At 46.1% G+C, this 230,686-nt stretch carries 196 protein-coding genes, 16 tRNA genes, 12 rRNA genes, 1 other RNA gene, 1 pseudogene and 3 other annotated features (2 of these 229 only partly in view); of the genes and pseudogenes, 161 read left to right on the forward strand and 65 right to left on the reverse strand.

What is annotated here, in order from left to right; all coding sequences use genetic code 11:
* The 6 genes from CEF21_RS01080 to CEF21_RS01105 all read left to right on the forward strand — a co-directional run.
* Positions 1 to 124 carry the 3' end of a sensor histidine kinase gene (locus CEF21_RS01080; RefSeq protein WP_123913029.1) on the forward strand. Its footprint begins 881 nt before the window's first position, so only the last 124 of its 1,005 coding nucleotides appear in the window; its start codon lies beyond the left edge, outside the window; the stop codon is at positions 122 to 124.
* 104 nt (positions 125 to 228) lie between these two features.
* Positions 229 to 990 (forward strand): ABC transporter ATP-binding protein, encoded by a 762-nt coding sequence (locus tag CEF21_RS01085; protein WP_123913030.1) that lies wholly within the window; start codon positions 229 to 231, stop codon positions 988 to 990.
* Complete coding sequence (locus CEF21_RS01090; protein ID WP_123913031.1) at positions 980 to 2,920, forward strand: FtsX-like permease family protein; 1,941 nt, start codon at positions 980 to 982, stop codon at positions 2,918 to 2,920. Before CEF21_RS01085 ends, CEF21_RS01090 begins: the two co-directional genes overlap by 11 nt.
* 169 nt (positions 2,921 to 3,089) lie before the next feature.
* A complete protein-coding gene (locus CEF21_RS01095; RefSeq protein WP_123913032.1) occupies positions 3,090 to 3,926 on the forward strand; it encodes an alpha/beta fold hydrolase in 837 nt (278 codons plus the stop codon).
* A 129-nt stretch (positions 3,927 to 4,055) separates the two neighbouring features.
* Positions 4,056 to 4,964, forward strand: a complete 909-nt coding sequence (locus tag CEF21_RS01100; protein ID WP_123913033.1) for an ABC transporter ATP-binding protein — start codon at positions 4,056 to 4,058, stop codon at positions 4,962 to 4,964.
* Positions 4,961 to 5,290 (forward strand): hypothetical protein, encoded by a 330-nt coding sequence (locus CEF21_RS01105; RefSeq protein ID WP_123913034.1) that lies wholly within the window; start codon positions 4,961 to 4,963, stop codon positions 5,288 to 5,290. Before CEF21_RS01100 ends, CEF21_RS01105 begins: the two co-directional genes overlap by 4 nt.
* 46 nt (positions 5,291 to 5,336) lie before the next feature.
* Here CEF21_RS01105 and CEF21_RS01110 read toward each other — a convergent pair whose 3' ends face one another.
* Both CEF21_RS01110 and tnpA read right to left on the reverse strand, forming a co-directional pair.
* The gene (locus CEF21_RS01110; protein ID WP_123913035.1) at positions 5,337 to 6,449 is read right to left on the reverse strand and encodes an RNA-guided endonuclease TnpB family protein; all 1,113 of its coding nucleotides are present in this window, start codon (positions 6,447 to 6,449) and stop codon (positions 5,337 to 5,339) included.
* Positions 6,450 to 6,460: 11 nt separating this feature from the next.
* On the reverse strand, positions 6,461 to 6,859 hold the full coding sequence (gene tnpA / locus CEF21_RS01115) for an IS200/IS605 family transposase (protein ID WP_123913036.1): 399 nt from the start codon (positions 6,857 to 6,859) through the stop codon (positions 6,461 to 6,463).
* 42 nt (positions 6,860 to 6,901) lie between these two features.
* On the opposite strand from tnpA, the gene CEF21_RS01120 reads away from it, so the two are divergent.
* The 5 genes from CEF21_RS01120 (at position 6,902) to CEF21_RS01140 (ending at position 10,553) form a co-directional block, all read left to right on the forward strand.
* Entirely contained in the window at positions 6,902 to 7,537 is a 636-nt protein-coding gene (locus CEF21_RS01120; protein WP_123913037.1) for a DUF2705 family protein, read from the forward strand.
* A 117-nt stretch (positions 7,538 to 7,654) separates the two neighbouring features.
* Positions 7,655 to 7,885 (forward strand): FeoA family protein, encoded by a 231-nt coding sequence (locus CEF21_RS01125; protein ID WP_123913038.1) that lies wholly within the window; start codon positions 7,655 to 7,657, stop codon positions 7,883 to 7,885.
* Positions 7,882 to 9,873 carry a ferrous iron transport protein B gene (gene feoB, locus CEF21_RS01130; protein ID WP_123913039.1) on the forward strand — a complete coding sequence of 664 codons (1,992 nt, stop codon included), beginning with the start codon at positions 7,882 to 7,884 and terminating at the stop codon, positions 9,871 to 9,873. The genes CEF21_RS01125 and feoB overlap by 4 nt, the downstream gene beginning before the upstream one ends.
* A 15-nt stretch (positions 9,874 to 9,888) precedes the next feature.
* Positions 9,889 to 10,074 carry a FeoB-associated Cys-rich membrane protein gene (locus tag CEF21_RS01135; RefSeq protein WP_123913040.1) on the forward strand — a complete coding sequence of 62 codons (186 nt, stop codon included), beginning with the start codon at positions 9,889 to 9,891 and terminating at the stop codon, positions 10,072 to 10,074.
* A gap of 71 nt (positions 10,075 to 10,145) precedes the next feature.
* A complete protein-coding gene (locus tag CEF21_RS01140) occupies positions 10,146 to 10,553 on the forward strand; it encodes a DUF4275 family protein (RefSeq protein WP_123913041.1) in 408 nt (135 codons plus the stop codon).
* Here the strand turns inward: CEF21_RS01140 and CEF21_RS01145 are convergent.
* Positions 10,540 to 11,418 carry a hypothetical protein gene (locus tag CEF21_RS01145; protein ID WP_123913042.1) on the reverse strand — a complete coding sequence of 293 codons (879 nt, stop codon included), beginning with the start codon at positions 11,416 to 11,418 and terminating at the stop codon, positions 10,540 to 10,542. The two genes, CEF21_RS01140 and CEF21_RS01145, sit on opposite strands and share 14 nt — an antisense overlap.
* A gap of 142 nt (positions 11,419 to 11,560) precedes the next feature.
* Between CEF21_RS01145 and CEF21_RS01150 the strand changes: the two genes are divergently transcribed.
* Complete coding sequence (locus CEF21_RS01150) at positions 11,561 to 12,265, forward strand: DUF421 domain-containing protein (RefSeq protein ID WP_123913043.1); 705 nt, start codon at positions 11,561 to 11,563, stop codon at positions 12,263 to 12,265.
* Positions 12,266 to 12,271: 6 nt separating this feature from the next.
* On the opposite strand, the gene CEF21_RS01155 is transcribed toward CEF21_RS01150, so the two are convergent.
* Positions 12,272 to 15,451 (reverse strand): DEAD/DEAH box helicase, encoded by a 3,180-nt coding sequence (locus CEF21_RS01155; protein WP_123913044.1) that lies wholly within the window; start codon positions 15,449 to 15,451, stop codon positions 12,272 to 12,274.
* Between the two features lie 78 nt (positions 15,452 to 15,529).
* Between CEF21_RS01155 and CEF21_RS01160 the strand changes: the two genes are divergently transcribed.
* Positions 15,530 to 16,438, forward strand: a complete 909-nt coding sequence (locus CEF21_RS01160) for a Gfo/Idh/MocA family protein (RefSeq protein WP_123913045.1) — start codon at positions 15,530 to 15,532, stop codon at positions 16,436 to 16,438.
* A 52-nt stretch (positions 16,439 to 16,490) separates the two neighbouring features.
* Here the strand turns inward: CEF21_RS01160 and CEF21_RS01165 are convergent, their stop codons facing one another.
* Positions 16,491 to 16,958: a DinB family protein gene (locus tag CEF21_RS01165; protein ID WP_241156744.1), complete on the reverse strand. Its 468-nt coding sequence runs from the start codon at positions 16,956 to 16,958 to the stop codon at positions 16,491 to 16,493.
* A gap of 199 nt (positions 16,959 to 17,157) precedes the next feature.
* On the opposite strand from CEF21_RS01165, the gene CEF21_RS01170 reads away from it, so the two are divergent.
* From CEF21_RS01170 to CEF21_RS01180, 3 genes are all read left to right on the forward strand, one after another.
* Positions 17,158 to 17,889 carry a GntR family transcriptional regulator gene (locus tag CEF21_RS01170; protein WP_123913046.1) on the forward strand — a complete coding sequence of 244 codons (732 nt, stop codon included), beginning with the start codon at positions 17,158 to 17,160 and terminating at the stop codon, positions 17,887 to 17,889.
* 32 nt (positions 17,890 to 17,921) lie between these two features.
* Entirely contained in the window at positions 17,922 to 19,268 is a 1,347-nt protein-coding gene (locus CEF21_RS01175; RefSeq protein WP_123913047.1) for a GntP family permease, read from the forward strand.
* 564 nt (positions 19,269 to 19,832) lie between these two features.
* Positions 19,833 to 20,222, forward strand: a complete 390-nt coding sequence (locus CEF21_RS01180; RefSeq protein WP_123913048.1) for an RDD family protein — start codon at positions 19,833 to 19,835, stop codon at positions 20,220 to 20,222.
* A 320-nt stretch (positions 20,223 to 20,542) separates the two neighbouring features.
* Here CEF21_RS01180 and CEF21_RS01185 read toward each other — a convergent pair whose 3' ends face one another.
* Positions 20,543 to 21,430, reverse strand: a complete 888-nt coding sequence (locus tag CEF21_RS01185; protein WP_123913049.1) for an NAD(P)-dependent oxidoreductase — start codon at positions 21,428 to 21,430, stop codon at positions 20,543 to 20,545.
* A gap of 179 nt (positions 21,431 to 21,609) precedes the next feature.
* Between CEF21_RS01185 and rluF the strand changes: the two genes are divergently transcribed.
* Complete coding sequence (rluF, locus tag CEF21_RS01190; protein WP_123913050.1) at positions 21,610 to 22,317, forward strand: 23S rRNA pseudouridine(2604) synthase RluF; 708 nt, start codon at positions 21,610 to 21,612, stop codon at positions 22,315 to 22,317.
* Positions 22,318 to 22,366: 49 nt separating this feature from the next.
* On the opposite strand, the gene CEF21_RS01195 is transcribed toward rluF, so the two are convergent.
* On the reverse strand, positions 22,367 to 23,074 hold the full coding sequence (locus CEF21_RS01195) for a M48 family metallopeptidase (protein WP_123913051.1): 708 nt from the start codon (positions 23,072 to 23,074) through the stop codon (positions 22,367 to 22,369).
* Between the two features lie 14 nt (positions 23,075 to 23,088).
* Complete coding sequence (locus CEF21_RS01200; protein WP_123919885.1) at positions 23,089 to 23,574, reverse strand: YehS family protein; 486 nt, start codon at positions 23,572 to 23,574, stop codon at positions 23,089 to 23,091.
* Positions 23,575 to 23,737: 163 nt separating this feature from the next.
* Positions 23,738 to 23,956: a binding site (T-box leader), on the forward strand.
* A 39-nt stretch (positions 23,957 to 23,995) separates the two neighbouring features.
* On the opposite strand from CEF21_RS01200, the gene CEF21_RS01205 reads away from it, so the two are divergent.
* Positions 23,996 to 25,846 (forward strand): arginine--tRNA ligase, encoded by a 1,851-nt coding sequence (locus CEF21_RS01205; RefSeq protein WP_123913052.1) that lies wholly within the window; start codon positions 23,996 to 23,998, stop codon positions 25,844 to 25,846.
* A gap of 266 nt (positions 25,847 to 26,112) precedes the next feature.
* Entirely contained in the window at positions 26,113 to 26,742 is a 630-nt protein-coding gene (locus CEF21_RS01210; protein ID WP_123913053.1) for a 2OG-Fe(II) oxygenase, read from the forward strand.
* Positions 26,743 to 26,831: 89 nt separating this feature from the next.
* Here the strand turns inward: CEF21_RS01210 and CEF21_RS01215 are convergent, their stop codons facing one another.
* Both CEF21_RS01215 and CEF21_RS01220 read right to left on the reverse strand, forming a co-directional pair.
* Positions 26,832 to 28,334, reverse strand: a complete 1,503-nt coding sequence (locus CEF21_RS01215; RefSeq protein ID WP_123913054.1) for a malate:quinone oxidoreductase — start codon at positions 28,332 to 28,334, stop codon at positions 26,832 to 26,834.
* A gap of 593 nt (positions 28,335 to 28,927) precedes the next feature.
* On the reverse strand, positions 28,928 to 29,989 hold the full coding sequence (locus tag CEF21_RS01220) for an NAD(P)/FAD-dependent oxidoreductase (RefSeq protein WP_123913055.1): 1,062 nt from the start codon (positions 29,987 to 29,989) through the stop codon (positions 28,928 to 28,930).
* Positions 29,990 to 30,208: 219 nt separating this feature from the next.
* On the opposite strand from CEF21_RS01220, the gene CEF21_RS01225 reads away from it, so the two are divergent.
* From CEF21_RS01225 to CEF21_RS01240, 4 genes are all read left to right on the forward strand, one after another.
* Positions 30,209 to 31,054 carry an ABC transporter ATP-binding protein gene (locus CEF21_RS01225; protein ID WP_123913056.1) on the forward strand — a complete coding sequence of 282 codons (846 nt, stop codon included), beginning with the start codon at positions 30,209 to 30,211 and terminating at the stop codon, positions 31,052 to 31,054.
* Positions 31,005 to 31,922, forward strand: a complete 918-nt coding sequence (locus tag CEF21_RS01230; protein ID WP_123913057.1) for an iron-hydroxamate ABC transporter substrate-binding protein — start codon at positions 31,005 to 31,007, stop codon at positions 31,920 to 31,922. Before CEF21_RS01225 ends, CEF21_RS01230 begins: the two co-directional genes overlap by 50 nt.
* 105 nt (positions 31,923 to 32,027) lie before the next feature.
* A complete protein-coding gene (locus CEF21_RS01235) occupies positions 32,028 to 33,038 on the forward strand; it encodes a FecCD family ABC transporter permease (protein ID WP_123913058.1) in 1,011 nt (336 codons plus the stop codon).
* The gene (locus CEF21_RS01240) at positions 33,035 to 34,042 is read left to right on the forward strand and encodes a FecCD family ABC transporter permease (RefSeq protein WP_123913059.1); all 1,008 of its coding nucleotides are present in this window, start codon (positions 33,035 to 33,037) and stop codon (positions 34,040 to 34,042) included. Before CEF21_RS01235 ends, CEF21_RS01240 begins: the two co-directional genes overlap by 4 nt.
* Before the next feature lie 453 nt (positions 34,043 to 34,495).
* On the opposite strand, the gene CEF21_RS01245 is transcribed toward CEF21_RS01240, so the two are convergent.
* Positions 34,496 to 35,926 (reverse strand): PAS domain-containing sensor histidine kinase, encoded by a 1,431-nt coding sequence (locus CEF21_RS01245; protein ID WP_123913060.1) that lies wholly within the window; start codon positions 35,924 to 35,926, stop codon positions 34,496 to 34,498.
* Between the two features lie 286 nt (positions 35,927 to 36,212).
* On the opposite strand from CEF21_RS01245, the gene katG reads away from it, so the two are divergent.
* From katG to CEF21_RS01260, 3 genes are all read left to right on the forward strand, one after another.
* A complete protein-coding gene (gene katG, locus CEF21_RS01250; protein ID WP_123919887.1) occupies positions 36,213 to 38,426 on the forward strand; it encodes a catalase/peroxidase HPI in 2,214 nt (737 codons plus the stop codon).
* 123 nt (positions 38,427 to 38,549) lie between these two features.
* The gene (locus CEF21_RS01255) at positions 38,550 to 39,179 is read left to right on the forward strand and encodes a spore coat protein (protein ID WP_123913061.1); all 630 of its coding nucleotides are present in this window, start codon (positions 38,550 to 38,552) and stop codon (positions 39,177 to 39,179) included.
* A gap of 156 nt (positions 39,180 to 39,335) precedes the next feature.
* On the forward strand, positions 39,336 to 40,376 hold the full coding sequence (locus tag CEF21_RS01260) for a zinc-binding dehydrogenase (protein WP_123913062.1): 1,041 nt from the start codon (positions 39,336 to 39,338) through the stop codon (positions 40,374 to 40,376).
* Positions 40,377 to 40,435: 59 nt separating this feature from the next.
* On the opposite strand, the gene CEF21_RS01265 is transcribed toward CEF21_RS01260, so the two are convergent.
* The 3 genes from CEF21_RS01265 to yiaA all read right to left on the reverse strand — a co-directional run bounded on the left by CEF21_RS01265 (position 40,436) and on the right by yiaA (position 43,408).
* Entirely contained in the window at positions 40,436 to 41,308 is an 873-nt protein-coding gene (locus CEF21_RS01265; RefSeq protein WP_123913063.1) for a Cof-type HAD-IIB family hydrolase, read from the reverse strand.
* Positions 41,309 to 41,520: 212 nt separating this feature from the next.
* Positions 41,521 to 42,642 carry a hypothetical protein gene (locus tag CEF21_RS01270; RefSeq protein WP_241156745.1) on the reverse strand — a complete coding sequence of 374 codons (1,122 nt, stop codon included), beginning with the start codon at positions 42,640 to 42,642 and terminating at the stop codon, positions 41,521 to 41,523.
* Positions 42,643 to 42,937: 295 nt separating this feature from the next.
* Complete coding sequence (gene yiaA, locus CEF21_RS01275) at positions 42,938 to 43,408, reverse strand: inner membrane protein YiaA (protein WP_123913064.1); 471 nt, start codon at positions 43,406 to 43,408, stop codon at positions 42,938 to 42,940.
* Between the two features lie 211 nt (positions 43,409 to 43,619).
* On the opposite strand from yiaA, the gene CEF21_RS01280 reads away from it, so the two are divergent.
* Positions 43,620 to 44,828, forward strand: coding sequence for an MFS transporter (locus CEF21_RS01280; RefSeq protein ID WP_123913065.1), 1,209 nt, complete (start codon positions 43,620 to 43,622; stop codon positions 44,826 to 44,828).
* Between the two features lie 180 nt (positions 44,829 to 45,008).
* Here the strand turns inward: CEF21_RS01280 and CEF21_RS01285 are convergent, their stop codons facing one another.
* On the reverse strand, positions 45,009 to 46,067 hold the full coding sequence (locus CEF21_RS01285; RefSeq protein ID WP_123913066.1) for a DUF5105 domain-containing protein: 1,059 nt from the start codon (positions 46,065 to 46,067) through the stop codon (positions 45,009 to 45,011).
* 541 nt (positions 46,068 to 46,608) lie between these two features.
* On the opposite strand from CEF21_RS01285, the gene CEF21_RS01290 reads away from it, so the two are divergent.
* Positions 46,609 to 47,040 carry a terpene synthase gene (locus tag CEF21_RS01290; protein ID WP_123913067.1) on the forward strand — a complete coding sequence of 144 codons (432 nt, stop codon included), beginning with the start codon at positions 46,609 to 46,611 and terminating at the stop codon, positions 47,038 to 47,040.
* A gap of 81 nt (positions 47,041 to 47,121) precedes the next feature.
* Here the strand turns inward: CEF21_RS01290 and CEF21_RS01295 are convergent, their stop codons facing one another.
* Positions 47,122 to 48,012, reverse strand: coding sequence for a DMT family transporter (locus CEF21_RS01295; protein WP_123913068.1), 891 nt, complete (start codon positions 48,010 to 48,012; stop codon positions 47,122 to 47,124).
* A gap of 144 nt (positions 48,013 to 48,156) precedes the next feature.
* Between CEF21_RS01295 and CEF21_RS01300 the strand changes: the two genes are divergently transcribed.
* Positions 48,157 to 49,515, forward strand: a complete 1,359-nt coding sequence (locus tag CEF21_RS01300) for an aminotransferase-like domain-containing protein (protein WP_123913069.1) — start codon at positions 48,157 to 48,159, stop codon at positions 49,513 to 49,515.
* 68 nt (positions 49,516 to 49,583) lie between these two features.
* Here the strand turns inward: CEF21_RS01300 and CEF21_RS01305 are convergent, their stop codons facing one another.
* The 3 genes from CEF21_RS01305 to CEF21_RS01315 all read right to left on the reverse strand — a co-directional run bounded on the left by CEF21_RS01305 (position 49,584) and on the right by CEF21_RS01315 (position 52,773).
* On the reverse strand, positions 49,584 to 51,254 hold the full coding sequence (locus tag CEF21_RS01305) for an alpha-amylase family glycosyl hydrolase (RefSeq protein ID WP_123913070.1): 1,671 nt from the start codon (positions 51,252 to 51,254) through the stop codon (positions 49,584 to 49,586).
* A 98-nt stretch (positions 51,255 to 51,352) separates the two neighbouring features.
* Entirely contained in the window at positions 51,353 to 52,243 is an 891-nt protein-coding gene (locus CEF21_RS01310; RefSeq protein WP_123913071.1) for a helix-turn-helix transcriptional regulator, read from the reverse strand.
* A gap of 335 nt (positions 52,244 to 52,578) precedes the next feature.
* On the reverse strand, positions 52,579 to 52,773 hold the full coding sequence (locus tag CEF21_RS01315) for a hypothetical protein (RefSeq protein WP_123913072.1): 195 nt from the start codon (positions 52,771 to 52,773) through the stop codon (positions 52,579 to 52,581).
* 265 nt (positions 52,774 to 53,038) lie between these two features.
* On the opposite strand from CEF21_RS01315, the gene CEF21_RS01320 reads away from it, so the two are divergent.
* Together CEF21_RS01320 and CEF21_RS01325 are read left to right on the forward strand one after the other, a co-directional pair.
* Positions 53,039 to 54,343, forward strand: coding sequence for a phytoene desaturase family protein (locus tag CEF21_RS01320; protein ID WP_123913073.1), 1,305 nt, complete (start codon positions 53,039 to 53,041; stop codon positions 54,341 to 54,343).
* Positions 54,309 to 55,172 carry an RNA polymerase sigma-70 factor gene (locus CEF21_RS01325; protein ID WP_123913074.1) on the forward strand — a complete coding sequence of 288 codons (864 nt, stop codon included), beginning with the start codon at positions 54,309 to 54,311 and terminating at the stop codon, positions 55,170 to 55,172. Before CEF21_RS01320 ends, CEF21_RS01325 begins: the two co-directional genes overlap by 35 nt.
* 365 nt (positions 55,173 to 55,537) lie before the next feature.
* Here CEF21_RS01325 and CEF21_RS01330 read toward each other — a convergent pair whose 3' ends face one another.
* From CEF21_RS01330 to CEF21_RS01375, 10 genes are all read right to left on the reverse strand, one after another.
* Positions 55,538 to 56,785: a hypothetical protein gene (locus tag CEF21_RS01330; protein ID WP_123913075.1), complete on the reverse strand. Its 1,248-nt coding sequence runs from the start codon at positions 56,783 to 56,785 to the stop codon at positions 55,538 to 55,540.
* A gap of 220 nt (positions 56,786 to 57,005) precedes the next feature.
* Positions 57,006 to 57,485: a 23S rRNA (pseudouridine(1915)-N(3))-methyltransferase RlmH gene (gene rlmH, locus CEF21_RS01335; RefSeq protein ID WP_123913076.1), complete on the reverse strand. Its 480-nt coding sequence runs from the start codon at positions 57,483 to 57,485 to the stop codon at positions 57,006 to 57,008.
* A gap of 82 nt (positions 57,486 to 57,567) precedes the next feature.
* Complete coding sequence (locus CEF21_RS01340) at positions 57,568 to 57,723, reverse strand: CxxH/CxxC protein (RefSeq protein WP_123913077.1); 156 nt, start codon at positions 57,721 to 57,723, stop codon at positions 57,568 to 57,570.
* A 459-nt stretch (positions 57,724 to 58,182) separates the two neighbouring features.
* A complete protein-coding gene (locus tag CEF21_RS01345; RefSeq protein ID WP_123913078.1) occupies positions 58,183 to 59,400 on the reverse strand; it encodes a S1C family serine protease in 1,218 nt (405 codons plus the stop codon).
* A gap of 69 nt (positions 59,401 to 59,469) precedes the next feature.
* The gene (locus CEF21_RS01350) at positions 59,470 to 60,264 is read right to left on the reverse strand and encodes an MBL fold metallo-hydrolase (protein WP_123913079.1); all 795 of its coding nucleotides are present in this window, start codon (positions 60,262 to 60,264) and stop codon (positions 59,470 to 59,472) included.
* 6 nt (positions 60,265 to 60,270) lie between these two features.
* Complete coding sequence (locus CEF21_RS01355) at positions 60,271 to 61,092, reverse strand: two-component system regulatory protein YycI (protein WP_123913080.1); 822 nt, start codon at positions 61,090 to 61,092, stop codon at positions 60,271 to 60,273.
* Entirely contained in the window at positions 61,079 to 62,434 is a 1,356-nt protein-coding gene (locus CEF21_RS01360; RefSeq protein ID WP_123913081.1) for a YycH family regulatory protein, read from the reverse strand. The genes CEF21_RS01355 and CEF21_RS01360 overlap by 14 nt, the downstream gene beginning before the upstream one ends.
* Positions 62,431 to 64,269, reverse strand: a complete 1,839-nt coding sequence (gene walK, locus CEF21_RS01365; protein WP_123913082.1) for a cell wall metabolism sensor histidine kinase WalK — start codon at positions 64,267 to 64,269, stop codon at positions 62,431 to 62,433. The genes CEF21_RS01360 and walK overlap by 4 nt, the downstream gene beginning before the upstream one ends.
* A 5-nt stretch (positions 64,270 to 64,274) precedes the next feature.
* Positions 64,275 to 64,988 (reverse strand): response regulator YycF, encoded by a 714-nt coding sequence (gene yycF, locus CEF21_RS01370; protein ID WP_123913083.1) that lies wholly within the window; start codon positions 64,986 to 64,988, stop codon positions 64,275 to 64,277.
* A 296-nt stretch (positions 64,989 to 65,284) separates the two neighbouring features.
* A complete protein-coding gene (locus tag CEF21_RS01375; protein ID WP_123913084.1) occupies positions 65,285 to 66,706 on the reverse strand; it encodes a M23 family metallopeptidase in 1,422 nt (473 codons plus the stop codon).
* 221 nt (positions 66,707 to 66,927) lie between these two features.
* On the opposite strand from CEF21_RS01375, the gene CEF21_RS01380 reads away from it, so the two are divergent.
* On the forward strand, positions 66,928 to 67,260 hold the full coding sequence (locus CEF21_RS01380) for a hypothetical protein (protein ID WP_123913085.1): 333 nt from the start codon (positions 66,928 to 66,930) through the stop codon (positions 67,258 to 67,260).
* A 34-nt stretch (positions 67,261 to 67,294) separates the two neighbouring features.
* Here CEF21_RS01380 and CEF21_RS01385 read toward each other — a convergent pair.
* From CEF21_RS01385 to CEF21_RS01405, 5 genes are all read right to left on the reverse strand, one after another.
* Positions 67,295 to 67,367: transfer RNA gene (locus CEF21_RS01385), tRNA-Phe, on the reverse strand.
* 52 nt (positions 67,368 to 67,419) lie between these two features.
* Positions 67,420 to 67,496, reverse strand: a tRNA-Asp gene (locus tag CEF21_RS01390).
* 16 nt (positions 67,497 to 67,512) lie between these two features.
* A tRNA-Glu gene (locus CEF21_RS01395) sits at positions 67,513 to 67,587 on the reverse strand.
* Positions 67,588 to 67,600: 13 nt separating this feature from the next.
* Positions 67,601 to 67,673: transfer RNA gene (locus CEF21_RS01400), tRNA-Lys, on the reverse strand.
* 343 nt (positions 67,674 to 68,016) lie between these two features.
* Positions 68,017 to 69,309 (reverse strand): adenylosuccinate synthase, encoded by a 1,293-nt coding sequence (locus CEF21_RS01405; RefSeq protein ID WP_123913086.1) that lies wholly within the window; start codon positions 69,307 to 69,309, stop codon positions 68,017 to 68,019.
* A gap of 564 nt (positions 69,310 to 69,873) precedes the next feature.
* On the opposite strand from CEF21_RS01405, the gene CEF21_RS01410 reads away from it, so the two are divergent.
* From CEF21_RS01410 to CEF21_RS01440, 7 genes are all read left to right on the forward strand, one after another.
* A complete protein-coding gene (locus CEF21_RS01410; RefSeq protein WP_123913087.1) occupies positions 69,874 to 70,884 on the forward strand; it encodes a LacI family DNA-binding transcriptional regulator in 1,011 nt (336 codons plus the stop codon).
* A gap of 164 nt (positions 70,885 to 71,048) precedes the next feature.
* A complete protein-coding gene (locus CEF21_RS01415; protein WP_346773363.1) occupies positions 71,049 to 72,365 on the forward strand; it encodes an ABC transporter substrate-binding protein in 1,317 nt (438 codons plus the stop codon).
* 62 nt (positions 72,366 to 72,427) lie between these two features.
* Positions 72,428 to 73,327 carry a carbohydrate ABC transporter permease gene (locus CEF21_RS01420; protein ID WP_123913088.1) on the forward strand — a complete coding sequence of 300 codons (900 nt, stop codon included), beginning with the start codon at positions 72,428 to 72,430 and terminating at the stop codon, positions 73,325 to 73,327.
* Between the two features lie 112 nt (positions 73,328 to 73,439).
* Positions 73,440 to 74,225 carry a carbohydrate ABC transporter permease gene (locus CEF21_RS01425; protein WP_241156819.1) on the forward strand — a complete coding sequence of 262 codons (786 nt, stop codon included), beginning with the start codon at positions 73,440 to 73,442 and terminating at the stop codon, positions 74,223 to 74,225.
* Positions 74,226 to 74,238: 13 nt separating this feature from the next.
* Complete coding sequence (locus tag CEF21_RS01430; protein ID WP_123913090.1) at positions 74,239 to 75,585, forward strand: GH1 family beta-glucosidase; 1,347 nt, start codon at positions 74,239 to 74,241, stop codon at positions 75,583 to 75,585.
* Between the two features lie 35 nt (positions 75,586 to 75,620).
* Complete coding sequence (locus tag CEF21_RS01435) at positions 75,621 to 78,188, forward strand: carbohydrate binding domain-containing protein (RefSeq protein WP_123913091.1); 2,568 nt, start codon at positions 75,621 to 75,623, stop codon at positions 78,186 to 78,188.
* A gap of 334 nt (positions 78,189 to 78,522) precedes the next feature.
* Complete coding sequence (locus CEF21_RS01440) at positions 78,523 to 78,960, forward strand: hypothetical protein (RefSeq protein ID WP_123913092.1); 438 nt, start codon at positions 78,523 to 78,525, stop codon at positions 78,958 to 78,960.
* A 29-nt stretch (positions 78,961 to 78,989) separates the two neighbouring features.
* Here the strand turns inward: CEF21_RS01440 and CEF21_RS01445 are convergent, their stop codons facing one another.
* Positions 78,990 to 79,427, reverse strand: coding sequence for a hypothetical protein (locus CEF21_RS01445; RefSeq protein WP_123913093.1), 438 nt, complete (start codon positions 79,425 to 79,427; stop codon positions 78,990 to 78,992).
* Between the two features lie 263 nt (positions 79,428 to 79,690).
* Here CEF21_RS01445 and CEF21_RS01450 point away from each other — a divergent pair, with 263 nt between their 5' ends.
* A complete protein-coding gene (locus CEF21_RS01450) occupies positions 79,691 to 80,155 on the forward strand; it encodes a hypothetical protein (protein ID WP_123913094.1) in 465 nt (154 codons plus the stop codon).
* 14 nt (positions 80,156 to 80,169) lie between these two features.
* On the opposite strand, the gene dnaB is transcribed toward CEF21_RS01450, so the two are convergent.
* The 10 genes from dnaB to CEF21_RS01500 all read right to left on the reverse strand — a co-directional run bounded on the left by dnaB (position 80,170) and on the right by CEF21_RS01500 (position 89,321).
* Positions 80,170 to 81,525, reverse strand: a complete 1,356-nt coding sequence (dnaB, locus tag CEF21_RS01455; protein WP_123913095.1) for a replicative DNA helicase — start codon at positions 81,523 to 81,525, stop codon at positions 80,170 to 80,172.
* Between the two features lie 184 nt (positions 81,526 to 81,709).
* Positions 81,710 to 82,156, reverse strand: a complete 447-nt coding sequence (gene rplI, locus CEF21_RS01460; RefSeq protein ID WP_123913096.1) for a 50S ribosomal protein L9 — start codon at positions 82,154 to 82,156, stop codon at positions 81,710 to 81,712.
* Positions 82,153 to 84,132 carry a DHH family phosphoesterase gene (locus tag CEF21_RS01465; RefSeq protein WP_123913097.1) on the reverse strand — a complete coding sequence of 660 codons (1,980 nt, stop codon included), beginning with the start codon at positions 84,130 to 84,132 and terminating at the stop codon, positions 82,153 to 82,155. The genes rplI and CEF21_RS01465 overlap by 4 nt, the downstream gene beginning before the upstream one ends.
* 39 nt (positions 84,133 to 84,171) lie before the next feature.
* On the reverse strand, positions 84,172 to 85,104 hold the full coding sequence (locus tag CEF21_RS01470; RefSeq protein WP_123913098.1) for a YybS family protein: 933 nt from the start codon (positions 85,102 to 85,104) through the stop codon (positions 84,172 to 84,174).
* Positions 85,105 to 85,336: 232 nt separating this feature from the next.
* A complete protein-coding gene (rpsR, locus tag CEF21_RS01475; protein ID WP_035408497.1) occupies positions 85,337 to 85,576 on the reverse strand; it encodes a 30S ribosomal protein S18 in 240 nt (79 codons plus the stop codon).
* Between the two features lie 35 nt (positions 85,577 to 85,611).
* Positions 85,612 to 86,124, reverse strand: a complete 513-nt coding sequence (gene ssb / locus CEF21_RS01480; protein ID WP_123913099.1) for a single-stranded DNA-binding protein — start codon at positions 86,122 to 86,124, stop codon at positions 85,612 to 85,614.
* A 41-nt stretch (positions 86,125 to 86,165) separates the two neighbouring features.
* Positions 86,166 to 86,453, reverse strand: a complete 288-nt coding sequence (rpsF, locus tag CEF21_RS01485; RefSeq protein ID WP_035408493.1) for a 30S ribosomal protein S6 — start codon at positions 86,451 to 86,453, stop codon at positions 86,166 to 86,168.
* A 549-nt stretch (positions 86,454 to 87,002) separates the two neighbouring features.
* Entirely contained in the window at positions 87,003 to 88,103 is a 1,101-nt protein-coding gene (ychF, locus tag CEF21_RS01490; protein WP_123913100.1) for a redox-regulated ATPase YchF, read from the reverse strand.
* A gap of 122 nt (positions 88,104 to 88,225) precedes the next feature.
* Complete coding sequence (locus CEF21_RS01495) at positions 88,226 to 88,432, reverse strand: DUF951 domain-containing protein (protein ID WP_123913101.1); 207 nt, start codon at positions 88,430 to 88,432, stop codon at positions 88,226 to 88,228.
* Positions 88,422 to 89,321: a mechanosensitive ion channel family protein gene (locus tag CEF21_RS01500; RefSeq protein WP_123913102.1), complete on the reverse strand. Its 900-nt coding sequence runs from the start codon at positions 89,319 to 89,321 to the stop codon at positions 88,422 to 88,424. Before CEF21_RS01500 ends, CEF21_RS01495 begins: the two co-directional genes overlap by 11 nt.
* 185 nt (positions 89,322 to 89,506) lie before the next feature.
* Here CEF21_RS01500 and yyaC point away from each other — a divergent pair, with 185 nt between their 5' ends.
* Positions 89,507 to 90,154, forward strand: coding sequence for a spore protease YyaC (gene yyaC, locus CEF21_RS01505; protein ID WP_123913103.1), 648 nt, complete (start codon positions 89,507 to 89,509; stop codon positions 90,152 to 90,154).
* On the opposite strand, the gene CEF21_RS01510 is transcribed toward yyaC, so the two are convergent.
* From CEF21_RS01510 to rpmH, 11 genes are all read right to left on the reverse strand, one after another.
* Entirely contained in the window at positions 90,117 to 90,821 is a 705-nt protein-coding gene (locus CEF21_RS01510) for a DUF554 domain-containing protein (protein WP_123919893.1), read from the reverse strand. The genes yyaC and CEF21_RS01510 overlap by 38 nt on opposite strands.
* A gap of 53 nt (positions 90,822 to 90,874) precedes the next feature.
* Positions 90,875 to 91,723: a ParB/RepB/Spo0J family partition protein gene (locus CEF21_RS01515; protein ID WP_123913104.1), complete on the reverse strand. Its 849-nt coding sequence runs from the start codon at positions 91,721 to 91,723 to the stop codon at positions 90,875 to 90,877.
* Positions 91,716 to 92,477 (reverse strand): ParA family protein, encoded by a 762-nt coding sequence (locus tag CEF21_RS01520; protein WP_123913105.1) that lies wholly within the window; start codon positions 92,475 to 92,477, stop codon positions 91,716 to 91,718. The genes CEF21_RS01515 and CEF21_RS01520 overlap by 8 nt, the downstream gene beginning before the upstream one ends.
* A gap of 224 nt (positions 92,478 to 92,701) precedes the next feature.
* Entirely contained in the window at positions 92,702 to 93,571 is an 870-nt protein-coding gene (noc, locus tag CEF21_RS01525) for a nucleoid occlusion protein (protein WP_123913106.1), read from the reverse strand.
* Positions 93,572 to 93,672: 101 nt separating this feature from the next.
* Positions 93,673 to 94,389, reverse strand: coding sequence for a 16S rRNA (guanine(527)-N(7))-methyltransferase RsmG (rsmG, locus tag CEF21_RS01530; protein WP_123919895.1), 717 nt, complete (start codon positions 94,387 to 94,389; stop codon positions 93,673 to 93,675).
* A 21-nt stretch (positions 94,390 to 94,410) separates the two neighbouring features.
* Positions 94,411 to 96,300 (reverse strand): tRNA uridine-5-carboxymethylaminomethyl(34) synthesis enzyme MnmG, encoded by a 1,890-nt coding sequence (mnmG, locus tag CEF21_RS01535; protein ID WP_123913107.1) that lies wholly within the window; start codon positions 96,298 to 96,300, stop codon positions 94,411 to 94,413.
* A 39-nt stretch (positions 96,301 to 96,339) separates the two neighbouring features.
* Positions 96,340 to 97,725, reverse strand: a complete 1,386-nt coding sequence (mnmE, locus tag CEF21_RS01540) for a tRNA uridine-5-carboxymethylaminomethyl(34) synthesis GTPase MnmE (RefSeq protein ID WP_123913108.1) — start codon at positions 97,723 to 97,725, stop codon at positions 96,340 to 96,342.
* A 685-nt stretch (positions 97,726 to 98,410) separates the two neighbouring features.
* On the reverse strand, positions 98,411 to 99,118 hold the full coding sequence (jag, locus tag CEF21_RS01545) for an RNA-binding cell elongation regulator Jag/EloR (protein WP_123913109.1): 708 nt from the start codon (positions 99,116 to 99,118) through the stop codon (positions 98,411 to 98,413).
* On the reverse strand, positions 99,115 to 99,933 hold the full coding sequence (spoIIIJ, locus tag CEF21_RS01550; protein WP_123913110.1) for a YidC family membrane integrase SpoIIIJ: 819 nt from the start codon (positions 99,931 to 99,933) through the stop codon (positions 99,115 to 99,117). The genes jag and spoIIIJ overlap by 4 nt, the downstream gene beginning before the upstream one ends.
* A gap of 125 nt (positions 99,934 to 100,058) precedes the next feature.
* Entirely contained in the window at positions 100,059 to 100,418 is a 360-nt protein-coding gene (gene rnpA / locus CEF21_RS01555) for a ribonuclease P protein component (protein ID WP_123913111.1), read from the reverse strand.
* Between the two features lie 129 nt (positions 100,419 to 100,547).
* On the reverse strand, positions 100,548 to 100,682 hold the full coding sequence (gene rpmH / locus CEF21_RS01560; protein WP_082883743.1) for a 50S ribosomal protein L34: 135 nt from the start codon (positions 100,680 to 100,682) through the stop codon (positions 100,548 to 100,550).
* 700 nt (positions 100,683 to 101,382) lie between these two features.
* Between rpmH and dnaA the strand changes: the two genes are divergently transcribed.
* From dnaA to CEF21_RS01645, 17 genes are all read left to right on the forward strand, one after another.
* A complete protein-coding gene (gene dnaA, locus CEF21_RS01565; RefSeq protein ID WP_123913112.1) occupies positions 101,383 to 102,732 on the forward strand; it encodes a chromosomal replication initiator protein DnaA in 1,350 nt (449 codons plus the stop codon).
* A gap of 176 nt (positions 102,733 to 102,908) precedes the next feature.
* Positions 102,909 to 104,045 (forward strand): DNA polymerase III subunit beta, encoded by a 1,137-nt coding sequence (gene dnaN / locus CEF21_RS01570; RefSeq protein ID WP_123913113.1) that lies wholly within the window; start codon positions 102,909 to 102,911, stop codon positions 104,043 to 104,045.
* Between the two features lie 202 nt (positions 104,046 to 104,247).
* Positions 104,248 to 104,478, forward strand: coding sequence for a S4 domain-containing protein YaaA (gene yaaA / locus CEF21_RS01575; RefSeq protein ID WP_123913114.1), 231 nt, complete (start codon positions 104,248 to 104,250; stop codon positions 104,476 to 104,478).
* A gap of 18 nt (positions 104,479 to 104,496) precedes the next feature.
* The gene (recF, locus tag CEF21_RS01580) at positions 104,497 to 105,621 is read left to right on the forward strand and encodes a DNA replication/repair protein RecF (protein ID WP_123913115.1); all 1,125 of its coding nucleotides are present in this window, start codon (positions 104,497 to 104,499) and stop codon (positions 105,619 to 105,621) included.
* Between the two features lie 6 nt (positions 105,622 to 105,627).
* Entirely contained in the window at positions 105,628 to 105,903 is a 276-nt protein-coding gene (gene remB / locus CEF21_RS01585) for an extracellular matrix regulator RemB (protein ID WP_123913116.1), read from the forward strand.
* Positions 105,904 to 105,938: 35 nt separating this feature from the next.
* A complete protein-coding gene (gene gyrB / locus CEF21_RS01590; protein ID WP_123919897.1) occupies positions 105,939 to 107,861 on the forward strand; it encodes a DNA topoisomerase (ATP-hydrolyzing) subunit B in 1,923 nt (640 codons plus the stop codon).
* 177 nt (positions 107,862 to 108,038) lie between these two features.
* On the forward strand, positions 108,039 to 109,274 hold the full coding sequence (locus CEF21_RS01595; RefSeq protein ID WP_123913117.1) for an ABC transporter substrate-binding protein: 1,236 nt from the start codon (positions 108,039 to 108,041) through the stop codon (positions 109,272 to 109,274).
* Between the two features lie 26 nt (positions 109,275 to 109,300).
* Positions 109,301 to 110,164, forward strand: a complete 864-nt coding sequence (locus CEF21_RS01600) for a carbohydrate ABC transporter permease (protein ID WP_123913118.1) — start codon at positions 109,301 to 109,303, stop codon at positions 110,162 to 110,164.
* On the forward strand, positions 110,164 to 110,985 hold the full coding sequence (locus tag CEF21_RS01605; protein ID WP_123913119.1) for a carbohydrate ABC transporter permease: 822 nt from the start codon (positions 110,164 to 110,166) through the stop codon (positions 110,983 to 110,985). The genes CEF21_RS01600 and CEF21_RS01605 overlap by 1 nt, the downstream gene beginning before the upstream one ends.
* Before the next feature lie 134 nt (positions 110,986 to 111,119).
* Entirely contained in the window at positions 111,120 to 112,496 is a 1,377-nt protein-coding gene (locus CEF21_RS01610) for a copper amine oxidase (protein WP_123919899.1), read from the forward strand.
* 245 nt (positions 112,497 to 112,741) lie between these two features.
* Entirely contained in the window at positions 112,742 to 115,234 is a 2,493-nt protein-coding gene (gene gyrA, locus CEF21_RS01615; protein ID WP_123913120.1) for a DNA gyrase subunit A, read from the forward strand.
* Positions 115,235 to 115,336: 102 nt separating this feature from the next.
* On the forward strand, positions 115,337 to 116,404 hold the full coding sequence (locus CEF21_RS01620) for an HD-GYP domain-containing protein (protein ID WP_123913121.1): 1,068 nt from the start codon (positions 115,337 to 115,339) through the stop codon (positions 116,402 to 116,404).
* 231 nt (positions 116,405 to 116,635) lie between these two features.
* Positions 116,636 to 118,174, forward strand: a 16S ribosomal RNA gene (locus CEF21_RS01625).
* A gap of 242 nt (positions 118,175 to 118,416) precedes the next feature.
* Positions 118,417 to 121,344 (forward strand): 23S ribosomal RNA (locus CEF21_RS01630).
* A gap of 74 nt (positions 121,345 to 121,418) precedes the next feature.
* Positions 121,419 to 121,534, forward strand: a 5S ribosomal RNA gene (rrf, locus tag CEF21_RS01635).
* Together the 16S, 23S and 5S rRNA genes form the textbook arrangement of a ribosomal RNA operon.
* 441 nt (positions 121,535 to 121,975) lie before the next feature.
* Positions 121,976 to 122,284, forward strand: coding sequence for a transposase (locus tag CEF21_RS21170; protein ID WP_123913424.1), 309 nt, complete (start codon positions 121,976 to 121,978; stop codon positions 122,282 to 122,284).
* Positions 122,272 to 123,228, forward strand: a complete 957-nt coding sequence (locus tag CEF21_RS01645; RefSeq protein ID WP_123913123.1) for an IS3 family transposase — start codon at positions 122,272 to 122,274, stop codon at positions 123,226 to 123,228. The genes CEF21_RS21170 and CEF21_RS01645 overlap by 13 nt, the downstream gene beginning before the upstream one ends.
* 351 nt (positions 123,229 to 123,579) lie before the next feature.
* Here the strand turns inward: CEF21_RS01645 and CEF21_RS01650 are convergent, their stop codons facing one another.
* Positions 123,580 to 124,527, reverse strand: coding sequence for a YaaC family protein (locus tag CEF21_RS01650; RefSeq protein ID WP_123913124.1), 948 nt, complete (start codon positions 124,525 to 124,527; stop codon positions 123,580 to 123,582).
* A gap of 114 nt (positions 124,528 to 124,641) precedes the next feature.
* On the opposite strand from CEF21_RS01650, the gene guaB reads away from it, so the two are divergent.
* The 6 genes from guaB to CEF21_RS01680 all read left to right on the forward strand — a co-directional run bounded on the left by guaB (position 124,642) and on the right by CEF21_RS01680 (position 131,058).
* Positions 124,642 to 126,105 carry an IMP dehydrogenase gene (gene guaB / locus CEF21_RS01655; RefSeq protein WP_123913125.1) on the forward strand — a complete coding sequence of 488 codons (1,464 nt, stop codon included), beginning with the start codon at positions 124,642 to 124,644 and terminating at the stop codon, positions 126,103 to 126,105.
* Between the two features lie 230 nt (positions 126,106 to 126,335).
* Complete coding sequence (locus CEF21_RS01660) at positions 126,336 to 127,673, forward strand: D-alanyl-D-alanine carboxypeptidase family protein (RefSeq protein ID WP_123913126.1); 1,338 nt, start codon at positions 126,336 to 126,338, stop codon at positions 127,671 to 127,673.
* 151 nt (positions 127,674 to 127,824) lie between these two features.
* The gene (gene pdxS, locus CEF21_RS01665) at positions 127,825 to 128,706 is read left to right on the forward strand and encodes a pyridoxal 5'-phosphate synthase lyase subunit PdxS (RefSeq protein ID WP_123913127.1); all 882 of its coding nucleotides are present in this window, start codon (positions 127,825 to 127,827) and stop codon (positions 128,704 to 128,706) included.
* A gap of 15 nt (positions 128,707 to 128,721) precedes the next feature.
* On the forward strand, positions 128,722 to 129,312 hold the full coding sequence (gene pdxT, locus CEF21_RS01670; RefSeq protein ID WP_123913128.1) for a pyridoxal 5'-phosphate synthase glutaminase subunit PdxT: 591 nt from the start codon (positions 128,722 to 128,724) through the stop codon (positions 129,310 to 129,312).
* A gap of 53 nt (positions 129,313 to 129,365) precedes the next feature.
* Positions 129,366 to 129,564 (forward strand) — a binding site (T-box leader).
* Between the two features lie 49 nt (positions 129,565 to 129,613).
* Positions 129,614 to 130,897: a serine--tRNA ligase gene (gene serS, locus CEF21_RS01675; RefSeq protein WP_123913129.1), complete on the forward strand. Its 1,284-nt coding sequence runs from the start codon at positions 129,614 to 129,616 to the stop codon at positions 130,895 to 130,897.
* A gap of 68 nt (positions 130,898 to 130,965) precedes the next feature.
* Positions 130,966 to 131,058 (forward strand) — tRNA-Ser (locus CEF21_RS01680).
* 118 nt (positions 131,059 to 131,176) lie between these two features.
* Here CEF21_RS01680 and CEF21_RS01685 read toward each other — a convergent pair.
* The 6 genes from CEF21_RS01685 to CEF21_RS01710 all read right to left on the reverse strand — a co-directional run bounded on the left by CEF21_RS01685 (position 131,177) and on the right by CEF21_RS01710 (position 136,933).
* Positions 131,177 to 132,145, reverse strand: a complete 969-nt coding sequence (locus CEF21_RS01685; protein ID WP_123913130.1) for an ABC transporter permease — start codon at positions 132,143 to 132,145, stop codon at positions 131,177 to 131,179.
* A complete protein-coding gene (locus CEF21_RS01690; protein WP_123913131.1) occupies positions 132,142 to 133,077 on the reverse strand; it encodes an ABC transporter ATP-binding protein in 936 nt (311 codons plus the stop codon). Before CEF21_RS01690 ends, CEF21_RS01685 begins: the two co-directional genes overlap by 4 nt.
* A 427-nt stretch (positions 133,078 to 133,504) precedes the next feature.
* On the reverse strand, positions 133,505 to 134,173 hold the full coding sequence (locus tag CEF21_RS01695; protein ID WP_123913132.1) for a deoxynucleoside kinase: 669 nt from the start codon (positions 134,171 to 134,173) through the stop codon (positions 133,505 to 133,507).
* Complete coding sequence (locus CEF21_RS01700; RefSeq protein ID WP_123913133.1) at positions 134,170 to 134,811, reverse strand: deoxynucleoside kinase; 642 nt, start codon at positions 134,809 to 134,811, stop codon at positions 134,170 to 134,172. The genes CEF21_RS01695 and CEF21_RS01700 overlap by 4 nt, the downstream gene beginning before the upstream one ends.
* Positions 134,812 to 135,023: 212 nt before the next feature.
* Positions 135,024 to 136,325 (reverse strand): glycoside hydrolase family 18 protein, encoded by a 1,302-nt coding sequence (locus tag CEF21_RS01705; protein WP_123913134.1) that lies wholly within the window; start codon positions 136,323 to 136,325, stop codon positions 135,024 to 135,026.
* A gap of 62 nt (positions 136,326 to 136,387) precedes the next feature.
* Entirely contained in the window at positions 136,388 to 136,933 is a 546-nt protein-coding gene (locus tag CEF21_RS01710; RefSeq protein ID WP_123913135.1) for a cysteine hydrolase family protein, read from the reverse strand.
* 64 nt (positions 136,934 to 136,997) lie between these two features.
* On the opposite strand from CEF21_RS01710, the gene tadA reads away from it, so the two are divergent.
* From tadA to rsmI, 21 genes and pseudogenes are all read left to right on the forward strand, one after another.
* Complete coding sequence (gene tadA, locus CEF21_RS01715; protein ID WP_123913136.1) at positions 136,998 to 137,495, forward strand: tRNA adenosine(34) deaminase TadA; 498 nt, start codon at positions 136,998 to 137,000, stop codon at positions 137,493 to 137,495.
* Between the two features lie 76 nt (positions 137,496 to 137,571).
* Positions 137,572 to 137,837, forward strand: an RNA gene (gene ffs / locus CEF21_RS01720) — signal recognition particle sRNA large type.
* 142 nt (positions 137,838 to 137,979) lie between these two features.
* Positions 137,980 to 139,671: a DNA polymerase III subunit gamma/tau gene (gene dnaX / locus CEF21_RS01725; RefSeq protein WP_123913137.1), complete on the forward strand. Its 1,692-nt coding sequence runs from the start codon at positions 137,980 to 137,982 to the stop codon at positions 139,669 to 139,671.
* 18 nt (positions 139,672 to 139,689) lie between these two features.
* A complete protein-coding gene (locus CEF21_RS01730) occupies positions 139,690 to 140,013 on the forward strand; it encodes a YbaB/EbfC family nucleoid-associated protein (RefSeq protein ID WP_123913138.1) in 324 nt (107 codons plus the stop codon).
* Between the two features lie 12 nt (positions 140,014 to 140,025).
* A complete protein-coding gene (gene recR / locus CEF21_RS01735) occupies positions 140,026 to 140,622 on the forward strand; it encodes a recombination mediator RecR (RefSeq protein WP_123913139.1) in 597 nt (198 codons plus the stop codon).
* A 14-nt stretch (positions 140,623 to 140,636) separates the two neighbouring features.
* Positions 140,637 to 140,855, forward strand: a complete 219-nt coding sequence (locus CEF21_RS01740) for a YaaL family protein (protein WP_123913140.1) — start codon at positions 140,637 to 140,639, stop codon at positions 140,853 to 140,855.
* Positions 140,856 to 140,927: 72 nt separating this feature from the next.
* Positions 140,928 to 141,194 (forward strand): pro-sigmaK processing inhibitor BofA family protein, encoded by a 267-nt coding sequence (locus tag CEF21_RS01745; protein ID WP_123913141.1) that lies wholly within the window; start codon positions 140,928 to 140,930, stop codon positions 141,192 to 141,194.
* A 259-nt stretch (positions 141,195 to 141,453) separates the two neighbouring features.
* Positions 141,454 to 142,992 (forward strand): 16S ribosomal RNA (locus tag CEF21_RS01750).
* A 242-nt stretch (positions 142,993 to 143,234) separates the two neighbouring features.
* Positions 143,235 to 146,162, forward strand: a 23S ribosomal RNA gene (locus CEF21_RS01755).
* Between the two features lie 75 nt (positions 146,163 to 146,237).
* Positions 146,238 to 146,353: ribosomal RNA gene (rrf, locus tag CEF21_RS01760) — 5S ribosomal RNA — on the forward strand.
* 658 nt (positions 146,354 to 147,011) lie between these two features.
* Positions 147,012 to 147,215 (forward strand): sigma factor G inhibitor Gin, encoded by a 204-nt coding sequence (locus tag CEF21_RS01765; protein WP_164462063.1) that lies wholly within the window; start codon positions 147,012 to 147,014, stop codon positions 147,213 to 147,215.
* A 125-nt stretch (positions 147,216 to 147,340) separates the two neighbouring features.
* The gene (locus tag CEF21_RS01770; protein WP_123919903.1) at positions 147,341 to 148,762 is read left to right on the forward strand and encodes an aminotransferase class I/II-fold pyridoxal phosphate-dependent enzyme; all 1,422 of its coding nucleotides are present in this window, start codon (positions 147,341 to 147,343) and stop codon (positions 148,760 to 148,762) included.
* 5 nt (positions 148,763 to 148,767) lie between these two features.
* The gene (gene tmk, locus CEF21_RS01775; protein WP_123913142.1) at positions 148,768 to 149,397 is read left to right on the forward strand and encodes a dTMP kinase; all 630 of its coding nucleotides are present in this window, start codon (positions 148,768 to 148,770) and stop codon (positions 149,395 to 149,397) included.
* Between the two features lie 18 nt (positions 149,398 to 149,415).
* Entirely contained in the window at positions 149,416 to 149,745 is a 330-nt protein-coding gene (locus CEF21_RS01780) for a cyclic-di-AMP receptor (protein WP_123913143.1), read from the forward strand.
* Between the two features lie 10 nt (positions 149,746 to 149,755).
* Entirely contained in the window at positions 149,756 to 150,196 is a 441-nt protein-coding gene (locus CEF21_RS01785; protein ID WP_123913144.1) for a YaaR family protein, read from the forward strand.
* 13 nt (positions 150,197 to 150,209) lie between these two features.
* Entirely contained in the window at positions 150,210 to 151,202 is a 993-nt protein-coding gene (gene holB / locus CEF21_RS01790; RefSeq protein WP_123913145.1) for a DNA polymerase III subunit delta', read from the forward strand.
* A 2-nt stretch (positions 151,203 to 151,204) separates the two neighbouring features.
* Positions 151,205 to 152,032: a competence/sporulation regulator complex protein RicT gene (gene ricT / locus CEF21_RS01795; RefSeq protein WP_123913146.1), complete on the forward strand. Its 828-nt coding sequence runs from the start codon at positions 151,205 to 151,207 to the stop codon at positions 152,030 to 152,032.
* A 10-nt stretch (positions 152,033 to 152,042) separates the two neighbouring features.
* Entirely contained in the window at positions 152,043 to 152,408 is a 366-nt protein-coding gene (gene yabA, locus CEF21_RS01800; protein ID WP_123913147.1) for a DNA replication initiation control protein YabA, read from the forward strand.
* Between the two features lie 74 nt (positions 152,409 to 152,482).
* Entirely contained in the window at positions 152,483 to 153,223 is a 741-nt protein-coding gene (locus tag CEF21_RS01805; protein ID WP_123919905.1) for a tRNA1(Val) (adenine(37)-N6)-methyltransferase, read from the forward strand.
* Positions 153,210 to 153,458, forward strand: a pseudogene (locus CEF21_RS01810) (GIY-YIG nuclease family protein); the annotation flags it as partial. The gene CEF21_RS01805 and the pseudogene CEF21_RS01810, both read left to right, overlap by 14 nt.
* Positions 153,459 to 153,483: 25 nt before the next feature.
* Positions 153,484 to 154,368 (forward strand): 16S rRNA (cytidine(1402)-2'-O)-methyltransferase, encoded by an 885-nt coding sequence (gene rsmI, locus CEF21_RS01815; protein WP_241156746.1) that lies wholly within the window; start codon positions 153,484 to 153,486, stop codon positions 154,366 to 154,368.
* A gap of 47 nt (positions 154,369 to 154,415) precedes the next feature.
* Here the strand turns inward: rsmI and CEF21_RS01820 are convergent, their stop codons facing one another.
* Positions 154,416 to 154,697: a transition state genes transcriptional regulator AbrB gene (locus tag CEF21_RS01820; protein ID WP_035412587.1), complete on the reverse strand. Its 282-nt coding sequence runs from the start codon at positions 154,695 to 154,697 to the stop codon at positions 154,416 to 154,418.
* Positions 154,698 to 155,197: 500 nt separating this feature from the next.
* Here CEF21_RS01820 and metG point away from each other — a divergent pair, with 500 nt between their 5' ends.
* The 5 genes from metG to rsmA all read left to right on the forward strand — a co-directional run bounded on the left by metG (position 155,198) and on the right by rsmA (position 161,378).
* Positions 155,198 to 157,177, forward strand: coding sequence for a methionine--tRNA ligase (metG, locus tag CEF21_RS01825; protein WP_123913150.1), 1,980 nt, complete (start codon positions 155,198 to 155,200; stop codon positions 157,175 to 157,177).
* A gap of 334 nt (positions 157,178 to 157,511) precedes the next feature.
* Positions 157,512 to 158,279: a TatD family hydrolase gene (locus CEF21_RS01830; RefSeq protein ID WP_123913151.1), complete on the forward strand. Its 768-nt coding sequence runs from the start codon at positions 157,512 to 157,514 to the stop codon at positions 158,277 to 158,279.
* A gap of 248 nt (positions 158,280 to 158,527) precedes the next feature.
* Complete coding sequence (locus CEF21_RS01835; RefSeq protein WP_123919907.1) at positions 158,528 to 159,754, forward strand: G5 and 3D domain-containing protein; 1,227 nt, start codon at positions 158,528 to 158,530, stop codon at positions 159,752 to 159,754.
* 174 nt (positions 159,755 to 159,928) lie between these two features.
* Positions 159,929 to 160,504, forward strand: coding sequence for a ribonuclease M5 (rnmV, locus tag CEF21_RS01840; RefSeq protein ID WP_277423918.1), 576 nt, complete (start codon positions 159,929 to 159,931; stop codon positions 160,502 to 160,504).
* Positions 160,497 to 161,378, forward strand: a complete 882-nt coding sequence (gene rsmA / locus CEF21_RS01845; protein WP_123913153.1) for a 16S rRNA (adenine(1518)-N(6)/adenine(1519)-N(6))-dimethyltransferase RsmA — start codon at positions 160,497 to 160,499, stop codon at positions 161,376 to 161,378. The genes rnmV and rsmA overlap by 8 nt, the downstream gene beginning before the upstream one ends.
* A gap of 194 nt (positions 161,379 to 161,572) precedes the next feature.
* Here rsmA and CEF21_RS01850 read toward each other — a convergent pair whose 3' ends face one another.
* Positions 161,573 to 161,893, reverse strand: coding sequence for a hypothetical protein (locus CEF21_RS01850; RefSeq protein ID WP_123913154.1), 321 nt, complete (start codon positions 161,891 to 161,893; stop codon positions 161,573 to 161,575).
* Between the two features lie 251 nt (positions 161,894 to 162,144).
* Here CEF21_RS01850 and yabG point away from each other — a divergent pair, with 251 nt between their 5' ends.
* From yabG to cysS, 71 genes are all read left to right on the forward strand, one after another.
* Positions 162,145 to 163,032, forward strand: coding sequence for a sporulation peptidase YabG (yabG, locus tag CEF21_RS01855; RefSeq protein ID WP_123913155.1), 888 nt, complete (start codon positions 162,145 to 162,147; stop codon positions 163,030 to 163,032).
* Positions 163,033 to 163,323: 291 nt separating this feature from the next.
* Positions 163,324 to 163,593, forward strand: a complete 270-nt coding sequence (gene veg, locus CEF21_RS01860) for a biofilm formation stimulator Veg (protein WP_123913156.1) — start codon at positions 163,324 to 163,326, stop codon at positions 163,591 to 163,593.
* 177 nt (positions 163,594 to 163,770) lie between these two features.
* Complete coding sequence (locus tag CEF21_RS01865) at positions 163,771 to 163,956, forward strand: small, acid-soluble spore protein, alpha/beta type (protein ID WP_123913157.1); 186 nt, start codon at positions 163,771 to 163,773, stop codon at positions 163,954 to 163,956.
* Positions 163,957 to 164,051: 95 nt separating this feature from the next.
* Complete coding sequence (locus CEF21_RS01870; RefSeq protein WP_123913158.1) at positions 164,052 to 165,218, forward strand: iron-containing alcohol dehydrogenase; 1,167 nt, start codon at positions 164,052 to 164,054, stop codon at positions 165,216 to 165,218.
* A 115-nt stretch (positions 165,219 to 165,333) separates the two neighbouring features.
* Entirely contained in the window at positions 165,334 to 166,206 is an 873-nt protein-coding gene (gene ispE / locus CEF21_RS01875) for a 4-(cytidine 5'-diphospho)-2-C-methyl-D-erythritol kinase (protein WP_123913159.1), read from the forward strand.
* A gap of 56 nt (positions 166,207 to 166,262) precedes the next feature.
* On the forward strand, positions 166,263 to 167,087 hold the full coding sequence (gene purR, locus CEF21_RS01880; RefSeq protein ID WP_123913160.1) for a pur operon repressor: 825 nt from the start codon (positions 166,263 to 166,265) through the stop codon (positions 167,085 to 167,087).
* 37 nt (positions 167,088 to 167,124) lie between these two features.
* Entirely contained in the window at positions 167,125 to 167,499 is a 375-nt protein-coding gene (locus CEF21_RS01885; protein ID WP_123913161.1) for a RidA family protein, read from the forward strand.
* 137 nt (positions 167,500 to 167,636) lie between these two features.
* Positions 167,637 to 167,930: a septation regulator SpoVG gene (gene spoVG / locus CEF21_RS01890; protein WP_123913162.1), complete on the forward strand. Its 294-nt coding sequence runs from the start codon at positions 167,637 to 167,639 to the stop codon at positions 167,928 to 167,930.
* A 216-nt stretch (positions 167,931 to 168,146) separates the two neighbouring features.
* A complete protein-coding gene (gene glmU, locus CEF21_RS01895; protein WP_123913163.1) occupies positions 168,147 to 169,532 on the forward strand; it encodes a bifunctional UDP-N-acetylglucosamine diphosphorylase/glucosamine-1-phosphate N-acetyltransferase GlmU in 1,386 nt (461 codons plus the stop codon).
* Positions 169,533 to 169,550: 18 nt separating this feature from the next.
* Complete coding sequence (locus CEF21_RS01900; RefSeq protein WP_123913164.1) at positions 169,551 to 170,504, forward strand: ribose-phosphate diphosphokinase; 954 nt, start codon at positions 169,551 to 169,553, stop codon at positions 170,502 to 170,504.
* Between the two features lie 82 nt (positions 170,505 to 170,586).
* Entirely contained in the window at positions 170,587 to 171,225 is a 639-nt protein-coding gene (locus CEF21_RS01905) for a 50S ribosomal protein L25/general stress protein Ctc (RefSeq protein ID WP_123913165.1), read from the forward strand.
* Between the two features lie 259 nt (positions 171,226 to 171,484).
* Entirely contained in the window at positions 171,485 to 172,048 is a 564-nt protein-coding gene (pth, locus tag CEF21_RS01910; protein ID WP_123913166.1) for an aminoacyl-tRNA hydrolase, read from the forward strand.
* 55 nt (positions 172,049 to 172,103) lie between these two features.
* A complete protein-coding gene (gene fin / locus CEF21_RS01915; RefSeq protein WP_123913167.1) occupies positions 172,104 to 172,334 on the forward strand; it encodes an anti-sigma-F factor Fin in 231 nt (76 codons plus the stop codon).
* 79 nt (positions 172,335 to 172,413) lie between these two features.
* Positions 172,414 to 175,938 (forward strand): transcription-repair coupling factor, encoded by a 3,525-nt coding sequence (gene mfd, locus CEF21_RS01920; protein WP_123913168.1) that lies wholly within the window; start codon positions 172,414 to 172,416, stop codon positions 175,936 to 175,938.
* Between the two features lie 136 nt (positions 175,939 to 176,074).
* Positions 176,075 to 176,611: a stage V sporulation protein T gene (gene spoVT / locus CEF21_RS01925; protein WP_123913169.1), complete on the forward strand. Its 537-nt coding sequence runs from the start codon at positions 176,075 to 176,077 to the stop codon at positions 176,609 to 176,611.
* A 984-nt stretch (positions 176,612 to 177,595) separates the two neighbouring features.
* Complete coding sequence (locus CEF21_RS01935) at positions 177,596 to 179,200, forward strand: putative polysaccharide biosynthesis protein (protein WP_123919911.1); 1,605 nt, start codon at positions 177,596 to 177,598, stop codon at positions 179,198 to 179,200.
* The gene (yabN, locus tag CEF21_RS01940; protein WP_123913170.1) at positions 179,197 to 180,660 is read left to right on the forward strand and encodes a bifunctional methyltransferase/pyrophosphohydrolase YabN; all 1,464 of its coding nucleotides are present in this window, start codon (positions 179,197 to 179,199) and stop codon (positions 180,658 to 180,660) included. Before CEF21_RS01935 ends, yabN begins: the two co-directional genes overlap by 4 nt.
* A gap of 16 nt (positions 180,661 to 180,676) precedes the next feature.
* Complete coding sequence (locus CEF21_RS01945; protein WP_123913171.1) at positions 180,677 to 180,940, forward strand: RNA-binding S4 domain-containing protein; 264 nt, start codon at positions 180,677 to 180,679, stop codon at positions 180,938 to 180,940.
* Between the two features lie 82 nt (positions 180,941 to 181,022).
* Positions 181,023 to 181,328 (forward strand): sporulation protein YabP, encoded by a 306-nt coding sequence (gene yabP / locus CEF21_RS01950; protein WP_123913172.1) that lies wholly within the window; start codon positions 181,023 to 181,025, stop codon positions 181,326 to 181,328.
* Complete coding sequence (yabQ, locus tag CEF21_RS01955; protein WP_123913173.1) at positions 181,325 to 181,960, forward strand: spore cortex biosynthesis protein YabQ; 636 nt, start codon at positions 181,325 to 181,327, stop codon at positions 181,958 to 181,960. Before yabP ends, yabQ begins: the two co-directional genes overlap by 4 nt.
* 12 nt (positions 181,961 to 181,972) lie before the next feature.
* Positions 181,973 to 182,347: an FtsB family cell division protein gene (locus CEF21_RS01960; protein ID WP_123913174.1), complete on the forward strand. Its 375-nt coding sequence runs from the start codon at positions 181,973 to 181,975 to the stop codon at positions 182,345 to 182,347.
* 84 nt (positions 182,348 to 182,431) lie between these two features.
* Positions 182,432 to 182,887: a S1 domain-containing RNA-binding protein gene (locus CEF21_RS01965; protein WP_123913175.1), complete on the forward strand. Its 456-nt coding sequence runs from the start codon at positions 182,432 to 182,434 to the stop codon at positions 182,885 to 182,887.
* Positions 182,888 to 183,093: 206 nt separating this feature from the next.
* Positions 183,094 to 183,170 (forward strand) — tRNA-Met (locus tag CEF21_RS01970).
* 20 nt (positions 183,171 to 183,190) lie between these two features.
* A tRNA-Glu gene (locus tag CEF21_RS01975) sits at positions 183,191 to 183,262 on the forward strand.
* A 311-nt stretch (positions 183,263 to 183,573) separates the two neighbouring features.
* Positions 183,574 to 186,060, forward strand: a complete 2,487-nt coding sequence (gene spoIIE, locus CEF21_RS01980; RefSeq protein ID WP_123913176.1) for a stage II sporulation protein E — start codon at positions 183,574 to 183,576, stop codon at positions 186,058 to 186,060.
* Between the two features lie 72 nt (positions 186,061 to 186,132).
* Positions 186,133 to 186,870, forward strand: a complete 738-nt coding sequence (locus tag CEF21_RS01985) for a vWA domain-containing protein (protein WP_123913177.1) — start codon at positions 186,133 to 186,135, stop codon at positions 186,868 to 186,870.
* A complete protein-coding gene (locus CEF21_RS01990; RefSeq protein ID WP_481747615.1) occupies positions 186,836 to 187,861 on the forward strand; it encodes a protein kinase domain-containing protein in 1,026 nt (341 codons plus the stop codon). Before CEF21_RS01985 ends, CEF21_RS01990 begins: the two co-directional genes overlap by 35 nt.
* 101 nt (positions 187,862 to 187,962) lie before the next feature.
* Entirely contained in the window at positions 187,963 to 189,387 is a 1,425-nt protein-coding gene (gene tilS, locus CEF21_RS01995) for a tRNA lysidine(34) synthetase TilS (protein WP_241156748.1), read from the forward strand.
* A complete protein-coding gene (hpt, locus tag CEF21_RS02000; RefSeq protein ID WP_123913178.1) occupies positions 189,368 to 189,919 on the forward strand; it encodes a hypoxanthine phosphoribosyltransferase in 552 nt (183 codons plus the stop codon). Before tilS ends, hpt begins: the two co-directional genes overlap by 20 nt.
* Positions 189,920 to 190,012: 93 nt before the next feature.
* Positions 190,013 to 191,959: an ATP-dependent zinc metalloprotease FtsH gene (ftsH, locus tag CEF21_RS02005; RefSeq protein ID WP_123913179.1), complete on the forward strand. Its 1,947-nt coding sequence runs from the start codon at positions 190,013 to 190,015 to the stop codon at positions 191,957 to 191,959.
* Positions 191,960 to 192,130: 171 nt separating this feature from the next.
* On the forward strand, positions 192,131 to 192,895 hold the full coding sequence (locus tag CEF21_RS02010) for a type III pantothenate kinase (RefSeq protein ID WP_123913180.1): 765 nt from the start codon (positions 192,131 to 192,133) through the stop codon (positions 192,893 to 192,895).
* Between the two features lie 36 nt (positions 192,896 to 192,931).
* The gene (hslO, locus tag CEF21_RS02015) at positions 192,932 to 193,807 is read left to right on the forward strand and encodes an Hsp33 family molecular chaperone HslO (protein WP_123913181.1); all 876 of its coding nucleotides are present in this window, start codon (positions 192,932 to 192,934) and stop codon (positions 193,805 to 193,807) included.
* A 23-nt stretch (positions 193,808 to 193,830) separates the two neighbouring features.
* On the forward strand, positions 193,831 to 194,706 hold the full coding sequence (locus CEF21_RS02020) for a peptidyl-prolyl cis-trans isomerase (protein ID WP_123913182.1): 876 nt from the start codon (positions 193,831 to 193,833) through the stop codon (positions 194,704 to 194,706).
* A 68-nt stretch (positions 194,707 to 194,774) separates the two neighbouring features.
* Positions 194,775 to 195,692, forward strand: a complete 918-nt coding sequence (cysK, locus tag CEF21_RS02025) for a cysteine synthase A (protein ID WP_123913183.1) — start codon at positions 194,775 to 194,777, stop codon at positions 195,690 to 195,692.
* A gap of 162 nt (positions 195,693 to 195,854) precedes the next feature.
* Entirely contained in the window at positions 195,855 to 197,261 is a 1,407-nt protein-coding gene (locus CEF21_RS02030; RefSeq protein WP_123913184.1) for an anthranilate synthase component I family protein, read from the forward strand.
* A 21-nt stretch (positions 197,262 to 197,282) separates the two neighbouring features.
* Positions 197,283 to 197,873, forward strand: coding sequence for an aminodeoxychorismate/anthranilate synthase component II (gene pabA / locus CEF21_RS02035; RefSeq protein WP_123913185.1), 591 nt, complete (start codon positions 197,283 to 197,285; stop codon positions 197,871 to 197,873).
* Positions 197,873 to 198,730: an aminodeoxychorismate lyase gene (gene pabC, locus CEF21_RS02040; RefSeq protein WP_123913186.1), complete on the forward strand. Its 858-nt coding sequence runs from the start codon at positions 197,873 to 197,875 to the stop codon at positions 198,728 to 198,730. Before pabA ends, pabC begins: the two co-directional genes overlap by 1 nt.
* Positions 198,731 to 198,743: 13 nt before the next feature.
* Positions 198,744 to 199,601, forward strand: coding sequence for a dihydropteroate synthase (folP, locus tag CEF21_RS02045; protein WP_123913187.1), 858 nt, complete (start codon positions 198,744 to 198,746; stop codon positions 199,599 to 199,601).
* A complete protein-coding gene (gene folB, locus CEF21_RS02050; protein WP_123913188.1) occupies positions 199,594 to 199,956 on the forward strand; it encodes a dihydroneopterin aldolase in 363 nt (120 codons plus the stop codon). Before folP ends, folB begins: the two co-directional genes overlap by 8 nt.
* On the forward strand, positions 199,953 to 200,477 hold the full coding sequence (gene folK / locus CEF21_RS02055; RefSeq protein ID WP_123913189.1) for a 2-amino-4-hydroxy-6-hydroxymethyldihydropteridine diphosphokinase: 525 nt from the start codon (positions 199,953 to 199,955) through the stop codon (positions 200,475 to 200,477). The genes folB and folK overlap by 4 nt, the downstream gene beginning before the upstream one ends.
* Entirely contained in the window at positions 200,429 to 200,635 is a 207-nt protein-coding gene (locus CEF21_RS02060; RefSeq protein ID WP_123913190.1) for a helix-turn-helix domain-containing protein, read from the forward strand. Before folK ends, CEF21_RS02060 begins: the two co-directional genes overlap by 49 nt.
* Positions 200,636 to 200,653: 18 nt before the next feature.
* Positions 200,654 to 201,655, forward strand: coding sequence for a tRNA dihydrouridine synthase DusB (gene dusB / locus CEF21_RS02065; RefSeq protein ID WP_123913191.1), 1,002 nt, complete (start codon positions 200,654 to 200,656; stop codon positions 201,653 to 201,655).
* 67 nt (positions 201,656 to 201,722) lie between these two features.
* Entirely contained in the window at positions 201,723 to 203,222 is a 1,500-nt protein-coding gene (lysS, locus tag CEF21_RS02070) for a lysine--tRNA ligase (protein ID WP_123913192.1), read from the forward strand.
* Positions 203,223 to 203,818: 596 nt separating this feature from the next.
* A complete protein-coding gene (gene ltrA / locus CEF21_RS02075) occupies positions 203,819 to 205,078 on the forward strand; it encodes a group II intron reverse transcriptase/maturase (protein ID WP_123913193.1) in 1,260 nt (419 codons plus the stop codon).
* A gap of 482 nt (positions 205,079 to 205,560) precedes the next feature.
* Positions 205,561 to 207,099: ribosomal RNA gene (locus CEF21_RS02080) — 16S ribosomal RNA — on the forward strand.
* A gap of 242 nt (positions 207,100 to 207,341) precedes the next feature.
* A 23S ribosomal RNA gene (locus CEF21_RS02085) occupies positions 207,342 to 210,269 on the forward strand.
* Between the two features lie 135 nt (positions 210,270 to 210,404).
* Positions 210,405 to 210,520: ribosomal RNA gene (rrf, locus tag CEF21_RS02090) — 5S ribosomal RNA — on the forward strand.
* A 38-nt stretch (positions 210,521 to 210,558) separates the two neighbouring features.
* A tRNA-Val gene (locus tag CEF21_RS02095) sits at positions 210,559 to 210,634 on the forward strand.
* A 3-nt stretch (positions 210,635 to 210,637) separates the two neighbouring features.
* A tRNA-Thr gene (locus CEF21_RS02100) sits at positions 210,638 to 210,713 on the forward strand.
* A gap of 36 nt (positions 210,714 to 210,749) precedes the next feature.
* Positions 210,750 to 210,825 (forward strand) — tRNA-Lys (locus CEF21_RS02105).
* Positions 210,826 to 210,838: 13 nt separating this feature from the next.
* A tRNA-Leu gene (locus CEF21_RS02110) sits at positions 210,839 to 210,920 on the forward strand.
* A 10-nt stretch (positions 210,921 to 210,930) separates the two neighbouring features.
* Positions 210,931 to 211,005 (forward strand) — tRNA-Gly (locus CEF21_RS02115).
* A gap of 10 nt (positions 211,006 to 211,015) precedes the next feature.
* Positions 211,016 to 211,101: transfer RNA gene (locus CEF21_RS02120), tRNA-Leu, on the forward strand.
* 18 nt (positions 211,102 to 211,119) lie between these two features.
* Positions 211,120 to 211,196 (forward strand) — tRNA-Arg (locus tag CEF21_RS02125).
* A 26-nt stretch (positions 211,197 to 211,222) separates the two neighbouring features.
* Positions 211,223 to 211,299 (forward strand) — tRNA-Pro (locus tag CEF21_RS02130).
* 10 nt (positions 211,300 to 211,309) lie between these two features.
* Positions 211,310 to 211,385 (forward strand) — tRNA-Ala (locus CEF21_RS02135).
* 79 nt (positions 211,386 to 211,464) lie between these two features.
* Positions 211,465 to 213,003, forward strand: a 16S ribosomal RNA gene (locus CEF21_RS02140).
* 242 nt (positions 213,004 to 213,245) lie between these two features.
* Positions 213,246 to 216,173, forward strand: a 23S ribosomal RNA gene (locus tag CEF21_RS02145).
* 75 nt (positions 216,174 to 216,248) lie between these two features.
* Positions 216,249 to 216,364: ribosomal RNA gene (gene rrf / locus CEF21_RS02150) — 5S ribosomal RNA — on the forward strand.
* Between the two features lie 1,365 nt (positions 216,365 to 217,729).
* Positions 217,730 to 218,194: a CtsR family transcriptional regulator gene (locus tag CEF21_RS02155; protein WP_481747617.1), complete on the forward strand. Its 465-nt coding sequence runs from the start codon at positions 217,730 to 217,732 to the stop codon at positions 218,192 to 218,194.
* Between the two features lie 21 nt (positions 218,195 to 218,215).
* A complete protein-coding gene (mcsA, locus tag CEF21_RS02160; protein WP_123913195.1) occupies positions 218,216 to 218,767 on the forward strand; it encodes a protein-arginine kinase activator protein McsA in 552 nt (183 codons plus the stop codon).
* 3 nt (positions 218,768 to 218,770) lie between these two features.
* Positions 218,771 to 219,844 carry a protein-arginine kinase McsB gene (gene mcsB, locus CEF21_RS02165; protein ID WP_123913196.1) on the forward strand — a complete coding sequence of 358 codons (1,074 nt, stop codon included), beginning with the start codon at positions 218,771 to 218,773 and terminating at the stop codon, positions 219,842 to 219,844.
* Between the two features lie 5 nt (positions 219,845 to 219,849).
* A complete protein-coding gene (gene clpC / locus CEF21_RS02170; RefSeq protein WP_123913197.1) occupies positions 219,850 to 222,288 on the forward strand; it encodes an ATP-dependent protease ATP-binding subunit ClpC in 2,439 nt (812 codons plus the stop codon).
* A 93-nt stretch (positions 222,289 to 222,381) separates the two neighbouring features.
* Positions 222,382 to 223,764, forward strand: a complete 1,383-nt coding sequence (gene radA, locus CEF21_RS02175; RefSeq protein WP_123913198.1) for a DNA repair protein RadA — start codon at positions 222,382 to 222,384, stop codon at positions 223,762 to 223,764.
* Positions 223,765 to 223,769: 5 nt separating this feature from the next.
* Positions 223,770 to 224,837 carry a DNA integrity scanning diadenylate cyclase DisA gene (gene disA, locus CEF21_RS02180; RefSeq protein ID WP_123913199.1) on the forward strand — a complete coding sequence of 356 codons (1,068 nt, stop codon included), beginning with the start codon at positions 223,770 to 223,772 and terminating at the stop codon, positions 224,835 to 224,837.
* 163 nt (positions 224,838 to 225,000) lie between these two features.
* Positions 225,001 to 226,101 carry a PIN/TRAM domain-containing protein gene (locus CEF21_RS02185; protein WP_123913200.1) on the forward strand — a complete coding sequence of 367 codons (1,101 nt, stop codon included), beginning with the start codon at positions 225,001 to 225,003 and terminating at the stop codon, positions 226,099 to 226,101.
* Positions 226,102 to 226,116: 15 nt separating this feature from the next.
* On the forward strand, positions 226,117 to 226,803 hold the full coding sequence (gene ispD / locus CEF21_RS02190) for a 2-C-methyl-D-erythritol 4-phosphate cytidylyltransferase (RefSeq protein WP_123913201.1): 687 nt from the start codon (positions 226,117 to 226,119) through the stop codon (positions 226,801 to 226,803).
* 2 nt (positions 226,804 to 226,805) lie between these two features.
* A complete protein-coding gene (ispF, locus tag CEF21_RS02195) occupies positions 226,806 to 227,282 on the forward strand; it encodes a 2-C-methyl-D-erythritol 2,4-cyclodiphosphate synthase (protein WP_123913202.1) in 477 nt (158 codons plus the stop codon).
* An 85-nt stretch (positions 227,283 to 227,367) separates the two neighbouring features.
* A complete protein-coding gene (gene gltX, locus CEF21_RS02200; RefSeq protein WP_123913203.1) occupies positions 227,368 to 228,822 on the forward strand; it encodes a glutamate--tRNA ligase in 1,455 nt (484 codons plus the stop codon).
* A 36-nt stretch (positions 228,823 to 228,858) separates the two neighbouring features.
* Positions 228,859 to 229,081, forward strand: a binding site (T-box leader).
* 83 nt (positions 229,082 to 229,164) lie between these two features.
* Positions 229,165 to 229,860, forward strand: a complete 696-nt coding sequence (cysE, locus tag CEF21_RS02205) for a serine O-acetyltransferase (protein WP_123913204.1) — start codon at positions 229,165 to 229,167, stop codon at positions 229,858 to 229,860.
* Positions 229,811 to 230,686: the 5' portion of a cysteine--tRNA ligase gene (gene cysS, locus CEF21_RS02210; protein WP_123913205.1), read on the forward strand. 522 nt of this gene lie beyond the right edge of the window; only the first 876 of its 1,398 coding nucleotides appear in the window; it begins with the start codon at positions 229,811 to 229,813; the stop codon falls past the right edge of the window. Before cysE ends, cysS begins: the two co-directional genes overlap by 50 nt.

Below are 230,686 nucleotides of genomic sequence, written 5' to 3' on the forward strand. Positions count from 1 at the left end.
AGCAAAAAAAGCCGCCGCTCCATTGCTGATTTCCATAGAAGCAGATTCAGAACCCGGCATAAGCACATCCTTTACCCTTACCTTTCCCAAGCAAAATGACTTTGTCAGAACAGCTGCCATGTGACAAAAATGTCACATGGTTTTCCGCTTTGTTCGCACAATCGAAGGAAAAAGGAAAAGATCCTTTTTATAATGGATTTATCGAACAAATAAAGGAGTGCCTCATCCATGATCATTCTGGAAGCGAAAAAAGTTCATAAAAGCTATGGCAATAAATTCAACAGACACGAAGTCTTGAAAGGGCTGGATTTCCAATTTGAAAAAGGGGAATTTGTCAGCATCATGGGTGCGTCAGGCTCAGGAAAAACCACCTTGCTTAATGTTCTATCGTCCATAGACCGGATTAACAGCGGTTCCATTTCAATTGAAGGGAAAGAAATGACCGCTATGAAGGAAAAACAGCTGGCTGAATTCCGAAAGCATCATCTCGGTTTCATTTTTCAGGAGTATAACTTGCTTGATACGCTGACTGTCAAAGAAAACATCCTGCTTCCTTTATCTATCACGAATGCCTCTTCAAAGGAAGCCAGTCTGAAATTCCAGGCTGTGGCAGAGGAGCTGGGCATTTTTGAATTAAAAGATAAATATCCAAATGAAATTTCAGGCGGCCAAAAACAGCGGACATCGGCAGCCCGCGCTTTCATTCACGATCCCAGCATTATTTTTGCGGATGAGCCGACCGGTGCTCTTGATTCCAAGTCTGCCACTGATTTATTAAACAAACTGACAGAACTGAACCGAAAGCGAAAGGCCACCATTATTATGGTGACCCATGATCCTGTTGCGGCCAGCTACTGCAGCCGGGTCATCTTTATAAAAGACGGACTGACTTTCACACAGCTGCACAAAGGGGAACAAACAAGACAGGCCTTTTTCCAGGACATTATGAAAACACAGGGTGTGCTGGGCGGTGTTCCGAATGAGCGTTAACCAGCTGATTATCCGCAATTTGAAGAAGAACCTCAAAAACTATTACTTGTACGTATTTGCTTTGATTTTCAGTGCTGCTCTTTATTTCGCCTTTGTCACTCTTCAATACGATCCCTCCATGGATGAAACGAAAGGATCCATTAAAGGGGCTGCGTCGATTGGAACTGCTTCTGTTCTGCTGGTAGCGATAGTCGCCACCTTCCTTCTGTACGCCAACAACTTATTTATTAAACGGCGGAGCAGGGAAATCGGACTTTTCCAGCTTATCGGTATGACTAAATCAAAAATATTCCGGATTCTTAGTGCAGAAAACTTTATTCTATATTTCGGTTCTCTGATCATTGGAATTTTTGTCGGGTTTATGTTTTCAAGGCTGATCATGATGGTTCTCTTTAAGATTACCGGCATTAAGACCGTAGCCGATTTGAATTTTTCTCCGCAGGCCCTTATCCAGACAATCATTGTTTTTAGTACCCTTTATCTGCTGATTATGCTTATGAACTATATTTTTATTAAACGGCAAAGCATCCTTTCCTTGTTCAGGGTTGTTTCATCAGCAGAAGGAAAAGTGAAGAAAATCAGCGCGGCAGAAATCATCATAGGGATCGCCGGCATTGCCCTTATTGGGAGCGGCTACTATGTATCATCCAAACTATTTGATGGTGATTTCAAAGAAATGACGGAATTGATGATGGCCATGCTGCTGATTCTGGCTTCCGTTATTCTCGGCACCTATTTATTTTACAAGGGCACAGTCCGTTTCACTTTAAATGCAGTCCGGAAGAAGAAAAACGGGTACTTATCCATCCATGACGTTCTCTCCCTGTCATCCATTATGTTCCGGATGAAATCCAATGCCCTTCTGCTCACAATTATTACAACCGTATCTGCCCTTTCCATCGGTCTCTTGGCATTAAGCTATATCTCATACTATTCGGCAGAAAAAACATCTGAAGACTATGTGCCGCATCATTTTTCCTTAACCAGTCCCGATGCAGCCGGCCAGTTCAAAGAAGCACTGGAGGACCAAGGGATTGCTTACTCAGAAGTCAGACGTGACGTAATCATTGTTAATGCGAATGTGAAAGATATTATGGAATCAAGCTTTGAGGGAGCAACATTTGATGCCAACTCTATGGTTCTTTCAGTCATCAGCGATGAAAGCCTGAATGGACGTGATATCTCACCAAAAGAGACGTATTTTACCGGTTCCAACGATATTCAGAAAAAATTAATGAGCCTGAAGAATTCCGGACGAATTGAATGGCTTGGAAAGAAGGAAAAAGTTCCGCAAACCTATTTAGGACTGGAGGATCCTTTTCCCGTTTCTCTTAATTTCACAAGCGGAGCACTGCCGACCGCTGTTGTGGATGATACCGTATTTAAAAGACTGCAAAAGGATCTCGATCCCGCTTTGCAAAAAGAATTCTCCACTTATATTGGCATGACCATTCAAGATTCCTCTAAACTCGGCAAAGCAAATGACATATTTAAAGCGATGAAATTTGACGATGATCAAGCTTCCCGCTTAGAAATGACGAAAGACCAAAAAATTATGATGGGGCTCATGATGTTCATTGTCGGATTTTTAGGACTCGCCTTCCTGGTTACATCAGGCTGTATTCTTTACTTTAAGCAAATGGATGAAAGCGAAGATGAGAAGCCTAATTATACGATTTTGAGAAAACTTGGATTCACACAGGAGGATTTGCTGAAAGGTATCCGAGCCAAGCAGCTGTTTAATTTTGGAATTCCGCTGGCATTAGGACTGCTCCACAGTTACTTTGCCGTTCAATCCGGATGGTTTTTCTTCGGAACCGAATTGTGGACACCAATCATCATTGTCATGGTTCTCTATACGGCTCTTTATTCGGTTTTCGGGATCCTATCCGTGTTTTATTACCGGAAAGTGATCAAAGAGGCCCTGTGAGTGCCTGGTCCAGTTCATTTTCTCCGGCGCTGATCCAATCATGACAAAAGAAAACCGGATGCGATGGCAGCTTGCAAAGGAAGAACATTGAGAAGATTGAATCCCAATAAATCCGGGTATTTGGGATTTAAAGGGATGAAATGATCCCAATGACACTGGAGGGATAACCATGGCAATGCTAACGGTAGGCAATGAAAACGATGCTCCAATTGAAATTTACTACGAGGATCACGGAACAGGGAAACCTGTCGTGCTGATTCACGGGTGGCCGCTGAGCGGACGTTCATGGGAAAAGCAGGTTCCCGCTCTTATTGATGCAGGCTACCGGGTGATTACATATGACCGCAGGGGGTTCGGAAAATCATCGCAGCCTTATAGCGGCTATGAATATGATACACTCGCAGCAGATCTGAACAAGTTGCTTGAGCATTTAGACCTTCGCGAAGCTGCACTCGTCGGGTTTTCAATGGGCGGCGGAGAAGTGGCACGCTATATCAGCACATACGGGACAGAACGTGTAAGCAAAGCGGTTTTCGCTGCGGCGGTTCCACCTTATCTGTACAAGGCACCGGATAATCCTGATGGCGGCTTGGATGACGGAGCCATTGAAGAGTTCCAAAATGGGGTAAAAGGAGACCGGATCGCGTTTCTTGATACGTTTACCCAAAACTTCTTTGCAGCCGGCGATCAGACAGACCTTGTCAGCGAACCGTTCCGTCTTTATAACCGGGATATTGCTGCCATGGCGTCGCCAAAAGGCTCTCTTGACTGTATTACAGCGTTCGCCAAAACCGATTTCAGGGGCGACCTGGAGAAAATCACTATTCCAACACTCATCATTCATGGAGATTCAGATGGTACCGTTCCGTTCGAAGTGAGCGGCAAGCGCACCCATGAAATGATTCCGGGAAGCGAACTGGTTGTGGTCAAAGGCGCTCCTCATGGATTCAATGCGACCCATGCTGACGAATTTAACCGCGGTTTGATCAGCTTCCTTCAATCCTAAAACGGAATAGCTGCAAAGAAAAAACCAGTTTGATGTCCAAGCTGGTTTTTTCTTTGCTATTTTCCGTATCCGCACTCCTCTGTTTTAAGCTATAGTCAAAAGAGACAGACTCTAACAAGGAGGAGCAAGATGAACGACACCCCCGTATTGCATATTGAAAATGTCAGTAAACGAATCCGGCATAACCAAATCCTTTCAAGCGTCAGCCTGACTGTAAAGAGCGGAGAGATTCTCGGTTTGCTTGGACCAAACGGTTCCGGTAAAACGACATTGATCCGATCCGTTCTCGGTCTTGTTTCCATCAATACCGGGGTCATATCCATCGGCGGCTATTCCGTAAAAAGAAATTTTGAAAAAGCCGTGAGCCACGCCGGTGCGATTGTAGAGAATCCGGAGTTTTACAATTATATGAGCGGTTATTACAACCTCGTTCATTTTGCGAATATGAGTGACCCCATCGGAAGAGGCCGAATTGCGGAAGTATTTGACTTGGTCGGTTTGGGAGAGCGGATTCACGATCCGGTGCGCACCTATTCCTTAGGCATGCGGCAGCGGCTTGGCATTGCGCAGGCTGTCCTTCACAAGCCCCAGCTTCTGTTACTGGATGAGCCAACGAACGGTCTTGATCCGTCCGGTATACGGGAACTCCGGGAATACTTGAAGAATCTGCGGGATAAAGAGAATGTGGGCATTGTGATTTCCACTCATTTGCTGAAAGAAGTAGAAGACATGTGTGACAGGGTGGCCATTATTAAAAAAGGCAGGATTTTATCCGTTCAACCTGTACATCATGAAGCTGATGATTTGCCAATTCGTGTTCTATTTGAAACAAATCAGCCGCTTGAAGCAGAGGAAGCTGTTAAAATCTACTCTCCGCAGCCTGTTCCCGGCGGTCTGGAATTCCTCGTGAATCGGGAGGACATTCCACACATCAACAGGAAGCTCACAGAAAACGGAATTGATGTCTTCGCCATTTACCCGAAACGCAAAAACCTGGAGGAATCTTTCCTCGAGCTGACAGAGGAGGCACCGGAATGATCCGTCTGTTAAAAAACGAACATATGAAGATTTTTTTACAGAAAGGGACCTGGGCCCTGGCAGTCGGTCTCGCTGTCATCAGCTTCACGATGGCCCTTTTTATGAAGAAAATACTGACCGGCGCAGGCGTAGAAGAAAACGGCCTCGGCTTCCTGTCGTTCAGCACCGGTTTTTTAGGCATGCTGCCTTTCTTCACCGCGGCTATTGCCGGAGCGATTGTAGCAGGCGAATTTGAACGGGGAACGAGTGAACTACCCACCACTTACCACCCTTACAGGTTGCTTGAAGTGGGGGCTTCTTGGGTACTCGCCACTTTTACCAGCTGACGAAATGGACCAAGCTAACCCTCTTGTTCCAAGAGTTTATATATGACTAGGCAATCGCTAATAAGTGAATGCCTTCTTTTTTGATATTGATTGCCGCGTTGACATCTCTGTCAAGATGAAGCCCGCATGAACATGTATATGTTCGAAGGTTCATTGGCATTGATTGCGTGTTTCCGCAACCCGAACAAGTCTTGGTAGATGGAAACCATTTGTCGATTTTGACAAGTTTCTTCCCTTGTTCGTTTAGTTTGTATTTCAAGAAAGAAGTGAACATCCCCCACCCGTTATCCGCAACACTTTTGCCAAACTTCAAGGCTTGCGACATTCCTTTCATATCCAAGTCTTCAATAATGACGGCATCATAAGTTTTCACCATTTCTTTTGACTTATGGTGAAGAAAGTTCTTGCGTTGATTGGCGACTTTTTCTTGAATTTTAGCAACTCGAACACGTTGTTTATTCCAATTCGAAGAGCCTTTCTTCTTGCGAGAAAGTTTACGCTGTTCTTGGGCTAATTTATCAAGCATTTGACGATAGAACTTCGGATAATTGGCTTTCTTACCCTCGCTATCGACATACAATCCATCCATCGCAAAATCCAACCCAACGACGTTTTCAATTTTTTTACTTTCAATTTGCTTCTCGTACTCTGTGAGGATGGAAATGTAGTATTTTTCTGATGCAGTCATTGATAGAGTACAAGATTTGATGACATACTCTGCAGGAATGGCTCGATGTTGTTTGATTTTGACCTTTTTGAGTTTCGGCAATTTAATATGACCACCCAGCAGTTGAATGTTTCCATTCACGACATTGGTTGTATAGCTTTGTTTGTGTCGTTTGTTTTTGAACTTCGGAAACTTGGCGTTTCCTTTGAAAAAGGCTTTATACGCTTTATCCAAGTTTAGTTGAGCGTTCGCTAACGATAACGAGTCTACTTCTTTCAGCCACTCGAACTCACTCTTGTACTTAGCTGGAGTCGGATGTTTTACTTTTTTCAATGCTTCTTTGTCCTCTTTCAACCGTTCATAAGTCGCTTTTCGTTCCGCTAACATTTTGTTGTACACAAAACGAACACAACCGAAGGTTTTGCGGATAACCAGTGCCTGTTCTTCTGTTGGGTACAAGCGGAATTTATACGCTTTGTTTTGTTTAGCCATATCAAATCACCTCATTTCATCCCTTGATTTTCGATATATTTCTTCACGATTTCAAGAGGAGAACCGCCAGTCGTCAACAAACAGAAACTTCTTGACCAAAACATCTCTTTCCACAACTTTTTTCGGACAAGAGGGAACTCTTTTTTTATAAGCCTTGAACTGGCACTTTTGTATGCGTTGATAAACTTAGATAATTCAGTGTTTGGGTGAGCTTTGAACAGGATATGAACGTGGTCGATGTCGTGATTCCACTCGACCAATGTAATATTGTAGTTTTCACCCAATGAGACAAATTTATCTTTGGCATAGTCTGAAATAGTGTCGTCAATGACATTTCTTCTATATTTTACAACTAAGACAAGATGGTAATGCATCAAGAATACTGAATGGTTATTACTATCTAATTTCATTGATAAATCAATCCTTATTTGTTATAAGACTGATTATACCAAATGGCAGTTGAAAACAAAAGCCTTTGGGCTGTCGCCCAACCAAAATTCATCTCCCCCTTACCGTTGGTGCTGTCTCACCTTCACACGCTTGAAGAGGGAGACTTCTTTCGAAAGTTCGTTAAATTTTTATTGATCAGAAAAGCGACCCGCACGAAAGTTCTCCTTTCCAAATACATCACAGCCGTTCTTTTCAGTGTTTATTTCGTTCTATTGTATTTAGTTCTATCCGTTCTTCTCGGAATGCTCCTTTTCGGATTTCAAAACACAGCAGAAAGCGGTCCGCTTTTAACAACGGCTCTAATCGATTACGCTGACTGCCTGGTCGAAACCATCATGACGGCGACGTTTGCCTTTATGCTCTCTGCCGTTTTCAGAAGCACGGTTCTTTCTGTCGGACTGACTTTCGTGATCATTCTTGGTGCCAAAGGGGCAGTCCAGCTTCTTGCCCATTATGATGTGGCATGGGGCAGGTTCTTGCTGTTTTCCAATACAGGGTTCGGTCAGTACGCAAGAGGGAATATGCCGCTGTTTGAAGGCATGAGCCCCTCATTCACTTTCTTGGTCCTGCTGTTTCATCTCCTGTCTTTTCTTGGACTGGCATGGGCTTTCTTTGTAAAAAGAGACGTGGCCCATTAAAAACCATGGTAACCCTTTCAAAAAAACCACCAGGCGGTTTACGAATGAAGAGAATTAGAGTAAACTAGGTTCAGATGTTAATTGATAATGAGTATCATTATTATGAGGTGGACCACAATGAACCTAAACCAAATTCAGCAGAATGAAACATTTCAAATACAGGATTTAACCGATCTCCATCCATTTGTTAAACGCCGTCTCAAGGATCTCGGTGTATACGAAGGAAAAGAGGTCAAAGTCATCCGCTATTGCCCGCTTGGAGGCCCGTGCCTATTAGAATGCTCTGGACAAAGAGTAGGGATTCGCAGAAAAGACACGTTCTGCATTAAAGGGGCTCGTCTTTCATGAATACAGCCCTGTTTGGCAATCCGAATACAGGAAAAACCTCTCTATTTAATCAAATTACCGGTTCTTATGAATATGTAGGGAACTGGAGCGGGGTAACGGTTGATAAAAAGATTGGGAAGATTAAAGATTCCATGCAGTCTTTGATTGACTTGCCCGGTGTCTATTCCCTTAATCCGCTTTCCAATGATGAACGGGTCGCGTCCATTGCACTTCTTCAGGAAGAAGCCCAGCAGATTCTGAATATTGTTAACGCCAACCAGCTTGAGAGAAGCCTCTATTTAACGATTGAGCTGCTGGAAACGAATCTCCCTCAAATCGTTGTGCTGAATATGATGGATCTCGCTGAGAAGCGCGGCATCTCCATTGATTTAGAGCGTCTCGGTGAATTGCTTGGGGTGAAGAGCTATTCTGCTGTTGCCCGCAAAGGCCATGGCTGTGAAGAGATTACCCAGCTGTTTAAAAGCGAGCCGGTTTATTCTTCTGCCCCATTTGTCATTTCCTATCATCCAATCATTGAGGCATCTATTTCACGCATGCTCACTGAAATAGGGGAAGAAGGAAACATGAAAAAGCGCTGGGTGGCGGTTCAATATTTGATGAACAATGAACTCATCCAGCTGGAAATGAACAAGAAGTTTCCGGGACTCATCCGAATAAAGGAAGAAGCCGAGGAACAGCTTTTCGAGGCAGCCGGCCATTCTGCTGAAGATGATATGTACCAAACAAGAAATGCCTTTATTACGAATCTGTTTGAGCAGGTGACAGAACAGCAGGGTCAGCGCGAAAGCCTTCCTTTGACCGCCTGGATAGACAAAATTGCAATCCATCCGGTTTTGGGCATTCCCTTTTTCCTTCTCATCCTGTTTGCGGTTTTCCAGCTGACGTTTGATTGGCTTGGAACCCCCATTTCCGATATGCTGGACTCCTTTTTCACAGGGCCTTTAACCAGTGGAGCCGAGCTGCTATTGAACAGCATCGGTGCCACACCGTTCATACAGGCTGTTGTCCTTGATGGAATTATTGCGGGTGTAGGCGGGGTTCTCGTGTTTGTCCCGCAAATCTTTATTCTGTTCTTCTTTATCTCCCTATTGGAGGATTCCGGATATATGGCCCGCGTGGCTGTTGTGATGGACCGCCTGATGGAATACATCGGACTGAATGGAAAAGCATTCATCCCTCTTGTCATCGGGTTTGGATGCAACGTGCCGTCCATTATGGCAGCGAGAACGATTGAACAGCCTAGGGAACGTTTGCTGACTATTCTCGTGTCGCCTTTCATGTCCTGTTCGGCAAGACTTTCCGTATACGCTCTTTTTGCGGCAGCCTTTTTTGAGAAAAACCAGGCACTGATCGTTCTTTCCCTGTACGTTCTTGGGGTCGTAGTCGCGATGATTGTCGCAAAAATTCTTTCGCTTTTCCTGAAAAATGAAAAATCCTATTTTGTCATGGAGCTGCCTCCATATAACGCTCCGCAAATGCGGCAGCTGCTGAAAAGTACGTGGGACAAAGGAAAAGGCTTTGTGCGAAAAGCAGGAACCTTTATTTTGGGAGGAACGGTCTTCATTTGGCTGCTATCATACCTTGGACCGGGCGGTGCAGACGTTCCAATCGACGAAAGCTTTATGGCGATTGCGAGCGGCGCGATTGCTCCAATCTTCGCTCCGCTTGGATTTGCGACCTGGCAGGCCGTTTCTGCACTCATTACCGGCTTCCTTGCGAAGGAAGTGGTCGTGGCAACCATGAATATCCTGTATCACGTACCGGATGGACAAACGATGGCAGGGCTTTTGCCAAACTATTTCACACCGCTCTCAGCCTATACGTTCCTTGTATTTATCCTATTGTACACACCATGCCTGGCTACGGTTGCCATCATGAAAAAAGAAACAGGCAGCACAAAAATCACACTGTTCTCAATTGGCTATTCGTTTGTGATCGCCTATATCGTAGCCCTTGCGGTTTATAAAGTAGGGCAATTTATCGTATAAGAGGAGGTTTCCGATATGATCGCAAGCATCATCTTAGGACTGCTCATTTTTGGATACGCCACATGGATGGTTGTCTCCTTTTTCAAAAAAAGCCGCCAGGGAAAATGCGGCACATGCGCTTTAAATAAATCCTGCAAATCCGGCTGCTCGATTGTGACGGCAGAGGAACGCGGAGATCTGCTGAAGCATTCCACCAGGTAATAAATAGCAAGGCCAGGCTTTCAGAGCCTGGCCTTTTCTAGTATGCTTGAATAAAAACGGAGGTAAGAATCATGGAAACAAAACGATTGCAGATCCAGGAAATACCAGGATGGGGAACGTATCTGCGCGGTCAGTGGGAAGCCCGGTTTGCAGGGCATCTCTCTGCTGAGGAAAAAAAAGAGATCCATCTAGACTCCTTTTTATGGCATGTGTGCAGCTATAAAAAGATAGACTGCCTGGAAAAGCAGGAAGCCATCCACGCATTTCAAAAGCAGCAAAAGGAGAAGTGCACCTTCTTTTATCAGTTTGTGGATGATGCCTTTTTAATCAATCATCCCGCTTCCTTAAGCATGGAAGACCTGCCTTATGAACGGCTGCATATGGATTTTGGGGATTTATATGTAATGGACTGGGAACAGAAGTGGACATTTGTGATGACGCATGAGTCAAGCTGCGGTCCTTATTTTATCCAATTGTAAAGGATTGCAAATCCCTTGCGATTGCTCTTCCCAATTCGTTCAGCGCTGCCTTTGTCCCGTATTTCCCATGGCTCTGGCCGTTTTTATCCTGTCCCCCGCCTAACCCCAGAAATTGCTCGGACGGCTTAAAATGAAGGCCGAGCAGCGGAATCCGAAGCCTTTGATGAAAACCAGTCTGATAAGCTGCGCCCGGGTAGGGTTCAAGCGCTTTGGGCGGGTCGAATTTAATCCCCGGTTCGGCCTTTTCAAACAGAGCGCAGTGCTCTCTTCCTAGAAGAATGACCATGCTGGGTCTTAAAAACTCGAGCTTTTCCTGCAAAAATTCCCGCGAAAAATCAGAACCGAGCAATTTAAGTTTCTCTTTAATCCTTCCCATGTGAGTGCGTGTGGCAAAAGGAAAGAAATCGGAATGAATGACGTTTTTGAAGCCCGGCGAACCGTAAAAGGAACCGCCAAGTCCGTTTAAAAATCCTTCCAGTTTTGCCCCATCAGGTTTGCCGAACCAAGTGCGGTACGCTTTTCCTGCTTTAAAATACGTTTGATAGTACTCAATCGCCGATTCTAACTGAGCCTCGTCCTTTGCATACTCCGCTAATGATTGTCCATTTTCCCGGATATGAAATCTTGCCTGCTCTCCAAGCAGAAGCTGATTGTTTTGATTGATAAATTCCTTCGGAGACGGATTCGTGGCCATCGTGACCCAGCTGCCCGGAACCGCCTCGCCCAGCCACACAACCGGTGTGGCTCCTTCGATAAATTCACGAGAAATCGGTGTCCCGAGCAGCTCCTCCTGATGCCGGGAAGCACTGGCTATTAATGATTTAGCCTTGGCTAAACGTTCTTCACCAAGAGAGAATGAGCTCATAGCGATTCGCCTCCTTAGTGTATAAACCATCTCCTTTAAGAAGGATTTTTAAACCTATGAACACTCACCCAATCTTTATATAAAAATGAATGGCTAGAGACACACTAATAAGCACGGATTGCATGCAAAGGATGTGTCATGTATGGATTTTTATCTCGCCCAGGAAACACTCTCCATTATGGAATGGGTTCTGCGGTCGGTGATCGGCTTTGTCTTTTTGGTGATTGTCGCAAAAGTATTGGGTCAGCGAACCATTTCCCAGCTGCGGCTGCTCGATTTCGTGATTGCCTTAGTCATCGGCAATATTATCGCCCATCCTTTATCGGACCATCATCTGGGAATGAAGGGATCGATCGTATCAACGATTGTACTGGTAGTCTTGTACAGCCTTGGTATTCAATTGACCCTGAAATCGCCTGGTTTTAGAAGATTCATTAGTCATAAATCCGTCACCGTTGTAGAAAATGGGGACATTCTCGTTCAGGGATTAAAAAAAGCAAGAATCTCGATGGATGTTCTCCTGGAAGAATTGCGGGAAGAGAAAGTAGACGACGTAAAAAAAGTAGCATTAGCTATTTGGGAAGCAGATGGAAAAATGTCCGTATTTCTGCATCCTGAATACGAACCGGTCACACCCGTTTCCCTTCAGCTAAAAACGGAGCCCTTTAACTTCCCGCGAACCATTATTATGGAGGGCAGGGTACTATCCGAAGTACTAAATCAGCTGCACAAAGAGGAAAGCTGGGTCGTCAGCCGGCTGGAAAGCCTATACCACACAGAGGTTCAGCACGTGCTGCTGGGCACTCTGGATGGGAAGGATCAGCTGAAGGTCTTTTTGTATAAATAACCCTTTTTAAACCCTCAGCAAATCCCGTATATCCTCTTCCGTCAGGGTAAACGGCGTTTTTTCATCCATGTCCACAATCTCTTTAATGAGCTGCCGTTTTTTATCCTGCAGCTCGTTCATTTTTTCCTCAATGGTCCCACGGGTGATGAGCTTGATCACGTTCACTTTGTTGACCTGGCCCATCCGGTGCGCCCGGTCAGCTGCCTGCTCCTCTACCGCCGGATTCCACCATGTATCAAAGTGAATGACGGTATCCGCGCCCGTCAAATTCAAACCCGTACCGCCTGCTTTCAATGATATGAGGAAAAGATTCCGCTCGCCGGCATTAAACCGGCTGCACAGTTCCACCCTTTCCGCCATGGCGGTTTGGCCATCGAGATAAAAGTACGCCTTGCCCTGTACCGCTAATGCTCGCCCGATCAGATCAAGCATGGAGGTGAACTGGGAGAAGATCAGCACCCTTCTTCCTGAGAGCCTGGCCTCCTCCAGAATGTTCATGAGCTGATCAAATTTCGCCGACCCTCCGCTGTATCCGTCTACGAACAGGGATGGATGACAGCAGATTTGCCGCAGCCGTGTAATTCCGGCTAAAATCTTAATCTTGTTTTTTTGAATGGTCTCTTTATCCAAGTGCTTCAGGGTATCGTGGCGAAGCTTTGCAAGGTAGGCTGCGTAAAGCTTTTTCTGCTCGGGAAGCAGCTCGACGATCTCCAGCGACTCGATTTTTTCAGGAAGCTCGGAAAGCACGTCCTCCTTCATGCGGCGGAGCATAAATGGACGGATCCGCCTTGCGACCTTTTTCCTTGTGAGCGTGCTGTATTCCTTTAACCCCATGAACAGCTCAGGAAAAACCACATGAAAGATCGACCACAGTTCTTCCCTCGAATTCTCCACAGGTGTGCCGGTCAGTGCAAACCGGTGGCCGGCCTGGATCCTTTTTACCGCTCTTGCCGTCTGGGTGACTGGATTTTTAAAGGCTTGGGCCTCATCAAAAAAGACTGTATGAAATACCCGTTTTTCGTACTCTTGTATATCCCGTCTCACAAGCGGATAGGACGTGATCAGAACATCTGCAGCTGCATCATCCCGGAAGCGGCCCGCTCTCTCTTTCCGGCTTCCGTCCATGATGATGGCCTCGATTTCCGGTGCAAACTTTTCAATTTCGTTTTTCCAGTTATACAAAAGGGATGACGGACAAACAATCAGGACCGGCCTTTTAAACCGGCGGATCTCAGGAAGAACAGACACGATATACGTGATGCTCTGCAGCGTTTTCCCAAGCCCCATATCATCCGCCAGTATTCCTCCGAACCCGTTCCCGGCAAGAGATTTCATCCAGCGATATCCGTTCTTTTGATAATCCCTCAGCACAGATTCAAGCTTCTCGGGAACAGCAATTTCCAGTTCATCGGGGTGGAGCAGATTATTCAGCAGATGCTGAACCGAATCCTCGAGAGTCCCGGAGACAGGGATGGAATCCAGAAGCTGAAGTCCTTTGATCAGAGGAACTTCAAGCTCTTTTTCCCAGTCCTCCGCCTGAACCGGCGCCGCTGTTAAGAACCGGTAAATCTCCTCGTATTCCCGTGTTTCAAGGGAAAGCAGAGCCCCGCTTCTCAGCCGGTAATACTTCCTTTTTTCATCCAGTGCCGCAAGTACATCACGAATTTCCTTTTCCGGAATACCGTCCATTTCGAATTTAAATTCCAGCCAGTTCGTGCGCTCCCGTTTAGCCTCCACCTTAATTCTCGGTGCTGACGTTTCTTTAAAAATCCGGCTTCGGACGGCGGTCGTTGCATGCACCTGGGCAAATTTCTCAAGCTTCGGCAAGACGTGATACAGGAACTCGTACTCCAACAGCTCATTTTGAAGATAATAGCCGCTGTCCGTCCGGGCAAACGAGCTTTCCTCCATCATTTTCAGGATCAGATCCTCCCTTTCTGTATCACGGATGACCCTGGACAGAGCGAGCACTTCTTGTTCGTCCAGCGGATTAAACGCCATATTTCCGTAATGAAATTCAAGACCCGCAAGAAGCCGGTTCTTCACCCGGTCCAAATAGAGCTTGGCTGTAAGGGATGCTTCGGCCATCCGTTTGGAAATCGTCCCGGATATGCTAACCTCCCCGAGTCTCCGAAGCCCCGGGACCACCTTTTCCAGATAAAGATTGACCTGCTGCGGAGGAATAGGAATCGTGTTTTTGCCTGAAGCATCGACGACCCGCTTCAGTTCGGTGAGCCGCTCAAAATTTTCCGTACCCAGTCGGAACAACACTCCTGAGGATATAACGGATTGGTAGGGCTTCAAGAAAATCAGGTCTTGCAGGCCCCCCGCTTTCAGCTCATATCCTCTGCCTTCTTCATAGAAATCAAATTGAAGCGGCAAAATGCCTTCCGATAGCTGCATGCCGGAATAGATGTCCCCATTGACCTCAATCTCTGCATAAGGCGCCCGCAAAAGGGAGGGGAGAAGCAGATTCCATGAAAAAGGAGAAAGGAGGAGCTGATGGCTGTCCTGTTCAGCCCTCTCATTTTGTACAATCGCAAAAAGCTGCTGGATCACAGCGTCTGATTCTTTCGTGAAACAATGAGATATCGGATTAAACTCGAATTGGGCCGTAAGGTTGAAGGGCTGTCCGCTTATAATGTTTTCCAGAAAGGTCCTGATCTTCCGGATTTTAACGGATTCAACCGTGAGTTCCAGTGCAAGCAGAAGCTCGCCGTCTTCCCTCGGAACCGGCTTGCACGTAAACGCCGCCTGAAGTACGGTTCGATTTTCAAAATAGTTCTGCTCCCCTGTTTTGCGGGTTTGCCGGTCCTTGAAGGCCGTCAGCAATTCCTCCGTCAGGGCATAGTCAGGAACGGCTGGTGTCTCTCCCTCCGCTTGGACCTCAGGAACCGTCCCTTGTTTCTGATGTTCGTCCAACGTCAGCAAGACGGCCGCGATGTGCTGGCATTCCTGTTTAAAGGAAACAAGCTTCGGACAGCTGCATGCTGCCCGGAACCCTCCCAAGGAGTCTACCGTGACCGATACACGGAACTCCTCTGTACTCTGAACGATTGCCTCACAGCCATCCTCCCGGTACTCCTGGAACTTAACCTTATTGGAACGGCGCAAGGAATCTCCGCTCTTCAAAGAGACACGGCCGCACCGTTTTTCAATGATTTTTCTGTTCAGCTCTATATTCAAAGCAAAGGCCCCTTAAAGAAAGATTTCATTCGTACATGCTATACTTTACCTACCATTTTAACAGAGGGGGAACGAAAAATGAGGATGGGAATCATTGGCCTTGGCGACATCGCCAAAAAAGCGTACCTGCCTGTTCTGTCCGAAAGGAAGGATCTGGAGCTTGTTCTTTGCACAAGAAATCAGGATACGCTCAAGCATCTTGCCCAGGTCTACAGACTGGCGGAAACGGCTCAGACGGTGGATGAATTAATCACTAGAAATATCGATGCCGCTATTATCAGTACAGCGACAGAAGCACACGCTGAAATCGCGGAAAAGCTCCTGCAAAACGGAATCAGCGTCTACATAGACAAGCCCGTCTCCCTGAATTTCAGCGAAACCAAAAGAATTGCTGAGCTTGCGGAAAAAAGCGGCAAAGTAGCGATGACCGGCTTCAACAGAAGATTCATCCCCCGTGTCAAAGAGCTGAAGGAACACGGCAAGGCAAGCCTGATTTTAATGCAGAAAAACCGGTTTGCCTCTCCTGATCATGTCCGGCGGTTTGTCGTTGAGGACTTTATCCACGTGGTCGACACCCTCCGGTTCCTGATGGGGACAGAGGTGAAGGATGTAAAAACGGAGTTCCTGAAAAATGGGGATATGCTGGATCACATCGTAGTTCAGCTGATTGGAGACGGCTGCACAGCCATCGGAATCATGAACCGGAACGGTGGAGTAACGGAGGAAATCATTGAATACTCCGCCGGCCATCATAAATATACGGTAAATAGTCTTGTCGAAACGACTCATTTTCATCATAAAGACATCAGCGTGACGCAATTTGGGGATTGGGAACCGACTTTGTTCAAAAGGGGATTTTATCAAATCATGGATCACTTCATCGATTGTGTGCGGGAAAACCGGGTCCCCGATCCGTCCTTTGAGGATTCCCTCATCACTCATGAGATTTGCGAGAGGATTGTAAATCAGATTGATCCGCAAGCCTGAATGAAACTATTTAAAAGAAGCAGGCCAATAAAGACTGGCCTGCTTCTTTTGCTTACAAACTTAAATCAACATAAAATGGCGGTTCCACTCCGAGAATCCGGGCATACAGGATCAATTGTCCTTTATGATGCGCCTCGTGGCCAATAAGGCGGTAGAGCATTTCTTCAGTCGGTTCCGTCAGTTTAAAGAGATCAATGGTTGTTTCGCTCTTTAAATCTTCATCTGTAAGCGACGCGATGATCTCTTCATGGACGTTCGTGAGCTCTTCTAACAGCTTGCGGGCTTCCGGTAAGGTTTCCGGAACAGGAGGGATATTCATTTCCCGTCCCTCGATCGGAGCGAGGAAGAACTCCGGGGTCCAGGCAAGGTGATGGACAAGTTCAATTACCGTCATTCCTTTCTCCCAAGGACGCCATGACCCCTTTGATTCAGGGAATACAGCGGCCAGTTCAATTAATGCGTTTCGATGCATTTTCCAGCGTTTCATTGCTTTCTGGCCTTGTGTTCGTTCTTCAGACATCATCATTCCTGCCTTTCATGCCGTCTAGGCATTCAATTTGTTTTTATTTCTTACGGTTCTGCCTACCCGCTAAATTTACCACATTCCCTTGCGATTTACCCTTCCTGCACATGTCCGGCAAAAATAAAGCGCTTGCAAAAATGAAAGTTACACGTATACTTGTATACAAGTATACTAGAATGGTAAAGAGGGTTGGGGTATGACGAACAGCAAGGAACACTTATACCCTGCAAAATGGCTTTCCAAAGCTTCGGCTGGTGAAAGAATCGCTTGCGAACTAAGAATATCCATTGTTTCAGGCAAAATTGAAAGCGGTACCAAATTATCCGAAAACAAACTTGCGGCAGACTTTTCTGTCAGCCGGTCACCCGTCCGTGAAGCGTTAAAAATACTGGCCTCTGAAAATATGATTCAGGCAGAAAGAATGGGTGCCGTTGTCACGGGCTTAACAGACAAACACATAGAAGAAATTTACGACGTCCGGCTTATGATTGAATCCTTTGTATTTGAACGGATTGTAAAAACGGACACCGAAGGTTTGGTAAAAGAGCTGAATAAGATCTTCGAAATGATGAAAATCGCCATCAAATATGGCGATGCCGATGAATTTTCCTTCCAGGATGTCCTGTTTCATGAAACGATTATCCGGGCGATTGATCATTCGTACATGCTGATGATCTGGAATAATTTAAAGCCCGTCATGGAGAGTTTAATTCTGTTATCCATGCGCGTCCGTTTCAGGGAAAAATACGAGGATTTCCAGAGAATTCTCGACAACCACGAGCTTTATATTCAAGCGATCAGCACCAAAGACCGAACCTTAATGATCCAGTCGCTGCATCAGAACTTTGATGATGTGCAAGGGAAAGTAGAAGACCTCTGGATGTCCCAGCAGCTGCTGGCTAAAGGGGCCGAACAGTCCAATCCATAAGATTCGACCTAATATCAAAAGGAGAGATCATCATGCCATTAGTTATCGTTGCAGTTGGAATTCTCGTATTGCTGCTGCTTATTATGGGTTTAAAGCTGAATACGTTTGTTTCACTGCTCATTGTATCGTTTCTTGTCGCTTTAGCTCTCGGGATGCCGCTTGAAACCATCGCTAAAACGATTGAAACAGGAATCGGCGCCACACTTGGACATTTAGCCCTCATTTTTGGACTTGGAGCCATGCTCGGCAAGCTGATTGCTGACTCCGGCGGCGCCCAGCGCATCGCCATGACACTCGTTACTAAATTTGGAGAAAAAAATATCCAGTGGGCCGTAGTCGCTGCTTCTTTCATTATCGGCGTTGCGCTATTTTTCGAGGTAGGATTGGTTCTATTAATTCCAATCGTATTTGCGATTTCAAGAGAATTGAAGATTTCCATCCTGTTTCTTGGGATCCCGATGGCAGCAGCCCTATCGGTTACACACGGATTCCTGCCCCCCCATCCCGGCCCGACGGTCATCGCCGGCGAATATGGTGCAAACCTTGGAGAGGTTCTTCTTTACGGATTTATAATTGCCATTCCTACCGTGATTATCGCCGGCCCCATCTTCACGAAGCTTGCGAAACGACTGGTACCTGCATCCTTTAAGAAAACCGGAAACATCGCTTCACTCGGGGAACAAAAAGTATTCAAGCTTGAAGACACACCAGGCTTTGGAATCAGCGTATTTACCGCGTTGCTTCCAGTTATTTTAATGTCCATTGCCACCATTATTACATTGCTTCAAAAAACAATAGGATTTGAAGACAACGCCGTGCTTGCCTCCATCCGCTTTATCGGTGATGCATCAACGGCGATGCTGATTTCTCTATTAGTTGCCATCTATACGATGGGACTTGCAAGAAAAATTCCGATCAGCACAGTGATGGCATCCTGCACAACCGCCATCACGCAAATCGGAATGATGCTCTTAATCATCGGAGGCGGCGGTGCCTTTAAACAGGTATTAATCGACGGCGGTGTAGGGGAATACGTAGCGGACCTATTTAAAGGATCCTCTCTGTCCCCGATTCTTCTCGCCTGGATCATCGCAGCCATCCTTCGCATCTCACTCGGATCCGCAACCGTTGCCGCTCTTTCAACAGCAGGATTAGTCATTCCGCTGCTAGGCCAATCTGACGTGAACCTGGCTCTGGTCGTTCTTGCAACAGGAGCGGGAAGCCTGATTGCTTCCCATGTGAATGATGCCGGATTCTGGATGTTCAAAGAATACTTCGGATTAACGATGAAAGAGACATTTGCAACATGGACACTCCTTGAAACCATTATCTCTGTCTCAGGACTGGTGTTTATCCTGCTGCTGAGTTTGGTGGTTTGACTTTGTGTTCTTGAATCAATAGGAAAAAGAGGCTTGAACAAAAGGTTTCCGTCTAATAAAAAAACCGAACGATTATTTGAACCTCTGTTATAGAGGTTCTTAATCGTTCGGTTTTTTTGTGTTTCATGCTTTCTTTAAAAGCGCTGTTAAACTTGGCTGTTGATTGCAGCTAGCAGTCGTTCGCTTTCCGCGGGGCGGGCGGTGAGCCTCCTCCTGGCTTCGCCACTGCGGGGTCTCACCTGTCCCGCTGCTCCCGCAGGAGTCTCACGCCTTCCGCTCCAATCAACAGGTGTTTATTATCAAAAACATGCTTTAACATAGCCTTTTCAAAAGAAATATTCGGCTTTAGGACAACAATTTTAGTTATGTCCCAACCTTTTTTTTAGTTCCTCAATCTTTCGTTTTGTACGGTGTCACGAACTTCGATCTTATAACGAATAGCTTGAGGTGGTTGATGGCGGCTCCAGGCTGCACGCCCTTCTATTAAATGTTGCAAAATGAAACTTAATGACTGGAAATTCGTATACTTACTGGACAAACAAAAGAAATAGAGGAGGTACTTTGGTGGAATCCATAACGAAAAAACGAACAAAAGCGTTTCTAATCGATTTGGCCATTTCAAGCGCTGTAACGGCTGGTGTTGAGTATTTACTGCGGAAAAAAGTGAAAAGTGAAGCCGTACATACTTTGATAACACCGACCATAGTAATGTGGACCCTTGAGTACGCACAGATGCGCCAGAGAGGCCAAACCATTGGCTATAAAAAAATGGGACTGGTCCTTGAGAATGAGGATGGTTCAGAACTGACATCCCGTCAAATCATTAAGCGGATGGGATATAGGGATACAGTGAGTACTTTAGATTACTTAAAAAGCCGTGATACGTTCGAAGACAAAGAAGGAGCGATCCTTCCACATGACCGCTTTTCAGGTACAGTAGTAAAAGAGCGTTAGGCGAAAAGCTTGCCGTTATGGCTAATGAAGGGGCCAGTCCCGTCATGCTTCACCGTATCAGGGGACAGAGGCTTGATGTTCTGATCCCTTATGTATCACCGGTTCACACGGTTGGTGCCAGAGCTTTCACACGGTAAAATTTCAGGGGACTGGCACCGTGCCAGTCCCCTTATTCTTCACCGCACCGGGGGACAGAGGCTCATAGCTCTGAGCCCTTACCCATCAAGGGTTCACAATATCGGTGCCAGAGCTTTACTACGGTAAAATCCTGGGGGACTGGCACCTCACTCAGCCCCACGGCCAAAATCCAGCCTTTTAGCTTATTCCAGCCCAGCATTCTCCGAAGCAATCCGCGTTAGTGCCGTCCAATCCTGGTTTTCCCTGCCCTTTGCTGCGGATGCGAGCAAGGAATCATGCAGCAGGCTGGCAAGCGGCATCGGAGCCTTAGCAGCATTTGCTTCCTGCAGAACTAAATTGCAATCCTTGAGCCCAAGTGCGAGCTGAAAGCCTGCAGGCTCGAACTGCCTTTTGGCAATCATCGAACCGTATCCGTTATAAACGGTACAATCAAATAATGTAGAGCTATAAACCTCAGCAGCCAATTCCCGGTCAATCCCATTCTTTTCAGCAAGGTTAAATGATTCGGCCATCGCTTCCATCGCGGCCATAATCATGAAATTCCCGCCAAGTTTAATGACATTGGCATTCCCCGGCTCATCGCCAAGATCAAAAATACGCTGTCCAACGGCTTCCTGTATTGGCTTAATCCGCTCTCTGGCTTCAATTGGTCCTGACGACAGCACAAACAATTTTTGAGCGGCAGCCGCATCCGGACGGCCAAACACAGGAGATGCGACATACGCGCTGTTATGCTTTGCATGAACCTCTGAAAGCTTCCGCGAAGTTTCAGGGGAAACCGTGCTCATAGAAAGATGGATCCCTCCTTCTCCAAGCTTCCGGCCAATTCCATCCTCACCCAATACGATGTCCTCTAACGCCTTGTCGTTTGCAACCATTGTAATGACAATCCCATCAGCACTTACCGTATCCGCAGCTTTCTCCACCTGCTCCGCGCCAGCTTCCACAACGGCCTTCGCCTTTTCCGGTGTGCGATTGTAAACCTTCACTCTGAAACCCGCTTTTAATAGATTCATTACCATCGGTTCTCCCATATTTCCAAGACCGATAAATCCAATTTCTTTTGTCATGTGTAAACTGCCTCCCTTTTTACGTTTTGCTTTTATTTTCTTATACCCTAAATTGATTTTTTCAATAGGGAGGATCGAAACAATCCGGCAGCTGGATAACTTTACTGGGAGCCCTTGAAAACATCTTGAAATTTGAGTTATCCTTAGACATACAATTCCAACTTAAGGCTGTGATAAACATGCGTATTAATAAATTTATCAGTGAGTCCGGCAAGGCGTCCAGACGGGGTGCAGACAAGCTGATTGAAGAAGGCCGGGTCATGATCAATGGCAAAAAGGCGAAAATTGGGGACAGGGTTGAGCCCGGGGACGATGTCCGGGTAAGCGGAGATCAGATTCAAATGTCCAGAAACAATGTGTATCTCGCTTTAAATAAACCAATCGGCATCACCAGCACCACTGAAAAAAATGTAAAGGGCAACATTGTGGATTTGGTCAATCACCCTTTAAGAATTTATAATATCGGACGTCTGGATAAGGAATCCGAGGGCCTGATTCTTTTGACAAACGACGGGGATATCGTGAACGAAATTCTGCGGGCTGAAAATGAGCATGAGAAGGAATACATTGTTTCCGTGGACAAGCCGATTACACCGGAGTTTATAGAAAAAATGGCAAGCGGTGTGAAAATTTTAGGAACGAAAACACTTCCGTGTGAAGTGGAGCAGCTTTCTAAATTCGATTTCAAAATCATCCTGAAGCAGGGATTGAACCGTCAAATCCGCCGGATGTGCGAAGTGCTCGGCTACGAGGTTTTCAGGCTGCAGAGGGTCCGGATCATGAATATCCATTTAGGAAACCTTCCCCCTGGGCAATGGAGAGATCTATCGAAAAAGGAAAAGAATCAGTTATTCAGTGAATTAAATTACTACCCGAAAGAATGGTAAACAAAAAGGATGAGCCAAGCTTAAAACAGCTTGTGCTCATCCTTTTGTTTTAAACCGTCATTTTCCAGCTGGACCGCGCAAGCCATGCTTCATCTTCCTTATAATCCGGAATCATTTTTCCGACAAGGCGCCAGAAGGAGCGGTCGTGATTCAGATGGACCATGTGGCACATTTCGTGAACCACCACATAGTCAATCACCCTCGGCGGCGCCATCGCTAGCCGCCAGTTAAAGGTTAGCCGCAGCCCCGAATCACACGTTCCCCACGTTGTTTTGCTGTCCGTAATGCGGACGGAACGCGGCTTTGTTTTAAAATGTTTTTGATGGGCGGAGATTCTTTTTTCCACCAAACCCTTGCACTGCTGATAATAAAACCGCTTCAGCGCCTGCCTGATTTTTTCTTCCTCCAGCTTGCTTACCACTACATGCAGCTCTTCCCCTTTAAAGGAGACATGATCCTGCTCCGCATGTAAATCTTGATGGATTTTTATGGAATAGGATTTCCCTAAATAAAGAAAGCTCTCTCCCTCTTCATACACCTTTACTTGAGGACCAAGCAGACGCTCCTTATTCTCTTTTACTTTTTGCTGAATCAGATTCCATTTTTCCTCTATTACAGCCAGCACAGCAGCATCCAGAGTGCCTTTTGGAGCCTGGACTTCCACATTTCCATATACATCCACATAGATGCCGATGGAAGAGCGCTTTTTATATTGGATATCAAAGCTGATCGTTTCACCTGAATACGTATGAATCATGATTTCCGCCGTTCCTATTCTCTAAATTTGATCGCTAATCCTTTTAAGAAATTACGGGCATATTTGTCCCCGCATTCTTTATAATTTTTGTGGCCTTCTTTTCTCAGCAAGGCACCCAGCTCACCCTTTGTGACGGTGACACCGGCAAGCTCCAATACCTCAAGCATATCCTCTGCCGTGAAGGATAAGGCGATTTTCACTTTCTTTAACAGCACATTATTTGGATGTCCGAGTGTCATTTCAGGTCTTCCAGGCTGGCCCTCCTGCTTCCCTCTTTTAAATACAATAAGGCCGTTTAAAAATGACTCGAACATGAACGGACTGCACGGGATATGGTCTTCGTTTTCTTCATAAACATCATCCTCATTGGATTTTGTGAGGATTTTTCTTACATCTTCTCTGGAAACCTCAACGCCGCCGTATCCAAAAATCTCTTCCACCTCGGAATTTCTCAAATCAAGTGCATATCGTAATCGTATTAGACGATCATTATTATCCATATTCATGGCTATCTCCTGTTTGCGGACTTTAAGCAGAACCGTCCATCGTTTATTTTTATTCTTTAAATCATTAGTCTAACACGATAAGAATAAGTTTTATAGAGACCCTTACGAAACAGGATTGACATTTTCTTCAATTTGGATATACTAATACAAAATATAATGATATTCCAGGACTGGGAGAGTATCTGTTAACTGATGTCAAAGCGAGCCGGGGCGGTGTAAGCCGGTACAGGGGTTAACAGGGAAACGGACCCACGAGAATGGCTTCTGAACTCATACAGTAGGAGGCCACGGCTAAAAACCGTTATTTTATTGAGTGGTTAAACAGATGTTTAACAACAAGAGTGGTACCGCGAATGCTTAAGCCTTCGTCTCTTATACAGAGACGGAGGCTTTTTTATTTTGGAGGAGGGATGAAATGATCAGTAAAGTATTTGAAAGCCGAATCGAGAACACCGTTCAAAGCCTTTTTAAAAAGCTTGGCCTCGTATATAACGGGGAAATCAAGATTCATATTGAGCAGCCAGCCCACTTGGAGCATGGAGATTATTCCACCAATATTGCCATGCAGCTTGGCAAATCTCTGCGCAAGGCGCCTATTGAAATTGCCGGCATGCTGAAAACGCAGCTGGAAGAGGAAAGCAGCACGGATCAGCTGATTAGCAAAATTGACATTGCTCCACCCGGGTTTATCAATTTGTATATAGATTGGAACCATTGGGCTAACAACGACTTCGCCCTGCCTGTGATGACAGGTCAAAAAGCCGTGATTGAGCATACATCGATCAATCCGAATAAGTCCGCACATATCGGTCACCTCCGTAATTCATGTATCGGCGATGTCCTCGTCCGCCTGCTGAAAAGAAAGGGCTTTGAGGTCGAGGTGCACAACTATATTGATGATTTAGGGAATCAGCTGGCAGATACAGTTGTAGGCATTTTGAACATCCCTGAGAAAAAGGAACACTCCCGATTTGGAGACTTTTGCTGGGACATTTACTCAAAGGTCAATGAAGAGTATGAGGAGAATCCGCCCCTTCTGGAGGAGCGGACGACCGTCCTCCATGCCATTGAAGAAGGCAAAGATAATCTAGCGTGGATCGGTTCTCTTGTTGCGGAGCGGATTGTGCGTGAGCATCTTGAAGAAATGAATGAGTTTGGCATATGCTATGACCTGCTCGTATGGGAAAGCCATATTGTAAGGCAGGGATTTTGGGCTTCCGCATTTCATTTACTGAAACAAACGGAGCTATTTCACCTTGAAACGTCCGGGAAGCTTAAAGGATGCTGGGTATTGAAGCAGCCCTCGGCTGAAAATGAAGAAAATGATTTGGAGCATAACCAGGATAAGGTTTTGGTTCGTTCCAACGGAATTTTAACGTATACCGCTAAGGATATCGCCTATCATCTATGGAAATTCGGATTGCTTGAGAACGATTTTTTGTATAAGCGCTTTACTGAAGACCTTTGGACGACAAGCACCACTGGCAACCGTTTATCATACGGGAAGGCCGACCTTGTCATCAATGTCATCGACTACCGCCAGGCATATCCGCAGGCTATGGTGAAGCAAGCGCTCGAAGTTCTTGGGTTTACAAAACAAGCCGAAGAGCTCCGTCATGTAAGTTACGGAGTGGTGTCCCTCAGTCCCCGTGCTGCTAAGGAACTCGGTATCGACATCTCAAGCGGCAAAGCGTCATATGCGATGTCAGGCAGACAGGGAATCGGCATTAAAATTGCGGAACTGCTGGACAGCATGGAGAGTATTATTGAACAGACCCGTTCAGAGAAAAACGGGCTCTCGAGCAGAGCGATTGCCGCGGCCTCCATCCGCTACTATCTGCTTCGATTCAGCCTTTTGACCGAGGTCATCTTTGATATTCAGCAGGCCACAGAAGTCACCGGAAATACAGGTGTCTACCTAATGTATTCCCACGCCCGGGCAGCAAGTGTTTTAACGAAAGCCGGCACAGGGTTCAAAAAGCCAAATGAAATCAGCCATCTGGAAAAAGCAGAATATGCCTTAATCCGCCACATTGCAGCCTGGCCGGACACCCTGGAAGCTGCCTGCAGCGAGCTCTCGCCCAGCACAATCTGCACCTATGCCCATGAACTTGCCACCCTTTTCAATAACTTTTACGCGGCCTGCCCAATCATGAGAGCGGACAATGATCAAAAAGCCTTAAGATTATGGCTTACCTCTCAATTTAAAGTGACCATGGGAGATGCCCTCGGTGTTCTCGGGCTGCCGGCACCTGAGCGGATGTAGGGGTTTGAAGGCAAGTAGGTGTTTAAAGTCAACGATCCATTCTATATTTAACCCGCTTCGAACTCTTAGGGCGGGTTTTTATTTTTTTGATTAGAGCAAGAGATTGTTTTAAGAAAAATCACGAATCTTCAAAAATTTATAGAGATATAAGTCCGTCTTGATGATAAACTCATATCAATAAGTCGTTTTTTCATAGTTAAAACGCTACACCCTTTTGAAAACGCTTTCCTATTGTTAAAATTCTGCTCTAAAGAGGTTGATGAACAATGACAATGCTGATAAAGGAACCATCGATTTTTAATCATAGCGGGAAAAAGATTGTGACGGAGGACCGGGAGATTTCCATCATTGCGAGGATTGAGGAGCCAATGATCGCCATTCTCGGAAATGTATTGAGTAGTGAGGAATGCGAAGAACTCATTGATTTATCAAAGGAACACATGAACCGTTCCAAGATTGGATCAGGGAGAGATGTAAGCGGGATTCGGACGAGCAGCGGCACGTTCCTGCCGGAATCAGAACACGGTGTGACGGCGCGGATTGAAAGACGGGTGGCCCAGATTATGAATATTCCCTCAAGTCATGGAGAAGGGCTTCATATATTAAATTATAAACCGGGAGAAGAGTACAAAGCTCACCACGACTATTTTAAGACGGCCGCGAACCCAAGAATCAGCACACTGGTCATGTACTTGAATGATGTGGAGGAAGGCGGGGAAACGTACTTCCCTCATCTGAAGCTCTCCATTCCCCCTCAAAAAGGGATGGCTGTCTACTTTGAATACTTCTATCAGGATTCTTCTCTCAATGAATTAACCCTGCACGGAGGCGCCCCTGTCCAAAGAGGAGAAAAATGGGCCGCAACGGTATGGGCAAGGAGAAAGCAGGTTCGTTGAATACGAAATAAGCCGGATAAGGCACCACTCGCAATGGGGCCTATCCGGCTTTTTCCTTTAGCATTCTCTTTGTCTTTCGATTCTAAGCTTTAACTTAGGACCAGTTTTTTTTTACTCAGACCAAGCGTTTCCGCTGTTGAAGTGAAAATCTCCTGGAAAAGAGCAGGATTTTCGGTTAAGGACCGGCCGTAAGAAGGAATCATTTCCTTTATTTTCGGTTCCCATTCATTCATATGCTGCGGGAAGCATTGATTCAGTACTTCAAGCATGACTTGAACGGCCGTGGAAGCGCCTGGAGAAGCACCGAGCAAGGCAGCAATCGAGCCGTCAGCCGCGCTGACCACTTCTGTACCGAATTGAAGAGTCCCTTTTCCTCCAGCCTCCGTATCCTTAATGACTTGGACACGCTGACCGGCAATGACAACACTCCAATCCTCGCTTTTTGCATTTGGAATGAACTCACGCAGTTCATCCATGCGCTTCTCATTTGACAGGAGGACTTGCTGGATCAAATACTTCGTCAAACCCATCTCCTTTACGCCGGCCGCAAGCATCGTGAATAAATTGTTCGGTTTGACGGAGCCGATCAGATCCAAATTGGATCCCGTTTTTAAGAACTTCGGCGAAAAGCCGGCGAACGGTCCGAACAGCAAGGATTTTTTGTTGTCGATGTACCGTGTATCCAGATGCGGGACTGACATAGGCGGCGCCCCCACCTTTGCTTTCCCGTATACTTTCGCATGATGCTGTTCCACCACTTCCGGATTGCTGCACACTAAGAATAGTCCGCTTACCGGGAAGCCTCCAATTTGCTTCGACTCAGGAATACCGGTTTTTTGCAGCAATGGCAGACTGCCTCCTCCGCCGCCGATGAAGACGAATTTCGCTGTATGGTATTCCGTTTTACCGCTTTCATTATTATGCACTTTCAGTTCCCACGATCCGTCGCCCGCGCGTTTTAAATCCTTCACACTATGACCGTAATGAATCTCAACGTTCTGCTGCTGCAGGTGTTCAAACAGCAGGCGGGTCAGCGCGCCGAAGTTTACATCCGTTCCGGAATCGATCTTTGTGGCAGCAAGCCGTTCATTCGCCGGGCGGCCCTCCATAATCAGCGGCATCCATTCCTTCAGCTGTTCAGGATCCTCTGAAAATTCCATTCCCTGGAACAGAGGATTTTCTGAGAGCGCTTTAAATCGTTTTTTCAGAAAAGCAATATCCTTCTCGCCCTGCACCATACTCATATGCGGAATCGGCATGATAAAATCCTGCGGCTGGCGAATCAGATTGCGGTCTACCAGATACGACCAGAATTGTCTTGAAACCTGGAACTGTTCATTAATGGCAACGGCCTTGCGGATATCAATCGATCCATCCGGCTTTTCCGTTGTATAGTTAAGCTCACAAAGGGCAGAGTGTCCCGTCCCGGCATTGTTCCATTCATTTGAGCTCTCTTCTCCGGCGCTTGAAAGCTTCTCAAACACCTTGATTTCCCATTCAGGTGCCAATTCTTTCAATATGGATCCCAGCGTTGCGCTCATGACTCCAGCACCAATTAAAATAACGTCTGTTTTCTTCTGCATGCTGTTCATTATGACCTTCCTCATCCCCTAAAGTTGTAAAAAAGAGCCGTTCCCCCTAATTTAAAGGCGAACCGCTTAAATTTAAGTTAAAACACACTCTTTCTATCCCATAATGATGGTGTATGAACATTACCTTTATCTGATAATTATAAACTATTTAAAACTAATAAAAAAGTTGGAATTTAGGAATAATGGGCTGAGAATATGCAAAAGTGATCCTTATGAGGGTGTATTTGTTCCGCTTGGAAGCCATACCTTAGCAAAAGTATTATTACACTCATAATAATCTTATAAACACATTGGGTTCAAAAGGCCTTTCATCACGAAGAATCCGGCCGGGAGCTAAGCTATAAATGAATATTGGAATAATACCAATTTAAGTTTTTCAGAAAAAATAGCTGTATAGCAAACGTTCCCGATTTTTGTATTTTTAACTGCCCCATTAATGGGATCGATCTCTGTTCCGGATGAAAGAATCGACAAGCGCAGATTGACTATTTTCTTACCTTTCCCAGTCAAACTTCCGACTTCATCGTTTCTTTTTTCAGAAGGTGTCCGTCAACCTTCAATGAAATGTCCCTATTTATCTTTGATCGAGATAATCAATTACTCTTCCCTATCATCATTTCCCTCACCAATTGGCGGTTTCGTTTTTGAAAGACTTCATTGTGGGAGGATACCATAGCAAATTTCTGAGCGGTTGGCTCGATATATTGCTTTGCTTTGTTCACAGCATTTGCTGCATCCTGGAAACAGCCGGCGATTAAATTTACTTTTCCTTCATAGCTGATGATATCTCCAGCGGCATAAATTCCCTCAACGGACGTTTCGCTCGTTGAGTTCCCGGCAATGTAGAAGTCATCGGCCATTTCTATTTGCAGCCCGCTGTTTTTAAGCAGGCTCGTATCCTGTTCATAACCATGATTGATGATCACGTCATCCACGTTTAAATCAGCAGTCTCCCCGGTTTCCAAATTCTTTAGGACAACGGTTTTAATTTTTTCATGCTGCTCACAGGCGACCAATTTCATAATCGCTGTATTCGGAAGACATGTCACAGAGCTGTTCAGCAGCTGCATTACCTGTGCCTCATGACCTGAGAGATTTTCCTTCCGGTATGTGATGTACACTTTTTTTGCGAAGGGCTCTAATTCGTGCGCCCAATCAATGGCTGAATTTCCCCCGCCGGAAATCACCACGGTTTTATCTTTAAATCTCATTAAGGAAGGAATCGTGTAGTGGATATTCGCTACTTCGAACTTCTCTGCTCCTTCAATCTCCAGCTTTTTCGGCTTTAGAATGCCGCTTCCGACTGCAATGATCACTGTCTTCGACCTATGGACGCTGCCTGACGAGCCTCTCAATGTGTAGGATCGATCCGGCTCCTGGGTAATGGCTTCAATTTTTTCGTTCAGAACAATCTCCGGATCGAAGGTTAACCCCTGCTGAATGAGCTGGTCCATTAATTCGGCACCTGCAGTCGGGGTGATTCCTCCCACATCCCAGATCATCTTCTCAGGGTACACTTGAATTTTCCCGCCCAGCGCTGGCTGAAATTCCACAATCTTTGTCTTCATGCCTCTTAACCCGCTGTAAAAAGCCGAATACAAACCAGCCGGCCCGCCTCCGATGATCGTCACATCAAATAAATCCTCTACAGCCATTTCCGTCCACTCCCAGTCAATCGTAATTGATTATCATTATCAATAAGAATAAGGGATTTTCATCGTATTTACAATCGAAAATCCTGAAAACAGCTACTGTGACGCACATCCCTGTTAAAAATCCTGTTGACACTATGCTGAGGCGGAAGATATAGTAAGTTCATACTGATAATGATTATCATTATTATTGCTGTGCTTGTAAAAAAGGAGGGGGATAGGATGGCACGGGTCTCTGCAAACGATTTGACCATCGGCTACGGCGAAGATCTCATTGTCAAAAATCTGAACGTACAGATACCGGATAAACGGGTAACGGCCATCATCGGCTCCAACGGCTGCGGAAAATCCACACTGCTTAAAGCGATGACGAGAATTATTTCCCACCGTTCCGGATCGGTCCTTTTAGACGGAAAAGAAATATCAAAGGAAAATACGAAAATCCTGGCGAAGAAAATGGCCATCCTTCCTCAAACCCCTGAAGCCGCAGCAGGTTTGACGGTCGGCGAACTCGTATCCTATGGCCGGTTTCCTTATCAAAAGGGATTTGGGAGATTGACCTCTAAGGATCTGGATGTCATAGAATGGGCGTGTGAAGTAACCGGGATTGCGGATTACAAATACCGTCCTGTGGATTCCTTATCCGGCGGACAGCGCCAGCGGGTTTGGATTGCCATGGCTCTCGCACAGGAAACTGAAATCATCTTTTTAGATGAACCAACGACCTACCTTGATATGGCCCACCAGCTCGAGGTGCTGGAGCTGCTCCAATCGCTCAACCGCGAACAGGGAAGGACCATTGTCATGGTACTTCATGACTTGAACCAGGCGGCGAGGTTCGCTGATTATATGATTGCCATGAAAAACGGAAAGCTTGTGAAAGCAGGCACTCCGGAGGATATGATGACTCCGGATACTTTAAGAGACGTTTTTCAGATTGATGCCGTAATTGGACGCGATCCGAATACACATAAACCCATGTGCATGACCTACAACTTAATAAAAGGAGAAAAGATACATGAAGAAACGATTCGTTCCGATTATGCTGGCACTGGTTCTGCTTATTAGTGCCTGCGGTAAACAAGAAGAAACAGGAGAAAAAAGGGGCGCCTCAAAGGAATCAGGAACCTTTACATATGAATCAGAAACAGGACCGGTGAAGGTTCCGGCAAATCCGAAGCGCGTAGTCATGCTCTCAGGGTTTACAGGAAATGTCCTGCAGCTGGGAGTGAATGTGGTTGGAGCAGATGTCTGGTCCAAAAACAATCCAACGTTTTCAAAAGAAATGAAAGATGTTGCGGAAGTTTCGGATGAAAACCTGGAGAAAATTATTGAACTGGAACCCGACTTGATTATCGGTTTATCCAATATTAAAAACATCGATAAACTAAAAGAGATTGCCCCTACGGTTACCTATACGTGGGGGAAACTCGATTATTTAAATCAGCATATTGAAATTGGCAAGCTATTGAACAAAGAAAAGGAAGCAAAAGCTTGGGTGGATGACTTTAAAAAGCGGACGGCGGCAGCCGGGGACGAAATCCGCGGAAAAATCGGAGAAGATGCAACGGTATCCGTCATCGAAGCCTTCGGAAAGGACCTTTATGTGTACGGGAATAACTGGGCTCGCGGAACAGAGATTCTCTATCAGGGAATGAAACTGAAAATGCCTGCGAAAGTGGAAGAAGTTGCGCTGAAGTCCGGATACTATACCCTTTCAGCTGAAGTATTGCCTGACTATGCCGGAGACTATGTCATTTTAAGCAAATATTCCGATGCTGACACAGCTTTTGAAGAAACCCAAACCTTCAAGAATATTCCTGCTGTTAAAAACGGGCGTCTGTTTGAAATGAAGGGAGAGGGTGCTTCATTCAGCGACCCAATTACACTGGAAAAACAACTGGAGTTCATCAAGAAGTCCTTTTTGAATACCTGATATCCATCAGAGCCGGTTTCGCTGCAGGGCTTCCCGTTCCGCAGCGAAATTGTCTTCCAGCTGCTATCCCCTTTTTTATTTGAGGAAAGGAATCCTTTAGAATCCATGGCAAAATACTCGTTTCATTCCATTTCATTTGCATATAAAATAGCTGCCGCAATGCTTTTGCTTGCGGCTATGTTTGCCATCGCGATGATTTTCGGTGCAGCAGATGTGACACTGAAGGATCTTTGGCTTGCCCTGACAACCAGTTCAGCGGAAAAAAAATTAACCGTCATCCGTGAAATCCGGCTGCCGCGGGAAATAGGAGCCGCCTTTGTGGGAGCGGCTCTTGCCGTTTCCGGCGCGGTCATGCAGGGGTTAACAAGAAATCCGCTTGCCGATCCAGGATTATTGGGATTGTCCGCAGGGGCCTATGCGGCATTGGCTGTCACTCTGGCCCTATTTGAATCAGCCAATTACTTTGTAACGATGGCCGCCTGCTTTATAGGAGCCGGGACAGGTGCTATGTTGGTCTTTGGAATCAGCTCAATCAGGAGGGGAGGATTCTCTCCGCTTCGCATCGTCCTCGGAGGGGCGGCTATCTCTGCTTTTCTCTATGCCATCGCGGATGGAGTCAAACTTTATTTTAAGGTTTCTAAAAGCGTCACCACATGGACATCCGGGGGATTAATCGGTACGAACTGGAGTCAGCTGCAAGTCATTGCGCCGCTTATTTTGATCGGGCTGCTTGCAGCATTCCTTCTTTCCAGACAGCTCACGATTTTATCTTTAAGTGAAGAAATTTCGGTTGGTTTAGGCCAGAAAACGAGATACATGAAAGGCATTTTATTTCTGGCCGTTATCATTCTGACAGGGTCATCGGTTGCGCTGGCGGGGAATTTGGTGTTCATCGGACTTATGGTCCCGCACTTTGTCCGGATGTTTACAGGAACGGACTACCGGTTTGTCCTGCCGATGTCAGCGATTGCCGGAGCTTTATTTATGCTTTTTGCCGATACCACCGGCCGGACGCTGAATGCTCCGTTTGAGACCCCTGTCGCCGCCATTGTGGCCATGCTTGGGCTTCCCTTTTTCCTTCTCATTGTCCGGAGAGGAGGGACATCCATCCGATGATTCATCCGGCGCTCAAGAAAAAACAACGCATCGCTGTCCTTGCTTCTCTGTTACTGATTGTCGCTACGATTGCTGTCAGCCTTGGAATGGGGGCCGCTTCTGTTTCGTTTGACAGGATCATCCCCGCGCTGCTTGGCCAGGGAACGTTCAAAGAAGAATTTGTTTTATTCGACATCCGGCTGCCCAGAATCCTCATTACTCTGCTTGCCGGCATGGCTCTCTCTTTATCAGGTGCTATTCTGCAGGGAATGACAAGAAATGATCTCGTTGATCCGGGATTTATGGGCATCAACTCCGGCGCGGGGCTTGCCATTACCGTTTTCTTTTTATTTTTCCCTGTAGAGGCAGGTTCCTTTATCTATGCGCTTCCGCTTATCGCCTTTATAGGAGCTCTCCTGACGGCTATGACCATCTACTTTTTTGCCGTCGGCAAGAATACAGGATTGCAGCCGGTCACACTCGTGCTCATCGGGGTCGGATTCTCCATGGCCCTCTCAGGGGCAATGATTGTCCTGATATCCTCTGCCGATCAAATGAAGGTCGATTTTATCGCCAGATGGCTAGCCGGGAATATATGGGGAACGGACTGGCCGTTTATCTGGGCTCTGCTCCCATGGCTCATTGTCCTCATTCCTTTTGCTCTTTATAAAGCGAACACGCTGAATTTACTCAGCTTAAGTGAACCCGTATCCATTGGGGCGGGAGTTGCATTGCACAAAGAGCGGCTGATTCTTCTTCTGACCGCTGTCGCACTTGCTGCCTCCACTGTATCCGTAACCGGGGGCATCTCATTTATCGGACTGATGGCCCCGCACATAGCAAAAGCCATCACCGGCCCGAGAAGCCAGCTGTATATTCCTGTGGCCATCCTCCTCGGCGGCTGGCTGCTGCTATTCGCCGACACAATCGGGCGAAATATTCTTGAGCCTGGCGGGGTACCCGCAGGTATCATGGTGTCACTGATTGGGGCTCCTTATTTCATCTATTTGCTCCTGAAGAAATGAATGACGAAAAAAAGTATTGGGAAATGGTCCCCAATACTTTTTTGCTGTTTCCTTGTTACTTACTGGATACAGGCTCCCCTGAAAAACTGCTTACCCGGTTTCGTCCGGCTTCCTTCGAAGCATACAGCGCCTTATCCGCTTCATGTAACACCTGATAAAGAGTCTTCGCATGCCCATACGTATCTTTGTTTTTTTTAAAAAACAATATCCGCCAATATGGCTGCAAAGGCAGCCTCATGCTTCTGTGCTGCCTCAAACGCCGCTCCGCCATAACGAAAAAAAGGCACGCCGGTTATAGATGCCTGTCAGCTCATCGTAATAGGCATAGTGCTCGAGCTTATTTTGCAGCCGTTTCAGTTCCAACTCCCTGAGATGCCAAATGAACATGCTCCCGGCATCTGCAATTTAAATCAATAAAACTTATAACAGGGCTGTTTCATTCAGCTCTCTTTTTTATGAACTGTTTGATAAAGCAGGAAGATAAATCTTCACCGTCGTTCCTTCGCCTTCTTCACTTTGAATTTCCATTCTCCCCTGATGGTTTTCGATGATGTTCAAACTGGTCATGAGTCCGAGTCCTGTGCCCTTTTCTTTGGTTGAATAGAAGGGTTCGCCTATTTTAGCGAGCCGCTCTTGCGGGATTCCGCACCCATTGTCCTGAATCTGAATGCAGGCCAATCCTCCTTCAGTGAAAGTGGAAATGGAAACCGTGCCTTGTGCGGCAAGGGATTCCAGAGCGTTCCGAAGGACATTAAGGAATACTTGCTTGAGCGAATTTTCATCTCCGGATACGGGCGGTGTGGCTTCAAGGTGAAGAGTGATCTGCTTGTTTTCCATTAGTGCTTCCGTTTGAATAAGATGGACGACCTGCTTCACGAGATCATTCACTTGTATGTGATTCATTTTCCGATTATTAGGCTTAGCCATCGCTAAAAATTCTGTAATAATCGTTTCAATCCTCTTGATTTCGTTTAAGATGACATCGATAAATACCGGATTGTATTCTTTTGTCTTGGACAGCAAGGTAATAAACCCTTTAATCGGAGTAAGAGGGTTACGGATTTCATGGGCCACCGCTGCGGCCATTTGCCCGACAATGGCAAGTCTTTCTGATTTTCGCAAGAGCTCATACGTATCAATTCTCTGCTGCACATCTCTGGAAATTGAAATCAATTCCGTCAGTTCGCCTGTTTTTTCATCAACCACCGGTTTTATATCCGTTTCCACCCAAATATACGAGCCATCCAATTTTCTTACCCGGTATGAAACCAAGGGCATCATTATTTTCTTCTCTGCTAATTGGAGATGATGTTTCCTTACTATGGGTATATCTTCTGAATGGATATAGTCATACGGGCTGCAGCCAATAAGCTGTGAGGGTTCATAGCCTAATAGCGTTTTGAAAGAAGGCGATAGATATTGGTACGTTCCATCAGGATCGTGAAGCATGACCAAGTCTGAAGAATGCTCTGCCAGTAATCTATATTTTTTCTCACTGCTCCTTAATGACTCGTTCATTCTAAGTTTTTCAGTGGTATCCAATACTTGAGCAAAGATATATTGTTTTTCCGTTTCCGGGTCAGATATAAGCGAAACGTTCAGTGTTCCGTACAATAGCCTGCCAGACTTATGATAATAGCGTTTTTCCAACTGGTAATAGGATCGTTTTCCGCTGATCAGCTCCTGCATAAAAATCGAATCCGTTTCATAATCTTCACGCGGTGAAATATCCTTAATGGCCATATGGGCCCATTCTTCCCTTGTATATCCCAAATAATCGAAAAATGCCTGGTTCTGGAGCATTGCTGATAAATCAAGGGATATTAGGACTTGCGGAATATGTGACTGCTCAAATACTTCTCTAAATAATTCAGACCGTACCATAATAGCCCCCTAAAAAGTGACAGTCTACCAAGAATAGATTACCAAACCTTAAGATGCCGTACAAAACAAATTCCCAGTATTCCATCTCCCATAACCTCTTTCCTATCAAAATTCCCATGGTCTGCTGAACAAAATAGCAGCACAGACGGTTCTGGCTTTAAATTACCGTTTTTGTCCCCTATAATAGAGAGCAAGAGTTGTCTTAATTATCAAACGATTCATTTTCATCATGATTTTACTGTCTATAGGAACTGTTTCAAAACAGGGAGGAGAATGGTAAGTGGAAATGAACAATAAGCCTGATCAAAAAGAACATACGTCTGCAGGACAATGTCCTGTCACCCATCACAAGGATAGTGCGATTACGACGACGACTGCTCCCCGGGGAACGACGAATAAAGAATGGTGGCCTAACCAGCTGAATTTAAACGTTCTCCGCCAGCATGACCGAAAATCCAATCCAATGGGGGAAGACTTTCATTACCGTGAAGAATTCGAAAAACTTGATTACGATGCGCTGAAAAAAGATCTTCATACGCTGATGACTGACAGCCAGGATTGGTGGCCGGCGGACTATGGCCATTACGGTCCTTTCTTTATCCGCATGTCCTGGCATGCAGCAGGTACATACCGTACGGCGGACGGACGGGGCGGCGGCGGTTCGGGATCGCAGCGCTTTGCCCCTCTGAACAGCTGGCCGGATAACGTCAATCTTGATAAAGCCCGCCGTCTGCTGTGGCCGATTAAGCAAAAGTACGGAAACAAGATTTCCTGGGCGGACTTGCTTGTCTTAACCGGAAACGTGGCGCTTGAATCCATGGGGTTGAAGACATTCGGTTTTGCCGGGGGCCGCGAAGACATCTGGCATCCGGAGGAAGACGTGTATTGGGGAACGGAAAAGGAATGGCTGGCGGACAACCGTTATTCGGGTGACCGCGAGCTTGAGGACCCTCTTGCTGCTGTGCAGATGGGACTTATCTATGTAAATCCGGAAGGCCCAAACGGAAAACCGGATCCGCTCGCCAGTGCCCGTGATATTCGCGATACGTTCGGACGGATGGCGATGAATGATGAAGAAACGGTTGCTCTGATTGCCGGCGGCCACACATTCGGGAAAGGACACGGCGCGGGCGATCCTTCTCTTGTCGGAGACAATCCGGAAGCCGCCGAGCTTGAGACACAAGGCTTCGGCTGGATAAGCTCATACGGAAGCGGAAAAGGACGCGATACGATTTCAAGCGGTGTCGAGGGTGCCTGGACGACAAATCCGACTCAATGGGATAACGGCTATTTCGATCTGCTTTTCGGCTATGAGTGGGAACTGACAAAAAGTCCTGCCGGAGCCCATCAATGGACACCTGTCGACATGGCGGAGGAGCATATGGCGCCGGATGCAGAGGACCCATCCATCCGTGTGAAGACGTTCATGACTACGGCTGACATGGCCCTGCGCGTCGATCCTGATTACGAAAAGATTTCCCGCCGCTATTACGAAAATCCGGAAGAGTTTGCGGACGCATTCGCGCGGGCATGGTTCAAACTGCTTCACCGCGACATGGGTCCTAAAGTAAGATATCTCGGCCCTGAGGTTCCTTCAGAAGAATTGATCTGGCAGGATCCCGTCCCGGCGGTTGATTATGAACTGTCTCATGATGAGATTACAGAACTAAAAAAGGAAATCCTGAACTCCGGACTATCCGTGAGCGAGCTTGTGAAAACCGGCTGGGCTTCAGCAAGCACATACCGCCATACGGATATGCGCGGAGGGGCAAACGGGGCACGGATCCGTCTTGCTCCCCAAAAAGACTGGGAAGCGAATGAACCGGAGCAGCTGGCTAAAGTACTCGGGGTATACGAAGACATCCAAAGCAAGCGATCCACGAAAGTCAGCCTGGCTGATCTTATCGTTCTCGGCGGAAGCGCAGCGATTGAAAAAGCGGCTAAAGACGCGGGCTTTGATGTACCCGTTCCATTCACTCAAGGGCGCGGCGACGCCACCGAAGAACAAACCGATGCCGAAACCTTTGATGTACTGGAACCTGTATCAGACGGATTCCGCAACTACCAGAAGAAAGAATACTCCATCAGCCCGGAAGAAATGCTCGTGGACAAAGCCCAGCTATTAGGCTTAACCGCCCCTGAAATGACCGTCCTTCTCGGCGGCATGCGCGTTCTCGGAACGAATCACGGCAGCACAAAACACGGCGTGTTCACGGAGCGGCCGGGAACTCTGACAAACGACTTCTTCGTCAACCTGCTCGACATGAGCACGGAGTGGAAACCGGCAGGCTTCAACCAATACGAAGGACGCGACCGCAAAACCGGCGAAGTCCTCCGTACGGCAACCCGCTTTGACCTGCTCTTCGGCTCCAACTCCGAGCTTCGCGCGCTCGCTGAAGTGTATGCGCAGGATGATAATCAAGAGAAATTTGTCCGCGACTTTATCGCGGCATGGGTGAAGGTCATGGACGCGGACCGGTTTGATGTGAGAAATAACTAGCTTTAAGCAAAAAGCACGTTATCCATTCGGGTAACGTGCTTTTTCTATTGAGATTTATTTTACATATCCGTTTCGTTCATGGACATGATATAGACCGAATGTTTAAAAACAGGAGGGAACCCGATGCAAAACCAAAACATGAATCCAAATGGCCAGCAGCAGATGCCAAATATGCAGATGAACCCTGCCCATTCCAATGACCATGGAGGCCATGAACTATTTGACGCCCATGAAGTGATTGCCGGGATCATCTCGATGCTCGATCAATACCAGATGTACGAGCAGCATATGAAGGATCCGGAGCTGAAAGACATCGCCCGGCGCCAATGTGCCTTCGTTACCCAGCTGTACAATACCATTGTGGATGCCTTCTCAACCGGACAAAAACCCGCTGTTTCAACACAGGTGTATAAAATGGCGCAGAACAACGACACGGCTTACGGCATCAAGCCAGGTCAGCCAAAAAAGCCCAACCAATCCATCGCTGAGCTTTCCGATCAGGGGCTTTCCGCTTATATGCTTGGAAACACCAAATCACTGGCCACCCTGCTCTCCATGACCGCTCTCGAAATGACCAATCCCGTGCTGCGCCGTGTCATTGCCGACAGCGTTCCGAACTTTATTGAATTAAGCTACGAAATTTTCCTTTATCAGAACAAGCACGGCTACTATCAGGTTCCGCAGCTTATGCCGCAGGACATGAACGCCATGCTGAACAGCTATGCGAAAGTACCGGGGAAATTGATGCATTAATGGGGAGGGCTGGGACATCTTATGGTCCAGCCTTTTTATTACTAATCCCTCTTGAGGCAGTTTCGTATAAGAAAACGGTCTCCTTAGATATAATGGACTTAAATCACTACTTCTTCCCTTACATATGAACTCAATTGATGAAAGGAGAGCATTCACTTGAAAGCAATTCAAGTAACCGGCTACGGCGGTGTAGATAAGCTGAAGCTAGCTGAACTGCTTGTCCCAGAGCCGAAAGACCATGAAGTATTGGTTCAGGTGAAAGCCTGTGCCATTAACAATACGGAAATTTGGATGAGAGAAGGAGCATACGGAACCGAATCAAAATCAGGCTGGAAGCCGGAAGGTGTCGACTTTCCCCGGATACCGGGTTCTGATATAGCAGGCAGAATCGTGAAAGTGGGACATGCGGTGAATGAGACAATGATCGGAAAAGACGTGGTCCTCTTTCCTTTCACCTCCAGCGGAGAACCTGGCCATGAGCATATTTCAGAAGATATGTCCTTCCTCGGTTCTGAATACGATGGCGGCTATGCAGAATATGTCGTGTGGCCTGCAGACCTTTGCTACGAAATGCCCCTTCCTGAATATACAAAAAGTGCGGTTTTTTCCGTCAGTGGCTTAACAGCCTGGCATATGAACGAGCAAATCCAGATTCAGCAAGGGGATACTGTGATGGTCACAGGGGCAAACGGCGGAGTAGGCTCCTTAAACGTCCAAATCGCCTCCCGCGTATTCGGAGCCACTGTCATCGCCATTGTCGGCGATCTGGCACTGGAAGAAAGAATGAAAGAACTAGGTGCCTCACATGTGCTATCCTACAAATCCGGAATGCTTGCTGAAGAAATCCAAGCAGTGAATGGCGGTCCGGTTGATGCTGTCCTAGACGTGGTCGGAGATCCCCTGTTCTCTACCTCCCTGAAAGTTTTAAAGAATGGAGGGAAGTTCTGCACCTCAGGATCCGCCGGCGGCCAAAAGACAGAGCTTGATTTAAGAACGCTCTACTTAAAACATATCACCCTCTATGGCTCCGTCTTGGGAACCAGAGCGGAATTCCAGCAACTGCTCCTTGCAATCTCTGCAGGAAAAATCAAGCCGGTTATAGACCGAACCTTTCCTCTGGAGGAGGCAAAGGAAGCACAGGTTTATTTTAAAAATTCCGGAAAATCCGGGAAGATTGTGCTGCTTCCAGAGAATTGATTTTTCCAGCAAAAAAACTCGTCATCCATTGACGAGTTTTTCTGTCTCTATCAAGTCCCTTATACTAAACCTTCCGGCACCTTAAGAGCGTTTAACACATGCTCAATGGCGTGCGCCACGCCATTTTCATCGTTGGTTAATGTAACAAAGTCGCTCTTTCCTTTGATTTCTTCCACCGCGTTGCCCATGGCGACAGAGAATCCAGCGGCTTCGAACATTGGCACGTCATTGAACTGATCGCCGATGGCAATGGTATCTTCAAGAGGAATATTGAAATACCGGGCCATAATCTTCAGGCCATTTCCCTTATTTCCGTTGATGTTCATCACTTCAATGTTAAAAGAAGATGATGACGTGACATAGCCGCCCTCAATAGCTTTCGTGGCCGTCAATAACCGGCTCTTTTGAACCGGATCCAAGACGAGCATAAAAAACTTCTGGATTTTTAAATCCTCATCCATCAGCAGGCTCCGGATATCATCAAAGGTCTGTGATTCATCCGGCATATTCGTCATCTTGCCGAAGTTCTCATCCACATAATATTCCTCCGGTACCGCTCCAGAGGACAAAACGGTTTTCAGGCGTTCCGGCCACTCCCGGTGAAAATAAATGCCTTTATTTGTATAGATTTTAAAAGGAATGCCTTCCTTCTCCGCTTCTTCCGCAATGACTTGATTCTGGCTATCCGTTAAGGAGGTCAGCTCCAAAAGCTTTCCATCCGCAAACACAGCCGTTCCGTTGCTCCCGCCGATCGGAAGCGTCAAGCCATATCGCCCCAGTACCTCATGAATGGACTCTGGGGCCCTTCCGGACAGCACCATCACTTTATGTCCAAGGCTTTGGGCTTTTTTAATCGCTTCGATATTTTCAGGACTGATCTCATTTCTGGATGATAACGTCGTCCCATCCATATCAAGTGCAAATAATTTCATTTTACATTTCTCCTTTCAGAGCAAACTGCCTACTAAATTATAACGCTTTTGAACAGGGAACTAAATGGAATTGCTTAGCATTCTATTTTATTGGAAAAATAAAATTGGAGGGAAGGTGAGTTCGGAAATTTCCTGAAAACAGGATTTTATGGTGTGACAGGCTAAAAAAGATGCAGCGGCAAAAAACCGCTGCACTTTTTATGTATAACGACTTACTGATAATTAATAAATGCCGGTGCCGGATCGAGCGCCAATACTTCCTTAGGCGTCATGAGCGGCTTATCATTTTTAAAGAACAGCTTAAATCCGCCGTATTGAATGGGCTGTTTTTGCACAAGCAGATGATAGCCGGATGTTTTCAGCGATGGCGCTCCAAATCCATCACTGTTTAATACAACCTCCACATTTTTGGCCGCATGAATGGCACTCTTGCTGCTGATAATTTTTTCTGCAAATTGATGGACAACGACGACTTTGTCCGGAAGTCCGTTCTCATCCGCAAGTCGGGATACATATTCAATCGCTTCCTGAATGTCTTTCCCATCGACATGGCCTAAATTCTCTCCCGGAACCTGCCCCTGTTTCACGTGAAACTCCGTGTCAATCGCTAAATGAATATTTGGTCTTTTTAAATATTTTTCCAGTGCTTTCACTTGGTTCATCACAGAGTCACGGCCAAGCTGAACATCCAAGAAAATAAGGGCATGATTTTCTTCTGCCAGCTTCGCATACTTCTCGATATCGGCGGCTGGAGTGGAGTTCACATAAAGCCCCTTATCCCCCGGGGTTCGCTGGGCTATGGTCGTAATCAGTTCAATTGCAGGAATCGCAGGTCTTTTAGGATCCAGCTCAGAATATGCCCGGGTCTGCTCCATCAGCTTATCCATGAAATCCTCTGGACTATGTTCTCCTAGGATCCCCATGTGAACGGAATGAGGATTTCCATAATACGCAACGATTCGATGGTCTTGGAGCGGTCCCTCTGTCTGGTCCGCTACACCTTTTTGAAGCGTTTGACCGAACGGCACGCTTCTTTCCCTGCTGCCTCCATGCGCTTCTGCTGTAGTAATTTGGGCCAGCTGCTCTCTTTTATAATTCGTTTCCAGCGGCTTGGCCTTTTCAGAAGGCTCGATCGCCTTATAATTCGCACTCATGGCAAATCTCGGAGAATCCGCAATCTTTTCTGTATCATAGAACGGGTCATCAGAGGTCCATTTCAACTCCTCGCTAAGATCCGATAGCGGCTCCCCGGAAGTGACCTCCTGAGAACAGCCCGCTAAAAATAAAAACGGCATCACGCCTAAACAAACTCCAGCCCTTATTCTTTTTCTCAAATTATCCCACCTACTATTTCCTATTTCACCAGATGAACGCGACTTTTAGACAACATTCTACAAGTCTATGATAACTGAAAATAAGATAAGTTTCAGGAGTCCTTGTTCTTACTTGGCAGCTTGCTTGGTCCAGTAAAAATAAAAAACGCAGAAAGGATATTAAACTCCTTCTGCGTTTTTACCATTAGAATCCATCCTTTGCCCCCGCAATGAATTCATGTGTACCTCTCCCAATCTTCTTATTTATTATTCAAAATAAAAAGGGCATTCCTGCAGCCAGCAATGCCCCCCATTTTTAATCTCTTCCTCTGGCTACCTGTGTATCCCGGATGTTTTTCTGAATCGTAATGGCCGCAAATAAACTAAGAACAAAGGCCATTCCGTAAAATCCTTTTTCACTTAAAACAATACTTCCCGCGTTATAAAGTCCGATGGCCATTAACGCAACCGCTACAATCACGGCAAACCAGCTGAGTCCATAATAAATACCCGAAACCGGGATATCCTCTTCCTTATCTCGGACCGCTTTTTGAAGGGAGACCGCTGCGTACAGCCCGAAGATTAGCACGGCAAAATAATACCCTTTTTCATTCAGCTGCATTCCGGCATTGAACAAACCGATCAAATAAGCCGCCACTCCGACTACCAGCGCGGCCCAGCTCGCCCCTTTAAAAGCAGCCGTCGGTTCGCCTTCTTTTCTTTCCGCCTTTACCTTTGGCGGTCGTTCATCGCCCATCAATAACGGGTTTTCATTCAAGTCAGCCATCGTTCGCTCCCCTTTACAATCATTCATCATATAAATACCACATTCTGTTAATACAAAACTCATTATAGCAATTATTTACATATGTATGTTGCGATTGTTTTCTCCAAATGGAAATATTTTAGAACCCTGCCTGATTAATTACCAACATGTTTTATGGTATGATAGGTGAATTGTTTATCCATAATCCATTCATCCAAGAAAAGAGGTACGTATGCACACCAAAGAATTGACCAGGCGGCATTGGCTGCTCATCTTAACCCTCGCTTTATTAACGTTTGTTCTTGGCACGAGTGAATTTGTGATCGTCGGCATTCTGACCGATATTTCCTCAAGCCTTCATATATCCAATTCAGAAGCAGGCACACTGGTTTCTGCTTTTGCGATAACATTTGCGGTTGCGACCCCGATCGTCATGTCCGCAACGAGCCATTTTCCAAAGCGTAAATGGATGCTCGGTTTAATTGGAGCTTTTATCATCCTGAATGCTCTGTGCGTCCTTTCGTCAAGCTATCTTCTGCTCCTTGTTCTTCGAATGGGGACGGCGATTGTGACAGGCGTTTTAATCTCCCTTGCTATGATGGTGGCAAGTGAAACGATGCCGGCTGCCAAACGCGGCCTTGCCATCTCCTTTGTTTTTGGCGGATTTACTCTCGCAAATGTCGTCGGCGTTCCTATCGGGACGGTGATTGCAGACTGGTTTAACTGGAATGCAACCTTCCTGCTAACCACGTTCCTTGGGGGAATCGCCTTTATAGCGTCCTTTTTCATCCTGCCCGAGCTGCAAAATCAAGCCCGAAGCTCTATAAGGGACCAATTTTCTTTGCTGACACACCCGCGAATCCTAATGGCCTTCTTCATTCCTTCTCTTGGATTTGGCGCTACGTATGTGGTATTCACATACCTCGTTCCCATCCTAAACGAAATGGCCGCACCGAGCAGCTCCATCAGCCTCATCCTGTTCGGCTACGGATTCATCTCAATTTTCAGCAACATCCTCGCAGGAAAAATTGCGAGCCATAATGCGATTGGAAGACTCCGGTTCGTGTTTCTCGTCCAGGCCATTGTTCTGATTGCTTTATACTGGACGACAAACGATCTCATAAGCGGATTGGTGAACATCGGGCTGATGTCCCTGATGGCCATCCTGCTAACCACATCCACCCAGCTGTACCTAATTGACCTGGCCGGAATCTATCAGCCAAAAGCGACAGGCCTCGCCGCTTCACTCATGCCCGTCGCAAGCAACGTCGGCATCGCGTTCGGTTCCGCATTAGGCGGAATCGTTTACCATCAGGGAAGCTTGATGAATGTGACGTGGGTTGGGGGACTGGTGGCGGTTGCCGCGAGTGTGCTGACTTTTGTGAGTTATCGTCTGGATCAGAAAGACACCAAGAGGACGGAGAAGCTGCGGGTCTCTTGATGTAATTTTTAAAGAAGTACCGAGGGCCATTGGTTGGTTCTTCGGTGCTTCTTTTTTAAGGTGTTCGTTTTCGCTCCGTAAAGAACTCCATGCTTTCGATTTTTTTGTAAATGTGTGTAAACCCCCAAAAAAGCCGCATATGCGGCTTATTCAAGACCTCTTACATCCCTGCTCCGTTTATCAGCGGGATCCTTTTGCAAATACATCTACTAGTGATTCAGTATTATAATCATTCGAATCAACCATCCACTTGCCATCCTTCTTCATCATTTTGATTTCCAGCGGATCCCTTCCTGGCTGGACATCCAATGAATTCAGCACAGCAGGAAACTTCGACATGGCATAACTCTGACCTTTCTTCGTATCATAGTCATTGGTTTTTTCCCTATATTCGTCCTCTAAATCCGACATTTTGTCATATGAATCTCTTAAAGGCACAGTGGAATATTCAAGTTTAACGACCGCCCTGTCATTGGCAAATGCCTTTGGCTCAGCTTTAAGTTCAGCCTTTTGAGCCAATACAGATTTGTAGCTGGTATAGTGTTTGACCAATTCCTGCTCTGGAAGCGAATTATAGACAATGAGTTTCAAGCCGTCTTTGAATCCTGTTTTTGCTTCTTCCTGAAGTGCCTGTTTATCAGCGGAGACAAGCTTTTCAAAATCCGGATTTTCCTTATCCAAATAAATAGTCTCAATATAGGCTGTTAAAGCTTTCGCCGGCTCCTCCATCTGATCCAGACTCTCTGCATATTTTTCGGTATCCAGTTTCAGGGTAACTTCCTTTGTCTTTTTATAATCCTCCGTGCGCGCTGAAATGCCTATTTCATATTTCTCTCCCTTTTCCACATCAAAAAAAACAGGGATGGTCTTTTCTTTATTGGCTCCGATACTCCCTGACATGTCTGCCTCCAACCCCAAATCAGTAGAATAGACAGACTTTTTCGGGCTCATTTCCTCTTCCCCTTTGTAAAGCTTGATTCCATCCATTGAAGAGATAGTAAGAGATTTGTCTGAGGTGTTCTTTACCTTGAAATTGACCATGAGGACACCCGTATCCTTTTCCGATACACCGTCATCTTCCCCAGTCAGTATGTACGAACCGTTTGCCACTGACACTTCTAACTGCTTGCCTTTACCTTCGCCTGCGTTTGCCTTTTCCCCTAATCCGCCCAGGCTGCATCCTGCTGGAACTGCCATCAGTATAGCCGTTAAAACTAGAAAACTTCCTTTTTTCATCATTCAAAAATCCTCCCAGTTCTTTCGATTGTATCCGCCGTGTTTCGATATCCCATTTCCCCCTAATTTGGAAACATAAACCATAAAAACGTGACTATTGATTGGTTTTTTAATTGCATACAGGAAAGCACCGGGACGGTTCGTCCTCGTGCTTCTGGGGAGAATCGTTTTTCCATTTCACGTCAGAATCGTTTTCGTAGAATTATTTTACTATCAAGAGATTTCGGGGACTGGCTGTAATTGCTGCAAATATGCTGACTTTTGTGAGTGAACGGCTGAACAGTAAAAATAGACACCCGCAGCAGCGGGGAGCTGCGGGTGTCTTGATGGAACTTCATCACAAATTGACATAATGAGCAAAAAGAACATGGATTGGTCCTTTTTGAATCTGGTGCTATGAAACACGCTGATGGGGTTTACTGAGGTTTTCGTTTATAGCAATTAGTATAAACATGTAGAAAGCCCAAAAGTTAAGTATAATAATAAGCGCTGGAATACCCCCAACAAGCAGGTAGAAAGCTATTAGTTGGGATAGGAGGAAACGATGATCTCACTTCACAGGATTTTAAAATTGCGTGATTTGGAAATATTCCATGTATTACAGAACGGAAATATGTTAGCTTACGCCGTAATTGAGGATACTAGACATCCTCTTACAGAAGAGGATAAAAAAATCGACCCTTTGTGTTATATGGATGATGAAGACCTTCATGCGATTTTAAACGTGTTTAAGATCTCATTCGTTCATGACAAAGCTCTTACAAAGCAAGACTCCGTAACCTTGAGAACGTACTTCGCGGATTTTGTAAACACTACAAATATGACGAATTTCTTGATGAAAGAATACATCCAAGAAGACCTTTATGATCACGATGACCAAATAGAATCGTTCAATAGGATTTTGCAAAATATAGGTTCAAGCTACAGGATTAATGAATTTGACGAAAAAAATTGGATTTATTTATCTCAGGATTGATACTCTAAATAGAACGCTGCTAAGTTGAAATGAAACCGCCAATCCGCAAAGGATAGGGCGGTTTCGTTCGCGGATGGACTCTCACATGGATCCCGGTAAGTCTTTTTTAGATACCGGGGCATTTTTCCCGATAAAAACAGATAGAACGACAAGGATGGCCGTAATGATTGTGATCAGGCTGACGGATTCCCCTAAAAAAACCGCAGCAAACAAAATCATCAGAAACGGCTGCAGGTATTGCAGCTGGCTGATGCGGGAAATGCCGCCTAATGCCATTCCGCCGTACCAGGCGACATACGCTAAAAACTGGCTGACCAGCGCTAAATAAAGCAAGCTCGCCCAGGCTTGTATGGGAGCATGCAGCATTTCCGCTGATAGATTCATCGCTACAGGAATCAGAAAAAAGGGAGCCCCTATTAGAATCGCCCATGCGATTACCTGCCAGCTGCCCATTTCTTTTGAGAGCTTTCCTCCTTCCGCATAACTAAGCCCTAACAAAAGGACGGACGCTAAGAGCCCTGCATCCTCTATTTGAAACGTTCCAAGATTTAAACTTATCGCATAGAAAAGGACCGCTCCTGTACCCATTAAGCCTGCAATCCAAAACCGCAAAGAAGGCCTTTCTCCTGCTCTGAACGCTGCAATCCCCGCAGTTGCTAAAGGCAGAAGGGCTAATTCCACTGCTCCGTGTGAAACCGGCAATGTGTTCATGACCCATGAAGTCAGGAGTGGAAAGCCCAGGACCGCTCCTGCTGCGACAATGAAGAGACTCTTTAACTGGTTCCGGTTAGGTGCTTTTTCTTTGCGGATCATTAGGATTCCCGCAACTAATATGGCTGCAATGACGGTTCTGCCCAACCCTACTACCGTTGTGCCGAAATACTGAACCGCCATACCGGTAGCAGGCAGCGTCAAACTGAAGCAGACCACCCCCAAGAAACCCAACAATAATCCCTTTTTTTCTTTTTCCATATCCGATTCCCCCAAAGCGATATTAAATTTGTCCTAAAAATTAGGAACACTTTTGATATAATCACATCATATTAGAAACAGATATGGGATTCGATGGCTGTTTTCTGCATCTGTCAGGGTACAGTTAAGGAGGCTGGAACAAATTTGAGTCCAAAATACATGATGCTCGCAGAAAAGATTAAGCAGCAGATTATAAACGGGGATGCAGACGCCGGCCAAAAGCTTCCCTCGATCCGGCAAATGGCTGAAACATTGAGCTGCAGTAAAAATACGGTGATCAAAGCATACAGTGAATTAGAAAAAGAGCATTTGATTTTCTCCATCCCTCAAAGCGGCTATTATATTGTCCGGGATTTTAAACGCCCCCGAAACCCGCCTGGCACAGTAGACTTCTTATCGGCCGGACCGGATAAGCATCTCTTGCCCTATATTGAATTTCAGCATTGCTTAAATCAGGCTATTGAAGTGTATAAGGAGGAAATTTTCACATACACCGACCAGCAAGGCCTTTATTCCCTGCGGACAGAAATCGTGAAAAACCTTCAACATTCCCAGGTGTTTACCGAAACGGACCGGGTAGTCATCGTTTCAGGCTCTCAGCAAGCGCTTCATTTGTTAACTGCCTTTCCTTTTCCCAACAACAAGAAAAATATTTTGATTGAGCAGCCCACCTATTTCGGGATGATTGAATCCCTGAAAATCCATCAGGTTACAGCCTGCGGGATTGAAGTTTCCATGAATGGAATCGATTTGGAACTTCTTGAATGGATGTTCAAAAACAACGATATTAAGTTTTTCTACGTCATTCCAAGATTTCATAACCCTCTTGGCCACTCGTATACAAACAGCGAGAAGAAAAAAATTGTGGAGCTGGCTAATAAATACGATGTGTATATCGTAGAAGATGATTTTCTGGGTGAATTAGAGCGCGATAAAAAAGCAGACCCGTTTTTCGCCTTTGATCCGTCCGGAAGAGTCATTTATATCCAGAGCTTTTCAAAAGTATTTCTCCCCGGGCTCCGGATTGCCAGTGCAGTATTGCCAGATAAGATGATGAAAACCTTTTTACGCTATAAATTCAGCACTGATTTCAACAGCCCCGTTCTTTCCCAAGGCGCGCTGGATATTTATTTAAAAAGCGGAATGTATCACAGCCACCTAAAAAAAATAAAAGACGTATACTTTAATAAAATGAACAGGCTGAAAAGTGCCTGTGAACAATACTTGCCCGAAGGCACATCCTATACGAAGCCGGATTCAGGATTTTACCTCTCGATCTGCCTGCCCCATCACCTGTCAGCCAGAAAACTGGCCCTGCATTTAGCCGAACAGCAAATCTTACTGGATGATACGAGCAGAATGTTCTTACCCGATTTCAATAAAGACCGCCTTATCCGGTTATGCAGTTCCCAAGTGCAAGACCATCAGATCGCGTACGGGCTAGAAAAGATCGCTCAGGCGATCTCTGAATTGGATCATAAGAGGAGAATGCAGACTCAATAAAAATAGCACCCTCCCCTATTTTGGGCTGGTGCTTCATTATATTTGTGGTACGGGCATCACCCTAAAAGTCAAACTGACATTGCAGGATCGTCTTTCGTGCCTTCACCCAATTTATAAATGATGGTTTCATACCGATCCACCCATACTGCAGAACCATCCTTCACCGTACGGGAATCATCCCTTCCCGTACGATAGAGCACATTATTAAATTCGTCTGCCCGGGTTTCCTGATCAAATTGAACAACGGCAGGAACCTCTGACAAATTAACGACAATCAAAAACTTGACTCCTTCGTGCTGCCTTATATAGGATAACACCCTGTCATTGGAGCTGCGGACGAATTTCAATTCACCAGCCCAAAATGCCGGCTCATTTGTCCGAAGGTGAATCAGGAATTTATAGTGCTCGAACAGCCTTTTATCAAACGAATCCCAGCTGAGCTTATACTCATCAAATAAAGACGTCCACGTTTCCAACTTGTTCTCATTAAATTCCTGTCCCATCATTATGAGGGGGACGCCTTCGATCGTCAGCAAGACCGAAGCTGCAGGTCCTGCATACTCCACGCCTACATACTCGCAAATTCTGGACTGCTCTTTGTCCTCAAGCCAGTTCATCCTCAAGGAGTTTTTAGGAAAACTATACTTATAGGAGTGATAAATCGCTATAAAATCATCCTGGGTAATCGATCTGTCAATCATCTGACGAATAAGTACCCGCGGGTTTCCGCTGTAGGTTAGATCACAGGCTTCAATGTGGTGATATTCATCGTATGATTGTGAGATGAGGACGAGATCACTTTTTACTTCCTGCAGGGCTTGCTTCATCTCAGTAAGGAAATCATAGGGGGTAATGTCCGAATCATCCAGCCGGATTCCATCAAAATCAAACTCAGTAATCCAGTATTTCATAGCCTCAATTACATACTTCCTCATATCGCGATTGCTAAATTGTAAACCGGCAAAATACTCTCGGAGAGGAACATCATAGTAGAGCTCCTGCTGTTCATTATGAGTAAAATAGTCCGTGTGGCTCTTTGTAAGAATATGATCCACACTGGTGCGGTTTAAGGTCCAATCCAAAATGACCCTGAGCCCGCTGTCATGAGCTTTTTGCATAAAAAACAGCAGGTCATCCCTCGTTCCGAATTGTGAATCAATCGAATAAAAATCCCTCACTGCATAGGGGTCACCGTATTGACCAATCCTCCGCTCATGACCCACTTCGTGAAACGGCATGAGCCAAAGCGTATTAATGCCCATTTCTTTAAAATAGTCTATTTTATCAGCCAGCCCACGAAAATCACCGGAGTCCGTGTACGCACGAAGGTGAAGCTCATAGATGACCGATTTTTTGATCCATTCAGGACTGGAAAGGGCGGTGAAATTCTCATACATATATCCCGGGTGTTTTTCTGAAATCTCATTTGTCCGGATTAGCACATCACCATGTTCCGTTACGGTAATGGAAGAGTTATTTTGCCCGTCTTCCGATACATTTGGATTCAATGGGTCTAAAATCCACGCTTCCCCATTTACCACAAATTTGTACAGATGTCTCCCCATCGAAATCGGGAGTTCAATCTCCCAGCCTGTCGAATCTTCCATTCTGTTCATGTAGTTTCTGTCGCCATTCCAGTGATTAAAGGTGCCTGCCAGAGCAACACTTTCAACAGGAGTTTCCGAATAATAAACAAATCGTACACCGTTAGATCCCCTTGCAGGAAATTCAGTCTGCATGGTTTGCCCCCCTCAAAATAGATTCTCAGGAATTCCCTTCTTCCATCGTATCTGTATGGAAACAGGCTGACAATATCCTATACTGCTTCATCATGGTGCTATTCTGCTGTCATTCTCTCATCAGCGGTTCTGGATAAGATGTTCTGTTTGAAGCTTTTAGGGGAACAGTGGTGGACTCGTTTAAATAATTTGTAGAAATGGGATAGGTTCGGAAAGCCTGCCTGTTCAGCAATCTGGGCAATGCTTAGATCATCCGTCAGGAGCAGTCGTTCGGCATACTTGATTTTGCGGTGAATGACATAGTCAGTGAACGTAATGCCCACGTTCTGTTTAAAATATTTAAGGAAATACGTATAGCTGAAATTGACAAGACGACAAGCCTGCTGAACCGTGATTTTATCGGATAAATGAGCTTCCACATAATCGAAGACTAATTTTAGCTTCTCATAGCTCATCGACCGGCTGTGATCGAACAGCCCCATATTGTCGTGGCGCAACAATAAAAAGAGACATTTCTTAACCAGATAATTAATAGCCAACTCATAGCCTCTCTGCCTCTGTTCATGTTCCCTGTGCAATTCTATTATTGTTGCGTAGAATTGCTTCCGCAAATCTGAGTTCCCATCAAACAATGCGTTTAGCTTGACCAACGGCACGAATGATTCCTGATACAAATAAAGGAACGGAAGCATGTTCGAATCTAAAAACGCCTCCAGATCAAATTGAATCACCACATAATCAACCAGCTGGTCCGGTTTTCTCAAATCAAGATGAGGCTGGCCAGAACCTAAAATGAACACATCACCCGCCCGCAAGTGATGCCTGTCATCGGGAGTATGGATTTCCATTTCCCCAGACCGAACCGCTATTATTTCAATCTGCGGATGAAAATGCCACCCATGCTGACATATCTCCGTACTGTGAAAACTGAGCACTTGAATACGAAGCAGCGGGCTGCTGTATAGAATTGGCTCTTTAATTAATTCCAAAGTTCAGAAACCCCCAGGTTAGATTTAATGTATAGGTGCTGTTAAACTTGGCTGTTGATTGCAGCTGGCAGTCGTTCGCTTTCCGTTCCAATCAACAGGTGTTAAAATCGGCAGATCGAATTTCATTTAAAGGACTAACAATCTTGTATGCCATATTAATTCAATAACATATGCCTATATACCTTTGTCTCTATATGGAGGCAGGGGGAAGAATCCGACTTGCTTTTAAAAGGGGGTGAACCTATGTACGATCACCAGGTCATGACAAACTACATAAAACGCGCTAACCAATCATTTCTTGAAGGAATGAAAACGACAGCAAAAGCCCTGTCACATTAAGAACAACAGGCAACTACTTTTTTCATATCTTTCTCTCTGACCCAAATTTCCCCATTTTTTATTTCGTATTTTATATTGGCATCATTTAATCGCTGGATTTGATTGTTTGTTTTATCTGTCCAATAAGTGTACGTTTCACCTGTACTGCAAGCTGTTAGCACTATAAAAGGAATCAATAATATTTTTTTCATTTTAGCCTTCCTTTATTTTGATAAAGTTGTATGTTCTTAAGTTTAAAAACCGCATCTTAAATAAGAAAACCGCGAACACCTCTCTATTTGCTTAGTATAGAATTTTTCAACTTCTATTTCACACTATTTACCAAAAGAATTGAATGACTCACTTTACAGGGCTGGTGGGTTACAGGGGTTTTCTCATTAAAACTTTTGAATCGATGTCACATCTCTTCACCCTTCGTCGTCTTGAGTGATGAAGTAACTTTTAGGAGGTTATCTTATGACTCAAAAATGGGATGTTGTAATAGTTGGCGGCGGATTAGCCGGTTATGTTGCAGCGAACTGCTTAGCAGACACCAATTTATCGGTGTTAATAATAGAAAAAGGAAAAAAAGCTGGCGGCAGGGCTAGAACCAGCAAGATGAATCGGCAATATTTAAACCTAGGTCCGCATGCCCTTTTTAAAAAAGGAAAAGCCAAGTCCATTCTCGAAGAATTAGGTATTAGTCTTACTGGAAAATCACCCAAATTAGGCGGTATAGTAGTTGAAAACAATACCGACTATGCTGCCCCGCTTTCACCTCTGGAACTTTTTACAACAAAGTTTTTGAACGGGAAGGAACGTATGGAATGGATTGCGGTTTTATTGAAAGTAATGAAGATTGATCCAGAAAATTTAGCAGAGCAAACATTTCAGCAGTGGGTCATGCAGACCAGTAAGTCTGAAAAAGTTCAGTCATTACTCTATATGCTTGGCAGACTTTCCACCTATTGTCATGCTCCTGAAATGGTGAGCGCCAAACTAGCCGTTTCCTATATCAAAACTTCTATGGGGGGCGTCCTGTATGTGGACGGGGGCTGGCAAACAATTATCGACCAGCTGCACAATAAGGCAATCATCTCGGGGGTTCAGCTTCAATCTCATACTTTTGTTAAACAGATCGAACCCGTCCAACGGGATTCATTTACATTAATCCTGTCTAATGAAGAAGAAGTTCACGCGAGGTATGTCATTTGTACAACTGGCCCACATGAACTTAATGACATGTTAAATAATCAAAACAGCTTTCTTTCACAGATAACAGCTGTAAAAGGGGCAACGTTGGATCTAGCTTTAACACAGCTTCCCAACCCGGGGCGGTTATTCGCCATGGGCATGACAGATCCCCTTTATTATTCTGTACACTCAAATTATGCCCGCCTTTCTGATGACACCAAAAGCACCGTTCTTCATGTATTTAAATATCATCACCCTAATGATCACCTTGATAAAACAAGGATTCAAAACGAGCTTGAACAATTCCTGGATAGACTGCAGCCAGGGTGGCAGCAATATGTGATCACAAAACGATTTATTCCCAGCATTACAGTAAACCAGCGCTTACCCAGATTAGGAGATGAGCAAAAGCTACTGCGTTCTAAATCAGAAATTCCGGGATTATATATAGCAGGAGACTGGGCTTCCCCCAGCTGCATCCTGGCAGATGGAGCCGTCAGCAGCGGCAAACAAGCAGCTGAAGATATCCTTTTAAAGGAGAAGGAGAATAATCGTGCAAATAACGAAAGAAGAGTACCAGCTTTTTAAACCCCTGCTGTTTTCAATAGGGTATCGGATGTTAGGTTCAGTCGCGGAAGCAGAGGATATGGTCCAGGAAACGTTTCTAAAATATCACCTATTAAAAGAAGAAAATATAAGAATCAAGAAAGCCTATCTATGCAAAGTCATGACAAACCTCTGTCTTGATGCCTTAAAGTCTGCCAAGCACAGACGGGAACAGTATGTGGGACCATGGAATCCCGAGCCGCTGCTGCTTGAAAAACTGCAAGCCTTTGACCCATCTGAAACGCTTATACAAAAAGAAGGATTAAGTATGGCTTATTTACGAATGATGGAGCATCTGAAACCAGACGAACGGGCCATTCTTCTTTTAAGAGAGGTATTTGATTTCCCCTACTCAGAAATCGCTGACATCATTGAAAAGAAAGAAGAAAACTGCAGAAAAATTCTTAGCAGGGCAAAGCAAAAGATCTCACGTGCAGAAGGCGAAAGCCTGAACTATGAGAAGAATATGCTATTGATTAATCGCTTTATAGAAGCCTTTCAAACGCAAAAGATTGATGTCCTATTAGAGCTTATCTCAGAAAATGTCACGCTGTTTTCCGATGGCGGCGGAAAAGTCACGGCTGCTATCCGCCCAATCGAATCCTTCTCTCATGTTCTATCCTTATTATACGGAATCATAAAAAAAGCGCCCGAGGACTTTTATTTTGAAGTTAAAAATGTCAATTCCCAGCCAGCAATCGTGACCTACATGAATGGCAGGATTCAAAGTATTGTCAGTTTTTATATTCGGAATGAAAAAATAGATGAAATGTATATTACGATGAATCCAGATAAATTACCTGTTCATTAAGAGGTGTAGAGAAGAGAGAGAAAGAAAGACCATACTGACAGGAATTCCGGATTTATTAAATCTAATCTACAACTCAAAGTTGTCAAGGTCGGTATAACTCCATAAAAATGTCCGTATTATAATCCCAAGAAAGTTATCTTTATTCTCAAGGATTTTGTCTAAAGTGGACAAGAAAATTAAAAAACTTACTCCTTCAATCATTAATGCTGGTAACTCACATGATTAAAGAAGCGTTAAAGCATTAACGCTTCTCCTGCAAACAACTTTTTGCTTACTTGTGATACGGTTCCTAGTAATAGTTCTAAGTGGGGTTTATATATATATATGTCTAAAAAGAGAGGAGCACAAAACAGTGTGCACCCATTTTAAACAAAGAGAGTATCAATGAGCCCTGGTCTCCATTTAAATACAAACTTCATATACTTATCCAATAAATAGAACCTCTCAGCCCCATCACCGCCGTTATACCCAAAAACTGGAGGTAAATTTCTTCGAGCTAACAAGCTGGGCAAATACTTTAATCCACTTGTAACTGAATTTTGCTCAATCTCTGTATGACCCATGGCTCTTAATCGTTGTAAAACTTCTGTATTCCTTAAACCTTCTTCAGGTATATCGGTATCTCGAACCATTCTTAAAAACCATTTGTATTTTTCAGTAGTTCCATCTGATCTTCCGCCTGCTGCAACTTCTGCAACAATTTTATTGTAAGCAAATTCATTATCACTAGCAATAGATTGACATGCTCGATCCACAAGACCTAGATCATCGTAATCTTGTTTAATTGAAGCTGTTTTCATGACATCTATTTCAAAACATATTCTTAGACAAATATCTTGCGCTAATGCAGCACTATACATCGATTCGTTTACGATTCTATCAATAAGTTCGTTTGAAAAACTAATATGAAGGAGTTTTGTTCCTCTTTTAATCATTTCAAACAATTCAGGGTAAGAAAATGCTCCTACGGATATACCAATGATTCTGCCCATTAAATCTGAGTTATATAGAACTAAATCTGTGTTTAGTGGTTCTACACTCAACATAACAAATTGTTGGCGTTCATCGGAAAACGCTTTTAAATCTTGAGAAATTTGTTTTTTTACATCTTCATTTGCGTAATGAAAATCCTCAAGGACAATAACTTTTCGACTCGGTTTTAGATACTTTATAACTAGATTTGCTCCGATAACAGGGTTAATTACTGGAGCCTCTTTATCACTTTTTGTACGAGTTGATTGAATAGAGGCTTGCAATTTAGCACTAAAAAGGGCTGATACCTTTGCTTGTAGTTCTCCCAATAAAGCAGCTGTAATACCTGTTGATTGGCCCTTTTCAGTAGTATAGAATGCCTGCAATTCCGATAAAATTTCTGAATATATATCATCTACTGTTTTATTTGAGTTAACGGGAATTTTAATAATATCATCTTCCCCAAAGTGTTTCCTCCAAAGATTACTTTTACCCATTTTGGATCCACCATAAACTAGAATTTGCTTAGCCCTATTAACCTTACCTAGTTTCATTTCACGTTCTATATTTTCGCGGGAAATGTACGTATACTCTGGAAATCCTACAGATACAAACACATCTTCAACATTGTATAATTCCACTGCAACCTCCGACATAAATTAGTTAGTTGATAATTAGTTAATTATACCAAATTCAGGAGAGAAGCATATACAAACTATTCTATTTTTCACATCATGATCCTCGGATAATTAAAAAAATAATATTTTTCTAATCTCCTCCCACTTTGGTTAAACAATAATATCACTTCACATGTCTTTTCAATAAATTATTACATGGTGGCTTAGTTAACGAAAAAACCTCTTACTTATGGTAAGGCTCCCCCCGATTAATCCGAAAAGCCCGATAAACCTGCTCCACTAAAACCAGCCTCATCAGCTGATGCGGAAAAGTCATCTTCGAAAACGACAGCGTATCATTCGCCCGCTTCATCACCGCATCACTTAATCCAAGTGATCCGCCAATCACAAACGCAACCTTACTTTTCCCGTATGTCGCCAGCCTGTCCAAATCCGCAGCAAGCTGCTCCGACGATTTCATTTTTCCTTCAATCGCCAGAGCAATCACATGGGTATCATCTGAAATCTTCGCCAGAATCCGTTCGCCTTCTTTGTCTTTGACGATTTTCATGTCCTGCTCACTCAAATTTTCAGGGGCTTTTTCATCGGCAAGCTCGATGATGTCCATTTTTGCGTACGGTCCGAGCCTCTTCAAATATTCGTCGATTCCTTGTTTTAAGTATTTTTCTTTTAGTTTTCCAACCGTTATGATCGATATATTCACAGGTTATCCCCACTTTAAATTACGATATTCACAAGAGTTATCCACAATTGTGTATTTCCCATCCACATCCGGGGGCGAAAGTTTATTCCCCCACTATATATATGGCTGGGTTTTCGCACAATTCACAGGTTGTGGATAACCTGTTCGTTTCTTCAATTTTTATTATTTCCGGAGCCAATTCGTGCTCGTCAACATACATATCTATTGCTGTTTCGACATGATCTGCGCATGCTTTCATGTTGTTTCCTCCTTATCCACAGGTGAATTCCTTTCTTATTTTACACCAAACCGCCTATTTATCCACACCCCAAATAAAAAAAGGAATGACTGAAGATATCCACAGAGACTTAAAACGATAACAATTATTTTTTTAAATTGTTTGTGGCGAAATGCGTGAGATTCAAAGCGACCGCCCGCAGCGGAAATTAACATCCAAGTTTAACCACTACAAATACAAAAACGAAACCAACGGGACGCATTTTGCATTCCAAGGTTTCGTTTTTATTAGAAACAGTTTTAAGTAAGGCTGATTGTAGCGAAAGATGCGAGACTCCTGCGGGAGCAGCGGGACAGGTGAGACCCCACAGGCGCTTGCGCCGCGGAGGCTCCCCGCCCGCCCCGCTGGTCGCTGAGCATTCTGGAGCGGAAATCAGCCAAAACCAAGCCGCTTTGAAAACTGACTTTCTGGACAGCCTCTTTAGCTTCCTTGTGCTCTTGATTCACCAAGCCTAACATCCACCGACTGTTTTTTCCCTGAGCGGTAGAAGGTGATGGAGATTGTGTCTCCTGGTTTCAGTTCATATAGCACTTTGCGAAGCTGGATGATGTCTTTAATATCCTTGCCATCCATTTGGGTGATGACGTCCATCTGCTTGATGCCTGCTTTGCCGGCAGGGGAGAGGGGCTCTGCTTCAAATACGACGACACCATGTGTGACGCTCTTTGGAAGCTTGAGGGTTTCCTCCTGATGGTAGCTGGATACTTCGTCAAGTGAACGCATGCTTAAACCGAGGAACGGCCTTCTGACTTCTCCGTACTTTTCAAGATCTTCAATGACAGGTTTTGCGATATTGACTGGTATCGCGAGTCCGATTCCCTCAACGGACGACTCGGCGATTTTCATCGAGTTGATGCCAATCACTTTTCCGTCGATGTTGATGAGGGCGCCACCGCTGTTTCCAGGGTTGATCGCGGCATCCGTCTGAATGACCTCCGAGTTCCAGTCGGCCTGGCCGTCGCCGTTCTCGTCAATTGGAATGGCGCGTTCCGTCCCGGAGATGATTCCCTGTGTTACGGAGCCGGCAAACTGAAGCCCGAGCGGATTTCCGATAGCGATGGAAGGCTCGCCCGGTTTTACTTTGTCTGAATCTCCGAATGGAGCGACGTTCTTAATCTTGTCGCTGTTCACCTGCAGGACAGCAAGGTCGGTCAGCTTATCGCTTCCGAGAATCCTTGCTTTCACTCTCGCGCCGTCTGAGAGGCTGATTTCCACCTGTGTGGCGCCTTCGATGACGTGGTGGTTCGTAACGATGAACGCGTTTGGCCCGTCTTTTTTATAAATCACGCCGGATCCGGTTCCCGCTTCGCCTTTGCCCTGTTCTTCATCCCAGAAGTTGGACTGCTGGATATTGATGACTCCAACAACGGAGCTCGATACTTTGCTCACAATGTTCGTGATGTCGGAAGTGACATTAACGGAGACCTGTTTTTGCGGTCCTGCCGGCTCCCTGGCTCCAGGAGAGGTTTCTTCTCCTGTGTTGAAATTTCCGTTCACCAGGTCATTGACGGTCGGCCCGGCAAAAAGGACAATCAGTCCTCCGAGTATGGCTCCTGTTATTCCGGCCAAAAACCATCCGCCGCGGTTCCCTTTTTGCCTGCGAGGCGGCTCCTGATAATCCTGATCATAATACCCCATCGTTCCAGCTCCTTTTTTTCGCATGCTGCTATTTGCTATTATACTCAAGCTTGTGCAAAAAAATAATTATTAGACGGCTGTTAGCGGAGTCGGCTTACTCGGGTCGGTGTCGTACAAAGAAATTTGGTCGCCTAAAACGAATCCTTTGCTCTCCAATGTCTGCTGTACCGACATTCTGGCAAGGTCCTTCATATTGTTGTCCTTGCTTAAGTGGGCAAGGTAGATGCGGGAGGTGCTGTCGCCGATGACATCAGACATTGCAAGGGCGGCGTCTTCGTTCGAGACGTGGCCGACATCGGAAAGAATACGGCGCTTAATGCTCCACGGGTAATGCCCCATCCGGAGCATGCTCACATCATGGTTGCTTTCAAACACGAACGAATTCGCGTCCTTGATGGTCCCCTTCATCCGGTCGCTCACATAGCCGGTATCGGTAATAAGGGCAAGCTTGCGGCCGTTATGGTGAAACACGTAAAACATCGGTTCTGCCGCGTCATGGGAGACACCGAACGACTGGATATCAAGTCCTCCGAACGATTTCACCGTGTCGGTTTCAAAATGAAACTTTTGCTCCGACGGTACTTCACCAATCAGTTTCTCCATCGCCTTCCACGTGTTTCCGTTCGCATAAACCGGCACCTTATGTTTTCGTGCCGCCACTCCTAGACCTTTAATATGGTCACTGTGTTCATGGGTAATGAAAATGCCGCTCAAATCGTCCATGCTTTTGCCAATCTGGCTCATGAGCAGGCCAAGCTGTTTGTTGCTTAAGCCGGCATCCACCAAAAAGGACTGTCCGTCCGCCTCGACATAAATGGCGTTCCCCGTACTCCCGCTCGCAAGTACGCTAAATTGCAAGCTCATCTCTATTCACTCCATTTTTTTCTGCTGATCCGGTCGAATGATCTGGCCGTCATACGCATTGACAAAATAATGATCTCGTTCATTCACTTCAATGTACCAATACGGCTGCAGAGATTGTTTATTTAGTTCCTGGGCGGTGTAATAGCCCAGATCAATTTTTGTAATCGCGTCTTTGCTTTTCAGGTCGTTTTTATTGTAAAGCTGCTGAATGACATTGATGGCAGTCAGGCTGTCCAGCTTTTGCTCTTCCTCGGAACCGGACGTTTTCATGTAGGTCTGTTCATAGCTTTTGACTTCATTTCGGTTGTTCAGATGCAGGATGACCGCTCCCATTGGCTTAACGGATCCCTTTTGATACACAATTTTATTGTTGATACGCTGAATATACGTAATGGTCCCGGCCTTCTGATCAAAGTTCCAAAACACATAATCTCCGCCGAATAGCAACTTGGTCGATACGAAGCTGTCCGCTTTGGTTAAATCCTTTGGGTTGATTTTAACCGGTGTTTTCAGCTCCATTTGCAAATCGATGGTTTTCGTCTCTCCGATCTGCTCCTGGATATCGATCAGCGGCTTCTGATCCTTTAGCGCAGCAATTTCTTCGGACGTAAAAGGGCGCCTTTCCACTGTTAAGATCCCAAGCGCCGGACTGTCTGCCGGTAAGGGGGGATACGTAATGCCTTCCGCTTTCAGCTGCTCCTGGATGGTTTCGCTCTGAATTGAATCGTATTTGCTTGTTGTCACCTTCTGGGAATACTGCCACACCAGGAAGAGGTCGAGGACAAGAAAAGCAAAAATAAAAATGGTTTTTGTTTTACTCCAATCCATTCTGGCTGCCTCCCCCAAGGATTCTCGGATCCTGAATCATCAGGTAATTGCCGCTTTTCGTTTCTGCATACCAGGCAGGCTCTGCCACGACAATCAGGTCCTCTGTGGATCTAGATAGCTCATAGGCTGGAAAGACCCTGAACAGGTTGTCCTTTCTCAGTTCCCCTCTGCTTGCCTCAAGCATTTCAATAAGCTCTGCTCCGCTTTCAATCTTAACCGGTTCCGGATTCGAATCGTAGTTGCGGAAGAAGATCGGATGCTCATAGCTCAGCACATCCGTACTGCCCCAATTCTGAGTAATGGTTGTTTTCAGAAGAGGGGGCTCGAAGCTGGCAAAAATCGGCATGCCATTCAGCGTCATTCTCAATGTTATTTCAAGATCCTTCGTGTGGCTGAAGAAGACATATTCATCTGTATCCGTCCAGCCGCCGCGGGAGTTCAGGTAGTCGATGCTTTGAGTCATGATTTTGGAAAGACCCGTGCCCGCTTCCGTTCGCTTAAGCCCATTATTATCGGTAAACCTCATCGATCCGCGGTCGGAATCGTACACCATCCGGCGCTGGCCGTCTGTATAGACCGTCTGCGAGCCGCTTGCCCCGCTCGTCACATAAGAGGGATTATTGAATAACGCCTGTTTAAATTTATCGGCTGAAAAAGTGCCCATGGAAAAGGACTGGCGGGAAAAAAGCGGATTTTTCTCCGGCAGCATGACGATACAGTCTTTATTGACCTGCCAGGTAAAATACCGGTCATACTCGTTCAGACTGCTGAAATATTTCCCGCTAAGCTGCGTGATGTCGTTATTTAAATTGACTTCCAGAACTTTTTGGTTCTTGTACGAGATAAAATACAGCTTTGGCGTTTTGACGCGGTCAAACGGAACAACAATCCGGTCGAATGCCTGATTTTTTACGGTCTTGGAATTCCAGTCCAAAATGGATTGGAACGTTTCCACCGGAATCGTCTGGCTGAAGATCAGCTCCAGCTTTTTCTGCCCGTCCAGTCCCGAAACAAAGTTCAGGAATTTCGTTTTGCTGCTGAAGGTTTTGGAATTGGACACATCCCTTGAATCCTCAAGCTTCCACTTCGCCAGTGACTCCCAGATGTCATCTGCTTTGCTGTCCGCATTGTAATGGCTGTCTCCTCCATGGTAAAACACCTGCTGGGGTTTTACCACTTCGCCGATTTCCCTCTCTTCTTCCGTCAAAGGCTTGCTTTCGAGGTATTTCATGTTCTCGATCGGATCGAGGGACGGCTGAAACGTCCAGATGTTCCATGTCAGATAAAGACTCACAATGACTAATAAGGCTAGTACGAGCGTTTTCACTGTTTCCCGCTTCATTCCCAATCATCCTCTTGATTCGGATTGTACGGGAGCGTGAAGTAGATGGTTGTCCCCCGTCTTTCCTTACTTTCTGCCCAAATATCGCCGGAGTGGGCCTGTACCATTTCTTTCGCAATCGCAAGGCCGAGTCCGGTTCCGCCGAGCTTTCTCGTTCTTGCTTTATCCACCCGGTAAAAACGGTCAAAAATCTTTTTCACACTGTCCTTCGGAATGCCTACTCCTTCATCTTTGATGCTGATGATGAGTTCTTCTTCCATCACCTTGATTTTGAAGGTGATTTTCCCGCCCTCCGGAGAATACTTCAGGGCATTAGAAATAATGTTATCCAGTACCTGCGTAATTTTATCGGTATCAATGTCCACATAAAGATCTTCTTTCGGGATCTCGCGTTTAAACGTCACGTTTTGTGATTTTGTCATTTCAAACCGGTCGATGATTTTGTTGAAAAAGACGGTGAAATTAATCCAGTCCGGTTTGATCCGGTAATCGCGGCTGTCCATTTTTGATAGATTCAGAAGGTCATTGACAAGCCGGATCATCCGCTCGGTCTCCGTCTGGGTCACCTGCAGAAACTGGGGAGCAATTTCTTTATCCTCCCAAGCCCCTTCGGCCAAAGCATCGAGATAGCTCCGCATCGTCGTAAGCGGTGTGCGAAGCTCATGAGAGACGTTTGCCACAAACTCCCGCCGTTCCTCGTCAATCTTCTCCTGCTCGGTTACATCGTAAATAATGGCGATTAACCCTTCAATAAATCCGCCGTGTTCTTTCACTAAAACAGAAAAGTTGACTCGGAGAATGAGAGGTTTGTCATCTGAACTGAAATCAAGAAGGAGAGGCTCCTGCGACTCGATAAGCTGGTCGAATTCCACTTCTTCTTCAATATCCAGAAGCGACGTAATGGTCATGGAATAGGCTGTTTCACGTGAAACGTTCAGCAGCTGGACAGCCGGATCATTCACGAGAATGATTTCCCCTTTACGGTTCGTCGCAATGACTCCATCCGTCATATTCGCAATAACCGATGCGAGCTTTTTCCGCTCTCCCTCGGTTTGGGAGTGGGCTTCTTCCAGTTCTTCCGTCAGATGGTTAAAGTTTAAGGCAAGCTGCCCGATTTCATCATTGCTGTAAATGCGGACTTTCCGGCCAAAATTCCCTTTCGCAAGTTCAAGCGCCTGTTTTCTCATATCCGAAAGCGGCCTTGTAATGGTCCGGGCGAGGAAAATCCCGACTAATGCGGTGATGATCAAAGCTATGCCTGTGCCTGTCGCCAAAATGCTGTTAATGTTCCGCATTTGAGAGAAGATGTCTTCCATAGAGGCTTCCATATATAGAATACCGAGGATCGTACCGGAATCATCCTTGATCTGGGTAGCAGAAATCCGGACCCGATTTTGGGTTTCCCGGTCATAAACAACCCGATAATCATTTTCTCCAACGATAAGGGACCGTTTCACAAGATTGTTGTTTACTTTCTTATCGACGATGTTATTCCGGTTGCCGATATTAGAGGTGGCGATAACTTTGAAGCTGTTTGGATCAATGACACGGACTTCCTGAATTTCATTTGTCGCATAATCATTCAGGACACTTGTAATATCATTTTGCAGCGTGTCCGGATCATCTTCCGGACGTTTTTTGGCAAATTCTACACCAAGACTGTAGCTGAGGAGCTCAATTTGCTTGTTGATGGAGTTGTTGAAATTTTCCTTCAGTGAATCTTCCAGCTGCTTGACAAAATACACCCCAATAATTTGCATCGCCAGAACAATCAGCAATACAAATATCAGGGCAAATTTAAAATGGATGGAACGGAAAAACCCTATTTTAGTCATTTCGCTTACTCCTGTTCAGGATTCCGCAAATAATACCCTACGCCCCGTCTCGTGACGATCCAGTTCGGATGGCTTGGATTATCTTCGATTTTCTCCCGCAGACGGCGGACCGTTACATCCACTGTGCGGACGTCTCCAAAATAATCGTAGCCCCAAACGGTTTGAAGCAAATGTTCGCGGGTCATGACTTGTCCAATGTGCTTCGCCAAATAATGCAGCAGTTCAAATTCGCGGTGTGTCAGCTCAATCGTTTCCCCGCGTTTGGTCACGACATAGGCATCCGGATGGATAACGAGAGAACCAACGCCGATTTCATTCGTATCTCCGGCCGCTTCTTCCGCTGTTCCAGCCGTCTGCTGTCTGCGGAGGTTGGCTTTTACCCTGGCCAGAAGCTCGCGTGTGCTGAACGGCTTCGTCACATAATCATCGGCACCCAGTTCAAGACCGAGCACCTTGTCGATCTCAGAATCCTTAGCGGTCAGCATAATGATCGGCATATCGTATTTCTTCCGCACTTCGCGGCAAACTTCCATGCCATCCTTACTCGGAAGCATGATGTCGAGAAGAATGAGATCAGGCTGGAATTCCTCCACCTGCACCAGGGCATCGTTCCCATCATAGGCACAATGAACATCGTAGCCTTCTTTTTTTAAGTTAAACTCCAGTATATCTGCAATCGGTTTCTCATCGTCCACCACTAAAATCCTTCTATTATCCATTCATATACCGCCCCTCTTAGCCAAGGTTTCACTTTTTATATCAAGTCATTATTTTTATAGCTCTAAACAGACTAATTATACCGATAGTATGTCCTTTTTTCCACCATATGCATGAAGAAAAGCGCCTCAGCCGGACAAATCTGCTGATCCTTTTTTTCTAATACAAAAGTTCTGTTAAATTCGGCTGCGGATTGCAGCAGGCAGGGGATATTTACAGGAGGATCAATAGGAGCAAGCCTATACAAAAAAACTGACCCGAATGGACGCCCGCTGGCATCTTCAGGTCAGCTTGTTTCTTATTGTTTTACGTAATCAAGCGGGTTTTGCAGATTTCCATTTTTGTATACTTCAAAATGAAGATGCATTCCGGTGGAACGTCCGGTCGAGCCCATCACCGCAATTTTAGAGCCCTTCTGTACCGTTTCACCTTCTGAAACAGAGATGGAATCCAAATGAGCATACACCGTTTTCATGCCATTTTGATGATCGATTTCAATCTTATTCCCGTAAGCCCCGCTGTTTCCGGCAAAAACAACCTTTCCGTTGTCTGCAGCTTTAATCGTCCGGTCCTGCACGCCGGAAATGTCGATTCCTTTATGGGCACGGCCCCAGCGCTGGCCTTTTTTACTCGTAATCTGACCGCCCATCGCAGGCCAGCTCAAGGATCCTTCCCCTTTGGAAAATTCTTTCGTTCCAATTTGAATGATCTGTTTGACGGGATCCTTTCGTTTTTCATCCTTTACCGTGGTTTTGCCTGCCACACTTCCATTTACTTTCGTATAAACGTATTCACGAAGCGCTTCACCCGGTTCTCCTTTTTGAGAAATACTCTCCTCGCCCTTTGGAAGATCACCGTTTTCCTGTTTTTCCTCTTCAAAAGCAATCGGCTCAACGTTTGATGATTCTTCCGTCACTTTCACTTCCATAAAAGGTTTTGACACAAGAACCTTCAATTTATCGCCCGTCTTGATGGAAAGGCGCGGATCCATGCCGCCGTTCAGCTTCAGAAGCTCATCCGCTGACAGACCGAAATCACGCGCGATGGTTTCGAATGTATCCCCCTCTTCAACGCTGTAAAGGGACTCTTCTTTTGTTCCATTCTTAAGTGCATCCAGTCCCTGACCGGTATTCCGAATCTCTTCCGGCTTCACGTTCTGCTCCTTGATTTCAGGGGGAGCGGAATAGGTAATATCCGTGATGCGTGATTCGCCTTCTTGAATCGGTTCAAATTCCTTGCCGCTTCTTTGATGCTCTTCAAAAGCCTTCAGCTGCTCTTCCGGTATGAATCCGGTCAAGTAGGCTCTTAAGCTTTGCTCCGCTTCTTCCTTCGAGTTAAAAGAAGCCGCCGTTTTCCCGCCGATTACGATGGAATAAGCCTTCGCCTCCACTTTCAGCTGTGATTCAAGCTCCTTCTTCGCAGCTTCATTATCCGCGAACGGCCTGAACATTTGCTCCGGTACAATCTCAACGGGACCCGCGGTCAAATTCAGCCCTTTTTTCTGAATTTCGCTTCCTGCCCGTTTGACAGCCTCGGCTTCCGCCTGTTTCAGCACATCCTGGCTGTCAATCGTTCCAATCTTCTTTCCATCTATGTATAAATGATAAACGGTAGAAACCTGCTCTTCAGCGGATGCTGCATGGGATCCAAATACAAGGGACGACACCATCACACTGCATGCAAGCGTATACTTAAACTTTGAAATGTTTGGCTTATTCATAGAAAAAATCCTCCTGAAGGCTATTCAACGCACCCTTCTCAAAAAGGCACCCGTTTAAGATAGCACAGACTTCCTAAACCTCGTCCAATTCTCTTCCAATTGTTATAGGATTGTGGCTGAATTGTTATAAACAGGATGACTTTTGTAACAATGCGGGTATAATTTAACAGCTTTGCCAGTGGGACTTAAGACATTGCAGTTGAACGAAGGGAGGAGAGAGGATGAAGACAAGCATCCCTGTTATCATCCTATTCCTTGTTTGTTTATGGCTTCTATTTGCCTTGCCTTTTAATCAATGGCTGATTTTTACCCTGCTTCTTGTTCCCCTTTTCTTCTTGACTCTTGCCATATCAAAGGGAGCAAAGAATTATTGGATTTCCATCCCTTTCAACACGGGACTTGGGTTTCTGTTTGTTTTTTGGACAAACAAGCTTATTGGGTTATTTTCAAATGGAGCGGCTTATGTTCAACTTTTCTTAACCAGTCTGATTTTGCTCATCAGCAGAATCATGGCGGACAATGGGGAAGATGAGGATGAGAAGCGGAAAAAATAAAAAAGACACATTCCACCGGGAACATGTCTTTGGATGGCTTGGGACGGAATCGAACCGCCGACACATGGATTTTCAGTCCATTGCTCTACCGACTGAGCTACCAAGCCAAACTAAATTCAGTTTTTAATCGCCATTTTATATGTACTGTAAAAAAGTAAATGGCGGTCCGGACGGGACTCGAACCCGCGACCTCCTGCGTGACAGGCAGGCATTCTAACCAACTGAACTACCGGACCAAAAAGGATATGTAAATGGTGACCCGTACGGGATTCGAACCCGTGTTACCGCCGTGAAAGGGCGGTGTCTTAACCGCTTGACCAACGGGCCAATATTTTAGAGATGAGCCATGAAGGACTCGAACCTTCGACCCTCTGATTAAAAGTCAGATGCTCTACCGACTGAGCTAATGGCTCCTTATGTTACCGTGCTGCCACTTTAAACTCAGTATCAGAGCGCCTCAGCGACGTTTTTAATAATAGCATGGAAAGATAGTATAAGACAATAGTTTTTTTACAAAAATGACAAAATAATTTTCGTCATTACATAATTCGATCGCATTCATGTTTTATTATGCTGTTTAACAGCGGGGAAGTCTATATCTTTTTAGGACATTCAACGCTTTTTATCGGGGTTATGGGAGATTCATTTTTTATCGGTCGCCCCGCTGCAGCTGCCAGACACTAATCCCCGCTATTCATCAACCCTGTTGGCTTATATAAAAAAAGAGAAGCCTGCTGGCTCCTCTTTTTCCATCTATTAATTTGCGCGGTATACGCTTCTCAGCACATTTGTTTGAGAACGGTCCGGTCCGACAGAGAAGATGGAAAGCGGAATACCTGTCAGCTGGGATACACGCTCAAGGTAGTGGCGGGCATTCTCCGGAAGATCCTCCAGTGTTTTCGCTCCTGTAATGTCCTCTGTCCAGCCTGGAAGCTCTTCGTAGACTGGCTCACAGTCTGCCAGTTCCTTCAGGCTTGCAGGGAAGTGCTCGATGACTTCGCCTTTGTAGCGGTAGGCAACACAGATTTTCAGGGTTTCGATGCCTGTCAGCACGTCAATGGAGTTCAGGGAAAGATCTGTAATTCCGCTGACACGGCGGGCATGGCGGACAACGACGCTGTCGAACCAGCCTACACGGCGCGGACGGCCTGTTGTTGTCCCGTACTCGCGGCCGACCTCACGGATTTGATGGCCGATTTCATTATCCAATTCAGTAGGGAAAGGACCGTCTCCAACGCGGGTTGTGTACGCTTTGGAAACGCCCACTACATGGTTGATTTTCGTCGGGCCTACGCCTGAACCGATTGTTACGCCTCCCGCTACCGGGTTAGAAGACGTAACAAATGGATACGTACCCTGGTCGATATCGAGCATAACGCCTTGAGCCCCCTCAAACAGCACACGGCGGCCTTCATCCAGTGCATCGTTCAGAACAACGGATGTATCACACACGTACTTTTTGATTTGCTGGCCGTATTCGTAGTATTCATTCAGAATATCCTCGATTTTAAAGCCTTCAACTTCGTACATTTTTTCGAATAGACGATTTTTTTCTTCAAGATTACGGGCAAGCTTCTCTTCAAACGAATCTCGGTCAAGAAGGTCTGCAATCCGGATTCCGATTCGCGCTGCTTTATCCATATAAGCAGGGCCGATTCCTTTTTTCGTCGTACCAATTTTGTTTGCACCTTTCCGGTCTTCTTCCACAGCATCAAGTTTCAGGTGATAAGGAAGAATCACGTGCGCGCGGTTGCTGATTCTCAGGTTGTCTGTGCTGACCCCTTTGTCATGAAGATAGGCAAGCTCTTGAACAAGTGCTTTCGGATCAACAACCATCCCGTTGCCGATGACACAGATTTTATCCTTATAAAAAATACCGGATGGAATTAAGTGAAGCTTATATGTGACTCCGCCAAATTTAATCGTGTGACCTGCATTGTTTCCGCCTTGATAGCGGGCAATTACTTCTGCGTTCTCAGAGAGGAAATCGGTAATTTTCCCTTTTCCTTCATCTCCCCACTGCGTTCCAACTACAACTGCTGAAGACATTTACATGCACCTCCGGATGCTTTTCCATTACGATTTTTCATTCATTATATACACTAAATCCATCCAATATTGTATCAATGGGACGAAGGAAAGTCAATTCATTTCCCGAACATTCTGTATAGTATTGTTGATATTTGTTCGTGAATAGGAGAATGGATGCAGTAGAGTTACAGAGGGGTGTCTTGTTTACATAATATTGTGTCAGTCCCGCTCTCCTTCACCGCATAAGGGGACAGAGACTGCCTCTTTTAAACCATTGAGCCTGTTGGTTTTGTGAAGGATGGTGCCAGAGCTTTAGTCTGCCAGCGAATGACGGGACTGGCACCATGCCAGTCCCCTTATGCTTCACCGCAGTCGGGGACAGAGGCTGGTTGGACTTGAGACCTTGATAAATATGGATTTGAAAGAGGCTGTGCCGGAGGTTTAGTGCTTTAGCAGAGTGCGGGTCAGTCCCCATCCCCTAACAACCTTCCGCTATTTTCAAAAAAATCTTCTTGCTTATTCCAATATCAGGCGATTATAATACAGGTGAACGAAAGCGCTTTCGAAAAAGAGGAGAATAGGATGACCACGATTTACGATGTAGCAAAAAAGGCTGGGGTGTCCAGCACCACCGTTTCAAAGGCCCTGAATAATTACCCCGATGTCAGCGAAAAAACGAAGAAAGTCATTTTATCGGTTGCTGCGGAAATGGGGTATCTGCCTAACTCCCATGCCCAATCACTATCCACTAAAAAAACCTGGTCTTTTGGAGTCATGTTTACAGAGGATAATGGAGTGGGAATGAAGCACCCATTTTTCAATGCTGTGATTGAGAGCTTCCGCAAACACGCTGAAAATGAAGGGTATGACCTGATTTTCCCATCCAGAAATCTGCGCAACAGGAATACATCCTACCTGGAGCATTTTCAGTACCGGGGTGTAGATGGAATCATTATTATTTGTTCTGATCAGCATGATCCGCAGGTGCTTGAAATTCTGGATAGTGAGATTCCCATTGTTGTCATTGATATGAACAATGTGAAAAGCAGTGTGGTCTACTCTGATAATGAAGCAGGCGGAGAGATGGCTGTCGATTATCTGTATTCATTGGGACACAGCAAAATTGCCCATATTTCGGGAATGGCCGATTCGTTCATCGGAAAAGCAAGAATTATGGGATACAAGAAAGCCATGCAAAAGCGCAATCTCTCTATTCCAAGAGGATACATGGTGGACGGCGGATTGTTTTCCATTGAAGAAGGAAAGGCAGCAATGAAGAAATTGCTGAAACTGAAAAATCGCCCTACTGCTGTATTTGCCGCGGGTGACCAAATGGCCATTGGAGCAATGGAAGCCATTAAAGAGAAAGGCTTATCGGTTCCAGAGGACATTTCCATCATCGGTTTTGATGACATTGACATGGCAGGCTATGTTACGCCCAAACTCTCCACGATTAAACAAGATACAGACGCTATTGGGAAACAGGCGGCAGAGCTTCTTGTCCGACAGATTATCCAAAAAAAGAAATCGATTACGGCTGCTATGATTCCTGTATCGCTAATTGAGCGAGAATCCTGCAGATCGGTGACATGATTTTTTTTAACCTTATTTGAAACCGCTTTCTATTAAACTTCTATTTTTTTTACTTAAAACGAAACCGCTTTCGAAACTCGGTTTATTTTTTAACAGCAAAACGAAACCGCTTTCGAAATTGGCTATATGAATGAATCATCCTAAAAAATAAGAAAAGGGGCTTTATGATGAAGAAAACTCTTAGTATTTTCTTATCGCTTGTACTGCTGATTGGAATTCTTGCAGGCTGCTCAGATTCCAAAAGTGCAAGCGGCACAAAAGGCGGAAAAGACGTAGATTTGAGAATTTGGTCTTTTACAGATGAACTAAAAAAACCGATTAAAACATTTGAGGAAAAGAACGGCGTAAAGGTGGAGCTGACCATTGTTCCAATCGCTGACTATCCTACAAAGCTTAAGCCTGTTCTTGAAAGCGGAGTCGGTGCTCCCGATGTATTTACGGGTGAGCTTGCTTTTATTAAACAATGGGTGGATGCAGGATATTGGGAAAACCTTTCTAAATCTCCATATGACGCTGAAAAGCTGTCAGATCAGTACATCCCTTATGTATTTGATATGGGGAAAGACAAAGATGGAAATGTCAGAGCCCTTTCCTGGCAGACGACTCCAGGGGGAATTTATTATAAGCGCAGTATTGCAAAAGAAGTTCTTGGAACAGACGATCCTGCCGAAGTAGGCAAAATGATGTCATCTATGGACAGCGTGTTTGAAACAGCGGAAAAAATGAAAGCAAAAGGGTACCGTATGTTCCCGGATGAAGGCGCAATCCGCTGGTTTGCTCAAGGCGATGCCCCTGAACCGTGGGTGAATGATAAAAAAGAATTGACGCTGACAGACCGGAAAATTGAGTTTATGGATTATGCAAAGGAATTGAAGAAGAACGGCTACACCGCGAATGCTGCAGAGTGGTCTCCATCCTGGTTCGAATCAATGGATAAAGCCGTCAAAGTAAAAGAAAACGGAAAAACCGTTGAAACGAATGTGTTCTCCTATGTCCTTCCTACTTGGGGTCTTCATAGTGTTTTGAAAACCAATGTAAAAAAATCCACTGGTGACTGGGCCGTAACAAGCGGACCAAGCCCATATTTCTGGGGCGGTTCATGGCTTGGTGTGTACAGCAAATCAAAGAATAAGGAACTGGCTTACGATTTTGTCAAAATGATGACGCAGGATAAAGATTTCCTTAAAGGCTGGGCAAAAGAAACAGGAGATGTGCTGTCCTATCTTCCGGTAACCGATGAAATCAAAGGTGATTTCAAAGACGAGTTCCTCGGCGGGCAAAACAACTATCAATTCTTCCTTGACCAGGCTCACAATATTAAGCCTGGAATCGTGACGAAGTACGATCAGCAGCTTGATACCCTTTATGGAAATGCGGTTAAGGAATATACAGATGGCAAAAAATCAAAAGACCAGGCCATTAAAGAGTTTTATATGAAAGCGAAAAATGCGTATCCGGACTTAACGGTTCCAAATAAGTGATAGCAGCAAGCGGCTTAACAGGCTTTAGGCCGCTTGTACTTCTTGAAAGAGAGGGAATAAGGGTGAAAAATTTAAACCGGTATGGGTACTTTTTTATCGCACCGTTCTGGGTGGTCTTCCTGGTTTTCAGTATCTATCCAGTTGCGCTTACCTTTTATTACAGCTTTACGAATTATACCGGCAGCGGGACAGCAGAGGTTGTCGGACTGGCGAATTACACACGTCTATTAACAGACACCTTCTTCGTACAGGCCTTTGTAAATACACTGAAGATTTGGGGCATTAATTTCGCTTTGCAAATCGGGCTTGCACTGATTCTTGCCGCGATTTTTTCCGATATGCGGCTGAAAATGAAGGGCCAGTCGTTTTTCCGGGCGGTTTTTTATCTCCCAAACCTGATCACAGTCAGCTCTGTTGCTCTATTATTCGGAATTCTGCTGGACTGGCAGCATGGCTCGCTGAACGTTGTTCTCATGAACCTCGGACTGATCTCTGATCCAATTAATTGGCTGAATGAACCAGCCACCGCTCAAATTTCCGTTTCCCTGATCTTAACGTGGATGTGGTTCGGACATTCGTTTATTGTCATCATGGCCGGGATTTCGGGAATCTCCACCGACTATTTCGAAGCTGCCCTGATCGATGGGGCAAACCGCTGGCAAACACTTGTCAGCATCACCCTGCCTTTATTAAAGCCGATCCTTTTGTATATTATGATCACCTCTCTCATCGGAGGCCTGCAATTGTTTGACCTTCCTATGCTGATTACCGATGGCATCGGATCACCTGACGGGTCGCTGAATACGATGGTTCTCTATCTGTACAACCAGGCCTTTAAGTACAACAACTACGGATATGCTTCCGCAGTGGCATACGGATTGTTTATCATCACGGTCATCTTCTCTGCCGTTGTCTTCAAATCGATGTACAGCAGTGAACGAAAACAAGCAAAGCAGGTGTAAACAAATGATTGAAACGGAAAAAACCTTAAACCCCGAATTTAAACCGAAACAAGCCGTTCTTCGGCCAAAAGGCAGCAAAGACCGGATTGTAAAAAGCATTCTTTATATCGGAATGACCGTGTTGGCAGTTGTATGCTTTGTCCCTTTTCTCATGATGCTCGTCAATGCCACCCGGTCCAATGAAGCGATTTTGACAGGATTCACTCTTGTTCCCGGGACTTCTCTTATCGAAAACTATCAAACGATGATGGATTACGTCAATGTATGGACCGGCTTTAAAAACAGTCTGTTTATCTCCGTTTTGGTTACGGTTTTGACTGGCTATTTTTCCGCGCTGACTGCGTACGGTTTTGCCTTTTACACCTTTAAGGGCAAAAATTTCTTATTCGTCTTTATGCTCGTCATGATGATGGTGCCAGGACAGCTTGGATTGATCGGTTTCTACGAACTGTCCAAGACGCTTGGAATTCTGGATACGTATATTCCATTAATTGTGCCGGCGATTGCCAGTCCGTTCGTTGTTTTCTTCTTGCGCCAGTATATCCTGACCACCCTGCATCCGAGTTTAATCGAAGCAGCACGAATCGACGGAGCAAATGAATTTAAAATTTTCCACATTGTCGCCCTGCCCATTATGATGCCCGCAATCGCGACCATGTCGATTTTTACCTTCATCGGATCCTGGAATAACTACATCATGCCTTTAGTGCTGATTTTTTCACCGGAAAAGTACACCCTGCCGGTATTAATGGGATTCTTAAAAGGGTCACAGGTTGCTCAAAATCTCGGATCCATGTATCTGGGCATCGCAATTTCCGTCGTACCGATTATGATTGCGTTTCTGTTCTTATCTAAATACATCATCAACAGCATCTCAGCTGGAGCCATCAAAGAATAAGGAGTGAAGTAAAATGAATTTTTCTAAAGAGTTTATTTTCGGCACCGCAACCTCTTCCTATCAGATTGAAGGAGCACATAATGAAGGCGGACGGACCCCTTCCATTTGGGATACGTTCTGCGATACCCCCGGCAAGGTTTATGAGCAGCATAATGGAGATGTGGCATGCGACCATTATCACCGTTTCGAGGAAGATATTCAGATCCTCAAAAACCTTGGTGTCGATGCTTACCGGTTCTCGATTGCCTGGCCGCGGATTTTCCCTGAAAAAGGCCGGTACAACCCGGAAGGAATGGCTTTTTATAAAAACCTCGCAGCACGGCTCCGTGAAGAGGGAATCAAGCCTGCGGTTACCCTTTATCACTGGGACCTGCCAATGTGGGCGCATGAAGAAGGCGGCTGGACAAACCGAGAATCGGTCAAATGGTTCCTCGAATACGCAAGAGCATGCTTTACAGAGCTTGATCAACTCGTTGATTCCTGGATTACTCACAATGAGCCTTGGTGTGCGGGCTTTCTCGGATACCATCAGGGGGTTCATGCCCCGGGTCATACGAACTTAGAGGAAGCGGTGAAAGCGGTCCATCACATGCTGCTTTCACACGGAGAAGCAGTAAACATGCTGAAAAAGGAGTTTTCATCTCTCACTCCAATCGGCATTACGCTGAACCTGTCCCCTGTTTATGCAGCGTCCGATTCAGCCAATGACCGTCTTGCTGCGAATAATGCCGATGGCTATTCAAACCGCTGGTTCCTGGATCCGATTTTCAAAGGCAGCTATCCGGCAGATATGATGAATCTTTTTTCTAAATACGTTCACTCCTATGACTTTATCAAACAGGGAGACTTGGAAACCATCTCGGTTCCCTGCGACTTTTTCGGGATCAACTACTACAGCCGCGCCATAGTCGAATTCAGCGCAGCCCATGATTTTATGAATAAAGGCGCCTACTCGGACTATGAAAAAACCGGAATGGGCTGGGACATCGCTCCGGATGAGTTTAAAGACTTGATTATCCGACTCCGCAAGGAATACACGGACCTTCCCATCTACATAACGGAGAACGGAGCCGCCTACGATGATCAGGTGGAAAACGGCAGGGTGCATGATTCTCTTCGCACCGATTATATTGAAAAGCACCTTCAGGCGGTGTCTGAATTGAATGTGCTGGGCATGAATATTCAGGGCTATTACCTGTGGTCCCTCCTCGATAACTTTGAGTGGAGCTTCGGCTATGACAAACGGTTCGGCATGATCTATGTAGACTTTGAAACACAGGAAAGGATCTGGAAGGACAGTGCCTACCGGTATGCCGAAATCATCAGGCAGCGGATACCTTCCTTGCAAATCGGTTCTTAATTCGCCTTTTGGACAAATTCAAGGAGGGTAAAAGAATGCGCAAATTAACAGGTATGATGATTTCCTGCATGCTGATTGCAGGGGTTACAGGCCCTGCACAGGCTGCAGGCAGCAAGGAAAAGATTCCGTTCCATCCCGTCGCCATTAAGGGAGAGGATCATGGGACAGCTAAACTGATTATCCCCGTTCCAAAAACGCATCATGTTGCCGTAAAGGTATCAAAGGAACCGTTCGGCAAAGTAAAAACCGGCGATTTGGCGCCGAAGGGACGAACGGTGACCAATCCATACCGCTCCGGTACTGACCTTACGGGTGTTGATCCGAAAATCAACAGATATGCCGGCGTTTATCTTTTGGATGCAGAAAATCACGTCCTTGATTTTGAGCAGATTACCTTGAAGGAAAACCAGATTAAAAAGGAAACATGGAACCTTATTTGGCAGGACGAATTTGACGGAACCTCCATTAATGAAAGCAAGTGGAATTTCATCCAGGGAGGCGGCGGCTACGGCAATAATGAGCTTCAAAATTATACGAACCGCACTCAAAACGCCCGGCTGGAGAATGGCTCCCTTGTCATTGAAGCGCATAAAGAGGCATTGGGAGGCAATGATTATACGTCTGCGAAATTGACCACCCAAAACAAGGGCGACTGGACGTACGGCCGCTACGAAATTCGTGCAAAGCTTCCAAAGGGCCAAGGCATGTGGCCCGCAATCTGGATGATGCCGACCGACTATGATCTCTACTCGGGCTGGCCGGCCTCCGGTGAAATCGACATTATGGAATTGCTCGGACACGCTCCGAATGAAGTGTACGGCACGCTGCATTATGGACTGCCATGGAAAAATACAGGGGAAATGTACCGGCTGCCAAATGGCACGAAGGATTTCTCAGAAGCCTATCACACCTTCTCGATTGACTGGGAGCCTGGTGAAATCAGATGGTACGTGGATGGCGTTCTTTACGCAAGGCAAAACGACTGGTACAGCAAAAACGAAAACGCGGCAGCACCCTATACGTATCCCGCTCCCTTCGACCGTGACTTTTATCTTCAGCTGAACCTGGCTGTGGGCGGAAACTGGCCCGGCTATCCGGACAGCACCACGGTCTTCCCAAGCCGGATGCTCGTCGATTACGTAAGAGTGTATGAATTGGACGGCAAGTACCGTGAGGCCGGGGAAAGACCGATTGCAGAAGAGGCAGCAGCGGATCTTCGTCCCCCGCTTGCTGACGGAAACTATGTGTACAACGGGGAGTTCGAGGCCGGCCTCAGCGAGTGGAAGTTCCAGCCGTTTGAGCCTTCCACCTTGTTTGGAGGAGAAGGAACGGCAGAATCCGTAAACGGCGAAGCAAAAATCAGCATCACGAAACCGGGGTATGCCGTTCACGCCATTCAATTCGTGCAGCCTAACCTGCCGATTGAAAAGGGAGAGCGCTATAAACTGACATTTGATGCCCGGTCTACTGGGCCTCGTGCGGCGGGTATCAATATTTCGGGTCCGGAACGCAGCTATACGAGATATTTATCCGATCAAACACTCTCCCTTACGGACACGATGCAGTCCTTCAGCTATGAATTTACAATGGAAAGCGAGACGGACCCTCATGCACGCCTTGAATTTAATATGGGCCAAGGCTCTGATCTTCCAGTCTGGATTGACCATGTGAAGCTCGTCAAGCTTCCACAGGATCCGAACGCACCGAAAAAGGTACTGCCTAACGGAAACTATATTTACAACGGAACCTTTGACCAGGGAACGGGCCGTATGGAATTCTGGAATCTCTCCGTGGATAGAGGATCTAAAGCCGAGGCTTCAGTCGGTGAAGCCATTCCGGAACGCAAGCTGCATGTGGACATTCAGCGCACCGGAAGCTATTCCGATGCCATTCGCTTGAGTCAAAACAAGCTGAACCTTGAGAAAGATGCAGCTTATATCCTGACGTTTGACGCAAAGGCGGATGCCAAGCGGAATATCGGATTTCATGTAACCAATGAGACTCGCTCAGCCTTTTATACGAAAACCGAACAAATCCCGCTTACAGCAGATATGAAATCCTACCGGGTGCTGATTCAGCCCTCGGAAAGCAACCCGAACAGCGTGATTGAATTCCTATTGGGAGGAAACCGTACGGGCGTAACCATTGATAACATTGAAATGAAGCGCCTTGCCAAACCGGTAACGATTAATCCTATGAATTCCCGCATTGAAGCGGAAAACTATCAGGACATGTTCGGCGTGCAAAACGGCGCGACCAGCGTTGGCTGGATTGACGAAGGCGACTGGATGCAATATGCCGTTGATGTCAAAGAAGCCGGAGAATACAGAATTGCATTTCTTGCTGCGTCCGGACGCGACGGCGGGAAATTCACCCTCCTCAGCAAAGCTGGAAACCAGTTCACAGGCGATCTGCCTAAAGGCGAGATTAAACCGGAACAGGCAGATGCAAGAGCTGAGGCGAACATCCCGCAGACCGGCGGATGGGATACGTGGAAAACCTTCGAAACCAGCATCCGTCTGGAAAAAGGCATCCAAACCCTGCAGGTCTATGCACCGAATGCTAATTTGGATTGGATGGAGTTTAGGAAGGTTGGAGAATAAGGCAGCCCCGCTTCTATTTTTGTAGGAGCGGGGTTTTTTTTGTGTATTCGTGGCTCGGTTGGCGGCAGGTGCACTGACCCCCACCGATTCACCGCATCGGGGGCCAGAGCAGAAAATGATCGAGCCGGCTCCGGGTATACAATCAGAAAGAGGGGGGACGGAGGTTTAGTGCTTTAGCAGAACGGGGGTCAGTGCAAAAAACATGGTCGCACTCTGTGTAACTTACTCTAACCGGTGCCAGGGAGTTTTAGCAGAGTGCGAGTCAGGCACTTTGTGCTTACAACTAATCACATCTGGGTATTTATTCCACAAAGAAATACTCAGGAGGATGGATATGGAGTTCAAATACAAAGAAAACGGAGAAATGGGAGTATTCACTATCGCAGCCGGTGCAATACCGCTAGCCATTCCGGTTATGATTTTGTCGGCAATTGGCTGGGATTGGCATTCATTATCCAACTTCTCTTTTTTTCTATTTATTTCTTTCCCATTAATTGGACTAGGAATCTATAGTCTAACAATGAAGAAACGAAACTATCTTGTCATTCGAAGAGATATGCTTTATCTGCGAAACGTCTTTCGTATGAAAAAAATCAGCCTCCGCTATTTAGAAGGCTACCGCCGTATTGAAAATAGACTGATTCTATTTTTACCGGATAATCGGGAAAAGATTATTTATTTAGGTTATTTAAAGATACGGGAAGCGGATATGCTTGAGGAACATGTAAAGAAATTAATCGCCATTAAAAAGGATGAGCCAGATAAAGAATAATGCGTTTACAGCCTTGTTAATATGCAGAATTAATCCTGTGAGAGATACATAAGACGATTCAAATGAACAGGTGATAGCTCGTAACTAGAACCAACAGAAAATAATAGCCTTTTGTAAAAAGAGATGTCTTCCGTTACACCAAGATGGACAAATAAAGGGGAATCGACCTTAAACGTATATCGAGTTGCACAGTGATCTTTCTTGTCTGTCAGTCCATCTGCAAAAACCTCAATTTGTATTTTGTCCTCTTTAAATAACGGCTCTTCTGATACAAAGTCCACCTTAATGATATTTTTAAAGCTGTCTAAATCGTCTTCAGTCATGTGTTCAAAGGTTTCCTGAATATCCTGATGGTTTAAAGGTCTTCTTAAATCTTCAATAACAAGATAACCTAGAGACCAACTGTCTTTATATATCATAAATATTTCAATATCTCTTAATCTTAAAGTTCTTTCAAAAACCAGCAATTCATACCAACCTCCATCCGCTGTTTATAACCCATATATTACCACAAAACCATGGAAGTGATGTTTACAAAAGCGCGGGTCTGTCTCGCTCTGCTTCGCCGCAAAAGGGGACAGAGGCTGTACTGGCTAGTGCCTTGATAAATAAGGCTTTAATAGAGGAGGTGCCAAAGCTTTCGTTCTTTAGCAGAGTGCGGGTCAGGCACTTTGTGCTTATAACTAATATAATATGGGTATTTATCCCATAAAACGAAGGAGGCAGTATATTGAATTTCAAATACAAGAAATCGGAGCTGACAAAGCTTTCTGGATTCCTATTTCTTCTTCTAAGCCTTATGTGGATAGCCATACCGTTAGTTCCATTAAGCTATATCTATCCTGATTTTTCTTTAACTTTTGACTTTGATGTAACTTCTCTGATGTTTCTGGCATCACCCCTCATTGTCATCTTCAGTCTGTATGGAAGCTTCTTCTTTTTTACGATTGATAAAAGAGACTATCTTACTTTAAAAGACTCGTGTCTCTATTACAAAAAACGTTATTTTTTCCCTCCTGTAAAAATCAACCTCGATAAGGCGGAGGACTACCGTGTAACTGGGAACAAGCTAGTACTGTTTTTGGAGAAAAACGGAGAAGAGGAGATCTATCTTCAGCTTTTAAAAATAAGAGATGCCGAACGGCTGGAAGCTGCCATTAAAAGATTGATCCCTATTAAAAAGACCACACCCTAATCAGGGTGCAGCCTCTAAGCCCCTGGAGCGTCGTCAAACCTCCGCTCCAAGTTCACGAACTTGTTGTATTCTTTTACAAACGCCAATGAGACGGTTCCCACGGGGCCGTTACGCTGTTTGGCGATGATGATTTCGATGATGTTTTTGTTTTCGGATTCCTTGTCGTAGTAATCGTCACGGTACAGGAAGGCGACGATGTCGGCATCCTGCTCGATACTTCCGGATTCACGGATGTCGGACATCATTGGACGCTTGTCCTGACGCTGCTCCACTCCACGGGAGAGCTGGGACAAGGCGATGACGGGCACCTTGAGCTCACGGGCCAGGGATTTCAGTGTCCTTGAGATTTCGGATACCTCCTGCTGGCGGTTGTCCTTGCTTCGCCCGCTTCCCTGGATGAGCTGCAAGTAATCGATCAGGATCATGCCGAGGCCGGCCTCTTGCTTGAGGCGGCGGCATTTGGAACGGATTTCGCTGACGCGGATCCCCGGGGTATCATCGATATAGATTCCGGCGTTGGAGAGACTTCCCATCGCCATGGTAAGCTTTCCCCAGTCCTCGCTTGTCAGGTTACCGGTTCTTAAGTTTTGGGCGTTAATATTGCCTTCTGCACAGAGCATACGCATCACGAGCTGGTCGGCCCCCATCTCGAGGCTGAAGATCGCCACGTTCTCGTCGGTCTTCGTTGCAACATTCTGGGCGATGTTCAGGGCAAAGGCGGTTTTCCCCACCGATGGACGGGCGGCAACGATGATCAAATCGTTGCGCTGGAAGCCCGCGGTCATTCGGTCTAGCTCGGAGAAACCGGTTGGAATCCCCGTGATATCCCCTTGGCGGTTGTGCAAAAGTTCAATGTTGTCATAAGTCTGAACGAGCACATCCTTGATGCTTTGGAAGGATCCGGCGTTTTTCCGCTGTGCGACTTCCATGATGCTCTTTTCTGCATCGGTTAGAAGATCCGCCACTTCATCTTCCCTTGTATACCCGTCCTGGGCAATCGTGCTTGCCGTCCGGATCAGTCTTCTTAAGATTGATTTTTCTTCTACGATTCTTGCATAATATTCTACGTTCGCCGCGGTCGGTACTGAGTTGGCAAGGTCCGTTAAGTAGGAGACCCCTCCAATTTCCTCCAGCAGGTTCACATCTGCCAGATCAGACGTAACGGTCACAAGATCGACCGGTTCCCCTTTATCGGCAAGCTGGAGCATCGCATTATAAATTTTCTGATGGGCAGCCCGGTAGAAATCTTCAGGGATTAATACTTCTGAAGCCATGGTCAGGGCTTGCGGTTCGAGAAAAATGGCTCCGAGTACAGCTTGTTCAGCATCTATATTCTGCGGCGGAATTCGGTCTTGAAAAAGCTCATTCAAATTCGAGCACCGTCCTTTTAAATGAAATAACATGTACTTATCTATTATATAAGAAAAAGGTGACAGGCGCTGTAGCAGATTTTTCTCTGGTCAGCCCTGTCACCTCTTACGCTGCTTTCTATCCTTGCAAAACCCCTGATCTTCCGCTTTTTGTAAACAGAAAGGATGGGTGAACTTTCCAAGCTTATTCTTCCGTTACATGCACCTTCAAAGTAGCTGTTACCTCTGTATGAAGCTTTACAGGCACGTTTGTGTAGCCCAGACCGCGGATTGCATCCGGAAGGTCAATTTTACGCTTATCAATTTTAATGGAGTGAACTTTTTTCAGCTCATCCGCAATTTGCTTGCTTGTGATGGAGCCAAACAGACGGCCGCCTTCTCCGGATTTTGCTTTTAGTTCTACAGTCAGCTCCTCAAGCGTTTTCTTCAGTTCTTCCGCCGCTTGAAGCTCTTGTTCTGCTTCTTTGTTTTCTTTATTCTTTTGGGCGTTTAGTGCAGACATGGCTGCATTGCTTGCCTCGACAGCAAGACCCTGTTTAATCAAAAAGTTATGTGCATAGCCGTCTGCTACGTTTTTTACTTCGCCTTTTTTTCCTTTGCCTTTTACATCTTTTAGAAAAATAACTCTCATGCCTTAATTCCTCCCTCAAAATAATCGCCAATCGCTTGTTTTAATCTCTCTTCCGCTTCTGCAACGGTTATGTCTGACAGCTGGGTGGCTGCGTTGGTCAAATGACCGCCTCCGTCCAGTGCTTCCATAATAAGCTGGACATTGACATCGCCAAGGGACCTTGCGCTGATCCCTACCGTATTTTCGTTCCGGCGTGCGATAACAAACGACGCGGCCACTCCGCTCATGGAAAGCAGGGTATCCGCCGTTTGCGCAATAATGACTTGGTCAAAATAAATATCCGGTTCATCAAAAGCCTTGGCAAGAGCGACTCCGTTTTCCAGCAGCTCCGTATTCTGGATGAGCTTGGAGCGCTTGACGAAATGCCCGATATCCTCTTTCATAAACTTTTGGACGAGGATGGTGTCCGCTCCCTTGGAACGGAGGTAGGAGGCTGCATCAAATGTCCTCGAACCGGTTCTGAGCGTAAAGCTTTTTGTGTCCACTATTATACCAGCTAACAGGGCGGTTGCTTCAATCATTTTGAGTTTTAGACGCTTCGGCTGGTATTCGAGCAATTCGGTTACAAGCTCGGCTGTTGACGATGCATACGGCTCCATATAGACGAGAAGCGGATCTTTAATAAACTCTTCGCCCCGCCGGTGATGGTCGATGACCACTTTATCATGAACACGGTTAAGCAGCTTTTCATCAAGTACAAGGGATGGTTTATGCGTATCGACAACGACAAGAACCGTTTCTTCTGTTACCAATTCAAGGGCTTCATCGGGCTTGATAAAATGAGACCACAATTCCGAATGAAGCTTCAGCTCTTCCACGAGCCGTTTGACGCTTGAATCAATCTCATTCTGATCCAATACGATGTAAGCTTCTTTTCCGTTTACTTCTGCAACCTTCAGCACGCCGATTGCCGCGCCAATGGAGTCCATATCCGGATATTTATGCCCCATAATCAAAACCTTGTCGCTGTCTGTTACGATGTCTGTCATCGCATGGGAAATGACGCGCGCCCTTACCCGGGTTCTTTTTTCCATCGGGTTGGTCTTGCCGCCATAAAATTTAACCTTGCCGTTCGGCTGCTTAATCGCCACCTGGTCGCCTCCCCTGCCGAGTGCAAGATCAAGGCTGGACTGGGCTAAATCCCCAAGCTCCTGAAGCGAATGGTGCCCGGCCCCGATTCCGACGCTAAGCGTGAGCGAAATATTGTAAACCGCCGTTCGCTCGCGGACTTCATCCAGAACAGAGAACTTCGTTTTCTCTAACTTTTCTAAAATGTTCTCATTCAGCACAGCAAGAAACCGTTCGGAGGAAACCCGCTTCAAAAACAGCCCCTGGTCGGTCCCCCATTTATTCAAAAGGGAGGTTACTTCGCTGTTGATCGTACTTTTCGTCTGATCATCCATCCCTTGAGTCACTTCATCATAATTATCAAGAAAAATAAGGGCTAAAACGGTCCGTTCATTTTTGTATTGTTTTTCAATTTCCTTTTGCTCCGTTACATCAAAGAAATAAAGCAGGCGCTCTTCCCTTTTAATGATGACTTTGAATTTCCGGTCATGAAGCGTAATCGTCTCGGAATCCACTTCCTGTTTAATAAGAGGAATCAGTCCTTCTGCTACATCATAAAGCGTTCTTCCCACGAGGGTATCTTCGTCAAAGGAAGAGGCGAGGAACGGGTTGGTCCACTCAATGTAATACTGATCATTAAACAGCATAATGCCAATCGGCATCTCCATGAGCGCTTCTTCTCCGACCTTTTTCAGCCTGTAAGAGAGCGTCGATATGTATCCTTCCATGTCTGCTTTCATCCTGGCATCCGCCTGTATAAGAAGAACGAGGGTCAGCCCGGTAAGAAGAAGTCCAGCGAAGGAGAGGATCCAATTATAATAAAAAAGAAAAACTAATGCGATCACTGTTACGCCATATAGGACGTATATAGGGTAACGGAATAAACGCTTTTCGTAAAAACTTGGCATCTGTTTCAGCTCCTCGCAACAGTGATACCGTCCCGCTTATCATTTGCGGGTGATTTTTTCCCTTAATTTGAATCCTATGTCAATTATACCTAAGAATTGAATCGGATAAAGCAAAAACGGCAGGAACAGGGAAAATATAGAAACCGCAATAGGGATGCCTTTTGCGATTCCTTTTGCATAAGCGTAATAGAATAGAAAAGATAATCCCTGAATGATCAGCAGGACCATCAGAATAAAAAACAGATTTGTCACGGCAATATTTAAATAGGATCCTTTTTCAAATCCCAGATAACTCAGCAAAATAACAGCAAAATAATACCATGCAATGCTTTTCGGCAGCTTCCATTCTCTAAATGGCTTCAATGGTTTAACCTCAAGCTTCAGTCTCTTGAGAATAGGAGACGCAATGGCATGTGTCACAATGGAGAAAAAGAAACTGCACATCACTAAAACGGTGGGAAGTAAATTGAAGAATTGATCTACTTGAGTACGAAGCAGCTTCATTTGTTCTTCATCGGGAGACTGGCCCATCGTTTTCATAAATGAAGTCGCCATATCAATCGATTCTGTCATCATGGACTTGAATTCAGCCAATGGGTTTACTTGAAAAAAGAGGACTGAAATGACGTAGCTCCCAAGAATAGTAGCAAGGAACGCAAACGTTCCTCCAATGACCGCCGGAGCACTTCCTCTTTTCTTATAAAGTGTACCCATGATCATCCCGGTTAAAGCGGTGGGGGCTGCTGCAATCAATGCACTGATCGATCCCGTAATAAAAACGACCGGCAATGATGCCGCAAATAAAAGGAAACTGCTCCTCGCATCATGCCTTAATGCATAAATGATGAAGGGGATCGGCAGGGCAAATGAAGTAATCATTCCCAGAAGCGGAACGGTGATGGTGATTAAGACGGCAACAGCAAAAAGAGCAAGCATAATGGCTCCCTCTGTCAGGGCATTCGTGCGTTTCACAGGCTCACCTCATTCAGGTTGGTTCACAGAGAATTAACAGAACTCTATGGTCATAAAATGAAAAAACTGCTTATATAAGCAGGGTTAATCGAGTTAGACAGCAATCCAGCCCATTATAACATTTTTTCGGGATAAAAAGGAATCACGGCTACTTTGCTGCTCCTTTCAGCCGCTTCAATATGCTGAATAAAAATAAAAGACACTCACCGAATGAGTGTCTTTTTTGAATTCATTATTCGCCTGTAACGTATGGAAGCAATGCCATTTGGCGTGAGCGTTTGATAGCAACAGTCAATTTACGTTGGTATTTAGCGCTTGTACCAGTTACACGACGAGGAAGAATTTTACCGCGCTCGGAAACGAATTTTTTAAGCAAATCAACATCTTTGTAGTCGATGTGCGTGATTCCGTTAGAGGTAAAGAAACAAACTTTACGGCGCTTCGCGCGACCGCCTCTGCGTCCTCCTGCCATTTGTCATACACTCCTTTCAGATTGGATTTTTGTTCTCAGAATGGCAAATCATCGTCTGATATATCAATCGGTTGTCCATCATTGGCAAATGGATCATCATCAAAGCTTGTACGGCCCTGATTGTTATTATTCCGCTGCTGATCTGAACCACCATATGATCTCTGGCCGCCCTGAGACTGGCCTCCATCATAAAAGTTATTGCTGTTTCCGCCACCGCTGTTTCCGGCGCCTCTAGGCTCCAAAAACTGTACGCTGTCGGCCACAACTTCAGTTACATACACACGGCGTCCTGTTTGATCCTCATAGCTGCGAGACTGCAATCTGCCTTCAACGCCAGCCAAGCTGCCTTTTTTCAAGAAGTTTGCCACATTTTCGGCCTGACGTCTCCATACAACACAGTTAAGGAAGTCTGCTTCCTTTTCCCCCTGCTGGTTCGTAAACGTACGGTTTACGGCAAGAGTGAAGGTGGCAACGGCTGCCCCTGCTGGTGTATATCGAAGTTCAGGGTCTTTTGTAAGTCTTCCGACGAGAACGACACGATTGATCATGAAGACCATCCTTTATTTAGAAAATTTATGATCGGCTGCAATTATTCTTCTTCTTTAATCACGATGTGACGAATGATGTCTTCGCTGATCTTTGCAAGACGGTCAAATTCTTGAACCGCTTCTGCTTCAGAAGCAACTTTAACGATCTGATAGTAACCATCGCGGAAATCATTGATTTCATAAGCAAGGCGGCGTTTGCCCCACTCTTTTGTTTCCTTTACTTCCGCACCATTGTCAGAAAGAATTCCGCTGAAACGCTCAACAAGAGCTTTCTTCGCATCCTCTTCAATGTTTGGACGTACGATGTACATAATTTCGTAGTTTGTCATTACTCTACACCTCCTCTTGGTCTAAGCGGCCCTCAAATGAATGAGAGCAAGGAGCAATAATTCAATTACTCACAAGTTAGAATTATACCAAATGGATTGGAATTTGGCAAGGCGCTTCCTTTAATTTGAGGGGCAGCTGAGCCGTTTTGCCGCAAAAAAGCGGGAAGCGCGCTAAATCTTTATTCGGGAGGGGCCTGTCCCCTTGTGCTTCACCGCATCAGGGGACGGATGCATTTGCCTGCGAACCCTTATACAGCAGGGCTTCCCAAAGACGGTGCCTGAGCTTTAGTCCGGTAAAATTCTTGGGGACTGGCACGGGGCCTGTCCCCTCTTGCTTCACCGCAGCCGGGGACAGAGGCATTTGCCTGCGAACCCTGATGCAGCGCGGCTTCCCAAAGATGGTGCCGGAGCTTTAATACGGTAAATTTTTCGGGGACTGACCCCCGATCCCCCGCTGGCAATGCAGGACTGCCCCCGTACATCCGTCCCTCTCCAAGCCCTATTCCGAATAGAAAAAAGAAGACTCCCTCAAGAGCCTTCTTTTAAATATTAAACGTTAAAACGGAAGTGAATGATGTCTCCGTCTTTCACAAGGTATTCTTTTCCTTCAAGGCGGACTTTCCCCGCTTCACGGGCTGCGCCCATTGTTTTTGCAGCAAGAAGGTCTTCATAGTGGACGGTTTCAGCACGGATAAATCCGCGTTCAAAGTCCGTATGGATGACGCCTGCGCATTGAGGGGCTTTCATGCCGAGACGGAAGGTCCATGCACGTACTTCCTGAACGCCTGCCGTAAAGTAAGTCGCAAGGCCAAGCAGCTGATAAGTCGCGCGGATCAGCTGATCCAGTCCTGATTCCTTGATGCCAAGCTCTTCAAGGAACATTTCCTTTTCTTCTGCATCAAGCTCGACGATTTCAGATTCAATTTTCGCACACACGACAATCACTTCTGCGTTTTCTTTCGCTGCAAAATCTCTTACTTTTTGAACGTAAGGGTTTTTAGAGGAATCGGCTACTTCATCCTCTGCTACGTTTGCCACATAAAGGATCGGTTTGCTTGTCAGCAGGTGAAGCTGCTTCACATACTTCATCTGTTCGTCCGTAAACTCAACCGAACGGGCCGGCATGCCGTTTTCAAACGCTTCTTTCAGCTTGGAAAGAATTTCATGCTCAGCAACGGCATCTTTATCCTTCTGTCTGGCAAGCTTTTCTACACGCGCAGCACGTTTGTCGACAGATTCAAGGTCAGCAAGAACAAGCTCAAGGTTGATGGTCTCAATATCATCGATCGGGTCCACTTTGCCGGATACGTGTGTGATGTTTCCATCCTCGAAACAGCGGACTACATGAGTAATCGCGTCCACCTGGCGGATATGGGAAAGGAATTTGTTTCCAAGACCTTCACCTTTGCTTGCGCCTTTTACGATTCCGGCAATATCGGTAAATTCAAAAGCGGTTGGAACGGTTTTTTTAGGCTGGACAAGCTCTGTCAATTTTTGAAGACGCTCGTCCGGTACTTCCACAATGCCCACATTCGGGTCAATCGTACAGAATGGATAGTTGGCAGACTCTGCGCCTGCTTGTGTAATTGCGTTAAAAAGAGTGGATTTCCCTACGTTCGGAAGTCCGACAATACCTGCAGTTAAAGCCATGTTTCGTTCAGCTCCTCTATGATAAACAAATCCCATAATGCGGAATTTGCTGTGTTAGGCCGTACTATTGTAAACCAACCCCAATTATAGAAAGGAAATGCGGAAAACACAAGAAAAACTGGTTACTCGGCGGGCTGTTCTGCCTTGACGAGCATTTTTTTCATCTTTCTTGTGAATTCTTTTCTCGGGATCATCACGCTGTGGCCGCAGCCTTCGCATTTAATTCGGATGTCCATGCCAAGACGGATGATTTTCCACCGATTTGCTCCGCATGGATGGGGTTTTTTCATTTCCACAATGTCATTTAAATCAAATTCCTTATCCGCCACTTTGCTCACCCTTTCCAATGGATGGATCTTTTGCATCCCGGTTGTACATGACGATGCGCGGGAACGGGATATCGATTCCATGCTCGTCCATGACAAGCTTGATCTCTTTGCGAATCATTCTTGCTACATAGAAATGCTGCATCGGCGCTGTTTCGCATACAACTCTGAGCGTAATTTCAGAAGGGCCGAAATTATGGACTCCGAGGAGCTCCGGAACAGCCGCCATGTCTTCGTATTTGGCAGGCAGGACGCGCAAAAGGTCGCGGATGACTTCTTCGACATGCTGAATATCCGACTCATACGCCACATTGATGTCGACAACAGCCGTACTGTTGTGGATCGAGAAATTCGTTACTTCGACGATGCTTCCGTTCGGCAAAATATGAAGTTCTCCTGTCCAGCTTTTAATCTTGGTGGTTCTGAGACCAATTTCCTCTACCGTTCCTTCAAACCCTCCGACGCGGATTACATCGCCGACGGAAAATTGATCTTCAAAAATAATGAAAAAACCGGTGATGATATCCCGTACAAGGTTTTGCGCTCCGAATCCGACAGCAAGTCCGACAATTCCGGCACCGGCAAGGAGAGCTTTCACATCGAGGCTCATCGTTTCAAGAATCATCAGAAGAGCGGCAAAATAGACAACGTACGCCAGGACATTACTGAGCAGCTTCGCAAGCGTATTCTCCCGGCGCTCTGAAATCCTGAGGGGGGATTTCACTCTCAGCGTCAGTACCTTGGCAATTGCCATGTTGCCAACCCGGATAATTAAAGCGGCCGCGACGATAATAAAAATGATTCTTAAACTGCCGAATCCGATTCCGGTCCAAAGTTCTTCGTTCAGCAAATGCTCCTGTATTTTTGCATAAATCTTTTCATTCAAAAGGATTCACTCCTGCCTATCGGTACTTCCTATTGTTCATTATCTATTTATTTTAGCAAGTTTTGCAGTGGATGGACAGAGGACATCCCCAAAAACCAATCCCGGCTCAAACTTCCATCTCCCTAGTATAGATTCAGTCCATAATCCGTATACTGATAGTACTTATGAGTACAAGGAGCTGGACAGGAGCTATGAATCTAAAAACGGGCTTGTTTTCATCTTTCAAGGATCCGGAACGCATTTACTATGAAGATCAGGATGCACGGGAGCTTCTGTCTTCTTGTATTCTCGCGCTCCTCCCTAAAATAGCGGGAAGGGAAATTGTTATTTTATGCATCGGCACAGACCGTTCAACAGGGGACAGTCTTGGTCCGATTGTCGGGTCCAAGCTTGCGGAGAAGAGGTTGGAGCGGTTTCATATATACGGGACGCTAAAAGATCCGGTTCACGCGGTGAACTTAGAGGAGTCGATTGCCCTTATAGAGGCATCCTATCGCAATCCATTTATCATAGCCATTGATGCCTGTCTGGGAAAATTGAAAAGTGTCGGTTCGTTCCAAATCGGGCCAGGGCCCGTCAAGCCCGGTGCCGGAGTGAACAAAGACCTTCCGGCTGTCGGAGACATGCATTTGACCGGCATTGTGAATGTGAGCGGATTTATGGAGTTTTTCGTTTTGCAGAATACGAGGCTTCACCTTGTCATGACGATGGCCGGCCTCATCGCTGACAGCATCGCTGACGCAGAGAAACGGCATGTGGTCCGTTCCTCTTGGATGAAAAGGTCGCCGATTGCGAACTTAACTAAAAAAAATAATGCTGAATCGTCACAAGCAGAATAATGACAGGGAGGGCCGGAAGCAGGTTCGCGACCCGTATCGATTTGATTTGAAGCATATTCAACCCGATGGCGAGAATCATGACGCCGCCTGCTGCGGTTAGTTCTGAGATAAGCGCTGTAAGAAGCTTCTTTTCAATAGACGACTGAATCACTCCCGCAAACAGGGCAATCGCTCCTTCATAGAGGAAAACGGGAATGGCGGACAACATGACGCCGATTCCAAGCGTACTCGCAAGAACGGCACTCGTAAAGCCGTCAATCATCGACTTGGTCATCAGGACGCTGTGGTCTCCTCTTAACCCGCTGTCAAGCGCTCCGACGATGGACATAGCCCCAATCACAAATATGAGAGTGGCCGTTACAAACCCTTCGGCGATATTCCCTGTCTTTGATTTGCCGGTCTTTCCTTCAATCCATCGGCCGGCCGCATGAAGCTTTTCCTCAAGATTAAGGATTTCACCGATTACCGCCCCGGCGATCAGGCTGACGATTACATAAAAGAAGTCCTCGCTTTTTAAGGCCATCGTAATGCCGAGAATCGAAACGGACAGGCCGATGGCAATCATGACCGTTTCCTTGATGCGTTCCGGTATCCTCGTCAAGAGCAGGCCGATCAAAGTTCCTGCGGCAATCCCGATGGCATTGATGACACTTCCTAAAAGAACCATGTTCCTCACTCCCTTTTCTGCATTCACAAAAAAGAATCCTCCTGCAGGAACGCTCAGGAGGATTCTTCCGTGGCAAGCAGTTCTAAAATTCTTTCAAGGTCTTTTGAATCCGTAAATTCTATTTCAATTCTGCCTTTATTGTGCTGCTGTTTAATCGATACTTTCGTTCCAAAATACTGCTGAAGGGATGTTTCCCGTTCAGCTAAGAACAGATCCCGCTTTATTTGTTTCTTCGGATCGGGCGATTTTCCGCCGCTTTCATTCAGCTGCTGAACGAGAATTTCGGTCTGTCTGACATTCAGCTGCTCTTTTACGATTTTCTCCGCAAGTACGAGGAGCTTATCTTTTTTCTTAAGGCCGAGGATGGTCCTGCCATGCCCCATTGAAAGCTTCCCTTCATTGATCAGGGCCTGAACCCCGGCAGGAAGCGACAGCAGACGAAGATGGTTGGCGATATGGGGACGGCTCTTGCCCAGGCGCTGGGCGAGCTCTTCCTGCGTCATATTCAGTTCTTCGAGAAGCGACTGGTAGGCTTTCGCTTCCTCAAGCGGCGTTAAATCCTCCCGCTGAAGATTTTCAAGAAGCCCCAATTCCATCATCTGACGGTCATTCAATTCTCTTACAACAGCCGGGACGGTTTTCAGGCCTGCAAGCTTTGCGGCCCGAAATCGGCGCTCTCCTGCCACGATTTCATAGCCTTTAATGGATTTCCGGACGATAATCGGCTGAAGAATTCCATAGTGGAGGATGGATTCCTTTAATTCTTCAATCGCTTCCTCCTGAAATGTCTTCCGGGGCTGATAGGGGTTAGGACGCAGTTCCTGGCACTTTAGTTCCTGTACGGTTTCTTCTTTGCTTGCCTGTAAAAGTGATTCCAATCCTTTCCCCAATCCTTTAGGCATTCGCTGCCACCTCCTTCGCCAAATCAAGATAAACTTCCGCTCCTCTTGAGCGGGCATCATATAAAATAATCGGCTGGCCATGACTTGGCGCTTCACTCAATCTTACATTTCTTGGAATAACCGTTCTGTATACTTTTTCACGAAAATATTTTTTCACTTCTTCAATAACCTGTATCCCGAGGTTCGTCCGGGCATCGAGCATCGTGAGAAGAACCCCTTCAATCATCAGATTCGTGTTCAAATGCTTTTGAACAAGCCGTACCGTATTCAGCAGCTGGCTCAGCCCCTCAAGAGCATAATACTCGCATTGAACAGGGATAATCACCGTATCTGCGGCTGTCAGGGCATTAATGGTTAATAAACCAAGGGATGGCGGGCAGTCAATCAGCACATAATCATAGTTATGTTTGACTTTGTCGAGTGCTCTTTTTAATCTTACTTCCCGGGAAATAGTCGGAACGAGTTCAATTTCCGCACCGGCAAGCTGGATCGTCGCCGGTAAAACATGAAGATTTTCAACGGCGGACGGACGAATGGCGGCAACTGCCTCTGTATCTTCAACAAGAATATCGTAAATGCAATATTCCACATCTGCTTTTTCTATTCCAATCCCGCTCGTTGCATTACCTTGAGGATCCGTATCGACTAGAAGGACTTTTTTGCCTATATAGGCAAGACATGCTCCAAGGTTCACGGAAGTCGTTGTTTTTCCGACTCCGCCTTTTTGATTTGCTACGGCAATTATCTTTCCCACGAGGTTCACCTACTCCTGCATCTCTATAATCTTTTCCCATTTCAAAGGCCGGGGGGATGCATCCGCTTTTGATCAGAGGCTTTAAAGCTATTCTTCTATTTTAACAAAAAATGATAGTCAGTCGTTCTAGATTTTTCTAAAATCTTCAAATATATGAAGAAAAAAATCACCGTCTGGTGTGGGAAAAGGGCAAAAGAAAACTCCCTAATCAAAGGATTAGGGAGTTACTTAGGAATTTTGATGGTAAATTGAATATATTCTTCAAATTCCTCTTCTTCTGAATTGATTTGAACGCCCGTATCCGCGACCATCGTTAAGGATTGCCGGATCGTGTTCATGGCAATCCGGGTGTCACGGCTGAACGCTTTGCGCTTCGGCTTCGCTTTTGGTTTTTCTTTTTCCAGCATTTTGACGACCCTGTCTTCTGTCTGCTTCACATTCAGCTGCTTTTCAATAATCTCGTTCAGCAGCGCAACCTGAAGTTCAGGCAGTTTAAGAGGGATGAGGGCTCTTGCATGCCGTTCTGTGAGCTTTTTCTGAAGAAGGGCTTCCTGCACTTCATCCGGCAGCTTCAGCAGTCTCAGTTTATTTGCGACCGTAGACTGGCCCTTGCCGAGGCGCTGCGCAAGCGCTTCTTGTGTCAATTCATGCAGCTCAAGCAGCCTCGCATAAGCAAGCGCTTCTTCAATGGCAGACAGCTCTTCACGCTGCAGGTTTTCTATAAGAGCAACAGAAGCCGTTTCTTTATCATTAAATTCCTTAATAATAGCGGGAATGGTTTCCCACCCCAGCCTTTGAACCGCTCTCCATCTCCGCTCGCCTGCAATCAGCTCAAATTTGCCGTCTGCGGGACGGACAACGATTGGCTGAATGATGCCATGCGTACGAATGGTCATGGACAGTTCATCTATTTTTTCATCCGAAAAAATGGAACGGGGCTGGAATCGGTTTGGCGTAATATCGAGAACAGGAATTTGCTTCACTTCTTCTCTCGGTGCCTCTTCTTCTCCTGATTCACTTTCCAAATTTTCTAGCGTCTGATCTGTTTCTTCCTTTTCTCCTATTCCGAAGAAACGGGAAAACGGATGCTTCATGTGCGTACACCACCTTTGGGAACGTCCAATTTATAATTCTATTTTTTCAGCCGGAATTCCTGCATGCCGCTGCTTGATTGGGCACTTTTTCAAAATATGTATCATTCGATTGGTGTCTTGTTAGGTGTCCCCGGTTTCCGCGGGTATTTTCCAGGAGTCGGCTTTACTTTTCTGATGATCACGATGTTTCGTTCGCTTTCTTCAATCGGCAGCTGGAACTGGTGAATCGATTCTGTTTTTCCTCCAAGAACGGCAATCGCTTTTTGGCCGGCCTGAAGCTCATCTTCTGCTGCGGATGCTTTCAGAGCGACAAAATAACCGTCTTTTTTTGCCAGAGGGAGACACAATTCGCTTAAAACAGACAGACGGGCCACCGCACGCGCTGTCACCACATCATATTTTTCGCGGTGCTGCTTGTTCTGGCCAAACGTTTCAGCACGGTCATGATAAAAGTGTACATTGGTCAGCTTGAGGCTTTTTGCCAGTTCCTCCAGAAACGTGATCCGTTTATTGAGAGAATCGACAATTGAAACCGATAGTTCAGGGAAACAGATTTTAATCGGCAGGCTCGGAAAACCCGCTCCTGCTCCCACATCACAAATGGAGAGGGGCTTTGTAAAATCAAAATGGAAGGCAGCACTGATTGAATCATAGAAATGCTTCAAATAAACTTCTTCTTTATCGGTAATCGAAGTAAGATTCATTTTTTCATTCCACTCAACGAGCAGCCTGTAATACGTATCGAATTGGGAAAGCTGTTCCGGAGAAAGGGAAATGCCTTTCTCCTCCAGCTTGGATTGGAATAAGGAAATGTCCATCATCGAATCCTTTCTTTTGCTTTATTCATTTGAAACTTTAGCAATGCGGCCCTGTTCCATGTAAACAAGCAGAATGGAAACGTCTGCAGGATTAACACCGGATATACGGGAAGCCTGTGCCATGGAAAGAGGACGTACTTCCTTCAGTTTTTGGCGCGCTTCTGACGCCAGTCCGTTGATGGCGTCGTAATCAATGTTTTCAGGGATTTTTTTGTTTTCCATTTTTTTCAGCTTATCGACTTGCTGAAGGGATTTATCAATATATCCTTCGTACTTAATCTGGATTTCTACCTGTTCAGACACATCAGGGTGGACAGGAGAAGCAGCAGGCGCAAGCTTTTCGATATGGCTGTAGTTCATTTCAGGCCGTTTCAGAAGATCGGAAGCGCGGATTCCATCCTTTAATTCACTTCCGCCTGAAGTGCGGATCAGCTCCTGCACCTCCGCTGAAGGCTTAAGCATAAGCTTGGAAAGGCGGGCTCTCTCTTCTTCAATGGCCGCTTTTTTATCAGTAAAGGCTTCATAGCGGCTATCACTGATCAACCCAATTTTATAGCCTGTTTCCGTCAGACGCAAATCGGCATTATCATGACGGAGGAGAAGGCGGTATTCGGCACGGGACGTCAACAGACGGTACGGTTCACTCGTTCCTTTTGTGACCAGGTCATCAATCAGAACACCGATGTATGCATCCGAACGGCTCAGGATGACTTCCTCGCGTCCAAGTGCTTTTTGGCCGGCATTAATCCCTGCCATAATGCCCTGTCCGGCGGCTTCTTCATAGCCTGAAGTTCCGTTTATTTGTCCGGCGGTATAAAGGCCCGGTATTTTTTTGGTTTCCAGGGTCGGCCAAAGCTGGGTCGGAACAATGGCATCATATTCGATGGCATAGCCCGGTCTCATCATTTGAACATTTTCAAGACCCGGAATCGTGCTTAAAATTTGCTTTTGTACATCCTCCGGCAGGCTTGTAGACAATCCCTGCACATACACTTCTTCCGTGTTCCGGCCTTCAGGCTCAAGGAAAATCTGATGGCGCGGCTTGTCATTAAAGCGGACGACTTTATCTTCGATGGATGGGCAATAGCGCGGGCCCGTTCCTTTAATCATACCGGAATACATAGGAGAACGGTGCAGGTTATCGTCAATGATCTGATGTGTTTCTGCACTCGTATAAGTGAGCCAGCAAGGAAGCTGGTCTGTAATATATTTCGTCGTTTCATATGAAAAAGCACGGGGTTCTTCATCACCCGGCTGAATTTCTGTTTTGCTGTAATCGATTGTTTTGCTGTCCACACGCGGAGGTGTTCCGGTTTTAAAGCGGACGAGGTCAAATCCAAGCTCCTGCAGGTGCTCGGAAAGCTTGATGGACGGCTGCTGATTGTTCGGTCCGCTTGAATACGAAAGTTCCCCGAGGATAATGCGTCCGCGCAGGAATGTACCCGTTGTCAGGACAACGGTTTTGGAATGGTATTCGGCACCCGTCTGGGTCACGACACCGCGGCACTCGCCGTCTTCAATAATCAGGCGGTCCACCATTCCCTGCATAAGTGTCAGGTTCGGTTCATTTTCCATCGTTTTTTTCATTTCGTGCTGATACGTGAATTTATCGGCCTGTGCGCGCAAAGCTCTCACAGCAGGGCCTTTCCCGGTATTCAGCATTCTCATTTGAATATGGGTCTTATCAATGTTTTTGCCCATTTCGCCGCCCAATGCATCAATTTCCCGAACGACGATGCCCTTGGCAGGTCCGCCGACAGACGGATTGCAGGGCATGAAAGCGACCATATCAAGGTTTATTGTAAGGACAAGAGTGCGGGCGCCAAGTCTCGCTGCTGCGAGAGCGGACTCGACACCTGCATGTCCGGCGCCAACGACGATGACATCATAATCACCAGCATGATATGCCAATGTTGTTTCCTCCTTTATTTGTAAAACAAAATCTATGATTTATTTTCCAAGACAGAATTGAGAGAAGAGCTGGTCGATCAGGCTTTCGTGCACGGCGTCTCCGATTATTTCCCCAAGCTGTTCCCATGCTCTCGTCAAATCGATTTGCACCATATCAATCGGCATTCCGGCATCAATCCCGTTCAGCGCTTCTTCTATAGAACGTTTCGCCTGCGTCATCAGCGCAATATGCCGGGAGTTGGACAGGTAGGTCATGTCTCCAGCCTGAATATTGCCCTGGAAAAACAGAGACTGAATCGATTCTTCCAGTTTATCAATTCCTTCTTCTTCTTTCAGCGAGGTCGTGACGACAGGACGTCCTTCTGCAAGAACCCTCACCTGTTCCATATCAATTTTCTTCGGCAAATCCGTTTTGTTGATAATGACAATGACGTCCATGCCCTTAATGGCTTCAAACAACTGCTCATCCTCAAAGGTCAGTTCATCGCTGTAATTCAGAACAAGGAGAATCAAATCGGCTTCCTTCAGAACCTGGCGCGATTTTTCTACTCCGATCCGTTCTACGATGTCTTCCGTCTCACGGATGCCCGCCGTGTCGACGAGCTTAAGAGGAACGCCTCTTACATTTACATACTCCTCAATCACATCACGTGTCGTACCGGGCACATCTGTCACGATGGCCTTGTTTTCATGGACAAGCGTGTTGAGCAATGAAGATTTCCCGACGTTGGGACGGCCGATGATAACAGTCGATAAACCCTCTCTGAGGATTTTGCCCTGACTGGATGTCTGAAGAAGCTTCTCTATTTCATTCTTGACATAAGATGCTTTTTCTACAAGCATGTGATGAGTCATTTCTTCCACATCATCGTATTCGGGGTAATCAATATTCACTTCAACATGCGCAAGCGTTTCAAGAATTTCCTGGCGGAGTTTTCGGACAAGCTTTGAAAGACGGCCTTCCATTTGTCCAAGGGCAACGTTCATCGCTTTGTCTGTCTTCGCCCGGATCAGGTCCATGACTGCTTCCGCCTGCGAAAGATCAATTCGTCCGTTCATAAACGCCCGTTTTGTAAACTCTCCCGGCTCTGCCAGCCTCGCACCGCTATTTAAAACGAGCTGGAGGACGCGGTTTACAGAGACGAGCCCGCCGTGGCAGTTTATTTCTATTACGTCCTCGCGGGTAAAGGTTCTCGGAGCTCTCATAACAGAAACCATGACTTCCTCTGCGGTTTCATTCGTTTCAGGATCAATAATATGGCCGTAATGAATGGTATGGGAGTCTGCTTCTTGAAGCGTCTTTCCTCCAGGCGCTGCAAAAACACGGTCTGCAATGGCTACCGCTTCTTCGCCGCTCAGCCTGACTATCGCAATCGCTCCTTCACCCATTGGTGTGGATATCGCTGTAATCGTATCGAATTCCAAGTTGTTCACCTCACTCTAATGCAATCTATCTATTTGGGAAAAGGTTAATTTAAAAAGAAGGTCATCAAAACTTAAAGATACCATATTCGGCATATAAAAGGAAGATTGGAGGCAGACGGAGTTATTCACAATGTTTCAATCGTTCGTCCTATATTTTAACTTATCCACATGTGAATAACAATATAAGGGATCTTGAATCCGCACGGTTTTTGGAAAGAGGGGCGTCTGAAGAATAGTGCGCAAAAATAAATCAGCCTCCTGCAGCAGCCGGGGAATTACACCGGGGCGCGGGCAGCGGGGCTGAACACAGCTCAAGAATGCAAAAAAGGGCAAAAAAAGAGGTTGGGACAAAAGGTTTCCGGCTAACAAAGAAGCTCTGTTATACACGGCTGATGATTGCAGCTAGCAGTCGTTCGCTTTCCGCGGGGCGGGCGGTGAGCCTCCTCGCCGCTTTGCGCCTGCGGGGTCTCACCTGTCCCGCTGCTCCCGCAGGAGTCTCACGCCTTCTGCTTCAATCAACAGGGTTTAAAAAATCAATAACATACTTTAACATAGCGAATAAAAAAAACCGAACTATTATTTGAAACTCTGGTATAGAGCTTCGCAATAGTTCGGTTTTTTCATGTTTTTTTCAAAAGAAATATTCGGCTTAAGGACCACAATTTTAGTTATGTCCCAGCCTCGATTACCGTTTTGGTGCGATCACAATGTGCCGCCTCGGCTCTTCCCCTGCCGAATAGGTCACTACTTTTTTGTTTCGTGCCAGTGCGGCATGGATGATCTTTCTCTCAGAAGAAGGCATCGGCTCGAGAGCTACCTCCCTGGATGAAGCCAGTGCCTGTCCCGCAAGCTTGTTGGCGAGCTGGACAAGAATTTCTTCACGGCGCTGCCGATAGGCTTCTGCATCCACTGTTACATGGAAATATTGAGACGAATGCCGGTTTGCGACGAGCTGGGCTAAATACTGAAGCGAATTCAGCGTCTGTCCTCTCTTGCCGATAAGAAGGGCGATGTCCTCTCCTTCAATCAAAAAGGTTAAATTTCTTCCTTTTTGGATCTTTTCAACCGAAGCCTTTACACCCATTTGTTCAATTACTTGAATTAAATAGGCATGGGCTTCCTCTCCAGGCTTCTCGTTTACCTTCTTCAGAACCGGAGGCATCTCCGGCTCTTCGGCAGAAGGCTCAGGCAGCGGAATATCCGCTTCCAGTGAAGGCTCAGGCGTTTTCATAACCGCCTTTATAAGGGCTTCTCTTTTTCCGAATCCCAAGAAACCTTTTTTTGGTTCAGTGATTACTTCTATGTTTATCTCTTCTCTTGAAGCCTGAAGCTTTAAAAGTGCGGTTTGAACTGCTTCTTCAACGGTTGAACCTGCAGCCGTTACCTCTCTCACTTCTTGGCTCCCGCTTTTTGAGGAGATTTTTGAGTATTTGCTTTTAAATCAGGTCCTTTAATAAGGAGAGACTGACAGATCATGAAGATATTTCCGACTACCCAGTACAGGGAAAGAGCTGCCGGGAACGAAATAGCGAAAATCACGATCATAATCGGCATGAGCCAAACCATCATAGCCATCTGAGGGTTTTGATTTTCTGTTCCGGCCATCATAATCTTTTGCTGAATGAACGTTGTAATCCCTGCAACGATCGGCAAAATGTAGAATGGATCTTTATCCCCGAGGTCAAACCAGAGGAACGCATGCTCCTTAATGGCTTCTGTTCTCATAATCGCATGATAGAAACCAATCAGGATCGGCATTTGAACAATCAGCGGGAAACACCCTGCAAGAGGATTGACTCCGTGCTTCTGGAACAGGGCCATTGTTTCCTGCTGAAGCTTCTGCTGGGTCTGCTGATCTTTTGAGCTGTATTTCTCGCGAAGCAGCTTCATTTCAGGCTGAAGGGCCTGCATCGCTTTTGAGCTTCTTGTCTGTTTGATCATCAGTGGAAGGATCGCAAAACGGATTAAAATCGTGACGACAATAATCGCCAGTCCGTAGTTCGCTGTGCTGGCACCGCCGCCAAAAAGCTCAGCAAAATAAGTAATGACTGAAGATAGAGGGTAAACAATGTACTGATTCCAAAACCCTGTACTTTTATCCGTAATCGGCTGATTGACTTGCGTACAGCCGGATAAGAGGGTTAAAAGACCAACTAATGCAAGAATTAACCAAGTGCGCCTCTTCAAACTTTGTCCTCCTAACAGCATGTCTATTTTTAAAGTAAAGAACGTACATCATAATTGGCTGAACCGGCTTGAGTTTGCAGCGGTTCAAAAATATTTTACCATCTTTTATTTATGATTTGTTTTTTCTTTTCAAACGTTTCTTGACATCATTTTTCCCCATTTTTCTTCTTTGCCAGAAGCCTGGCTTTTTTAAACAGGTGAAATAGACTGTTCCGCACTTCCTCGTAATTTAATTCGGCCGCCGGTTTCCTGGCGATGACAATATAGTCCTTTCCTGCAGAAAGGAATTCCTTCTCTTCCAAAAAGATTTGCTTCACTAGGCGCTTAACCCGGTTTCTCGTTACAGCGTTTCCGATCTTTTTGCTGACTGACAATCCCAGTCTGAACTCTTTTTCTTCTTCTCTATGAAGCGTATAAATCACAAATTGCCGGTTCGCAATCGATTTGCCTTTTTTGAATACCTGCTGGAAATCTTCGTTTCTTTTGATCCGGTTCTTCTTTTTCATGCTGATTCCACTCCGCTTTTATTGCTCTTTACGTGCTGTTTTTCTTTGCTTCCCCTTAAAGGTTAGCCAACTTTCCCAGCATTTAACTTCGTTTTTAATGAAAAAAAAACCACTGACGTGTTCAGTGGCTTATGCGGATAATACTTTTCTTCCTTTACGGCGGCGAGCAGCCAGAACTTTACGTCCATTTTTAGAGCTCATGCGCGCACGGAAGCCGTGTACTTTGCTGTGTTTGCGTTTATTTGGTTGATAAGTACGTTTCATTATATGCACCTCCCTGAGGAATAGCTGTTAAAGACAGTCCTTATAAGTATAGAGACCTTACCCTGTAAATGTCAATAGTCAAAAAAAATGACGGCCGGGATCCACGTTTGTCATGTGCCTGTCCATTTGCTCCCTCTCACATGAAATTTTACCGCACTAGCCTGCGAAACCTTAAACATGCTTTAAGAAAACAAAAAATCAATTCCTGTGTCCGCACTTAACCGTCTTGCTGGATTGTGGACAACTTTTTCGCCGTTTTTTTCTTATCCACACCCTTTATCGACATGTTTTTCACAAATTCCAGTATTGTGGACAATTTTTTTCGACATGATGTTTCTTCTGTGGATAAGTTTTAGACCCCATTGCAACAATTGGTTTATTTTGATATTATATTTGTGTTTTCACTCTTGATAACGATTTGCCGGAGTTTTATTTATCCACAAACTGTGGATAACGTGTGGAAAGATGCTAACATCGTGTTTGCAAGCTTGTCCACAGCCTGGGGGATTTTGTCGAAAACCTGTTTTTCTACTATATTATATCGTTATCAACAATTCAATACGGATGCATAAATATTCAAAGGGTGCCGGAGTGGCTGTACAACTTCTGTACAAGCCCGCCAGTATGCCTATTTTTTTCGTGAACGAAAATAAATAAAAGATAGATAGAGAAACTGGGAGAAGGAGGGAGAGAGCAGCTTATGGAAAATATTTCGGATTTATGGACAAAAGCGCTGGGAGAGATTGAAAAGAAAATCAGCAAACCCAGTTACGATACGTGGCTAAAATCAACTAAAGCCCATGCTCTGCAGGGGGACACCCTTACCATTACAGCGCCGAATGAATTTGCAAGAGACTGGCTTGAGAGCCGCTATCTGCATCTAATTGCGAATATCATCTATGATTTGACCGGAGAAGAACTGGCCGTCAAATTTATTATTCCGCTGAATCAGGATGAAGAAGATTTTATTCCTAAAACTCCTGCGAAGCCTCCTGCAAAGGATGAAGAGGATCAGATTGAAATTCCGCAGAACATGCTGAATCCAAAGTACACCTTTGACACGTTCGTCATCGGATCAGGCAACCGGTTTGCCCATGCAGCATCGCTTGCAGTAGCCGAAGCGCCGGCTAAGGCCTATAACCCGCTATTCATTTACGGGGGAGTAGGACTCGGCAAAACCCACTTAATGCATGCCATCGGCCATTATGTGATTGATCATAATCCGTCTGCGAAGGTTGTGTATCTATCTTCAGAAAAGTTTACCAATGAATTTATTAATTCCATTCGGGATAATAAAGCCGTCGATTTCCGCAATAAATATCGAAGCGTGGATGTTCTTCTGATAGATGATATTCAGTTCCTGGCCGGCAAAGAACAGACCCAGGAAGAATTCTTCCATACATTCAACACGCTTCATGAGGAAAGCAAGCAGATTGTCATTTCCAGTGACCGGCCGCCTAAAGAAATTCCAACGCTTGAAGACCGGCTGAGAAGCCGCTTTGAATGGGGATTGATCACCGATATTACACCGCCGGATCTTGAGACAAGGATTGCGATTTTAAGGAAGAAGGCAAAAGCGGAAGGACTTGATATTCCGAATGAGGTGATGCTTTACATAGCTAACCAAATCGATTCCAACATTCGGGAACTTGAAGGAGCACTAATCCGTGTTGTCGCTTATTCATCTCTTATTAATAAAGACATCAATGCCGATCTTGCTGCTGAAGCACTGAAAGATATTATTCCTAGTTCTAAGCCAAGAATGGTTACCATACTGGATATTCAGAAAACCGTCGGCCAGCATTATCAAGTGCGCCTGGAAGACTTTAAAGCAAAAAAACGGACAAAATCCGTTGCTTTCCCAAGACAAATTGCGATGTATCTCTCAAGAGAAATGACCGATTCATCGCTTCCTAAAATTGGGGAAGAATTTGGAGGCCGCGATCACACGACCGTCATCCATGCCCACGAAAAAATCAGCAAAATGCTGCAGGTAGACGATCAGCTGCAGCGCCAGGTGAAAGAAATCAGAGAATCCCTAAAAAATTAAACCGTGAATAATGTGCATAACTATCGGTCATTCATACACAGTCTATCCACATGTTGATAGACTGTGTTTCCTTGTTTTTCTGAAGTTATCCACATAATCACAGGCCCTACTAGTACTTCTACTAGTTTTTAAAACATTATTTAATAGATTACGACGTTAGAACAGGAGGGAATTGAATGAAATTTGTCATTCAAAAAGATAAACTTGCCCAAAGCGTACAGGACGTAATGAAAGCCGTATCTTCAAGAACAACGATTCCAATTCTTACGGGAATTAAAATCGTCGCCAACAGTGAAGGTGTCACCTTAACGGGAAGCGACTCCGATATTTCAATTGAATCGTTTATTCCCACTGAAGAAAAAGGAAAAATTAATGTCGAAATTCAAGAACCGGGCAGCATTGTGCTGCAGGCCCGTTTTTTCAGTGAGATTGTTAAAAAGCTTCCTAAAGACACAGTCGAGATGGAAGTTCAGAATCACTTTTCAACGATTATCCGTTCTGGAAAAGCTGAATTTAACTTAAACGGACTGGATGCACAGGAATATCCTCACCTTCCGAATATTGAAGAAGAGAATGTGTTCCGGCTCCCGACCGATCTATTAAAAACATTAATCCGTCAAACCGGATTTGCCGTTTCCACATCTGAAACAAGACCGATTTTGACAGGAGTCAACTGGCGTCTTGAAAATGGCGAGCTGACTTGCATCGCAACGGACAGCCATCGTCTTGCCCTTAGAAAGACAAGCATTGATGCAGGCCACGAGGGTAAATACAATGTCGTGATTCCCGGAAAGAGCTTATCTGAATTAAGCAAAATCCTTGATGATTCCAATGATCTGACTGAGATGGTCTTTACAGATAATCAGGTTTTGTTTAAATCGAAAAATATTTTGTTCTTCTCAAGACTGCTAGACGGAAACTATCCGGATACTTCCCGTCTAATTCCGGATGAAAGCAAAACCGATGTACTCGTGCAAACGAAAGAATTTCTTCAGTCGATTGACCGCGCTTCATTGCTTGCAAAAGAAGGACGCAATAATGTGGTTAAACTATCTACTTTGGAAGAAGGAATGCTGGAAATTTCCTCAAACTCTCCAGAAATCGGGAAAGTCATTGAAGAAGTCCAGACTCAGGAAATTACAGGGGAAGAATTAAAAATTTCTTTCAGTGCAAAATATATGATGGATGCACTAAAAGCGCTCGACAGCAATGAAATTAAAGTCAGCTTCACCGGAGCGATGAGACCGTTTTTGATTCGCACGCCTGAAGACGATACCATTCTGCAGCTGATCCTGCCTGTAAGAACATACTGATTCAAACCACCTTCGGCTGGCATCATTGCCAGCCTTTTTATTGTACTCGTGGAAAGGACAGTGTTCGTTTTAGAGAAAAGAACCAGCCGCCCTCTGTTGTAGAACAGAATACAGCGGTCTTTTCTTTTTATGGAGAAATAGGTAAAATAGAGGGTACGCCGAAATGCAGCGATCAGATTTTGAATGATTGGGAGGTAAAGACATGAGCGATAAGCAGCACATTCAAATTGATACGGAATTTATTACATTGGGACAATTCCTGAAGCTTGCGGAGGTCATTCAGTCCGGCGGGATGGTGAAATGGTTTTTAAGCGAGCACGAGGTGTTTGTAAACGGGGAGCCGGAAAACCGACGCGGGAAAAAGCTTAGAGATCAGGATACCGTTGATGTTCCGGATATGGGTTCATTTGTTGTCATCCGTACACATGAATAGAGCAAAGTTGGTGGGAAGATGCACATACAGGAACTGAAATTAACGAATTACCGCAATTACCCGTCCCTGACGGTTTCTTTTGAAAACAAAGTGAACGTTATTATCGGGGAAAACGCCCAGGGCAAAACAAACATGATGGAAGCAATTTATGTACTGGCCATGGCAAAATCCCACCGTACCTCCAATGATAAAGATCTTATCCGCTGGGATGAAGAATATGCTAAAATAGAAGGACGGGTCGCCAAGACCGGCGGATCCATTCCCATGCAGCTTGTCCTTTCGAAAAAAGGGAAAACGGCGAAAATCAACCATCTGGAACAGCGGAAGCTCAGCCAGTATATTGGGGCAGTCAATGTTATTATGTTCGCTCCCGAAGATCTGAACCTCGTAAAGGGAAGCCCCCAGGTGAGGAGAAGATTTATCGATATGGAGATCGGACAGGTTTCGGCTGTCTATTTGCATGATTTAAGCCACTATCAGAAAATCCTTCAGCAGCGGAACCACTACTTAAAACAGCTGCAAACAAGGAAACAGCATGACCGCACGATGCTTGAGGTTCTGACGCAGCAGCTGAGCGAAGCAGCTGCCAAGCTTTTTAGAAAAAGAAGACTATTTATTGATCAGCTTGAGAAATGGGCACAGCCGATTCATTCAGGCATCTCGAGAGGGCTTGAAACGCTGACGATTCAATATAAATCATCCACTGAGGTATCAGAAGACGCGGATTTGTCGAAAATGATAGAAGAATACTTGGATAAGTTTGATAAAATAAAAGAGAGAGAAATTGAGCGCGGAACAACACTCGCCGGCCCCCACAGGGATGATTTGCTTTTCTTTGTAAACGGCCGCGATGTACAAACGTTCGGATCGCAGGGGCAGCAGCGGACAACAGCTCTCTCTTTAAAACTAGCTGAAATCGAATTGATCCATGAAGAAATCGGGGAATATCCGATTTTGCTTCTGGATGATGTGCTTTCTGAGCTGGATGATTACCGGCAGTCGCATCTTTTGAACACGATTCAGGGAAAGGTGCAGACATTCGTTACGACAACGAGTGTGGAAGGGATCGACCATCAAACCCTAAAAGATGCCGCTTCCTACCGGGTATCTTCAGGAGAGCTTGATACAGACGAATCGAGGTGAGCCAGCGTGTACATCCATTTAGGAGATGACTTTGTCGTGCCATCTAAAGATGTCCTTTTTATTTTGGATTACTCTTCGTCCAAACCCTCTGAAATTGTTTCCGGGTTTTTAGAGAAACAAAAAGAGAAAATTATTCAGCTTTCAGAAGGTGATGCGAAATCGATCGTCGTGACAGAAAAACACATCTATTTTTCTCCCCTTGCATCCAGCACACTTAAAAAACGAGCGCATCTTGCGTTTGATATAGATTCCACCCGAAAAATCAGCATAATGGCACCATAAGTCGTTTTGAAAAGAGTAGGTGAACATAATTGTCCATGGAACAAAAACAAATGGAACAGCAAGCATATGATGAAAACCAGATACAGGTACTTGAAGGCCTTGAAGCCGTTCGCAAACGGCCGGGAATGTATATCGGTTCCACCAGCGCCAAAGGTTTGCACCATTTAGTCTGGGAAATTGTAGATAACAGTATTGATGAAGCCCTTGCCGGTTTTTGCGATGAGATTCATGTCATGATCGAAGAAGACAACAGCATTACCGTAACGGATAACGGGCGGGGGATTCCGGTCGGAATTCACGAGAAAATGGGCCGTCCTGCTGTCGAAGTCATTATGACGGTTCTGCATGCAGGAGGGAAATTCGGCGGCGGGGGCTACAAAGTTTCCGGCGGTCTTCACGGAGTGGGAGCGTCCGTTGTAAATGCTCTTTCTACGCTGCTGGAAGTAAAAGTGCACCGTGACGGGAAAATTCATCACCAGAAGTTTGAGCGCGGTGTTCCTCAGGGTGATCTTGAAGTGATCGGTGAAACGGACAAAACAGGAACGGTCATTCACTTTATTCCGGATCCGGAAATTTTCACTGAAACGACTGAATATGATTATGAGACACTTGCCAACCGTTTAAGAGAACTTGCTTTCCTGAACCGCGGCATTAATATCATCATTGAAGATAAGCGTGAAAACAAACGCAAAAATGAATACCATTATGAGGGCGGAATTAAATCGTATGTCGAGCATTTAAACCGCACAAAAGAAGTGATTCATGAAGAGCCTGTTTATCTCGAAGGAGAAAAAGACGGCATCACAATCGAAATTGCCCTTCAGTACAATGAAGGCTACACAAGCAGCATTTATTCTTTTGCGAACAATATTCATACGTATGAAGGCGGTACACATGAGGCTGGTTTCAAGACAGCCCTGACCCGTGTCATAAATGATTATGCCCGCAAACAAAATGTCTTTAAGGATAGCGATGCGAACCTGAGCGGAGAAGACGTCCGGGAAGGAATCACTGCAATCGTCAGCATCAAGCATCCGGACCCTCAGTTTGAAGGACAAACAAAGACGAAGCTTGGAAATTCAGAGGCACGTACCGTTACGGATTCCCTTTTTGACCAGGGGTTTGAAACGTTCCTTCTTGAAAATCCGCAGGTAGCGAAGAAAATTGTGGAAAAAGGGATGATGGCTGCGCGGGCAAGAATGGCAGCGAAGAAAGCGAGAGAGCTGACAAGACGCAAAAGCGCGCTGGAAATCTCGAATCTGCCGGGTAAACTCGCAGACTGCTCTTCGAAAGATCCATCCATCAGCGAATTGTACGTCGTTGAGGGAGACTCTGCGGGAGGCTCAGCGAAGCAGGGACGAAGCCGTCATTTCCAGGCCATCCTGCCTCTCCGCGGTAAAATTATCAATGTGGAAAAAGCGCGTCTTGATAAAATTCTATCTAATAATGAGATCCGCACGATTATTACGGCCCTTGGCACAGGAATCGGCGAAGATTTTGATATATCAAAAGCAAGATACCATAAGATTGTCATTATGACGGATGCGGATGTCGATGGTGCGCATATCCGTACGCTGCTTTTGACCTTTTTTTACCGGTATATGCGTGAAATTATCGAGAGCGGCTACATCTACATTGCCCAGCCGCCTCTATATAAAATCCAGCAGGGCAAGCGGATTGAGTACGCTTATAATGACCGTGAGCTTGAACGGATATTAGGGGAAATCCCGCAAACACCAAAACCGGGCATCCAGCGCTACAAAGGTCTTGGGGAGATGAATCCGGAACAGCTGTGGGAAACGACTATGGATCCTGAATCCAGAACGCTTCTCCAAGTCAGCCTTCAGGATGCAATCGAAGCGGATGAAACATTTGATATCCTTATGGGTGACAAAGTAGAGCCGCGCCGGAACTTTATTGAAGAAAACGCCAGGTATGTTAAAAATCTTGATATTTAAACGAAAAGTCCGCTTGTAAGAGCGGGCTTTTTATTATGGCTATTTCCTGCTTTGAAGTGCATGTAAGAGTTTACAATCTGCAAATGGATTGGTATGATTGGGTTAACGTAAACGTTTACACGGTATTTTTTTAGTTGTTTACGTAAACGTTTACCATACGAAGGGGGAGTCTTCCATATGTTTAGAAAGCGGTCTGCGGTTCGTTTATGCCTGCTTTTCGGAATCGTGATGCTGGCTGGCTGCCAGGCTGACCAATCATCAGCTGATGGCAAGATTAAGCTAGAGCTGTTTTCCAATAAAGCGGAAAATGTCAAAACCTTTGAAGGGCTCATTGCAGAATTTGAAGAAAAGAATCCGGAAATTGATATTCAGCTGAATGCCCCTCCTGAAGCGGATACGGTCTTGAAAACGCGTCTTGTGAAAGAGGATATGCCGGATTTGCTTGCAATCGGCGGCAATGGATCTTATGGAGAATTGGCCAATGCCGGGATTTTTTATGATTTTTCCAAAACGGAGCTTCTCAAATCTGTTAAGCCTTCCTATGTGGAGATGATCAATACGCTTTCGAATGAGCAGAGCGGTACATACGGCATTCCTTACGCAACGAATGCCAATATTGTTATTTATAATAAAGCGAAATTTAAAAAATATGGATTTACAGCGCCTGAAACTTGGGATGAATTCATTAATCAGCTGAAACAGGTGAAACAAGAAGGAGATGTCCCGATTTACTTTACGCTTAAAGATGCGTGGACAGGGATGATTCCTTGGAACTCTGTGGCAGGAAATCTGCAGGGCGAAAACTTTGCCGAGAAAAGACGCGACGGGGAAGCAAGCTTTGCAGACAATTATTCAGAGGTTGCAGAAAAAATGCTGACCCTGCTGAAATACGGGCATAAAAACAATTATGGATACGGCTATGCGGATGGAAACAAAGCGTTTGCCAACGGAGACGGAGTCTTTTATCTCCAGGGAAACTGGGCCATTCCCGAGCTTCAGAAAATGAATCCGGAAATCGAGCTCGGCGTATTCCCCCTCCCTGTCACCAACCAGCCTGAAAAGAACAACATGGTATCAGGTGTCGATGTCCTCCTGACCATGAACAAGGACATCCAGCATCCGGAAGAAGCGAAGAAATTTTTATCCTTTATGCTGGAAAAAGAGCAATCCAAGCGGTATATCGATGAACAAAAAGCGTTCTCCGCACTGAAGGATGTCATTCAGGAAGATCCCGTTATGGATGGGATCCAGGAAGCCTTTAAAAATGAGCGCCTGACAGGATTTCCGGATCATTCCTATCCAAGGGCAATGAGAGCCGAAGGAATCATTCAGGAATTTCTCATTAATAAAAACAAAGAAATCTTTTTGCGCAAAATGGACCGGGAGTGGGATAAAGTCCAAAATCGCTACTAACATGGCCAGAATAGGGGGACCAGAGGATGAAAAAAAGACAACGGGCTTTTATGCTCATGACGATTCCGGCACTGATTCTGTTTTTCATTTTCCATACATATCCGGCGCTTCAGGGAATCTATTACAGCTTTACAAATTATAAAGGCTATGGAGAGTGGGATTTTGTCGGTTTGAAAAACTACTTTAACGTGTTTCAGGATGAACGCGCCCTTCAAGCCTACGGATTTACATTCAAATTTGCGATTATTGCGACCATTTTGGTCAATGTCTTCAGTTTAGTAATTGCGATCGGTTTGAATACGAGAATTAAGTTTTCCAAAACACTGAGAGCCGTCTATTTTTTGCCGAATATCCTCAGTATTCTAATTGTCGGTTATATTTTCAACTTCATCTTTACGTTTTTTATTCCGGATATCGCTCAGGCGCTTGGCATCAATGCGCTTGCCGAAAACATACTGGGAAAACCGGATGCTGCCTGGATTGGAATTCTTACCGTATCCGTCTGGCAGGCTGTTGCATTTAACACCATTCTTTACCTGGCGGGTCTTGTCACCATTCCTGAAGATATGTATGAAGCAGCAAGCATTGACGGAGCGGGAACGTGGAAGAAATTCTGGAACATTACCTTTCCGCTGATTGCTCCCTTTTTCACGATTAATATGGTACTCGCCATGAAAAACTTTTTAATGGTGTTTGACCATATTATCGCCATGACAGGCGGCGGTCCCGGAACATCGACCGAATCCATTTCCCTGCTGATTTTCCGGGGAGGATTTGAGGGCGGAGAATTTGCCTATCAGTCTGCTAATGCTGTGATCTATTTCTTGGTCATTGTCATTATATCTGTCGTACAGCTGCGCTATCTTCAGAGAAGAGAGGTGGAATTGTAATGAAAAAAGGCAAAACGAACTGGCTTGTTACGGCCTTGCTGATTGCAGGCTCGCTGCTTATTCTTTTTCCGCTATACCTGGCTGTGACCATTTCCTTTAAGAAACCAGACGAGATGGGCAAATCGCTTCTGGCGCTGCCGGAGCATTGGGACTTTTCAAATTATGCCCAAGCCATTGAATTGACTAATTTTTTTCAGGCAATGGGAAACAGCCTGTTTATTACCATTTTTGTCGTCGTTCTGACTCTATTAACAAACTCGATGGTTGCCTATGCAATCGCCCGGAATATGCATAAAAAGTTTTATAAATTTGTTTTCTATTATCTGGTGAGCGCGATGTTCATCCCGTTCCCGATTATCATGCTGCCGATTGTTAAGCAGACGGCACAGTGGAATCTCGATAACCTGGTTGGGCTGATTTTTCTTTATGTGGTATACGGGTTAGCCTTTAATGTCTTTTTATATGTCGGCTATATTAAATCCATCCCCGCAGAGCTTGAGGAAGCGGCCATTGTGGATGGAGCAAGTACATGGGTCGTTTTTTGGAAAGTCATATTCCCGCTGCTCATGCCGATGAATGCTACAGTCGGCATTCTGACCACTCTATGGGCCTGGAATGACTTTATGCTTCCGCTTGTCATCATCAGCGACCGGGAGCTTTCCACTCTGCCGCTCGTTCAATTTGTCTTCCAGGGCCAGTTCAGCACGGACTATAATCTGGCATTTTCATCTTATTTAATGGCGCTTGCCCCGATGATCCTCGTGTATATCATTGCCCAGAAATGGATTATCAGCGGGGTTACAAAAGGGGCCATTAAATAGGGCTGTTTTTTCGGACGGCTATCTTTCAGAAAGCATCCTGAAGAAAAATGTTCGAAAGCTGTGATCCATTTTTCATCCCTCTCCGTTTACTTAGTAAATAAAACGATAGAGGAGAGATGAAAATGAACATTCAAATGAAAATGAAACGAACATGGATGGCCGTACCGCTAAGTGTTGCTCTACTAGTGCCAGGAGCAGGTGTTGCTTCCGCTGCAGGTCATGAAGGGCATTCCATGAATCATTCCGGTAATATGAAGATGTCAGCCGAGGTTTCTAACCCTGCGATCGACCTGCGGGCTAATCTTGACGCCATTCTATCAGAGCATGCATACCTTGCAGTCGTAGCTATGCAAAAAGGCATTGATGGAAAAGAAGATTTCGATGCGGCAGCTGCTCAGCTCAATGAAAATACGGAGGCTCTATCAGCCGCAGTCGGTTCTGTTTACGGGGAAGAAGCAGGCAATGCATTCAAGGAAATCTGGGGCAGCCACATCGGCTACTTCGTAGATTATGTGAAAGCAACCGCTGCAAAAGATGAAGACGGCAAAATGCAAGCGAAGAAAGAGCTAGATGAATACCGTTCTGAACAAGCCCAATTTTTAGATAAAGCAACAGGCGGCCGCCTGAAAGCGAAAGATCTTGAAGAAGGCCTGAAAATGCATGTGAATGAACTAATTACAGCATTCGACAGCTATACAGAGAAAGACTATGATACAACCTACAGCACAGTAAGAGAATCCATTAAACACATGTATGGGGTAGGAAAAGCTCTTTCCTGGGCCATCACAGATCAGTTCCCTGACAAATTCGAGGGGAAATCTGTTGATACCCCTGCAGCCAATCTAAGAGCGGATTTAAACTATCTGTTCTCTGAGCATGCAGCTCTAGCAGCCCTGGCGATGCAAAAAGGGATTGACGGGACAGAAGATTTTGACGAGGCTGCTGCGGCCCTTAACGAAAATACAAATGATCTGTCAGCTTCTGTTGCATCCGTATACGGAAAAGAAGGCGGAGAGCAGTATAAAAAAATCTGGAACAGCCACATTGGCTACCTTGTAGACTATGTAAAAGCTACTGGTGCAAAAGATGAAAAAGCAAAAGAAATGGCGTTAAAGGAACTGGATGAGTATCGTGCAGAACAGGCAAAATTCCTGGATACAGCAACGGAAGGCCGATTGAAAGCCGCTGATCTGGAAAAAGGCTTGGAAGTGCACATTGATCAGCTGCTGAATGCTTTTAACAGCTACAATGAAAAAGATTATGATATGGCCTATGACAGCATTCATGAGGCATACAACCATATGTTCGGGGTAGGTCTTGGCGTCTCAGGTGCCATTGTAGATCAATATCCTGATAAGTTTATGGGCAAAATGCCAACGGAAATGCCGAAAACAGGAATGGGCGGAACCTCTGAAACAGGAAATTCTTCATTGATTTGGATGAGTGTGTCCGGTTTCATCCTTGCCCTTGCTGCTATCGCAACAATCGTCCGCAAAAGAAGACTGAACTAATGGAAATCGGTTTTTTAGAGAGAAGCCTCCAGTTTATAGCTGGAGGTTCTTTTTTGTGAAAAAATTTTGATCAAAAATTCACAAAGAGAGGAGTTTTTCGCCAATAGACGTGTAATATAAAGGGATTATTGATATAATGGAGAATATGGCCTGATTTCAAACTACATAAATCTTTGAAATGATTTTCATATAAACGGAGATAGTTTTTTCTAACTCCCAAACTAAAGTTCTGGGGAGGTTTAAACATGGCTGAAGATAAAACACCTCAAGTGAAAGAAATAAATATTAGCCAGGAGATGCGTTCTTCTTTCCTGGATTATGCGATGAGTGTCATCGTATCACGTGCCCTTCCTGATGTCCGCGACGGATTGAAACCGGTGCACCGCAGAATTTTGTATGCGATGAATGATCTCGGCATGACGAGCGATAAGCCATTCAAAAAGTCTGCCCGTATCGTCGGTGAAGTAATCGGTAAGTATCACCCGCATGGTGATTCCGCTGTTTACGACACAATGGTCAGGATGGCGCAGGACTTCAACTTCCGGTACATGCTTGTTGACGGACACGGCAACTTCGGTTCAGTGGACGGCGATGCAGCTGCTGCGATGCGTTATACAGAAGCGCGCATGTCTAAAATTTCAATGGAAATCCTCCGGGATATTAATAAAGATACAATTGACTATCAAGATAACTACGATGGTTCCGAAAAAGAGCCAGTCGTTCTTCCTGCAAGATTCCCGAATCTCCTTGTGAACGGGGCAGCGGGAATTGCAGTCGGAATGGCGACCAATATTCCTCCTCATCAGCTGGGTGAGGTAATTGACGGGGTTCTTGCAGTCAGCAAAAATCCGGAAATCACGATCGCCGACCTAATGGAAATCATTCCTGGTCCGGACTTCCCGACTGCCGGCCAGATTCTTGGGCGAAGCGGGATCCGCAAAGCATACGAAACGGGCAGAGGCTCCATTATTGTCCGTGCGAAAGTTGAGATTGAAGAGAAGCCGTCCGGTAAACAGGTCATTCTTGTTCACGAGCTTCCTTATCAGGTCAATAAAGCAAGATTAATTGAAAAAATCGCTGACCTTGTCCGCGATAAAAAGATAGAAGGCATCTCTGATCTCCGTGATGAATCCGACCGGAACGGAATGAGGATTGTCATCGAAGTCCGGAAAGACGCCAATGCGAATGTTCTTTTAAATAATCTCTATAAACAGACGGCTCTGCAGACAAGCTTCGGGATCAATATGCTTGCTCTTGCAAACGGCCAGCCTCAGGTATTGAACCTTAAGCAGTTCCTGGAACACTATCTGGAGCATCAGAAGGTTGTCATTAAGCGCCGTACAGCATTCGAATTAAGGAAAGCTGAAGCACGCGCCCATATTTTAGAAGGTCTGCGTATTGCACTGGATCACTTGGATGCAGTCATTGCGCTGATCCGCGGATCACAGACAACGGACATTGCCCGCACAGGATTGATGGAGCAGTTTTCTCTCAGCGAAAAACAGGCTCAGGCTATCCTTGACATGCGTCTGCAGCGTCTGACTGGTCTGGAACGCGAAAAAATTGAAGAAGAATACCAGGGGCTTGTTCAGCTTATTGCCGAGCTGAAAGCCATCCTCGCTGATGAGGAAAAAGTTCTTGAAATCATCAGAGAAGAGCTGCTTGAAATAAAGGAGCGTTTCAATGATGTGCGCCGTACAGAAATTATTGCGGGAGGAGCAGAAGTATTTGAAGACGAAGATTTAATCCCAGTCGAAAATATTGTTCTGACGCTAACGCATAACGGATACATTAAACGTCTCCCTATCTCAACCTACCGCAGCCAGAAACGCGGAGGAAGAGGCATTCAGGGGATGGGAACGAATGAAGATGACTTTGTAGACCAGCTTCTGACAACGTCTACCCACGACACCATCCTTTACTTTACAAACAAAGGGAAAGTGTACCGTACAAAAGGATACGAGGTTCCTGAATACGGCCGCACGGCAAAAGGACTTCCGATCGTCAACCTCCTTGGAGTGGAACGCGATGAATGGGTAAAAGCCATCATTCCTGTTTCGGAATTCGTGGATGACTGGTATCTCTTCTTCACAACGAAAGAAGGAATCTCCAAAAGGACTCCGCTTTCCCAGTTTGCGAACATCCGTACCAACGGCTTAATCGCCCTTGGACTCCGCGAGGAAGATGAATTGATTTCTGTCCGGCTTACAGACGGCTCCAAGGACATCATCATCGGAACGAAAAACGGGATGATGATTCGCTTCCCTGAAACAGACGTGCGTCAAATGGGAAGAACCGCTACTGGAGTGAAGGGGATCAATTTGAGCAGCGGCGATGAAGTGGTCGGCATGGAAATTTTGGAAGAAAACACAGATATTCTGATTGTGACACGCAACGGATTTGGAAAAAGAACTCCTGCTGAGGAGTACCGAATTCAAAGCCGCGGCGGTAAAGGACTCAAAACGTGCAACATCACGGAGAAAAACGGTTCTGTCGTAGCCTTTAAAGCATCGTCAGGAGAAGAAGACCTGATGCTTATTACGGCAAACGGAGTTCTTATCAGAATGGATGTCAACGACATTTCCACGATGGGACGGAACACACAAGGTGTCCGCTTAATCAGACTCAATGAGAATCACCATGTTTCAACGGTTGCTCTTGTTGAAAAAGAGGAACCGGAAACAGAGGAACAAATGATTGAAGAGGGACAAAACGATCCTGAATCTTCTGCTGAATAAAAATAGCAAAAAAAGGGACAACCGTTAAAGGTTGTCCCTTTTTTTGCCGATAAAAAGAATATATAGGACAAATGACTCATTAAGACAGGGGGTGTTTCGAACGTGCGTACAGGATTAGAGCAAATTATCGAAGGCTGTATCCTGGCAGAGGATATAAAAGGGAAATCGAAAGAGCCATTAATGCGGAAAGAAACGGTTATGGATGAAGAGATGCTTGGTGTTCTCCGGGCTTTTCTTGTTAAAGAGGTTGACGTTCAGCCTTATTTAACGAATGGAGATGCATTTCAGCCGGGCTACCGCATTTCTTCTGAGGTAAATGAAAGCGTTCCAACGGATTTCTTTGCTGCCTTCAGGAAGAGTACGGAGCTTTTCCGCCGGAATTTTCATGCATGGCAATCAGGGGTGGCAATTGATATCCCGAAGGTTCGCGAAATTGTTTTGCCGCTCGCTGATTTATTTAAAGATGAGCCGAAGGAAATTCTGAAAATCCCGGTCTATTATTCAGGGGAAGAATACATTGTGCAGCACTGCCTTGCTGTCTCGATCATGAGCTATTACATGGCGAAAGAACTGAATTTTCCAAGCGGAGAAATGAATCAGATCGCCCTGGCTGGTGTTTTAAGCGATTGCGGCATGTCAAAAATTCAGTCATCTGTTCTTCTTAAAAAGCTGGCTCTTACGGATCGGGAATTCGCTGAAATTAAACAGCATTCCATTAGCAGCTACAAAATGATTAAAGACATCGCAACGATAAAAGAGGGAGTTAAAGTAGGCGTGCTTCAGCATCATGAAAGAATGGACGGGAGCGGGTATCCGCTGGGGGTAAAGGGGGACCAGCTTCATCCGTACGGGAAAATTGTAGCGCTTGCTGATACGTTCATGGCCATGATTTGCCCAAGGCCATACCGGGAAGGACTTTCACCCTTTAAAGTTTTTGAAGAAATCAAACATGATAGTTTTGGAAAATTTGATCTTACCGCTGTAAATGTCCTTTCAAAGCTGCTCGTCCGTATCCTTCACGGCTCCCGGGTAAGGATCTCGAACGGGGAAATAGGAGAAGTGATTTTCACAGATTCTCAAAAACCGGTCAGACCGATTGTCAGCCTGGAATCGGGAGAGATGATTCAGCTTGAAAGACGCATGGATCTTTATATAGTAGAAACTCTATAAAGAGCTGGTTTATGCCGGCTCTTTTCTGTTCATTTAGCGGATTTTCTAAATAAAACAAAAGATATTAAAAAAGTTTTAAAAAAACCTTGACCCAGTATTGCCTGCGGTGGTATATTAAGATAGTTCCTTCGGGAGCAACAAGAAAACACAGCAAAAAAGTTCTTTGAAAACTAAACAAATCGAAGTGCCAACGTTAATTCTAGAGCAACAAACAAGAGCTAGTCAAACTACTTTTTGGAGAGTTTGATCCTGGCTCAGGACGAACGCTGGCGGCGTGCCTAATACATGCAAGTCGAGCGGATCTCTTCGGAGATCAGCGGCGGACGGGTGAGTAACACGTGGGCAACCTGCCTGTAAGACTGGGATAACTCCGGGAAACCGGAGCTAATACCGGATAACCTTTCGAACCGCATGGTTCGGAATTGAAAGACGGTTATGCTGTCACTTACAGATGGGCCCGCGGCGCATTAGCTAGTTGGTGAGGTAATGGCTCACCAAGGCGACGATGCGTAGCCGACCTGAGAGGGTGATCGGCCACACTGGGACTGAGACACGGCCCAGACTCCTACGGGAGGCAGCAGTAGGGAATCTTCCGCAATGGACGAAAGTCTGACGGAGCAACGCCGCGTGAGTGATGAAGGTTTTCGGATCGTAAAGCTCTGTTGTTAGGGAAGAACAAGTGCGGGAGTCACTGCCCGCGCCTTGACGGTACCTAACCAGAAAGCCACGGCTAACTACGTGCCAGCAGCCGCGGTAATACGTAGGTGGCAAGCGTTGTCCGGAATTATTGGGCGTAAAGCGCGCGCAGGCGGTCTTTTAAGTCTGATGTGAAAGCCCCCGGCTCAACCGGGGAGGGTCATTGGAAACTGGAGGACTTGAGTGCAGAAGAGGAGAGTGGAATTCCACGTGTAGCGGTGAAATGCGTAGAGATGTGGAGGAACACCAGTGGCGAAGGCGACTCTCTGGTCTGTAACTGACGCTGAGGCGCGAAAGCGTGGGGAGCGAACAGGATTAGATACCCTGGTAGTCCACGCCGTAAACGATGAGTGCTAAGTGTTAGAGGGTTTCCGCCCTTTAGTGCTGCAGCTAACGCATTAAGCACTCCGCCTGGGGAGTACGGTCGCAAGACTGAAACTCAAAGGAATTGACGGGGGCCCGCACAAGCGGTGGAGCATGTGGTTTAATTCGAAGCAACGCGAAGAACCTTACCAGGTCTTGACATCCTCTGCCACTTCTAGAGATAGAAGGTTCCCCTTCGGGGGACAGAGTGACAGGTGGTGCATGGTTGTCGTCAGCTCGTGTCGTGAGATGTTGGGTTAAGTCCCGCAACGAGCGCAACCCTTGATCTTAGTTGCCAGCATTCAGTTGGGCACTCTAAGGTGACTGCCGGTGACAAACCGGAGGAAGGTGGGGATGACGTCAAATCATCATGCCCCTTATGACCTGGGCTACACACGTGCTACAATGGATGGTACAAAGGGCAGCGAAACCGCGAGGTTCAGCGAATCCCATAAAACCATTCTCAGTTCGGATTGCAGGCTGCAACTCGCCTGCATGAAGCCGGAATCGCTAGTAATCGCGGATCAGCATGCCGCGGTGAATACGTTCCCGGGCCTTGTACACACCGCCCGTCACACCACGAGAGTTTGCAACACCCGAAGTCGGTGGGGTAACCCGTAAGGGAGCCAGCCGCCTAAGGTGGGGCAGATGATTGGGGTGAAGTCGTAACAAGGTAGCCGTATCGGAAGGTGCGGCTGGATCACCTCCTTTCTAAGGAAGAATTATCAGCACCCATGCGGTGCAGCGATTAACGGACGCACTTCGAATTTGTTTAGTTTTGAGAGATCATTCTCTCTTAACTTGTTCTTTGAAAACTAGATAACGATATGAATGTCAAACATTCACACGAGTAAGAAAGAACCTTACGATTTTCTTCTGCGTCTATCGCAGAATGAAATGAAAAGTCTGAAGACATCTGTTTTCAGCTTCTAACGAAGATAACTCCGTTATCAGGTTAAGTTAGAAAGGGCGCACGGTGGATGCCTTGGCACTAGGAGCCGATGAAGGACGGTACGAACACCGATATGCTTCGGGGAGCTGTAAGTAAGCGTTGATCCGGAGATTTCCGAATGGGGAAACCCGCTGCTCGTAATGGAGCAGCATCCTGACTTGAATACATAGAGTCTGGAAGGCATACCCGGGGAACTGAAACATCTAAGTACCCGGAGGAAGAGAAAGCAAATGCGATTCCCTGAGTAGCGGCGAGCGAAACGGGATCAGCCCAAACCAGAAGGCTTGCCTTCTGGGGTTGTAGGACACTCAACACGGAGTTACAAAGGAACGGGGTAGGCGAAGCGGTCTGGAAAGGCCCGCCAGAGAAGGTAACAGCCCTGTAATCGAAACTTCGTTCCCTCCTGAGTGGATCCTGAGTACGGCGGGACACGAGAAATCCCGTCGGAATCCGGGAGGACCATCTCCCAAGGCTAAATACTCCCTAGTGACCGATAGTGAACCAGTACCGTGAGGGAAAGGTGAAAAGCACCCCGGAAGGGGAGTGAAACAGATCCTGAAACCGTGTGCCTACAAGTAGTCAGAGCCCGTTAACGGGTGATGGCGTGCCTTTTGTAGAATGAACCGGCGAGTTACGATTACGTGCAAGGTTAAGTTGAAGAGACGGAGCCGCAGCGAAAGCGAGTCTGAATAGGGCGAATGAGTACGTGGTCGTAGACCCGAAACCAGGTGATCTACCCATGTCCAGGGTGAAGTTCAGGTAACACTGAATGGAGGCCCGAACCCACGCACGTTGAAAAGTGCGGGGATGAGGTGTGGGTAGCGGAGAAATTCCAATCGAACCTGGAGATAGCTGGTTCTCTCCGAAATAGCTTTAGGGCTAGCCTCATAGCAAGAGTCTTGGAGGTAGAGCACTGATTGGACTAGGGGCCCTCATCGGGTTACCGAATTCAGTCAAACTCCGAATGCCAAAGACTTATCTATGGGAGTCAGACTGCGAGTGATAAGATCCGTAGTCAAAAGGGAAACAGCCCAGACCACCAGCTAAGGTCCCCAAGTATCCGTTAAGTGGAAAAGGATGTGGGGTTGCTTAGACAACCAGGATGTTGGCTTAGAAGCAGCCACCATTTAAAGAGTGCGTAATAGCTCACTGGTCGAGTGACCCTGCGCCGAAAATGTACCGGGGCTAAACGGATCACCGAAGCTGTGGACTGTTCTTTCAGAACAGTGGTAGGAGAGCGTTCTAAGGGCTGTGAAGCCAGACCGGAAGGACTGGTGGAGCGCTTAGAAGTGAGAATGCCGGTATGAGTAGCGAAAGAGGGGTGAGAATCCCCTCCACCGAATGCCTAAGGTTTCCTGAGGAAGGCTCGTCCGCTCAGGGTTAGTCGGGACCTAAGCCGAGGCCGAAAGGCGTAGGCGATGGACAACAGGTTGAGATTCCTGTACCACCTCTTTTCCGTTTGAGCAATGGAGGGACGCAGGAGGATAGGGTAAGCGCGCTGTTGGATATGCGCGTCCAAGCAGGTAGGCTCAAGGGATAGGCAAATCCGTCCCTTGGTTAAGGCTGAGCTGTGATGGCGAGGGAAATGAAGTACCGAAGTTCCTGATTCCACACTGCCTAGAAAAGCTTCTAGCGAGGAAAATGGTGCCCGTACCGCAAACCGACACAGGTAGGCGAGGAGAGAATCCTAAGGTGATCGAGAGAACTCTCGTTAAGGAACTCGGCAAAATGACCCCGTAACTTCGGGAGAAGGGGTGCTCTTTAGGGTGAATAGCCTTGAAGAGCCGCAGTGAATAGGCCCAGGCGACTGTTTAGCAAAAACACAGGTCTCTGCGAAGCCGCAAGGCGAAGTATAGGGGCTGACGCCTGCCCGGTGCTGGAAGGTTAAGAGGAGAGGTTAGCGCAAGCGAAGCTTTGAATTGAAGCCCCAGTAAACGGCGGCCGTAACTATAACGGTCCTAAGGTAGCGAAATTCCTTGTCGGGTAAGTTCCGACCCGCACGAAAGGCGTAACGATCTGGGCACTGTCTCAACGAGAGACTCGGTGAAATTATAGTACCTGTGAAGATGCAGGTTACCCGCGACAGGACGGAAAGACCCCGTGGAGCTTTACTGCAGCCTGATATTGAATTTTGGCACAGCTTGTACAGGATAGGTAGGAGCCTTGGAAACCGGAGCGCCAGCTTCGGTGGAGGCATCGGTGGGATACTACCCTGGCTGTGTTGAACTTCTAACCCGCGGCCCTGATCGGGCCGGGAGACAGTGTCAGGCGGGCAGTTTGACTGGGGCGGTCGCCTCCTAAAATGTAACGGAGGCGCCCAAAGGTTCCCTCAGAATGGTTGGAAATCATTCGCAGAGTGTAAAGGCACAAGGGAGCTTGACTGCGAGACCTACAAGTCGAGCAGGGACGAAAGTCGGGCTTAGTGATCCGGTGGTTCCGCATGGAAGGGCCATCGCTCAACGGATAAAAGCTACCCCGGGGATAACAGGCTTATCTCCCCCAAGAGTCCACATCGACGGGGAGGTTTGGCACCTCGATGTCGGCTCATCGCATCCTGGGGCTGTAGTCGGTCCCAAGGGTTGGGCTGTTCGCCCATTAAAGCGGTACGCGAGCTGGGTTCAGAACGTCGTGAGACAGTTCGGTCCCTATCCGTCGCGGGCGCAGGAAATTTGAGAGGAGCTGTCCTTAGTACGAGAGGACCGGGATGGACGCACCGCTGGTGTACCAGTTGTCTTGCCAAAGGCATCGCTGGGTAGCTATGTGCGGACGGGATAAGTGCTGAAAGCATCTAAGCATGAAGCCCCCCTCAAGATGAGATTTCCCATCATTTGAGTAAGACCCCTGAAAGATGATCAGGTTGATAGGTTCGAGGTGGAAGCGTGGCGACACGTGCAGCTGACGAATACTAATCGGTCGAGGACTTAACCTTTATTCAAGTAAGGCTTCCCTACTCGTGAAGCACATCGTTATCTAGTTTTGAAAGAGCAATCTTTCAACTTTATATCTGGTAATTATGGCAAAGAGGTCACACCCGTTCCCATACCGAACACGGAAGTTAAGCTCTTTAGCGCCGATGGTAGTTGGGGGTTTCCCCCTGTGAGAGTAGGACATTGCCAGGTACAAGAAAAAAAGGCTTGCCCCCTGGGGCGGGCCTTTTTTGTGTTTCGGTGCGGAAAACGGATGGAGGGGGAAGTGGATACTCGATCCCGGTTGGTCATTGTGGGCTTTTTAAAGGATACCCCTGGGATAGGAGAAGTAGGCGAATACTCGATCCGGTTAGACAGTGATCCAGCTGCTGATCATGTCGATTTTTAGGGTTTCGATAATAAATGGGGCATTTTCGAGAATATATGAAGATTTTCGATAATAAAACGGCCTGTTTCGATAATAAATCCCCTGCGAATGGAATAACTGTTTACTCAACTGGTAGCTCGATGCGTCGAATCCTCCCGAAAAATCGATATCAGTCTCCTTTTCGTCGATATCTCTCAGGCCCCCTAACTAGTTTGGACACCTCCACTCATTCTAAATATAATGAGGGCAGAGGAGATGAGGCCAAGATGAAGAGAAAGAATGGTCCGATTGAGGACGTAAAGAAGAAATATGTCAGAATGGCATTAGAGTCCGGCAATACGGCTTTCCTAGCCAGGAAATTATCAGTAGCTCCTTCTACTCTGTCTGGGTGGGTGCGCCAGTATCGGGATGAAGTCGAATTAGAGATGAAAATGGAGGGTGTCTCTCCCCTTTCTGAAAACTCTGGTACGGATGAGATCCAGAAAAAATATGATCAAGCCATGAAACTGTTAGGGGAAAAAGAGCTGGAAGTTGAAATGCTTCGAGAAATGATAAAAAAAAAATCGAAACGCTAACCGATAAAGTCGAATTCGCAAAAGAATGGGTAGAAGCCGGGTTTGCGGTCACTCGGGTAATCAACATTGTGGGAATATCTAAGTCCACTTACTATTATCAACAGGCCAATCCCATTCCGGCGAAAAGGGTAGCTGGCGGAAGGCCTATCCCCGGTTTTTCCTTAGACTCAAAAGGAAAACGTGTATCTGACGAGCAAATCAAAGCGTACCTGGTCAAGCTGATCGGTGGTATGGAGGCGGTCTATGGGTATCGGAAACTGACAAGCTGCCTAAAACGGAAGCACCATCTGACCATCAGTAAAAAGAAGGTGTACCGTCTGTGCAAGGAAATGGGGATCCTGTTCCCTTTAAAAATTCGAAACAATAAGTACCCCAGAAAGATTGCCAGGAATCGAATCGTCACAGGTCCAAATCAAATGTGGCAGATTGACATCAAATATGGATACATCCCAGGCATAGAGCGTTTTTTCTACCTGGCAAGCGCGATAGACGTGTACGATCGGAAGATTGTCGGCTTTTATTTAGGGAGAACATGTGGCGGGAAAGATATCACAAAAATGCTTAAGACGGCTCTGAGAGCCCGTAAAATAGAAAATTCCGGCGAAGAGAAGCTGGTGCTTAGAACCGATAATGGACCCCAGTTTATCGGGATCCAATTTCAAGAGTTCTGCCTGGAAAACAAAGAAAGGCTGGAGCATGAACGAATTCCTCCAAAGTCACCTAATTTGAATGCTTATATCGAGTCCTTTCATAGCGTCCTCGAACGAGAGTGTTACCAGCGGCACGAATTCCAGACATTCGAAGAGGCCAATGAAGTCGTGAAGGAATACATTCAGTTTTACAATAACAAAAGACTGCATGGAAGCCTTGAGGACTGGCCTCCAGCTGTCTATTTTCAGAAACATAAAAAGGGTGAAGTAAAACCTAGAAAGATCGCTCTTTGAAAAACGGAGAAAACATTAGAATTCGGAAGAGCGTGTCCAAAATTAGGGGGCTCAACCGATATAATTTAAAAATCGCCCATATAATCAAAAAAACGTCGATATATCCAAAAAAACGTCGATAAATCGAAATAATCGACGATATCTCAAAAAATAGCCGATATCCTTCCTTTTTCGACCGAGATAACCCTTCCAAAACCAGCTGCTGTCCTCCCAATTGCAGCCGATAAACCTTATCTATCCCAAGTTCTATTAAATCGATGGCGGTATAATCACGATTCTCGTTAAGGTACCTTAAAAAATCATCCCATACTCGTCAAGCAGCCGAAATATTGCCTCATGGACAATCCTCCGTTACATGCGCTCGCTCAAAAACATCCAAATCAGCTCAGGAATTTTCCGGGAGGAAATCTCCATAAACGTACTGATATAGATGTAGTCATTTGAGGACCGGCTTTGAATCAGGTCGTACCACCATTCCGTTTCATACCTTGAGATCATGCTCAGATTGTATAGCAGCAAATAATGAGTGAGAAGCTCAGGCATGATAAAGAGCTGTTCTTTTTCAGCCGGGAGGAAATATTCTTTTTTTTCAAGGCTGTAAGAAAGAAGGGCAGTTGAAAAAGGAGAGAGGTTCTCCTGTTTCATGAGCTTTGTCTCTCCAGGTGAGCATACAGCTTTCATCCCTGTCAGGTGTTCAATCGTTTCACCCAGTCTTCTATCGGTGATGTGATAGGCCACTGCTGCTTCGGAAGGGAGGAAGAGAGACTCCTCATCTTCCTGAAGGGAAAACAGTGATTTCCCGTTTCGAAGCATGTTAAAGCAATTCCCCATTTCGGGGATCCTGCGCAAAAGCATTTCCATGGTATAGCGCTCTTTATCCAATTCTTTGAGCTTAAATAAAGTTTGGGCGGCATGGTGAAATAATCCGTTTTTTTGAAGACGCACTTCATCCTTCAGAAACAGGTAATCCTGCTTTTTCTTTTTACGGGTGGTGACGCCGTGGGCAAGGACGGAAGTGGTTTCCGGATAACCGGGGTCTTCCGTAAGAATGCTTGCTTTCACCAGCTGGGTAAGGCCGTAGAAGAAAAGGACTGGTTTTATGGCAAGAGGCGCTTCGCCGGCTTGTTTATAAAAGCTTTCAGCATGCAAGAGATAATACATAAAGGAGCAGGAGTTGCGGTAAGACATTTCGGATGCAAGAGATCCAAAGCGTTTTTTATAAATTTTTTCCAATACTTTTTGCGTGCTTTCGGTAGAATGCAGGTATATGTAGGGCTGCCACGTTTCAGAATGGGTCATTGTACGCTTCTCCTGTTTTCTTAATATTTAAACTCTTCTCTGTCTCCTTGACAGTATCTAGAACCTATTGATAATCTACTAATAATATTTTGCGGAATCGAGGGGATTGATAAAATGTGGAATGATAAGTTTGCTAAAGAAGGTTTGACGTTTGACGATGTTCTTTTGGTGCCGGCTAAGTCGGAGGTCCTGCCAAGAGATGTAGACCTTAAGGTTGAATTAACCCCCACCCTTAAATTAAATCTCCCTATTATCAGCGCCGGTATGGATACCGTTACAGAAGCCGAAATGGCGATTGCAATGGCCCGTCAAGGCGGACTTGGAATCATTCATAAGAACATGTCCATTGAGCAGCAGGCAGAACATGTTGATAAAGTAAAGCGGTCCGAACGCGGAGTCATTACCGATCCATTTTTCCTTACACCGGATCATCAGGTATTTGATGCCGAGCATTTAATGGGAAAATACCGTATTTCCGGGGTACCGGTTGTAAACTCAATGGAGGAGCAAAAACTCGTCGGCATCATCACGAACCGCGATTTGCGCTTTATCCAGGATTATTCCATTAAAATTTCAGATGTCATGACAAAGGAACAGCTCGTTACCGCTCCAGTAGGTACAACACTTCAGGAAGCGGAAAGCATTCTGCAGAAATACAAAATTGAAAAGCTTCCTCTTGTCGATGATAATGGCGTGCTGAAAGGCCTTATTACCATCAAAGATATTGAAAAAGTGATTGAATTCCCAAATTCAGCAAAGGATGTCCATGGACGTCTTCTCGTTGGCGGAGCAGTCGGTGTTACAGCGGATACAATGCTCCGGGTTGAAAAACTGGTTGAAGCAGGTGTTGATGTTATTGTGCTCGATACCGCTCACGGTCATTCAAAAGGCGTGCTTGATTCCGTAAGAAAAATCAGACGAGCATACCCTGACTTGAATATTATCGCCGGCAACGTGGCTACACCGGAAGCAACCCGGGATTTGATTGACGCAGGAGCAAATGTGGTGAAAGTCGGAATCGGACCCGGCTCGATCTGTACGACCCGTGTGGTAGCAGGTGTCGGTGTTCCTCAAATCACTGCGATTTACGATTGTGCGACTGAGGCACGCAATCATGGTGCATCCATTATTGCTGACGGCGGCATCAAGTACTCCGGTGATATCGTAAAAGCACTCGCGGCAGGCGGCCACGCTGTGATGCTCGGCAGTTTGCTTGCGGGTACTTCTGAAAGCCCCGGGGAAACAGAAATTTATCAGGGAAGACGGTTCAAAGTTTACAGAGGAATGGGTTCGGTCGGGGCAATGGAAAAAGGCAGCAAAGACCGCTATTTCCAAGAGGACAATAAGAAATTCGTTCCAGAAGGAATTGAAGGAAGAATTGCTTATAAAGGTCCATTGGCTGATACCGTTTATCAGCTTACCGGAGGACTTCGTTCAGGAATGGGCTATTGCGGAACAAAGGATTTGCATGAGCTGCGCGAGAATTCCAAGTTTATCCGCATGACAGGGGCAGGACTTATTGAAAGCCATCCGCATGATGTCAACATCACAAAAGAGTCTCCCAACTATTCAAGATAAAAGTGAAAGAAAAACAAACATTTAGGCAGAGACTTTTTCTCTGTCTATTTTTTTTACCTTCCCTATGATAGAATTAAATTTGTGTTTCTTTTAAATTAAAAAAATAATTTGCAGTCCCGCCCTATCGGGACAAGCTGCTGCGTATAGTATAGAGTCCCCGAAATCCCTATTTTTCTCCAGTCAAAACGATTACATAGATTAGAAAATTAGCATGGAGGTAATCAAACAGCATGAATCCAAAACGTATTCTGGCAGCATTCATGGCTGCAGCATTATTCATCACGGCTCTTGCTCCTTTAAAGCAGGCTTCGGCTGCAGCTGACCCAATCAGCATTAGTGCAAAAGCATCAATCTTAGTGGAAGCTTCATCCGGAAAGATTCTTTATGGAAACAATATCGACCAGGCCCTTCCGATTGCCAGTATGGCAAAGATGATGACAGAATATCTGGTTCTGGAAGCCATTAAAGAAGGAAAAGTCACTTGGGATCAAACGTATACACCTAACGATTATACGTACAACATTTCCCAGCGCCGTGACCTTTCGAACGTTCCTTTTAGAAAAGACGGCAGTTATACAGTGAAAGAGCTTTATGATGCGATGGCTATTTATTCAGCCAACAGTGCGGCGATCGCTTCTGCAGAAATCGTGGCAGGCTCTGAGTCAAATTTCGTGAAAATGATGAATGCGAAAGCAAAAGAACTTGGCATGACGGATTATCATTTCGTCAATGCAACAGGACTTGAAAATAAAGACCTTCAGGGAAATTTCCCGGAAGGAACGACGGAAGATGAGCAAAGTGAAGTGTCGGCACGCGATATGGCGAAACTTGCGGCACGTCTCATTCAGGATTTTCCTGAGGCTTTAGAAATATCCAGCATTCCCAGAAAGACCTTCAAAGAAGGAACGGAAATGCCGAACTACAACTGGATGCTTAAGGGCTTAATTTACGAGTACGAAGGAGTAGACGGCCTTAAAACCGGTTCTACCGACTCTGCCGGTTCTTCCTTTACAGCAACAGCTAAGAAAAATGGGATGCGTGTCATTACAGTTGTTCTTGATGCGACAGATGGAACAGGCGATTTAAAATCTCCTCGTTTTAAAGAAACGAAGAAAATGCTTGATTACGCCTTTAACAACTATTCGGTAGAAGAACTGTATCCTGCAGGCTATCAAATTAAAGGCAAATCTTCTATCCCTGTTGTAAGCGGAAAAGAAAAAGAAGTTCAGATTCAAACCGATCAGCCTTTGACGGTCGCTATGAAAAATGGGGATAAAGAAAACTTCAAGGCAAAATATGTGATTGATAAAAAGAAATTGAATGAAAATGGGGAACTGGCTGCCCCTTTTAAAGCAAAAGAGTCTGTCGGAAAAATGGTGGTAGACTATAAAGGCAGCGAGAAAGATTATGGTTTCCTGACTGGTGAAACAGGCGGGGAAGTCAACGTTGTCACAAAAGAAGGCGTAGAGAAAGCGAATTGGTTTGTTCTTTCCATGAGAGGCATCGGCGGTTTTTTTGCCGGTCTTTGGGATAGTGTTGTTCAAACTGTATCCGGCTGGTTCTCTTAATACATGAAAAGACACCTCTTGCAGGTGTCTTTTTTTACCACCTGAACTTTTAGAATATTGAATATCCAGTATAGGATTATTGGGAGATATGAGATAGAATAGAGAATATGATTTCATAAATAACAATGTTGAGTATAGAGGGGGATTTACAATGAATACAGGTACAGATCGTGTAAAACGCGGCATGGCAGAAATGCAAAAAGGCGGCGTTATCATGGACGTTGTGAATGCAGAGCAGGCGAAAATCGCAGAGGAAGCGGGCGCTGTAGCCGTTATGGCTCTTGAGCGTGTTCCTGCTGATATCCGTGCGGCAGGCGGAGTTGCGAGAATGGCGGATCCGACAATTGTCGAGGACGTCATGAAGGCCGTTTCGATTCCTGTTATGGCAAAAGCGAGAATCGGCCATATCGTAGAAGCGCGTGTGCTGGAAGCGATGGGCGTGGATTATATAGATGAGAGTGAAGTTCTGACTCCTGCGGATGAAGAATACCACTTGAACAAGCGTGATTACACGGTTCCTTTCGTCTGCGGCTGCCGCGATTTAGGTGAAGCTGCACGCCGTATTGGAGAAGGTGCCTCTATGCTTCGCACAAAAGGCGAGCCAGGTACAGGAAACATTGTGGAAGCGGTAAGACATATGCGGAAGGTCAATGCCCAAATCCGCAAAGTGGCCGGCATGAATGAAGATGAGTTAATGACAGAAGCTAAACTATTAGGTGCTCCATATGAACTTCTTCTTCAAATTAAGCGCGAAGGCCGTCTGCCGGTTGTGAACTTTGCTGCCGGCGGGATTGCGACCCCTGCAGATGCAGCGCTTATGATGCAGCTTGGCTCTGACGGTGTATTTGTCGGATCCGGAATTTTCAAATCCGAAAATCCGGCTAAATTTGCACGGGCCATTGTAGAAGCAACAACCCACTATGAAGATTATGCCCTGATCGCTGAGCTGTCCAAAGGTCTTGGAACAGCGATGAAAGGCATTGAAATTTCAACACTTCTGCCTGAAAACCGTATGCAGGAGCGCGGCTGGTAAAAAGGAGTTTTGCAGATGTATACAATTGGAGTATTAGCGCTTCAAGGGGCGTTCCGGGAGCACATCCGGTCGATTGAAGCCATTGGTGCACAGGCTGTAACGGTAAAGCGTCCTGAACAGCTGAACGAGATCGACGGGCTGATCCTGCCAGGCGGTGAAAGTACGGCCATCCGCCGGCTCATTGATAAATATGAATTTATGGAGCCGCTGAGAAAGTTCGCAGCTAGCCGAAAGCCGATCTTTGGAACATGTGCGGGTCTGATTATCCTTGCTTCCGACATTGTCGGCTATGAAGAAGGACATTTGGGTGTTATGGATATTAAGGTGGAACGAAATTCGTTTGGCCGTCAGCGTGAAAGCTTCGAAGCCGACCTGACGATTACCGGTGTAGGCGAACATTTCACCGGGGTGTTTATCCGTGCTCCTCATATCGTGGAGGCAGGGGAGAACGTCGAAGTCCTTTCCACACACAACGGACGGATTGTGGCAGCGAAGCAGGACCATCTGCTCGGGTGCTCGTTCCATCCTGAATTAACCGATGACCACCGGATGACAGAGCTTTTCCTGGAGATGGTGAAAGGGTCAAAAGAAAAAGCTCCTGCATAAAAAGGTTGAAACTGGTTCAGACTTGTAGTAAATTATGAACTATCAAAGAAATCGCTAAAACATTGACAGGAAGCAGTAGCAGATGTTCCTTCTGAAGAGAGCCGGTGGGTGGTGCGAACCGGTGCTGGAAGTTTGTGAATCCGTCCTCGAGTGAAGCATTGAAATGCTTCCGGTCATGGCCGTTATCATGCAGAGCTGGAAGACTTCGGTCTTCAATTAGGGTGGCATCGCGGGTTAACTCTCGTCCCTTCATTAGGGGACGGGAGTTTTTTATTTTGTTTGAAGAAAAGGAGAGATTGCTGTGCTGGATATTAAGTATTTGCGTCAAAATTTTGAAGAAGTTAAACAAAAACTGTCTTTTCGCGGAGAGGATTTAACGGATTTCGGGAAATTTGAAGAGCTTGATTCTAAAAGACGGGAACTGATTGCGGCAACTGAAGAGCTGAAAAGCAAACGGAATGAAGTATCCGGTCAAATTGCTGCCCTTAAAAAAGAGAAAAAAGATGCGGATGACATGATTAAAGAAATGCGCCAGGTGGGTGACCGGATCAAAGAAATCGATGACGAGCTCCGCGAAGTAGAAGAAGCTCTTGAAAAACTGCTTCTTTCTATTCCGAACATTCCTCATGAAAGTGTTCCTCAAGGGGATTCCGAGGATGATAATATTGAAATCCGCAAATGGGGCGAGATCCGTGAGTTTGATTTTGAAGCGAAAGCTCATTGGGACGTAGCCGATCATTTAGACATTCTTGATTTCGAGAGAGCGGCAAAAGTAACTGGAAGCCGTTTCGTTTTCTACAAAGGACTGGGTGCCCGCCTGGAGCGTGCATTGCTGAACTTCATGATGGATCTTCATACGGATGAACACGGCTATACGGAGGTGCTCCCTCCATACATGGTAAACCGTGCGAGCATGACGGGTACGGGTCAGCTGCCAAAGTTTGAAGAAGATGCGTTTAAAATCAGAGAAGAGGATTACTTCCTCATTCCAACAGCAGAAGTGCCGGTGACGAACATGCACCGTGATGAAATCCTTGAAGCATCTCAGCTTCCGATCAGCTACACAGCGTTCAGCGCATGCTTCCGTTCAGAAGCCGGTTCTGCGGGACGGGATACACGCGGTTTGATCCGTCAGCACCAGTTCAATAAAGTAGAGCTTGTGAAGTTTGTTAAGCCGGAAGACTCTTATCAGGAGCTTGAAAATCTGACTGGACATGCTGAAAAAGTGCTTCAGCTTCTCAACCTTCCATATCGCGTCATGAGCATGTGTACAGCTGACCTTGGGTTTACGGCTGCGAAGAAATATGATTTGGAGGTCTGGATTCCAAGCTACGGTTCTTACCGCGAGATTTCTTCTTGCAGCAACTTTGAATCTTTCCAGGCGCGCCGTGCAAACATTCGTTTCCGTCCTGAACCGAAGGCGAAGCCGGAGCCGATTCACACACTGAATGGATCAGGATTGGCGCTTGGACGTACTGTGGCAGCAATATTGGAAAACTATCAGCAGGAAGATGGTACGGTCATTATTCCTGAAGTGCTCCGTCCTTATATGGGAAATAAAGAAGTCATCCAGCCAGCTCAATAATATCATTTATTTTTTGAAACAGTGTTGACAGGGATGTTTATATCTGATATATTTATTCTTGTCGACACGGAGGAATACCCAAGTCCGGCTGAAGGGATCGGTCTTGAAAACCGACAGGAGGGTCAAACCTCGCGGGGGTTCGAATCCCCCTTCCTCCTCCATAATGATTATTATGTTACGCGCATAAATTGGAGATTGGTTCGTTACATGGTTCATGTAACGAATTTTTTTTATGTCTATAATAGAAAAGGATGCCCGCGCAGGCATCCTTTTTGCGTTTTAAATACTCACGTCTTTCTTTTGGAAAAAGAAAAAGGTTACCGCGATAAAAAGAATGTAATAGACAAGCAGGACAAGTGATGAAAACGTGAGGGTTACACCCGGAAGGATTTCATCTGCAGCCGCATATTCCATTAAATTCAGGTGGGGGAACAGCAGCAGTTTTGCCCACTCTTGTTTGAGCCCGATTAGAAGCTGTACGCCCACATTTAAAGCATTGTTCATAAAGAGAACGAAGATTCCGATGCCTACCGCCATAGATTGGCTTTTGAATAGAGTGGATAGCATAAAGGCTATAGTCATCACCATAAGCAAGTTTGGAATGTACAGGAGACTTTTTTGAACAAACATACTGCCCGCCCCTGCAACAACCGTTTCCCCGCCGTTCATGGTGAGGGGAACTTCCGCTATTTTGGCTGCGAAATCTCCTGCTCCATAAAGGAAAGTGCCGGCTACTACGCTTGCCGCAGCCGTAAAAAGAAGAAGCAGCAGCGAGTAAACCAGGACCGAAATGTATTTCGATAAAAGAATTTTCCACCGGCGATGGGGCCGGATTAACAATTGTTTAATGGTGCCGTCTGAAAACTCTGAAGCCACGCTTGTACTTGAAACAATGACGGCGAATAGTGCAACCATGGAGAACAGGGATATTCCTTCAGAGTTTGCAAATTGCCAGTTGCTTCTAAGCGTCGGATTCACATTCTTGTCCAAGTAAAATTGCTGTTCTGCGATTTGTCCGGAAAGAGCCTCTTTTTCTCCTTCCTCGATTTTCGGATCGCTTTGCTGCGCTCTTAAATTAGCGATTTCTTCTTCAACCGCAGGTCTCCAGTTTGAATCGGTCTTCGTTTTGTCTATGTATGCAGTAGCGACCGTGATGATAATAAGGAATACAGCGAGCAATATAAAATAAATCCAGGACGATTTTTTTGCGAAGATTTTCATCCATTCATTTTTGACTAAATTTATCATGAGAGGGCTTCCTCCTTCTCTCTGGTCAGCTCAAGGAAACGGTCTTCCAATGATTTTTTGAGCGGGGTCATTTCATAAACGAGAATTCCGTGATCGGTTAGTTCTTTTATAATCATAGGGAGTGAATCATATTTCGCTGTAAATGTCAGTGTCTGCTGATTCGTCACAGTCAGATTTTCAGAAAGTGAGCCGAGCTCCGGCAGCGCAGCTGCTTCATCGGCTGAACTGACGACAAGGAGTACTTCCCGCATTTCTTCTGCCGCAGCAAGCTCTGTATCCTCCATTGTTGAAACATGGGTCAGCTCTCCTTTTTCAATAATGGCAAATCGGTCGCACATGAGCTGCATTTCCCCAAGCATGTGGGAAGAGACAAGAACCGAGGTCCCGTTCCGGGCGAGTAATTTGAGGTAGTCTCTCAGCTCTTTCATCCCCTGGGGATGCAATCCGTTTGTCGGTTCGTCGAGAATAAGCAGGGAAGGATGATGTAAAAGCGCCTGGGCGACTCCGAGGCGCTGCCTCATGCCAAGGGAATACGTCTTCACCTTTTGATGGATGGCTCCTTCAAGCTTCACGAGCTGAATGACTTCCTTCATTCTTTCTTCTGAAATCGGCTTTAAAGACATGCGTGCGTAATGCTTAAGATTGGCATAGCCGGACATGTACTTATAAAACTCCGGGTTTTCAACAATGGCACCCAGTTCATTCATGGATTCTTTAAAGTTCGCATCCACATCGTTTCCTTTAATGAGCACACTTCCGCCAGTACGGTTAATCAGTCCGGTAATCATGCGGATAATGGTGGTCTTGCCGGCTCCATTCGGTCCGAGCAAGCCGAATATTTCCCCTTCCTCCACTCTGAAATTCACATCATTCACTATGTATCGCTTGCCTATTTTCTTTTTTAGTCCTTGGACTTCCAGTACATATGACAACTCATTTCCTCCTTTTTCGTCCGGTCTCCTTTTTATTACGATTGGAAAATGGGAAAAGTTTCAAAAAAGAGGCTGGAACAAAAGGTTTCGGGTTAATAAAAAGCTCTTTTAAACTTGGCTGTTGATTTCCGCTACAGGCGCTCAGCGACCAGCGGGGCGGGCGGTGAGCCTCCTCGCCGCTTCGCGACTGCGGGGTCTCACCTGTCCCGCTGCTCCCGCAGGAGTCTCACGCCTTCCGCTTCAATCAACAGGGGTAAAAAAATCAACAAAATGCTTTAACATAGCGAATAAAAAAACCGAACGATTATTTGAAACTCTGGTATAGAGCTTCGTAATCGTTCGGTTTTATTGCTTTTCATGCTTTTTCAAAAAAATATTCGGCTTAAGGACAACAATTTTAGTTATGTCCCAGCCTCTCGGAATGGATTTATCTTTTCAGTTTGCGGGATTGTTTCATAAAGTAGCTGATTTTTTCAATGATGGGCTCAACAGACCCGCCGTTTGCCAAAATATCATAATCGCTGATATTCAAACGCATGACCGGGCACGTATTAAAGCTGTTGATCCAATTTTCATAACGGCCGTGCATTTCCTCCCAATAAGAAATCGGGGTCTGCTGCTCCATCGGGCGGCCGCGCAGCTCAATTCTGCTCAGAATATCTTCCAGGCTGCCTTCCAAGTAGATGAGCAGATCCGGATGAGGGAAATAAGGGGTCATTACCATAGCGTCAAACAAATTGGTGTACGTTTCATAATCAACCTCGGTCATGGTTCCCTTTTCGTAATGCATTTTCGCAAAAATGCCGGTGTCTTCATAGATGGAACGGTCCTGAATAAATCCGCCGCCGTATTCAAAAATTCTCTTTTGCTCTTTAAAACGCTCTGCAAGAAAATAGATTTGAAGATGGAAGCTCCATCGCTCAAAATCGGCATAAAATTTATCGAGATAGGGGTTGGTGTCTACTTTTTCAAAGGATGTGCGGAAGTTCAGGGCTTCGGCTAACGCATTCGTCATTGTGGACTTTCCCACTCCGACCGTTCCGGCGATCGTGATCACCGCATCCTTTGGAATTCCATATTGATCGCGTAAGTTCATGAATGGCTGACTCCTTTTAACAAATAATCATCAAGTCGTTTTAAGATATACGTTAAATCCTCAGGCCGGTGGACAAAATCAAGCTCGTCCCCATTAAAGCGGAGGATTGGAATTTCCGGGTTAATCTGCTCCCACTGAGCCATTGCTGTTTCATAATCTGCAGAAAGCTGCTCCAGGTAGCCGGGATCGATATTTTTTTCGATATCCCGCCCCCGCTGGGAAATTCTTTCGAGAAGGGTCTCAAGGCTTGCGCTCAAATAAATAATGATATTCGGTTTAGGCATGTCGCTTGTTAAAATATCATAGATTTGAATGTATTTCTTGTACTGCTCGTCCTTAAGTGTGCGTTTGGCGAAAATCAGATTTTTGTAGATATGATAATCCGCTACAACCGCATGATCAAGCTTAAGATAATCCGAATTGATTTCTTCAAGCTGTTTATACCGGTTGCATAAGAAAAACATTTCTGTTTGGAAACTCCATTCATCAATGTTCTCGTAAAATTTTCCTAAGAATGGATTTTCATCCACGATTTCCTTGAGTAGCTGATATCGATAATGGTCCGAAATCGCTTTGGCGAGAGAGGTTTTGCCCACGCCAATTGGACCTTCCACGGTAATGAAGGGTATTCCTTCCATGCCGGTTCCTCCTTTGCTGCAATTCAATCAGAAACGCATATCCTGGTATGATGAGCCTGGTGACAGGCTGAATAGGTGTGATAAGTACATTTTTCGACAACTTTTTTAAAAAAGACAAACTTTATTTTATCACAGCGGTTTCCATTTTGGGGGAATTGTTTTTTGGAGACGCGGGAGGACAGGTTGGCCGGGGAGAGAAAAAGAAAGACAGTTCAGCGGGAAGGAACTGTCTTTTTTTCTACTTGGAACTGATCCTGAATCAAGAGCCAGTTTTGAGGAAAGGAAAGTCCGAGCTTCCAATAGCTCACCCCTCTCAGATTCAGCTGCTTTACGAGATTGAATTTTGCCTGGATGGAGCGGGCATCTTCAAACCACACTTCATGCTCTCTGTCTGATTCATCCCGGTAATTAAAATGGGGCGCCTGATCTTTCTGGCTGTATTGGATCGCCTCATTGTATTTGGCAGCCAGTTCAATTCCCTGCTGCGGACTGATGGCTTTCGCAAACTCCCCGCCGGGCTTAAAAGGAAGCGTCCAGTCATAGCCGTATAAATTCTGGCCCATCATAATTTTGGACCCGGGCATTTCGGTTAAAGCGTAGTCCAGAACTTCTTTTACAGATCCAATGGGGGACACAGCGAGGGGAGGACCGCCGCTGTAGCCCCATTCATAAGTCATCAGGACGACAAAGTCAGCGATTTGGCCATGTGCCTTGTAATCGTGTGCCTCGTACCATTTCCCTTTTTGATCTGCTTTCGTTTTGGGAGCAAGAGCGGTAGACATCAGCCACCCTTCTTTCTGGAACTGCTGTTTCGCTTTTCTGAGAAAGGCGTTATAGGCTTCTTTGTCTGCCGGCCTTAAATACTCCATGTCAAAATGAATATCCCGAAAGCCATACTTTTTTGCCTTAGATGTTATATCGCTGAGCAGCCGGTTTTGGACTTGCTGATCATTCAATACAATTCGTCCAATTTCATCACTGAAGCCCTCGTCGGTTAGATTCGTCACAATCATCATCAGGGTAACACGGTTTGCGGATGCAATATCCGGCAGACTGTTTAAGGGAGGTTCCTTTAATGTGCCATCCTTTTGAATCCGAAAACTGAACGGACCTAAATACGTTAAATAAGGTGCTGCTTCCCGTGCGCTTTGCTTTTGCCCCTCGGTTACCTCATTTTGAGCGGGTTCTAAATAGGCGTTAAATTCCGCCTTCCGTTTAGGAGGCTCAGGAATGTAGAGCCGGAAGCCAATTTGCAGCGGACTATTCATGTTCAGCCGGTTAATGCGGGCAAGCTCATTTGGCTGGATGGAAAATAATTGAGACACACTCCATAAGGTATCCCCCTGTTTAATCGTATAAAAACGGCCCATAATAGGAATAACGAGCGATTGTCCGACAACAAGCCGGTCCGGATTCGGAAGCTGGTTCGCTTCTTCTATATCCCGGGCGGAAGTGCCGTACCGAAAAGCAATCATGGATAGCGTATCTCCACGTTTTACTGTATAGATTTGCATAAAGCGTCCTCCTCATCCCTCTTCCTTCTATAGAAGAATATGAGCAGGATTAGATCCCTATGCTAGAGCTTGAGCGCATCGCTCGGTTCAACCTTGGCTTTTAAGACGTTTTTCATCATGCGGAGGGCATATTCTTCATCTTCATCACTGACGGATGCCACGGTATCCGGCGGGACAATCAGATTGTATCCGCGCATGTAGGCATCATTAGCGGTAAAGAGGACACAGATGTTTCCGGCAAGGCCGGTTAAAATGAGCGTGTCTATTTTTAAATGATATAAAAGGGTGTTAAGAGCTGTGCCATAAAAGGCGGAATGCTTCGGCTTGATTAAAAAGTAATCTTTATCACCCGGAGCAAGTGCATCTATAACCTGCGTGCTGAGCGTGTTCCGGCATTTATTTATTATTTTTTGCAGGTCGGCCTGCCAAAGATTATAATGGTCGTTTATATAAATGACCGGAATGCCGGTTTCAGCTGCTTTTTGTTTTAATTTGGAGAGGGAATCCGCGATTCCGGCAGCTTTTTTTGCAAGCTCCGGTCCGTATCCAAATTGAAAGTCATTGATCATGTCGATGATCAGCAGGGCGGTTTTCTGGTTTTGACTCATCTTGTCCTCTCCTTTAAAGTTAGGATATGCAGATTTATTATGTTCTATAAGTAAGGAGCAGCTCATGAAATCAGATGAATGGTATATGAAGGCAGCGATAGAAGAGGCGAAGAAAGCAGAGGCGGTTCAAGAGGTGCCGATTGGTGCTGTTATTGTGCACAACGGAGAAGTGATTGCCGCAGCGCATAATTTACGGGAAACTGAGCAGCGTGCGATTGCCCATGCAGAAATTCTGGCAATCGATAAAGCCTGTCAAAAACTTGGTACATGGAGGCTTGAGGAAGCGACCCTCTATGTCACACTTGAGCCATGCCCCATGTGCGCGGGAGCGATTGTCCTTTCCAGAGTAAAAAGAGTGGTATTCGGTGCCCCCGATCCAAAGGGCGGCTGTGCGGGCACATTAATGAACCTTCTTCAGGAGGAGCGGTTTAACCATCAGGTTGAGGTAGAAGACGGAGTGCTCCGTGAAGAATGCGGGAAACTGCTGTCAGACTTCTTCAGAAAGCTTCGGGAGAGAAAAAAATCCGAACGGATTTCTTCAAAAAATTTACAGCTTCCGTGAATTGATTTTTTCTCTGAATCAGAGTATACTAAATTATGCGTCCGATAAGGCGCACTTCTAATAGGTATCAATTTTGCCGTGCTAAGCGGGGAGGTAGCGGTGCCCTGTACTCGCAATCCGCTCTAGCGAGGCCGAATCCCTTTCCGAGGTTAGTTGACTGCAGGGTCTGCCCTCAAGTAAGTGGTGTTGAAGTCTGGGTCCTGCGCAATGGAAATCCATGAACCATGTCAGGTCCGGAAGGAAGCAGCATTAAGTGGAAGCTTTCATGTGCCGCGGGACAGCCTGGGCCGAGCTAACTGCTTGAGTAACGCTTGTGGCCGCTAATCGACGAAAGGTGCACGGCAGTTATATTATAATAAGAACACTCACCCTTTCAGGGTGAGTTTTTCTGTATAATGGTAGGAAACAGCTGGCATCTTTTCTGAGTGCTTGCTGTGGGTTATAATACATATTGGATTTTTATTTAAAAAAGGAGGGGGCTTTTGTGGGTTATCAAGCGTTATACCGTGTGTTCAGACCGCAGTTGTTCGAGGATGTAGCAGGTCAGAATCATATTACCCGCACGCTGCAAAACGCCCTGCTTCACAGCAAGTTCTCCCATGCCTATCTATTTTCAGGCCCAAGGGGGACAGGGAAAACGAGCGCCGCTAAAATATTCGCCAAAGCAGTCAACTGCGAAAAAGCACCTGTAGCCGAGCCGTGCGGAGAGTGCCCATCCTGCAGAGGAATAGCAGATGGCTCCATCTCAGACGTTCTGGAAATCGATGCAGCCTCCAATAATGGAGTAGATGAAATCCGTGATATCCGGGATAAAGTGAAATACGCTCCTTCTGCCGTTAAATATAAAGTGTACATCGTGGATGAGGTCCACATGCTTTCAATGGGGGCCTTTAACGCCCTGCTTAAAACACTGGAAGAACCGCCGAAGCATGTCATCTTCATTCTCGCTACGACTGAGCCTCACAAAATCCCCTTAACCATTATCTCGCGCTGCCAGCGATTTGATTTTAAACGGATTACCTCCCAGGACATTGTGGACCGCATGAAAACCGTCATGGATGAACAGGAGGCAGATGCAGAGGAAGAAGCGCTTCATGTCATTGCCAGAGCAGCGGACGGGGGCATGCGCGATGCACTCAGTCTCCTCGATCAGGCGATTTCATTCAGTGATGAGAAGGTTACCCTCGAGGATGCCCTGCTCATAACGGGATCTGTTTCTCAAAATCTGCTCACAGACTTAGTCATGTCCATTCAGAAAAAAGAGGTGTCCGCAGCGCTGCAGATCCTGAATAAGCTCATGGACCAGGGCAAGGATGCGGCAAGATTTATTGAGGATCTCATCTATTATTACCGGGACATGCTCCTCTACAATACAGCGCCTAATTTGGAAGAAGCCCTTGAGAGGGTTGTGGTGGACGAAGCATTTAAGGATTTGGCCAAATCGGTTGAAACAGAGAAGATCTATGCGATCATCGATGTGCTGAACAAAAGCCAGCAGGAGATGAAATGGACAAACCATCCGAGAATTTTCCTGGAGGTAGCTGTCGTTAAGCTCTGTGAAACACAGGCGAAGGCAGCCGTCAGCCAGGGGGAGCCCGATCCGCAGCTTCTTGAGCGTATTTCCCATCTTGAAGCTGAGCTGAGGGAGCTGAAAAAGAATGGGGCTGCTGCCGGGCAGCCTGCCCAGGCTCAAAGCGACCAGAAGACTTCAAAAGCGGTAAGAAGCAACTTCAAAGTTCCGGCAGGAAGAATTCAGGAAATTCTCAAGGAAGCAACAAGGCAGGATCTCGATGTCCTCAAAAAGAGCTGGAGAGGGATGCTGGATCAGCTGCGGACCCAGAACAAAGCCTCCCATGCCGCCCTTGTCGGAGAAAGTGAACCGGTCGCGGCATCATCGAAATCATTTGTGCTAAAATTTAAATATGAGATTCATTGCAAGATGGTCGCAGAGAATAATAATGATGTACGGACAAATATTGAAGCCATTCTTGCAAATTTACTTGGCAAACCAATTGAAATGGTTGGCGTCCCAGAGAGGGATTGGGGTAAAATAAGAGAAGAATTCATCCGGGATCAGAAGGATGAAGATTCAGATGCAAATGAAGAGGAAGAAGATCCATTCATAGCAGAAGCAAAGAAATTAGTAGGCGATGATTTAATTGAAATAAAAGACTAAACTTAAGGAGATGTTACTATGCGCGGCGGAATGGGAAATATGCAAAAAATGATGAAACAAATGCAAAAAATGCAAAAAGACATGGAGAAGGCTCAAGAAGAGCTTGCTGAGAAACAAGTTGAAGGAACTGCCGGCGGCGGAATGGTTGTTGTCGTTGCAAACGGAAGCCGTGAAATCATCGATGTGAGAATTAAGGAAGAGGTAGTAGACCCGGAAGATATCGAAATGCTTCAGGATTTAATTCTTGCTGCTACAAACGATGCATTGAAAAAAGTAGAAGAAATGACCTCTCAAACAATGGGTCAATTTACAAAAGGAATGAATATGCCAGGTTTATTCTAGGAGGAAGGCTTTATGCATTATCCTGAACCTATATCCAAATTAATTGACAGCTTTATGAAGTTGCCAGGCATAGGACCGAAAACGGCCGTACGTCTGGCCTTTTTTGTCCTTAGCATGAAGGAAGATACTGTCCTCGATTTCGCAAAGGCTCTCGTAAATGCCAAAAGAAACTTAACCTATTGTTCTGTATGCGGACATATTACAGATCAGGACCCTTGCTATATTTGCGAGGATAAGAGAAGGGACCGCTCTGTCGTGTGTGTCGTTCAGGACCCTAAAGATGTCATTGCTATGGAAAAAATGAAAGAATACAGCGGTCTTTATCATGTTCTGCACGGAGCCATCTCCCCGATTGAAGGAATTGGACCAGAAGACATCAAGGTACCTGAATTGCTGAAAAGACTTCAGGATGATTCGATACAGGAAGTCATCCTGGCGACAAATCCGAATATTGAAGGCGAAGCAACAGCTATGTATATATCGAGACTGCTGAAGCCTTCAGGTATTAAACTGACAAGAATTGCCCATGGTCTTCCGGTAGGAGGAGATCTGGAATACGCGGATGAGGTCACCTTGTCTAAAGCGCTTGAAGGAAGAAGAGAACTATAAATGGAGGGTTTCCTTTGCTTTTCAAACGAAAAGGACGGTTAAGACAGGATTTTAACCAACAGCTTATCGATCTTCTTATGAAAAATAAATCCGAATGGAATCGGCAAAAGCAGCTTGTAGAAAAAAGCGTGGAACCTTCTGAAGAAGTTCTTTTTGAATTGAAAATAGCGGAATCAAAATATTTCTTTCTATTGAGGGAAGCGAAACAAAGGAAGATCCGAATCAGTCTTTAATGGAGAAGGTTCTATCCTGCCTCCGCTTGCATATGCTTGTACAAACAGGCATGTTGAAAGTGAGTGGTAAATTTGAACCCCGTTATCATATTTGCTGTAGCTGGCGGAGCCATCGTGCTGCTTCTTATGAATGGCTCGCTGATTAAGCCGGTTAAATGGATTGGAAGACTGGCAGCGAAAGTTGTAGCCGGAGCACTTATGCTTTTTATTCTCAATGCATTGGGTGCAAGCGCAGGGATTCATATTCCGATTAACGCTGGAACTTCTGCTGTTTCAGGACTCCTGGGTTTACCGGGGATCGCGGCTTTATATGTAATTAAAAGTTATATTCTTGTGTAAAAACAAATGGTCCGCCATTTGTTTTTATTTTTTGTTGACACGCTAGTTTATAAGATGGTATATTATTATACGTCGCTGACAGACAAGTTGTTTCGGTAAAAAACAAATACGAAATTAACTGTTGACATGCGAAACTGAAGATGTTATTATAATAAAGTTGCTTCTTGAAAAAGACGCAGCGAACAAGTTCTTTGAAAACTAAACAAATCGAAGTGCCAACGTTAATTCTAGAGCAACAAACAAGAGCTAGTCAAACTACTTTTTGGAGAGTTTGATCCTGGCTCAGGACGAACGCTGGCGGCGTGCCTAATACATGCAAGTCGAGCGGATCTCTTCGGAGATCAGCGGCGGACGGGTGAGTAACACGTGGGCAACCTGCCTGTAAGACTGGGATAACTCCGGGAAACCGGAGCTAATACCGGATAACCTTTCGAACCGCATGGTTCGGAATTGAAAGACGGTTATGCTGTCACTTACAGATGGGCCCGCGGCGCATTAGCTAGTTGGTGAGGTAATGGCTCACCAAGGCGACGATGCGTAGCCGACCTGAGAGGGTGATCGGCCACACTGGGACTGAGACACGGCCCAGACTCCTACGGGAGGCAGCAGTAGGGAATCTTCCGCAATGGACGAAAGTCTGACGGAGCAACGCCGCGTGAGTGATGAAGGTTTTCGGATCGTAAAGCTCTGTTGTTAGGGAAGAACAAGTGCGGGAGTCACTGCCCGCGCCTTGACGGTACCTAACCAGAAAGCCACGGCTAACTACGTGCCAGCAGCCGCGGTAATACGTAGGTGGCAAGCGTTGTCCGGAATTATTGGGCGTAAAGCGCGCGCAGGCGGTCTTTTAAGTCTGATGTGAAAGCCCCCGGCTCAACCGGGGAGGGTCATTGGAAACTGGAGGACTTGAGTGCAGAAGAGGAGAGTGGAATTCCACGTGTAGCGGTGAAATGCGTAGAGATGTGGAGGAACACCAGTGGCGAAGGCGACTCTCTGGTCTGTAACTGACGCTGAGGCGCGAAAGCGTGGGGAGCGAACAGGATTAGATACCCTGGTAGTCCACGCCGTAAACGATGAGTGCTAAGTGTTAGAGGGTTTCCGCCCTTTAGTGCTGCAGCTAACGCATTAAGCACTCCGCCTGGGGAGTACGGTCGCAAGACTGAAACTCAAAGGAATTGACGGGGGCCCGCACAAGCGGTGGAGCATGTGGTTTAATTCGAAGCAACGCGAAGAACCTTACCAGGTCTTGACATCCTCTGCCACTTCTAGAGATAGAAGGTTCCCCTTCGGGGGACAGAGTGACAGGTGGTGCATGGTTGTCGTCAGCTCGTGTCGTGAGATGTTGGGTTAAGTCCCGCAACGAGCGCAACCCTTGATCTTAGTTGCCAGCATTCAGTTGGGCACTCTAAGGTGACTGCCGGTGACAAACCGGAGGAAGGTGGGGATGACGTCAAATCATCATGCCCCTTATGACCTGGGCTACACACGTGCTACAATGGATGGTACAAAGGGCAGCGAAACCGCGAGGTTCAGCGAATCCCATAAAACCATTCTCAGTTCGGATTGCAGGCTGCAACTCGCCTGCATGAAGCCGGAATCGCTAGTAATCGCGGATCAGCATGCCGCGGTGAATACGTTCCCGGGCCTTGTACACACCGCCCGTCACACCACGAGAGTTTGCAACACCCGAAGTCGGTGGGGTAACCCGTAAGGGAGCCAGCCGCCTAAGGTGGGGCAGATGATTGGGGTGAAGTCGTAACAAGGTAGCCGTATCGGAAGGTGCGGCTGGATCACCTCCTTTCTAAGGAAGAATTATCAGCACCCATGCGGTGCAGCGATTAACGGACGCACTTCGAATTTGTTTAGTTTTGAGAGATCATTCTCTCTTAACTTGTTCTTTGAAAACTAGATAACGATATGAATGTCAAACATTCACACGAGTAAGAAAGAACCTTACGATTTTCTTCTGCGTCTATCGCAGAATGAAATGAAAAGTCTGAAGACATCTGTTTTCAGCTTCTAACGAAGATAACTCCGTTATCAGGTTAAGTTAGAAAGGGCGCACGGTGGATGCCTTGGCACTAGGAGCCGATGAAGGACGGTACGAACACCGATATGCTTCGGGGAGCTGTAAGTAAGCGTTGATCCGGAGATTTCCGAATGGGGAAACCCGCTGCTCGTAATGGAGCAGCATCCTGACTTGAATACATAGAGTCTGGAAGGCATACCCGGGGAACTGAAACATCTAAGTACCCGGAGGAAGAGAAAGCAAATGCGATTCCCTGAGTAGCGGCGAGCGAAACGGGATCAGCCCAAACCAGAAGGCTTGCCTTCTGGGGTTGTAGGACACTCAACACGGAGTTACAAAGGAACGGGGTAGGCGAAGCGGTCTGGAAAGGCCCGCCAGAGAAGGTAACAGCCCTGTAATCGAAACTTCGTTCCCTCCTGAGTGGATCCTGAGTACGGCGGGACACGAGAAATCCCGTCGGAATCCGGGAGGACCATCTCCCAAGGCTAAATACTCCCTAGTGACCGATAGTGAACCAGTACCGTGAGGGAAAGGTGAAAAGCACCCCGGAAGGGGAGTGAAACAGATCCTGAAACCGTGTGCCTACAAGTAGTCAGAGCCCGTTAACGGGTGATGGCGTGCCTTTTGTAGAATGAACCGGCGAGTTACGATTACGTGCAAGGTTAAGTTGAAGAGACGGAGCCGCAGCGAAAGCGAGTCTGAATAGGGCGAATGAGTACGTGGTCGTAGACCCGAAACCAGGTGATCTACCCATGTCCAGGGTGAAGTTCAGGTAACACTGAATGGAGGCCCGAACCCACGCACGTTGAAAAGTGCGGGGATGAGGTGTGGGTAGCGGAGAAATTCCAATCGAACCTGGAGATAGCTGGTTCTCTCCGAAATAGCTTTAGGGCTAGCCTCATAGCAAGAGTCTTGGAGGTAGAGCACTGATTGGACTAGGGGCCCTCATCGGGTTACCGAATTCAGTCAAACTCCGAATGCCAAAGACTTATCTATGGGAGTCAGACTGCGAGTGATAAGATCCGTAGTCAAAAGGGAAACAGCCCAGACCACCAGCTAAGGTCCCCAAGTATCCGTTAAGTGGAAAAGGATGTGGGGTTGCTTAGACAACCAGGATGTTGGCTTAGAAGCAGCCACCATTTAAAGAGTGCGTAATAGCTCACTGGTCGAGTGACCCTGCGCCGAAAATGTACCGGGGCTAAACGGATCACCGAAGCTGTGGACTGTTCTTTCAGAACAGTGGTAGGAGAGCGTTCTAAGGGCTGTGAAGCCAGACCGGAAGGACTGGTGGAGCGCTTAGAAGTGAGAATGCCGGTATGAGTAGCGAAAGAGGGGTGAGAATCCCCTCCACCGAATGCCTAAGGTTTCCTGAGGAAGGCTCGTCCGCTCAGGGTTAGTCGGGACCTAAGCCGAGGCCGAAAGGCGTAGGCGATGGACAACAGGTTGAGATTCCTGTACCACCTCTTTTCCGTTTGAGCAATGGAGGGACGCAGGAGGATAGGGTAAGCGCGCTGTTGGATATGCGCGTCCAAGCAGGTAGGCTCAAGGGATAGGCAAATCCGTCCCTTGGTTAAGGCTGAGCTGTGATGGCGAGGGAAATTAAGTACCGAAGTTCCTGATTCCACACTGCCTAGAAAAGCTTCTAGCGAGGAAAATGGTGCCCGTACCGCAAACCGACACAGGTAGGCGAGGAGAGAATCCTAAGGTGATCGAGAGAACTCTCGTTAAGGAACTCGGCAAAATGACCCCGTAACTTCGGGAGAAGGGGTGCTCTTTAGGGTGAATAGCCTTGAAGAGCCGCAGTGAATAGGCCCAGGCGACTGTTTAGCAAAAACACAGGTCTCTGCGAAGCCGCAAGGCGAAGTATAGGGGCTGACGCCTGCCCGGTGCTGGAAGGTTAAGAGGAGAGGTTAGCGCAAGCGAAGCTTTGAATTGAAGCCCCAGTAAACGGCGGCCGTAACTATAACGGTCCTAAGGTAGCGAAATTCCTTGTCGGGTAAGTTCCGACCCGCACGAAAGGCGTAACGATCTGGGCACTGTCTCAACGAGAGACTCGGTGAAATTATAGTACCTGTGAAGATGCAGGTTACCCGCGACAGGACGGAAAGACCCCGTGGAGCTTTACTGCAGCCTGATATTGAATTTTGGCACAGCTTGTACAGGATAGGTAGGAGCCTTGGAAACCGGAGCGCCAGCTTCGGTGGAGGCATCGGTGGGATACTACCCTGGCTGTGTTGAACTTCTAACCCGCGGCCCTGATCGGGCCGGGAGACAGTGTCAGGCGGGCAGTTTGACTGGGGCGGTCGCCTCCTAAAATGTAACGGAGGCGCCCAAAGGTTCCCTCAGAATGGTTGGAAATCATTCGCAGAGTGTAAAGGCACAAGGGAGCTTGACTGCGAGACCTACAAGTCGAGCAGGGACGAAAGTCGGGCTTAGTGATCCGGTGGTTCCGCATGGAAGGGCCATCGCTCAACGGATAAAAGCTACCCCGGGGATAACAGGCTTATCTCCCCCAAGAGTCCACATCGACGGGGAGGTTTGGCACCTCGATGTCGGCTCATCGCATCCTGGGGCTGTAGTCGGTCCCAAGGGTTGGGCTGTTCGCCCATTAAAGCGGTACGCGAGCTGGGTTCAGAACGTCGTGAGACAGTTCGGTCCCTATCCGTCGCGGGCGCAGGAAATTTGAGAGGAGCTGTCCTTAGTACGAGAGGACCGGGATGGACGCACCGCTGGTGTACCAGTTGTCTTGCCAAAGGCATCGCTGGGTAGCTATGTGCGGACGGGATAAGTGCTGAAAGCATCTAAGCATGAAGCCCCCCTCAAGATGAGATTTCCCATCATTTGAGTAAGACCCCTGAAAGATGATCAGGTTGATAGGTTCGAGGTGGAAGCGTGGCGACACGTGCAGCTGACGAATACTAATCGGTCGAGGACTTAACCTTTATTCAAGTAAGGCTTCTAATACTCGTGAAGCACATCGTTATCTAGTTTTGAAAGAGCAATCTTTCAACTTTATATCTGGTAATTATGGCAAAGAGGTCACACCCGTTCCCATACCGAACACGGAAGTTAAGCTCTTTAGCGCCGATGGTAGTTGGGGGTTTCCCCCTGTGAGAGTAGGACATTGCCAGGTACAAGAAAAAAAAGGCTTGCCCCTTGGGGCGGGCCTTTTTTGTGTTTTGGTGCGGAAGATACGCCAAGGATAGGAGAAGGATGCGGTAAGGCGAATACTCGATACAGAGAGACCATGATCCTGTTTTAGGGTTTCGATCATATAGGAAGATGTTCGATCATAAATCCCCTGCGAAGGGAAAGAGATTATTTAACGAGGATCCTGCGAAGGTCGAATCCAGCCGAAAAGTCGATATCCTTCCCATTTCGGCCTATAAAACAGAATAATAGCTGATATATTTTCATTTCGGCCGATAAATCGAAATGGTAGCCGATATAGTCATGTCAGCCGATCAATAGCGAATGATCTACAACTGACTCCTATAAAACGGGGGGTCTGCCGATGCGAGTCCGGGGACGGCCCCGAAATCCTGTCTGATACGCATAGTAAAGATTGAAAGCATACATAGACAGCGAGGTCCAATCAAACGGACAGAAGTATCCATCATCATCAGCTCAAAAATCCGCCCCAGAGCCAATTTTACTTTTAGAGACATACACAGATGGGCGAAAGCCTACATACATTAAGGGCAGAAGGTCATTACGGAACCTGTAAAAATTCTGAAATTTGTATACAAATTGCCGCCGCTGGGCAAAATAGCAGTATGGAGGTGGAGAAGATGAGCGGAGAATTATTCGGAATTCCAAAAGGGGAACCTTGCATTGTTTGCGATGAATGCAAGCCAGATGGAATTCATCTCTATACAAGCTTTATATGTACAGAGTGTGAGAAAGAAATGGTGGCTACTGATCCCATTGATCCCAGATATGATTATTATGTAAAAAAATTAAAAAGTGTAAAAGCACCGCCGCTGTATTCTTAATGACCTGAAAAAGGTCTTTTTCTTTTTTTCTCCCTGATTTGCATAACGGCGGAATCGGTGCTGAAGTAAGGAACAAAAATTGGTATAATGGATATAACGTATTTGAAGGATGGGACCTATTGCTTATGTATACTCCATTGTTTTCAGCGCTTATGAAGCATCAAGAAAAAAATCCGGTGTCATTTCATGTGCCGGGCCATAAAAACGGCGGGCTATTCCCTAAGGAGGCAGCTTCTTTTTATCAGGATTTACTGAAGCTCGATCTGACCGAATTATCCGGGCTGGACGATCTTCATGATCCCCATGGAGTGATTGAGGAGGCGCAGAGCCTTGCTGCTTCTTTATATGGAGCGGAAAAGACCTTCTTTCTTGTTAATGGGTCAACTTCCGGTAATCTCGCCATGATTCTCGCCTGCTGCGGAGAAGGGGACACCGTCCTTGTACAGCGCAATAGCCATAAATCGATAATGAACGCATTGGAGCTTGCTAAAGCTGCACCAGTCTTTTTAAGTCCTAAAATAGATGAGGCCCTGCAGGTTCCTTCTTATGTAGAAGAGGAGCACGTGGCGGCCGCGATAAAGGCCAATCCTCACGCAAAGGCTTTGATCCTAACAAATCCGAGTTATTACGGGGTGGCAGCAGACCTCTCCAGCACAATTCGCCTTGCCCACTCTTTTAATATTCCGGTATTAGTGGATGAAGCACATGGGGCACATTTCGGAGCAGGTGCTCCATTCCCGGAATCGTCGCTTGCAGCCGGGGCAGATGCCGTTGTCCAATCAGCTCACAAAACGCTGCCTGCCATGACGATGGGGTCCTATCTGCATATAAACAGCCGGCTGCTTTCCTTGGAAAAGACGGCAAAAATGCTATCCATGATACAGACTAGCAGTCCTTCCTATCCAATTATGGCTTCACTGGACCTCGCACGGGGGTATATGGAAAAGGTGAAAGTGTCAGGAAAAGCTAAGGAAATCGCAGAAGGCGCAAAGAAAATAAATGAGTATTTCGATTCTATAGAGGGAATTAGAACGGTAAGGACGAAGGATCCAAAAGCAGTGCAGGATCCTTTGAAACTATCCATTATCTCTGAAAAAGGGCTTACTGGTTTTGAGCTGCAGGAACAGTTTGAACGGCATGGAATCTATGGAGAGCTCGCAGATGAAAGGAATTTTCTTCTCGTTTTAAATTTTGGAGAGATGAATTTCCGCAGCAGGAGTCTGGAACAAGAACTGCCGCAAATCGAAGGCTCCCGCCGGGAAACTCCGCCTATTCCTTTCCCTACCTTGCCAGCATCAGGACTTGCCCTGTCATACTCTGAAATGTCAGGCAGGGGAACAGAAGAGATTCCGCTGAACCAAACAGAAGGAAGAGTGATGGCTGAGCCCATCATCCCTTATCCGCCTGGAATCCCCATCATACTGGCCGGGGAAAGAATGAGTGAAGAGCATCTGCATTGGATTTTTCAGCTGAAAAAAAGCGGAGCACGGTTTCAGGGGAAGCAAAATGGATATTTCCAAACCGCAGCTGTATATAAGAAAGGTTGAGTAGATTGTCAGGCTGTTTTATTACATTTGAAGGTCCGGAAGGTGCCGGAAAAACAACCATATTAAAAGAAATTCACAAAAAACTGCAGAATGAGGGGATTGAAACGGTCGCAACCCGTGAACCCGGCGGCATTAAAATCGCCGAACAAATTCGCAGTGTCATTTTAGATATAGAGAATACCGAAATGGATCCAAGAACAGAAGCTCTTTTATATGCGGCTGCCAGAAGACAGCACTTAGTTGAAAAAGTGATGCCCGCACTGAAAGAAGAGAAAGTCGTTCTTTGTGACCGGTTTTTAGACAGTTCCCTTGCTTACCAGGGGTATGCGAGAGAATTAGGAATGGAAGAGGTTCTTTCTATTAATCTTTTCGCCATTGAAGGTGTACTGCCGGACTTGACTATTTATTTTGATATTGATGCCGAAAAAGGGCTGAAACGGGTCTACGCAGGAGAAAATAGAGAAATAAACCGGCTCGATCAAGAAGATCTCCAGTTTCATCATAACGTTCAAAAAGGCTATCAGCGTTTAATAGAGGAGTATCCGGAGCGAATCAAGACGGTCAATGCGGACCAGGCGCCGGAGCAAGTAGCAGAGGAAGTATGGGCGCTTATTCAAACTACACTATCCCGATAATCCGAGGAGGAAATCAAGATGAAAATGATTTATGCGATTGTTCAGGACCAGGATACAAGCAAACTGATTAAATCCCTTACGGATCACAATTTCCGGGTGACTAAACTTGCTACTTCCGGAGGGTTTTTAAAATCAGGCAACACGACGATTATGATTGGGACCGAAGAAATCAGGGTTCAAAAAGCGCTTCAAATTATAAAGGAAAACTGCCAGTCTCGCGAACAGCTTGTAGCACCAGTTTCACCGATGGGCGGAAATGCGGATTCATACGTACCCTATCCTGTTGAGGTGGAAGTTGGAGGAGCAACGGTGTTTGTTCTTCCAGTGGATGAGTTCCACCAATTCTGAGGAGTCGACTATGAAAATAAATCAGGATATTCGAATTGCGGCGGATAAACGGGATTTGCGCAAGCAGGATGCCCCTTCAGCCGGGGGAAGCTTTCAGAGCGAGGTTTTAAAGGTTAGCGGACAAATGAAAGTCACCCAGCTGAATCAAATGATTCTGGAACTTGAGACAGCCGGGGAGCGTTTATCACGCTCCAGAAATTTTCAGGACCTGGCAAAAGTAAAAGGGCTCGTAAAGAAAATTGTTCAGGAAGCTGTTGATTACGGCTTGCAGCTAAAAGAGAGTAAAAGCTGGGATTTTCAAGGAAACAGCCGTTCTCTTACACTAGTCGAAAAAATAGACGAGAAGCTTGCAGGTTTGACGGAAGATATCATGAATAAAGAAAAAAAAGCCATCGACATCCTTGGAACCGTCGGAGAAATAAAAGGGATGCTGGTTAATTTATATATTTAGTGAGTGATTGAAAATGGACAGGACGTGGAAAGAGCTCGAATCGTATCAGCCGAGAGTGTTAAAGCTGCTCGAGAATAGTCTGAATAAGAACAGACTGGCCCATGCTTACCTGTTCGAAGGGAAAAAGGGAACAGGTAAGAAAGAAACGGCTATTCTCCTCGCAAAAAGCTTTTTCTGTACAAGCAGGAAGGATGCAGCACCATGCGGAGGCTGCAGCAGCTGCCGGAGAATCGCTTCCGGGAATCACCCGGACCTCCATATTATTGAGCCGGATGGACTTTCCATAAAAAAGCATCAAATTCAAAGCCTCCAGGAAGAGTTTTCTAAAAAAGGACTGGAATCGGCTAAGAAGTTTTATATGATTTTGCAGGCTGATAAAATGACGGCCAATGCGGCAAACAGTCTTCTGAAATTTCTGGAAGAACCGGGAAAGGACACAATTGCTGTCCTGACGACAGAGCAGGTGCAGATGATTTTGAATACCATTCAGTCGAGATGCCAAGTGCTTCCTTTTAGTCCGCTGCCAGCGCAAATCATACGCCGGGAGCTTGAAAAAGAGGGAGTTATTGGGTATATGGCCGCTGCAGCCGCCCAAATGACGAACAGTCTTGAGGATGCTATCGAATTAAGTCGAAATGATTGGTTTGCAGAAGCAAGAGCGATAGTGATAAAATTGTATGAAGCCTTAACCGTTAGAAAAGAACAGGCCATTGTTTTTGTGCATACGATGTGGATGCCTTTTTTTTCTGATAAGGACAAGCAGGAACAAGGTCTGGACTTGCTATTATTTTTATATAAAGACCTTCTCTCCATCCAGGTGGGGATGGAAGAATCAATTATTTATATAGATATGAAGGAATCCTTGGAGAAAGAGGCCCTTCAAACAGGTCAGCAACGTATAACAGAGAAGGTATTGAGCATATTGGAAACCAAGCGTAAGCTTCATTCAAATGCGAACCCGCAGCTTTTGATGGAGCAGCTGGTTTTAACGTTGCAGGAGGGATAATTTTGTATGATGTAGTAGGTGTCCGGTTCAAAAAAGCCGGTAAGATATATTATTTCGACCCAAATGGGTTTGATATAAATGAGAACGATTGTGTGATCGTAGAAACCGTTCGGGGTGTAGAGTTCGGAAAAATTGTCGTTTCCAGTAAAAAAGTGGACGAGCATGATGTTGTGCTTCCGCTTAAAAAGGTCCTTCGAGTGGCGGATCAAAGAGATCGGATGCTTGTAGAAGAAAATCACGATGCTGCCTTGAAGGCATATGAAACGTGCCAGCAAAAAGTAACCGAACATGGACTTGATATGAAGCTTGTCGATGTCGAATATACATTTGACCGCAATAAGGTTATTTTTTACTTTACGGCGGATGGGCGAGTTGATTTCCGGGAGCTCGTAAAAGATTTGGCTTCGATTTTCAAAACGAGGATTGAGCTCAGGCAAATCGGAGTACGGGACGAAGCAAAAATGCTCGGCGGAATCGGTCCGTGCGGAAGAATGCTTTGCTGTTCTACATTTTTAGGAGATTTTGAGCCGGTAAGCATAAAAATGGCGAAGGATCAAAACCTTTCCCTGAATCCAACCAAAATCTCTGGTTTATGCGGCCGCCTGATGTGCTGCCTGAAATATGAAAATGATGAATATGAATCCGCTAAAGAGCTTTTGCCGGATTTAGGGGAAACGATTAAAACCCCGTCTGGAACAGGCAAAGTGGTTGGATTGAATATTTTAGAGCGGATCCTGCAGGTTCAGCTGAAAGAAAGAGACGGAGTCGTCGAATTCAGCTGGGAGGAGCTTCAGCAGGAAGGCGCTGTAACGATGCAATCCACAGAATGAGGTGGAAAGTTTGGAGAAAAAAGAAATCTTCGAATCCGTGACCAGTTTAGAAGAGCAAATTGGATCCCTATACAATCAGCTGGGTGAGCTAAAACAGCATATAGCACAATTGATCGAAGAAAATCAGGCCTTATCTTTGGAAAATCAGAATTTGAGAAGGCGGCTGGAACAAACTTCTTCAGAAGAAAGCAGCCCTCACTCTGATGATAAAAAGGGACAGGATCACGATGACGAAGACAGTTTGGACATAGGTGAAGGGTATGATAACCTGGCAAGGCTTTATCAAGAAGGGTTTCATATCTGCAACGTCCATTACGGCAGTCTTAGAAAAGACGGAGATTGCCTTTTCTGTCTGTCATTTCTTAATAAAAAGTAGCCTCCCTTTTATTTGGGGGCTTTTTTTATGGAAGCTCCTGTTTAGATTTAGGCAGAAAGGAACTATAGATGAACATGGAATTAACAGGTGATGAGAGACTGGATTATTTACTGGCAGAAAATCTCCGGATTATACAGAGTCCAAGCGTATTTGCCTTCTCGCTGGATGCCGTGCTGCTTTCAAAATTTGCATATATGCCTATCCAGAAGGGGAATGTGATTGACCTATGTACAGGAAACGCAGTAGTTCCGCTTTTACTGAGCACACGATCAAAAGCCCGCATTACAGGAGTTGAAATTCAGGAACGCCTGTATCAGATGGGGAAAAGAAGTGTGGAGTACAATTCCTTATCCGGTCAGATTGAAATGATTCACGGGGATCTTAAAGATATGCCTGCCAGACTCGGCTATCAAAAATTTGATGTCGTCACATGCAACCCTCCTTATTTTAAAACGCCTCAAAAAAGGGAGCAAAATGAGAACGAGCATCTGGCAATCGCCCGGCATGAAATTCATTGTACGCTCGAAGATGTGGTACGGGTCAGCAGCCAGCTTGTCAGACCCGGCGGAAAAGTGGCATTTGTTCACCGGCCGGGCCGTCTCCTTGAAATTACGGAGTGGATGAAGCACTATAAGATTGAACCAAAACGGATTCAGTTCGTTTATCCAAAAAAAGGCCGTGAAGCGAACACTCTTTTAATAGAAGGAACAAAGGGCGGACAGCCCGATTTAAAGATTTTGCCGCCTTTGTTTGTATATGATGAACATAATGAATACACAAAGGAAGTCAGGACCATCCTTTATGGAGAAGAATGAACATTGCTTTTATGTATTGAGGTGCAGGGACGGCAGTTTTTATGCCGGCTACACAAATGACCTATACAAACGGCTGAAAACCCATAACGAAGGAAAGGGCGCGAAGTACACGAGAGCCCGTCTTCCTGTCGAGCTCTTATACGCTGCTCGTTTTGAAACGAAAAATGAGGCAATGAGTGAAGAATATCACTTTAAAAAAAGGTCAAGAAAAAGCAAGGAAAAATACCTGGAAGAGAATCTTCCTAACTGGAAAAGGATGAATGAGCATGCAGACACAGCAGAGCTTCAGGGAGAACACGGAAAAAGGGATGCTGTATCTTGTCCCGACGCCGATCGGCAATCTTGAAGACATGACATTCAGGGCCATTCGTATTTTAAAAGAAGCAGATTTGATTGCTGCAGAGGATACGAGACAGACAAAAAAACTATGCAATCATTTTGAAATTGATACACCTCTAACAAGCTATCATGAGCACAATAAAGAAAGCAGCGGATACAAGATCATTGATTATTTAAATGAAGGGAAAACCATTGCTTTGGTGAGCGACGCAGGGATGCCCACCATCTCGGATCCGGGTAGCGAACTGGTTGCCGCTGCGCTGGAAGAAAATCTGACAGTCGTTCCGCTGCCCGGTGCCAATGCGGCTTTAACGGCTCTGATTGCTTCAGGACTGACACCCCAGCCCTTTTTCTTTTATGGATTTTTAAACCGCCAGAAGAAAGAAAAGAAAAAAGAGCTGGAGAAGCTGAAATCCCGGCAGGAAACGATCATTTTTTATGAGTCTCCGCACAGACTGAAGGATACACTTTCTATAATGGAAGAGATTTTAGGGAATCGGCAGGTTGTTCTTTCCCGGGAGTTGACGAAAAAATTCGAAGAGTTCATTCGGGGGTCTCTTTCAGAAGCAAATGAGTGGGCGAGGTCAAACGAGGTTAGAGGAGAGTTTTGCCTCATTGTAGAAGGATCATCAGACGAGCAGGAAAGCCTTGAAGAAGATCTTTGGTGGAATGATATGGGTATAATCACCCATATTGAACACTATATCGAAAAAGGAATTTCATCGAAGGAAGCCATTAGAACTGTGGCATTAGACCGGGGAATTCCGAAGCGGGAAGTATATAATGCGTACCATAAGGAGCAATAATCGAATTTTGGGTAAGAAAAAAGTCCCTGTTTTAGGGACTTTTTCATTTATTTAGATTGAAATTGGTTTTGGATTTCCTGGATCAGCTGCTCAGCGCCTTCTTTGCTTAGCACCAATTTGCCGTTTGCCAATGTCATGTTGTCATCTGAAACTTCACCAGTCACGTGGCAAGTCATGTTTGGCTTGTATTTTTTAAGAATGATTCTTTCATCATCCACGTAGATTTCAAGAGCATCTTTTTCTGCAATTCCTAGTGTACGGCGCAATTCAATCGGAATCACCACGCGGCCTAGTTCATCAACTTTACGTACAATACCTGTAGATTTCATTGAATATTCTCCTCCCGTTTTTGCTATATATGCGTTTTTTCTATTAACTTCGTCATTATTCGACAAAATTCATTTGCTTCATAAGCATAACAGTGTTTCCAAATTACGTCAATAATTTTGTTTCGGATAATTATCAAACAAAATCAATTTATCTAGATTTGCTTGATGTGACAAGGTTTTAGTAAAAAACAATACCCTAAAAAATAGGGGAATAAACCGAAAACAGCCAGTAAAACATTATACCGCTAATAGTTTTCTAGTTACCTAATTATAAACATCCTTCGACAAAATTCAACATATTTTTAACAAATCCAGCATTTGGATGGTCTGCAATATTATATAATTCATGAATCCCCTGAATTTTTTGTCCATACATCGGTATATTTTCTTGATATTGAAGGCTAAGATGGTATCATAAAGAGTAGATGCGAGATAGCAAACATGCTCTCGTCCTTTGGGGCGAGGGCATTTGTTCTAATTTACGGCAAGGAGTGGAATTCATGGAAAGCAAAAAGACGTTTTACATTACAACTCCGATTTATTATCCAAGCGGAAATTTACATATTGGCCATGCCTATACAACGACGGCTGGCGATGCGATGGCAAGATATAAGCGCATGCGCGGATTTGATGTCATGTACCTGACCGGAACGGATGAACACGGACAAAAAATTCAGCAAAAAGCAGCGGAAAAAGGCGTTTCTCCGCAGGAATACGTAGATGGCATTGTGGATGGAATTAAAAGCCTGTGGAAGCGGATGGATATATCCTATGATGACTTTATCCGTACAACGGAAACCCGTCACAAAACGGTTGTCGAAAAAATATTCAAGCAGCTTCTTGATCAGGGAGATATTTATTTGGACGAATACGAGGGCTGGTATTCAATTCCTGATGAAACGTACTACACGGCACATCAGCTGGATGACCCGATCATGGAAGACGGGAAAATTGTCGGCGGGAAAAGCCCGGACAGCGGACATCCTGTTGAATTGGTTAAAGAACAGTCTTACTTTTTCCGGGTAGGAAAATACGCAGACCGCCTGTTAAGGTATTACGAAGAAAATCCGGAATTCATTCAGCCTGAATCCCGCAAAAATGAAATGATTAACAACTTCATCAAACCGGGTCTTGAAGACCTGGCTGTATCCAGAACATCCTTTGATTGGGGAGTAAAAGTTCCGGGAGATCCGAAGCACGTAGTTTATGTTTGGATCGATGCATTGTCCAATTACATTACCGCTTTGGGATATGGAACCGATCAGGATGAGAAATACCGTACCTATTGGCCGGCGGATGTTCATTTGATGAGTAAAGAAATTGTCCGCTTCCATACGATCTATTGGCCGATCATGCTGATGGCTCTCGATCTTCCTCTGCCAAAGAAAGTATTTGCACACGGATGGCTTTTGATGAAAGACGGAAAAATGTCGAAATCCAAAGGGAATGTAGTCGATCCTGTTACCCTGATTGACCGGTACGGACTGGATGCCCTGCGCTATTATTTGCTTCGCGAAGTGCCGTTCGGCTCTGATGGTGTCTTTACGCCAGAAGGATTTGTTGAGAGGGTCAATTACGATTTGGCGAATGATTTAGGCAACTTATTAAATCGGACAGTGGCGATGATCGACAAATACTTCGAAGGTCATATTCCTGCTTATCAGGGATCTGTAACAGAATTTGACCGTACCCTTGAAGAAATGAACAGAACGGCGGCAGAACGATATGAAGAAGCGATGGAAAAAATGGAATTCTCCGTTGCTCTTGCTTCCGTTTGGCAGCTCGTTAGCCGGACAAACAAGTACATTGATGAAACACAGCCTTGGGCTCTAGCCAAAGATGAAGCGAAAAAAGGGGATCTTGGATCCGTTATGCATCATCTTGCTGAGTCTTTAAGAAGAACGGCTATTCTTCTCCAGCCGTTTCTAACAGAAACTCCTGCAAAAATTTTCTCCCAGCTTGGAATAAAAGATGAGTCTTTAACCCAGTGGGAAAGCCTGCAGACTTTTGGTCATCTCAAAGATGTTACCGTGCAAAAGGGAGATCCAATTTTCCCTCGTCTTGATATGAAAGAAGAAGTGGAGTACATCAAATCACAAATGTCCGGGGGAACTCCGGTTCCTGAAGAACCAAAAGAAGAAAAAGCAGAAGAAGCGGATGAAATTACAGTAGACGATTTCTTTAAAGTGGAGCTTCGCGTAGCAGAAGTCATTCACGCTGAGCCGGTAAAAAAAGCAGACAAGCTTTTAAAGCTGCAGCTCGATCTTGGCACAGAAAAAAGACAAGTCGTATCCGGAATTGCTAAGCATTATACACCGGAAGATTTAACAGGCAAAAAAGTCATCTGCGTGACTAATCTTAAACCGGTCAAGCTTAGAGGAGAACTTTCACAGGGAATGATTCTTGCCGGAGATCATGATGGAGTCCTATCTCTTGCAACAGTAGATCAAACCTTGCCGAACGGAACCAAAATCAAATAAGTCTCCGAAAGCATACAATTTGTCGAAAGAGGTGTTCCACGTGTAACATTTTGGTGGAACGCCTCTTTTTTTGTTAGGATTTGTTAAAGCGAAATGTTTTAACGGATGCTTTTAAAGCAGAGCGCATAAAAAGCCACGGCCTCCAATGAAAAAACAAAGGATTTACTTTTTGTTAGGCTCTGTTGAAGCCTGATGTTGATTTTTAACACCTGTTGATTGGAGTGGAAGGCGAGCGCCTGCAACGGAAATCACCAGCCAAGTTTAACAGAGCTTTTTGTTAAAAAAAGCAGATGAGAGTTATGATAAAAAAAGCGGAAAGAAAGGGGACGTAAACATGTTATTTGATACGCATGCACACTTAAACGCTGTACAGTACGAAGAAGATCTGGAAGAGGTCATTGACAGGGCAAAAGAAGAAGGCGTAGAAAAAATTGTCGTGGTCGGATTTGATACCGAAACGATTACAAGAGCGATGGAGCTGACAGAAAAATACGAGTTTATTTATGCAGCCGTCGGGTGGCATCCCGTAGATGCAATTGATATGAAAGACGAAGATCTTCTCTGGATTAAAGAGCTTGCTGCCCATCCGAAAGTTGTCGCAATTGGTGAAATGGGGCTCGACTATCATTGGGATAAATCTCCAAAGGATATTCAAAAAGAAGTGTTCAGAAAGCAAATCGCTCTGGCTAAAGAAGTGAAGCTCCCGATTATCATCCATAACCGTGATGCAACAGCAGATGTAATGGAAATTCTAAAAGAAGAAGGCGCGGATGAAGTCGGTGGAATCATGCATTGCTTTACGGGGAGTCCGGAAACGGCAAAAGAGTGCATAGATATGAATTTTTATATTTCATTAGGCGGACCTGTCACATTCAAAAATGCAAAAAAACCGAAAGAGACTGCAGCCGATATTCCGCTTGACCGTCTGCTGATTGAAACGGACTGTCCCTACCTGACTCCGCATCCGTACAGAGGAAAGCGGAACGAGCCAGGCTATGTAAAATATGTAGCGGAACAGATTGCAGAGTTAAGAGGAATGACATATGAAGAAATCGCTCGAATAACAACCGAAAACGCAAAGAAATGTTTCGGCATCAGCTGACAGCAAACCCCATCGAATGGTGGGGAATGCTGTCTTTTTTTTCGCAAATTCAAAAAAGTTCTACATGCCCGAGCTCGTGCATAGGATAACCGTGTCGACAACTTTTCCTTCCTTTTTCAGTATTTTCTTAGCATAATAGGGACTGCGGCTAGAAAATATAGAAAAATGTGGTGAGGGTTGACAGTCTGAGTGATACTCTATATAATCACTCGGAGGATAAGGAGGCGTTTTTCATAGTGATAGAAACCTTGAAAAAGCTGTTTTCCGAAAAGATGAGTAAAAACAAACTCATCCTCTCCGCTACTAGTTTGCTAGTAATGGGAACAGGCACTGCTTTCGGTACATACGAGGGAACGAAAGATGAAATTACTGTTTCTGTGAACGGAAATGAGGAGAAGATTAGAACGCACGCAGACACCGTAGGAGATTTATTTTCAGAATTAGATATAGATGTGCGCGATCAAGACCAGCTTTCCCATTCGGAGAACACGAAATTAGACAGCAGTATGAACATTGTCTACGAATCAGCCCTGCCGGTTCGATTAGATGACAATGGCAATGAAAAGACGGTTTGGACCACCGCTGATACGGTAGACGGAATGCTGAAAGAAGAAGGCATTAAACTATCCAGTCATGATCAGATCAGACCGGCTCCAGATACAAAGATTACGGATCAGCTATCCCTCTCCATCAACCGTGCTTTCGAGCTGACCATGAATGTAGGCGGCAAAGAGAAAAAGGTTTGGACCACTTCGACTACGGTCGCTGACTTTTTGAAGAACCAGAAGATTAGACTCAATCCATCAGATAAAGTTGAGCCAAGATTAGATGATACGTTGCAGGCAAATGATGCTGTAACGGTTAAACGCGTAGAAAAAGTCACCGATGTAGTGGAAGAACCGCTTGATTTTGCTGTTGTTAAGAAAAATGACAGCAATTTGGAACGCGGAAAGCAAAAAGTCGTTGAAGAAGGCGAAAAAGGATCCAGGAAAATTCATTTTGCCGTTGTGAAGGAAAACGGGAAAGTGATATCCCGCAGAGCGGTAAAGGAAGAAATGGTGAAAGAAAGCAAGGACCGCATTGTAGCTGTGGGAACGAAAGCGCGAAAAGCAGCTCCGGTTGCGAGCAAACCTGCGTCAAGCGCACCTAAAGCAGCGATAGCGTCCAGAAATAATGACTCGGTTTCAAAAGAAATGTACGTGAGTTCTACTGCCTATACGGCAAGCTGCAGCGGCTGTTCCGGCCGTACTGCAACAGGAGTCAATTTAAAAGCAAATCCTGATGCGAAAGTAATTGCAGTGGACCCGGACGTAATTCCTCTTGGAACGAAAGTTTATGTGGAGGGCTATGGGTATGCAGTAGCAGCCGATACGGGCTCAGCCATCAACGGCAACAAAATTGACGTGTTTTTCCCAGACCAGTCTTCAGCAATGAAATGGGGCAACAGACGGGTGAAAATAAAAATCCTCGATTAACTATACCTGTTTTCCAGCCGTTAAATAGATACCGAACAGAGGGGCTATCCCTCTGTTTTTTTGTTGAATAAACAGAAGCTTTTGGAAGACGTATGTTTACGCTGATACTTTGCGATATAATAACGGTAACTGATTTACTAATTAGACGAAATGAAATTTCTGAAAGTTTCATCGTTGGAGGAAAAAATGAAAATAAAAGAAATCATTGTAGTGGAAGGCCGTGACGATACAGTTGCTGTTAAACGAGCCGTCACTGCAGATACAATAGAAACGAATGGCTCCGCAATAGGTGATGATGTAATTGAGCGTGTCAGACTTGCTGCTGCCGGCAGGGGAGTAATCATATTTACTGATCCAGATTTCCCTGGTGAGAAAATACGGAAAACGATTGCGGAGGCTGTCCCGGGCTGCAAGCATGCGTTTATTGAAAAAACGGATGCCCGCCCTAAAAGAGGCCGCGGAATCGGCGTGGAGCATGCATCACCTGAAGCCATCAGAGAGGCATTAAAGGAAGTGAAGGAAGAAATGCCTGACCTTCCTTCAGAATGGGAACAGGATGATCTTTTGGAATATGGACTAATCGGCCATCCGATGGCGAAGGTACGCAGGGAAAAACTCGGAACCGAGCTTAAGATCGGCTATACGAATGGAAAGCAGCTTTTGAAAAGACTGCAGATGTTTCAAATATCGAAAACAGCTTATGAAGAAGCGATGAAAAGGATACTGCAGGAGGAAGAAAAACATGATTAAAGATATTGCCACTCCGGCACGGACAAAAGAGATTTTGCAAAAGTACGGGTTTTCTTTTAAAAAGAGTCTTGGACAAAACTTTTTAATCGACACAAATGTCCTTCATCGAATTGTGGATCATGCGGAAGTGGGAGAAGAAACCGGTGTGATTGAAATCGGACCGGGAATCGGAGCACTTACAGAACAGCTTGCAAAGCGGGCAAAAAAAGTAGTCGCATTTGAAATCGATCAGAGACTGCTTCCAATTCTCAGTGATACGCTTTCCCCCTATCCGAACGTCAAGGTCATCCATGAAGATGTATTGAAAGCAGATGTAAAACAGGTCATGGAAGAAGAGTTTGGAGACTGTAAAGAAGTAATGGTTGTTGCCAATCTACCTTATTACGTCACCACTCCCATCATCATGAAGCTTCTTGAGGATCAGCTGCCGCTGAAAGGCATTGTGGTCATGCTGCAAAAAGAAGTGGCAGACCGTATTGCCGCCCATGCATCAACAAAAGAATACGGATCTCTTTCGATTGCCATTCAGTATTACACAGAGGCCAAGACCGTTATGACGGTGCCGAAAACCGTGTTCGTTCCGCAGCCTAATGTAGATTCTGCGGTGATCAGACTGCTGAAAAGGGATAAGCCTGCTGTAGAAATGCAGGATGAAGCGTTTTTCTTTGAATTGATGAGAGCGTCTTTTGCTCAGCGGAGAAAAACGCTCATGAATAATCTCATGCAGCATTATCCGGCAGGCAAGGGTATAAAAGAAGAAATCGAACTGCAGCTGAATCAAGCAGGAATTGATCCGCGGAGACGCGGAGAATCACTGACGATTGAAGAATTTGCAAAAGCAGCGGATGTTCTTTATCCTTTGCTTAAAAAATAGCTCTGTTAAACTTGGCTGTTGATTTCCGCTGCAGTCGTTCGCTTATCCTTGGGCGGGCGGTGAGCCTCCTCCTGGCTTCGCCACTGCGGGGTCTCACCTGTCCCGCTTCTCCCGCAGGAGTCTCACGCCTTCCGCTCCAATCAACAGGTGTGAAAAATCAACAACATCCTTTAACATAGCCTAACAAAAGCGTGTTAAAAGCCTGAGTGATCAGGCTTTTTTGCTGTACCCTGATCAGCCTGGCGATGCCGGACAATGATCCCGGACATGGCCGTTTTTTGGATTGATGCCGGACGTTGTTCCCGGACATCGCCACATTTTGGGGTGATGTCGGACAATGATCCCGGACATGGCCGTTTTTTGGATTGATGCCGGACGTTGTTCCCGGACATCGCAATATTTTGGGTTGATGCCGGACAATGATCCCGGACATGGCCGTTTTTTGGATTGATGCCGGACGTTGTTCCCGGACATGGCCACATTTTGGATCGATGCTGGACAACGATCCCGGACAACACCGTCTCTCACAGCTGATCGAGCACCTTCACCTTTTCTTTTGTCCAGCTTCAGGCGCTAGCTGTTCGGCCGCTTCGCTCTCTCCGTCAGGGCCAAAAGCGCCCTTCGGTCAAGAGCTCCACCGTCTCTCACAGCTGATCAAGCGCCTTCCGCTTTTCTTTTTTCATTCACGTTTTTTTTATTCATACATAGGCTAAAAAAGGATCGATATGCATGTATGTTCCAAAATCCCCCGTTTTGGAGTGAGAATATGTCATTTACTATAGGAGATGTCGTTGCGCGCAAGTCGTATCATATGGATATGCTTTTCCGTATTATCGATATAAAGCAGGGGCAGAGCGGCGAGACGGTTGCGGTACTTTATGGGGAGGAATTCAGGCTTATTGCGGATTCTCCATGCTCCGATCTCGTTGTCATCAGTGAACGCGAACTCAATCAGCGTCATGTTCAGCAAAAAGAAAAGCTGGATCAGTCTCTTTTTCTTCTCGAGCAGGATTATCAGCTGCTAAAGGAAAAACGGGAGTATTACGCTACAGCCAGCTATAGCCACCAGGAAGATTTTTTCCATGTTCCGGGGAAGGTTCTTCATTTAGATGGAGATCCGGTTTATCTTCAGAAATGTCTCTCCCTTTATGAAAAAATCGGTGTACCGGTTCATGGAGTCCATTGTCTGGAAAAAGATATGCCGGAAAGGGTGCCGGAACTTCTAACCCAGTATCGCCCTGATATCCTCGTTATTACCGGTCATGATGCGTACTCGAAGCATAAAGGAAGCATGAGCGATTTGGAGGCTTACCGGCACTCCAAACATTTTGTGCAGGCGGTTATGAATGCACGAAGCCGGATTCCTAACTTAGATCAGCTCGTAATATTCGCCGGAGCGTGCCAGTCCCATTTTGAATCGCTTATCAGGGCTGGGGCAAACTTCGCAAGCTCTCCGTCGAGAGTAAATATTCATGCGCTTGATCCGGTGTACATTGTGGCCAAAATCAGCTTTACCCCTTTTGTGGAAAGAATCAATGTCTGGGATGTTCTCCGCAATACCCTGACACGCGAGAAGGGGCTTGGAGGAGTGGAAACGAAAGGAGTGCTCCGGACAGGTATGCCGTATAAAAGAATTCAAACCGTTCAGGAGTAAAAGCCGCTATTTACGCGGTTTTTTTGGTTTATTTCAAGGACAAGTCTGATATCAGCTGAATGCAATTTCCATGGCGGCTCATCCATGATTGCACTGTACAAAAATAAAGTTGAAAACAATTAAGAAAAAATTTACATAAAAGGAGATGCTTCGGTACATAATAGGTGCGAAGGTTAGAAAATATTGTAGAAATAATTTTGTTGACATTGTTGTTTAGCCTCTGTATAATTTAAATTTTGTTTGACTTTAGAGCGCTAAAGAGGTATAATTGTCTACAGTGAGGTGGATGCAATGGCGAAGACTTTAACCGATATCAAAAACGTGTTGGATTTGAATCTGGGCAAAAGATTGACATTGAAGGCAAATGGAGGACGCAGAAAGACCGTAGAGCGATCTGGGGTTCTGGCTGAGACCTATCCATCCGTCTTTATCGTAGAATTGGATCAGGATGAAAATGCTTTTGAAAGAGTTTCCTACAGCTATGCAGATGTTCTCACCGAAACTGTACAATTAACATTTTTTGAAGATGCATCAGGAGCATTAGCTTTAAGCGGGCAGTAGACATTCGTTTGCTGCTTTTTTTTATGTCAAAAATCAGCAAAAAACAAGAATTATTACCGGAATTCGCCTTTCTTTACATATATTCAGCCGTCTCTTTATTAAAAAAGATACACATCCTATGGGAGTCCCGGCAATTTATCCCGGACGCGTTATAGCATACATGAGGGGGTTTGTATCATGGGCAGACGAAAAGGGATCATGACGGAAAGCTTTAAGTACGAGCTTGCAAAGGATTTGGGCTTTTACGATACCGTAATGAAGGAAGGCTGGGGCGGTATTCGCTCAAGAGATGCCGGCAATATGACAAAAAGAGCGGTTGAACTTGCTCAAGCGCATATGGCGTCACAAATGAAATCTCATTAAATCGGAGCGGTCTCCCAGGGGGACTGCTCTTTTTTCGTCTTTCGCTCCACTTTTTGCTATGATACATTCATGATGATTTTTAGGAGGAAGAAACGTTGAATACATTTTTGCAGCATAACCCCACAAAACTCTGGTTCGGGAAAGGGCAGATCTCACAGCTTGGGAGCGAGCTTGGCGGCCGGGGGAAAAACGTACTGATTGTGTACGGCGGCGGAAGCATTAAAAAAAACGGGGTGTACGATGCCGTGATGGAGGAGCTGGACAAGTCCGGAGCAAACGTATTTGAACTGTCCGGAGTAGAACCGAATCCCCGTCTGTCCACGGTGAAAGCGGGAATTGCCCTTTGCCGTGAAAAAGAGATTGATCTGATGCTTGCAATCGGCGGCGGCAGCGTGATCGATTGCGTAAAGGCTATTTCCATCGGAGTGTTTTATGAAGGAGATGTATGGGACGTCATTTGCAGAAAGGGATCGCCTGAGCGCGCACTTCCGTTTGGAACGGTACTAACCCTGGCGGCAACCGGGTCTGAAATGAACAATATCTCCGTGATTACCGATTGGGAGAAAAATGAAAAACGCGGCTGGGGAAGCCCGCTTGTGTTTCCTCAATTCTCTATACTCGATCCATCGTATACTTTTTCTGTTCCCCGTGATCAGACAGTTTACGGTGTGGTGGATATTATGTCGCATGCGCTTGAGCAATATTTCCATCGTACGGATAATACACCGATGATTGACCGCTTTATAGAGTCTCTCCTGCTTACAGTGATGGAGGCGGGAGCGGAGCTTGTGAATGACCTTCGCAGCTTTAAGCTTCGGGAAACGGTTATGTACGCCGGAACGACTGCTTTTAACGAAACCCTTTCAAACGGAACGGACGGGGGCGATTGGGGCTCTCATCAAATTGAGCATGCGGTTTCGGCTATTTATGATATTCCTCATGGGGGAGGGCTTGCAATTATTTTCCCGAACTGGATGAGCTATTGCTCCGAAATAGATCCTTCCAGGATGAAAAAATTGGCAGTCAATGTGTTTAAGATTTCTCCTGAAGGAAAAAGTGATTTAGAGACGGCTAAAGAGGGCATCGCAGCGTTAAGAAGCTATTGGAACTCCATTGGCGCTCCGAGCCGTCTCTCTGACTATGGGATTGATGATTCAAGACTGGAAGAGCTTGTTGAGAAATCCTTTATGAAAGATCAGGTAGGAACCTATAAGATTTTAAATAAAGAGGATGTAAGGGAAATTCTCCTCCGCAGCATGTAAAAGCATCAGAAAGCCTGATGCATAAGAGCCCAATGTCGAAAAACAGCGATATTTATCTTCTTTTTGTGATACAATGTGGGTACAATTTTAGTTCGTTTTAGAAGCAGGTGAGAGTATGCGTATTCTTGAAAAAGCACCAGCGAAGATTAATTTGTCGCTGGATGTTTTACATAAAAGAAAAGATGGATTTCATGAAGTGGAAATGGTGATGACGACCATTGATTTGGCCGACCGGATTGAACTCACTGATATGGGGCCGAGGGGCGGGATCTCCATTACATCCCATAACCGGTTTGTTCCCGATGATCACCGGAATCTTGCTTATCAGGCCGCAAGCGTCTTAAAAGAGCGCTTCGGCATAAAACGGGGAGTATCAATCGGTATTACAAAGGTCATCCCTGTTGCTGCAGGTCTTGCCGGCGGAAGCAGTGATGCAGCCGCGGCTTTAAGAGGGCTGAACCGGTTGTGGAATCTTGGATTAAGCCTGGATGAGCTGGCTGAAATCGGAGCTGAGATCGGGTCCGATGTTTCTTTCTGTGTATATGGCGGAACGGCTGTCGCCACAGGAAGAGGGGAAAAAATCCGCCACATCGAAGCGCCTCCGCACTGCTGGGTCATTTTGGCAAAACCGACGGCAGGAGTCTCTACAGCAGATGTGTACCGGGGATTGAGGCTTGCTGATGTTCAGCATCCGCATACCGGCAGAATGATAGAAGCCATTCAGGAAAAGAGCTATGAAGGAATCTGTGATCATCTTGGGAACGTTCTGGAATCCGTCACCCTGAAAATGCAGCCGGAAGTTGCAGTGATTAAAGACCAAATGAAGCGGTTTGGCGCAGATGCTGTTCTAATGAGCGGAAGCGGTCCAACTGTATTTGGACTTGTGCAATATGAATCAAAAGTACACCGGATCTACAATGGGCTTAGAGGATTCTGTGATCAGGTCTTTGCGGTAAGAATGCTGGGCGAGCGATGCGAACTTGATTAAAGACGTATATTAAGATATATTATCTTTAACAATATTCGGATTTTGGGGGTTATTCCATGAAGCTTCGTCGAAGCGGCAGACTCGTGGACATGACGAATTATATGCTTACTCATCCGCATTCGCTTGTCCCTCTTACTTATTTTTCAGAAAGATACCAGTCTGCAAAATCTTCCATTAGTGAGGATTTAACCATTATTAAGCAAACTTTTGAGCAGCAGGGTGTCGGGTCGCTGCAAACCGTGCCGGGAGCCGCAGGGGGCGTGAAATTTGTTCCGGGCATGCACCGTGAAGAAGCGCAGAGCATCATCAGCTCCATTAAACAGAGAATGTCATCACCGGACCGCCTTCTTCCCGGAGGCTATCTCTATCTGACGGATATCCTTGGTGACCCTTCTATGGTCAATAAGGTCGGGAGAATGTTCGCTTCAGTCTTTGCCGAGCGGAATATCGATGTCGTCATGACAGTGGCCACAAAAGGGATTCCTCTTGCCTATGCTGTAGCGAATGATTTGAACGTTCCGGTTATTATTGTAAGGCGTGACAGTAAAGTGACCGAAGGGTCCACCGTCAGCATCAACTATGTATCGGGTTCTTCCAAAAGGATTCAAACAATGGTTCTTGCCAAGAGAAGCTTAAGGGAAGGTTCAAATGTCCTGATTATTGACGACTTCATGAAAGCCGGCGGAACCATCAACGGAATGGTAAGCCTGCTGGATGAATTTCAGGCGAAAGTCGCGGGAATTGGCGTCCTGGTTGAGACACAGGGTGTAGAAGAGCGGTTAGTGGATGAATACATTTCGCTCATTAAATTAACGGATGTTGATGTGAAGGGCAAACAAATTGAGCTTCAGGAAGGTAATTTTTTTGATTTTGCCAAGTAACGTTTTTTACAGGCATAAAAAAAGGAGCTGAAGACCGATGGAAATCATTCAAACAGCTAAAGCGCCGGCAGCCATTGGCCCCTATTCACAAGGGATGGTTGTAAACAACCTGCTTTTTACATCCGGACAGATTCCGCTGCGTCCCGATGGCGAAATGACTGCAGGGGATGTCCGGGAGCAGACGCATCAGGTTTTTGCAAATTTGCAGGCTGTTCTTGAACAGGCAGGAAGTTCTTTGGAGCAGGTTGTGAAAGCGACTGTTTTTATTAAAGACATGAACGATTTTGGTGAGATTAACGAAGTGTACGGGGAATATTTTCATACACATAAACCGGCAAGGTCCTGTGTGGAAGTTTCCAGACTGCCAAAAGACGCATTGATTGAAATCGAGTGCGTCGCTCTAACTAAATAATTTACCCAAGTCAATAAGAAAACTTTCCTACCTTTCCCTGATTTTTCAAAAAAATTTTTACAGAATGCAGGAATTCAGATTTTTCCGTGGAATTCATACTGTAAAGTTTTTCATCCAGGGAAAAGGTGGTGAACATAATGGAAGTGACTGACGTTAGATTACGCCGCGTTAACACAGAAGGCAGAATGAGAGCGATTGCATCCATTACACTTGATCACGAATTTGTTGTACATGACATTCGTGTGATTGACGGGAACAATGGCTTATTCGTTGCAATGCCAAGCAAAAGAACTCCTGACGGAGAGTTCCGCGATATTGCCCATCCAATCAATTCGGGTACACGCGGAAAGATTCAAGAAGCTGTTTTAACTGAGTATCACAGGCTTGGAGAAATGGAAGAAGTTGAATTTGAAGAAGCGGGTGCTTCCTAAAATATGTTCGCCCTTGTTACGCTGTAACAGGGGTTTCCTTATGTCTGTGCCATTTTCTCCTCCGCTTACCCCCTTTCCAACCTCCCGCTAATAAAGTCCTATCCGTTTCCCGGCAGCCCTAGAAATATTCGGCACTTTTGCTTCGCGCCTTGAAATGATGCCACATTTAAGATATATTTTTTAATGGATAAATAGGGATACTTGGGAGGCTTACATATGGAAAATCGTTTTGCAGTCATTCTAGCAGCTGGTCAAGGTACACGTATGAAATCCAAGCTTTATAAAGTTCTGCATCCTGTTTGCGGCAAGCCGATGGTTCAGCACGTAGCAGATGAAATGTCCAAACTGAACCTTGGAAAAATGGTGACGATTATTGGGCATGGTGCAGAAATGGTCAAGGCACAGCTTGGAGAAAAAAGTGAATATGCTCTGCAAAGCGAGCAGCTTGGAACTGCTCATGCAGTTATGCAAGCTTCAAGCCAGCTCCATAATCTTGAAGGTACGACAATCGTTGTCTGCGGAGATACACCGCTGATAACGTCTGAGACGATGGAGAATTTGCTTTCCCATCATAAAGAAACAAACTCCAAAGCAACCATTCTGACTGTGAAGGCAGAGGATCCTGCGGGGTATGGACGAATTGTGCGAAACAGCAGCGGACTCGTTGAAAAAATTGTCGAGCATAAAGATGCTTCTGAAGAGGAACGGACCATTGATGAAATCAATACCGGTACTTACTGCTTTGATAATAAAATGCTTTTTGAAACGCTAAGCAAAGTTTCGAATGACAACGTTCAGGGAGAATATTACTTGCCTGATGTCATTGAAATCCTCAAAAACGAAGGTGAAGTCGTGTCTGCTTATCAGACCGATTCTTTTGAAGAGTCACTGGGAGTCAATGACCGTGTCGCGCTTTCACAGGCAGAGAAATATATGAAAAAACGCATCAACACCTTCCATATGCGCAATGGAGTAACCCTGATTGATCCTGAGCAAACATACATTTCAGCAGATGCTGAAATCGGCAGGGATACCATCATTTATCCGGGAACGATAATTAAAGGGAATGCGAAGATCGGTGAGGACTGTGAGGTCGGCCCGAACACAGAAATTAAAAACAGTGTGATCGGCGATCGTACAGTGGTCCGCCAGTCTGTCGTTCATGATAGTGAAGTCGGAAACGAGGTTGCCGTAGGGCCGTTTGCTCATATTCGCCCGCAATCATCTATTTCAGATGAGGTGAAAATCGGCAATTTTGTTGAAATCAAGAAGGCATCCATGGGCAAAGGAAGCAAAGCCTCTCACTTGAGCTATATTGGCGATGCGGAAATCGGTGCAGATGTAAATCTTGGCTGCGGGTCTATTACCGTGAACTATGATGGGAAGAATAAGGCACTTACAAAGGTGGAAGATGGGGCATTTATCGGCTGCAATTCAAATCTGATTGCACCAGTAACAGTTGGAAAAGGAGCCTATGTAGCAGCAGGCTCTACGATTACAGAAGATGTGCCGGGTCAAGCGCTATCGGTTGCGCGTGCTAGACAAGTCAACAAAGAGGACTATGTCAGCCGGCTGAGCATGAATCAAAATTCTAATTCCTAATTGGAGGTTCACCACATTATGTCAAATCAGTACGGTGATGCAAATTTAAAGATTTTCTCACTGAATTCCAATCCGGGACTTGCAGCAGAAATTGCTGAAGTTGTCGGCGTTCAGCTTGGTAAATGTTCGGTTACCCGTTTCAGTGACGGAGAAATCCAGATCAACATTGAAGAAAGTATCCGCGGCTGTGATGTCTACATCATTCAATCCACAAGCGGCCCTGTAAACGAACACCTGATGGAACTTTTGATCATGATTGATGCGTTAAAACGTGCTTCTGCCAAAACGATTAATATTGTTATGCCTTATTATGGATATGCCCGCCAGGACCGTAAAGCCCGTGCGCGCGAGCCGATCACAGCGAAGCTTGTGGCAAACCTTCTTGAGACTGCTGGTGCGGACCGTGTAATCACACTGGACTTGCATGCACCTCAAATTCAAGGGTTCTTTGATATTCTGATTGATCACTTAATGGGTGTTCCGATTCTTGGTGACTATTTCAGCAAAAAGAATCTGAAAGATATTGTGATCGTTTCCCCGGACCACGGCGGTGTAACCCGTGCCCGCAAGCTGGCCGATCGCTTGAAAGCTCCAATTGCCATCATTGATAAACGCAGACCAAGGCCAAATGTGGTTGAGGTAATGAACATTGTAGGGAATATCGAAGGGAAAACAGCCATCCTGATCGATGATATTATCGATACGGCCGGCACGATTACTCTCGCTGCAAATGCACTGGTAGAAAACGGAGCATCTGAAGTGTATGCATGCTGTACACACCCTGTCCTATCAGGCCCTGCGATCGAGAGAATCCAAAACTCGAAAATTAAAGAGCTTGTCGTAACAAATTCGATTGCCCTTTCAGAAGATAAGAAAATCGATAAGGTCATTGAGCTCTCTGTTGCTCCGCTTATCGGTGAAGCGATTATCCGGATTCATGAAGAGCAATCTGTAAGTACGCTGTTCGATTAATAAATCCTTATGTTTAGACCGGACGAATTGTGGGAATTGACTATAATAAGCAATTTATCACGATGTTAGGAAGGTGTAGGACATGAGCACAACAATTAAAGCACAGGAAAGAAAAGATTTTAAAAACTCAAGCACAAAAGCGATTCGTTCAAAGGGCCATGTGCCTGGCATTATATATGGCTATAAAACCGACAACAAAGCAGTTTCGCTGGACAGCATCGACCTTTTGAAAACACTGCGCGATGAAGGCCGAAACGCGATTATTCAGCTGGATGTTGAAGGGAAAAAGCATTCGGTAATGGTAAATGATATGCAAATGGACACGATGAAAAATGAAATTCTTCATGCTGATTTTATTGTCGTTAACATGGATTCCGAAGTGGATGTAGAGGTTCCTCTTCATCTAACGGGTGATGCACAGGGTGTGAAAGACGGCGGAGTGCTGCAGCAGCCTCTATACCAGATTTCCATTACAGCGAAGCCAAACGATATCCCGCAAACAATTGAAGTGGATATTTCTAATCTTACAGTGAATGAAACCCTGACGATTTCCGATTTAAAGGATTCCAAAAAGTACACAATTAATCATGAAGATGATGAAGTCATTGCATCGATTCTTCCTCCTCAGGCAGAAGAAGAAATTGATTCCGGCGAACAGCAGGAGTCTGGTGAGCCTGAGAACGCTGAAGGGCGTGAAGGAGAAGAGGAAGAGGCTGAATAATAGCTTGATCAGCCGGGCTGGCATAAAACATATGTTTTATGCCAGCCTCTTTTCTATGTGTAAAAACTTTTCTATAATATAATGGATGAACAGAGTAAGTACGGAAATGCAGACAGGAGCCAATTCTTTATGTATAGGGCTCCCTAAAAAAGAATTTGGCACTGTCACACATTCGAGATTGAAAAGGAATTCGCGGAGGTTTATAGCCGCCCGTTCGAACGTATAGCTAAACAGAGTCAATATAAAAGGTGGGAATCATTTGAAAGTTTTTGTCGGGCTTGGGAATCCAGGAAAACAATATGCGGAAACACGGCACAATGCAGGCTTTATGGTTATAGATGAATTGGCGCACCGTTTATCTATTCCGCTGGACCGCTCTAAATTTAATGGGGTATACGGAATGGGATTTGCCGGAGGAACGAAAGTGCTGCTTGTAAAGCCGCTTACCTATATGAATTTGTCAGGTGAATGTGTCCGGCCCCTTATGGACTTCTATGAAGTTCCAGACGAAGACATGGCCGTGATCTATGACGATCTCGATCTCCCGGCTGGAAAAATCCGATTGCGGACGAAGGGCAGTGCAGGAGGGCATAACGGGATCAAGTCTATGATTCAGCATTTCGGTACTCAGGAATTTAATCGCATACGAATTGGCATTGACCGTCCGCCGGCTGGAATGAAAGTTCCTGATTATGTGCTCGGGAATTTTTCCGGGGAAGAGCAGCATTTAATTAAAGCAGCCGTCATCCGGTCTGCAGAAGCCTGTGAGGATTGGCTGAACAAACCGTTTCTTCAGGTGATGAATGAGTTTAATCAGAAGTAAGTATATTGAATTCCTCATGCGTTTATACTAGTTATAAAAAGCGTATGGAGGAATTATGGGTTACCATTACTTTTGCCGTCATTGCGGCACAAAAGTCGGCAGTCTGGAGAAAGAGACCATCCACAGCGGAGATCTTGGGTTTCAGTTTTTATCCAGTGAAGAGAGACAGGAAATGATCCGCTACATGGCGAATGGTGATATAGAAGTAAAAACAATCTGTGAGGATTGCCAGGAAGCGCTTGACCGGAATCCTGCCTTCCACCAGGTAGAAAAATTCATACAATGAAAAGCTTTGGCTTTTGACCCAAAGCGTTTTTCTATTTGTCCGTGGGCACCCGGACAAATTTTTCGAAAGGAGGGAAAGCATGAAAAGTCTGCACTCATTTTTTTACTCGAACGAAGATTTTAATACTGTTGTTACCGGCCTGAAGGAGGGGCTGAAGGAACAGCTGCTGGCAGGTTTGTCAGGTTCAGCAAGATCCCTCTTCACCTCCTCTTTATATATGGAAACTGGAGAATCCGTCCTCGTTGTCACACATAACCTCTATCAAGCCCAAAAGGTATTCGAAGATTTGGCGAATTTAGCGGGGAAAAATGTTTTCCTGTACCCGGTCAATGAAGTCATTGCATCCGACATGGCCGTGGCGAGTCCGGAGCTGATGGCTCAGAGAATGGAAGTGCTGAACCATCTTGCCTCAGGGAAAAAAGGAATCGTTGTCGCTCCCGCAGCCGCGCTGAGAAGGCTGCTTCCGTCTAAATCCTTATGGAACGCAAGCCAAAAAACATTGGCCCTCGGAGAAGAACTGGATACGGATTCCTTTTACGCATGGCTTTCGCAAATTGGCTATGAACGGACCAATATGGTTTCAGCACCCGGTGAATTCAGTGTCCGGGGAGGAATCATTGATGTATATCCGCTGACAGAAGAAAATCCGGTCAGAATTGAACTCTTTGATATTGAAATTGATTCAATCCGTGCCTTTGACCTGGCTGATCAGCGCTCATTGGAGAAGATGGAGTCTATCACGCTTGGACCGGCGAAGGAAATTCTGCTCCACCGCGAGCATTTAGAGCGCTGTGAAGAGAAGCTGGAAGCGGCCCTTGCCAAATCCTTGAAAAAACTGAAGAACGATCAGCAGAAAGAATTGCTCCTTCAGAATGTCCAGCATGAACTGGAGATGCTGAAGAATGGCCAAGTGACAGAAGAAATGCACAAATATGTTTCCTTCTTCTACGGGCAGCCTGCTAGTTTGATAGATTATTTTGATGGAACGGCAACGGTTGTAATGGATGAAATAAGCCGTATTCACGAAATGATGGAGCAGCTTGAAAATGAAGAAGCGGACTGGATTACAAGCATGCTTGAGAACGGAAAGATTGTTCACGATGTAAAGATCTCGCATGAGCACCCGCTGTCACTGACGGCCCAGCCGATTGTCTACCTATCCTTATTTTTGCGGCATGTTCCTCACACGAGTCCGCAAAATATCTTGAATGTTTCGTGCAAGCAAATGCAGAATTTCCATGGCCAGATGAATGTGCTCAAGGGCGAGCTCGACCGCTGGAATAAAGGAAAATTCATTACCGTTTTCCTTGGAGCCAGCGCAGAGCGGGTGCAAAAACTCGAGCAGGTTCTTCAGGATTATGATATGGAAGCGGCCATTGTAAAAGACGGCGATCCTTTCAAACCGGGGAAAGCGTATATTTTAGAAGGAGACCTGCAAACAGGTTTCGAACTGCCTTTACAGAAAATCTCGGTGATCACAGAAGAAGAGCTCTTTAAAAAACGGGTGAAAAAACAGCCGAGACGCCAAAAGCTTTCCAATGCAGAGCGCATTAAAAGCTACTCGGAGCTTCAAACAGGCGACTACGTGGTTCATATCAACCACGGGATCGGAAAGTACCTGGGGATTGAAACACTGGAGATCAACGGCAATCATAAAGATTATCTTCATATCCGATATCAGGGTTCTGACAAACTTTATGTACCGGTTGAACAAATTGATCAAGTGCAAAAGTATGTGGGCTCAGAAGGAAAAGAGCCGAAAATTTATAAACTGGGCGGCAATGACTGGCGCCGTGTGAAGAAGAAGGTAGAATCATCTGTTCAGGATATTGCAGATGATTTAATCAAGCTTTATGCGGAAAGGGAAGCGAGCAGGGGCTATGCTTTTTCACCGGACGGCGAAATGCAGCGCGAGTTTGAGGCGGCCTTCCCTTATCAGGAAACGGAAGACCAAATTCGTTCCATCCATGAAATTAAGCTGGATATGGAGCGGGAACGTCCGATGGACCGTCTATTATGCGGCGACGTTGGATATGGAAAGACGGAGGTGGCCATCCGCGCCGCATTCAAGGCTATTGCAGACGGGAAACAGGTCGCCCTGCTTGTTCCGACGACCATTTTAGCCCAGCAGCACTACGAAACCGTCCGCGAACGATTCCAGGATTATCCGATGACAGTCGGTCTTCTCAGCCGTTTCAGAACGCGGAAGGAAATGAATGAAACAACAAAAGGACTGGAAAACGGTACAGTCGATCTTGTCATCGGTACTCACCGTCTTCTTTCCAAGGATGTAAAATATAAAAATCTCGGTCTGCTCATTATTGATGAAGAACAAAGGTTTGGAGTCACTCATAAGGAAAAAATTAAGCAAATGAAAGCAAACGTGGACGTGCTTACTCTGACCGCGACGCCGATCCCGAGAACGCTCCATATGTCCATGCTTGGCGTGAGAGATCTCTCGGTTATTGAGACGCCGCCTGAAAACCGCTATCCTGTTCAGACGTACGTAGTGGAGAATAATGGAGGGCTTGTAAGAGAAGCGATTGAGCGCGAGCTGTCCCGCGGCGGCCAGGTGTATGTTCTTTACAACAGGGTGGAGGATATCAGCCGAAAAGCAGATGAGATATCGATGCTCGTTCCGGATGCGAGGGTGACGTATGCCCACGGAAAAATGACGGAAAATGAATTGGAATCCGTTATGCTGAATTTTCTTGAAGGGCAGTCTGACGTGCTTGTCAGCACGACCATCATCGAAACGGGAGTGGATATCCCGAACGTGAATACCCTGATTGTGTATGATGCAGATAAAATGGGTTTATCCCAGCTTTATCAGCTTAGGGGGCGTGTCGGCCGTTCAAGCCGGGTCGCTTATGCTTATTTCACGTACCGGAAAGATAAAGTGCTGACAGAGGTAGCTGAAAAAAGACTTCAGGCAATCAAGGAATTTACAGAGCTTGGTTCAGGGTTCAAAATTGCGATGAGGGATTTGTCGATTCGGGGAGCAGGAAACCTGCTCGGTGCCCAGCAGCACGGTTTTATCGACTCAGTAGGATTCGATTTGTACTCTCAAATGCTGAAAGAAGCGATCGAAGAGCGAAAAGGAGATGCACCGAAAGAAAAAGCATTTGAACCGGAAATCGATTTGGATCTGGATGCATACATTCCGGAAGCGTATATTGCAGATGGGAAGCAGAAAATTGATATGTATAAACGTTTCAGGGCGATTTCTTCAGAAGAGGAGCTTTCAGAACTTCAGGAGGAGATGACGGATCGCTTTGGCACGTATCCTTCTGAAGTCAGCTATCTCTTTAAAGTGGCGGAGGCTAAACTTTTCGCGGTCCGGGAACAAGTCGAAACGATCAAAGAAGTCAAAGACGTTATCTATATGTCAATCAGCGAAGAAGCGAGCAAACAGGCAGATGGACAGAAACTGTTTGAACTTAGCAGCCAGTATGGAAGAAAAGTCGGGCTTGGAATGGATGCGAATAAGCTGAAAATTTCCATTCAAACGAAAGGTCTGGGAGCGGATGAGCGCCTGTCGATTTTGATTGGCCTCCTTAAAGGGCTTCAGCATGTGAAGAAGGAAGAAATTTCAGCCAGCTGATCTTTTGCTTATATTTTCATTTATTGTGTGTATATTACCTTTATTGTGAAGGATACTAATTTCAAACAAAAGGTGAATGCAGCTATTCGGCAGACACCATGTATCAATTCACAAGATGAAAGTGAGGCAGCAATAGATGAAAGCAACTGGCATTGTTCGTCGAATTGATGATTTAGGACGTGTGGTGATTCCGAAAGAAATCCGCAGAACGCTTCGTATCCGAGAAGGGGATCCGCTGGAAATTTTCGTTGACCGCGACGGAGAAGTCATTCTAAAGAAATATTCGCCTATTAGTGAACTGGGTGATTTTGCAAGAGAATATGCTGACGCTTTATATGACAGCATGGGTCATCCTGTACTGATTTGCGACAGAGATGCATTCATTGCCGTTTCGGGAAGCTCCAAAAAAGAGTACTTAAACCGAAATATCAGTGAAGATATAGAGAGAGCGATGGAAGAAAGAAGCTCGGTTCTTAAAACAGAATCCAGTGAATTACAGCTCCTTGAGGGAGTCAAAGAAGAAGTCAAAGCCTACACCATCGGTCCGATCATTGCAAATGGCGATCCAATCGGTGCAGTGGTGATCTTTTCAAAAGAAGGCTCACTTGGAGAAGTAGAGAAAAAAGCGGTAGAAACGGCTGCTGGCTTCCTTGCCCGCCAAATGGAGAACTAGGTTTCGATCTTATCATATGTATTACGAAAAGACAGCCTACGGGCTGTCTTTTAATGTATAGCGTGTTTTTAAAAACGGATTGCAGACCAAAATTTAGTGAAAGACCTTGGACCGGCCTGTGTTTCGGGCAGCTTCGCTTTATTTGGTCCTCGGGAGGAGAGGCAGTTCTGCGTTTCGGCAGGATGGCGTGCCCTTAGCAGAACGTCCTAACTGAAAGCGCCTCTCGGTCGGGAGCTCCACCGTCTTTCGCGGCTAAGCAAGCGCCCTCCGCTTTTCCAATTGTCCAGTTCCGCCGTCTAGCCCCTCGGCCGCTTCGCTCCCTCGGGCCCGCAGGAGGCGGGTCAGTTCTGCGTTTCGGCAGGATGGCGTGCCCTTGGCAGAACGTCCTTACTGAAAGCGCCTCTCGGTCGGGAGCTCCACCGTCTTTCACGGCTAAGCGAGCGCCATCCGCTTTTCCAATTGTCCAGCTCCGCACGCTAAGTCGCCAGCCTGTTTCACTTCTTCGGTCGAGGGCCCGCAGGAGGCGGGTCAGTTCTGCGTTGCGGCAGGACGCCGCGCACTTAGCAGAACGTCCTTACTGAATGCGCCTCTCGGTCAGAAGCTCCAACATGCTTGCGACTTGAGCAAGCGTGCTCCACATTTCCAATTGTCCAGCTCCGGGCGCTAGCCGTTCGGCCGCTTCGCTCCCTCGGGCCCGCAGGAGGCGGGTCAGTTCTGCGTTGCGGCAGGACGCCGCGCACTTAGCAGAACATCCTTGCTGAAAGCGCCTCTCGGTCGAAAGCTCCACCGTCTTTCGGGGCTGAACAAGACGCCTCCGCTTTTCCAATTGTCCAGCTCCGGGCGCTAGCCGTTCGGCCGCTTCGCTCCCTCGGTCGAGGCAAAAAGCGCCTCTCGGTCGGGAGCTCCACCGTCTTTCACGGCTAAGCGAGCGCCCTCCGCTTTTCCTGTGATATAATATCTTCGTCAGCTGATTTGAAAGTGGGGATGGCTGTGCCTTCTAGAAAGAGTGCGATTTGGCAAGGGGCTTTCGTGTTGACGATAGCCGGTTTGCTTACGAAAATCATGAGTGCAGCCTACCGGGTGCCTTATCAAAATATTGTCGGAGATATTGGCTTTTACATATATCAGCAGGTTTATCCGTTTTATGGGATATCTATTATGCTTGCTACATCGGGATTTCCGGTCATTGTTTCAAAGCTTTTTGCTGAATATGGAGAAGGACATAATCCTGCTGATTTGCGGAAAATCTGGAAAGTCAGCAGCTTATTTCTAGTGTTTACCGGTCTTTTATCCTTTTCTCTTTTGTATGCAGGTTCAGGCTGGATAGCGGGCATCATGGGAGATATGCATCTGAAGCCGTTAATTGAAATTATCTCCTTTTCTTTTTTGCTCGTTCCTTTTGTTTCGGTGCTTAGAGGTTATTTTCAAGGGATGCATCATATGTTTCCGACGGCCCTTTCACAGGTGGTCGAACAGGCATTCCGTGTGATTACCATTATCGGTGTAGCCTACGTTCTTTTAAAGAACCACCAGAATTTATATGAAGCGGGACAGGGGGCGCTCGCCGGATCTTTAACTGGAGGCGCTGCCGCTCTCGTCGTTCTGGCGGTTTACTGGTTCCGCAGAGATCAAATTGAATTGAACGCACCGGTTAGTCCATCTTCTATACGAACGGCCGATTTACTAAAGGACTTGATTCTTTTTACTTTTACCATCTGTGTGAGCAGCCTGCTGCTGATTCTGATTCAGCTTGTTGACGCGCTGCAGCTGTTTTCTATGCTCGTCAATAATGGAATGGATCCTGTCGCTGCAAAAACAGCAAAAGGCATCTATGACAGGGGCCAGCCTCTTATTCAGCTGGGAACCGTTGTTGCCACGTCTTTATCCTTGTCGCTCGTCCCCCTTATTTCGAGTGCAAAGCGCCGAAATGATGAGAAGTTTATTAAAGATAAAATCAATCTGTCTATAAAGGTGTGTTTGGCTGTAGGGGCAGGAGCAACGGCCGGACTTATTGGGATCGTAGAAGAAACGAACATCATGCTGTTCCGGAACAATTACGGCTCAGACATTCTGGGGATACTCAGTCTGTCCATTCTGTTTACCTCTCTCTCCATGACGATTGCCGCAATCCTTCAAGGGTTAAATCAAACCATTTATCCCGCCATTGCTGTCATTGCCGGAGTCATGATTAAAATAGCTTTAAATATTGTCCTCATTCCGCGGTATGAAGCGGATGGTGCAGCCGTTGCGTCTGTTGCCGCTTTTTTTGCCGTTGCGGTTTTAAATATTTATTTTTTAAGAAAAAAACAGTACAAGCTTTACGAGTACCGGAGTATAGTGAAAATCGTTTTTTCAGCGGTTTTGATGCTGGCAGTACTGAGGGGCTATATGGCGGGTTTTGAGTGGCTGCTTGGAAGAAACCGGACACTCGCTTCCATTGAGGCCATTACAGCGGTTGCGGCTGGGGCTGCCGTGTATATGTTTTCAGTCATAAAATTAAACGTGTTTAACAGCGATGAATTGGATATTGTGCCTTTTGGTACAAAAATCCGCCTTTGGTCGCGGAAGAAAAGGGATGTGAAAAAATGAATACGATCCATATAACAGGCCTTGGCGCCGGAGACATCAATCAGCTGCCGCTTGGAATTTACCGACTCCTTCAATCTTCAAGCCGGGTTTATGTCAGAACGATGGACCACCCGGTTTTGGAAGAACTCAAAGGGGAAATAGACATAACCGGCTCTTTTGATGATATTTACACGAAGCATGCAAACTTCGGAGATGTGTATGAAGAAATCGCTTCTATTCTAATAAACGAGTCGGTGAATGGAGATGTTGTCTATGCGGTTCCCGGGCACCCGATGGTTGCAGAAAAGACCGTTCAGATTTTGCTCCATGAGGCGCAGCAAGGTTCCTTTAAAGTAAATGTCGCCGGGGGACAAAGCTTTTTGGATGCCACCTTTGCAGCACTGAATATCGATCCGATCGACGGCTTCCAAATGGCAGATGCCCTGACGTTTAAAAAGGGAGAGCTGCAATACAGGCATCATATTGTCCTTTGTCAGGTCTATGACCAAATGGTCGCCTCTGAGGCTAAGCTCACCTTAATGGAGGAGCTTCCCTTCGACTATGAAGTGTACATTGTGACAGCTGCAGGAAGCGTGCAGGAGGAAATTATTAAAGTTCCGCTTTATGAACTTGACCGGGTTTCAGCGGTTTCCAACCTGACAAGTCTCTATATCCCGCCGGTCCAGGATGAGAAGCTCCTGTATCACCGATTTGAGGCGCTCCGCGGAATCATTGCCGCGCTAAGAGGGCCGGGGGGATGCCTGTGGGATCAGAAACAGACATTTCAGTCCTTGAAAAAATATTTGATCGAGGAATGCTACGAGCTTTTGGATGCGATTGAGTCGGAGGACATTGATCATATGATTGAAGAGATGGGGGATGTCCTTCTTCAAGTTGTGCTTCAGGCTCAGATCGGAGAAGATGAAGGACTGTTTTCCATGGATGAAGTCATCCGGTCCATCTCCGAAAAAATGGTTCGGCGTCATCCGCATGTCTTCGGCGACACCCAGGCAGATACGGCTGAAGAAGTCCTGGTAAACTGGGAAGCGATCAAAAAAGCTGAAGGGAAAACAGCGCCCGAATCGCTGCTTGATTCGGTTCCGGGAGCATTGCCTGCCCTGTCGAAGGCTTATCAGCTGCAGAAAAAAGCGGCAAAAGCCGGATTTGACTGGGATAAGGCTGAAGACGCCTGGCTGAAGGTAAAAGAAGAGCTGCTTGAATTCGAAGAAGAGATGAAACAAAATCCTTCAGAAGAGAACAGAGGCCTTCTTAAAGAATTCGGGGATTTGCTGTTTGCCCTTGTGAACATAGGACGTTTCCTGAAAATAGAGCCGGAGGAAGCGCTGTCCTCAACGAATCAGAAATTCACCACCCGTTTTCGCTACATCGAGAAAAAAGCGAAGGAAAATCAGGAAAACCTGGAAGAGCTGCCGCTTGAAAAAATGGACCGCTACTGGGATGAAGCGAAAGAATTGGAATAGAAAGAAGGGGTTCTATATGAGACTGGATAAATTTTTAAAAGTGTCAAGACTGATTAAACGCCGGACGCTTGCAAAGGAAGTGGCCGATCAAGGACGGATTGAAATAAATGGAACAGTGGCCAAAGCGAGCTCCACTTTAAAAGAAGGAGATGAAATGGTTATCCGCTTTGGACAAAAACGGGTAACTGTTAAAGTCGATCATTTAAAAGAAACAACGAAAAAAGAAGATGCCGCTGAAATGTACACCATCATAAAGGAAGAAAAACTCGGCGACAACTAATTCATCCGGCGCAGGCTTGTTCTTTTTCCTCCGTTTTGTTCATACATATAAACAAAACGATATGAGAAGCGGGGGAAAGAGCATGAATTACTATCAGCAAAATCAGCCTCCATCAAAGACTGCTGCGGAGGATCATGATCTTATTATGAAGGGCAGAAAACTCCTGGAAATCACAGGGGTGAAAGAAGTGGAAAGCTTTGATAATGAAGAGTTTTTGCTTGATACGGTAATGGGTGCGCTTGCGATACGGGGCGAAAACCTTCAAATGCAGAACCTGGATGTAGACAAAGGAGTTGTGTCCATTAAAGGACGGATCCTGGACATTGTTTACCTTGATGAGCAGCACGGGGAGAAAGCTAAAGGATTCTTTAGCAAACTGTTTAAATGACGCTAACGGTACAGTTCTACACCATGTTTGCCATGGCAGGAATGGGAGCATGGCTTGGGGCAGCGCTCGATACGTATAGAAGATTTCTCGTTCGTTCCAAAAGGGCTGGCTGGATAGTCTTCTTCCATGATCTTGTGTTCTGGCTGCTCCAAAGTGTTCTCTTTTTTTATGTGCTTCTCCTTGTAAATGAAGGCGAATTGAGAATCTATATGTTTTTGGCCATTCTTTTAGGTTTTGCGGCTTATCAAAGCATGCTGAAGGGTATATATTTGGCAGTATTAAATTTTATGATTCATTCCGTCATGCTGATTCTTAAGATTCTGGGCCGGATTGGCCAGATTTTCCTCATTAAACCGGTCAGGGGAATCCTCTCCCTCATTGTGATGATTGCAGCCGGGCTTCTGAATGTTTTTTTGAAAATATTAAAATGGGCATTCCTTTTAACTTGGGGAGCCGTTAAAATCGTATTAGCGCCTGTACGGTGGATCCTGTTGCTCATCTGGAAGATGCAGCCGCGTTTTTTGAAAAAATTTTTTTCGGGAATCTTTTTGAAATCAGAAGGAATTATGAAGAAAGCCAAGAACTTAATGATTAGTGCATGGAAAACGATTAAACGAATCACTGGAAAGTGAGGGAATGTATAAATGTCAGCAGAAAGAAGCCATAAAGTTACACAGCTTCAATCCCAATACATGCAGCAGCAGGAGCGCAATGATCAGATTATTAAGCGCAGAAAAAGAGGCCTTTACCGGCGATTAGCCGTTTTCGGAGTTGTGGTTGCGATTTTTGCCATTTTTATTATTACAGGAATGATCAATCAGTCAGCGTCTCTGGCAGAGCAATCCGAGCAGAAGGACAAGCTCAGCAGTCAGCTTAAGGATTTGAAAAAAGAACAGAATTTACTGCAGGAAGAAATCGGAAAGCTTAATGACGATGATTACATTGCCGAACTTGCGCGCAGGGACTATTTCCTTTCTGGGGAGAACGAGATTATTTTCAGCTCTCCGGACAAAAAATAGCCTTTATTGACACTATGATTTTGGATTGGGTATAATTAAAGAAATGATGATTTTTTTATCAGTTTAAGGAGGAGCATTTTTTTTATGTCCATTGAAGTTGGCAGCAAGTTACAAGGTAAAGTAACTGGCATTACGAATTTCGGAGCTTTTGTAGAGCTTCCGGGAGGTTCCACGGGTCTAGTTCACATAAGCGAAGTAGCCGATAATTACGTGAAAGACATTAACGACCATCTTAAAGTTGGCGACATGGTTGAAGTCAAAGTCATCAACGTTGAAAAAGATGGAAAGATCGGTCTGTCGATTAAGAAAGCCATCGATCGTCCAGACCGCCCAGAGCGTCCTGAGCGCCCTCGTCAGGATCGCCCGCGTCAAGACCGTCCGCACCGCGGTGGCGGAGGCGGAGGCAGAAGTGATTTCCGTCCGAAAGAAAACTTTGAACAAAAGATGAGCCGCTTCCTAAAAGATAGCGAAGACCGTTTATCTTCTCTAAAAAGAAATACAGAATCAAAACGTGGCGGACGCGGAGCAAGAAGAGGCTAACTTGCTGCTGTCAATATAGATAAAAACACTCCTTGTGGGTGTTTTTTTGTTTTTGTCATGGCAGTAATCCGCTTTTAAAAAAAAATATCAATTAACCCTTGACTGAAAACCCAAACCTTTGTATTATAGAACTTGTGCTTCATAGGACAGCAAGCCTGTCTGAAAGAGGTTCACTCGCACGGCCACGGCAGGCCGGGCAATGATTTGGCGGTGTAGCTCAGCTGGCTAGAGCGTACGGTTCATACCCGTGAGGTCGGGGGTTCGATCCCCTCCGCCGCTACCAATATAAAAACAAAATAATGAGGCCCGTTGGTCAAGCGGTTAAGACACCGCCCTTTCACGGCGGTAACACGGGTTCGAATCCCGTACGGGTCATCATCATGAAAAAAACTCCCAGTTTTGGGAGTTTTTTTGTTTTATACAAATAAAGACTCCTCCCGCGGTTTCCTCTTTTTCCATCTTGGAAGCTTTTTATTCCATTTACTTTTCAGCAGTTTCTACACGTTCAACGAAATCCTGTCAGCAATCTTTCTTTTCTGGTGGAAATGCTGGTGGATTCCCTCAAATCCTTGACGGAGCAAGCCGAAACCGTCGAACACTTCTTTGTGATTGTCCCCTTGTTTTGACAAAATCCATTTTTTGCGTCAGCTATAATTACCTCAACAACCGACTTGGGGGTATGTTAAATGGAAAAAGTTGAAAGAAGATTAATGGAGCCGATTACTGGAGCAGCAATAGAAAAGACTCAGCACGCCATTCAAAGATCTGCGAAACGAGCAGGTGCGTATATTCAATCCATTATGTTTCACAAAGGTCTTTTATATATGTTTATCGGATTTTTACTTGGACGAGCCATCATCCTGACAGAAATTCTGCCGTTTGCCCTTCCGTTCTTTGGAGTCCTCTTCCTGATGAAGAAGGACAAGGCGCTGATTGGGGCGTTGTCACTGGCAGCCGGAGGGCTGACAATCTCGCTTGAAACATCTCTTATCATTACATGCCATTTGCTCTTCTTCTTATTTCTGCAAAAAGCCGGTGCCTTTATATTTAAGGACCGGGTACGGACACTGCCTTTCATCATTTTGCTTTCTGTAGCAGGAACAAGACTCGCCTTCACCTGGATTATATACGGAACTCTTACATCCTATGAAGCAATGATGGCAGGAGTAGAGGCCGGACTGGCATTTATCCTGACGCTCATCTTTCTTCAAAGCATACCGCTTATTTCGAGTCCGCGGTATAAGCAGTCGCTGAAATCTGAAGAAATCATTTGTCTGATGATTCTCATTGCTTCGGTAATGACCGGATTAACCGGGGTCTCTTATATGGACTTTAAAGCGGAACACATATTTTCCAGATATATGGTCCTGCTGTTTGCTTTCATCGGCGGTTCAAGCATCGGCTGTACAGTTGGTGTCGTAACCGGGCTGATTTTGAGTCTTGCTAATGTAGGAAATTTGTATCAAATGAGTCTTCTTGCCTTTTCGGGGCTGCTCGGAGGGCTATTAAAAGAAGGCCAGAAAATTGGGGCGGCAGCCGGCTTGCTGATCGGATCGATGCTGCTGTCCCTTTACGGGGGAGGAACATCCGATCTGATGGCGACCATGGTGGAATCCATGGCGGCAATCCTGTTGTTTTTCCTGACACCAAAGGGGATAACGGCGAGCCTCGCTAAGCACATTCCAGGGACGAATGAGCATGCGATGGAACAGCAGCTTTATGCAACGAGAATCAGGGATGTTACAGCCCATAGAGTGGAGCAGTTCTCGGGCGTGTTTGAAGCGCTGTCCCAAAGCTTTAACGCCTTCTATGAAAAAGGCGAGTCAGATTCAGCGAGGGAAACGGATTTATTCTTAAGCACCATTACAGAAAAGACGTGTCATCACTGCTATAAAAAAGAAAAGTGCTGGGTCAATAATTTTCAGGCCACCTATGATCTGATGACTCAGGTGACGAATGAAACAAGCGCAGATACGTATTCGGTCAATCGGAAGCTGAAAAAAGAATTTCATATGCATTGCTCTAAGGCTACTCAAGTGGAAGTAGCCATCGAACAAGAGCTTAATGAGTTTAAAGCCAACCAAAAATTAAATAAGCAAGTGCAGGAAAGCCGCCGGCTTGTAGCGGAACAGCTGCTGGGCGTCTCCAAAGTGATGGAGGACTTTTCCCGGGAAATCAGAAGAGAGCGGGAAAATCACTTTTTACTGGAAGAGCAGATATTAGAAGCTCTCCAGAACTTCGGTGTTGAAATCGGTCATGTAGAAATATACAGCTTGGAGCAGGGGAATGTGGATATGGAAATGTCCATCCCGTTTTGCCAGGGCCATGGCGAATGCGAAAAAATCATTGCTCCAATGCTTTCAGATATATTGGAAGAGCAGGTCATCGTAAAGCATGAGGAGTGCGGCCTGTATCCTAATGGATTTTGCCACGTATCATTCGGTTCAGCCAAGAGCTTTAAAGTAGATATCGGAGCAGCACATGCTGCAAAAGGAGGAGGCCTCGTTTCAGGAGACAGCTACTCTATGATTGATTTGGGGGTTGGAAAATATGCCATTGCCATAAGCGACGGAATGGGGAATGGAGCAAGAGCGCAGTTTGAAAGCAACGAAACCATTAAGCTCCTTGAAAAAATCCTGCAGTCGGGAATCGATGAGAAGGTAGCGATTAAAACCGTTAACTCCATCCTTTCGCTGAGAACGACAGATGAAGTGTATTCAACACTTGATTTGGCTATTGTAGATTTGCAGGATGCCAAATGCAAATTCCTTAAAATCGGTTCAACGCCAAGCTTTATCAAACGGGGGGATAAAGTGATAAAAATACAGGCGAGCAATTTGCCGATTGGGATCATCGAAGATTTTGAAGTGGAAGTGGTAGGTGAGCAGCTTAAAGCAGGGGATTTGCTTATTATGATGAGCGACGGAATTTTTGAAGGACCAAAACATGTAGAGAATCACGATATTTGGATGAAGAGGAAAGTATCGGAGCTGGAAACAAATGATCCTCAGGAGGTGGCTGATTTAATTATGGAAGAGGTCATTAGGACCCGTTCCGGAAAAATTGAGGATGATATGACCATCATCACAGCAAAGATAGACCATAACACTCCTAAATGGGCGGCTATATCAGCAAACCGCTACTTCCAAAAGGAAAAGCAGAGTGTTTCTTAAAATTAAATAGTATGAAATGGTTCCTCCTGTGGCAAGGATGATAGATATCAGAGTCATTAGGAGGGGAAAGAAATGAACCGAGGACGATTAAAGCAGATCCTGCTCATCACTGACGGATGTTCCAATCACGGAGAGGACCCGGTCGCAATGGCAGCGTATGCCAACGAGCAAGGGATCACAGTAAATGTTATTGGAGTGGTGGATGAAAAGGTAATTGATGAAGCGGCGATGAGAGAGATTGAGAGTATTGCTGCTTCCGGAGGCGGAGTCAGCCAGACGGTTTATGCACAAAGTTTGTCTCAGACTGTGCAAATGGTGACTAGAAAAGCGATGACACAAACCATCCAGGGGGTCGTCAACAAGGAATTGCAGCAAATTCTCGGGAAAAAGGTTTCGATGGAGGAGCTGCCGCCTGATAAAAGGGGGGAAGTGCTCGAAGTTGTAGACGAGCTGGGTGAAACAATGCACCTGGAAATGGTCATCATGGTCGATGTCAGTGCCAGCATGACACCTAAGCTCCCTACGGTAAAGGAGGCGCTGCTTGATTTATCCATCAGCCTTAATTCCAGAGTGGGAGAGAATGAATTTTCGGTATGCGTATTTCCTGGGAAACGCAAAGATGCAGAAGTGGTGCTGGACTGGACACCGCGTCTTGAGTCTATATCGTCCCTTTTTTCCAAGCTGTCCGCGGGCGGTTTGACGCCAACAGGGCCTGCGATCCGCGAAGGGGCTGCATTAATCAGCAGGAAAAAAGATAGCCGGAGAGATCTTCTGGATGATGAGGAGTACCGCTATGAAGGGGGCCGATAAGGTACTTCCCGGAACGAAATTAAAGGGGAAGTGGCATGGGAACGAGTACACCGTGATCAAATCTCTCGGAAAAGGAGCGAATGGTTCGGTCTATTTGGTTCAAAGCAAAAATGGACTTGCGGCGTTGAAATTGAGTGATAACAGCATGTCCATTACATCTGAAGTGAATGTGCTGAAGCACTTTTCAAAGGTCCAGGGGAAAAGCCTTGGGCCTCATTTGTATGATACGGATGACTGGGAGCTCAAGTCTGGAAGTCCCGCTCTTTCTTTTTACGTAATGGAATACATAAAAGGCGTTCCTTTTCTTGAATTTATTCGTGCAAGGGGAGCGGAATGGGTGCCGGTTCTGCTTCTACAGCTTCTTGGAAGTTTATCCAATCTTCATGATGCCGGCTGGGTATTTGGAGATTTAAAGCCCGAAAACCTGATTGTCACAGACTCTCCCGTAACGGTGAAGATTATTGATGTAGGCGGAACAACAGGAATAGGCCGATCCATTAAAGAATACACGGAGTTTTTTGACAGAGGCTACTGGGGGATGGGCTCAAGAAAAGCGGATCCGGGCTATGATTTATTCGCCGCAGCGATGATTGCCATCAATGCCGGCGTTGGGGAAAGGTTTACTAAGGATTCGGGCGGCGGTGAGAAGCTTTTATTTGATAAAATTGAGAGCGTACCGCTCCTCCGTAAGCAAAAGCCGGTACTGGAGAAAGCATTGACCGGAAAGTACAGCGGGGCAGCTGAGATGAAAAAGGATCTCCTTTCCTGTCTGGCCAAGCCTGCTGAGAAGGAAAACAGCAGAAAATCAGCTTCCGTTCCGAAGCAGACACATTCTGCCGCTTCGCAAACAAGAACGAAGAAAAAGAAAAAAACGGTTTCGAAGAGCAGGAGATCCAATGCGTATTCAAGCGGGTGGATGGATACGTTTATTGTCGTGAGCGGGGTGTTTATTCTATATGCTCTTTACATTTTTCATTTTCTGCTTCCTTAAAAAAGGTGATTTTGTGAACATAGAGTCTGTTTTTTGCAGGCACCCGGATAAAAATGGTACGATATTTATATCGTTAATTTGTCAGTAAATGAGGGAGAAACGTGGTACCCTTTATTCCGTTTATAAAAAAACATCAGCTGATTGAGCCTTCCTCCACTATCCTGGCCGGGGTTTCGGGCGGTCCTGATTCGTTAAGTCTGCTGCATATGCTCCTCCGGATTCGCGAAGAGTGGAACTTGAACGTGATCGTTCTTCATGTCGATCACATGTTCAGGGGGAAAGAATCAGAAGAAGAAATGGAATTTGTCCGGTCCTTTTGCCTGAAAAACAATGTGCGGTTCGAAGGCATTCAGGCTGATGCAGGCGCTTATGCCAGGCTTCATCATATGGGCTCTCAGGAAGCAGCGAGAGAATGCAGGTATCAGTTTTTCGAACAAATGATGAAGCGCTATAATGGGTCTTCATTAGTGCTTGGCCATCATGGAGATGACCAGATTGAGACCATTCTCATGAGGCTCGTCCGGGGCGGCAAGGGAAAATCTCTGGCAGGCATCCAGCCGAAGCGGGAATTTGCCGGCGGATATATCGTCCGTCCGCTGCTTGGGATGAGCAGGCAGGAGATTATGGATTATTGCAGGAAAGAAGGGTTATCCCCCCGGTTTGATCCAAGCAACGAGAAAGACTCCTACACACGGAACCGGTTCAGAAAGCGCGTCCTGCCTTTTTTGAAGGAGGAGAACCCCCGGGTGCATGAGAAGTTCCAGTCTTTCAGCGAGAATTTATCCGAAGACGAAGAGTATTTGCAGGAATTAACCGAGCGCGGGATGAATACAGTATGGAGAAGCGGACATGGTTTTGCAGAGCTTGAAATCGATCTGCTGAAAAGGTTGCCTTTACCTTTACAAAGAAGAGGGATTCAACTAATATTAAACTATCTTTACAAAAGTGTTCCGTCTTCATTATCATCCATACATACAGAAAGCGTTCTATCTTTGCTTTCCCAGTCACACCCTTCCGGATCTCTCCACCTTCCAAACGGTTTAAAGGCAGTGAAGTCCTATAATTTATGCATGTTTACCTTTGAACATGAAGAAAAGGATCCCTATCTGCTGGAACTGCCTGTCCCGGGGGAAATTACCCTTCCAGACGGAGGCAGACTCACCGCTCAGCTGGTGAAGGAGATGCCAGATGCTCACCTGGGGAAGAACAGCCTTCTTATAAAGCGGGACCAGGTCCTGCTGCCTTTTTCCGTACGTTCCAGGAAAAATGGGGACAAACTGAAAGTTAAAGGCATGAATGGCACAAAAAAAGTCAAAGATATATTTATTGACAAGAAGATCGCAATTGAAGCCAGGAACCAGTGGCCGGTTCTCGAAGACGCAAACGGAACGATTTTGTGGCTGCCGGGTCTGACAAAATCAGCCTGGGAGGAAAATGAATGGTCTGAGGACGAATTCATTTTTTTACAATATCATCAACAAGGATCTTCTAGGGGGCAAAACAAGCATGATGAAACAGGATATTGAAAAAGTTTTAGTAACGGAAGAGGAAATACAGGAGAAGGTCAAAGAATTGGGAGCCATGCTGACCGAAGAATACAAAGATACTTTTCCGCTTGCTATAGGCGTTCTAAAAGGCGCATTGCCTTTCATGGCAGATCTTCTTAAGCACATCGATACATATTTGGAAATGGATTTCATGGATGTTTCCAGTTATGGAACATCAATGGTTTCTTCTGGAGAAGTGAAGATTCTGAAGGATCTTGACACTTCAGTAGAAGGACGCGACATCCTTATCATAGAAGATATTATCGACAGTGGTTTAACATTGAGCTATCTTGTGGAATTATTCAGGTATCGGAAAGCCAAATCCATCAAAATTGTTACGCTCTTGGATAAGCCGAGCGGAAGAAAAGCGGATATCCAGGCTGACTACATAGGATTTGAAGTACCAGATGCCTTTGTTGTAGGGTATGGGCTTGATTACATCGAGCGCTACCGCAACCTTCCTTACATTGGAGTTCTGAAACCCCGCGTTTACCAAAACTCTGAGGATTAAGGCCTGAATAATTGGCGCCATATTGTTTGTACTGGTATGATTTTCTATGATACTATTTAAACTAATTGTGTCTACTGTGGGAGGAGGTAAGGAATGAAACGGATCTTCCGAAATACGATCTTTTATTTACTCATATTTTTGGTTGTGATCGGAATCGTTAGTACATTTAACGGTCAAAATCCGAAAACAGAACCATTGACTTACACTGAATTCGTGTCCAAACTGGAAGCGGGAAATGTTGAGCAGATCACTGCTAAACCGGTGCGGGGCGTTTTTGAGGTAAAAGGGCAGCTTAAAAATGCAAAAAAGGATCAATTCTTTTTAACTCATGTGCCTAGCGAGTCGATTGATCAGATCACAGCAGCTGCAAAAACGAGCAAAACGGAATTTCAGCCGGCTGAAGAAACAAGCGGCTGGGTCACTTTTTTCACTTCCATTATACCTTTTGTCATCATCTTCATTCTGTTTTTCTTCCTGCTTAACCAGGCTCAGGGCGGCGGCAGCCGTGTTATGAACTTCGGCAAAAGCAAAGCGAAGCTGTACAGTGAAGAGAAGAAGAAGGTTAAATTTAAGGATGTAGCCGGTGCAGATGAAGAAAAGCAGGAGCTTGTAGAGGTCGTTGACTTCCTCAAGGATCCCCGCAAATTCTCTGAACTCGGAGCAAGAATACCTAAAGGGGTTCTGCTAGTCGGACCTCCGGGTACTGGTAAAACATTGCTTGCAAGAGCGGTGGCAGGAGAAGCAGGCGTTCCGTTTTTCTCTATAAGCGGATCGGACTTCGTTGAAATGTTCGTAGGGGTCGGGGCATCCCGTGTGCGCGACCTGTTCGAAAACGCGAAGAAAAATGCTCCTTGTATTATCTTTATCGATGAAATTGACGCAGTTGGACGCCAGCGTGGAGCCGGTCTTGGGGGCGGCCACGATGAGCGTGAGCAAACATTGAACCAATTGCTTGTTGAAATGGATGGATTCAGCGCGAACGAAGGGATCATCATTATTGCGGCTACAAACCGTGCAGATATCCTTGACCCCGCTCTTCTCCGTCCGGGACGCTTTGACCGTCAGATTACGGTGGACCGTCCGGATGTTAAGGGCCGTGAAGCGGTACTGCGGGTTCATTCACGCAATAAACCATTAGATCAGTCTGTTGACCTGAAAGCCATTGCCATGAGAACGCCAGGTTTTTCCGGAGCTGATCTGGAGAACCTTCTGAACGAAGCGGCTCTTGTCGCAGCACGTTCGAACAAGAAGAAAGTTGACATGCTCGATATTGACGAAGCGACAGACCGTGTGATTGCGGGACCTGCCAAGAAAAGCAGGGTCATTTCTGAAAAAGAGCGCAACATTGTGGCCTATCATGAAGGCGGACACACCATTATCGGCCACGTACTGGATGAGGCTGAAATGGTTCACAAAGTAACGATTGTACCTCGCGGGCAGGCAGGCGGCTATGCTGTTATGCTTCCGAAAGAGGACCGGTACTTCATGACGAAGCCGGAGCTGTTAGATAAAATCACAGGTCTGCTTGGCGGACGTGTAGCCGAGGAAATCGTATTCGGCGAAGTGAGTACGGGCGCATCAAACGACTTCCAACGAGCGACGGGGATTGCCCGCCGCATGGTAACGGAATTCGGGATGTCTGATAAGCTTGGACCGCTTCAGTTCGGCCAATCTCAAGGACAAGTGTTTTTAGGCAGAGATATTAATAACGAGCCAAACTACAGTGATGCAATCGCTCACGAAATCGATATGGAAATCCAGAACTTTATCAAAGTCAGCTATGACCGTGCTAAAACGATTCTTACAGAGAACCGTGACAAGCTTGAGCTCGTAGCGAAAACACTTCTTGAAGTAGAAACGCTGGATGCTAAACAAATCGATCATCTTATGAAGCATGGCAAGCTTCCTGATCGGATTGAGGACCTGGATAGTTCAAGCGATGTAGATTCTGCTTCAGATGTTAAGATCAACATTCAGAGAAAAACAGAGGAGCCAGCTCCGCTGGAAAACCCTGGACAGCCTGATCTGAAAAAAGACTAATGCATGCTTTAGACCGCATTCTTTCGGGAATGCGGTCTTTTGTTTGAAGAGAAAGAGGGATTGATTAACCGGATCGAGCACGTTGCCCTCAGAATATGGATGTTTTATGATATGATGGTGGCGGAATGTTTTAAAATGGATTAGAGAAACTATATAGAGTGGTGAAAATCGTTGATTTTAGTATTGGATGTCGGAAATACAAATACAGTTATCGGTGTGTATGAGAAAGAAGAGCTGAACTATCATTGGCGCATTGAAACAAGCAGAAATAAAACGGAAGATGAGTTTGGAATGCTTTTCAAATCCCTGTTCGAGCATGTAGGAATTTCCTTTCAGGATTTTGAAGGAATTATCATTTCATCTGTCGTTCCTCCCATCATGTTCTCCCTGGAGCGCATGTGCAAAAAGTACTTTCAAATTAAACCGCAGATTGTAGGACCTGGTATTAAAACAGGTTTAAATATCAAGTATGAAAATCCGAGAGAAGTCGGTGCAGACCGGATTGTTAATGCCGTGGCAGGCATCCATCTTTATGGAAGCCCCTTGATCATCGTTGACTTCGGGACAGCCACAACCTATTGCTATATAAACGAAGAAAAACAATACATGGGCGGAGCGATTGCACCCGGGGTTAATATTTCCACGGAAGCGCTCTATTCGAGAGCGGCGAAGCTTCCGAGAATTGAAATTGCCAGACCGGAGAACATTATTGGGAAAAATACGGTCAGTGCTATGCAATCGGGTATTTTATTTGGCTATGTAGGACAGGTAGAGGGAATTGTAAGAAGAATGAAAGAAGAAACCGGGCAAAATCCGAAGGTTATCGGAACGGGCGGGCTGGCAAGTCTGATTGCAAACGAATCCGATACAATTGATATTGTAGATCCTTTTCTTACGTTGAAAGGTCTGCACCTTATTTATGACCGTAATCTTTGATACCAAGAGCAGCATCTTGAAGGGAGTCTTTACAAAATGGATTATTTGGTAAAAGCACTGGCATATGACGGGCAAGTTCGGGCGTATGCGGTTAAATCAACCGATACAGTCGGTGAAGGACAAAGAAGACATCAAACATGGCCAACTGCTTCAGCGGCGCTTGGAAGAACGCTGACTGCAGGCTTAATGCTTGGAACCATGATGAAAGGGAATGACAAGCTGACCATTAAGGTGGAAGGCGGCGGTCCATTAGGCCCAATCCTCGTTGATGCCAATGCAAAAGGGCAGGTAAGAGGATATGTAACCCACCCTCAAACCCATTTTGAACTAAACAAATTCGGCAAACTCGATGTCGCCCGTGCAGTAGGAACGGAAGGAATGCTGACCATTGTGAAAGATATTGGCATGAGGGAGCATTTTACCGGACAGGTCCCGATCGTATCAGGGGAACTGGGCGAAGATTTCACCTATTACCTTGTTTCGTCTGAGCAGGTTCCATCCTCTGTGGGAGTTGGGGTGCTTGTAAACCCGGATAACAGCATCCTTGCAGCAGGCGGATTTATCGTTCAGCTTTTACCTGGAGCAGAGGAAAAAACGATTGCCGCGATAGAAAAACGGTTAACGGAAATGGAGCCGATCTCCAAGCTTATCGAAAAAGGATTGAATCCTGAGCAAATTCTGGATGTGGTACTTGGCGAAGGAAACGTAAAAATTCTGGAAACCATGCCGGTATCCTTCCAATGCCAATGCTCTAAAGAGCGTTTTGGTTCAGCCATTATCAGTCTGGGCACAAAAGAAATCGAAGAAATGATTGAAGAAGATGGCCAGGCAGAAGCACAGTGCCATTTCTGCAACGAAATTTATATTTTTTCAAAAGAAGAGCTTGAAGAATTAAAAGCAGAATCCAAATAAGACCGAAGCCTGGGAGTGGGGAAATGAACAAAAGAGCTCTTTGGTTCGTGATAATTGGACTGGTCTGCCTCCAGATTGGAACATTCATTTATTTTACGTCGAAAAATTCTTCATCTGGGCCGCCATCAGAAACCGTCGCGAAAATAGGCCAGGCGGAAGTATCGAGGGAAGAGTGGCTTGCGCGCCTTGAGGACCGCTATGGGAAAGAGACGCTTGAGCAAATGGTCAATATCCGGGTGGTCGAAGAGCTGTCAAAAAAATATCATGTGACGGTAAAAGAGTCTGCCATCGACCGGGAGCTTGAAATGTTTAAAGTCTCAGCCAATGCGACGGAAAATGAAGGCCATGAAACCGAGAAAGAGTGGAGAAAGCAAATCCGCTACAGCATTTTGCTGGAGGAGCTTTTAACGAAAGATGTGAATGTCACAGAAAAAGAAATGAAGAATTACTATCTTGAAAATAAAGGTCAATACGCATTTAAAGACGCCTATCATCTTTCTCAGATTAAAGTATCAAGCAAAAAACAGGCAGATGAAGTCATCAAAGAACTAAAAGAGGGTTCCAGTTTTCAAGTACTTGCTGAGGAGCATGCTTCAGCAGAAGAAACACAGGGAGACCTCGGCTTCCTTTCTCAAGGCCACCCGTCATTTCCGGAAGAGTATCTTAAAGAGGCAGCCTCTTTAAAACCGGGGATGTACAGTGAGCATCCCGTTAAAATAAAGAACGGCTATGCTGTTTTATTTCTGGAAGAGAAAATAAAAGGGCGGACGTATTCATACAATGATGTAAAAGAACAAATCAGACGCCAGCTTGCTCTTGAGCAAATCCAAGGGGAGATTTCGGTAAAGCCTCTATGGAAAGAAGCAAAGGCAGAATGGTTTTATGGGCAAAAAGATTGACAATTCCGAATTGGATTGGTAACTTTTAATAAAACCAATAAAAATACTCGGAATAGAGGTGCTTTTAAATGCGTGTGGCAAATTCCATTCATGAATTGATTGGGGAAACCCCCATTGTAAAGTTAAACAAGATGGTAGATGACGATTCTGCAGATGTTTATTTAAAGCTTGAATTTATGAACCCCGGCAGCAGTGTAAAAGACCGGATTGCGCTGGCGATGATTGAAGCTGCGGAAAAGAACGGCAGCCTGAAGCCCGGAGACACACTCATTGAACCGACAAGCGGAAATACAGGAATCGGACTGGCTATGGTGGCAGCGGCTAAAGGAATTAATGCCATTCTTGTCATGCCGGATACAATGAGTATGGAGCGCAGAAACTTGCTTCGTGCCTACGGTGCAGAGCTTGTTCTCACTCCAGGAGCGGAAGGAATGGGAGGCGCGATCCGCAAAGCGGAAGAGCTTTCCAAAGAGCATGGCTATTTTATGCCGCAGCAATTCAAGAACGCCGCCAATCCAGAAGTTCACCGGTTAACAACAGGACCGGAAATTGTCCGTCAAATGGATCAGCTGGACGCGTTTATTGCAGGAATTGGAACGGGCGGAACCATTACGGGTGCCGGCGAAGTGCTGAAAGAACATTTTCCTGGAATCAAAATTTATGCGGTAGAGCCTGCTGATTCTCCTGTCCTTTCTGGAGGAAAGCCCGGTCCTCATAAAATCCAGGGGATTGGAGCAGGATTTGTTCCGGATATTTTAAATACTGAACTGTATGAAGAAGTCATCGGCGTGAAAAATGAAGATGCTTTTGAATACGCAAGGCTAGCTGCGAAAAGTGAAGGCGTACTTGGAGGGATTTCTTCAGGGGCTGCTATTTATGCCGCGCTAAAAGTAGCGAAGGAACTTGGCAAAGGCAAAAAAGTGCTTGCGATTATTCCGAGTAACGGAGAGCGCTATTTGAGCACACCGCTTTATCAATTTGAATAAAAGAAACATTTTTAAACAGTCCCAGGACTGTTTTTTTTTTGTCTCCGTCTCCTTATACCGGTGCCCTGCACTCCAATTAGGCTATGCGGGAAAACTTACAGGTAGCAGGAGGAATGGCTATTCAAGTAAAATATCGGTATATGCCATGTAGGAGTGTGTACCATGCCGAATAAGACTTACTATCCTTTTTATAAAAAAATGAAGTGGACGGCTGATTTTTTTCAAACGTATAAGATCCTTTCAGAAGGCGAACCCTATCATGCTCTGCTTGAGAGCGGGCGCGGAGGAAGGTATACGATTGCAGGACTCAGACCAGACACGGTCATTACGGCTAAAGGCCGGGAAATTGAAATGGTGGAAGGAGAGGAACACCGGACCTTTTGCGCAGAGCATCCTCTTGAGTGGCTTCAGCAGTGGATGTCATCGGTTACGGCTGAGAAAAACCCGGAACTCCCGGATTTTCAAAGCGGAGCAATCGGCTTTATTAGCTACGATGCTGTCCGCCACTTTGAAAAACTCCCTGTACATAGCGAAAATGACTTGGATACACCGGATTTTTTATGGATGATCTTCCATGAGGCGGCGATTCTCGACCACCATACGAATGAAATCTATTTCATCGTCCTTGAAGACCGAAGCGCACCGGAGCTTGCCCGAACTAAATTAGAAAAATGGGAACAGCGCTGGCTTCATCCTGTTTCAAGGGGCCATCGTGCCGTATACCCCTTGAAAGAGGCAGAAGTCAAAATGCATTTTACTCCTGAGCAATTCAAGGATGCTGTTCAAAAAATAAAAGAATACATTGCAGCTGGAGACGTGTTTCAGGTGAATTTATCCATGAGGCAGGGAGTGAAGCTTGAGAACCACCCATTGGACATTTATGAAAGACTGAAGGAAATCAATCCTTCTCCGTATATGGCTTACCTCGAGACCCCTGATTTTCAAATCGTATCCGGTTCACCGGAACTTCTCGTTAAGAAAAGCGGGAGGCTGCTCAGCACAAGGCCAATAGCGGGAACAAGGTCAAGAGGCCGTGATGATGAGGAAGACATGCAGCTTGCAAAAGAACTGATCGATAATGAGAAAGAAAGAGCCGAACACGTTATGCTGGTTGATCTCGAAAGAAACGACCTTGGACGCGTCTCGAAATACGGGACGGTGGAAGTAAATGAGTTCATGGCCATTGAAAGATACTCTCATGTGATGCACATTGTTTCGAATGTGCAGGGAGAATTAGAGGATGGAAAAAATTTTTCGGATATCATCCGCGCGGTATTCCCGGGTGGCACCATTACAGGCGCCCCAAAGGTTCGGACAATGGAGATCATTGAAGAACTGGAGCCGAAAAGAAGAGGAATTTATACGGGTTCCATCGGATGGATTGATTTTAATGGCGATTTGGAGTTGAATATAGTTATCAGAACTCTTTTTGCCAAGGATGGTGCCGGCTACATTCAGGCAGGGGCCGGAATCGTCATTGATTCAAATCCGGACTATGAGTATAAAGAGTCTCTGAAAAAGGCGGCCGCTGTCTTAAAAGCGGCAGAGCAGAGTAGAGCCCTGAGCTAATGAAAGGACGAGGTGAGCAGAGTGATTTTAATGATTGATAACTACGATTCATTTACGTACAACCTGGTACAGTATTTGGGAGAACTCGGAGAAGATCTTGTGGTGAAGCGGAATGATGAGATCACCCTTCAGGAGATTCGCGAGCTGAATCCAGAGTTTTTAATGATTTCTCCAGGTCCGTGCAGCCCCAATGAAGCGGGCATCAGTATGGAGGCTATAAGGGAATTTGCGGGAATCATACCCATTTTCGGTGTATGTTTAGGGCATCAGTCGATTGCCCAGGTATTCGGGGGAGACGTTATAAGAGCGGAACGCCTTATGCATGGAAAAGTTTCGGAGATCCAGCATGATGGCCAAACAATTTTCAGCGGGATTGAAACGCCATTTCTCGCTACCCGGTACCATTCGCTTATTGTGAAGAATGAAACCCTCCCGGACTGCTTCACAGTTTCCGCGAAAACAGACCAGGATGAAATTATGGCCATCCGCCATAAAGAGCTTCCGATTGAAGGAGTTCAGTTCCATCCTGAGTCCATTATGACTTCTGCAGGCAAAACCTTACTGAAGAACTTTATTGAAACATACAAGAAAGCGGAAGAGAGCGTCTCGTAATGTTCGTGTTTCTTAATTCCAAACTGATAAAGGGCGAAGAGGCGAGCGTTTCCCTCTTCGACCATGGATATATGTACGGACTTGGGGTGTTTGAAACATTCCGCACCTACCAGGGCCACTCTTTTTTATTGGCGGATCACTTGGCCAGGCTTAACGCTTCTCTTTCAGAGCTCGGTATTAAGGTGTCTCTGAATGCAGAACAAGTACACGGCATGGTTCAGGAATTGCTTGCTGCCAACCAAATGAAGAATGGGGATGCAGCGGTGAGGCTGACCGTTTCAGCAGGGAATGGAGGTCCTGGGTTTTCAGATCAGGTTTATGAAGAACCGGTCATCTCCTGTTTTTTAAGGCCGATTGCTTCCCCGGCTGACCAAAAACAGGGGCAGGTGCTCCAACTAAGAAGGAATACACCTGAAGGAGCATTCCGGATGAAGTCGAGCCATTACATGAACAATTTTCTCGCTAAAAAAGAGCTGTACGGCAAGCCCGATACAGAGGGGATCTTTTTGACAAAAGAAGACCATATTTGCGAAGGCATTGTGTCCAACGTGTTCTGGGTGAAAAATGGAACGGTCTTCACTCCTGCACCGGAAACCGGTGCTTTGGATGGCATCACCCGGAAATTTGTTCTCGCTTTATGCAGGAAATTGAATGTGCCGTATAAAGAAGGATTTTTTCCGCTGCATGAACTGCTTTCAGCGGAGGAAGCCTTTATGACCAATTCTGTGCAGGAAGTGATTCCATTTTCAAAAATTGATATCCAATCTTTTGCAGGTAAGGATGGAGCCGTTACACAGAAACTAAAAGAAGAGTATGCAAAATACCGGCATGCTCTTTGGTCACGAGATGAGCTGTAAAGGATGAGGTTTGATGGGGCTAACGACATTAGCCGCGCAGTCCGGAATGGATTGCCGCGGATATACATTGAATTACAACGAAAAAACACTGATCATGGGCATTTTAAATGTCACACCTGATTCGTTTTCGGATGGGGGGAGGTTTAACACACTTGATCAGGCTGTCCTCCGTGCGAAAACGCTAGTCGGGCAAGGAGCGGATATCATTGATATCGGCGGGGAATCCACAAGGCCGGGTGCGGTGTTCGTTTCTGAAGAAGAAGAGATGGAGCGGGTCATTCCGGTTATTGAGCGGTTATCCAAAGAGGTGGATGCACCGATCTCGATTGACACATACAAAGCGGCTGTGGCAAGGGAAGCGCTTAAAGCAGGTGCGCACATTGTAAATGATATTTGGGGTGCAAAAGCGGAACCGGATATTGCGGCTGCAGCAGCGGAATATGACGCGCCGATCATTCTCATGCATAACCGGAAGGAGCGGGATTACGATCAGCTTATCCCTGATATGATCACCGACTTGATGGAGAGTGTAGCGATTGCGGAACTTGCGGGAGTTCAGAATGATAAAATCATTCTGGATCCGGGAATCGGTTTTGCCAAAACTTTTGAAGACAATATGGAAGTGATGGGAAACATGGAGGCATTCACAAGCCTCGGATATCCGGTTCTCCTTGGGACTTCCAGAAAAACCTTTATTGGAAAGGTTTTGGATTTGCCACCTGAAGAAAGAATGGAAGGGACAGGAGCGACTGTCTGCCTTGGTATTCATAAGGGCTGCGCCATTGTCCGCGTACATGATGTGAAGGAAATAGCAAGAATGGCGAAAATGATGGATGCGATGATTGGGAAGGGGAGTCATGCCCATGGATAAAATCTATGTATCCGGAATGGAGTTTTACGGATATCATGGCGTGTACAAAGAAGAAAACAAGCTTGGCCAAAGGTTCCGGGCCGATTTGACGATAGAAAAGGATTTGAAAAAAGCAGGCCAAACAGACGAACTGGAATACACGGTGAACTATGCGGAACTTTATAAGATCTGCAAACGCGTTATTGAGGGGGAGCCGAAGAAGCTTGTCGAAACCCTTGCCGAAAAAATTGCAGCCGATGTCCTGGCAGCTTTTCCGGAAGTACAGTCTGTCACCATTAAATTAGTTAAGCCGGACCCTCCTATCCCCGGGCATTATGACCATGTAGCGGTCGAGCTGACCAGGATCCAGTCATGAGTGCAGCCGTTTATCTTGCTCTCGGGTCCAATATGGGAGACCGGGAAAGCTACTTAATGGATGCCATCAAGCTGCTGAATGAAGACCCCGGCATTGAAGTGATCAAACAATCTTCCATCTATGAAACCGACCCGGTTGGATTTACTGAGCAAAGTGCATTTTTAAATATGGCGGTGGAAATTGTTTCCTCATACTCTCCGGATGAATTACTTGATAAAACTCAGCATATCGAACAATGTCTGGGAAGAACGAGGAAAATCAGGTGGGGGCCGCGGACTTTAGACCTTGACATTTTATTGTATAATCATGAAAATATTGAAACAGAGCGGTTAATTGTCCCGCACCCTCGGATGAAGGAACGGGCTTTTGTGTTAATTCCTCTTTATGAAATCAATTCACATGTTTCAATACCGGCGAGTCAGCCGATTTCGGTCATCATAGATCAATTATCAGACAAAGAAGGGGTCAGACTATGGAAGCTGAGAAATGGGGAAGGCGGATTAGAGCCTACCGAAAGCTGAAGGGCTACACCCAGGAGAGTTTCGCAAAAGATCTTGGAATCTCGGTGTCGGTTCTTGGCGAAGTAGAGCGGGGAAACCGGGTGCCCAGTCATGAGTTTGTTAAAGAAATCGCAGCGGCGCTTCATGTAACGGTGGAGGAACTGTCACCTAAAGAGTAAGGAAAGGAGCAGGGACGGGTGTTTAAAATAGGCGATATACAAATGAAAAACCGTGTTGTGCTTGCTCCGATGGCGGGCGTCTGCAACGCTGCATTCCGCCTCACGGTCAAAGAGTTCGGTGCGGGTCTTGTATGCGCGGAAATGGTCAGTGATAAAGCAATTCTTTATAACAACGCAAGAACAATGGGTATGCTGTTTATTGATGAGCGGGAAAAACCGCTCAGCCTTCAGATTTTCGGAGGAGAGAAAGACACATTAGTAGAAGCGGCGAAGTTTGTTGATAAAAATACAACAGCGGACATCATCGATATTAATATGGGCTGTCCTGTACCGAAGATTACCAAGTGTGATGCAGGTGCGAGATGGCTGCTTGACCCGAATAAAATATATGAAATGGTATCTGCTGTCGTCGATGCGGTTGATAAGCCTGTTACGGTCAAAATGAGAACAGGTTGGGACAGCGACCATATATATGCCATTGAGAATGCACGAGCTGTAGAACGCGCTGGCGGACAGGCTGTGGCTGTTCACGGACGTACCAGGGTACAAATGTATGAAGGGCATGCAGACTGGGATATTATTAAACAGGTAAAAGAGTCTGTTAACATCCCGGTGATCGGAAACGGAGACGTACAAACGCCTCAGGATGCGAAGAGAATGCTTGAAACAACCGGGGTGGACGCTGTTATGATTGGCCGGGCTGCGCTCGGAAATCCTTGGATGATTTACCGTACAGTTAATTACCTTGAAACAGGTGAACTCGCAGCAGAACCATCAGCCAGAGAGAAAATGTCAGTCTGCAAGCTGCATCTGGACCGCCTGATTGAACTGAAAGGTGAATATGTAGCTGTCCGCGAAATGCGCAAGCATGCAGCATGGTACCTGAAAGGCATCAGGGGCAACGCCCAAGTCCGGAACGGGATCAATGCTTGTGAAACAAGAGCTGATTTTGTAACATTGGTTGATGAATTTACTGAAGAAGCAGAAGCAAGGCAGGATCACAGCGCAGAAGCTGTATGAACAAGCAGGCGGGCCGGTCTGTTAGCGGCCTTCCTTTTATAAAAGAAGAATAGGAGATGAAGATTCCGTGAGTGAACAAGAAATGAATCAGGAAGAATTAAACGACCAGCTGCAGGTAAGACGGGAAAAACTACATACATTGAGAGAAAAAGGGCTGGACCCTTTTGGAAAACGCTTTGATGCTACTCATCAAACAGCTGGTCTCCTTGCGCAATTCGAACAAGTAACGAAAGAAGAATTGGAACAAAACGAACACCGCGTAACGATTGCAGGACGTATTATGACAAAACGCGGCAAAGGCAAAGCGGGATTTGCCCATGTGCAGGATCTTCAGGGACAAATCCAGATCTACGTTCGCCTTGATGCAGTCGGGGAAGAGCAATACGAACTGTTCAATACGGCAGACCTTGGAGATATCGTTGGAATTACAGGGGTTATGTTTAAAACAAAAGTGGGAGAGCTTTCCGTTAAAGCAACTTCTTTTGAGCTGTTAACAAAATCTTTGCGTCCTCTTCCTGATAAATACCATGGACTGAAAGACATTGAGCAGCGCTATCGCCAGCGTTATCTGGATCTGATTATGAATCCTGAAAGCAAACAGACATTTATCGCACGGAGCAAAATTATTCAATCTATGCGCCGGTACTTGGATGACCATGGCTATTTGGAAGTAGAAACGCCTACTATGCATTCAATCCCGGGCGGAGCGTCTGCACGTCCGTTCATCACTCATCACAATGCACTGGATATGCCGCTCTATATGAGAATTGCCATTGAGCTTCACTTAAAGCGTCTGATTGTAGGCGGACTTGAAAAGGTATATGAAATCGGCCGCGTATTCCGCAATGAAGGGATCTCTACCCGCCATAATCCTGAATTCACGATGATTGAGTTGTATGAGGCGTATGCTGATTATAACGATATTATGAAGCTCACAGAGAACCTTATTGCTCATATTGCGAAAGATGTATTGGGCACCACTGTCGTGAAATATGGGGACCACGAAGTAAATCTTGAACCGGAATGGACAAGACTTCATATGGTAGATGCTATCAAAGAAGCTACAGGTGCGGACTTCTGGAAAGAGATGACCGTGGAGGAAGCAAAAGCTCTTGCTGCAGAGCATGGAGTAGACGTAACAGCTCATATGACGGTTGGACACATCATCAACGAATTCTTTGAGCAAAAAGTGGAGGAAACTCTTATTCAGCCTACATTTATTTATGGGCACCCTGTTGAAATCTCGCCGCTTGCCAAGAAAAACGATGAGGACCCGCGTTTCACAGACCGTTTTGAATTGTTTATTGTAGCCCGTGAGCATGCGAACGCATTTACTGAGCTCAATGATCCAATCGATCAGAAAGAGCGCTTTGAAGGCCAGCTGAAAGAGCGTGAGCAAGGAAATGACGAAGCTCATATGATGGATGAAGATTTCATCGAGGCACTTGAATATGGTATGCCTCCTACAGGCGGGCTTGGAATCGGGATCGACCGTATTGTTATGCTGCTGACAAATTCAGCTTCTATCCGTGACGTTCTTTTATTCCCTCAAATGAGACACCGCTAATGAAAAGAAAGAAAGCCGGATTAAAAAAATCCGGCTTTCTTTTTCTTTTGTGCGCCTGGCATGGGTGTAATCTATAGGGTGGGAGTCCCGAACTGCGAAGGCAGAAGTAGCAGTTAGCTTAACGCAAGGGTGTCCATGGTGACGTGGAATCTGAAGGAAGCGAGCGGCAAACCTCCGGTCTGAGGAACACGAACTTCATACGAGGCTTATGTATCGTTGGATGAGTTTGCAAAACAAAACAAAGTCCATTCTGTCGAAGGCGATATTAGGTAAATGAAGCAGATAGGTGGAGGGAAAGATTGCATTCTTACCCAGGGAGGTCTGGCTGGAATGCCGAGCACACTCGGTAACCTATTTAGTGATAAATAGCTGAACAGCCAGAAGTCAGCAGAAGTCATAGTACCAGTGGTATCTAGAACCGCTGGGAAGGACTGAATCAATTTAGAAGAATCAGCGCTTGGCGTACGAGTTGCTTAATGAAGCAGAAACATGATCCTTCCTAATGGAGGTAGTGGTGAATCCACGAGGGACACTAGAAGGGCTGAAAGCATCCCCACACAAGAAGAATGACTGATTCACGTAGGAGTTTGAAGTCTATGATGGAACAAATCTTATCCTATCAGAACGTTACGAGTGCACTCGAAAGAGTGGAACGAAACAAAGGAAGCCATGGTGTAGATGGGATGAGCGTACAAACCCTACGATCTCATCTCATGGAACACTGGACTCCTTTAAGAACCGAACTGATGACGGGGACCTACGTTCCCCAACCTGTCCGTCGAGTCGAAATCCCGAAACCGAACGGCGGAGTAAGGAAGCTAGGAATTCCGACAGTGATAGATCGTTTCATCCAGCAGGCTATTGCGCAAGTACTCAACAAGAAGTTTGACCCGACGTTCTCCAATCAAAGTTACGGTTTTAGACCTAATAAGCGTGGCCATGATGCAGTCCGACAAGCAAAACGCTATATCAAAGAAGGGTATAGATGGGTTGTGGACATCGACTTGGAGAAATTCTTCGACAAAGTGAATCATGACCGTCTTATGAGGATATTAAGCAACCGTATAAACGATCCAAAGGTTCTCCAACTAATACGCAGGTATCTACAGTCAGGGGTCATGGAAAAAGGACTTGTCAGTCCTAATACAGAAGGTACTCCTCAAGGGGGGCCACTAAGCCCCCTCTTATCAAACATCGTTTTAGATGAACTTGATAAGGAGCTTGAGAAAAGAGGACTCCGGTTCGTCCGTTACGCGGATGATTGTAATATCTACGTTCGTTCGAAGAGAGCAGGAGAACGAGTCATGGAAAGTATCACAACTTTCATCGAGAGGAAGCTCAAACTAAAAGTTAATCTTGAGAAAAGTGCAGTAGACCGACCATGGAAACGTAAGTTTCTTGGTTTTACTTTCACCGCTCATCGAAAGGAACCCAAAATCCGAATCTCTGGACAGAGTATTCAACGTTTCAAACAGAGAATAAAAGAAATTACATCGAGAAAGTGGTCTATCAGTATGAAAGACAGGTTGGAGAAGCTAAACCGTTACCTGGTGGGTTGGCTGGGATATTATCAACTAGCCGATACCCCCTCGGTTCTAGCCAAGTTAGATGGATGGATTCGAAGAAGATTGCGGATGATTCGATGGAAAGAATGGAAGAAAGGTAAAACAAAACAGAGAAACTTAACGAAGTTAGGCATCAAACCTAATAAGGCATGGGAATGGGCAAATACTAGGCTGGGTTATTGGCGTATCGCTAAAAGCCCAATACTAGATAGAGCCCTTGACAACCACTACTGGTCAAATCAAGGTCTCAAAAGCTTGCTTAGAAGATATGAAACTTTGCGTTCGACTTAATTGAAACCGCCGTATACCGAACGGTACGTACGGTGGTGTGAGAGGTCGGGGGTTAGTCACCCCCTCCTACTCGATTTTAAGCTTTGTTAAAGCCTGATGTTGATTTTTAACATCTGTTGATTGGAGTGGGAGGCGTGAGACTCCTGCGGGAGCAGCGGGCGGTGAGCCCCCAGGCGCAAAGCGGCGGGGAGACTCACCGCCGCTTTGCGGAAAGCCAGAGCCTGCAGAGGAAATCAACAGCCAAGTTTAACAGAACTTTTTTTAAAAAACTATTGCGCTGGGCTGTCCGGGGTGGTATATTAATATTCGTTGCTGCAAAAAGCAGTTGCGAAGCAGAAAATAACTTAAAAAAGTTATTGACAGCCTAGAAGCTAGATGGTATTATGATAAAGCTTCACTTTTACAAGATGATCTTTGAAAACTAAACAAATCGAAGTGCCAACGTTAATTCTAGAGTAACAAACAAGAGCTAGTCAAACTACTTTTTGGAGAGTTTGATCCTGGCTCAGGACGAACGCTGGCGGCGTGCCTAATACATGCAAGTCGAGCGGATCTCTTCGGAGATCAGCGGCGGACGGGTGAGTAACACGTGGGCAACCTGCCTGTAAGACTGGGATAACTCCGGGAAACCGGAGCTAATACCGGATAACCTTTCGAACCGCATGGTTCGGAATTGAAAGACGGTTATGCTGTCACTTACAGATGGGCCCGCGGCGCATTAGCTAGTTGGTGAGGTAATGGCTCACCAAGGCGACGATGCGTAGCCGACCTGAGAGGGTGATCGGCCACACTGGGACTGAGACACGGCCCAGACTCCTACGGGAGGCAGCAGTAGGGAATCTTCCGCAATGGACGAAAGTCTGACGGAGCAACGCCGCGTGAGTGATGAAGGTTTTCGGATCGTAAAGCTCTGTTGTTAGGGAAGAACAAGTGCGGGAGTCACTGCCCGCGCCTTGACGGTACCTAACCAGAAAGCCACGGCTAACTACGTGCCAGCAGCCGCGGTAATACGTAGGTGGCAAGCGTTGTCCGGAATTATTGGGCGTAAAGCGCGCGCAGGCGGTCTTTTAAGTCTGATGTGAAAGCCCCCGGCTCAACCGGGGAGGGTCATTGGAAACTGGAGGACTTGAGTGCAGAAGAGGAGAGTGGAATTCCACGTGTAGCGGTGAAATGCGTAGAGATGTGGAGGAACACCAGTGGCGAAGGCGACTCTCTGGTCTGTAACTGACGCTGAGGCGCGAAAGCGTGGGGAGCGAACAGGATTAGATACCCTGGTAGTCCACGCCGTAAACGATGAGTGCTAAGTGTTAGAGGGTTTCCGCCCTTTAGTGCTGCAGCTAACGCATTAAGCACTCCGCCTGGGGAGTACGGTCGCAAGACTGAAACTCAAAGGAATTGACGGGGGCCCGCACAAGCGGTGGAGCATGTGGTTTAATTCGAAGCAACGCGAAGAACCTTACCAGGTCTTGACATCCTCTGCCACTTCTAGAGATAGAAGGTTCCCCTTCGGGGGACAGAGTGACAGGTGGTGCATGGTTGTCGTCAGCTCGTGTCGTGAGATGTTGGGTTAAGTCCCGCAACGAGCGCAACCCTTGATCTTAGTTGCCAGCATTCAGTTGGGCACTCTAAGGTGACTGCCGGTGACAAACCGGAGGAAGGTGGGGATGACGTCAAATCATCATGCCCCTTATGACCTGGGCTACACACGTGCTACAATGGATGGTACAAAGGGCAGCGAAACCGCGAGGTTCAGCGAATCCCATAAAACCATTCTCAGTTCGGATTGCAGGCTGCAACTCGCCTGCATGAAGCCGGAATCGCTAGTAATCGCGGATCAGCATGCCGCGGTGAATACGTTCCCGGGCCTTGTACACACCGCCCGTCACACCACGAGAGTTTGCAACACCCGAAGTCGGTGGGGTAACCCGTAAGGGAGCCAGCCGCCTAAGGTGGGGCAGATGATTGGGGTGAAGTCGTAACAAGGTAGCCGTATCGGAAGGTGCGGCTGGATCACCTCCTTTCTAAGGAAGAATTATCAGCACCCATGCGGTGCAGCGATTAACGGACGCACTTCGAATTTGTTTAGTTTTGAGAGATCATTCTCTCTTAACTTGTTCTTTGAAAACTAGATAACGATATGAATGTCAAACATTCACACGAGTAAGAAAGAACCTTACGATTTTCTTCTGCGTCTATCGCAGAATGAAATGAAAAGTCTGAAGACATCTGTTTTCAGCTTCTAACGAAGATAACTCCGTTATCAGGTTAAGTTAGAAAGGGCGCACGGTGGATGCCTTGGCACTAGGAGCCGATGAAGGACGGTACGAACACCGATATGCTTCGGGGAGCTGTAAGTAAGCGTTGATCCGGAGATTTCCGAATGGGGAAACCCGCTGCTCGTAATGGAGCAGCATCCTGACTTGAATACATAGAGTCTGGAAGGCATACCCGGGGAACTGAAACATCTAAGTACCCGGAGGAAGAGAAAGCAAATGCGATTCCCTGAGTAGCGGCGAGCGAAACGGGATCAGCCCAAACCAGAAGGCTTGCCTTCTGGGGTTGTAGGACACTCAACACGGAGTTACAAAGGAACGGGGTAGGCGAAGCGGTCTGGAAAGGCCCGCCAGAGAAGGTAACAGCCCTGTAATCGAAACTTCGTTCCCTCCTGAGTGGATCCTGAGTACGGCGGGACACGAGAAATCCCGTCGGAATCCGGGAGGACCATCTCCCAAGGCTAAATACTCCCTAGTGACCGATAGTGAACCAGTACCGTGAGGGAAAGGTGAAAAGCACCCCGGAAGGGGAGTGAAACAGATCCTGAAACCGTGTGCCTACAAGTAGTCAGAGCCCGTTAACGGGTGATGGCGTGCCTTTTGTAGAATGAACCGGCGAGTTACGATTACGTGCAAGGTTAAGTTGAAGAGACGGAGCCGCAGCGAAAGCGAGTCTGAATAGGGCGAATGAGTACGTGGTCGTAGACCCGAAACCAGGTGATCTACCCATGTCCAGGGTGAAGTTCAGGTAACACTGAATGGAGGCCCGAACCCACGCACGTTGAAAAGTGCGGGGATGAGGTGTGGGTAGCGGAGAAATTCCAATCGAACCTGGAGATAGCTGGTTCTCTCCGAAATAGCTTTAGGGCTAGCCTCATAGCAAGAGTCTTGGAGGTAGAGCACTGATTGGACTAGGGGCCCTCATCGGGTTACCGAATTCAGTCAAACTCCGAATGCCAAAGACTTATCTATGGGAGTCAGACTGCGAGTGATAAGATCCGTAGTCAAAAGGGAAACAGCCCAGACCACCAGCTAAGGTCCCCAAGTATCCGTTAAGTGGAAAAGGATGTGGGGTTGCTTAGACAACCAGGATGTTGGCTTAGAAGCAGCCACCATTTAAAGAGTGCGTAATAGCTCACTGGTCGAGTGACCCTGCGCCGAAAATGTACCGGGGCTAAACGGATCACCGAAGCTGTGGACTGTTCTTTCAGAACAGTGGTAGGAGAGCGTTCTAAGGGCTGTGAAGCCAGACCGGAAGGACTGGTGGAGCGCTTAGAAGTGAGAATGCCGGTATGAGTAGCGAAAGAGGGGTGAGAATCCCCTCCACCGAATGCCTAAGGTTTCCTGAGGAAGGCTCGTCCGCTCAGGGTTAGTCGGGACCTAAGCCGAGGCCGAAAGGCGTAGGCGATGGACAACAGGTTGAGATTCCTGTACCACCTCTTTTCCGTTTGAGCAATGGAGGGACGCAGGAGGATAGGGTAAGCGCGCTGTTGGATATGCGCGTCCAAGCAGGTAGGCTCAAGGGATAGGCAAATCCGTCCCTTGGTTAAGGCTGAGCTGTGATGGCGAGGGAAATGAAGTACCGAAGTTCCTGATTCCACACTGCCTAGAAAAGCTTCTAGCGAGGAAAATGGTGCCCGTACCGCAAACCGACACAGGTAGGCGAGGAGAGAATCCTAAGGTGATCGAGAGAACTCTCGTTAAGGAACTCGGCAAAATGACCCCGTAACTTCGGGAGAAGGGGTGCTCTTTAGGGTGAATAGCCTTGAAGAGCCGCAGTGAATAGGCCCAGGCGACTGTTTAGCAAAAACACAGGTCTCTGCGAAGCCGCAAGGCGAAGTATAGGGGCTGACGCCTGCCCGGTGCTGGAAGGTTAAGAGGAGAGGTTAGCGCAAGCGAAGCTTTGAATTGAAGCCCCAGTAAACGGCGGCCGTAACTATAACGGTCCTAAGGTAGCGAAATTCCTTGTCGGGTAAGTTCCGACCCGCACGAAAGGCGTAACGATCTGGGCACTGTCTCAACGAGAGACTCGGTGAAATTATAGTACCTGTGAAGATGCAGGTTACCCGCGACAGGACGGAAAGACCCCGTGGAGCTTTACTGCAGCCTGATATTGAATTTTGGCACAGCTTGTACAGGATAGGTAGGAGCCTTGGAAACCGGAGCGCCAGCTTCGGTGGAGGCATCGGTGGGATACTACCCTGGCTGTGTTGAACTTCTAACCCGCGGCCCTGATCGGGCCGGGAGACAGTGTCAGGCGGGCAGTTTGACTGGGGCGGTCGCCTCCTAAAATGTAACGGAGGCGCCCAAAGGTTCCCTCAGAATGGTTGGAAATCATTCGCAGAGTGTAAAGGCACAAGGGAGCTTGACTGCGAGACCTACAAGTCGAGCAGGGACGAAAGTCGGGCTTAGTGATCCGGTGGTTCCGCATGGAAGGGCCATCGCTCAACGGATAAAAGCTACCCCGGGGATAACAGGCTTATCTCCCCCAAGAGTCCACATCGACGGGGAGGTTTGGCACCTCGATGTCGGCTCATCGCATCCTGGGGCTGTAGTCGGTCCCAAGGGTTGGGCTGTTCGCCCATTAAAGCGGTACGCGAGCTGGGTTCAGAACGTCGTGAGACAGTTCGGTCCCTATCCGTCGCGGGCGCAGGAAATTTGAGAGGAGCTGTCCTTAGTACGAGAGGACCGGGATGGACGCACCGCTGGTGTACCAGTTGTCTTGCCAAAGGCATCGCTGGGTAGCTATGTGCGGACGGGATAAGTGCTGAAAGCATCTAAGCATGAAGCCCCCCTCAAGATGAGATTTCCCATCATTTGAGTAAGACCCCTGAAAGATGATCAGGTTGATAGGTTCGAGGTGGAAGCGTGGCGACACGTGCAGCTGACGAATACTAATCGGTCGAGGACTTAACCTTTATTCAAGTAAGGCTTCCATTACTCGTGAAGCACATCGTTATCTAGTTTTGAAAGAGCAAAAAAAGATAAAAAAATATCTTGCTTTTCTTCGGAAAAGAGGTATAATAAATCTTGTCGCTTTTTTAAGAAATATGTCTGGTGACTATGGCAAAGAGGTCACACCCGTTCCCATACCGAACACGGAAGTTAAGCTCTTTAGCGCCGATGGTAGTTGGGGGTTTCCCCCTGTGAGAGTAGGACGCCGCCAGGCGTATACATATGTGTTAAAGCTTTGACAGCTTTAACTTCGGAGGATTAGCTCAGCTGGGAGAGCATCTGCCTTACAAGCAGAGGGTCGGCGGTTCGATCCCGTCATCCTCCACCACTTGCCGGTGTAGCTCAATTGGTAGAGCAACTGACTTGTAATCAGTAGGTTGGGGGTTCAAGTCCTCTTGCCGGCACCATTTTCTTTGGCCGTATGCTCAAGGGAATTCAACAAAGAGCCATTAGCTCAGTCGGTAGAGCATCTGACTTTTAATCAGAGGGTCGAAGGTTCGAGTCCTTCATGGCTCACCATTTAATTTAATATGCGGGTGTGGCGGAACTGGCAGACGCACTAGACTTAGGATCTAGCGCCTTCGGGCGTGGGGGTTCGACTCCCTTCACCCGCATCTTAATTTTGCGGAAGTAGTTCAGTGGTAGAACACCACCTTGCCAAGGTGGGGGTCGCGGGTTCGAATCCCGTCTTCCGCTCCAATCCCATAACGCCGGGGTGGCGGAATTGGCAGACGCACAGGACTTAAAATCCTGCGGTAGGTGACTACCGTACCGGTTCGATCCCGGTCCTCGGCACTTGAGAGAACTTAATATGCGCCCGTAGCTCAATTGGATAGAGCGTTTGACTACGGATCAAAAGGTTAGGGGTTCGACTCCTCTCGGGCGCGCCATAATTTTATTATACTCAATTAAGGTTCGGGAAGTAGCTCAGCTTGGTAGAGCACTTGGTTTGGGACCAAGGGGTCGCAGGTTCGAATCCTGTCTTCCCGACCATCTATACATTGGGGCCTTAGCTCAGCTGGGAGAGCGCCTGCCTTGCACGCAGGAGGTCAGCGGTTCGATCCCGCTAGGCTCCACCAATATATGATCTTTGAAAACTAAACAAATCGAAGTGCCAACGTTAATTCTAGAGCAACAAACAAGAGCTAGTCAAACTACTTTTTGGAGAGTTTGATCCTGGCTCAGGACGAACGCTGGCGGCGTGCCTAATACATGCAAGTCGAGCGGATCTCTTCGGAGATCAGCGGCGGACGGGTGAGTAACACGTGGGCAACCTGCCTGTAAGACTGGGATAACTCCGGGAAACCGGAGCTAATACCGGATAACCTTTCGAACCGCATGGTTCGGAATTGAAAGACGGTTATGCTGTCACTTACAGATGGGCCCGCGGCGCATTAGCTAGTTGGTGAGGTAATGGCTCACCAAGGCGACGATGCGTAGCCGACCTGAGAGGGTGATCGGCCACACTGGGACTGAGACACGGCCCAGACTCCTACGGGAGGCAGCAGTAGGGAATCTTCCGCAATGGACGAAAGTCTGACGGAGCAACGCCGCGTGAGTGATGAAGGTTTTCGGATCGTAAAGCTCTGTTGTTAGGGAAGAACAAGTGCGGGAGTCACTGCCCGCGCCTTGACGGTACCTAACCAGAAAGCCACGGCTAACTACGTGCCAGCAGCCGCGGTAATACGTAGGTGGCAAGCGTTGTCCGGAATTATTGGGCGTAAAGCGCGCGCAGGCGGTCTTTTAAGTCTGATGTGAAAGCCCCCGGCTCAACCGGGGAGGGTCATTGGAAACTGGAGGACTTGAGTGCAGAAGAGGAGAGTGGAATTCCACGTGTAGCGGTGAAATGCGTAGAGATGTGGAGGAACACCAGTGGCGAAGGCGACTCTCTGGTCTGTAACTGACGCTGAGGCGCGAAAGCGTGGGGAGCGAACAGGATTAGATACCCTGGTAGTCCACGCCGTAAACGATGAGTGCTAAGTGTTAGAGGGTTTCCGCCCTTTAGTGCTGCAGCTAACGCATTAAGCACTCCGCCTGGGGAGTACGGTCGCAAGACTGAAACTCAAAGGAATTGACGGGGGCCCGCACAAGCGGTGGAGCATGTGGTTTAATTCGAAGCAACGCGAAGAACCTTACCAGGTCTTGACATCCTCTGCCACTTCTAGAGATAGAAGGTTCCCCTTCGGGGGACAGAGTGACAGGTGGTGCATGGTTGTCGTCAGCTCGTGTCGTGAGATGTTGGGTTAAGTCCCGCAACGAGCGCAACCCTTGATCTTAGTTGCCAGCATTCAGTTGGGCACTCTAAGGTGACTGCCGGTGACAAACCGGAGGAAGGTGGGGATGACGTCAAATCATCATGCCCCTTATGACCTGGGCTACACACGTGCTACAATGGATGGTACAAAGGGCAGCGAAACCGCGAGGTTCAGCGAATCCCATAAAACCATTCTCAGTTCGGATTGCAGGCTGCAACTCGCCTGCATGAAGCCGGAATCGCTAGTAATCGCGGATCAGCATGCCGCGGTGAATACGTTCCCGGGCCTTGTACACACCGCCCGTCACACCACGAGAGTTTGCAACACCCGAAGTCGGTGGGGTAACCCGTAAGGGAGCCAGCCGCCTAAGGTGGGGCAGATGATTGGGGTGAAGTCGTAACAAGGTAGCCGTATCGGAAGGTGCGGCTGGATCACCTCCTTTCTAAGGAAGAATTATCAGCACCCATGCGGTGCAGCGATTAACGGACGCACTTCGAATTTGTTTAGTTTTGAGAGATCATTCTCTCTTAACTTGTTCTTTGAAAACTAGATAACGATATGAATGTCAAACATTCACACGAGTAAGAAAGAACCTTACGATTTTCTTCTGCGTCTATCGCAGAATGAAATGAAAAGTCTGAAGACATCTGTTTTCAGCTTCTAACGAAGATAACTCCGTTATCAGGTTAAGTTAGAAAGGGCGCACGGTGGATGCCTTGGCACTAGGAGCCGATGAAGGACGGTACGAACACCGATATGCTTCGGGGAGCTGTAAGTAAGCGTTGATCCGGAGATTTCCGAATGGGGAAACCCGCTGCTCGTAATGGAGCAGCATCCTGACTTGAATACATAGAGTCTGGAAGGCATACCCGGGGAACTGAAACATCTAAGTACCCGGAGGAAGAGAAAGCAAATGCGATTCCCTGAGTAGCGGCGAGCGAAACGGGATCAGCCCAAACCAGAAGGCTTGCCTTCTGGGGTTGTAGGACACTCAACACGGAGTTACAAAGGAACGGGGTAGGCGAAGCGGTCTGGAAAGGCCCGCCAGAGAAGGTAACAGCCCTGTAATCGAAACTTCGTTCCCTCCTGAGTGGATCCTGAGTACGGCGGGACACGAGAAATCCCGTCGGAATCCGGGAGGACCATCTCCCAAGGCTAAATACTCCCTAGTGACCGATAGTGAACCAGTACCGTGAGGGAAAGGTGAAAAGCACCCCGGAAGGGGAGTGAAACAGATCCTGAAACCGTGTGCCTACAAGTAGTCAGAGCCCGTTAACGGGTGATGGCGTGCCTTTTGTAGAATGAACCGGCGAGTTACGATTACGTGCAAGGTTAAGTTGAAGAGACGGAGCCGCAGCGAAAGCGAGTCTGAATAGGGCGAATGAGTACGTGGTCGTAGACCCGAAACCAGGTGATCTACCCATGTCCAGGGTGAAGTTCAGGTAACACTGAATGGAGGCCCGAACCCACGCACGTTGAAAAGTGCGGGGATGAGGTGTGGGTAGCGGAGAAATTCCAATCGAACCTGGAGATAGCTGGTTCTCTCCGAAATAGCTTTAGGGCTAGCCTCATAGCAAGAGTCTTGGAGGTAGAGCACTGATTGGACTAGGGGCCCTCATCGGGTTACCGAATTCAGTCAAACTCCGAATGCCAAAGACTTATCTATGGGAGTCAGACTGCGAGTGATAAGATCCGTAGTCAAAAGGGAAACAGCCCAGACCACCAGCTAAGGTCCCCAAGTATCCGTTAAGTGGAAAAGGATGTGGGGTTGCTTAGACAACCAGGATGTTGGCTTAGAAGCAGCCACCATTTAAAGAGTGCGTAATAGCTCACTGGTCGAGTGACCCTGCGCCGAAAATGTACCGGGGCTAAACGGATCACCGAAGCTGTGGACTGTTCTTTCAGAACAGTGGTAGGAGAGCGTTCTAAGGGCTGTGAAGCCAGACCGGAAGGACTGGTGGAGCGCTTAGAAGTGAGAATGCCGGTATGAGTAGCGAAAGAGGGGTGAGAATCCCCTCCACCGAATGCCTAAGGTTTCCTGAGGAAGGCTCGTCCGCTCAGGGTTAGTCGGGACCTAAGCCGAGGCCGAAAGGCGTAGGCGATGGACAACAGGTTGAGATTCCTGTACCACCTCTTTTCCGTTTGAGCAATGGAGGGACGCAGGAGGATAGGGTAAGCGCGCTGTTGGATATGCGCGTCCAAGCAGGTAGGCTCAAGGGATAGGCAAATCCGTCCCTTGGTTAAGGCTGAGCTGTGATGGCGAGGGAAATTAAGTACCGAAGTTCCTGATTCCACACTGCCTAGAAAAGCTTCTAGCGAGGAAAATGGTGCCCGTACCGCAAACCGACACAGGTAGGCGAGGAGAGAATCCTAAGGTGATCGAGAGAACTCTCGTTAAGGAACTCGGCAAAATGACCCCGTAACTTCGGGAGAAGGGGTGCTCTTTAGGGTGAATAGCCTTGAAGAGCCGCAGTGAATAGGCCCAGGCGACTGTTTAGCAAAAACACAGGTCTCTGCGAAGCCGCAAGGCGAAGTATAGGGGCTGACGCCTGCCCGGTGCTGGAAGGTTAAGAGGAGAGGTTAGCGCAAGCGAAGCTTTGAATTGAAGCCCCAGTAAACGGCGGCCGTAACTATAACGGTCCTAAGGTAGCGAAATTCCTTGTCGGGTAAGTTCCGACCCGCACGAAAGGCGTAACGATCTGGGCACTGTCTCAACGAGAGACTCGGTGAAATTATAGTACCTGTGAAGATGCAGGTTACCCGCGACAGGACGGAAAGACCCCGTGGAGCTTTACTGCAGCCTGATATTGAATTTTGGCACAGCTTGTACAGGATAGGTAGGAGCCTTGGAAACCGGAGCGCCAGCTTCGGTGGAGGCATCGGTGGGATACTACCCTGGCTGTGTTGAACTTCTAACCCGCGGCCCTGATCGGGCCGGGAGACAGTGTCAGGCGGGCAGTTTGACTGGGGCGGTCGCCTCCTAAAATGTAACGGAGGCGCCCAAAGGTTCCCTCAGAATGGTTGGAAATCATTCGCAGAGTGTAAAGGCACAAGGGAGCTTGACTGCGAGACCTACAAGTCGAGCAGGGACGAAAGTCGGGCTTAGTGATCCGGTGGTTCCGCATGGAAGGGCCATCGCTCAACGGATAAAAGCTACCCCGGGGATAACAGGCTTATCTCCCCCAAGAGTCCACATCGACGGGGAGGTTTGGCACCTCGATGTCGGCTCATCGCATCCTGGGGCTGTAGTCGGTCCCAAGGGTTGGGCTGTTCGCCCATTAAAGCGGTACGCGAGCTGGGTTCAGAACGTCGTGAGACAGTTCGGTCCCTATCCGTCGCGGGCGCAGGAAATTTGAGAGGAGCTGTCCTTAGTACGAGAGGACCGGGATGGACGCACCGCTGGTGTACCAGTTGTCTTGCCAAAGGCATCGCTGGGTAGCTATGTGCGGACGGGATAAGTGCTGAAAGCATCTAAGCATGAAGCCCCCCTCAAGATGAGATTTCCCATCATTTGAGTAAGACCCCTGAAAGATGATCAGGTTGATAGGTTCGAGGTGGAAGCGTGGCGACACGTGCAGCTGACGAATACTAATCGGTCGAGGACTTAACCTTTATTCAAGTAAGGCTTCTAATACTCGTGAAGCACATCGTTATCTAGTTTTGAAAGAGCAATCTTTCAACCTTATATCTGGTAATTATGGCAAAGAGGTCACACCCGTTCCCATACCGAACACGGAAGTTAAGCTCTTTAGCGCCGATGGTAGTTGGGGGTTTCCCCCTGTGAGAGTAGGACATTGCCAGGTACAAGAAAAAAAAGGCTTGCCCCTTGGGGCGGGCCTTTTTTGTGTTTCGGTGCGGAAGATACAATGGATACTCGATTCGGGTTGGTCTTTGTGGGCTTTTTAAAGGATACCCCTGGGATAGGAGAAGGATGCGGTAAGGCGAATACTCGATACGGTTAGACCGTAATCCTGCTGCTGATCATGTCGATTTTTAGGGTTTCGATAATAAATGGGGCATTTTCGAGAATATATGAAGATTTTCGATAATAAATCGGCCTGTTTCGATAATAAATCCCCTGCGAATGGAATAACTGTTTACTCAACTGGTAGCTCGATGCGTCAAATCCTCCCGAAAAATCGATATCAGTCTCCTTTTCGTCGATATATTTTAAAAACCGCCGATATATCCCAAAAAATCGTCGATAAATCGAAATAATCGTCGATAAATCGAAATAATCGTCGATATCTAAAAAAAGCCGATACTTGTTTTGTCATAGCATGCCAGCTGCTGTTATAAGGCACCAAACTGATCAGGTCCAATTGATTTTATCTCGAAATGCGCAAAATGGGCTGTTAGAAATCAAAGAAAAACCCTGATCCGCAGTTATACCCTCCCTGTCCATCTCCCTCCGAAAATCAGCCCCCTTACGTACATGTCTTCATCCGCGGAATTCCAAAAACCTCGCACCGTATCCGGATCTCCAGTATAAAACCTTAGCAGCAAACCCCAATCGCATCGTTCTTAAGGTTATAGAGTTTCCGCAAAAAACAGTGTGACATTGGAATGATTTTTCGTATTGAAAGTTTGAAGCTGATGATTAATGGAGAACATGATGGATATTATCCTATTTGAAGAATGATCATGGACAGAATGATTTTACGGCTGTTATTTCCACCGCTTCAGCACAGAAAGCAATGTAACAGGGCACCAGAAAGTTTTCGCACTCATTTATTTATTGGTGTAAGTACATGGCAGTCAATTTGATTCTTCCAGGCTACAGCATCGTTTTAACAGCTGGCGTGATGTGACAGGAACTGGGAAGGGGAGAATTGGTGCCGCCTGCTATTTTGCCTGGAATGATATTTTCATAAGGTGAATTAGGTGCAATAGGGTTTTAATAAAAAGCAGGAAAGGGAAATGATGAATAGAAAGGTAAACGCAAAGAAAGTCATCTGGAATAGAACAGGGTGATGATCACAAAAACTTGGCCGTGTATAAAATGAGCATATACGATTGCGGCCCTGCTGAAAGAGAACCGGCTGGCTCGAAAAGGAATGATTGAGATTCATAACGGGATGCTCCTCAAATGAAATAGTTGAAAAAAAAGCAGGAAAGTCATATATTTATATTAGTCAAATATAGTCAAAGTCAAGTGAGGAGGAGGCTTGATGAGAAACATTTCGGATATTATCGAGCAGTATTTGAAGCAGGTTCTCGATATGAGTGAAGAAGAGATCGTCGAGCTGAAGAGAAGCGAGATTGCCGATAAGTTCCAGTGTGTACCCTCTCAAATTAACTATGTTATTAATACACGATTCACGGCTGAACGGGGTTATGTGGTGGAAAGCAAGCGGGGCGGAGGCGGCTACATTCGCATTATCAAAGTTCAATCAAACGATGATGCCCACCTTCTGGATCAAATTTTAGACCTTGCAGGTGACCGGATACCGCAGGCTTCTGCAGAAGATATTATTATGAGACTCGCAGCAGAGCAGGTTATTTCAGCCCGTGAGGCTAAAATTATGCTGAGTGTAATGGATCGCTCCGTGCTTTATGTGGATCTGCCTTTAAGAGATGAATTAAGATCCAGAATGCTGAAAGCAATGCTGACGTCCCTTAAATATAAATAAAGGTAAGGCGGGTGATCCTCATTGATTTGTCAGGAATGCCATGAAAGACCGGCTACGTTTCACTTTACGAAAGTAATTAATGGTGAAAAAGCAGAAGTTCATATTTGCGAACATTGTGCGAAAGAGAATAGTAATATGATGGTATTTGGAAGTGATGGAGGTTTTTCAATTAACTCCCTTTTATCAGGACTGCTTAATTTTGAAACGAAGCTCGGCAAGTCGGATACATCCTCCATGTACCGGTCAGAAGAAGTTCTCCAGTGTCCGCGCTGCCGTATGACCTTCAGGGAATTCGGCAAGGCAGGCAGATTCGGATGCCCTGACTGCTATCGGACTTTCAAAAGTGAAATAACACCTATTTTAAGAAAAGTTCACAGCGGCAACACTGTTCATGGAGGCAAAATTCCGAAGCGCATTGGAGGAAGTATTCATCTCCAAAAAAGAATGGAAGAACTGAAAAAACAAATGCAGCATCACATTGCCCAGGAAGAGTTTGAAAAAGCGGCGGAACTCAGAGATGAAATCAAAGATATTGTCAGAGAAATGAATTCTGATCGAGGGGAGGAAGCTTAAGTTATGTCATTGCAGGATTTTATGAACAATGCAATGAGTGCCTGGATGAGTCAGGAAGGACCGGACTCAGACATCGTTCTGAGCAGCAGAGTCAGGCTGGCGCGGAATATTGAACAGTTCCGTTTTCCGACACTGGCATCAGAGGAAGAATTTCAGCAAATTCTCTCGATGTTTGAAGAGCGTTTCTCAGAGCAGTCTTTCCCCGATATCGGATCATTTGTCCTGCTGAAGATGAGCGAATTGGAACCTGTACAGAAAAGGGTGCTTGTTGAAAAGCATTTGATCAGTCCAAGTCTTGCCGACCATTCCTCCTACGCAGGCTGCCTGCTTTCCGTAAATGAGGAAGTCAGCATCATGGTGAATGAAGAGGACCACATTCGAATACAATGTTTATTCCCGGGTCTTCAAGTCAGAGAGGCTCTTGAAGTGGCAGGCAAGCTGGATGACTGGATAGAAAACGAGATTGATTATGCGTTTGATGAGAATAGAGGATATCTGACAAGCTGTCCCACCAATGTAGGGACGGGAATGAGAGCATCCGTCATGATGCATCTTCCCGCTCTTGCTTTAACAAAGCAAATGAACCGGATTGTGCCGGCAATTAACCAGCTTGGTCTGGTTGTTAGAGGAATTTACGGGGAAGGCAGCGAAGCTTTAGGTAATCTGTTTCAAATTTCAAACCAGATCACTCTTGGCAAGTCAGAAGAGGATATTGCCGAAGATCTTCTCAGTGTTGTACAGCAATTGATTGCCCAGGAACGGTCCGCCAGAGAAGCGGTATTAAGCACAAAGAAAATCCTGCTTGAGGACCGGATTTACAGGTCATACGGAGTTTTATCAAACAGCCGGATTATCGAATCAAAAGAAACGGCGCAATGTTTATCAGATGTCAGACTGGGAATTGATTTAGGACTGATACAAAACGTTTCCAGAAATATATTAAATGAATTGATGATTTTGACTCAGCCGGGCTTTCTTCAGGTGTATTCGGGAGAAGCGCTGAACCCGGAGGAGAGGGATATACGCAGAGCTGCACTAATTCGTGAACGCTTAAAAATGGAGATAGATGGAGGCTGATAGGTATGATGTTCGGCAGATTTACAGAGAGAGCGCAAAAAGTACTGGCACTGGCTCAAGAAGAAGCCGTCAGACTGGGACATAATAATATTGGAACAGAACATATCCTTCTTGGTCTTGTACGCGAAGGAGAGGGAATTGCTGCAAAAGCGCTGAACGCCCTTGGACTTGGTTCAGAGAAGATCCAAAAAGAAGTGGAAAGCTTGATTGGAAGAGGGCAGGATATCTCACAGACCATCCACTATACACCCCGTGCAAAGAAAGTAATCGAACTTTCAATGGATGAAGCGCGTAAACTGGGTCATTCCTATGTGGGAACAGAACACATTCTGCTTGGCTTGATTCGCGAAGGGGAAGGCGTTGCAGCACGTGTACTTAATAATCTTGGAGTAAGTTTAAATAAAGCAAGGCAGCAGGTTCTTCAGCTGCTCGGAAGCAATGAATCTTCTTCCGGCCATCAGGGCGGAGGCATGGCTAACGCCAATACGCCTACATTAGACAGCCTTGCGCGCGATCTAACGGTCATTGCCCGCGAAGGCAGCCTGGATCCTGTAATCGGACGCGGAAAAGAGATACAGCGTGTCATTGAGGTATTGAGCCGCAGAACGAAAAACAATCCGGTTCTTATCGGGGAGCCGGGTGTAGGTAAAACAGCCATTGCTGAGGGGCTTGCCCAGCAAATCGTCCAAAACGAAGTGCCGGAAATCCTTCGGGATAAACGGGTCATGACGCTTGATATGGGTACGGTTGTTGCCGGAACGAAATACCGCGGTGAGTTTGAGGACCGTCTGAAAAAAGTGATGGATGAAATCCGTCAGGCAGGGAATATCATTCTGTTCATTGATGAACTGCATACATTGATCGGTGCAGGCGGAGCAGAAGGAGCGATCGATGCATCCAACATTCTGAAGCCTTCCTTAGCCCGCGGCGAGCTTCAATGCATCGGTGCTACGACTCTTGATGAATACCGTAAATATATTGAAAAAGATGCAGCCCTTGAAAGACGTTTCCAGCCGATTACAGTAGATGAGCCGACAGTAGCTGAAAGCATTCAGATTCTTAGCGGGCTTCGCGACCGCTATGAGGCACATCACCGTGTTTCGATCACAGACGCAGCGATTGATGCGGCTGTTAAGCTTTCAGACCGCTATATCTCAGACCGTTTCCTTCCGGATAAGGCGATTGATCTTATCGACGAAGCAGGATCAAAAGTAAGGCTGCGTTCGTTCACTACTCCTCCCAACCTGAAGGAGCTTGAAGTTAAGCTTGAAGAAGTAAGGAAGGAAAAAGATGCGGCGGTTCAAAGCCAGGAGTTTGAAAAGGCGGCATCTCTAAGGGATACAGAGCAAAGACTCCGCGAACAGCTGGACGAAACGAAGAAGACGTGGAAAGAAAAACAAGGTCAGGAAAATACAGAAGTAACGGTAGAAGATATTGCGATGGTTGTATCCAACTGGACAGGAGTTCCTGTATCGCGTCTAGCACAGACCGAGACGGATAAGCTTCTGAACATGGAGGAGCTTCTTCATTCCCGCGTAATCGGTCAGGATGAAGCGGTAGTAGCTGTAGCGAAAGCAGTAAGAAGAGCAAGAGCAGGTCTTAAGGACCCGAAACGTCCGATTGGATCGTTTGTCTTCCTTGGACCAACAGGTGTAGGGAAAACAGAACTTGCCCGCGCTCTGGCTGAATCCATTTTTGGTGACGAGGATGCGATGATCCGCATCGATATGTCTGAGTATATGGAAAAACATTCAACGTCCCGTTTAGTGGGTTCTCCTCCGGGATATGTTGGCTATGAAGAAGGCGGCCAGCTCACAGAGAAGGTTAGACGCAAACCATATTCCGTGGTTCTGCTTGACGAAATTGAAAAAGCACACCCGGATGTGTTCAATATCCTTCTCCAGGTTCTTGAGGATGGCCGTTTGACCGACTCCAAAGGAAGAACGGTTGACTTTAGAAATACGATCCTCATTATGACATCCAACGTGGGAGCAAGTGAGCTGAAGCGCAATAAGTACGTAGGCTTTAATGTTCAGGATGAAAATCAGAATTATAAGGATATGAAAGGCAAAGTCATGGACGAATTGAAGAAAGCGTTCCGTCCCGAGTTCATTAACCGGATCGACGAAATCATTGTCTTCCATTCGCTTGAGAAGAAACATCTGAAAGAGATTGTGACGCTTATGTCCGGACAGCTTACAAAGCGTCTGGCTGAACTGGACTTGTCTCTCACTCTGACAGATGCTGCAATTGACAAAATCACAGAGGAAGGCGTTGACCTTGAGTATGGTGCACGGCCTCTCCGCAGGGCAATTCAGAAGCATGTAGAAGACCGCTTGTCTGAAGAACTGCTGAAAGGCAATATCGAGAAAGGCCAAAACATCACACTCGATGTCGAAAACAGCGATTTTGTCGTGAAGCAGGCGGAAAAACTAAATCAATAACCATTAGAAGCAGAGGCATACATTCGATTCCGTATGCCTCGCTTTCTTCTTTTTAAAAAGCTTCCTTTCAGCAGGGAAAAGAGAGGTTGGAACATGGCAAAGACAAAGACTAAATTTATGTGCCAGTCATGCGGATATGAATCGGCGAAATGGATGGGGAAATGTCCGGGATGCGGTGCATGGAATACGATGAACGAGGAAACATTTAAAACCGGAACAGGGACTGGATCAAGACGAACCTCATTCCAGCATTCTGCCCAAACCGCACAAAAGCCTTCCCCCATTACCAAAATCGAAACAACCGCGGAGCCCCGGATTATGACGAAAATGAAAGAACTGAATCGTGTTCTCGGAAATGGGATTGTAAAAGGGTCCCTTGTCCTGATTGGCGGAGATCCGGGTATCGGAAAGTCGACCTTGCTTTTGCAGGTGTCGTCGCAGCTTGCGGACTTAGGGAACAGGGTGCTCTACATTTCCGGCGAGGAGTCGGTTAAACAAACGAAGCTCAGAGCGGATAGACTGGACGTTAAATCGGATGAGCTGCTGGTTCTTGCCGAAACCGATATGGAGTTTATTACAAAAGCCATCGATGAAGCACAGCCGTCACTGGTCGTCATAGATTCCATTCAGACTGTTTACCAGAGTGACATTACTTCAGCACCCGGAAGCGTCTCCCAGGTAAGGGAGTGTACCGCGGAACTAATGAGAATAGCCAAAACGAAGGGAATTGCCATTTTCATCGTAGGGCACGTAACGAAGGAAGGCTCCATTGCAGGTCCGCGTCTTTTGGAGCATATGGTGGATGCCGTACTGTACTTTGAAGGGGAACGCCATCATACATACCGGATTCTCCGGGCCGTAAAAAACCGCTTCGGATCAACAAATGAAATGGGGATTTTTGAGATGAAGGAGGCCGGTCTGGCCGAGGTGCTGAATCCTTCAGAAATTTTTCTCGAAGAGCGCTCAAAAGGTGCTGCCGGTTCCACCGTTGTGGCTTCGATGGAAGGAACAAGGCCGGTTCTCGTCGAAATACAAGCATTAATATCGCCGACCAGTTTTGGGAACCCGAGGCGGATGGCAACAGGGATTGATCATAATCGCGTCCCGCTTTTAATGGCTGTACTGGAAAAACGCGTGGGACTTCTGCTTCAAAATCAGGATGCCTATTTAAAAGTAGCGGGGGGCGTCAAGCTGGATGAACCGGCGATTGATCTCGCCATTGCGGTCAGCATCGCATCGAGCTTCCGGGATGTGCCAACTAATCCGATGGATATCATCATTGGCGAGGTGGGTTTAACAGGTGAGGTTCGAAGAGTATCAAGAATTGAGCAAAGAGTTCAGGAAGCTGCAAAACTCGGCTTCAAACGGGTGATTTTGCCTGAAGCGAATATTGGCGGGTGGACGGCACCGGCTGATATTAAGATCATTGGTGTAAAAAATGTATCGGAAGCCTTGCAGCATTCACTGGGGGGATAAGCACCATGCTGGATAAACAGAAATCTGCGAGATACTTAAAAGACATCCTGCGATTTATCGCACCGGGCACACCGATTCGTGAAGGCATTGAAAACGTACTGAGAGCCAAAACGGGCGGGCTGATTGTGCTCGGATACAACGAAAAAGTGAAAGATATTGTTGATGGGGGATTTTATATCCATTCTCCATTTTCTCCGGCCCATCTTTATGAGCTTGCGAAGATGGACGGCGCCATTATTTTAAGCGACTCCGGGCAGAAAATTTTATTTGCCAACGCCCAGCTTGTCCCGGATCCGTCGATTCCTTCGTCCGAAACAGGGATGAGGCACAGAACGGCGGAAAGAGTAGCGAAGCAGACAGGGTGCCTGGTCATTGCCATCTCCCAGCGCAGAAATGTGATTACTCTGTATCATGGAGAGCACAAATATTCTTTGAGAGACATAGGGGTTATTTTGGTCAAAGCCAATCAGGCTATACAGACTCTTGAAAAATATAAAACGGTCTTTGACCAGTCCATTGCGAACTTAAACGCACTGGAATTTGAAGAGCTCGTCACATACGGCGAAGTCCTTCATGTTCTCCACCGGATTGAAATGGTGCTCCGGATTAAAAACGAAATTATTACGTATGTGAATGAGCTAGGAACAGAGGGAAGGCTGATCCGGCTTCAGATGAGTGAGCTTGTGACAGATATTGAAGGGGAAACGATGCTCTTGATAAAGGATTATAGTTTAAACCGGGTTCAGGACGCGCGTGCTATATTGAAGCAGCTGCAGGATCTTGCTAACTTTGATTTGCTTGAAGACACGGTTTTGTTTAAACTGCTCGGGCATCCCCATTACACGAATACAGAGGAGCAGATTTTGCCAAGGGGGTATAGAATCCTAAGCAAGATTAAGCGGCTGCCCCCGTCCATTATTGACAATCTTGTGACAAAGTTTCTGAACCTGAAACTTATCTTTCACGCATCCGTAGAACAATTGGATGAGGTGGAAGGAATCGGGGAGATCAGGGCAAGAAAAATTAAAGAGGGCATGAAAAGGATGCAGCAGCAGTCTCTGATTGACCGGTGACGTTTCATTTTTTGCGGAAAAGGGTATTCCTTTTCTGTTATGTATGTTATTCAGCATTCAAAATGTCAGTCTATTTTCATTCTGATTACAAATTTTGAAAATATAATGGCTGTACGTTTTAATTCTTATAATCTGTTTATAATGGTTAAAAGGAGGTGAAGGTATGTTAAAGCGAATCGTTCAAATCTTCTTTCTGATTACAGGAGGAGTACTGGGAATCTTTTTTATGCCCGCTTTACTGAAACTTATGAATCTACAGGACATACCTTTTTTAAATACAACGTATACACTCGCAATATTAGGGGCCGTCATTTTTTTCCTGGCGACATTCTGGCTCGTGGATTACGCTGTAAATTGGATTAAGAAGTGGGAAGAGTCCCTTGTAAAAGCTCCGGTAACAGATGTACTTTTCGGAAGTCTCGGATTGGTTTTTGGACTCATAATTGCTTTTCTTCTTGTTAATGTTATTCCGTTTAAAGATATTCCGTATCAAGTGTTCAGCCTGATTATTCCTGTCTTTCTGACGCTGCTGTTAGGCTATCTCGGATTTCAGGTCGGGTTTAAAAAGAAGGATGAACTGATTGGTCTTTTCTCATTGCCCGCCCGCATTAATAAGAAAAAGGGAAGCGCAGAAGATGAGGCCGAGTACGAAGAGAAAAAACTCAAAATCCTTGATACAAGCGTCATTATTGACGGAAGGATTGCGGATATCTGTCAAACCGGCTTTCTTGAGGGCACGATTGTAATCCCTCAGTTCGTCCTGGGCGAGCTCCAGCATATAGCCGATTCATCGGATGTGCTGAAACGAAACCGCGGTCGGAGAGGCCTGGATATTTTAAACCGCATCCAAAAGGAACTCGCCATTAAAGTGGAAATTTATGAAGGCGATTTTGATGAGATTCAGGAAGTGGACAGCAAACTTGTGAAGCTGGCAAAATTGACTTCAGGGGTTGTGGTCACGAATGATTTCAACTTAAATAAAGTATGCGAGCTTCAGAAAGTAGCCGTCCTCAATATTAATGATCTGGCAAATGCCGTTAAGCCGGTCGTTCTTCCGGGCGAGGAAATGAAGGTCCAGGTCATTAAAGACGGGAAAGAGCATAATCAGGGTGTTGCGTATTTGGATGACGGCACCATGATTGTTGTAGAAGATGGACGCAATTACATTGGCAAGCATATTGATGTGCTTGTAACATCTGTTCTGCAGACTTCTGCGGGAAGAATGATATTTGCCAAACCAAAGCTGCTTGAAAAGGCGCTCTAAATAAGGAGAAACAACATGAACTATGAAGTCGTCATCCCGGCAGCGGGGCAGGGGAAACGGATGAATGCGGGAATGAATAAGCAGTTTATCGAGCTTGAAGGCAAGCCGGTCATTGCCCATACGCTTGCCGTATTCGAAGAAGATCCTGCCTGCTCCGGAATCATCCTCGTCATTAATGAGGCAGAGCGCGGCGAATTCATGAATATGATCCAGCGCTTTTCCTTCTCTAAAGTGAAAAAAATAGCAAGCGGAGGCGCTGAGCGTCAGGAGAGTGTATACAATGGACTGAAGTATGCTTCAGAGCCCATTGTCTTCATTCATGACGGGGCGCGCCCTTTTATTGAGTATCCCGTTTTGCAGGACCTTGCAGCGGCAGCTGAACGTGAAGGTGCAGCAACTCTTGCCGTGCCGGTAAAGGATACGATAAAAAGAGTGGAGCATGGAGAAGTGCTGGAAACAGTGGAACGATCAAGCTTGTGGGCGGTGCAGACCCCACAGGCTTTTCGTCTTTCTGCCATCCTTCATGCCCATGATGCTGCCGAACGGGATCATTATCAGGGAACCGATGATGCCAGCCTGATTGAAAGACTCGGCCAAAAGGTGCATGTCATCACAGGTACCTATGCGAATTTAAAACTGACAACACCGGAAGATCTGTTAATAGCAGATGCCATACTTAAACAAAGAAAAGGGGAAGAATAAGAATGATTAGAATTGGTCAAGGATTTGACGTTCATCAGCTGACAGAAGGACGGCCTCTTATTATCGGAGGGATCGAAATTCCTTATGAGAAAGGATTGCTTGGGCATTCGGATGCGGATGTTCTTCTTCATACTGTGGCAGACGCTGTGCTCGGGGCAATCGGCGAAGGAGATATTGGCAGACACTTCCCTGATACAGATCCTGAATATAAAGATGCGGACTCCGCAAAACTTCTTCAGCATGTATGGAAGATTGTGAAGGAGAAAGGCTATAAATTAGGGAATATTGACTGCACCATTATTGCACAGAAGCCGAAGATGGCCCCGTATATCGGCCGGATGCAGGAGAGAATTGCGTTTCTTCTGGAAGCTGAAGCAGCGCAGGTGAACGTGAAGGCGACGACTACAGAAAAACTTGGATTCGCCGGAAGACAGGAAGGAATTGCGGCTCAGGCAGCCGTCCTCCTTATAAAGGAATAATCCGCTTTGTGCGGCCTTCCAAATAGTGATAAGATATCTATAGATTGTTGTGAAAAACAATAAGGGATTTACGGAGGTTAATCAAATGAGTGAAATTCGCGTGCGCTATGCACCAAGTCCAACCGGACATTTACATATTGGAAACGCCAGAACCGCTCTGTTCAACTATCTTTTTGCAAGAAGCCAGAACGGGAAATTTATTATCCGGATTGAAGATACGGATAAAAAGCGCAATATTGAAGGCGGGGAAGAAAGCCAGCTGAAGCACTTGAAATGGCTTGGCATGGATTGGGACGAAAGCATCGATGTAGGCGGTGAATACGGTCCTTACCGCCAATCTGAACGAACAGACATTTACAAGAAGTACTATGAAGAGCTTCTAGATCAAAACCTTGCGTATAAATGTTATTGTACAGAAGAAGAACTCGAGCAGGAGCGCGAGGAGCAAACGGCTCGCGGCGAAATGCCCCGCTACTCCGGGAAATGCTCAAACCTTACGGACGAGGAGCGTGCAAAGCTTGAGGCAGAAGGCCGCAAACCAAGCATCCGCTTCCGCGTGCCTCAGGGACAGGTTATTACATTCAATGATATTGTTAAAGAAGAAGTGTCATTTGAATCCGATGGAATCGGCGATTTTGTTATTGTAAAAAAAGATGGAACCCCAACGTATAACTTCGCGGTGGCGGCTGATGATCACTTGATGAAGATCTCGCATATTCTCCGCGGGGACGATCATATTTCCAATACACCTAAACAAATCATGATCTATGAAGCACTTGGCTGGGATGTACCGGTTTTCGGCCATATGACATTGATTGTGAACGAAAGCCGCAAAAAGCTGAGCAAGCGGGATGAATCCATCATTCAGTTTATCGAGCAATACAAGGATCTTGGCTATCTGCCGGAAGCGCTTTTCAACTTTATTGCGATGCTTGGATGGTCTCCTGTAGGCGAAGAGGAGATTTTCTCCCGCGAGCAGTTCACGGAAATCTTTGATCCCAACCGCCTTTCTGTATCACCAGCTGTTTTTGACACTCAGAAACTGACGTGGATGAACAACCAGTACATGAAGCAGCTTGATCTGGAAAAAGTCACTGAACTTGCTCTGCCTCACCTTGTAAAGGCAGGCAAAGTAAGTGAGAACCCGTCTGCTGAAGAGCTGGACTGGGCGAAAAAGCTCATTGCCCTTTATCAGGAACAAATGAGCTTCGGGGCTGAAATCGTAGAGCTTTCCGACCTATTCTTTAAAACGGACATCGACTACAACAGAGAAGCGAGAAGCGTTCTGGATGAAGAGCAGGTGCCGGAAGTAATGGCGGCGTTCAAAGAGGAGCTGGAGAAGCTTGAAACCTTTGCTGCCGATGAAATCAAGGCCTCCATCAAAGCAGTGCAAAAAGCAACAGGGCATAAAGGGAAGAAATTGTTTATGCCAATCCGCGTAGCGGTAACCGGCCAGACTCATGGTCCTGAGCTTCCTCAATCCATCGAGCTGATCGGCAAAGAAAAAGTTTTATCCCGTGTTGCGAGTTTAATGCGTTAACATTTTGAATAAAATATAATATAGTATAGATAATATTTTAAAACGTTGAAGAGGATAGTAAAGATCAGATTTCCTTTCCAGAGAGAACCTCCATGGCTGCGAGAGGTTAAGTGAAACTGTTCTTGAATTGCACCTCCTGAGTCTTTTGCCGAACCGATTAGTAAGCAAAAGCGTTTGCTCCGCGTTAAGGAGATTTAAGTTGAGGGCCGTTTTTTGACGCCCTAAACAGAGTGGAACCGCGCGTAAAGGCGTCTCTGTCCGTGTACAGAGGCGTCTTTTTTATGCGGAAAACTGCGGGGGATACCGGCAGAAATGACACAGGGGAAACAGGAGGGAGAGACATTGTTCAAGCTGCTGAAGGAAGATGTAGACGTTGTTTTTGACCAGGACCCAGCCGCCCGAAGCTATCTGGAAGTCCTTCTGACCTATTCAGGACTGCATGCAGTATGGGCGCACAGGCTTGCACATGCATTTTATAAAAGAAAACTGTATTTTGCAGCGAGAGCGATCTCACAGGTCAGCCGCTTTTTTACCGGAATTGAAATTCATCCCGGAGCGAAAATCGGGAGAAGGTTTTTCATTGATCACGGCATGGGAGTGGTCATTGGAGAGACGTGTGAAATTGGCGACAATGTGACGGTATTTCAGGGGGTAACCTTAGGCGGAACAGGGAAAGAAAAAGGGAAACGCCATCCGACGATTTTGGATAATGCCCTGATTGCAACAGGAGCAAAAGTCCTCGGTTCGATTACAATAGGGGAGAACTCGAAAATCGGAGCGGGTTCAGTCGTTCTTCAGGATGTACCCGATCATTCAACGGTCGTCGGGATTCCGGGACGGGTCGTCATCCGAAACGGACAGAAAATTAAACGGGATTTAAATCATACAGATCTTCCGGATCCGGTATCTGATAAATTCAGAACGCTGGAAGCGGAAATCCTTAAATTAAAAGCAGAACTTGAATTAGTTAAAGAAGGGAAGAAAGAAGATGGGCATCAGGCTTTACAACACGCTGACACGCAGCAAGGAAGAATTTAAACCGCTTGAAGAAGGCAAGGTAAAAATGTATGTGTGCGGACCTACGGTATATAACTACATTCATATCGGGAACGCCCGTCCGGCTATCGTCTATGATACGGTTCGGAAGTATCTGGAGTTCCGCGGCTATGACGTTCATTTTGTTTCAAATTTCACGGATGTAGACGATAAACTCATTAAAGCGGCCAATGAACTTGGCGAGGATGTTCCGGCGATTGCCGAACGATTTATTGATGCCTATTTTGAAGATGTGACCGCACTTGGGTGCAGCCATGCAGATGTTCATCCGCGGGTAACCGAAAATATGGATATCATTATTGATTTTGTTCAGGCTTTAATCGATAAAGGATTCGCCTATGAATCTGGAGGCGACGTTTATTATAAAACCCGTGCTTTTGAAGGGTACGGCAAGCTTTCTCATCAGTCCATCGATGAATTGCGTTCCGGTGCAAGAATTGAAGTGGGCGAAAAGAAACAGGACGCTCTGGACTTCGTGTTATGGAAGGCAGCTAAAGAAGGCGAGATCTCATGGGAGAGCCCCTGGGGCCAAGGACGTCCGGGGTGGCATATTGAGTGCTCTGCCATGGCGAGGAAATACCTGGGCGACAGCATTGATATTCATGCCGGCGGACAGGATCTTACCTTCCCCCATCACGAGAATGAAATTGCCCAATCCGAAGCGTTTACCGGAAAACCTTTCGCCAAATACTGGCTTCATAACGGATATATCAACATTGATAATGAAAAAATGTCGAAATCGCTCGGCAACTTTGTTCTTGTTCACGACATTATTCAACAATACGATCCGCAGCTTTTAAGGTTCTTT

Origin of the sequence: Bacillus sp. FJAT-42376 (assembly GCF_003816055.1) — a bacterium.
GTDB lineage: Bacteria > Bacillota > Bacilli > Bacillales > Bacillaceae > Metabacillus_B.

Coding starts and splice junctions, on each gene's coding strand:
- CEF21_RS01085 (WP_123913030.1), top strand. CDS start 229: ATGATCATTCTGGAAGCGAAAAAAGTTCATAAAAGCTATGGCAATAAA.
- CEF21_RS01090 (WP_123913031.1), top strand. CDS start 980: ATGAGCGTTAACCAGCTGATTATCCGCAATTTGAAGAAGAACCTCAAA.
- CEF21_RS01095 (WP_123913032.1), top strand. CDS start 3,090: ATGGCAATGCTAACGGTAGGCAATGAAAACGATGCTCCAATTGAAATT.
- CEF21_RS01100 (WP_123913033.1), top strand. CDS start 4,056: ATGAACGACACCCCCGTATTGCATATTGAAAATGTCAGTAAACGAATC.
- CEF21_RS01105 (WP_123913034.1), top strand. CDS start 4,961: ATGATCCGTCTGTTAAAAAACGAACATATGAAGATTTTTTTACAGAAA.
- CEF21_RS01110 (WP_123913035.1), bottom strand. CDS start 6,449: ATGGCTAAACAAAACAAAGCGTATAAATTCCGCTTGTACCCAACAGAA.
- tnpA (WP_123913036.1), bottom strand. CDS start 6,859: ATGAAATTAGATAGTAATAACCATTCAGTATTCTTGATGCATTACCAT.
- CEF21_RS01120 (WP_123913037.1), top strand. CDS start 6,902: ATGGCAGTTGAAAACAAAAGCCTTTGGGCTGTCGCCCAACCAAAATTC.
- CEF21_RS01125 (WP_123913038.1), top strand. CDS start 7,655: ATGAACCTAAACCAAATTCAGCAGAATGAAACATTTCAAATACAGGAT.
- feoB (WP_123913039.1), top strand. CDS start 7,882: ATGAATACAGCCCTGTTTGGCAATCCGAATACAGGAAAAACCTCTCTA.
- CEF21_RS01135 (WP_123913040.1), top strand. CDS start 9,889: ATGATCGCAAGCATCATCTTAGGACTGCTCATTTTTGGATACGCCACA.
- CEF21_RS01140 (WP_123913041.1), top strand. CDS start 10,146: ATGGAAACAAAACGATTGCAGATCCAGGAAATACCAGGATGGGGAACG.
- CEF21_RS01145 (WP_123913042.1), bottom strand. CDS start 11,418: ATGAGCTCATTCTCTCTTGGTGAAGAACGTTTAGCCAAGGCTAAATCA.
- CEF21_RS01150 (WP_123913043.1), top strand. CDS start 11,561: ATGGATTTTTATCTCGCCCAGGAAACACTCTCCATTATGGAATGGGTT.
- CEF21_RS01160 (WP_123913045.1), top strand. CDS start 15,530: ATGAGGATGGGAATCATTGGCCTTGGCGACATCGCCAAAAAAGCGTAC.
- CEF21_RS01165 (WP_241156744.1), bottom strand. CDS start 16,958: ATGTCTGAAGAACGAACACAAGGCCAGAAAGCAATGAAACGCTGGAAA.
- CEF21_RS01170 (WP_123913046.1), top strand. CDS start 17,158: ATGACGAACAGCAAGGAACACTTATACCCTGCAAAATGGCTTTCCAAA.
- CEF21_RS01175 (WP_123913047.1), top strand. CDS start 17,922: ATGCCATTAGTTATCGTTGCAGTTGGAATTCTCGTATTGCTGCTGCTT.
- CEF21_RS01185 (WP_123913049.1), bottom strand. CDS start 21,430: ATGACAAAAGAAATTGGATTTATCGGTCTTGGAAATATGGGAGAACCG.
- rluF (WP_123913050.1), top strand. CDS start 21,610: ATGCGTATTAATAAATTTATCAGTGAGTCCGGCAAGGCGTCCAGACGG.
- CEF21_RS01195 (WP_123913051.1), bottom strand. CDS start 23,074: ATGATTCATACGTATTCAGGTGAAACGATCAGCTTTGATATCCAATAT.
- CEF21_RS01200 (WP_123919885.1), bottom strand. CDS start 23,574: ATGGATAATAATGATCGTCTAATACGATTACGATATGCACTTGATTTG.
- CEF21_RS01205 (WP_123913052.1), top strand. CDS start 23,996: ATGATCAGTAAAGTATTTGAAAGCCGAATCGAGAACACCGTTCAAAGC.
- CEF21_RS01210 (WP_123913053.1), top strand. CDS start 26,113: ATGACAATGCTGATAAAGGAACCATCGATTTTTAATCATAGCGGGAAA.
- CEF21_RS01215 (WP_123913054.1), bottom strand. CDS start 28,334: ATGAACAGCATGCAGAAGAAAACAGACGTTATTTTAATTGGTGCTGGA.
- CEF21_RS01220 (WP_123913055.1), bottom strand. CDS start 29,989: ATGGCTGTAGAGGATTTATTTGATGTGACGATCATCGGAGGCGGGCCG.
- CEF21_RS01225 (WP_123913056.1), top strand. CDS start 30,209: ATGGCACGGGTCTCTGCAAACGATTTGACCATCGGCTACGGCGAAGAT.
- CEF21_RS01230 (WP_123913057.1), top strand. CDS start 31,005: ATGAAGAAACGATTCGTTCCGATTATGCTGGCACTGGTTCTGCTTATT.
- CEF21_RS01235 (WP_123913058.1), top strand. CDS start 32,028: ATGGCAAAATACTCGTTTCATTCCATTTCATTTGCATATAAAATAGCT.
- CEF21_RS01240 (WP_123913059.1), top strand. CDS start 33,035: ATGATTCATCCGGCGCTCAAGAAAAAACAACGCATCGCTGTCCTTGCT.
- CEF21_RS01245 (WP_123913060.1), bottom strand. CDS start 35,926: ATGGTACGGTCTGAATTATTTAGAGAAGTATTTGAGCAGTCACATATT.
- katG (WP_123919887.1), top strand. CDS start 36,213: ATGAACAATAAGCCTGATCAAAAAGAACATACGTCTGCAGGACAATGT.
- CEF21_RS01255 (WP_123913061.1), top strand. CDS start 38,550: ATGCAAAACCAAAACATGAATCCAAATGGCCAGCAGCAGATGCCAAAT.
- CEF21_RS01265 (WP_123913063.1), bottom strand. CDS start 41,308: ATGAAATTATTTGCACTTGATATGGATGGGACGACGTTATCATCCAGA.
- yiaA (WP_123913064.1), bottom strand. CDS start 43,408: ATGGCTGACTTGAATGAAAACCCGTTATTGATGGGCGATGAACGACCG.
- CEF21_RS01280 (WP_123913065.1), top strand. CDS start 43,620: ATGCACACCAAAGAATTGACCAGGCGGCATTGGCTGCTCATCTTAACC.
- CEF21_RS01285 (WP_123913066.1), bottom strand. CDS start 46,067: ATGATGAAAAAAGGAAGTTTTCTAGTTTTAACGGCTATACTGATGGCA.
- CEF21_RS01290 (WP_123913067.1), top strand. CDS start 46,609: ATGATCTCACTTCACAGGATTTTAAAATTGCGTGATTTGGAAATATTC.
- CEF21_RS01295 (WP_123913068.1), bottom strand. CDS start 48,012: ATGGAAAAAGAAAAAAAGGGATTATTGTTGGGTTTCTTGGGGGTGGTC.
- CEF21_RS01305 (WP_123913070.1), bottom strand. CDS start 51,254: ATGCAGACTGAATTTCCTGCAAGGGGATCTAACGGTGTACGATTTGTT.
- CEF21_RS01315 (WP_123913072.1), bottom strand. CDS start 52,773: ATGAAAAAAATATTATTGATTCCTTTTATAGTGCTAACAGCTTGCAGT.
- CEF21_RS01320 (WP_123913073.1), top strand. CDS start 53,039: ATGACTCAAAAATGGGATGTTGTAATAGTTGGCGGCGGATTAGCCGGT.
- CEF21_RS01340 (WP_123913077.1), bottom strand. CDS start 57,723: ATGAAAGCATGCGCAGATCATGTCGAAACAGCAATAGATATGTATGTT.
- CEF21_RS01345 (WP_123913078.1), bottom strand. CDS start 59,400: ATGGGGTATTATGATCAGGATTATCAGGAGCCGCCTCGCAGGCAAAAA.
- CEF21_RS01350 (WP_123913079.1), bottom strand. CDS start 60,264: ATGAGCTTGCAATTTAGCGTACTTGCGAGCGGGAGTACGGGGAACGCC.
- CEF21_RS01355 (WP_123913080.1), bottom strand. CDS start 61,092: ATGGATTGGAGTAAAACAAAAACCATTTTTATTTTTGCTTTTCTTGTC.
- CEF21_RS01360 (WP_123913081.1), bottom strand. CDS start 62,434: ATGAAGCGGGAAACAGTGAAAACGCTCGTACTAGCCTTATTAGTCATT.
- walK (WP_123913082.1), bottom strand. CDS start 64,269: ATGACTAAAATAGGGTTTTTCCGTTCCATCCATTTTAAATTTGCCCTG.
- yycF (WP_123913083.1), bottom strand. CDS start 64,988: ATGGATAATAGAAGGATTTTAGTGGTGGACGATGAGAAACCGATTGCA.
- CEF21_RS01375 (WP_123913084.1), bottom strand. CDS start 66,706: ATGAATAAGCCAAACATTTCAAAGTTTAAGTATACGCTTGCATGCAGT.
- CEF21_RS01380 (WP_123913085.1), top strand. CDS start 66,928: ATGAAGACAAGCATCCCTGTTATCATCCTATTCCTTGTTTGTTTATGG.
- CEF21_RS01405 (WP_123913086.1), bottom strand. CDS start 69,309: ATGTCTTCAGCAGTTGTAGTTGGAACGCAGTGGGGAGATGAAGGAAAA.
- CEF21_RS01410 (WP_123913087.1), top strand. CDS start 69,874: ATGACCACGATTTACGATGTAGCAAAAAAGGCTGGGGTGTCCAGCACC.
- CEF21_RS01415 (WP_346773363.1), top strand. CDS start 71,049: ATGATGAAGAAAACTCTTAGTATTTTCTTATCGCTTGTACTGCTGATT.
- CEF21_RS01425 (WP_241156819.1), top strand. CDS start 73,440: ATGACCGTGTTGGCAGTTGTATGCTTTGTCCCTTTTCTCATGATGCTC.
- CEF21_RS01430 (WP_123913090.1), top strand. CDS start 74,239: ATGAATTTTTCTAAAGAGTTTATTTTCGGCACCGCAACCTCTTCCTAT.
- CEF21_RS01435 (WP_123913091.1), top strand. CDS start 75,621: ATGCGCAAATTAACAGGTATGATGATTTCCTGCATGCTGATTGCAGGG.
- CEF21_RS01440 (WP_123913092.1), top strand. CDS start 78,523: ATGGAGTTCAAATACAAAGAAAACGGAGAAATGGGAGTATTCACTATC.
- rplI (WP_123913096.1), bottom strand. CDS start 82,156: ATGAGAGTTATTTTTCTAAAAGATGTAAAAGGCAAAGGAAAAAAAGGC.
- CEF21_RS01465 (WP_123913097.1), bottom strand. CDS start 84,132: ATGCCAAGTTTTTACGAAAAGCGTTTATTCCGTTACCCTATATACGTC.
- rpsR (WP_035408497.1), bottom strand. CDS start 85,576: ATGGCAGGAGGACGCAGAGGCGGTCGCGCGAAGCGCCGTAAAGTTTGT.
- ssb (WP_123913099.1), bottom strand. CDS start 86,124: ATGATCAATCGTGTCGTTCTCGTCGGAAGACTTACAAAAGACCCTGAA.
- rpsF (WP_035408493.1), bottom strand. CDS start 86,453: ATGACAAACTACGAAATTATGTACATCGTACGTCCAAACATTGAAGAG.
- ychF (WP_123913100.1), bottom strand. CDS start 88,103: ATGGCTTTAACTGCAGGTATTGTCGGACTTCCGAACGTAGGGAAATCC.
- yyaC (WP_123913103.1), top strand. CDS start 89,507: ATGAATCTAAAAACGGGCTTGTTTTCATCTTTCAAGGATCCGGAACGC.
- CEF21_RS01510 (WP_123919893.1), bottom strand. CDS start 90,821: ATGGTTCTTTTAGGAAGTGTCATCAATGCCATCGGGATTGCCGCAGGA.
- CEF21_RS01515 (WP_123913104.1), bottom strand. CDS start 91,723: ATGCCTAAAGGATTGGGGAAAGGATTGGAATCACTTTTACAGGCAAGC.
- noc (WP_123913106.1), bottom strand. CDS start 93,571: ATGAAGCATCCGTTTTCCCGTTTCTTCGGAATAGGAGAAAAGGAAGAA.
- rsmG (WP_123919895.1), bottom strand. CDS start 94,389: ATGGACATTTCCTTATTCCAATCCAAGCTGGAGGAGAAAGGCATTTCC.
- spoIIIJ (WP_123913110.1), bottom strand. CDS start 99,933: ATGCTGTTAGGAGGACAAAGTTTGAAGAGGCGCACTTGGTTAATTCTT.
- rnpA (WP_123913111.1), bottom strand. CDS start 100,418: ATGAAAAAGAAGAACCGGATCAAAAGAAACGAAGATTTCCAGCAGGTA.
- rpmH (WP_082883743.1), bottom strand. CDS start 100,682: ATGAAACGTACTTATCAACCAAATAAACGCAAACACAGCAAAGTACAC.
- dnaA (WP_123913112.1), top strand. CDS start 101,383: ATGGAAAATATTTCGGATTTATGGACAAAAGCGCTGGGAGAGATTGAA.
- dnaN (WP_123913113.1), top strand. CDS start 102,909: ATGAAATTTGTCATTCAAAAAGATAAACTTGCCCAAAGCGTACAGGAC.
- yaaA (WP_123913114.1), top strand. CDS start 104,248: ATGAGCGATAAGCAGCACATTCAAATTGATACGGAATTTATTACATTG.
- recF (WP_123913115.1), top strand. CDS start 104,497: ATGCACATACAGGAACTGAAATTAACGAATTACCGCAATTACCCGTCC.
- gyrB (WP_123919897.1), top strand. CDS start 105,939: ATGGAACAAAAACAAATGGAACAGCAAGCATATGATGAAAACCAGATA.
- CEF21_RS01595 (WP_123913117.1), top strand. CDS start 108,039: ATGTTTAGAAAGCGGTCTGCGGTTCGTTTATGCCTGCTTTTCGGAATC.
- CEF21_RS01600 (WP_123913118.1), top strand. CDS start 109,301: ATGAAAAAAAGACAACGGGCTTTTATGCTCATGACGATTCCGGCACTG.
- CEF21_RS01605 (WP_123913119.1), top strand. CDS start 110,164: ATGAAAAAAGGCAAAACGAACTGGCTTGTTACGGCCTTGCTGATTGCA.
- CEF21_RS01610 (WP_123919899.1), top strand. CDS start 111,120: ATGAAAATGAAACGAACATGGATGGCCGTACCGCTAAGTGTTGCTCTA.
- gyrA (WP_123913120.1), top strand. CDS start 112,742: ATGGCTGAAGATAAAACACCTCAAGTGAAAGAAATAAATATTAGCCAG.
- CEF21_RS21170 (WP_123913424.1), top strand. CDS start 121,976: ATGAAGAGAAAGAATGGTCCGATTGAGGACGTAAAGAAGAAATATGTC.
- CEF21_RS01650 (WP_123913124.1), bottom strand. CDS start 124,527: ATGACCCATTCTGAAACGTGGCAGCCCTACATATACCTGCATTCTACC.
- guaB (WP_123913125.1), top strand. CDS start 124,642: ATGTGGAATGATAAGTTTGCTAAAGAAGGTTTGACGTTTGACGATGTT.
- CEF21_RS01660 (WP_123913126.1), top strand. CDS start 126,336: ATGAATCCAAAACGTATTCTGGCAGCATTCATGGCTGCAGCATTATTC.
- pdxS (WP_123913127.1), top strand. CDS start 127,825: ATGAATACAGGTACAGATCGTGTAAAACGCGGCATGGCAGAAATGCAA.
- pdxT (WP_123913128.1), top strand. CDS start 128,722: ATGTATACAATTGGAGTATTAGCGCTTCAAGGGGCGTTCCGGGAGCAC.
- CEF21_RS01685 (WP_123913130.1), bottom strand. CDS start 132,145: ATGATAAATTTAGTCAAAAATGAATGGATGAAAATCTTCGCAAAAAAA.
- CEF21_RS01695 (WP_123913132.1), bottom strand. CDS start 134,173: ATGAACTTACGCGATCAATATGGAATTCCAAAGGATGCGGTGATCACG.
- CEF21_RS01700 (WP_123913133.1), bottom strand. CDS start 134,811: ATGGAAGGAATACCCTTCATTACCGTGGAAGGTCCAATTGGCGTGGGC.
- CEF21_RS01705 (WP_123913134.1), bottom strand. CDS start 136,325: ATGCAAATCTATACAGTAAAACGTGGAGATACGCTATCCATGATTGCT.
- CEF21_RS01710 (WP_123913135.1), bottom strand. CDS start 136,933: ATGAGTCAAAACCAGAAAACCGCCCTGCTGATCATCGACATGATCAAT.
- tadA (WP_123913136.1), top strand. CDS start 136,998: ATGAAATCAGATGAATGGTATATGAAGGCAGCGATAGAAGAGGCGAAG.
- CEF21_RS01730 (WP_123913138.1), top strand. CDS start 139,690: ATGCGCGGCGGAATGGGAAATATGCAAAAAATGATGAAACAAATGCAA.
- recR (WP_123913139.1), top strand. CDS start 140,026: ATGCATTATCCTGAACCTATATCCAAATTAATTGACAGCTTTATGAAG.
- CEF21_RS01765 (WP_164462063.1), top strand. CDS start 147,012: ATGAGCGGAGAATTATTCGGAATTCCAAAAGGGGAACCTTGCATTGTT.
- CEF21_RS01770 (WP_123919903.1), top strand. CDS start 147,341: ATGTATACTCCATTGTTTTCAGCGCTTATGAAGCATCAAGAAAAAAAT.
- CEF21_RS01780 (WP_123913143.1), top strand. CDS start 149,416: ATGAAAATGATTTATGCGATTGTTCAGGACCAGGATACAAGCAAACTG.
- CEF21_RS01785 (WP_123913144.1), top strand. CDS start 149,756: ATGAAAATAAATCAGGATATTCGAATTGCGGCGGATAAACGGGATTTG.
- holB (WP_123913145.1), top strand. CDS start 150,210: ATGGACAGGACGTGGAAAGAGCTCGAATCGTATCAGCCGAGAGTGTTA.
- CEF21_RS01805 (WP_123919905.1), top strand. CDS start 152,483: ATGGAATTAACAGGTGATGAGAGACTGGATTATTTACTGGCAGAAAAT.
- rsmI (WP_241156746.1), top strand. CDS start 153,484: ATGAGCATGCAGACACAGCAGAGCTTCAGGGAGAACACGGAAAAAGGG.
- CEF21_RS01820 (WP_035412587.1), bottom strand. CDS start 154,697: ATGAAATCTACAGGTATTGTACGTAAAGTTGATGAACTAGGCCGCGTG.
- metG (WP_123913150.1), top strand. CDS start 155,198: ATGGAAAGCAAAAAGACGTTTTACATTACAACTCCGATTTATTATCCA.
- CEF21_RS01830 (WP_123913151.1), top strand. CDS start 157,512: ATGTTATTTGATACGCATGCACACTTAAACGCTGTACAGTACGAAGAA.
- rsmA (WP_123913153.1), top strand. CDS start 160,497: ATGATTAAAGATATTGCCACTCCGGCACGGACAAAAGAGATTTTGCAA.
- yabG (WP_123913155.1), top strand. CDS start 162,145: ATGTCATTTACTATAGGAGATGTCGTTGCGCGCAAGTCGTATCATATG.
- veg (WP_123913156.1), top strand. CDS start 163,324: ATGGCGAAGACTTTAACCGATATCAAAAACGTGTTGGATTTGAATCTG.
- CEF21_RS01865 (WP_123913157.1), top strand. CDS start 163,771: ATGGGCAGACGAAAAGGGATCATGACGGAAAGCTTTAAGTACGAGCTT.
- ispE (WP_123913159.1), top strand. CDS start 165,334: ATGCGTATTCTTGAAAAAGCACCAGCGAAGATTAATTTGTCGCTGGAT.
- purR (WP_123913160.1), top strand. CDS start 166,263: ATGAAGCTTCGTCGAAGCGGCAGACTCGTGGACATGACGAATTATATG.
- CEF21_RS01885 (WP_123913161.1), top strand. CDS start 167,125: ATGGAAATCATTCAAACAGCTAAAGCGCCGGCAGCCATTGGCCCCTAT.
- spoVG (WP_123913162.1), top strand. CDS start 167,637: ATGGAAGTGACTGACGTTAGATTACGCCGCGTTAACACAGAAGGCAGA.
- glmU (WP_123913163.1), top strand. CDS start 168,147: ATGGAAAATCGTTTTGCAGTCATTCTAGCAGCTGGTCAAGGTACACGT.
- CEF21_RS01900 (WP_123913164.1), top strand. CDS start 169,551: ATGTCAAATCAGTACGGTGATGCAAATTTAAAGATTTTCTCACTGAAT.
- CEF21_RS01905 (WP_123913165.1), top strand. CDS start 170,587: ATGAGCACAACAATTAAAGCACAGGAAAGAAAAGATTTTAAAAACTCA.
- fin (WP_123913167.1), top strand. CDS start 172,104: ATGGGTTACCATTACTTTTGCCGTCATTGCGGCACAAAAGTCGGCAGT.
- mfd (WP_123913168.1), top strand. CDS start 172,414: ATGAAAAGTCTGCACTCATTTTTTTACTCGAACGAAGATTTTAATACT.
- spoVT (WP_123913169.1), top strand. CDS start 176,075: ATGAAAGCAACTGGCATTGTTCGTCGAATTGATGATTTAGGACGTGTG.
- CEF21_RS01935 (WP_123919911.1), top strand. CDS start 177,596: ATGGCTGTGCCTTCTAGAAAGAGTGCGATTTGGCAAGGGGCTTTCGTG.
- yabN (WP_123913170.1), top strand. CDS start 179,197: ATGAATACGATCCATATAACAGGCCTTGGCGCCGGAGACATCAATCAG.
- CEF21_RS01945 (WP_123913171.1), top strand. CDS start 180,677: ATGAGACTGGATAAATTTTTAAAAGTGTCAAGACTGATTAAACGCCGG.
- yabP (WP_123913172.1), top strand. CDS start 181,023: ATGAATTACTATCAGCAAAATCAGCCTCCATCAAAGACTGCTGCGGAG.
- yabQ (WP_123913173.1), top strand. CDS start 181,325: ATGACGCTAACGGTACAGTTCTACACCATGTTTGCCATGGCAGGAATG.
- CEF21_RS01960 (WP_123913174.1), top strand. CDS start 181,973: ATGTCAGCAGAAAGAAGCCATAAAGTTACACAGCTTCAATCCCAATAC.
- CEF21_RS01965 (WP_123913175.1), top strand. CDS start 182,432: ATGTCCATTGAAGTTGGCAGCAAGTTACAAGGTAAAGTAACTGGCATT.
- spoIIE (WP_123913176.1), top strand. CDS start 183,574: ATGGAAAAAGTTGAAAGAAGATTAATGGAGCCGATTACTGGAGCAGCA.
- CEF21_RS01985 (WP_123913177.1), top strand. CDS start 186,133: ATGAACCGAGGACGATTAAAGCAGATCCTGCTCATCACTGACGGATGT.
- CEF21_RS01990 (WP_481747615.1), top strand. CDS start 186,836: ATGATGAGGAGTACCGCTATGAAGGGGGCCGATAAGGTACTTCCCGGA.
- hpt (WP_123913178.1), top strand. CDS start 189,368: ATGATGAAACAGGATATTGAAAAAGTTTTAGTAACGGAAGAGGAAATA.
- ftsH (WP_123913179.1), top strand. CDS start 190,013: ATGAAACGGATCTTCCGAAATACGATCTTTTATTTACTCATATTTTTG.
- hslO (WP_123913181.1), top strand. CDS start 192,932: ATGGATTATTTGGTAAAAGCACTGGCATATGACGGGCAAGTTCGGGCG.
- CEF21_RS02020 (WP_123913182.1), top strand. CDS start 193,831: ATGAACAAAAGAGCTCTTTGGTTCGTGATAATTGGACTGGTCTGCCTC.
- cysK (WP_123913183.1), top strand. CDS start 194,775: ATGCGTGTGGCAAATTCCATTCATGAATTGATTGGGGAAACCCCCATT.
- CEF21_RS02030 (WP_123913184.1), top strand. CDS start 195,855: ATGCCGAATAAGACTTACTATCCTTTTTATAAAAAAATGAAGTGGACG.
- pabC (WP_123913186.1), top strand. CDS start 197,873: ATGTTCGTGTTTCTTAATTCCAAACTGATAAAGGGCGAAGAGGCGAGC.
- folP (WP_123913187.1), top strand. CDS start 198,744: ATGGGGCTAACGACATTAGCCGCGCAGTCCGGAATGGATTGCCGCGGA.
- folB (WP_123913188.1), top strand. CDS start 199,594: ATGGATAAAATCTATGTATCCGGAATGGAGTTTTACGGATATCATGGC.
- folK (WP_123913189.1), top strand. CDS start 199,953: ATGAGTGCAGCCGTTTATCTTGCTCTCGGGTCCAATATGGGAGACCGG.
- CEF21_RS02060 (WP_123913190.1), top strand. CDS start 200,429: ATGGAAGCTGAGAAATGGGGAAGGCGGATTAGAGCCTACCGAAAGCTG.
- ltrA (WP_123913193.1), top strand. CDS start 203,819: ATGATGGAACAAATCTTATCCTATCAGAACGTTACGAGTGCACTCGAA.
- mcsB (WP_123913196.1), top strand. CDS start 218,771: ATGTCATTGCAGGATTTTATGAACAATGCAATGAGTGCCTGGATGAGT.
- clpC (WP_123913197.1), top strand. CDS start 219,850: ATGATGTTCGGCAGATTTACAGAGAGAGCGCAAAAAGTACTGGCACTG.
- radA (WP_123913198.1), top strand. CDS start 222,382: ATGGCAAAGACAAAGACTAAATTTATGTGCCAGTCATGCGGATATGAA.
- disA (WP_123913199.1), top strand. CDS start 223,770: ATGCTGGATAAACAGAAATCTGCGAGATACTTAAAAGACATCCTGCGA.
- CEF21_RS02185 (WP_123913200.1), top strand. CDS start 225,001: ATGTTAAAGCGAATCGTTCAAATCTTCTTTCTGATTACAGGAGGAGTA.
- ispD (WP_123913201.1), top strand. CDS start 226,117: ATGAACTATGAAGTCGTCATCCCGGCAGCGGGGCAGGGGAAACGGATG.
- ispF (WP_123913202.1), top strand. CDS start 226,806: ATGATTAGAATTGGTCAAGGATTTGACGTTCATCAGCTGACAGAAGGA.
- gltX (WP_123913203.1), top strand. CDS start 227,368: ATGAGTGAAATTCGCGTGCGCTATGCACCAAGTCCAACCGGACATTTA.